The sequence below is a fragment of the Pelagibaculum spongiae genome (assembly GCF_003097315.1).
Lineage (GTDB): Bacteria > Pseudomonadota > Gammaproteobacteria > Enterobacterales > Pelagibaculaceae > Pelagibaculum > Pelagibaculum spongiae.
This window is the reverse complement of record NZ_QDDL01000001.1, coordinates 922,745-1,153,430: the sequence shown is the minus strand read 5'-3', so window position 1 is coordinate 1,153,430 and position 230,686 is coordinate 922,745. Positions and strand designations below refer to the sequence as shown.

At 42.7% G+C, this 230,686-nt stretch carries 200 protein-coding genes, 1 other RNA gene and 2 riboswitches (2 of these 203 cut by a window edge); of the genes, 118 read left to right on the top strand and 83 right to left on the bottom strand.

What is annotated here, in order from left to right; genetic code table 11:
• From queA to DC094_RS04920, 11 genes are all read left to right on the top strand, one after another.
• Positions 1 to 9 carry the 3' portion of a tRNA preQ1(34) S-adenosylmethionine ribosyltransferase-isomerase QueA gene (gene queA / locus DC094_RS04970; protein WP_116685950.1) on the top strand. It extends 1,062 nt beyond the left edge of the window, so only the last 9 of its 1,071 coding nucleotides appear in the window; the start codon falls outside the window, past its left edge; the stop codon is at positions 7 to 9.
• A gap of 60 nt (positions 10 to 69) precedes the next feature.
• On the top strand, positions 70 to 1,194 hold the full coding sequence (gene tgt / locus DC094_RS04965) for a tRNA guanosine(34) transglycosylase Tgt (RefSeq protein ID WP_116685949.1): 1,125 nt from the start codon (positions 70 to 72) through the stop codon (positions 1,192 to 1,194).
• Between the two features lie 15 nt (positions 1,195 to 1,209).
• Positions 1,210 to 1,554: a preprotein translocase subunit YajC gene (yajC, locus tag DC094_RS04960; RefSeq protein ID WP_206605568.1), complete on the top strand. Its 345-nt coding sequence runs from the start codon at positions 1,210 to 1,212 to the stop codon at positions 1,552 to 1,554.
• A gap of 24 nt (positions 1,555 to 1,578) precedes the next feature.
• Complete coding sequence (secD, locus tag DC094_RS04955) at positions 1,579 to 3,504, top strand: protein translocase subunit SecD (RefSeq protein WP_339374116.1); 1,926 nt, start codon at positions 1,579 to 1,581, stop codon at positions 3,502 to 3,504.
• Positions 3,505 to 3,517: 13 nt separating this feature from the next.
• Positions 3,518 to 4,510: a protein translocase subunit SecF gene (gene secF, locus DC094_RS04950; RefSeq protein WP_116685947.1), complete on the top strand. Its 993-nt coding sequence runs from the start codon at positions 3,518 to 3,520 to the stop codon at positions 4,508 to 4,510.
• Between the two features lie 340 nt (positions 4,511 to 4,850).
• Positions 4,851 to 5,441: a hypothetical protein gene (locus DC094_RS04945; RefSeq protein ID WP_116685946.1), complete on the top strand. Its 591-nt coding sequence runs from the start codon at positions 4,851 to 4,853 to the stop codon at positions 5,439 to 5,441.
• A 144-nt stretch (positions 5,442 to 5,585) separates the two neighbouring features.
• Positions 5,586 to 6,329 (top strand): hypothetical protein, encoded by a 744-nt coding sequence (locus DC094_RS04940; RefSeq protein WP_116685945.1) that lies wholly within the window; start codon positions 5,586 to 5,588, stop codon positions 6,327 to 6,329.
• Between the two features lies 1 nt (position 6,330).
• Entirely contained in the window at positions 6,331 to 6,516 is a 186-nt protein-coding gene (locus DC094_RS04935) for a hypothetical protein (protein ID WP_116685944.1), read from the top strand.
• 108 nt (positions 6,517 to 6,624) lie between these two features.
• Positions 6,625 to 7,716, top strand: a complete 1,092-nt coding sequence (gene aroG, locus DC094_RS04930) for a 3-deoxy-7-phosphoheptulonate synthase AroG (RefSeq protein ID WP_304598345.1) — start codon at positions 6,625 to 6,627, stop codon at positions 7,714 to 7,716.
• Between the two features lie 210 nt (positions 7,717 to 7,926).
• Complete coding sequence (locus tag DC094_RS04925) at positions 7,927 to 8,661, top strand: hypothetical protein (RefSeq protein ID WP_116685943.1); 735 nt, start codon at positions 7,927 to 7,929, stop codon at positions 8,659 to 8,661.
• A gap of 136 nt (positions 8,662 to 8,797) precedes the next feature.
• Entirely contained in the window at positions 8,798 to 9,571 is a 774-nt protein-coding gene (locus DC094_RS04920) for a peptidylprolyl isomerase PrsA family protein (protein ID WP_116685942.1), read from the top strand.
• Positions 9,572 to 9,686: 115 nt separating this feature from the next.
• On the opposite strand, the gene suhB is transcribed toward DC094_RS04920, so the two are convergent.
• The gene (suhB, locus tag DC094_RS04915) at positions 9,687 to 10,487 is read right to left on the bottom strand and encodes an inositol-1-monophosphatase (RefSeq protein WP_116685941.1); all 801 of its coding nucleotides are present in this window, start codon (positions 10,485 to 10,487) and stop codon (positions 9,687 to 9,689) included.
• Between the two features lie 456 nt (positions 10,488 to 10,943).
• Between suhB and DC094_RS04905 the strand changes: the two genes are divergently transcribed.
• The 10 genes from DC094_RS04905 (at position 10,944) to iscX (ending at position 18,369) form a co-directional block, all read left to right on the top strand.
• Positions 10,944 to 11,720, top strand: coding sequence for an RNA methyltransferase (locus tag DC094_RS04905; protein ID WP_116685939.1), 777 nt, complete (start codon positions 10,944 to 10,946; stop codon positions 11,718 to 11,720).
• Positions 11,721 to 11,730: 10 nt separating this feature from the next.
• Complete coding sequence (gene cysE, locus DC094_RS04900) at positions 11,731 to 12,483, top strand: serine O-acetyltransferase (protein ID WP_116685938.1); 753 nt, start codon at positions 11,731 to 11,733, stop codon at positions 12,481 to 12,483.
• Between the two features lie 239 nt (positions 12,484 to 12,722).
• The gene (gene iscR / locus DC094_RS04895; protein ID WP_116685937.1) at positions 12,723 to 13,223 is read left to right on the top strand and encodes a Fe-S cluster assembly transcriptional regulator IscR; all 501 of its coding nucleotides are present in this window, start codon (positions 12,723 to 12,725) and stop codon (positions 13,221 to 13,223) included.
• Positions 13,224 to 13,287: 64 nt separating this feature from the next.
• The gene (locus DC094_RS04890) at positions 13,288 to 14,502 is read left to right on the top strand and encodes an IscS subfamily cysteine desulfurase (protein WP_116685936.1); all 1,215 of its coding nucleotides are present in this window, start codon (positions 13,288 to 13,290) and stop codon (positions 14,500 to 14,502) included.
• 20 nt (positions 14,503 to 14,522) lie between these two features.
• Positions 14,523 to 14,900, top strand: coding sequence for a Fe-S cluster assembly scaffold IscU (iscU, locus tag DC094_RS04885; protein WP_116685935.1), 378 nt, complete (start codon positions 14,523 to 14,525; stop codon positions 14,898 to 14,900).
• 25 nt (positions 14,901 to 14,925) lie between these two features.
• Positions 14,926 to 15,249 carry an iron-sulfur cluster assembly protein IscA gene (gene iscA, locus DC094_RS04880; protein WP_116685934.1) on the top strand — a complete coding sequence of 108 codons (324 nt, stop codon included), beginning with the start codon at positions 14,926 to 14,928 and terminating at the stop codon, positions 15,247 to 15,249.
• On the top strand, positions 15,242 to 15,784 hold the full coding sequence (gene hscB / locus DC094_RS04875) for a Fe-S protein assembly co-chaperone HscB (protein ID WP_116685933.1): 543 nt from the start codon (positions 15,242 to 15,244) through the stop codon (positions 15,782 to 15,784). The genes iscA and hscB overlap by 8 nt, the downstream gene beginning before the upstream one ends.
• Positions 15,785 to 15,804: 20 nt before the next feature.
• A complete protein-coding gene (gene hscA / locus DC094_RS04870) occupies positions 15,805 to 17,670 on the top strand; it encodes a Fe-S protein assembly chaperone HscA (RefSeq protein WP_116685932.1) in 1,866 nt (621 codons plus the stop codon).
• 141 nt (positions 17,671 to 17,811) lie between these two features.
• The gene (fdx, locus tag DC094_RS04865) at positions 17,812 to 18,150 is read left to right on the top strand and encodes an ISC system 2Fe-2S type ferredoxin (protein WP_116685931.1); all 339 of its coding nucleotides are present in this window, start codon (positions 17,812 to 17,814) and stop codon (positions 18,148 to 18,150) included.
• Between the two features lie 24 nt (positions 18,151 to 18,174).
• On the top strand, positions 18,175 to 18,369 hold the full coding sequence (iscX, locus tag DC094_RS04860; RefSeq protein WP_116685930.1) for a Fe-S cluster assembly protein IscX: 195 nt from the start codon (positions 18,175 to 18,177) through the stop codon (positions 18,367 to 18,369).
• 75 nt (positions 18,370 to 18,444) lie between these two features.
• Here the strand turns inward: iscX and hepT are convergent, their stop codons facing one another.
• On the bottom strand, positions 18,445 to 18,852 hold the full coding sequence (hepT, locus tag DC094_RS04855) for a type VII toxin-antitoxin system HepT family RNase toxin (RefSeq protein ID WP_116685929.1): 408 nt from the start codon (positions 18,850 to 18,852) through the stop codon (positions 18,445 to 18,447).
• Positions 18,842 to 19,216: a type VII toxin-antitoxin system MntA family adenylyltransferase antitoxin gene (gene mntA, locus DC094_RS04850; protein WP_206605567.1), complete on the bottom strand. Its 375-nt coding sequence runs from the start codon at positions 19,214 to 19,216 to the stop codon at positions 18,842 to 18,844. Before mntA ends, hepT begins: the two co-directional genes overlap by 11 nt.
• A 423-nt stretch (positions 19,217 to 19,639) precedes the next feature.
• Between mntA and DC094_RS04845 the strand changes: the two genes are divergently transcribed.
• Positions 19,640 to 20,512: an immunity 49 family protein gene (locus DC094_RS04845; protein WP_116685927.1), complete on the top strand. Its 873-nt coding sequence runs from the start codon at positions 19,640 to 19,642 to the stop codon at positions 20,510 to 20,512.
• Positions 20,513 to 20,780: 268 nt separating this feature from the next.
• Here the strand turns inward: DC094_RS04845 and DC094_RS04840 are convergent, their stop codons facing one another.
• From DC094_RS04840 to DC094_RS04830, 3 genes are all read right to left on the bottom strand, one after another.
• A complete protein-coding gene (locus tag DC094_RS04840; RefSeq protein WP_116685926.1) occupies positions 20,781 to 22,028 on the bottom strand; it encodes a type II toxin-antitoxin system HipA family toxin in 1,248 nt (415 codons plus the stop codon).
• A 4-nt stretch (positions 22,029 to 22,032) separates the two neighbouring features.
• Positions 22,033 to 22,359: a helix-turn-helix domain-containing protein gene (locus tag DC094_RS04835; RefSeq protein WP_116685925.1), complete on the bottom strand. Its 327-nt coding sequence runs from the start codon at positions 22,357 to 22,359 to the stop codon at positions 22,033 to 22,035.
• A gap of 340 nt (positions 22,360 to 22,699) precedes the next feature.
• The gene (locus DC094_RS04830) at positions 22,700 to 23,215 is read right to left on the bottom strand and encodes a DUF302 domain-containing protein (RefSeq protein WP_116685924.1); all 516 of its coding nucleotides are present in this window, start codon (positions 23,213 to 23,215) and stop codon (positions 22,700 to 22,702) included.
• Between the two features lie 348 nt (positions 23,216 to 23,563).
• On the opposite strand from DC094_RS04830, the gene ndk reads away from it, so the two are divergent.
• The 12 genes from ndk to DC094_RS04770 all read left to right on the top strand — a co-directional run bounded on the left by ndk (position 23,564) and on the right by DC094_RS04770 (position 36,257).
• Positions 23,564 to 23,992, top strand: coding sequence for a nucleoside-diphosphate kinase (gene ndk, locus DC094_RS04825; protein WP_116685923.1), 429 nt, complete (start codon positions 23,564 to 23,566; stop codon positions 23,990 to 23,992).
• Positions 23,993 to 24,043: 51 nt separating this feature from the next.
• On the top strand, positions 24,044 to 25,165 hold the full coding sequence (gene rlmN, locus DC094_RS04820; RefSeq protein ID WP_116685922.1) for a dual-specificity RNA methyltransferase RlmN: 1,122 nt from the start codon (positions 24,044 to 24,046) through the stop codon (positions 25,163 to 25,165).
• Between the two features lie 8 nt (positions 25,166 to 25,173).
• The gene (gene pilW, locus DC094_RS04815; protein WP_116685921.1) at positions 25,174 to 25,959 is read left to right on the top strand and encodes a type IV pilus biogenesis/stability protein PilW; all 786 of its coding nucleotides are present in this window, start codon (positions 25,174 to 25,176) and stop codon (positions 25,957 to 25,959) included.
• The gene (locus tag DC094_RS04810; RefSeq protein ID WP_116685920.1) at positions 25,956 to 26,336 is read left to right on the top strand and encodes a helix-turn-helix domain-containing protein; all 381 of its coding nucleotides are present in this window, start codon (positions 25,956 to 25,958) and stop codon (positions 26,334 to 26,336) included. Before pilW ends, DC094_RS04810 begins: the two co-directional genes overlap by 4 nt.
• Before the next feature lie 51 nt (positions 26,337 to 26,387).
• Entirely contained in the window at positions 26,388 to 27,518 is a 1,131-nt protein-coding gene (gene ispG / locus DC094_RS04805) for a flavodoxin-dependent (E)-4-hydroxy-3-methylbut-2-enyl-diphosphate synthase (protein WP_116685919.1), read from the top strand.
• 21 nt (positions 27,519 to 27,539) lie between these two features.
• Complete coding sequence (gene hisS / locus DC094_RS04800; protein WP_116685918.1) at positions 27,540 to 28,817, top strand: histidine--tRNA ligase; 1,278 nt, start codon at positions 27,540 to 27,542, stop codon at positions 28,815 to 28,817.
• A 10-nt stretch (positions 28,818 to 28,827) separates the two neighbouring features.
• Positions 28,828 to 29,562 carry a YfgM family protein gene (locus DC094_RS04795; RefSeq protein WP_116685917.1) on the top strand — a complete coding sequence of 245 codons (735 nt, stop codon included), beginning with the start codon at positions 28,828 to 28,830 and terminating at the stop codon, positions 29,560 to 29,562.
• Complete coding sequence (bamB, locus tag DC094_RS04790; protein WP_116685916.1) at positions 29,562 to 30,737, top strand: outer membrane protein assembly factor BamB; 1,176 nt, start codon at positions 29,562 to 29,564, stop codon at positions 30,735 to 30,737. The genes DC094_RS04795 and bamB overlap by 1 nt, the downstream gene beginning before the upstream one ends.
• Before the next feature lie 87 nt (positions 30,738 to 30,824).
• Positions 30,825 to 32,441, top strand: a complete 1,617-nt coding sequence (gene der, locus DC094_RS04785) for a ribosome biogenesis GTPase Der (protein ID WP_339374115.1) — start codon at positions 30,825 to 30,827, stop codon at positions 32,439 to 32,441.
• A gap of 335 nt (positions 32,442 to 32,776) precedes the next feature.
• The gene (locus tag DC094_RS04780) at positions 32,777 to 33,847 is read left to right on the top strand and encodes a porin (protein WP_116685914.1); all 1,071 of its coding nucleotides are present in this window, start codon (positions 32,777 to 32,779) and stop codon (positions 33,845 to 33,847) included.
• A gap of 534 nt (positions 33,848 to 34,381) precedes the next feature.
• Positions 34,382 to 35,467 (top strand): porin, encoded by a 1,086-nt coding sequence (locus DC094_RS04775; protein ID WP_116685913.1) that lies wholly within the window; start codon positions 34,382 to 34,384, stop codon positions 35,465 to 35,467.
• Positions 35,468 to 35,546: 79 nt separating this feature from the next.
• Positions 35,547 to 36,257, top strand: coding sequence for a hypothetical protein (locus DC094_RS04770; RefSeq protein WP_116685912.1), 711 nt, complete (start codon positions 35,547 to 35,549; stop codon positions 36,255 to 36,257).
• Between the two features lie 3 nt (positions 36,258 to 36,260).
• On the opposite strand, the gene DC094_RS04765 is transcribed toward DC094_RS04770, so the two are convergent.
• Both DC094_RS04765 and xseA read right to left on the bottom strand, forming a co-directional pair.
• On the bottom strand, positions 36,261 to 37,115 hold the full coding sequence (locus DC094_RS04765) for a peptidoglycan DD-metalloendopeptidase family protein (protein ID WP_116685911.1): 855 nt from the start codon (positions 37,113 to 37,115) through the stop codon (positions 36,261 to 36,263).
• The gene (gene xseA, locus DC094_RS04760; protein WP_241503963.1) at positions 37,108 to 38,496 is read right to left on the bottom strand and encodes an exodeoxyribonuclease VII large subunit; all 1,389 of its coding nucleotides are present in this window, start codon (positions 38,494 to 38,496) and stop codon (positions 37,108 to 37,110) included. Before xseA ends, DC094_RS04765 begins: the two co-directional genes overlap by 8 nt.
• An 84-nt stretch (positions 38,497 to 38,580) precedes the next feature.
• Here xseA and guaB point away from each other — a divergent pair, with 84 nt between their 5' ends.
• Complete coding sequence (guaB, locus tag DC094_RS04755; protein WP_116685910.1) at positions 38,581 to 40,050, top strand: IMP dehydrogenase; 1,470 nt, start codon at positions 38,581 to 38,583, stop codon at positions 40,048 to 40,050.
• Between the two features lie 108 nt (positions 40,051 to 40,158).
• Positions 40,159 to 41,742, top strand: a complete 1,584-nt coding sequence (guaA, locus tag DC094_RS04750) for a glutamine-hydrolyzing GMP synthase (RefSeq protein WP_116685909.1) — start codon at positions 40,159 to 40,161, stop codon at positions 41,740 to 41,742.
• A gap of 369 nt (positions 41,743 to 42,111) precedes the next feature.
• Here the strand turns inward: guaA and DC094_RS04745 are convergent, their stop codons facing one another.
• From DC094_RS04745 to DC094_RS04725, 5 genes are all read right to left on the bottom strand, one after another.
• On the bottom strand, positions 42,112 to 43,143 hold the full coding sequence (locus DC094_RS04745) for a gluconeogenesis factor YvcK family protein (RefSeq protein ID WP_158527216.1): 1,032 nt from the start codon (positions 43,141 to 43,143) through the stop codon (positions 42,112 to 42,114).
• A gap of 111 nt (positions 43,144 to 43,254) precedes the next feature.
• On the bottom strand, positions 43,255 to 44,448 hold the full coding sequence (locus DC094_RS04740; RefSeq protein WP_116685907.1) for an NnrS family protein: 1,194 nt from the start codon (positions 44,446 to 44,448) through the stop codon (positions 43,255 to 43,257).
• Between the two features lie 292 nt (positions 44,449 to 44,740).
• Positions 44,741 to 45,235: a lecithin retinol acyltransferase family protein gene (locus tag DC094_RS04735; protein WP_116685906.1), complete on the bottom strand. Its 495-nt coding sequence runs from the start codon at positions 45,233 to 45,235 to the stop codon at positions 44,741 to 44,743.
• A 422-nt stretch (positions 45,236 to 45,657) separates the two neighbouring features.
• Complete coding sequence (locus DC094_RS04730) at positions 45,658 to 46,494, bottom strand: methylenetetrahydrofolate reductase (RefSeq protein ID WP_158527215.1); 837 nt, start codon at positions 46,492 to 46,494, stop codon at positions 45,658 to 45,660.
• A 342-nt stretch (positions 46,495 to 46,836) separates the two neighbouring features.
• Positions 46,837 to 47,562 (bottom strand): hypothetical protein, encoded by a 726-nt coding sequence (locus DC094_RS04725; protein ID WP_116685904.1) that lies wholly within the window; start codon positions 47,560 to 47,562, stop codon positions 46,837 to 46,839.
• 1,608 nt (positions 47,563 to 49,170) lie between these two features.
• On the opposite strand from DC094_RS04725, the gene DC094_RS04715 reads away from it, so the two are divergent.
• Positions 49,171 to 50,052 (top strand): hypothetical protein, encoded by an 882-nt coding sequence (locus tag DC094_RS04715; RefSeq protein WP_116685902.1) that lies wholly within the window; start codon positions 49,171 to 49,173, stop codon positions 50,050 to 50,052.
• 239 nt (positions 50,053 to 50,291) lie between these two features.
• Here DC094_RS04715 and DC094_RS04710 read toward each other — a convergent pair whose 3' ends face one another.
• A complete protein-coding gene (locus tag DC094_RS04710; protein WP_116685901.1) occupies positions 50,292 to 50,831 on the bottom strand; it encodes an SEL1-like repeat protein in 540 nt (179 codons plus the stop codon).
• A gap of 723 nt (positions 50,832 to 51,554) precedes the next feature.
• Here DC094_RS04710 and DC094_RS04705 point away from each other — a divergent pair.
• Complete coding sequence (locus DC094_RS04705; protein ID WP_133245465.1) at positions 51,555 to 52,277, top strand: hypothetical protein; 723 nt, start codon at positions 51,555 to 51,557, stop codon at positions 52,275 to 52,277.
• A 572-nt stretch (positions 52,278 to 52,849) separates the two neighbouring features.
• Here the strand turns inward: DC094_RS04705 and DC094_RS04700 are convergent.
• The 15 genes from DC094_RS04700 to DC094_RS04630 form a co-directional block, all read right to left on the bottom strand.
• Positions 52,850 to 53,413 carry a hypothetical protein gene (locus tag DC094_RS04700; protein ID WP_133245464.1) on the bottom strand — a complete coding sequence of 188 codons (564 nt, stop codon included), beginning with the start codon at positions 53,411 to 53,413 and terminating at the stop codon, positions 52,850 to 52,852.
• A gap of 24 nt (positions 53,414 to 53,437) precedes the next feature.
• A complete protein-coding gene (locus DC094_RS04695) occupies positions 53,438 to 53,947 on the bottom strand; it encodes a hypothetical protein (RefSeq protein ID WP_116685898.1) in 510 nt (169 codons plus the stop codon).
• 135 nt (positions 53,948 to 54,082) lie between these two features.
• Positions 54,083 to 54,436, bottom strand: a complete 354-nt coding sequence (locus DC094_RS04690) for a hypothetical protein (RefSeq protein WP_116685897.1) — start codon at positions 54,434 to 54,436, stop codon at positions 54,083 to 54,085.
• Between the two features lie 750 nt (positions 54,437 to 55,186).
• Positions 55,187 to 56,365: an acetyl-CoA C-acetyltransferase gene (locus tag DC094_RS04685; protein ID WP_116685896.1), complete on the bottom strand. Its 1,179-nt coding sequence runs from the start codon at positions 56,363 to 56,365 to the stop codon at positions 55,187 to 55,189.
• A 461-nt stretch (positions 56,366 to 56,826) separates the two neighbouring features.
• Positions 56,827 to 57,207: an aspartate 1-decarboxylase gene (gene panD / locus DC094_RS04680; RefSeq protein ID WP_116685895.1), complete on the bottom strand. Its 381-nt coding sequence runs from the start codon at positions 57,205 to 57,207 to the stop codon at positions 56,827 to 56,829.
• A gap of 107 nt (positions 57,208 to 57,314) precedes the next feature.
• A complete protein-coding gene (gene panC, locus DC094_RS04675; RefSeq protein WP_116685894.1) occupies positions 57,315 to 58,166 on the bottom strand; it encodes a pantoate--beta-alanine ligase in 852 nt (283 codons plus the stop codon).
• A 90-nt stretch (positions 58,167 to 58,256) separates the two neighbouring features.
• Positions 58,257 to 59,054, bottom strand: coding sequence for a 3-methyl-2-oxobutanoate hydroxymethyltransferase (gene panB, locus DC094_RS04670; protein WP_116685893.1), 798 nt, complete (start codon positions 59,052 to 59,054; stop codon positions 58,257 to 58,259).
• A gap of 55 nt (positions 59,055 to 59,109) precedes the next feature.
• Positions 59,110 to 59,592 (bottom strand): 2-amino-4-hydroxy-6-hydroxymethyldihydropteridine diphosphokinase, encoded by a 483-nt coding sequence (gene folK, locus DC094_RS04665; RefSeq protein ID WP_206605566.1) that lies wholly within the window; start codon positions 59,590 to 59,592, stop codon positions 59,110 to 59,112.
• On the bottom strand, positions 59,592 to 60,923 hold the full coding sequence (gene pcnB / locus DC094_RS04660; protein ID WP_116685892.1) for a polynucleotide adenylyltransferase PcnB: 1,332 nt from the start codon (positions 60,921 to 60,923) through the stop codon (positions 59,592 to 59,594). The genes folK and pcnB overlap by 1 nt, the downstream gene beginning before the upstream one ends.
• A gap of 809 nt (positions 60,924 to 61,732) precedes the next feature.
• Positions 61,733 to 63,097: a sigma-54-dependent transcriptional regulator gene (locus DC094_RS04655; protein WP_116685891.1), complete on the bottom strand. Its 1,365-nt coding sequence runs from the start codon at positions 63,095 to 63,097 to the stop codon at positions 61,733 to 61,735.
• Complete coding sequence (locus DC094_RS04650) at positions 63,075 to 66,041, bottom strand: sensor histidine kinase (protein WP_116685890.1); 2,967 nt, start codon at positions 66,039 to 66,041, stop codon at positions 63,075 to 63,077. The genes DC094_RS04655 and DC094_RS04650 overlap by 23 nt, the downstream gene beginning before the upstream one ends.
• A gap of 242 nt (positions 66,042 to 66,283) precedes the next feature.
• Complete coding sequence (gluQRS, locus tag DC094_RS04645) at positions 66,284 to 67,213, bottom strand: tRNA glutamyl-Q(34) synthetase GluQRS (RefSeq protein ID WP_241503962.1); 930 nt, start codon at positions 67,211 to 67,213, stop codon at positions 66,284 to 66,286.
• A gap of 13 nt (positions 67,214 to 67,226) precedes the next feature.
• Positions 67,227 to 67,895 (bottom strand): nitroreductase, encoded by a 669-nt coding sequence (locus DC094_RS04640; protein WP_116685889.1) that lies wholly within the window; start codon positions 67,893 to 67,895, stop codon positions 67,227 to 67,229.
• 106 nt (positions 67,896 to 68,001) lie between these two features.
• Positions 68,002 to 68,442 carry an RNA polymerase-binding protein DksA gene (gene dksA, locus DC094_RS04635; RefSeq protein WP_116685888.1) on the bottom strand — a complete coding sequence of 147 codons (441 nt, stop codon included), beginning with the start codon at positions 68,440 to 68,442 and terminating at the stop codon, positions 68,002 to 68,004.
• 146 nt (positions 68,443 to 68,588) lie between these two features.
• Complete coding sequence (locus tag DC094_RS04630) at positions 68,589 to 68,822, bottom strand: hypothetical protein (RefSeq protein ID WP_116685887.1); 234 nt, start codon at positions 68,820 to 68,822, stop codon at positions 68,589 to 68,591.
• Between the two features lie 71 nt (positions 68,823 to 68,893).
• Between DC094_RS04630 and sfsA the strand changes: the two genes are divergently transcribed.
• The 3 genes from sfsA to DC094_RS22020 all read left to right on the top strand — a co-directional run bounded on the left by sfsA (position 68,894) and on the right by DC094_RS22020 (position 70,333).
• Positions 68,894 to 69,676 carry a DNA/RNA nuclease SfsA gene (gene sfsA / locus DC094_RS04625; protein ID WP_158527214.1) on the top strand — a complete coding sequence of 261 codons (783 nt, stop codon included), beginning with the start codon at positions 68,894 to 68,896 and terminating at the stop codon, positions 69,674 to 69,676.
• Between the two features lie 135 nt (positions 69,677 to 69,811).
• Entirely contained in the window at positions 69,812 to 69,976 is a 165-nt protein-coding gene (locus DC094_RS22025; protein ID WP_158527213.1) for a hypothetical protein, read from the top strand.
• A gap of 180 nt (positions 69,977 to 70,156) precedes the next feature.
• Positions 70,157 to 70,333 carry a hypothetical protein gene (locus DC094_RS22020; protein WP_158527212.1) on the top strand — a complete coding sequence of 59 codons (177 nt, stop codon included), beginning with the start codon at positions 70,157 to 70,159 and terminating at the stop codon, positions 70,331 to 70,333.
• Between the two features lie 30 nt (positions 70,334 to 70,363).
• Here DC094_RS22020 and DC094_RS04615 read toward each other — a convergent pair whose 3' ends face one another.
• From DC094_RS04615 to rpiA, 4 genes are all read right to left on the bottom strand, one after another.
• On the bottom strand, positions 70,364 to 71,086 hold the full coding sequence (locus DC094_RS04615) for a hypothetical protein (RefSeq protein WP_116685884.1): 723 nt from the start codon (positions 71,084 to 71,086) through the stop codon (positions 70,364 to 70,366).
• Between the two features lie 59 nt (positions 71,087 to 71,145).
• Positions 71,146 to 74,226, bottom strand: coding sequence for a D-2-hydroxyglutarate dehydrogenase YdiJ (gene ydiJ / locus DC094_RS04610; protein ID WP_116685883.1), 3,081 nt, complete (start codon positions 74,224 to 74,226; stop codon positions 71,146 to 71,148).
• 256 nt (positions 74,227 to 74,482) lie between these two features.
• Positions 74,483 to 75,712 carry a phosphoglycerate dehydrogenase gene (gene serA, locus DC094_RS04605; RefSeq protein ID WP_116685882.1) on the bottom strand — a complete coding sequence of 410 codons (1,230 nt, stop codon included), beginning with the start codon at positions 75,710 to 75,712 and terminating at the stop codon, positions 74,483 to 74,485.
• Positions 75,713 to 75,889: 177 nt separating this feature from the next.
• Positions 75,890 to 76,552: a ribose-5-phosphate isomerase RpiA gene (gene rpiA, locus DC094_RS04600; RefSeq protein WP_116685881.1), complete on the bottom strand. Its 663-nt coding sequence runs from the start codon at positions 76,550 to 76,552 to the stop codon at positions 75,890 to 75,892.
• Between the two features lie 158 nt (positions 76,553 to 76,710).
• Between rpiA and ilvA the strand changes: the two genes are divergently transcribed.
• A complete protein-coding gene (gene ilvA / locus DC094_RS04595; RefSeq protein ID WP_255420871.1) occupies positions 76,711 to 78,255 on the top strand; it encodes a threonine ammonia-lyase, biosynthetic in 1,545 nt (514 codons plus the stop codon).
• Between the two features lie 192 nt (positions 78,256 to 78,447).
• Positions 78,448 to 78,642, top strand: coding sequence for a hypothetical protein (locus DC094_RS04590; RefSeq protein ID WP_116685880.1), 195 nt, complete (start codon positions 78,448 to 78,450; stop codon positions 78,640 to 78,642).
• Positions 78,643 to 78,742: 100 nt separating this feature from the next.
• On the opposite strand, the gene DC094_RS04585 is transcribed toward DC094_RS04590, so the two are convergent.
• From DC094_RS04585 to DC094_RS04570, 4 genes are all read right to left on the bottom strand, one after another.
• A complete protein-coding gene (locus tag DC094_RS04585; protein ID WP_116685879.1) occupies positions 78,743 to 79,363 on the bottom strand; it encodes a 5-formyltetrahydrofolate cyclo-ligase in 621 nt (206 codons plus the stop codon).
• A 62-nt stretch (positions 79,364 to 79,425) separates the two neighbouring features.
• Positions 79,426 to 79,600: non-coding RNA, 6S RNA (gene ssrS, locus DC094_RS04580), on the bottom strand.
• A 22-nt stretch (positions 79,601 to 79,622) separates the two neighbouring features.
• Positions 79,623 to 79,937: a cell division protein ZapA gene (locus DC094_RS04575; protein ID WP_116685878.1), complete on the bottom strand. Its 315-nt coding sequence runs from the start codon at positions 79,935 to 79,937 to the stop codon at positions 79,623 to 79,625.
• Positions 79,938 to 79,939: 2 nt separating this feature from the next.
• Positions 79,940 to 80,140 carry a TIGR02449 family protein gene (locus DC094_RS04570; protein WP_116685877.1) on the bottom strand — a complete coding sequence of 67 codons (201 nt, stop codon included), beginning with the start codon at positions 80,138 to 80,140 and terminating at the stop codon, positions 79,940 to 79,942.
• Positions 80,141 to 80,320: 180 nt separating this feature from the next.
• Between DC094_RS04570 and DC094_RS04565 the strand changes: the two genes are divergently transcribed.
• The 9 genes from DC094_RS04565 (at position 80,321) to DC094_RS04525 (ending at position 90,282) form a co-directional block, all read left to right on the top strand.
• Positions 80,321 to 80,896, top strand: a complete 576-nt coding sequence (locus tag DC094_RS04565; RefSeq protein ID WP_116685876.1) for a UPF0149 family protein — start codon at positions 80,321 to 80,323, stop codon at positions 80,894 to 80,896.
• 55 nt (positions 80,897 to 80,951) lie between these two features.
• The gene (gene pepP, locus DC094_RS04560) at positions 80,952 to 82,298 is read left to right on the top strand and encodes a Xaa-Pro aminopeptidase (protein ID WP_241503961.1); all 1,347 of its coding nucleotides are present in this window, start codon (positions 80,952 to 80,954) and stop codon (positions 82,296 to 82,298) included.
• Between the two features lie 247 nt (positions 82,299 to 82,545).
• A complete protein-coding gene (ubiH, locus tag DC094_RS04555; protein ID WP_206605565.1) occupies positions 82,546 to 83,874 on the top strand; it encodes a 2-octaprenyl-6-methoxyphenyl hydroxylase in 1,329 nt (442 codons plus the stop codon).
• Entirely contained in the window at positions 83,875 to 85,176 is a 1,302-nt protein-coding gene (locus DC094_RS04550; protein ID WP_116685875.1) for an FAD-dependent monooxygenase, read from the top strand.
• A 24-nt stretch (positions 85,177 to 85,200) separates the two neighbouring features.
• The gene (locus DC094_RS04545; protein ID WP_116685874.1) at positions 85,201 to 85,854 is read left to right on the top strand and encodes a hypothetical protein; all 654 of its coding nucleotides are present in this window, start codon (positions 85,201 to 85,203) and stop codon (positions 85,852 to 85,854) included.
• 455 nt (positions 85,855 to 86,309) lie between these two features.
• A complete protein-coding gene (gene gcvH, locus DC094_RS04540; RefSeq protein ID WP_116685873.1) occupies positions 86,310 to 86,696 on the top strand; it encodes a glycine cleavage system protein GcvH in 387 nt (128 codons plus the stop codon).
• A gap of 138 nt (positions 86,697 to 86,834) precedes the next feature.
• A riboswitch (TPP riboswitch) is annotated at positions 86,835 to 86,965 on the top strand.
• Positions 86,966 to 87,010: 45 nt separating this feature from the next.
• The gene (thiB, locus tag DC094_RS04535) at positions 87,011 to 88,000 is read left to right on the top strand and encodes a thiamine ABC transporter substrate binding subunit (protein ID WP_116685872.1); all 990 of its coding nucleotides are present in this window, start codon (positions 87,011 to 87,013) and stop codon (positions 87,998 to 88,000) included.
• Positions 88,001 to 88,019: 19 nt separating this feature from the next.
• Complete coding sequence (locus DC094_RS04530) at positions 88,020 to 89,684, top strand: ABC transporter permease subunit (protein WP_241503960.1); 1,665 nt, start codon at positions 88,020 to 88,022, stop codon at positions 89,682 to 89,684.
• A complete protein-coding gene (locus DC094_RS04525; protein WP_116685871.1) occupies positions 89,671 to 90,282 on the top strand; it encodes an ATP-binding cassette domain-containing protein in 612 nt (203 codons plus the stop codon). The genes DC094_RS04530 and DC094_RS04525 overlap by 14 nt, the downstream gene beginning before the upstream one ends.
• A 40-nt stretch (positions 90,283 to 90,322) precedes the next feature.
• Here the strand turns inward: DC094_RS04525 and DC094_RS04520 are convergent, their stop codons facing one another.
• The 4 genes from DC094_RS04520 to DC094_RS04510 form a co-directional block, all read right to left on the bottom strand.
• Positions 90,323 to 90,982, bottom strand: a complete 660-nt coding sequence (locus tag DC094_RS04520; protein ID WP_116685870.1) for a peroxiredoxin — start codon at positions 90,980 to 90,982, stop codon at positions 90,323 to 90,325.
• 354 nt (positions 90,983 to 91,336) lie between these two features.
• Positions 91,337 to 91,510 (bottom strand): hypothetical protein, encoded by a 174-nt coding sequence (locus tag DC094_RS22015; protein WP_158527211.1) that lies wholly within the window; start codon positions 91,508 to 91,510, stop codon positions 91,337 to 91,339.
• Between the two features lie 469 nt (positions 91,511 to 91,979).
• The gene (locus tag DC094_RS04515) at positions 91,980 to 92,957 is read right to left on the bottom strand and encodes a hypothetical protein (protein WP_133245463.1); all 978 of its coding nucleotides are present in this window, start codon (positions 92,955 to 92,957) and stop codon (positions 91,980 to 91,982) included.
• Between the two features lie 111 nt (positions 92,958 to 93,068).
• The gene (locus DC094_RS04510) at positions 93,069 to 95,537 is read right to left on the bottom strand and encodes a hypothetical protein (protein ID WP_116685868.1); all 2,469 of its coding nucleotides are present in this window, start codon (positions 95,535 to 95,537) and stop codon (positions 93,069 to 93,071) included.
• Positions 95,538 to 95,750: 213 nt separating this feature from the next.
• Between DC094_RS04510 and DC094_RS04505 the strand changes: the two genes are divergently transcribed.
• Positions 95,751 to 97,169, top strand: coding sequence for a pyridoxal phosphate-dependent decarboxylase family protein (locus tag DC094_RS04505; RefSeq protein ID WP_116685867.1), 1,419 nt, complete (start codon positions 95,751 to 95,753; stop codon positions 97,167 to 97,169).
• Between the two features lie 297 nt (positions 97,170 to 97,466).
• On the opposite strand, the gene DC094_RS04500 is transcribed toward DC094_RS04505, so the two are convergent.
• Together DC094_RS04500 and DC094_RS04495 are read right to left on the bottom strand one after the other, a co-directional pair.
• A complete protein-coding gene (locus DC094_RS04500; RefSeq protein ID WP_241503959.1) occupies positions 97,467 to 97,742 on the bottom strand; it encodes a type II toxin-antitoxin system RelE/ParE family toxin in 276 nt (91 codons plus the stop codon).
• Complete coding sequence (locus tag DC094_RS04495) at positions 97,732 to 98,010, bottom strand: type II toxin-antitoxin system RelB/DinJ family antitoxin (RefSeq protein ID WP_116685866.1); 279 nt, start codon at positions 98,008 to 98,010, stop codon at positions 97,732 to 97,734. The genes DC094_RS04500 and DC094_RS04495 overlap by 11 nt, the downstream gene beginning before the upstream one ends.
• A gap of 401 nt (positions 98,011 to 98,411) precedes the next feature.
• On the opposite strand from DC094_RS04495, the gene DC094_RS04490 reads away from it, so the two are divergent.
• On the top strand, positions 98,412 to 99,581 hold the full coding sequence (locus tag DC094_RS04490; RefSeq protein WP_116685865.1) for an SIR2 family protein: 1,170 nt from the start codon (positions 98,412 to 98,414) through the stop codon (positions 99,579 to 99,581).
• A 266-nt stretch (positions 99,582 to 99,847) separates the two neighbouring features.
• On the top strand, positions 99,848 to 101,419 hold the full coding sequence (locus DC094_RS04485; protein ID WP_206605564.1) for an ATP-binding protein: 1,572 nt from the start codon (positions 99,848 to 99,850) through the stop codon (positions 101,417 to 101,419).
• A gap of 210 nt (positions 101,420 to 101,629) precedes the next feature.
• Here the strand turns inward: DC094_RS04485 and DC094_RS04480 are convergent, their stop codons facing one another.
• Positions 101,630 to 102,544 (bottom strand): LysR family transcriptional regulator, encoded by a 915-nt coding sequence (locus DC094_RS04480; protein ID WP_116685864.1) that lies wholly within the window; start codon positions 102,542 to 102,544, stop codon positions 101,630 to 101,632.
• Positions 102,545 to 102,733: 189 nt separating this feature from the next.
• Between DC094_RS04480 and DC094_RS04475 the strand changes: the two genes are divergently transcribed.
• The 5 genes from DC094_RS04475 (at position 102,734) to DC094_RS04455 (ending at position 107,914) form a co-directional block, all read left to right on the top strand.
• Entirely contained in the window at positions 102,734 to 103,423 is a 690-nt protein-coding gene (locus DC094_RS04475) for a type 1 glutamine amidotransferase domain-containing protein (RefSeq protein ID WP_116685863.1), read from the top strand.
• A gap of 134 nt (positions 103,424 to 103,557) precedes the next feature.
• Positions 103,558 to 104,715 carry an iron-containing alcohol dehydrogenase gene (locus tag DC094_RS04470; RefSeq protein ID WP_116685862.1) on the top strand — a complete coding sequence of 386 codons (1,158 nt, stop codon included), beginning with the start codon at positions 103,558 to 103,560 and terminating at the stop codon, positions 104,713 to 104,715.
• A gap of 395 nt (positions 104,716 to 105,110) precedes the next feature.
• Complete coding sequence (locus DC094_RS21850) at positions 105,111 to 105,347, top strand: hypothetical protein (RefSeq protein WP_133245462.1); 237 nt, start codon at positions 105,111 to 105,113, stop codon at positions 105,345 to 105,347.
• A 254-nt stretch (positions 105,348 to 105,601) separates the two neighbouring features.
• Complete coding sequence (locus tag DC094_RS04460; RefSeq protein WP_116685860.1) at positions 105,602 to 106,933, top strand: DsbA family protein; 1,332 nt, start codon at positions 105,602 to 105,604, stop codon at positions 106,931 to 106,933.
• A 144-nt stretch (positions 106,934 to 107,077) separates the two neighbouring features.
• A complete protein-coding gene (locus DC094_RS04455; protein WP_116685859.1) occupies positions 107,078 to 107,914 on the top strand; it encodes a putative RNA methyltransferase in 837 nt (278 codons plus the stop codon).
• A 297-nt stretch (positions 107,915 to 108,211) separates the two neighbouring features.
• Here the strand turns inward: DC094_RS04455 and DC094_RS04450 are convergent, their stop codons facing one another.
• Positions 108,212 to 109,585, bottom strand: a complete 1,374-nt coding sequence (locus tag DC094_RS04450; protein WP_116685858.1) for a methyl-accepting chemotaxis protein — start codon at positions 109,583 to 109,585, stop codon at positions 108,212 to 108,214.
• A gap of 148 nt (positions 109,586 to 109,733) precedes the next feature.
• Positions 109,734 to 109,923: riboswitch (cobalamin riboswitch) on the top strand.
• A gap of 100 nt (positions 109,924 to 110,023) precedes the next feature.
• Between DC094_RS04450 and DC094_RS04445 the strand changes: the two genes are divergently transcribed.
• The 20 genes from DC094_RS04445 (at position 110,024) to DC094_RS04345 (ending at position 130,504) form a co-directional block, all read left to right on the top strand.
• On the top strand, positions 110,024 to 110,800 hold the full coding sequence (locus DC094_RS04445) for a DUF4198 domain-containing protein (RefSeq protein ID WP_116685857.1): 777 nt from the start codon (positions 110,024 to 110,026) through the stop codon (positions 110,798 to 110,800).
• 11 nt (positions 110,801 to 110,811) lie between these two features.
• On the top strand, positions 110,812 to 111,489 hold the full coding sequence (cbiM, locus tag DC094_RS04440; RefSeq protein ID WP_116685856.1) for a cobalt transporter CbiM: 678 nt from the start codon (positions 110,812 to 110,814) through the stop codon (positions 111,487 to 111,489).
• Complete coding sequence (locus DC094_RS04435) at positions 111,482 to 112,096, top strand: NikL family nickel/cobalt ECF transporter subunit (protein ID WP_116685855.1); 615 nt, start codon at positions 111,482 to 111,484, stop codon at positions 112,094 to 112,096. The genes cbiM and DC094_RS04435 overlap by 8 nt, the downstream gene beginning before the upstream one ends.
• Positions 112,093 to 112,923 carry a cobalt ECF transporter T component CbiQ gene (gene cbiQ, locus DC094_RS04430; RefSeq protein WP_116685854.1) on the top strand — a complete coding sequence of 277 codons (831 nt, stop codon included), beginning with the start codon at positions 112,093 to 112,095 and terminating at the stop codon, positions 112,921 to 112,923. Before DC094_RS04435 ends, cbiQ begins: the two co-directional genes overlap by 4 nt.
• Positions 112,920 to 113,636: an energy-coupling factor ABC transporter ATP-binding protein gene (locus DC094_RS04425; RefSeq protein WP_158527210.1), complete on the top strand. Its 717-nt coding sequence runs from the start codon at positions 112,920 to 112,922 to the stop codon at positions 113,634 to 113,636. Before cbiQ ends, DC094_RS04425 begins: the two co-directional genes overlap by 4 nt.
• Before the next feature lie 3 nt (positions 113,637 to 113,639).
• Positions 113,640 to 114,842 (top strand): cobalt-precorrin-5B (C(1))-methyltransferase, encoded by a 1,203-nt coding sequence (locus tag DC094_RS04420; RefSeq protein ID WP_116685852.1) that lies wholly within the window; start codon positions 113,640 to 113,642, stop codon positions 114,840 to 114,842.
• 31 nt (positions 114,843 to 114,873) lie between these two features.
• Positions 114,874 to 115,524: a precorrin-8X methylmutase gene (locus tag DC094_RS04415; RefSeq protein ID WP_116685851.1), complete on the top strand. Its 651-nt coding sequence runs from the start codon at positions 114,874 to 114,876 to the stop codon at positions 115,522 to 115,524.
• Positions 115,525 to 115,526: 2 nt separating this feature from the next.
• A complete protein-coding gene (gene cbiE / locus DC094_RS04410) occupies positions 115,527 to 116,768 on the top strand; it encodes a precorrin-6y C5,15-methyltransferase (decarboxylating) subunit CbiE (protein WP_116685850.1) in 1,242 nt (413 codons plus the stop codon).
• Positions 116,761 to 117,591, top strand: coding sequence for a precorrin-2 C(20)-methyltransferase (gene cobI, locus DC094_RS04405; RefSeq protein ID WP_116685849.1), 831 nt, complete (start codon positions 116,761 to 116,763; stop codon positions 117,589 to 117,591). Before cbiE ends, cobI begins: the two co-directional genes overlap by 8 nt.
• A complete protein-coding gene (locus tag DC094_RS04400) occupies positions 117,588 to 119,273 on the top strand; it encodes a cobalamin biosynthesis protein (RefSeq protein WP_116685848.1) in 1,686 nt (561 codons plus the stop codon). The genes cobI and DC094_RS04400 overlap by 4 nt, the downstream gene beginning before the upstream one ends.
• A gap of 90 nt (positions 119,274 to 119,363) precedes the next feature.
• Complete coding sequence (locus DC094_RS04395) at positions 119,364 to 120,275, top strand: sirohydrochlorin cobaltochelatase (protein WP_116685847.1); 912 nt, start codon at positions 119,364 to 119,366, stop codon at positions 120,273 to 120,275.
• Positions 120,276 to 120,295: 20 nt separating this feature from the next.
• Positions 120,296 to 121,120 carry a precorrin-3B C(17)-methyltransferase gene (gene cobJ / locus DC094_RS04390; RefSeq protein ID WP_116685846.1) on the top strand — a complete coding sequence of 275 codons (825 nt, stop codon included), beginning with the start codon at positions 120,296 to 120,298 and terminating at the stop codon, positions 121,118 to 121,120.
• Between the two features lie 32 nt (positions 121,121 to 121,152).
• Complete coding sequence (gene cobM, locus DC094_RS04385; RefSeq protein WP_116686205.1) at positions 121,153 to 121,923, top strand: precorrin-4 C(11)-methyltransferase; 771 nt, start codon at positions 121,153 to 121,155, stop codon at positions 121,921 to 121,923.
• Between the two features lie 63 nt (positions 121,924 to 121,986).
• Positions 121,987 to 122,439, top strand: a complete 453-nt coding sequence (locus tag DC094_RS04380) for a DUF3010 family protein (protein ID WP_116685845.1) — start codon at positions 121,987 to 121,989, stop codon at positions 122,437 to 122,439.
• A gap of 105 nt (positions 122,440 to 122,544) precedes the next feature.
• Positions 122,545 to 123,969, top strand: a complete 1,425-nt coding sequence (locus DC094_RS04375) for a cobyrinic acid a,c-diamide synthase CobB (protein WP_116685844.1) — start codon at positions 122,545 to 122,547, stop codon at positions 123,967 to 123,969.
• Between the two features lie 566 nt (positions 123,970 to 124,535).
• Positions 124,536 to 125,678, top strand: coding sequence for a hypothetical protein (locus DC094_RS04370; RefSeq protein ID WP_116685843.1), 1,143 nt, complete (start codon positions 124,536 to 124,538; stop codon positions 125,676 to 125,678).
• Between the two features lie 135 nt (positions 125,679 to 125,813).
• Complete coding sequence (locus tag DC094_RS04365; protein ID WP_116685842.1) at positions 125,814 to 126,068, top strand: hypothetical protein; 255 nt, start codon at positions 125,814 to 125,816, stop codon at positions 126,066 to 126,068.
• Between the two features lie 331 nt (positions 126,069 to 126,399).
• Positions 126,400 to 127,470, top strand: coding sequence for a transposase (locus DC094_RS04360; RefSeq protein ID WP_116685841.1), 1,071 nt, complete (start codon positions 126,400 to 126,402; stop codon positions 127,468 to 127,470).
• Between the two features lie 743 nt (positions 127,471 to 128,213).
• Entirely contained in the window at positions 128,214 to 129,527 is a 1,314-nt protein-coding gene (locus DC094_RS04350) for a DEAD/DEAH box helicase (protein ID WP_116685839.1), read from the top strand.
• Between the two features lie 212 nt (positions 129,528 to 129,739).
• The gene (locus DC094_RS04345; protein ID WP_116685838.1) at positions 129,740 to 130,504 is read left to right on the top strand and encodes a hypothetical protein; all 765 of its coding nucleotides are present in this window, start codon (positions 129,740 to 129,742) and stop codon (positions 130,502 to 130,504) included.
• A gap of 198 nt (positions 130,505 to 130,702) precedes the next feature.
• On the opposite strand, the gene DC094_RS04340 is transcribed toward DC094_RS04345, so the two are convergent.
• The gene (locus DC094_RS04340; protein WP_241503958.1) at positions 130,703 to 131,974 is read right to left on the bottom strand and encodes a dicarboxylate/amino acid:cation symporter; all 1,272 of its coding nucleotides are present in this window, start codon (positions 131,972 to 131,974) and stop codon (positions 130,703 to 130,705) included.
• Between the two features lie 525 nt (positions 131,975 to 132,499).
• Between DC094_RS04340 and msrA the strand changes: the two genes are divergently transcribed.
• Positions 132,500 to 133,144 carry a peptide-methionine (S)-S-oxide reductase MsrA gene (gene msrA / locus DC094_RS04335; protein WP_116685837.1) on the top strand — a complete coding sequence of 215 codons (645 nt, stop codon included), beginning with the start codon at positions 132,500 to 132,502 and terminating at the stop codon, positions 133,142 to 133,144.
• An 89-nt stretch (positions 133,145 to 133,233) separates the two neighbouring features.
• Here the strand turns inward: msrA and DC094_RS04330 are convergent, their stop codons facing one another.
• From DC094_RS04330 to DC094_RS04290, 9 genes are all read right to left on the bottom strand, one after another.
• Positions 133,234 to 134,841: a GGDEF domain-containing protein gene (locus tag DC094_RS04330; protein WP_116685836.1), complete on the bottom strand. Its 1,608-nt coding sequence runs from the start codon at positions 134,839 to 134,841 to the stop codon at positions 133,234 to 133,236.
• 115 nt (positions 134,842 to 134,956) lie between these two features.
• The gene (locus DC094_RS04325; RefSeq protein WP_116685835.1) at positions 134,957 to 135,892 is read right to left on the bottom strand and encodes a DMT family transporter; all 936 of its coding nucleotides are present in this window, start codon (positions 135,890 to 135,892) and stop codon (positions 134,957 to 134,959) included.
• 562 nt (positions 135,893 to 136,454) lie between these two features.
• Complete coding sequence (locus tag DC094_RS04320; RefSeq protein ID WP_158527208.1) at positions 136,455 to 139,070, bottom strand: S8 family serine peptidase; 2,616 nt, start codon at positions 139,068 to 139,070, stop codon at positions 136,455 to 136,457.
• A 482-nt stretch (positions 139,071 to 139,552) separates the two neighbouring features.
• Entirely contained in the window at positions 139,553 to 142,168 is a 2,616-nt protein-coding gene (locus tag DC094_RS04315) for a hypothetical protein (protein WP_116685833.1), read from the bottom strand.
• Between the two features lie 77 nt (positions 142,169 to 142,245).
• On the bottom strand, positions 142,246 to 144,825 hold the full coding sequence (locus tag DC094_RS04310) for a S8 family serine peptidase (RefSeq protein WP_116685832.1): 2,580 nt from the start codon (positions 144,823 to 144,825) through the stop codon (positions 142,246 to 142,248).
• A 348-nt stretch (positions 144,826 to 145,173) separates the two neighbouring features.
• On the bottom strand, positions 145,174 to 146,295 hold the full coding sequence (locus DC094_RS04305; protein ID WP_116685831.1) for a DUF1513 domain-containing protein: 1,122 nt from the start codon (positions 146,293 to 146,295) through the stop codon (positions 145,174 to 145,176).
• A 32-nt stretch (positions 146,296 to 146,327) separates the two neighbouring features.
• Positions 146,328 to 147,413, bottom strand: a complete 1,086-nt coding sequence (locus DC094_RS04300) for an imelysin family protein (RefSeq protein ID WP_116685830.1) — start codon at positions 147,411 to 147,413, stop codon at positions 146,328 to 146,330.
• Between the two features lie 68 nt (positions 147,414 to 147,481).
• Positions 147,482 to 148,942, bottom strand: coding sequence for a di-heme oxidoreductase family protein (locus DC094_RS04295; protein WP_116685829.1), 1,461 nt, complete (start codon positions 148,940 to 148,942; stop codon positions 147,482 to 147,484).
• 88 nt (positions 148,943 to 149,030) lie between these two features.
• On the bottom strand, positions 149,031 to 150,293 hold the full coding sequence (locus DC094_RS04290) for an imelysin family protein (protein ID WP_116685828.1): 1,263 nt from the start codon (positions 150,291 to 150,293) through the stop codon (positions 149,031 to 149,033).
• A 772-nt stretch (positions 150,294 to 151,065) separates the two neighbouring features.
• Here DC094_RS04290 and DC094_RS04285 point away from each other — a divergent pair.
• Both DC094_RS04285 and DC094_RS04280 read left to right on the top strand, forming a co-directional pair.
• Complete coding sequence (locus DC094_RS04285) at positions 151,066 to 151,560, top strand: FKBP-type peptidyl-prolyl cis-trans isomerase (protein ID WP_116685827.1); 495 nt, start codon at positions 151,066 to 151,068, stop codon at positions 151,558 to 151,560.
• A gap of 48 nt (positions 151,561 to 151,608) precedes the next feature.
• Complete coding sequence (locus DC094_RS04280) at positions 151,609 to 152,448, top strand: putative metalloprotease CJM1_0395 family protein (RefSeq protein ID WP_116685826.1); 840 nt, start codon at positions 151,609 to 151,611, stop codon at positions 152,446 to 152,448.
• 337 nt (positions 152,449 to 152,785) lie between these two features.
• Here DC094_RS04280 and DC094_RS04275 read toward each other — a convergent pair whose 3' ends face one another.
• A complete protein-coding gene (locus DC094_RS04275; protein ID WP_116685825.1) occupies positions 152,786 to 153,727 on the bottom strand; it encodes a nucleoside hydrolase in 942 nt (313 codons plus the stop codon).
• A gap of 171 nt (positions 153,728 to 153,898) precedes the next feature.
• Here DC094_RS04275 and rbsK point away from each other — a divergent pair, with 171 nt between their 5' ends.
• The 9 genes from rbsK to DC094_RS04230 all read left to right on the top strand — a co-directional run bounded on the left by rbsK (position 153,899) and on the right by DC094_RS04230 (position 166,853).
• Entirely contained in the window at positions 153,899 to 154,888 is a 990-nt protein-coding gene (gene rbsK, locus DC094_RS04270; protein WP_116685824.1) for a ribokinase, read from the top strand.
• A 365-nt stretch (positions 154,889 to 155,253) separates the two neighbouring features.
• A complete protein-coding gene (locus DC094_RS04265; RefSeq protein WP_116685823.1) occupies positions 155,254 to 156,108 on the top strand; it encodes a CPBP family intramembrane glutamic endopeptidase in 855 nt (284 codons plus the stop codon).
• 18 nt (positions 156,109 to 156,126) lie between these two features.
• Positions 156,127 to 157,290 (top strand): hypothetical protein, encoded by a 1,164-nt coding sequence (locus DC094_RS04260; RefSeq protein ID WP_116685822.1) that lies wholly within the window; start codon positions 156,127 to 156,129, stop codon positions 157,288 to 157,290.
• A 69-nt stretch (positions 157,291 to 157,359) separates the two neighbouring features.
• A complete protein-coding gene (locus DC094_RS04255; RefSeq protein ID WP_116685821.1) occupies positions 157,360 to 159,057 on the top strand; it encodes a radical SAM/SPASM domain-containing protein in 1,698 nt (565 codons plus the stop codon).
• A gap of 40 nt (positions 159,058 to 159,097) precedes the next feature.
• Complete coding sequence (locus DC094_RS04250; protein ID WP_116685820.1) at positions 159,098 to 160,849, top strand: HlyD family secretion protein; 1,752 nt, start codon at positions 159,098 to 159,100, stop codon at positions 160,847 to 160,849.
• Between the two features lie 21 nt (positions 160,850 to 160,870).
• The gene (locus DC094_RS04245) at positions 160,871 to 161,728 is read left to right on the top strand and encodes a hypothetical protein (RefSeq protein WP_116685819.1); all 858 of its coding nucleotides are present in this window, start codon (positions 160,871 to 160,873) and stop codon (positions 161,726 to 161,728) included.
• 475 nt (positions 161,729 to 162,203) lie between these two features.
• On the top strand, positions 162,204 to 163,742 hold the full coding sequence (locus DC094_RS04240) for an ABC transporter ATP-binding protein (RefSeq protein WP_158527207.1): 1,539 nt from the start codon (positions 162,204 to 162,206) through the stop codon (positions 163,740 to 163,742).
• Complete coding sequence (locus DC094_RS04235) at positions 163,739 to 165,814, top strand: cysteine peptidase family C39 domain-containing protein (RefSeq protein ID WP_116685817.1); 2,076 nt, start codon at positions 163,739 to 163,741, stop codon at positions 165,812 to 165,814. The genes DC094_RS04240 and DC094_RS04235 overlap by 4 nt, the downstream gene beginning before the upstream one ends.
• Positions 165,815 to 166,088: 274 nt before the next feature.
• On the top strand, positions 166,089 to 166,853 hold the full coding sequence (locus DC094_RS04230; RefSeq protein WP_116685816.1) for a hypothetical protein: 765 nt from the start codon (positions 166,089 to 166,091) through the stop codon (positions 166,851 to 166,853).
• Between the two features lie 93 nt (positions 166,854 to 166,946).
• Here DC094_RS04230 and fghA read toward each other — a convergent pair whose 3' ends face one another.
• From fghA to DC094_RS04215, 3 genes are all read right to left on the bottom strand, one after another.
• Positions 166,947 to 167,798: an S-formylglutathione hydrolase gene (gene fghA / locus DC094_RS04225; RefSeq protein WP_116685815.1), complete on the bottom strand. Its 852-nt coding sequence runs from the start codon at positions 167,796 to 167,798 to the stop codon at positions 166,947 to 166,949.
• 12 nt (positions 167,799 to 167,810) lie between these two features.
• A complete protein-coding gene (locus DC094_RS04220) occupies positions 167,811 to 168,920 on the bottom strand; it encodes an S-(hydroxymethyl)glutathione dehydrogenase/class III alcohol dehydrogenase (protein WP_116686203.1) in 1,110 nt (369 codons plus the stop codon).
• A gap of 277 nt (positions 168,921 to 169,197) precedes the next feature.
• Complete coding sequence (locus DC094_RS04215; protein ID WP_116685814.1) at positions 169,198 to 169,608, bottom strand: hypothetical protein; 411 nt, start codon at positions 169,606 to 169,608, stop codon at positions 169,198 to 169,200.
• 403 nt (positions 169,609 to 170,011) lie between these two features.
• Between DC094_RS04215 and DC094_RS04210 the strand changes: the two genes are divergently transcribed.
• Positions 170,012 to 171,016, top strand: coding sequence for an ABC transporter substrate-binding protein (locus DC094_RS04210; RefSeq protein WP_116685813.1), 1,005 nt, complete (start codon positions 170,012 to 170,014; stop codon positions 171,014 to 171,016).
• Between the two features lie 111 nt (positions 171,017 to 171,127).
• Here DC094_RS04210 and DC094_RS04205 read toward each other — a convergent pair whose 3' ends face one another.
• Complete coding sequence (locus DC094_RS04205; protein ID WP_116685812.1) at positions 171,128 to 171,526, bottom strand: YkgJ family cysteine cluster protein; 399 nt, start codon at positions 171,524 to 171,526, stop codon at positions 171,128 to 171,130.
• A 224-nt stretch (positions 171,527 to 171,750) separates the two neighbouring features.
• Between DC094_RS04205 and DC094_RS04200 the strand changes: the two genes are divergently transcribed.
• Positions 171,751 to 172,059 carry a YkgJ family cysteine cluster protein gene (locus DC094_RS04200; RefSeq protein WP_255420869.1) on the top strand — a complete coding sequence of 103 codons (309 nt, stop codon included), beginning with the start codon at positions 171,751 to 171,753 and terminating at the stop codon, positions 172,057 to 172,059.
• Positions 172,060 to 172,245: 186 nt separating this feature from the next.
• On the opposite strand, the gene DC094_RS04195 is transcribed toward DC094_RS04200, so the two are convergent.
• Both DC094_RS04195 and DC094_RS04190 read right to left on the bottom strand, forming a co-directional pair.
• Complete coding sequence (locus DC094_RS04195; protein WP_116685811.1) at positions 172,246 to 173,379, bottom strand: radical SAM protein; 1,134 nt, start codon at positions 173,377 to 173,379, stop codon at positions 172,246 to 172,248.
• Positions 173,380 to 173,453: 74 nt separating this feature from the next.
• A complete protein-coding gene (locus DC094_RS04190) occupies positions 173,454 to 174,116 on the bottom strand; it encodes a LysE family translocator (RefSeq protein WP_116685810.1) in 663 nt (220 codons plus the stop codon).
• A gap of 195 nt (positions 174,117 to 174,311) precedes the next feature.
• Here DC094_RS04190 and DC094_RS04185 point away from each other — a divergent pair, with 195 nt between their 5' ends.
• Complete coding sequence (locus DC094_RS04185; RefSeq protein ID WP_116685809.1) at positions 174,312 to 175,805, top strand: glycosyltransferase; 1,494 nt, start codon at positions 174,312 to 174,314, stop codon at positions 175,803 to 175,805.
• Between the two features lie 9 nt (positions 175,806 to 175,814).
• On the opposite strand, the gene DC094_RS04180 is transcribed toward DC094_RS04185, so the two are convergent.
• Complete coding sequence (locus DC094_RS04180) at positions 175,815 to 176,789, bottom strand: AraC family transcriptional regulator (RefSeq protein ID WP_116685808.1); 975 nt, start codon at positions 176,787 to 176,789, stop codon at positions 175,815 to 175,817.
• Positions 176,790 to 177,268: 479 nt separating this feature from the next.
• Between DC094_RS04180 and DC094_RS04175 the strand changes: the two genes are divergently transcribed.
• The 6 genes from DC094_RS04175 (at position 177,269) to DC094_RS22820 (ending at position 181,662) form a co-directional block, all read left to right on the top strand.
• Positions 177,269 to 177,853 (top strand): anthranilate synthase component II, encoded by a 585-nt coding sequence (locus tag DC094_RS04175; protein ID WP_116685807.1) that lies wholly within the window; start codon positions 177,269 to 177,271, stop codon positions 177,851 to 177,853.
• 62 nt (positions 177,854 to 177,915) lie between these two features.
• The gene (gene trpD / locus DC094_RS04170) at positions 177,916 to 178,962 is read left to right on the top strand and encodes an anthranilate phosphoribosyltransferase (protein ID WP_439650630.1); all 1,047 of its coding nucleotides are present in this window, start codon (positions 177,916 to 177,918) and stop codon (positions 178,960 to 178,962) included.
• 77 nt (positions 178,963 to 179,039) lie between these two features.
• On the top strand, positions 179,040 to 179,846 hold the full coding sequence (gene trpC / locus DC094_RS04165) for an indole-3-glycerol phosphate synthase TrpC (RefSeq protein ID WP_116685806.1): 807 nt from the start codon (positions 179,040 to 179,042) through the stop codon (positions 179,844 to 179,846).
• Between the two features lie 325 nt (positions 179,847 to 180,171).
• Positions 180,172 to 180,771 carry a DUF924 family protein gene (locus DC094_RS04160; protein ID WP_116685805.1) on the top strand — a complete coding sequence of 200 codons (600 nt, stop codon included), beginning with the start codon at positions 180,172 to 180,174 and terminating at the stop codon, positions 180,769 to 180,771.
• Between the two features lie 113 nt (positions 180,772 to 180,884).
• Positions 180,885 to 181,322, top strand: a complete 438-nt coding sequence (locus DC094_RS04155; RefSeq protein ID WP_116685804.1) for a YqaA family protein — start codon at positions 180,885 to 180,887, stop codon at positions 181,320 to 181,322.
• Positions 181,323 to 181,554: 232 nt separating this feature from the next.
• Positions 181,555 to 181,662, top strand: coding sequence for a transposase (locus tag DC094_RS22820; protein WP_116686200.1), 108 nt, complete (start codon positions 181,555 to 181,557; stop codon positions 181,660 to 181,662).
• Between the two features lie 321 nt (positions 181,663 to 181,983).
• Here the strand turns inward: DC094_RS22820 and DC094_RS04145 are convergent, their stop codons facing one another.
• Positions 181,984 to 182,985 (bottom strand): hypothetical protein, encoded by a 1,002-nt coding sequence (locus DC094_RS04145; protein ID WP_116685803.1) that lies wholly within the window; start codon positions 182,983 to 182,985, stop codon positions 181,984 to 181,986.
• Between the two features lie 913 nt (positions 182,986 to 183,898).
• Positions 183,899 to 184,087, bottom strand: coding sequence for a hypothetical protein (locus tag DC094_RS21845; RefSeq protein ID WP_133245461.1), 189 nt, complete (start codon positions 184,085 to 184,087; stop codon positions 183,899 to 183,901).
• 539 nt (positions 184,088 to 184,626) lie between these two features.
• Between DC094_RS21845 and DC094_RS04135 the strand changes: the two genes are divergently transcribed.
• Together DC094_RS04135 and DC094_RS22010 are read left to right on the top strand one after the other, a co-directional pair.
• Positions 184,627 to 185,700 (top strand): SGNH/GDSL hydrolase family protein, encoded by a 1,074-nt coding sequence (locus DC094_RS04135; protein WP_116685801.1) that lies wholly within the window; start codon positions 184,627 to 184,629, stop codon positions 185,698 to 185,700.
• A 56-nt stretch (positions 185,701 to 185,756) separates the two neighbouring features.
• The gene (locus DC094_RS22010) at positions 185,757 to 185,927 is read left to right on the top strand and encodes a hypothetical protein (protein WP_158527206.1); all 171 of its coding nucleotides are present in this window, start codon (positions 185,757 to 185,759) and stop codon (positions 185,925 to 185,927) included.
• 455 nt (positions 185,928 to 186,382) lie between these two features.
• On the opposite strand, the gene DC094_RS04125 is transcribed toward DC094_RS22010, so the two are convergent.
• On the bottom strand, positions 186,383 to 187,042 hold the full coding sequence (locus DC094_RS04125) for a hypothetical protein (RefSeq protein WP_133245460.1): 660 nt from the start codon (positions 187,040 to 187,042) through the stop codon (positions 186,383 to 186,385).
• Between the two features lie 354 nt (positions 187,043 to 187,396).
• Here DC094_RS04125 and DC094_RS04120 point away from each other — a divergent pair, with 354 nt between their 5' ends.
• Complete coding sequence (locus DC094_RS04120; RefSeq protein WP_116685798.1) at positions 187,397 to 188,470, top strand: SGNH/GDSL hydrolase family protein; 1,074 nt, start codon at positions 187,397 to 187,399, stop codon at positions 188,468 to 188,470.
• A 686-nt stretch (positions 188,471 to 189,156) separates the two neighbouring features.
• The gene (locus DC094_RS04110) at positions 189,157 to 190,263 is read left to right on the top strand and encodes a transposase (RefSeq protein ID WP_116685796.1); all 1,107 of its coding nucleotides are present in this window, start codon (positions 189,157 to 189,159) and stop codon (positions 190,261 to 190,263) included.
• A gap of 828 nt (positions 190,264 to 191,091) precedes the next feature.
• Here DC094_RS04110 and putP read toward each other — a convergent pair.
• Positions 191,092 to 192,585, bottom strand: a complete 1,494-nt coding sequence (gene putP, locus DC094_RS04105; RefSeq protein ID WP_116685795.1) for a sodium/proline symporter PutP — start codon at positions 192,583 to 192,585, stop codon at positions 191,092 to 191,094.
• Between putP and DC094_RS22005 the strand changes: the two genes are divergently transcribed.
• On the top strand, positions 192,584 to 192,751 hold the full coding sequence (locus DC094_RS22005; protein WP_158527205.1) for a hypothetical protein: 168 nt from the start codon (positions 192,584 to 192,586) through the stop codon (positions 192,749 to 192,751). The genes putP and DC094_RS22005 overlap by 2 nt on opposite strands.
• Before the next feature lie 450 nt (positions 192,752 to 193,201).
• Here the strand turns inward: DC094_RS22005 and putA are convergent, their stop codons facing one another.
• From putA to DC094_RS04090, 3 genes are all read right to left on the bottom strand, one after another.
• Entirely contained in the window at positions 193,202 to 196,411 is a 3,210-nt protein-coding gene (gene putA / locus DC094_RS04100) for a bifunctional proline dehydrogenase/L-glutamate gamma-semialdehyde dehydrogenase PutA (protein ID WP_116685794.1), read from the bottom strand.
• A 372-nt stretch (positions 196,412 to 196,783) separates the two neighbouring features.
• On the bottom strand, positions 196,784 to 197,539 hold the full coding sequence (locus tag DC094_RS04095; protein ID WP_116685793.1) for a hypothetical protein: 756 nt from the start codon (positions 197,537 to 197,539) through the stop codon (positions 196,784 to 196,786).
• Between the two features lie 3 nt (positions 197,540 to 197,542).
• Positions 197,543 to 198,226 (bottom strand): helix-turn-helix transcriptional regulator, encoded by a 684-nt coding sequence (locus DC094_RS04090; RefSeq protein ID WP_206605561.1) that lies wholly within the window; start codon positions 198,224 to 198,226, stop codon positions 197,543 to 197,545.
• Here DC094_RS04090 and DC094_RS04085 point away from each other — a divergent pair.
• Positions 198,207 to 198,620, top strand: a complete 414-nt coding sequence (locus DC094_RS04085) for a VOC family protein (RefSeq protein ID WP_116685792.1) — start codon at positions 198,207 to 198,209, stop codon at positions 198,618 to 198,620. The two genes, DC094_RS04090 and DC094_RS04085, sit on opposite strands and share 20 nt — an antisense overlap.
• A gap of 150 nt (positions 198,621 to 198,770) precedes the next feature.
• On the opposite strand, the gene DC094_RS04080 is transcribed toward DC094_RS04085, so the two are convergent.
• The 6 genes from DC094_RS04080 to DC094_RS04055 all read right to left on the bottom strand — a co-directional run bounded on the left by DC094_RS04080 (position 198,771) and on the right by DC094_RS04055 (position 207,084).
• A complete protein-coding gene (locus DC094_RS04080; RefSeq protein ID WP_116685791.1) occupies positions 198,771 to 200,309 on the bottom strand; it encodes an SLC13 family permease in 1,539 nt (512 codons plus the stop codon).
• Between the two features lie 253 nt (positions 200,310 to 200,562).
• A complete protein-coding gene (gene astB, locus DC094_RS04075) occupies positions 200,563 to 201,912 on the bottom strand; it encodes an N-succinylarginine dihydrolase (protein WP_116685790.1) in 1,350 nt (449 codons plus the stop codon).
• Positions 201,913 to 201,954: 42 nt separating this feature from the next.
• On the bottom strand, positions 201,955 to 203,421 hold the full coding sequence (astD, locus tag DC094_RS04070; RefSeq protein ID WP_116685789.1) for a succinylglutamate-semialdehyde dehydrogenase: 1,467 nt from the start codon (positions 203,419 to 203,421) through the stop codon (positions 201,955 to 201,957).
• Entirely contained in the window at positions 203,418 to 204,578 is a 1,161-nt protein-coding gene (astA, locus tag DC094_RS04065) for an arginine N-succinyltransferase (protein WP_116685788.1), read from the bottom strand. Before astA ends, astD begins: the two co-directional genes overlap by 4 nt.
• Entirely contained in the window at positions 204,575 to 205,831 is a 1,257-nt protein-coding gene (locus DC094_RS04060) for a hydrolase (RefSeq protein ID WP_116685787.1), read from the bottom strand. Before DC094_RS04060 ends, astA begins: the two co-directional genes overlap by 4 nt.
• Positions 205,832 to 205,857: 26 nt before the next feature.
• Entirely contained in the window at positions 205,858 to 207,084 is a 1,227-nt protein-coding gene (locus DC094_RS04055; RefSeq protein ID WP_116685786.1) for an aspartate aminotransferase family protein, read from the bottom strand.
• Positions 207,085 to 207,475: 391 nt separating this feature from the next.
• Between DC094_RS04055 and DC094_RS04050 the strand changes: the two genes are divergently transcribed.
• From DC094_RS04050 to DC094_RS04040, 3 genes are all read left to right on the top strand, one after another.
• Positions 207,476 to 208,276 carry a DUF1338 domain-containing protein gene (locus DC094_RS04050; protein ID WP_116685785.1) on the top strand — a complete coding sequence of 267 codons (801 nt, stop codon included), beginning with the start codon at positions 207,476 to 207,478 and terminating at the stop codon, positions 208,274 to 208,276.
• Between the two features lie 403 nt (positions 208,277 to 208,679).
• The gene (locus DC094_RS04045) at positions 208,680 to 212,438 is read left to right on the top strand and encodes an EAL domain-containing protein (RefSeq protein ID WP_116685784.1); all 3,759 of its coding nucleotides are present in this window, start codon (positions 208,680 to 208,682) and stop codon (positions 212,436 to 212,438) included.
• A 45-nt stretch (positions 212,439 to 212,483) separates the two neighbouring features.
• Positions 212,484 to 213,767 carry a sensor domain-containing diguanylate cyclase gene (locus DC094_RS04040; RefSeq protein ID WP_116685783.1) on the top strand — a complete coding sequence of 428 codons (1,284 nt, stop codon included), beginning with the start codon at positions 212,484 to 212,486 and terminating at the stop codon, positions 213,765 to 213,767.
• 49 nt (positions 213,768 to 213,816) lie between these two features.
• Here DC094_RS04040 and DC094_RS04035 read toward each other — a convergent pair whose 3' ends face one another.
• The 3 genes from DC094_RS04035 to DC094_RS04025 form a co-directional block, all read right to left on the bottom strand.
• The gene (locus DC094_RS04035; protein ID WP_116685782.1) at positions 213,817 to 214,491 is read right to left on the bottom strand and encodes a 3'-5' exonuclease; all 675 of its coding nucleotides are present in this window, start codon (positions 214,489 to 214,491) and stop codon (positions 213,817 to 213,819) included.
• A gap of 83 nt (positions 214,492 to 214,574) precedes the next feature.
• On the bottom strand, positions 214,575 to 215,567 hold the full coding sequence (locus DC094_RS04030) for a chemotaxis protein (protein ID WP_241503957.1): 993 nt from the start codon (positions 215,565 to 215,567) through the stop codon (positions 214,575 to 214,577).
• 118 nt (positions 215,568 to 215,685) lie between these two features.
• Positions 215,686 to 216,387 carry a class II aldolase/adducin family protein gene (locus DC094_RS04025; protein WP_158527204.1) on the bottom strand — a complete coding sequence of 234 codons (702 nt, stop codon included), beginning with the start codon at positions 216,385 to 216,387 and terminating at the stop codon, positions 215,686 to 215,688.
• Between the two features lie 268 nt (positions 216,388 to 216,655).
• Here DC094_RS04025 and fliD point away from each other — a divergent pair, with 268 nt between their 5' ends.
• Positions 216,656 to 218,725 (top strand): flagellar filament capping protein FliD, encoded by a 2,070-nt coding sequence (gene fliD, locus DC094_RS04020; RefSeq protein WP_116685779.1) that lies wholly within the window; start codon positions 216,656 to 216,658, stop codon positions 218,723 to 218,725.
• 37 nt (positions 218,726 to 218,762) lie between these two features.
• Here fliD and DC094_RS04015 read toward each other — a convergent pair whose 3' ends face one another.
• Both DC094_RS04015 and hemW read right to left on the bottom strand, forming a co-directional pair.
• Positions 218,763 to 219,506, bottom strand: coding sequence for a M48 family metallopeptidase (locus DC094_RS04015; protein WP_116685778.1), 744 nt, complete (start codon positions 219,504 to 219,506; stop codon positions 218,763 to 218,765).
• A 66-nt stretch (positions 219,507 to 219,572) separates the two neighbouring features.
• Positions 219,573 to 220,754: a radical SAM family heme chaperone HemW gene (gene hemW / locus DC094_RS04010; RefSeq protein WP_116685777.1), complete on the bottom strand. Its 1,182-nt coding sequence runs from the start codon at positions 220,752 to 220,754 to the stop codon at positions 219,573 to 219,575.
• Between the two features lie 539 nt (positions 220,755 to 221,293).
• On the opposite strand from hemW, the gene DC094_RS04005 reads away from it, so the two are divergent.
• The 7 genes from DC094_RS04005 (at position 221,294) to DC094_RS03975 (ending at position 229,182) form a co-directional block, all read left to right on the top strand.
• On the top strand, positions 221,294 to 223,432 hold the full coding sequence (locus DC094_RS04005; protein WP_116685776.1) for an ATP-dependent nuclease: 2,139 nt from the start codon (positions 221,294 to 221,296) through the stop codon (positions 223,430 to 223,432).
• Positions 223,433 to 223,434: 2 nt separating this feature from the next.
• On the top strand, positions 223,435 to 225,246 hold the full coding sequence (locus DC094_RS04000) for a UvrD-helicase domain-containing protein (RefSeq protein ID WP_116685775.1): 1,812 nt from the start codon (positions 223,435 to 223,437) through the stop codon (positions 225,244 to 225,246).
• A 104-nt stretch (positions 225,247 to 225,350) separates the two neighbouring features.
• A complete protein-coding gene (locus DC094_RS03995) occupies positions 225,351 to 225,995 on the top strand; it encodes a Fe(II)-2OG oxygenase family protein (protein ID WP_116685774.1) in 645 nt (214 codons plus the stop codon).
• Positions 225,996 to 226,949, top strand: coding sequence for a hypothetical protein (locus DC094_RS03990; RefSeq protein ID WP_116685773.1), 954 nt, complete (start codon positions 225,996 to 225,998; stop codon positions 226,947 to 226,949).
• Positions 226,950 to 227,012: 63 nt separating this feature from the next.
• Positions 227,013 to 227,435: a hypothetical protein gene (locus DC094_RS03985; protein ID WP_116685772.1), complete on the top strand. Its 423-nt coding sequence runs from the start codon at positions 227,013 to 227,015 to the stop codon at positions 227,433 to 227,435.
• Positions 227,436 to 227,620: 185 nt separating this feature from the next.
• Positions 227,621 to 227,863, top strand: coding sequence for a hypothetical protein (locus DC094_RS03980; protein ID WP_116685771.1), 243 nt, complete (start codon positions 227,621 to 227,623; stop codon positions 227,861 to 227,863).
• 410 nt (positions 227,864 to 228,273) lie between these two features.
• A complete protein-coding gene (locus DC094_RS03975) occupies positions 228,274 to 229,182 on the top strand; it encodes a transposase (RefSeq protein ID WP_116685770.1) in 909 nt (302 codons plus the stop codon).
• Positions 229,183 to 229,426: 244 nt separating this feature from the next.
• Here DC094_RS03975 and DC094_RS03970 read toward each other — a convergent pair whose 3' ends face one another.
• Positions 229,427 to 230,110, bottom strand: a complete 684-nt coding sequence (locus tag DC094_RS03970) for a hypothetical protein (protein ID WP_116685769.1) — start codon at positions 230,108 to 230,110, stop codon at positions 229,427 to 229,429.
• Positions 230,111 to 230,539: 429 nt separating this feature from the next.
• Positions 230,540 to 230,686, bottom strand: partial view of a hypothetical protein gene (locus DC094_RS03965; RefSeq protein WP_116685768.1) — the 3' end only. It continues 1,032 nt past the right edge of the window; the window shows 147 of its 1,179 coding nt (coding positions 1,033-1,179); the start codon falls outside the window, past its right edge — the gene reads right to left on this strand; its stop codon occupies positions 230,540 to 230,542.

Here is a 230,686-nt window from a genome sequence, read left to right as displayed (position 1 = left end):
AGCGATTAACACTGAAGTGGCGCAAAACCAGATAGATTGTCGGCAGTTGCTGGCAAAGCAGGAATACTAATGAAGTTTGAATTATTAAAGACTGACCAAGGTGCCCGTCGCGGTCGACTGACTTTTGATCGTGGTGTAGTAGAAACTCCGGTATTTATGCCGGTTGGCACTTATGGCACGGTTAAAGGCTTAGTAAAGGAAGAGCTGGAAGAAGCTGGAGCCAAGATTATTCTCGGCAACACCTTTCACTTATGGCTACGTCCTGGCACAGACATCATCAAACAGCATGGTGGTTTGCACGAATTTATGAACTGGCCTGGGCCGATTCTGACCGATTCAGGCGGATTTCAGGTGTTCAGCCTTGGTAAAATGCGAAAAATCACCGAAGAAGGGGTGAGCTTTCAATCGCCAGTCAATGGCTCGAAAGTGTTTTTGAATCCTGAAATTTCAATGCAGGTTCAAAAAGATCTCAACTCAGATGTTGTGATGTGCTTTGACGAGTGCACACCGTATCCAGCGACTTGGGAAGAAGCTAAAAAATCAATGGAATTATCCCTGCGTTGGGCCAAGCGCTCCAAGGATGCTTTTGTCGAACAGCAAAACCCCAATGCGCTATTTGGTATTGTTCAGGGCAGCATGGATAAAGACCTACGCCAGATCAGTGCAGATGGTTTGCGTGAGATAGGTTTCGACGGCTATGCGATTGGTGGCTTGTCGGTTGGTGAGCCAAAAGACGAAATGATGTCGACTTTGAGCTTTACCGCACCTATGTTGCCTGAAGATAAACCCCGTTATTTGATGGGCGTTGGTAAGCCAGAAGATTTGGTGGAAGGCGTGCGTCGTGGGGTTGATATGTTCGATTGCGTCATGCCAACTCGAAATGCTCGTAATGGTCATTTGTTTACCAGCACAGGTGTAGTAAAACTGCGTAACGCAGTGAATAAGACAGACATCGGTCCTTTGGACGAAACCTGTACTTGCTATACCTGCAAAAACTACAGCCGTGCCTATCTGCATCATTTAGATAAGTGCAATGAAATTGCCGGTGCACGACTAAACACGATTCACAATACCCACTATTACCAGACGTTAATGGCCGGATTGCGCAAGGCTATTGAAGAAGGTAAATTGTCGGACTTTGTGGCAGATTTCTACGAAGCTAGGGGCGAAACAGTACCGCCTCTGGACCAATGATAGATCAGGAGTAATTTGATGGACTTTTTCATTTCCAGTGCATATGCACAAGACGGTGCGGCCGGTGCAGGTAGCCCATGGATGAGTTGGGTAATGCTGGCTGGTTTTGCTGCCATTTTCTATTTCTTCATTATTCGTCCACAGAACAAGCGTGCGAAAGAGCATCGCAATCTGATTGGTGGCGTAGCTAAAGGCGACGAAGTCTTAACTAACGGTGGTATTTGTGGTCGCGTTACTAAGGTGACCGACGAGTTCCTGCTGCTGCAAGTCAGCGAAGGCCAGGAAATGATGGTACAGAAAGCAGCATTAACTGCGATTCTGCCAAAGGGCTCTCTGAAAGAGAACGGCCTGAAAATCTAATTGTTCTAGTTGTGATTATTGCCGGTGTCAGTGTTTTCTGATGCCGGTTTTTGTCGCTGGATTCTTTTGTTAGCACGTCAGGGAAAAGGCATGAATCGATACCCTTTCTGGAAATATCTGCTAGTGGCACTGACCTTGGTTGTAGGTCTTGTATATGCGCTGCCAAGTCTTTATGAGCCAGCTCCAGCAGTTGAAGTCTCCGGTACTCGCTACGCTGAAGTAACAGATAAAACCCCGGGGGAGATTCGTTCTGCCCTAACCGATGCAGGTATTCCTTTCGGTGAATTGGAAATCTTACCAAAGAACAAATTACGGATTCGCCTAGAACATGCTGGCGACCAGTTAAAAACCAAACATTTGCTGCAGCAGAAGTTAGGCGAAGACTATGTCATCGCACTAAATTTGGTGCCACAAACCCCAGAATGGCTAGCTTCTCTCGGCGGTAGCCCGGTGAACTTGGGTCTGGACTTGCGTGGTGGTGTTCACTTCCTGATTGAAGTGGATGTTGATGCCGCAGTTGCAGCCCGACTAGAACAAAATAAAACTGAATTCCGCAGCACCTTACGTGAAGAGAAAATTCGTCCACGTGGTGTGAAGGTTTCAGGCAAAAACTCATTGCTGATTCGTTTCCGTGATCAAGATACGCTAGATCAAGCAGAAGAGTTTATGGCAAATCGCTTTCCTAGCTTCACGTTTAATCAGTCTAAAGTAGAAGGCTTGTTTGAGTTACGTGCATTGTTAAGCGATCAAGCACGCAAAGAAATTCAAGACTATGCATTGCAACAAAACCTCTCAACCTTGAAAAACAGGGTGAATGAGTTGGGTGTTGCTGAGCCGTTAGTTCAGCGTCAGGGCGCGAACCGAATTGTGGTGCAAATGCCAGGTGTTCAGGATGCCGGTCAGGCGCAGGACATTATCGGTAAAACCGCCACACTTGAGTTCCGCATGACCGATTGGAAGAACGACTTGAACAGCGCCTTAAATGGCCGTGTTCCAGCGGAATCTAAAGTTTACAAATGGCGTGATGGCCGTCCGGTATTGCTGCAAAAACGGGTAATGTTGACCGGCGACCGAGTTATTGATGCCAAGAGTACTTCCGATGAAAACGGTTTGCCTGCGGTAAGTATTACTTTGGACTCCCGTGGTGGTCGCCTGTTTAGTCGTGCAACCCGAGATAACATCGGCAAGCCAATGGCGGTGGTTTATCAGGAACACAAGATTTTCAACCGACTGGCAGAAGACGGCACGATAACGCGCATTCCTAAAAAGATCGAAGAAGTGATCAGCGTAGCGACTATTCGCTCACAGCTGGGGTCTCGCTTCCAGATTACCGGTTTGGATAGCCCGCAAGAAGCACATGAATTGGCTTTATTCCTGCGTGCCGGTGCGTTGTCTGCACCTATCTATATTGTTGAAACCCGTACAGTTGGCCCAAGCCTTGGTCAAGAAAACATCGACCGTGGTTTAAAGTCGGTCGCTTTAGGTTTGGCAATGGTGCTGCTGTTTATGTTGGTTTATTACCGCTTCTTTGGCTTGGTGGCTAATGTTGCGCTGGTAATTAACTTGGTAATGGTGGTTGCTTTGTTGTCATTGTCTGGTGCGACACTCACCTTGCCGGGTATTGCCGGTATCGTATTGACGGTGGGTATGGCGGTTGATGCCAACGTACTTATCTTTGAGCGAATACGTGAGGAGCTGCGAGATGGTAAGAGTCCTGCCCAAGCAATTGAGCAAGGTTATGCAGGTGCTTTCAGTACCATCATCGATGCTAACGTCACCACATTGTTGGTCGCGATTGTATTGTTTGCGATTGGCTTTGGTCCGATCAAGGGCTTTGCGATTACGCTGGCGCTGGGCATTATGACTTCGATGTTTACTGCGATTGTGGTCAGTCGGGCAATGGTAAATCTGATTTACGGTGGCCGTAGTCCCAAGACGCTATCCATCTAATAGGGAGTTGATGATGCAAATTTTTAATAAGGAATCCAGCTTCCGTTTCATGGCGCAACGAAAGCTGGCGGCGATTTTCTCTATAGTGTTGATTGTGATTTCAATCGGTTCACTGGCGATTAATCAACTGAATTTTGGTCTGGATTTTACTGGCGGTACCGTTGCGGAAGTTGGTTACCAGCAATCAGCTGATTTGGAGCCGATTCGTGAGCAGTTAGTCGAAGCGGGCTTTAATAGCCCGGTGGTGACTCATTTTGGCTCTGATACTGTCGTGCTAATTCGTTTGGGTGTGCAGCGTGATGAAAGCGGTAAGGTGCTTTCTGGCGAAGCGATCCGCCCCATTCTGGAAAAAGCGGTTGCGATTGATGGTGAGGCTGAATTCAAACGAATGGATGTGGTTGGTCCGCAAATCGGTGAAGAATTATCAGAGCAAGGCGGCATGGCGGTATTAGTCGCGCTGCTGGGTATTTTGCTTTATGTCGGTTTCCGTTTTGAATATCGCTTTGCATTCGGCGCGATTGCTGCACTGGTTCATGACGTGGTTATCACATTGGGCTTTTTCTCGATTACAGGTATCGAGTTTGACCTAGCAGTAATGGCGGCAGTATTGGCGGTTATAGGTTACTCGCTCAACGATACCATTGTGGTGGCGGACCGGATTCGTGAAAATTTCCGCAAAATGCGAAAAGGCGATACGGTTGAGGTAATAGATGCCTCTTTGAATCAGACCTTAAGCCGTACCATTATTACTTCTTTAACCACCATGCTGGTATTGGTGGCGCTTAAGTTGTTTGGTGGTGAAGCGATCTCAGGTTTCTCGATTGCACTGATTGTTGGCGTAGTAATCGGTACCTACTCTTCAATCTATGTTGCCAGCTCAACACTGGTTGCATTGGGAATCAGTCGTCAGGACTTGATGCCTAAGCAACGAGATGAAGCTGAAAAAGACGATATCGAAGAGTTTCTGCGTCGTGATCGTAGCAAAGGAAATGTGGATACCGACTAAGATAAAGTTGGTCTGACACTGAAAAGCCGATGATGTGAAAGCATGATCGGCTTTTTTATGCGATTTAGATTCAAATTTAGAAAATTCAGTTTCAAATAAGATCTTATCTAAGGATGCGGTAGCGCCTTAGTTTGATTGAAAACACGAGTATGATCTATTGATAGGGTGATAAGGATGTTACTGCTATTTCTTGATATTGATGCGACCATTGTTTGGTAAAGGTGTTGTTCCTAGTGAGCGCCAGCTTGCTAGTGCTAAGTCATTTCATGTTGACAGGGGAGGTATCAAAGAAGAATGAACTCCGCCCTCATTTGTCTCGGCGGCGACGTTGTATTGGGTTATGCATCAAAAATTATTTCGATTTACCGCCGAAAATAACGACCACTGTAAGATTATTTTTCTCACTATGGGCGATTATTCTAGAGAGCAGGTGAACGAAAGCGCTCAATTGTTAATGAATCACCATCGTTCTAGAGCGCCACATCTCGTAACTGATTTGTCAGGTGGTACAGGCTTTGATGTCATAAATAGAACCATTCTATATAGTATGGAGCAAAGTGATTCATCTATTCGTCAGGCAACATTTAAGAATTACGGCCCACATCTTGGTAAAAGACCTGTTGATGACCGAAATGGAATATTAAAGCGAATAGGTGTAGAGCGCTACCTTGCGGCTTATGCGGTTGGTTCTGATAAAAATGAAGTTATTGTTATTGATGATTCGAAACGTGTTCGAGAGCAAGTGAATTTAATAAATAGAAAGTGTGTATCGAAGTTAGATATTTATGATCCGCAAGCTGAAGATTATCAAATGCAACTTGCATACATTGGTTGTCGTATTCTTTATTATCAAAGAGCAGCGTTAAAGGCTGAGCATGAGGCAACGACAGGTTCTGGCTCGCCAAAGTTAATGAAGCCTGGGGGTATGTAGGATTAAATCAGTATTTAAAAAACAAATTGTAGGTTGCAAGAAGGTTGGTTTTTATTTTCTGAAATGTTTTATAAAAAATATTCTTATTTAGTTAAGCGATGAATTTTAAGTAGATGTAAGAACAGATGAAATATAGGGGCAAGGATGCTGCTGATATTTATGGATCTTGATCAAACGTTGCTTTTTTCTGGAAAAGATAGTGCGCTTTCATCGTACCAGCGTGCAAGTTGTCGAATGATAACAGGTTGGGGCGGAGGCGAGTGTGAGGCGCCATCTTATTCTGTCGGGCAAATCATACACTGGCTAATGCATCAAAAGTTGATTCGCTTTACAGTGAATAATAATGAGAATTGTAAAATAATCTTTGTCACTATGGGGCGTTATAGTAAAGAAACTATCGACAATGTATTAATTCAATTTATGAATTATGCAAGGAATATCGCTTGTCACTTAAATCTTCCAGTAACACTCTCCGGTGAAAAAGGGTTTGATGTTATTAATCGTACGATGCTTGATAGCTATAGGGGGACGGGTGATTTTTATCGAGAAGCCAATGTGCCAATTTTTAATAGTGAAGAAATAGATCTATTTCCAAGAGGTAGTTTCGATCATGGTGTATTGAAAAAAATTGGTATCGAGCATTATTTAGATGAACAAAAATTACCAAGTAAATCAGACATTATAGTCATTGACGATGATGCGTATGTCAGAAAATATTTAATGAATATCAACCGAACGTATGTGAACAGTGTGCAAGTTTTTGACCCTATGGCCGAGCACTATGAAATGGAATTATCTTACGTTGGCACTCAAGTATATTATTACGGCAGAAAAGCGTTAGAACAAAAGCATGCCAATACCTCGTCGTTAATAGCGCCTGGAGAGTGAAATGAACCAAACTTCAGATGAAGTTGAGCTAGCGGTTGAAATTATTCGCCAATTAGAAAACCTCGATTTTTCCGAGCAAACCATTTTACAGGCGATGGTGCATGTCTGTCGTGACACGTTGAATAAATTAGAAAGTGAGCAGCAACAAACGTTGCGTGAAGAATTGCTGCAAGCCCTGCAGCAGTGAAAATGTGCCGCTGAAGACAAAGCGTGCAAGATAGTTGAAGTTATCTTTTTTACTCGATAAGTTACTACAACAGAGAATGAAGAGCGCCAGCTAGTTTTCAGAAGAAAAATGGGCTCACAAAAATCAATAGGGTTGGTCGTAGCAATGTATCAAACAGATGATGTAAGAATTAACAGAGTAAAAGAGTTGCTTCCTCCGATAGCAGTATTAGAGAAGTTTCCTGCAACAGAAGCTGCGGCATCAACGACATACCAAGCGCGTAAGGCAATTTCGAATATCTTAAATGATAAAGATGATCGTCTACTGGTGGTGATTGGTCCTTGTTCAATCCATGACACCGAAGCGGCGTTGGATTACGCCAAAAAGCTGAAAGTGCTGCGTGATGAGCTGGGTGATCGCCTTGAAATTGTGATGCGAGTTTACTTTGAGAAGCCGCGCACAACAGTGGGCTGGAAAGGGTTAATCAACGACCCGTACTTGAATGACACCTTTAAGCTAAATGACGGCTTGAGGATTGGCCGTAAGCTGCTGCTTGATCTGACCGATATGGGGATGCCAACAGCTGGGGAGTTCTTAGATATGATTACTCCTCAGTATATTGCTGACCTAATCAGCTGGGGCGCCATTGGCGCACGTACCACCGAATCTCAAGTACATAGAGAATTGTCATCTGGTCTGTCGTGTCCTGTTGGATTCAAGAATGGAACCGGTGGTGATATCAAAATCGCAACCGACGCGATTCGAAGCGCTCGATCGTCACACCACTTTCTTTCGGTAACCAAGTTTGGTCACTCTGCGATTATTGAAACAGCAGGTAATCCGGACGGACATATTATTTTACGTGGTGGTAAGGAGCCAAATTACAGCGCCGAGCATGTGCAGGCAACCAAAGCTCAATTAGCTGCTGCGGGTTTGCCACAAAAAATCATGATTGATTTCAGCCATGCTAACAGCTCTAAGCAGTTCCAGCGTCAAATGGTGGTTGCGCAAGATACCGCGGTTCAAATGGCTAGCGGCGAAAATGCTATTTTCGGTGTCATGATCGAATCGCATTTAGTTGAAGGTCGCCAAGATCTGGTTGACGGTAAAGCTGATTGTTACGGTCAGTCTATTACCGATGCTTGTATTGGTTGGAGTGATACTGAAAAAGTGCTTCGCCAGTTGGCAGATGCGGTTGTGGCGCGTCGTAGCGAAAAATAAGTTTACGGTTAAAAACATCAAAGACCTGCTCTTGGAGTAGGTCTTTTTTTTTGTTTGAATTTTGTCGATAGAAAAGAGGTCGATGTCACAAGTTTCATAAATTATCGGAGGGTGGCTGTTGTTTGGCAGCGTTTAAATTAAGAGTAACTTATCTTTAGTGATAAGGCGCTGTAGCGACTGTTAGTTATTTGAAAAGAAGAGTAGTTATTTATGTTATTGATATTCATGGATTTGGATCAAACGATGTTGCGCTCAGGTTCTTTGCAAAATCATTCGGAGCCTCAAAAAGCCTGTGATGTTAAAAAAACATCTCAATATGGAGTTTTTGGTCCACCCTATATGTTGGAGGGGACAATGATGTACTGGATAATGCATCAAAAGCTACTTCGCTTAGCGATTAATAATAATGACAATTGTAAAATTATTTTTGTAACGATGGCGGGGCATACTGAGAAAAAAATTTCTGAATCAATGTGCTACTTTGTGAATTATGGATATCGGAAGGATCATCACTCGAAAATGCCAACAACGTTGGATGGTAAGGTGGGTTATGATGTGCTCAATTACGCGCATTTATCTTCATTTGAAAAAGACCTAGCAGTTTTTAATGCAACGCATTGGAACCTTAAATGCGATGATGGGACGATTAATCGCGAGGCTAACTTTTCTCGTCATGGCATACTGAAAAAATTAGGTATTGAGCGTTATGTAGCAAAGAAGAAGCTTGAGAATCATGCAGGAGAAGAGAAAGTTGAAATTATAGTGGTAGATGATAATGACAGTGTCAGGGATGAGTTGTTAAGAGTGAGTCGCACCAATATTTCTAGAGTAGAAGTTTTTGATCCAAGACTTGCTGATTATAATGATCAGCTTGCTTATATCGGAAGCAAGATACGTTACCATAATCGAAGACACGGACTTAATGAGGGCTCAATAGAAAGCTAAATGTTGGTAATTTCAACTTCAAACAACAGATCGCCTGCTGAGCGGTTTTTTTATTTAGTTTTATTAACAGCTAACGAATCTGCTTATTTTGTTCCTACACTTTATCCAAATCTAAATTAATTTTGTTGGGCGAAGCATGCTACTAATTTTTTTTGATCTTGATGAAACGATCTTGTCTTGCCCAGATACTCAAACCCATCTATCGAAAGTGCAAAAAGAGCAAGGGCTCGAAGCTGCGCAGGGGGGAGATAAAGCTAACGAATATTTGTGGGTGCTCTCAACGAGAAGGACTGCGTTTAAAGTGTTGTACTGGTTGATGTATCAAAAGGTGCTGAGATTTGCAGCTGAAAATACAAATAATTGTAAGGTTGTGTTTATAACTATGGGGGGGCATCAGTCAAATGATGTTCAGCGTTATATGCAAGAGATAGTGGATTATCGCAGGAGCGGCTCTGTGGTTGTTCCAACAACAATAAGAGGTGATTTAGGTTATGATGTTATTAATAAAGGTAACTTGGAGGTTTTTGAGCAAGACCCTCTAGTGAAGGACAAAACGCACCCGATTTGTTTTTTTTCTTGGCTGAAGGAAAATAAGGTAATAGTGTCGGAGCAGCGGGGAGGTATTTTGAAAAAGATGGCCATAGAAAAATACCTTAAGGATCATGTGGAATCGAGCATTAAGGTTGATGTGATTGTTGTTGATGACAATAAACACGTTAGAGAATTTGCTGAGAAAATTGATCGAACATTTGTAGGTAAATTAGAGGTGTTTGACCCGCAAGCTAAGGATTATGGCACCACGCTTGCTTATATTGGTGCTCGAGTTTACTACCATGGCCGTGTTTCGTTGCATCGCGAACATGTTAAGTCGATAAAAACGAGTAAACCAAAACTGATACAACCTGGTTAATTAATGAAGATGCGCACAATAAAATTAGAGCAATTTGTTCGAGTCAAAATCCAAGCAAAAAAAAGACCAACTATATGAACAGTTGGCCTTCTTCAAATTATTGCGCTGCTGAGAATTACTCGGCAGGTACGGCCTTTTTAACTGCAGGCAGAATGTGACGCATTAACTTAGGGTTGGAAGCTACGATGCTGCCAGTTTCCAAGTGACGGTTACCACCAGAGAAGTCACTGACCAAGCCACCGGCTTCGGTCACTAATAAGCAACCAGCTGCAACATCCCACTCATTCAGAGTCATTTCCCAATAGCCGTCAATGCGACCGGCTGCAACATACGCTAAATCCAAAGCAGCAGAACCACTTCGGCGAATGTCAGCAATTTTTGGTACTAAAGAGTTAAAGGTCGACATGTAGCTGTGTAACTGACCTGGCTGCTTAAATGGCAAGCCTGTTGCTAAAATGCCACCTTCCAATTCACGTCGATCCGATACGCGAATCCGGCGTCCATCTTTAGATGCGCCACGACCACGGCTAGCGGTGAACAGCTCATCTTTAATTGGATCATAAACGACTGCTTGTTCGATGCGACCTTTTACTTTCAGCGCAATAGAAACAGCGAAGTGAGGAATGCCACGCAAGAAGTTATTGCTGCCATCTAATGGGTCGATAACCCATAGGTAATCAGCGCCGTCACCTTTGCCAGGGCGCATACCGCTTTCTTCAGCCAGAATGCCGTGCTCTGGATAGGCTTTGCTGATCGCCTGAATAATATCTTGCTCGGCGCGCCGATCTACATCGGAGACAAAGTCATTGGTGCCTTTTTGTTCAGCAGTGATGTTGTCTAATTGTCCGTAGGCGATTGATACAATCCGGCCAGCACTACGTGCTGCGCGGATTGCGATGTTTTGCATCGGGTGCATGGCGCGCTTCTTTTCCACTAACTTCAAAGGCGCGCGATGATAACAGAAAGGTTGTCGATCTTCATGACTTTTATCTGCTTTGTAGTAGAGAAGTTAGACCGTTGCAGTTAATTGCTGTTGTCAGTGGTGATGCTGCCATTGGCATTAATGGTGATGGTGGTAGTGCTTTTATATAGCAATTTAAGCTGTTCGAGGGCAGTGGCTTTTGATTGCTGACATAACGGCAGTTTATCTAAGTTTTCTCCGGTTGTTTTTGTTTGGTTTTTGATAAAAGCTCGCTGTAGTGGCTAATTCACCCGCTATAAGCATTTTTTAGTCGATTGTGGTCAGACAGTCAGATTGGTAGGATGTGCCGATTTTTACAGGGTTTGCACGATATCAATCGATCGAGCTCGGGTAGAAAAACCTTTGCCATATCTTAGATAGCGGTTTTAAACCGTGGTCGCAGGAGTTGTAATGCTGGAGCAAGTCAGGGTCGTATTGGTTGAAACCAGTCATCCGGGAAATTTGGGTGCTGCCGCCCGTGCTATGAAAACCATGGGTTTGTCAGATCTGGTGCTGGTGTCGCCTAGCTGTGAAATTAATGCCGAAGCGATTGCGCGTGCATCCGGTGCGGGCGAGTTATTAACTCGCGCTACGATTGTTCCTACCTTGGCAGAAGCATTGCACGATACCACGCTGGTGTTCGGTAGTAGCGCCAGAGCAAGGGGTATGTCGGGTCGTTTACATATGCCGCGTGAAATGGCACAAGAAATGTTGCAAACCCTTTCTGCAGCCAATGCGACTTCTGTTGTGAGTAGTGCTGATACCGATGCTGCACCAGCAGAAAAGGTTGCGTTGGTGTTTGGCCCAGAACGCACTGGGTTGAATAATGACGATCTGGCGTTATGTCATTCCCAAGTAATGGTGCCCTGCAACCCAGATTACTCTTCATTAAATTTAGGTGCTGCGGTACAGATTTTCTGTTACGAATTACGCTCCAGTTGGTTGGCGTCGCAAAACTTTCAACTGGAACAGCAGGTCGAAGATCGTCCAGCGACCGGCGAGCAAGTTGAGATGTTTTATGCGCACTTGCAGCAAACGTTGGAACAGATTGAGTTTCTCGATCCGGGTAATCCGCGCAAACTGATGGACCGTATGCGCCGGTTTTACCAAAGAGCCCGTCTTGAACAGATGGAGCTGAATATTTTTCGCGGCATTTTAACTGCAGTTAACAAAAAGCTGAAAGGCTAGGTAGGTCATTGTGTTTGAAGCGATCAAAGAGGATGTCAGGGGTGTTTTTCATCGGGACCCAGCCGCTAGGAATACTCTGGAGGTTCTAACCTGTTATCCGGGGCTTCATGCATTGTGGTTACACCGAATGGCCAATAAATTGTGGCTGGCCGACTGGCGTTGGCTGGCTCGTTTTACTTCCCATTTTTCTCGTTGGTTAACCGGGATTGAAATTCATCCAGGTGCGACAATTGGTGAGCGTTTTTTCATCGACCACGGCATGGGTGTGGTGATTGGTGAAACGGCCGAGATTGGCGATGACGTCACCCTTTATCAGGGCGTTACGCTAGGCGGTACTTCCTGGAATAAAGGTAAGCGTCACCCAACGTTGGAAGATGGTGTTGTGGTCGGTGCGGGTGCCAAGGTGCTTGGCCCATTTACCGTTAAAAAAGGTGCCAAGATTGGCTCTAACTCGGTAGTAGTTAAAGAAGTACCAGAAGGCGCGACGGTGGTTGGTATTCCTGGTCGTGTGGTGGGCGATGTTGACCAGAAAGCGCGGGTCGATATGGCACAAAAAATGGGCTTTGATGCCTATGGTGTTAGTGCTGATCAACCACAAGATCCAGTTTCCCATGCCATTGCTTGCATGTTGGAACATATGCATGCTCAAGATAAGCGAGTTGAAGAACTCTGCAAGGCTGTGTGTGACGTAGGTGGTGAAGTCAGTAAAGATGAATTGCCAGAACTAAAAGATAAGGACATCAAGCTAGATCAAGATGATTAATTGCTGATTGTTGGAAAGTGATCTTGCTAGATTGAGCGGTGGTTTTGATGAATAATATTAGTAATATCTTATTCAAAAACAGGCCACTGAATTAGCTGTTTGGCGGCTAATTAGTACCGGTGCGAACAGGCGGTCGTGAGAGATTGATCAATGTATAGTTGATCCGTGTCAATAATACTTGACTATTTTGCTGGGTTAATTAGAATTCCAGCATGCCTGCAAAGCCGGAGAATAATTAAATGAAGTTGACCACGAAAGGTCGTTATGCGGTAACAGCCATGTTAGATCTGGCGCTGCACACTGACAAAGGACCGATTACCTTGTCTGATATTTCCCAACGACAGGGAATCTCTCTTTCCTATCTGGAACAGTTGTTCGCGCGGTTGCGTAAAAATAGCTTGGTTTCCAGTGTTCGTGGACCTGGTGGTGGATATCGTCTGGCAAGAACTGCCGATGAAATCTTCGTTGCGCAAGTCATTATCGCAGTCGATGAGCCTGTTGATGTGACGCGTTGCTCTGGTAAAGGCGGCTGCCAAGATGGACATATTTGCCTGACTCATAATTTATGGACCGATCTTAGCGATCAAATCCATCAATTCCTGAGCGGTATTTCTTTAGGACAAATTATTCAACAGCGACAAGTTCGACAAGTCGCAGAACGTCAGGATCAGCAAGTCGAAAACAATAGCGACGTAAAAGCTGAACTGATCAAATTAGATTCTATTGGCGCACTGGTCTGACCCCTATGTTGCCAACATCGAGTTATAATGGCGGTCTTCGCCGCTTCGCAGTATGGAGTCACTGATGCAATTGCCGATCTATCTGGATTACTCTGCTACCACTCCGGCCGACCCTCGTGTCGCAGCCAAAATGATTGAGTGTCTAGATCCTACAGGAAACTTTGGTAACCCTGCCTCCCGTTCCCATCTTTATGGTTGGAAAGCGGAAGAGGCTGTGGAAACTGCCCGCCGTCATGTTGCCGATCTGGTGAATGCAGACCCGCGTGAGATTGTTTGGACTTCAGGTGCGACTGAGTCAAACAACCTAGCGATCAAAGGTGCGGCGCATTTCTATGGTAAGAATGGCAAGCACATTGTGACCTGTAAAACAGAACACAAAGCCGTACTTGATACCTGTCGCCAATTAGAGCGAGAAGGTTATGAAGTCACTTATTTAGATCCAAACCCAGATGGCTTGATCCCATTAGATCGCTTCCGCGATTCATTGCGTGAAGACACCGTTGTTGCATCAATCATGCATGTAAACAATGAAATCGGTGTGATTCAAAATATTGCTGAAATGGGTGAAATCTGCCGTGAAAAGGGTGTGATTTTCCATGTCGATGCAGCGCAAAGCGCCGGTAAGGTTGAAATCGACCTGAAAGCATTGAAAGTCGATTTGATGTCGTTCTCCGCTCATAAAGCTTATGGCCCTAAAGGTCAGGGCGCGTTATATGTGCGTCGTAAGCCACGTATTCGTATCGAAGCGCAAATGCACGGCGGCGGTCATGAGCGCGGTATGCGATCAGGTACTTTGCCAACCCATCAAATTGTTGGCATGGGCGAAGCGTTCCGTATCGCAAAATTGGAAATGGCTGAAGAGCATGAGCGTGTACTTGCACTGCGCAATCGCATGTGGGCTGGTTTTCAGGTCATTGATGAAGTGAAACTGAACGGTGATCTTGAGCAACGTGTTGCCGGTAACCTGAACGTTAGCTTTAGCTTTGTAGAAGGCGAATCTCTGATCATGGCGCTAAAAGATTTAGCGGTATCTTCAGGCTCAGCCTGTACTTCAGCCAGCTTAGAGCCTTCCTATGTGTTGCGTGCTCTAGGTCTGGATGACGAACTGGCGCACAGCTCGATTCGTTTTAGTATTGGTCGTTTCTCCACTGAAGAAGAAGTGGATTTTGCGGTCGATCTGATCAAACAAAAAATTGGTAAGTTACGAGAAATGTCTCCGCTCTGGGATATGTTCCAGGAAGGCGTCGATTTGAAGTCTGTCAAATGGGCAGCGCACTAATACCTAACGGAGGCTAAATCATGGCATATAGCGACAAGTTGATGGATCACTACGAGAATCCACGCAATGTTGGCACGCTGGAAAAAGACGACGAGTCTGTTGGCACCGGAATGGTAGGTGCGCCAGCTTGTGGTGACGTAATGAAGCTTCAGATCAAGGTAAATGAAGACGGTGTGATTGAAGATGCCAAGTTCAAAACCTATGGCTGTGGTTCGGCAATTGCGTCCAGCTCTTTGGTAACTGAATGGGTGAAAGGCAAAACGGTTGATGAAGCCGCTCAAATTCGCAATACACAAATTGCAGAAGAGCTGGCGTTGCCACCGGTAAAAATTCACTGCTCAGTACTGGCTGAAGATGCAATCAAAGCCGCAGTAGAAGACTATAAGTCGAAGCATTAAGCATTAACATTCTGGAGAATAGAGAATGGCAGTAACCTTGACAGAGGCTGCAGCAAACCGGGTTCGGGTTTTTCTTGAAAAACGTGGCGGCGGGCTAGGCCTTAGGCTTGGCGTAAAAACCTCTGGTTGTTCAGGAATGGCCTATGTGCTGGAATTTGTTGATACATCAGATGATGGCGACCAGATGTTTGAAAATCATGGCGTTAAAGTCTTTATCGACGGTAAAAGCATGACGTATCTCGAAGGCACTCAGCTGGACTTTGTTAAGGAAGGCTTGAACGAAGGTTTTAGTTTTTCCAACCCTAATGTGAAAGACGCCTGCGGATGTGGTGAAAGCTTCCATGTCTGATGTTGCAGCCTTAACTGCTAACTATTTTCAACTGTTTGCACTGCCGGTCGATTTCACAATCGACCGGCAGTTGCTTGATAACAGCTATAGAAAACTGCAGCAGCAATTTCACCCGGATCGTTTTGCCACCGCTAGCGCAGCTGAACAGCGACTAGCAATGCAAATTTCTTCTCGTATCAATGAAGCCCAGCAAGCGCTAAAGCATCCCCGGTCTCGTGCCGCGTATATGCTAGAGCTGCAAGGTCGTGATATGAGTAGCGAACGCACCACCAACGATATGATCTTTCTAATGCAGCAAATGGATCTTCGTGAACAAGTCGCTGAAGCATCGAATACTGCAGATCCGGCGATGACCCTAATGGGCTTGTCCGAGAAAACCGATCAGTTGGAAGCTGAGCTGTTGAATGGACTAGATGATTTGTTGAAATCGACCGCTGTCGAAGATCTTGATCAGGCAGAATCCCGAGTACAAAAACTGCAGTTTGTAGAAAAACTCCGCGTAGCGCTTGAAGCGGCCGAGGATTGCCTCGGTTAGTCACACCTTCTGGATATTCAATGGCACTGTTACAAATTTCTGAGCCGGGCTTAATGCCGGCGCCGCACCAGCGCAAGCTGGCTGTAGGTATCGATCTAGGAACCACCAATTCACTGGTAGCTGCGGTTCGATCTGGCCAGGCAGAAACCTTGCCTGATCACCAAGGTCACCATTTGTTGCCATCGGTGGTGCATTACACCGAACAGGGCACGATTGAAGTTGGCGAATTAGCCAAAACTGCCGCTTCTGCTGATCCCTTTAATGCCATCGCTTCTGCCAAGCGTTTAATGGGTCGTGGCGAAGCTGATTTAAAAGGTTTGTCTGGCCATTTACCATGGAAACTCACCGAAGGTGAAGGTGGCATGGTCTGGCTGGATACCCGTGCTGGTGCTAAAAGTCCGATTGAAATTTCGGCAGAAATTCTAAAAAAACTGCGCCGTCGTGCCGAAGCAACCCTCGGTGATGAATTGGTTGGTGCAGTAATTACCGTTCCCGCTTATTTTGATGATGCACAGCGTCAGGCAACCCGTGACTCAGCCAAGTTAGCAGGTCTTACCGTATTGCGAATGATCAATGAGCCCACCGCTGCGGCGCTGGCTTATGGTCTAGACCAAGGTGGTGAAGGCACGGTAGCGGTTTATGACCTCGGTGGTGGTACGTTTGATATTTCAATTCTGCGGTTAACCCGCGGTGTGTTTGAAGTGTTAGCCACTGGCGGCGATTCAGCATTAGGTGGTGATGACTTTGACCACGTAATTGCCGAATGGCTGTTAAGACAAGCTGGTGTTGAGCAATCTTTGCCAGAACAAGTTCGTCATTTGCTGGATTTAGCGCGTAGCTTGAAAGAGCAGTTATCTGAGCTGGAAGTTGCCAAGGTTGATTTAGATATCGACGGCATTCAGTTCAAAGGTGAATTAAGCCGTGAGACATTTGCCGGTTTGATTGATCCGCTGATTAGCAAAACGCTACTGGCCTGCAAGCGCTCGCTAAAAGATGCTGGCCTGAAGATTGATGAAGTTGAAAATGTGGTCTTGGTCGGTGGCTCTACTCGCACCTTACGTGTTCGAGAAAGAGTGGCCGAGTTATTTGCTAAACAGCCATTAACCAGTATCGATCCTGATCGTGTGGTAGCGGTTGGCGCATCACTGCAAGCCGATATTCTGGCTGGTAACCGCCCTGACAGCGATTTGCTGTTATTGGATATCACACCTTTATCGCTCGGTATCGAGACGATGGGTAGCTTGGTCGAGAAAGTGATTTCTCGAAATACCACTATTCCAGTAGCGATGGCACAGGAATTCACCACTTTCCGTGATGGCCAAACCGCCATGGCCATTCACGTGCTGCAAGGTGAGCGAGATCTGGTTGATCATTGCCGTTCGCTGGCGCGTTTTGAATTACGTGGTATTCCACCGATGGTGGCCGGTGCAGCAAGAATTCGAGTGACCTTCCAGGTTGATGCCGATGGCATGCTCAGTGTTTCTGCCCGCGAAGCGACTTCTGGTGTTGAAAGCTCAGTTCAAGTTAAACCATCTTATGGCTTGAGCGACGATGCAATCACCGGAATGCTCAGTGATTCATTGGATCATGCCGAAGAAGATAAAAACGCCCGTGCTTTACGCGAACAGCAAGTAGATGCACAGCGTGCATTGGAAGCAGTTCATGCGGCGCTGGCTGAAGATGGCAACAAGCTTTTAAATGCTGAAGAAATGCAGGCAATGCAACAGGCGATTAGCCAATTGCAAATTGCAGCGAAAGGCGATGATACTGACGCAATCAAGCAGGCTAACGAAGCGCTGGAAAAAATCAGTGAAAATTATGTAGCCCGGCGAATGGATGTCAGCGTGAATAAATTACTGGCAGGTAAATCGATCGACTCAATGTAATTGATTGGGTTATTCATATTTTGTAGGTTGGAAAAGCGTCAGCGCCTTCCGACAATTTAAAAAATGTCAGATGACGCCTTAGGCTTATCTAACCTACAGGCTGCAAAAATGGCAGTATCAAGAAGGTATCAGGAGAAGGAAATGCCACAAATTGTATTTTTGCCGAACGAAGATCTGTGTCCTGAAGGCGCAGTGGTTGAGGCTGAAGCCGGTCAGACTGTTCTGGAAGCCGCGCTTAAAAGTGGCATTCATATTGAGCATGCTTGTGAAAAATCTTGCGCATGCACCACCTGCCACATTGTGGTTCGTGAAGGTTTTAAAAGCTTGGGCGAATCCGATGAGCTGGAAGACGACATGCTAGATAAAGCATGGGGTCTTGAGCCAGAGTCGCGTTTAAGCTGCCAGGCAATTGTTGCTGATAAAGATTTAACGGTAGAAGTACCGCGCTACACCTTAAATCACGCTAAAGAACAACATTAATTAAAAACCAGCTGGAGAAAAGCCATGCAGTGGACCGACGTACTCGATGTCGCAATCGCGCTGACAGAAACTCAGCCAGATGTAGATCCGCGTTATGTAAATTTTGTCGATTTACGTAACTGGGTACTTAATCTTGAAGGGTTTGAAGGCGATCCGAATAAAGCTGGTGAGCGCGTGCTAGAAGCGATTCAAGCCGCGTGGATAGAAGAAATGGATTAATCGTTTTTTGAAATTCAGAAAATAAAAAGCCGGTTTAGATATATATCTAAACCGGCTTTTTATTGTGCAAAAATTCTAAAGCAATCTTTTTAAATGATCGGTAATGCTTTTAATTTCCGAATACATATTGCTGCTAATAATTGACTCGACGATTTTTCGATTTACATCTAGATAGTCATGAACCAGTACGTTTCGAAAGCCAATCATCTTGCTTGCTAATGTGTGTTGTGCCTCGGAAAGATCGCCGTGATTGAGGAGTCCATCCAAGCCTTGGCGTGATTTGCTTGCAGTGACATTATATTTTTGCTGATAGGTATAACGTGAAAACCTCACCAGCGATTCAATGACCACCTGAAGTGCCCGCTGTGCCGCGAGTAAATCTCGATATTTCCATTGCCCGAGATCTTGTCTTAGCTCGTCGAGTACCGCTAACATTTCTTGTTGAATGGTTTCAATCTGCTGTTCATAAGCTTCATCTCTCATAGTCTTTTTCCCAGGCGGAGATTATCGCGTTTTCCATTCTACGAACGGTTGGAATCATTCGGTCGTAGAGCTTATTGCCCTGAATAATATTCCATTGCAAGGGAACAGGTACTGCTTGTAGATCAACAATGCTCAGCACCTGATCATCCAAATCCAGCAGCTTCTCAAGTTTGGCCTGGAGCATTTGAGGGCGAACAGCACGCTCCAGAAGATCTGGCTCAAAATTGCTAAACAGCACTGCAACATCCCAATCGCTGTTGGCATGTGCGGTGTTCTTGGCACGTGATCCGTATAGATAAATAGCATCAACCGTTTCATGTTGCTGGATCATAGTTACCAATTGCTGTAGATCGATTGTTTTCAAGACGTCGCTCATCAAAACAGGCTTTGGGCAGATTCTAATCTACAGAGTATCGGTTGGCGATTATTATCCCGATGGCGTCCATGCTTCTTTGCTAATACATCCCATCCGTGGAAATAAAAACCGACCTAGGTTTGTATCTGGGTCGGTTTTTTTTGTTATTTTGCTTTTCTTTGACGTGTTGCTTTTTGATGTGTTGGCTGAGCAGTTAACTTCATAAGATGAAATGGCCTGATGCATTGTGGCGCATATTATTGAGTGGAACCTAAGTATATTGATGGTGTAAATGGATTAAAAAATTACTTGATAGAATTTAAAATGTAAAGAATGAAATAAGTTGCTTTGGTGTGCGAGTACCTATTGATGTTGAAACAGGGCTTCCCAAAGGTAAGGTGCTTGTAGATAAGTTTGGTGAAGGTATTCTAAATGATTGAAAAAATTAAATTGCATCAACATTATGATTCCCCGGTATTTCTTCTGGAAAGGAAATATTCTGAAGGGGTTACAAAGTATTACGATCAGGATTCGCCAAAATCACCAGGTCCACTTTGGTTTTCAGATGCAGGCGATGCTTTTGCTGCTGCCCTTGCGTTAAATAAAAGTAAGCAGAAAGTGCTGCGGCGGTTAAAGATATGCTTGCAATTAAGAACTGCTCAGTTTTTGCGTGCCACCCACGCGGGCCAGCCTATTACCATTGAAGTAGATGGTAATACTTGGCATGAGACCGGGAATGGTGATCGTAGCTTTGTGCGTGTTGGAGAGTGGTTAGATGCTTATGAGTTGAGTTTGATTCTTCGTGATACAACCGCTCGGAATTTTTTAATGCAGATGCCTGATGAGTTATTAATGGAGGCTCGGAGTCGGAGTAGCGAAAAACTGTTTTATTTAACGCAAATTCAGTTTATCAAGAGTTTGTATGATGCAGAAAAAAATTCAGTAGAATATTTCCAGCGTATGTACCAAGCGGCAATGGATGTTGAAATCGGCCCAGACACTCACCCGTCACGGCGGCAGATGCTGGATAAAATTATGATACCGGTCGTTGAGCTTTTTGGCATTATTCTTGGGCAAGATGAAAACAGTTATCAGCAAGCTATGGACTTAGCGCTCAGAGATCATGAAGCGTGGTTCACTAAAGATGATTCAGCAATGCAAAACAGTGGCGGCTGGTATTCAACAAGATTACTTGCTATGGCTGCATTGGCGTGGGATCAGCGCCAGTACCAACCCTTGTATGCTGAGCCTATCTTTAAGCAATATATCCCAGAGTGGCTGGTTAAAGGCGATTTTAAAGATTAAGTGTAATTAAGTTTATTAAAGCTGCAGGTAGTCGTTTGATTATCTGTAGCTTTTTTTTTGGAAAATTAGTTTGCCGCTGCTTTAGTAATCTTTTTTAATGTATTTCTGGTTTTTAGGGTCGTGGAAATAAATAATTTTTCTGTATTTTTCGTAGGTCACCTCTGAGCCTCGTCGAAGTGTGACATTTCGTTGGCGAGTCGCTATTCGCTTTGCTCATGACGAGCTACATTAAGGATATTTATTAAATTCCGTGTCTCTTATAAGCGATTTAAATTCCAAGCGTCAAAAAACACCCCTTCATTAAATCTCGCTCGCCTTTTGTGATGCCTGCTTCTTTTGCAAGTGCTTGCCATTTTGAAATTGCCGCTGCTACTTTTTGATAAATTTCATTGGCTGCTTTCTCAGTTAGCTGAAAATAAATGGCAACCTCAAAGGCTAGCTCAGCCTCTAATGCATTGTCTTTGTCATCGATATTTAGGTGCAAGCCAGTGGCGTTAGGTGTGGGGTTAATATCGTATGCGGGTGATAAGCGCCAGCCTGTGGTGTCAAAGATAAAACCATGGTTGCGCAGGTGGTCATCACTATTAGAAACCATGATATTAAATAACATGCGCGTCCAAAGCTGCTTTAAATCTGCTTTGGTATTCGAGCCATTTCGAATTAAAAATTCAGCCAACTCTAGGTAGCTTGCGCCATCGTCGTTGCCATCAAAATAGGCTAGCTGAGTCATGGCAGACGTGAATTGGAGCCTTTTGCCGTTATCTATCCGATCAAACCGCTTGGTGAGAAAGATATGATGATCTGAGCCGATAGTTTGCACCTTACACTCAGACATATTGATTCCGGCATCAAGGGCCATTTTGTAAACGATGTATTCCCACAGGCCAATATCATATTCATCATGCCGACTAGGAAACTTTGCTAACCAAAGCGTACCGTCAACGTCTTTAACCGATGCCTTAGGCCGAGCGCCGCCAAGCGATGACCCCGGTGATATCAGCATGTTTAACCATTTAAGGTAATCTGGATTATCAAAATCTGGCTTGTTTTCAATTCCACTGGCTGCTTGCTCAAGCTCCGGTAATGAAGTAATTGCTGGCGCTGCGAAGTCTTCATTATCATCAAGGAAATTGCCGTTGTGTGCGGTACAAAATCTTAAGGCACCCATCCGAAAAGAATCATGAACGCCTAATAGATAATTTGTTTCAAGCAGCGTTTTTGCTTTGCGTTTTTCGATGCGCGCTATAACCGCTTCTCGGCGTTGCATTAATAATCGACCCCACCTATCAGGGCACGAATCGAGAAAGACTTTGAAGTTTCGGTCATCTGTAGCGTGTTGTTCCCCTGCATACAATTGAAGCGCCGGGTCAATTTGCAGTGCATATTTGGACTTAAGCCAGTCCGGATCATAGCTAAAACTGAAATGCTCTTTACCGCGGATGGCGGATGATCTTAATGTTCCTACAAACAGCGGTTTTTCAATTTCAAGCCAGTCAGCGTAGACGAAGATTTCCATCCTTTTAGCTTCCTACCTTTTTTTTCAGCAATTCGATGTCTTGTAGCTTTCTGCCAAGTTCATCATCAAGTGCAACTTTTGCCAAGTCGTCTAAAAGGTTCAGAGCAGCAAGTACATTTACATAATGACCAATAGAAACTGATGGGTCACCCTTGGTTATTTTTCGTAAGGTCGGCTTGGAAATTCCTGTTCTGCTAAACATCATTTCTTGATTGATTCCACGCCGTTTCATTGCCAGTAGAATGTTTTCACCCAACAGATGTAGTGTTTTCATATTTCGAGGGAATACGGTTGCGCCGCGCTTAAGAGGGCTACCTTTGTTTTTTTTCATAACAATAAAACTATGTTTTCATTTTTGGCTCGTGGATGAAACTATAGTTTCATTTGTGGTGTGAGGTCAACGGGCGTTGGTTAATTTACTAGCAAAGGTTTTGATCGTGTTTAGGTAGGAGTGATTCAGAAGAATTGATAGTAGTAAATTGAAACTATGCTTTCATGAATTTATGTATTAGTGAAAGCATAGCTTCACAAAATATTTTTGATTTGTTGTCATTAAGAATGACAAAGGCTGCGTTTTGATAGGCAGTAGATCTAGATGTTTTACAAAAACTGCAGGCGATCAAATAACCACCTGCAGTTTTTAGAACCGGTAACGGATTCTGCGAAGAAGACTAATTCGTCGCAGCTTTAGCAAACTTCGCCAGTGCGTTTTCAACTTTTCCAATCACCGCATCACAACCTTCAATCTGATGGCGGGCTTTTAAATAAGCCGGGTTGTTGTAGGACAACCAGACTTGGCCTTTTTCATCCTGACGAATTAATGCTTTTTGTGGCAAATCGATGGCGGTGCCTTGGCTGCATTGCATCAGCTTGGTGCCGATTTTTGGATTACCAAAAATCACCACCTGGGTCGGTGCCAGTTTCAGGTTTACACCTGCGGCATTCTTTTGGTGATCAATTCGAGTGAAAACCGTCATGCCTTTGCTGGTGAGCACTTGTTCTAATTTGTCGGCAGTGGCGGCAACGCTGTGATTGCTTTTGACTTCAATGGTGCTGTGATGGAGAAAAGATGCATTCAAGGTGGTGGGCTTTGCACCTTGATTAGAATAGCTGCCGGCACTTGCTGGCAAGCTGATGGTGGCTAATACGGTCAACAGCGAAGCGAGCGGCAATAAACGGGTTTTCATTATTAGAAGTCCTTTTTATACATTTTAGATACTAACTGCAGCAACTAGACCAGTGGTCGCAGTTCTCTACGACAGGCTTTTCACTATAGGGTTCCTTACCTATCTATGTGATAAGAGCTTACCTTGAATCGGCATTTAGCCTGAGTTAGTTGTGGGCTTGTTGATCTTTTTAATTAGCTGTCAGGGTCAGTTTGAAGGTGGTTAAAACGGTTAAAAAACGTAGCTTCCATTCAAGTTTTCCGATAGCCAAGCAAAATAGTCTGTCATTAGGCGTGACAGGGTTTGGCTATGGCTTTTATAATCGCGCCACTTGCTAGCACTATAAAAACTAACCAGGAGAAAAACCTAATGGCGATCGAGCGTACAATTTCAATGATCAAGCCCGATGCAGTTGCCAAAAATGTTATCGGCGAGATCTATGCCCGCTTTGAAAAAGTTGGTTTGAAGATCGTTGCTGCTAAGATGCTGCACTTGACCAAGGAACAGGCTGAAGGCTTCTATGCGGTTCACGCAGAGCGCCCTTTCTACGCTGATCTGGTAAAATTCATGACTTCTGGCCCTGTGATGGTTCAGGTTCTGGAAGGTGAGAACGCGATTGCTGCTAATCGCGATACTATGGGTGCGACTAACCCAGCTGAAGCTGCTGCAGGTACTATCCGCGCAGATTTCGCTGAGTCTATCGACGCTAATGCGGTTCACGGTTCTGATTCACCAGAAGCTGCTAAAACTGAAATTGCTTTCTTCTTTGAAGAAGGCGAGATTTGCCCGCGCGGCTAATCTCAAAGCGGGGAGCGCTTGCGCTCCCTGTGTGTTGTGACCGGAGTAAATATGTCTGCACAAACATCTGACAAGATTAATCTACTGAACTTTGACCGACCTGGTCTGGAACGCTTTTTCGAAATGTTAGGAGAAAAGCCGTTTCGTGCCATGCAGGTGATGAAATGGATTCACCAGCTAGGGGTGGATGACTTTGATCAGATGACCAATCTTAGTAAAGCACTGCGTATCAAGCTTCAGCAAACCTGCGAAGTTCGTGGCCCAGAAGTTACTTTGGATAAAGAATCTAGCGACGGCACCCGCAAATGGATGCTGAAATTGCCCGATGGCAATTTAGTTGAGACGGTGTATATCCCAGAAGATGGCCGTGGCACTTTATGTGTGTCTTCCCAAGTGGGCTGTTCACTGAATTGCAGCTTTTGTTCCACCGGTAAGCAAGGCTTTAGCCGTAATCTCGACTTATGGGAAATCATTGGTCAGGTATGGATTGCTTCCCGTTCTTTGGGTGACTGCCACCGTGACGACCGCCGGGTGACCAATGTGGTCATGATGGGTATGGGCGAGCCGCTGTTGAACTTCGACAATGTAGTCGGTTCAATGAACTTGATGATGGAAGACAATGCCTATGGTTTGTCTAAGCGCCGGGTGACTTTAAGTACTGCAGGCATGGCGCCTCAGTTAAGAGAATTAAAGAAAGTGAGCGAGTGTTCGCTGGCTTTATCATTGCATGCACCTAATGATTTGTTGCGTGGTGAGATTGTTCCACTGAACAAAAAGTATGCAATTAAAGAAGTGCTGGATGTTTGTCGTGATTATTTTAATGACAAACGTGTGGTAACCATTGAATATGTGATGTTGCATGAAGTGAACGACCGGGAACACCACGCCACTGAATTGGCGGCCTTGTTGGCAGATGTGCCATGTAAGTTGAATCTGATCCCGTTTAATCCCTTCCCAGGGACGATCTATCAGCGCTCCAGTAACAATGCAATTCACCGTTTCTCAAAAATATTGCAGACTGCTGGAATTAACACCACCACTCGCAAAACTCGTGGTGACGATATTGATGCTGCCTGTGGCCAATTGGTAGGTAAGGTTCAAGATAAAACCCGCCGACAGGAACGCGCACTTCAAGAGCGTCAGGAAAGAGAATTGCAAGTCATTCAACTCTGAGGACGGCTATGAAAGGACGATTTGGCTGGATTTTATTACTAGGCAGTTTAGTTTTGGCGGGTTGCCAAAGCTCACTTGTTGGTAAAGATCCCCGGGACAACCTGAAAGGTGAACAGCGAACCAGTTCGGCTGAATCACATCTGCGCTTAGGTTATGCCTACTTGCAAAGCGGACAAATTGAACGCGGCAAGGATCGATTCCTCAGAGCACTGCAATATGCCCCGGAACTGCCGAAAGTTCAGGCAGGCATGGGTTATTACTTCAGTCAGGTGGGGCAAAACCAACTGGCTGAAGTACATTACACAGAAGCCTTGCGATTGGATCCGACCAGCTCGGAAACTTTGAATAGTTTTGGTGTTCATCTATGTAATACCGGCAAATATTCACAGGCTCAGGTTAATTTCCGCAAAGCCTTATCCAACCAGTTTTATGGTACGCCAGCGCGTGCTTATGTTAACTCTGGTTTGTGTTTGCTAAAGGAAAATAAGCCAAAGCAAGCGATTGATGATTTACGTGAAGCGTTGAAAACTGAGCCAGAAAACCAACAGGCACTGCGAGCTTTAACTGAGTTCTATCTGGAAGATCAAAAGCTCAATCTGGCGACTCATTATTTAAATCGTTATAGCCGTACTGCTAAATCTTCGCCTCCGTTGTTGTGGTTGCAATACCAGCTAGCCACCGCAAAAGGCGATGATAAATTAGCCACTCGGGCATTAAATACATTGCAAAATAGCTATCCGGAATCGGATGAGACCTTCCAGCTGTTGCAGTCTTTAGACCGGAGTAACAAGTGAGCGAACCTAAAGTAAGTGAAAGTGTTGAATTCTCGGTTGCTACGCCTCCAAGTGCTCTATTAAAGCAGGCTCGTATCGCCAAAAACCTCACTGAAGAAGATATTGCAGCCAAATTGCATTTGCGCGTGGCAGTGGTCAAGCAAATGGAAGCTGAGACTGAGCTAGAAAGCGCAAGTAAGGTCTATTTACGCGGTTATATGCGTAACTATGCCAAGTTGCTTGGACTCAATTCAGATATCGTTCCTGAGGTCGTTGCCTTTAAAGAAGCGGCAGTTCGATCTGCGGCAAGTGGTAGTGTGAAGTTAGGTTTGCTGGTCGGTGCAGTAGTCGTCATTGCTGCTGTCGGGTGGGCAATTAGTTTGCTCTTAGGCAATTAAAGTCAAACAGTTGAAACCAACCTTTAAAAATAATTGCTGAGGCTAGTTTAGATGCAATATAAATCTCCGATTCGTCGGCGTAAAAGTCGTCAGATCATGGTCGGTAATGTACCGGTGGGTGGTGATGCGCCTATCACAGTACAAAGCATGACCAACACTGAAACTTGTGATATTGCTGCCACTGTTGCCCAAATTAGACGTTTGGAAGATGCCGGTGCAGATATTGTTCGGGTTTCAGTGCCTTCAATGGAAGCCGCTGAAGCCTTTGGTAAAATTCGCCAGCAGGTGAATGTTCCGCTGATCTCTGATATCCACTTCGATTATAAAATTGCCTTGCGAGTTGCCGAGCTGGGCGTTGATTGTTTGCGGATTAATCCAGGCAATATCGGTCGAGAAGATCGGGTGCGCTCGGTTATTGATGCAGCGCGTTATCACGGTATTCCGATACGAATTGGTGTGAATGCCGGTTCGTTAGAAAAAGATTTGCAAATGAAATACGGCGAGCCAACACCGGATGCATTGGTGGAGTCGGCTTTCCGTCATATCGATATTTTGGATCGACTGGATTTCCAAGAATATAAAATCAGCCTAAAGGCATCTGATGTTTTCATGACGATGGATGCCTACCGCAAGTTAGCCAGTCAGATTGACCAGCCATTGCATTTAGGCATTACTGAAGCTGGCGGTGCTAGAGCGGGTGCGGTGAAATCTGCAGTGGGTTTAGGCATGCTGCTTTATGAAGGCATCGGCGATACCTTGCGAATTTCTCTGGCTGCTGATCCGGTCGAAGAAATTAAAGTCGGTTTTGATCTACTGAAAAGCCTACGAATTCGTAGTCGCGGTATCAACATGATTGCTTGTCCGTCCTGTTCTCGTCAGAATTTTGATGTAATCAGTACCGTCAATCAGCTTGAGCAACGGTTGGAAGATATCAGTGAATCTCTCGATGTTGCCGTGATAGGCTGTGTGGTTAACGGTCCGGGCGAGGCCAAGGAAGCGGATGTCGGTTTAACCGGTGGCTCACCGAACCTGATTTATGTTGATGGCAAGCCAGATCATAAGCTTTCCAATGAGTCGTTAGTCGATCACTTCGAGCAAGTGATCAGAAAAAAACTGGCTGATAAGCAGCGCGATGAGGTGCAGCCAATTTCCATTAGCGCTAGTCCTGACTTGCCCAGTTGATAAGAGTAGTAGAGGAATACCTTGAGCAAAACACTTAGTGCCATTCGCGGCATGAATGACCTTTTGCCTGAACAAACGGTTGTTTGGCGTCACTTTGAGTCGGTAATTCGTAATTTGCTAGATAGCCATGGCTATCAGGAAGTGCGGATGCCGGTGGTTGAGAAAACCGAGCTATTTAAGCGCTCGATTGGCGAAGTAACCGATATCGTCGAAAAGGAAATGTACACCTTTGAGGATCGTAATGGCGAAAGCCTGACTTTGCGTCCTGAAGGTACTGCCGGTTGTGTTCGAGCAGCCTTGCAGCATGGTTTGATTCATAACCAGACCCAACGTTTGTGGTATGCCGGTCAAATGTACCGCTATGAGCGTCCGCAAAAAGGTCGTTATCGTCAATTTCATCAAGTAGGTGTTGAAGCATTTGGTATTGCCGATGCTTCTTTAGATGCTGAGCTGATTCTCATGACGGCCAACCTGTGGAAAAAACTCGGTTTAACCCCATTTGTTCGGTTAGAGATTAACTCTTTAGGTGATGCTGAAGAACGTAAGCTGTATCGGGAAAAACTGATTGCTTACTTTGAAGCCAGTCTAGAGCTGTTGGATGAAGACAGTAAGCGACGTCTACACAGTAATCCTTTAAGAATCCTAGATAGTAAAAACCCTGAAATGCAGGTGCTGATCGAAGCTGCGCCACGCTTGATGGATCATCTAGGTGAAGAGACTAAAGCGCACTTTGAAAAAGTGTGTAAATCTTTGGATGCTGCTGGTGTTGAATATCAAGTAAATACCCGTCTGGTACGTGGTCTGGACTATTACAACCGAACCGTTTTTGAGTGGGTGACTGATCACTTAGGTGCTCAGGGTACGGTGTGTGGTGGTGGTCGTTATGATGGGCTGGTTGAGCAGTTAGGCGGCAAACCAACCTGTGGTGCTGGCTTTGCGATGGGTGTTGAAAGACTGGTTGCGCTGTTACAAGACCTTGAGCTGCTAACCAATCTTGATGACAATCCGCACGCTTATTTAATGCGTTTGGGTGAGCAAGCAGAGATTCATGGTTTGGCATTAGCCAATCGTTTGCGTGATGCAGTACCTGGTTTGCGGTTATTAACTGACTGTCAGGGCGGCGCATTCAAGAAACAATTTAAACGGGCAGACAAAAGCGGTGCGCAAGTCGCTTTGGTAGTTGGTGAAGATGAAATTTCATCTGGCCAGGTGCAACTGAAGCCGTTAAGAACAACACAAGACCAGCAGGCGCTGGATGAAACAGCATTGATTCAGCAGCTCAAGCAGCTGATCGCTTAAGGAGACGAGTGTGGATACTGCCGATCAAAAACAGATCGAAGACGTCAAAAAATGGCTCAAGCAGAATGGCCCTTCAATGGTGGCCGGTGTAGTTCTGGGTGTTGTGGGTATTTTCGGCTGGGATTATTACCAGGGTTCAGTTGCGGAACATAAGCAAAATGCCTCGATAGCTTATGAAAAAATGCTGCGCCAAACCGGTGCTAGCCAAGTGACTTTACTGCCATTGGCAGATCTGCTGGTTAAGGATTATTCCGATACACCATATGCAGCTGCCGGTCAGTTACTGTTAGCTAAGTCGGCAGTTGAAGCCAATCAGCTGGAAAAGGCTGAAGGCTATTTACAGTGGGCAATTGATAAAGCTTCGCAAGACGAAGTGGTTCAAGAAGCTAAATTGCGCCTAGCTCGAGTATTCATTGCCCAACAAAAATTTGACCAAGCGTTGGCTGTGTTGACTGCACCTCAAAGCAAAGCTTATGTCGCTGCATTTGAAGCGTTAAAAGGCGATGCTTATTTGATGCAAAATCAGTTTGATCAAGCGAAGACTGCTTATGAAGCAGCCCTAGATGCTAATTTACCTGCGGTAGTTAATGTCAGCGGCATTCAAATGAAGCTAGACAACTTACCTGCATTGCGTGTGCTAAGAACGCAAACAGCTAAGTCTGACGAAGCTGAAGTATCGACTGAAGCAAGTGAAAAGACTGATGCTGAGCCGGTGACGGCGACCAGCGAGCAGGAGAAAGGTTAATGAAATGGCATCTGCCTGGTTTGCTTTCTCTGTCGGTTCTGGTTTCTGGCTGTAGCTGGTTCAGTTCCAACGAACAACCACTGCCACAGTTACCTCAATATCAGCCCACTGAAAGCTGGCAGGTGCTATGGGACGAAACGACCGGTGAAGGTACTTCTGACCTAGATTTACGCTTGCAGCCACAGGCTGATGCTAACAACGTTTACACGGTTGATTTCGAAGGTCAGTTTGAAGCAAGATCGCTGAAAAACGGTGCTTTGGTATGGCGCTTTGAAACTGAAAAGCCAGTAACCGGTGGCTTGGGTATTTCTGAAAAATCATTATTTGCTGGAACCAGCGACGCAGAAGTCTTAGCCATCAATATTGTTGATGGTAAGTTGGCTTGGCGTTCGGCGGTTTCTAGCGAAGTATTAGCGCGACCATTAGCCGTTAAGGGTGTGGTAATTGTACAAACCATCGACGGCAAGTTGTTTGGCCTAGATGCTAACGATGGCAAACAGTTGTGGTTGCAAGATCGCAGCGTGCCGGTACTTAGCTTGCGCGGTACTGCCAGTCCAATATTGGCTGACGATTCAGTAGTCGCTTCTTTTGCCGATGGCCGAATTGCTGCGTTTAACCCAGTGTCAGGTAATCTGATTTGGGAAAAACGGGTATCAGTACCTAGCGGTCGAACTGAGTTTGAACGCTTGGTTGATGTTGATTCAGACCCAGTTTGGTTTTCACCTTTGCTGTTAGCTTCTAGCTTTCAGGGCAATGCAATTGCACTGGATTATCGCAATGGCCAAACACTTTGGCAGCGTAGTGCTTCAGTTTACAGTCATGCTGCTGCAGCCAAGGGTAGTTATGTGATTGCTGAAGAAACCGGTAAAGTACGCGCACTTGACTTAAACAGTGGCGCTACTCGATGGGTTCAGGATAAGTTACAAGGTCGCCATTTAGGCGCAGTTGTAGCGACTGAACAAGGTTTCCTAGTTTCAGATGTTGAAGGTTGGCTGCACTTGTTGTCTGCCGATGATGGCCGTTTATTAGCCAGTATCGAAGTAGATGATAAAGGTTTAGCAGCAGCACCTAAGCTGGTTAAGCAAGGTGTGCTGGTTTATGGCAAAAGTGGTGTGCTGGCATTGATCAAACTGGTCAATAAGGCCCCATCGCGAGCTTATAAACAATCGATCTGATTAGATCGTCTATTTTAGTTTTTTTGCGGGTCGGGGTAATGCTTCGGCCCGTTTATTTGTTTTTCTATGGGCCAAATGGCCTGGTAAGTGAGTGACGTAATGCTTCCTGTAGTTGCCATAGTTGGTCGGCCAAATGTTGGTAAATCAACCCTATTTAATCGATTGACCCGTAGCCGTGATGCGCTAGTGGTGGATATTCCAGGTGTTACCCGAGATCGCCAATATGGTGAAGGCAAGGTTGGCCCTGCTCCATATATCGTGGTCGATACTGGCGGTATTACCGGTAATGATATTGGTGTTGATGGTGCAATGGCTGATCAGGTGCAATGTGCACTGGATGAAGCAGACATCATTCTGTTCATGGTTGATGGTCGTGATGGCTTAACTTCAGTGGACCAAGCACTAGCACGTCAATTACGCATCATGGGCAAAACAGCCAAGCTGATTGTCAACAAAACAGATGGTGCTGATCCTGATGTGCAAGCGGCAGAATTTTACGAATTAGGATTGGGTGAAGCCTATCCAATTGCTGCTGTTCATAACCGTGGCGTTCGTTCGTTAATGGATGAAATGCTCGAAGGTTATGAGCCGCCAGAAGAAGATCCAGAGTGGGAGCGCACCCTAAAACTTGCCATTGTAGGTCGACCAAACGTAGGTAAATCTACCTTGGTTAATCGAATGCTGGGTGAAGACCGGGTGGTGGTTTTTGACATGCCAGGCACCACGACCGATAGCATTTACACCAAAATGGAACGCGATGGTACGCCTTACACCATTATCGACACTGCCGGTGTTCGTAAGCGTGGCAAGGTGACGGAGACGCTAGAAAAATTCTCGGTGATTAAAACACTGAAAGCGATCGAAGATTCCAATGTTGTGTTGGTGTTGATCGATGGTCGACAAGGTTTATCAGACCAAGATTTAAGCTTGTTAGGTTTCGCGATGGATGCCGGCAAGGCAATCGTAATGGCGGTCAACAAGTGGGATGGTTTGAGTGGTGATGAACGAGTTGAAATAAAGCGTGAGTTAGAGCGTCGTCTGGAATTTATGGATTACGCCGATATGCACTTTATCTCGGCATTGCATGGTTCTGGTGTTGGCGTGATGTGGGAATCAATTGATGCAGCTTATGAGTGTGCAACTCGCGAATTATCTACTTCGTTGCTGACCCGTATTCTTGAGCAGGCAGTGGTCGATCATCAGCCACCGATGGTTTATGGTCGTCGAATTAAGCTGCGCTACGCTCACTCAGGTGGTCGTAATCCACCCATTATTGTTATTCACGGTAATCAGACAGCTTCACTGCCAAAGTCTTACCTGCGCTATTTGCAGAACTATTTCCGTAAGAGTTTGGAAATGGTCGGCACGCCAATTCGTATTGAAATGCGTGGCGGTGAAAACCCCTATGCCGATAAGAAAAATGCCTTGAGTGCTCGTCAAAAGCAAACCCTGAAAAAGTACCAAGATAATATTCGCCCGACCAGAGTAAAAGTTGAGGTCAATGCCACAACTGGACAACCTGTTTTGCCAAAGGGTGTAAAAGCCAGGCAAGCAGACAAAACTGCTGATGGAAAGCCGGCCGCGACTGCGAAACCAGCCAATCCAAGATACGATAAAGCTTTGTCCAAAAGTTATAAGGGCAAGCCGCTAACTGCCAAGGTTAAAAAAGAAACTAAAGGAAAAACTGCTCGTAAGAGAAAGTAGAGTACTTCAGCGCAAGATTAGCTCGAATAAAAAACCGCTTAATCAGCTGTAACACCAGCTTGATTAAGCGGTTTTTTTGTTCAGCATGCATCAATTTATATTTCAGTAAAAACAGCTCTGCCATTGCGCTTTGTCATCCTCCCAACTAAAAATAAATCAGTCTTATCAGATTTGTTTCGGTAGTCATGAGACAAATTTGATATTGCACCCTTCAATCGCTGTTGTTTTAAGGCTCCCCTTAACAGACTTGAAAATTTTGATTTTTCTTTCGCACCTTGTGCGTCAGTCCAAATAGTTCAACAGGTAAAGCTCTATGCCATGGAAAGGTGAAGACAATGATTAAGTTGCTAATATATCGAGTCGTTATCGCAATTTTTTTGATGCAACCAGTAGTGTCTTTTGCATCACAATCACTAGAAGAAAAAATACGTCAGCTAGAAGAAAAAATTGGGCAGCTGGAAAGTTTGACCGGCCAAGGCAAAGGCGCAACAGTTGAATTGTATGGTTCAGTGAGGACTTTATTTGAAGCTGCGTCTATTGAGCAAGGTACCTCTGATTTAACAACCACGGATTTCCAAAATGCTGAATCAAGGCTTGGACTTCGTATTGCAGCAAAACCAGCATCTGATTGGTCGGTTCAATTTCGTGGTGAATGGAATCTTGACGGTAGCGATGAAGGTAATTTTGGATCAGGTCGCTTGTCATATATCGAATTAGAAAATAAAGATTGGGGACGTTTTGCTTTTGGTCGGCAATGGACCGGTTTTTATCAAGTAATCGGTGCACCATTAGATACGGCTAACAACGGTTCTCTCGGTGGATTCGATGCAATAGGTGCTCCAGATCGATTGGGTAACTTGTTAACTTATAATCGAACAGTCGATTTATTAGGTAAACCATTGTCCATTCAAGTTGATGGAGAATTTTCAGGTGAAGATGGCGCAAAAGATACGCTTGAAAGCTACGCATTTTCATCTTCATTAGATCTTTCTGAATACTTATTTGGACTTTCTTACGGAAAATATTATGAAGACGGTGAAGCTGCAAATTTACTAGGCCTATCTGCTGGATACCAGAACAGAAAAATCTTTGTTAGCACGAGTTATATTTTAAAGAGCGTAGGTGAATTTAAGCCTTCTGCATTTGATTTATCGGTGCTTTACAGCAAAGGAAAAGATAAGCTTTTAGGCAAGGTATATTTATACAACTCTTATCAAAAGGGTAGTGCTAGTCAAGATGCTTTAGGCTTTTTATTATCATTGCAACACCAGCTTAATGACCAGCTTCGACTATGGGGCGAAGTAGGTTATACCGACTCTGAAGGTGACGCTCTAAGTGATGATGACCGTACTAAATATTATGCATCGCTAGGTGTTCGTTTTGATTTCAGTGTGGGGCTAAATTAAGGCGGTCGTAGCAGAATGGATAAATACAATGGTTGGAAATTTAGGTAGTCAAGCGGTGCTCTTGAATCTCCAAACAAGGTGAGCAAAAAACCTGTTTGATCGACTAGTGAATGAGTCGTATCAAGCAGGTTTTTTTGTGCCTGTATTTTTTGTTTTGAACTGTAGCCTGCCAGTGGGTGGAAAGGTCAATGTGATAGAAGTTCGAGTTTGCCGGTAGCGCACTTGGCCAAAGAAAAGACAATTACGGCCAAACCTTTGAAGGGTGGCGCATTTTCAGAGATTGGCGCTTGTTTTTTTGCACTTTGTTGAAGCAGGATCTACAACTAGATCAACCTTGCCGGGTTTGCTGCCCCGTACGGGTAACCAATATGGATCGAGCTTGAATACAAGGATGCAATAACGGATGCCCGTAAGCAGTGATAATAAAAATTCTGAAATCTTTTTTTACCCAAATAAACTGTGCACGCCACTGAACAAAATTAGTGGTGGGTGCGGTCATTTATTACCTTAACCAAGGAAAGGGAGATACAACACATGATCAAGGTAAAACCTCTTTTGGTAAGTGTCGCTGTTCTGGCCGCACTACCTAGCTTCGCTCAAGCTCAGTCACTGGAAGATCGTATTCGTCAGCTGGAATCACAAATCGGCGTGATGGAATCTACTCCAGGTCAAGGTGCTGGTGGTTCTGTTGAGTTGTATGGTTCTTTGCGTACCCAGCTGCAATATCAAGATCAGGAAGTTGGAACTGCTGACGATAGCAGCACTGATGTAACTGATGCGGCTTCACGTATCGGTATTCGTGCAACTTCTGACATGGGTAATGGCTGGAAAGCTACTGCACGTGGTGAATGGAAAGTACAGATTGGCGAAGGTGCAGGCTTTGGTGATGGTCGCCTAGCTTACGTTCAGTTAGCTAAAGATGGCTTAGGTGCAGTTGCAATCGGTCAGCAATGGACTGGTTTCTATAACTTTGTTGGCGCTGTAACTGACGTAGCCAACGATGGCACGCCAGGTGGTTATAACTTGGTTGCTGGCGTATTCCGTGCTAGCAATATGGTGACTTACACCAACAAGTTTGCTGGTTTGGTTAGTGTTCAGGTAGATACTCAGTTTGACGGTGACACTGATAATGACACAGATCTGACAAATGATGGTCGTGATAATCTAGATCGTTATGCCGTTTCTGCTGGTGTTAATCTGGAAGGTGTTCAACTGGCAGCTTCTTATGATTCATCTAAAGCAGACTCTGGCGATTCAACCGATTTGCTAGGTTTAGCAGCTGGCTATGCGCAAGGCCCCTACTATGTTGGTTTGAGCTACACCTCTAAAGATACTGGCGGTACTGCTGAGCCTTCAGCGATTGATTTGTCAGGTACTTACAGCTTCGGTAAGAACACGCTGATCGGTCATTACTACACCTACGACTCAGACCTCGCTGGTGCTGCAAGCAACGATGCAGATGGCATTCAGGTAGCGATTCAACATCAAATGAATGATCAACTGCGTTTGTGGGCTGACTTGCGTTTAGATGACGCTGATGGTGTTGGTGGTGGTATAGATGATGTAGAAACCACGACTCTGTCATTAGGCGCACGTTACGACTTCAGTATCACTAACTAATACTTGTGATCTGAAATCAGAACTGCAAAAACCCCATCATTCTCCAGGGTGATGGGGTTTTTTTATAGGTGTAAAACATGTGTGGTTAATTTTTTTTGATCTCGATGAAACGTTAATTGCAAGATTAGAAAAAACAAATAGATTGGTTGCTGTTCAAATGAGAAGTATCTATTTGCAGAGGCATGGAGAAATATTGTCTAACAGAAAAGTGTATGGTGGTTGGAGGTTCTTCCCTTTATATCAAGATCTTCATGTTAGTTTCTTTGTAGATATTGCTAGAAGAGCTGGCTATGGGGACTGTCGACTTTTTTTTGTTACCAGTTCAAATTATGAAGAAGATGAAATAAAAGAAATGCTAAAAATGTTTTTTGCAAAAACAGCCGCCGTTAAAAAGTTAATCGACAATGCTGGTTTTGCAAACAAAAATTCTCCGCCAATAATTTCTGAAACTAACGAAGATGGCGATATAGAATTAAATTATTCTGCAACAAAAATCGCCCAGATGAGTAGGTTCAAATCAAATGTTGCACGAATTAGTAGAAAAAGCATTTCGTGGAGGCACTGTTTTTTGATTGATGATTCGGGAGAGAACATGATTGCAGCAATCGAACGAGGTGCCCAAGCGATTAATTCGCAATCAGATATATATCAAAAAGAGTTAGCGGATTTTTCTAAAGCATTAAAAACGCGGCAGCCATTTACTTCTGCCACAGTGTTAGAAGATGATAGTTCGAGCAGCAGCTATAGTATGCTTGATTCTTCATCTGTAAGTTCTTTCCCAGACGATTAACGATTAATTGGCTTGTTTTAAAAATAATTCTGGCGAAACAGAATAACCATTTAATCCCACTGTCCAATGTAAATGTGGCCCGGTTACTCTGCCGGTTGCGCCAACCTTTCCAAGTGCCTCTCCCCGAGCAATTACCTGGCCTTTTTTAACCCCAATTTCGCTCATATGGCAATACATGGTAACTAAGCCTTGGCCGTGGTCGATATAAACGCTTTTTCCGTTGAAGAAAAAATCACCTGTCAATACTACGGTGCCAGCAGATGGCGCTTTGATGGCAGTGCCTTTGGGCGCAGCGAGGTCTAATCCGCTGTGTGGTTTTCTGGGTTGATCGTTAAAAAAGCGCTTTAAGCCAAAGGGGCTAGAAACCGGTGCAGTAACCGGTAAATCAAAATTAGTGTCTGGAATCTGACTGCTAAAGCTGGCAAATGCCTGTCGAGATAATTTTTTCTCTCGCTTGAATCTGGCCAGTTGTTCTTTGGAAGGCGAGACATATTTCTTTTTCTTGCCAGTTAATTTTATTCTCTGCTCTTTATACGCATAGTCATTAATTGAAAAGGCTTGAGTGATTTTCTGGCCGCTGCTTTTACTGGTAATCGTTAATTCGGCGTTGCCCGGTTGCTGAGATAAAGGAATGCCAACTAGCGCAACAGTTTTGCCATTTTCGCGGGTGATAAATAATGGCTTGTTTCTAAACCAAGCTTGTTCTGTGTCTGCTGGCACTTCAATAATTGCCACACCACCGGGGATTGCTGATGCATTGGGCAGGGCATGTGCGCTATTGGAAAATACTGTTAAAGCAGAGCCGAAAATAACGGCCGATACCAAAGTAGTTTGAAGTTTTTTTAATGATTTAATCATTTGCGGCTTCCAGTTGCTGCGTTGCTTTACTTGTGATCTGTGCCGATGCACTGCCTTGGGCCAGTTGAATGTTAATGATTTGTCCGCTGGTTAATTGCTCAGAAGATTTAATCACTTGCTGCTTTTCATTGGTGACTAAGGCATAACCGCGACTCAGTGTAGATAACGGACTGTAGCTGTTTAACCCCTCGGCTAATCGAGCTAATTGGTTTTTCTTTTGCTGCATTTTTTGTTCAATAGCAAAATTCATTTTCAAATTTAATTGTTCCAGCTGGCTCGCTTTAGCAGCAATTTGTTTTTCTGGCGAATGGCTGGTTAATCGATGTTGCAATTGAGTTAATTTTTTAGCTCGATCCTGTAAATTCTTTTCGATAAAAGTATTCAAACGAAAAGTTAACTGATCCAGCTGCTGCATTTTTTGTTGCAACTGCTGGCCGGGGTGACGCAACCGAGAAGACAAATGCGTCAGGTTTTGTTGGTTGGCACGAATCCGCTGTTGAATCAGTTGAATCAGCTTTCGCCTTTGCTGTGCCAGCCAGATTTGTTCACCACCGTGATCCGGGCTGACTAATTCTGCCGCTGCTGAAGGTGTCGCTGCTTGGGCGTCGGCAACGAAATCTGAGATCGAAGTATCTATCTCATGACCGACTGCGCTGATAATCGGTAATTCGCTGGCAGCAATTGCCCGGGCGAGTGCTTCGTCGTTAAATGCTTGTAAGTCTTCCAGAGAGCCACCACCTCGGCCGATAATCAGCAAGTCACACTCTTGCCGCCGGTTAGCCGTTTGCAGTGCCTGAATCAATCGAGGTGCCGCTTCAGCCCCTTGCACCGCAGCGGGGTAAATAATCACTTCAATGGCTGGGTTGCGCCGTTTTAAAACGGTTAAAATATCGGTGATTGCTGCGCCGGTGGGCGAGGTGATCACACCAATTTTTTTCGGTGATTCGGGGAAGGCTTTTTTACTCGCTGGATCAAACAGCCCTTCATGCCATAAACGCTGTTTAAGTAACTCAAATTCACGTTTAAGGGCACCGTTACCCGCTTGCTCCATATGGTCGATGATTAGCTGATAGTTACCGCGGGGTTCGTAAAGGCTAATTCGCCCACGCACCAGCAATTGCATGCCATCTTGCGGCTCAAAACCAATCCGTGAATTCTCCCGGCGGAACATCGCGCAGCTAATGTTGGCTTTTTTGTCTTTGAGGGTGAAATACCAGTGGCCTGACCCATGTGGACGATAACCAGAAAGCTCGGCTTCTAACCAGATGGAAGGGAAAGTAGATTCCAATAAATAGCGTGCAGACTGGTTTAAACCGCTAACGCTGAGCGGTTGAGACTTGTCTCGCCCAGCACCGCTGAGGGAAGAATTTTCAGATATCACCAGCTTTAAGTTCCTATTCAGGTCGCAAGTCTTTATAATTTCGCGTCAAAGTTTTTCCCGCTCCATCTCACCTGGATTTCCGCTATGAGAATTACACAGGAAGCTTTGACTTTCGACGACGTTTTATTGATTCCCGCCCATTCCGAGGTAATGCCCAAAGATGTTGATTTGGGTACCCAGCTGACGCGTGAAATCCGCCTCAACTTGCCGGTGCTGTCTTCAGCAATGGACACTGTGACCGAAGCTCGTCTGGCCATCGCGATGGCTCAGGAAGGCGGCTTAGGTATTATCCACAAGAACATGACCGTTGCCGAGCAGGCAAGCCATGTTCGACGGGTAAAAAAATATGAAAGTGGCGTAGTTAAGAACCCTATCACTATCTCCCCTGATGCTACCTTGCAACAACTGCGTGCATTAACCGAAGAAAATAATATCTCCGGTGTGCCAGTGGTTGAAGCTGGTGATCAGCTGTTGGGTATTGTGACAGCCCGCGATATGCGTTTCCAGAACGATCCGCAAATCAAGGTTTCAGAAATCATGACACCCAAGCCTCGTTTGGTCACGGTCAAGGAAGGGGTAACTCGCCCTGAAATTGAATCGCTGTTCAAAGAGCACCGGGTAGAAAAGTTGTTAATCATCGATGACAACTTTTGTTTGCTAGGTCTGATCACCGTTACCGACATCAAAAAATCCCGCGCCTTCCCTAATGCTTGTAAAGATGATCAGGGGCAGCTGCGTGTTGGTGCAGCGGTTGGTACCGGTGGCGATAGTGAAAAACGAATTACCGCTTTGGTAGAAGCGGGTGTCGACGTAGTGGTAGTCGATACCGCCCACGGCCACTCGCAAGGTGTTCTAGACCGAGTGCGTTGGGTGAAGGATAACTTCCCTCAGGTACAGGTTATCGGCGGTAATATCGCAACTGGCGATGCAGCATTAGCATTGGTTGAAGCAGGCGCTGATGGTGTGAAAGTGGGTATTGGCCCAGGTTCTATTTGCACCACCCGAATTGTTGCAGGTGTCGGCGTGCCGCAAATTACTGCAGTGTCTAATGTGGCAAAAGCATTAGAAGGAACTGGCGTTCCTCTGGTTGCCGATGGCGGTTTACGCTATTCCGGTGATTTAGCCAAAGCGGTTGCTGCAGGTGCTCATGTAGTCATGATTGGTGGCCTGTTAGCCGGTACTGATGAAGCGCCGGGTGAAATTGAGCTCTTCCAGGGTCGATCTTACAAGGCATATCGAGGTATGGGTTCTTTAGGTGCCATGGCGCAAAGCCAGGGTTCTTCAGACCGTTACTTCCAAGATGCCAGTTCAGGTGCCGATAAATTAGTACCCGAAGGTATTGAAGGCCGAGTTGCCTGCAAAGGGCCAATGAGCTCGATTGTTCACCAGCTAATGGGTGGTCTGCGTGCCAGCATGGGTTATACCGGCTGTGCCACTGTCGACCAAATGCGAACCAAGCCGGAATTCGTCAAGGTGAGTTCAGCGGGCATGCGTGAAAGCCACGTTCACGATGTCACAATCACCAAAGAAGCGCCTAACTACAAAATGGGTTAAGCCGCTTAATTCCGAAAATAAAAAATGGGCCAGTGTTATCTGGCCCTTTACTTATCTTGGTAGTCGCTCTGGCTAATTTTTATCTGCCAGAGCTTTGAGGAGTAACCTGTGACTCAGTCGCGAAATATTCATGATAAGCCGATTCTGATTCTGGATTTTGGCTCCCAGTACACTCAGTTGATTGCCCGTCGCATCCGTGAAATCGGTATTTATTGCGAATTGTTACCTTGGGATATCGACCCCCAGCGTATTCGTGATTTTAATCCGGCAGGTATTATTCTTTCTGGTGGCCCAGAATCGACCATCGAAGAAAACTCTCCTCGTGCGCCTGAGCTGGTGTTTGAAATCGGCGTGCCGGTGCTGGGTATTTGCTACGGCATGCAAACCATGGCAATGCAGCTGGGCGGCAAGGTAGCAACATCGGTTGATAAAGAATTTGGCTATGCCCAGATTCGTGCCCGTGGCCATTCTGAATTACTGCGCGATATTCAAGACCATGTGAATGATCAAGGCCATGGCCTGCTAGACGTCTGGATGAGTCATGGTGATAAAGTCACCGAAATGCCGCAGGACTTCGTTCTGATGGCCAGCACAGAATCTTGTCCAATTGCTGGCATCGCGAACAAAGAAAAGCATTTCTATGGCATTCAGTTCCACCCAGAAGTCACCCATACCCATCAAGGTGAGCATTTACTTCGTCGCTTTGCCTTAGAGATTTGCGGTTGTGAAGCCCTGTGGACTTCGGCCAGCATTATCGATAATGCGATTGAAAACGTTCGCGCCCAAGTCGGCAAGGACGAAGTCATTCTTGGTTTGTCGGGTGGTGTCGATTCCTCAGTGGTTGCCGCGCTGTTACATAAAGCGATTGGCGATCAGCTGACTTGTGTATTTGTCGATAATGGCTTGTTACGTCTGCATGAAGGCGATCAAGTCATGGCGATGTTCGCCCAGAATATGGGTGTAAAAGTGATTCGAGTTGATGCTGAAGATCGCTTTTTAAGCAAACTAAAAGGCGAGTCAGATCCAGAAGCCAAGCGTAAAATTATTGGCCATGAGTTTATTGAAATCTTCGATGAAGAAGCCGGTAAGCTGACCAATGCCAAATGGCTGGCGCAGGGCACGATTTATCCAGATGTGATCGAATCTGCCGGTGCCGGAACAGGCAAAGCACACGTTATCAAGTCGCATCACAATGTCGGTGGCCTGCCAGACGACATGGCGCTTAGCTTAATTGAGCCTTTACGTGAGCTGTTTAAAGATGAAGTGCGTAAGCTGGGCTTAGAATTAGGCCTGCCATATGACATGGTTTATCGTCATCCTTTCCCAGGGCCAGGTTTAGGTGTGCGAATTCTTGGTGAAGTGAAAAAAGAATATGCCGATATTTTGCGCCGTGCCGATGCGATCTTTATGGAAGAGCTGCACAGCTCAGGTTATTACCATAAAACCAGCCAAGCATTTGCGGTATTCCTGCCCGTAAAATCGGTTGGAGTAACCGGCGATGCACGCCGTTATGAATTTGTAGTGGCATTACGTGCAGTAGAAACCATCGACTTTATGACCGCTCGCTGGGCACATTTACCCTATGAATTATTGGGTACTTGTTCCAATCGAATTATTAATGAAATCGATGGAATTTCCCGAGTGACTTACGACATCAGTGGCAAGCCGCCAGCGACGATCGAGTGGGAATAAGCAGTTAAAAATAAAACAGCAATAAGTTGAAAACCTAAATAGGTTAACTTGACTACAAAAAAATGCCGCACTTTATCTAACGTAAAATGCGGCATTTTTAATGACTGGTAGAAAATACCCGACTAGATGTTTTTTGATAATATCTCAATAGATAGCCGTATAGTTTCGCCAACTGAAACGTGACAAGTGCCGGGGTTTTATTACCTACACTAAGCGAGTAATCAATCGGCGGTTATTTTGTATGAACACAACTAAAAGTAATGTTTTTCCGCGCATGTCATCTAGAAACCGAGTTGTTGCTTGGGCCGGCGCATTCGTACCTTTATTTGTAGCAACACTACTGGTTTTAGTGAGTGTTTTTTTAACAAATTAATTTCTGCTGTGGGAAAGTTTTCGGATTACTTTTTCAAGATTAAATGACATTTTTTCAGTGCTGTGGCGCAAAATCCCAGCAGTGTCATCGAGTAGGTCGACATCCCAAATCTGGCATTTCTTTTCTAGCTGTTGGCGGTCAGAAATAGAAACCAGCTGTGATTCGTTGGCTAAATAGTGTTCTAGCGTTTTTTGCTCAGGCTTTCGGTTATTAATTACTAGATGATCGATTTTTCGTTTGATGGTTTTTTCGACCGCCGATAAAAAATCTTCAGCAGAAAATCCGCGCGTTTCACTATGTTTGGTCATAATGTTGCACAAATACACCAGCGGTGCCGAAACATCTTTGAGGGTTTGAGCTACTTCTGGAACCAGCAAGTTTGGAATTAACGAAGTGTATAAATCGCCGGGGCCAAGCAAAATTACGTCGGCATTTTTTAAAGCTTCAAGTACCGGCGGATAAGCGGTTACCGAATCACCGTGGTGCGGTACTAAATAAATATTACTAATTTTGCTTAAAGTACGGGTGCGCGGTAAATCAATTGCGCTTTCACCAAAAATTCGCTGGCCACTATCTAAATCTGCAACCAGTGTCACTCGGTCGGTACTCACCGGCAAAATCTTCTGGGTTACATTGAGCATTTCTGCCATCGCTTGAATCGCCGATGGAAAATCACCTGCATATTGCGACAACATGGTGAGCAACATATTGCCGGCGTTATGCCCCTGAAGTCGCCCATCTGCAGAAAAACGCTTAAGCAGCATATCTCGCATGATTTCCCGTTGCGGAGATAAAGCTAACAAACATTTCAATACATCACCCGGGGGCAAAATACCCAACTCATCACGTAGTTTGCCGGTGCTACCGCCGCTGTCGGCCATGGAAACAATGGCGCAAATATTGATATTGGGAAGGTCACGCAATGCCGATAACAAAGCAAACTGGCCTGTGCCGCCACCGATAGTGACGATAGAAAGCGGTTTGTTGTTTTTTGCAGGTGAAAGGGTAGTGTTCAGCGGCTGAGTCATAACTCGATCAATAGTTACTTTTGAATCAAGCATGCAATCAAAAACGTTAATCGGCAAGTGCCCAGATTATTTTTCTGGGCACTTTATTGACGGGTCAAGGGTATTTAAAAATTAGCCAGCGCGGCCATCGGCACGAGCAGTCACTAGCATCTTGCCGTAATTACTCAGGAAAATAATAAACGCCAAGCTCCACAATATGCCGGTTACTAACAGTAATGGCAGATAGAATGCTGGTAATAAACTGGCGAAAATACGGCATAAGCCAGCAGAAAGAATTAATGCGAAAGCCCATGGCATTGCTTTTGGAGGGGTTAATGGCCGGCCGGTATGGCCCAAAGTAACCCGCGCTAGCATGGCTAAAACCAGGCTGGCCATGCCACCAACGCCAAAGCTGTGAAGCACCATTGATAAAGAAACGCTAGCGGTGAAGCTGTGGATCACCAGCAACAACAAGCCTAATGGAATAAATGCCCAAGCTAGATGTAATGACCACAGCAAAGGGTTCCTGAAACTATGCGCGCCACCCCAGCTTAGAAAGCGGTAGCCGTTAAATACCAAGCTAGCAGCGGCTAAAGCAGCGGTCGCTAGTGGGTAACTATCCAAACCGAATACCGACAGTGCAGCTAAACCAGCCAAGCTGGCAATCGCTGCTTTTTCAGTCCAAGCAGGTAGGTCGTTGCGCTCAAAGTCGGTGGAGCGAGAAGTGAAAAATGGAATCACTCGACCACCAATCACACTCATCACTAGCACCACTAAAATCATGCCGCTGTGCAAACTACCCATGGCTAAAACAAAATCACCGCTGCTTGCCAGCCAGCTGCTTAATGCACTAACAAAACCTAAACCGCACAGTATTGGAGTGAAAATTAGGTTGCGCCATTGGCGAACTTTAATCACATAGCCCGCCATAATGCTGGCGGCTGCTACTGGGAAGGCAAAGTTAAGAACAACGGCCAGCAAAGGTAAGTCACCGGTAAAAAGCATGGCAAGGCGAGCTGCCAGCCACAACGCAAATAGAGCGGCTAGTGGCGCACCGCGAAGGCCAATCAAGCCGGTCCAGTTTTGAACCGCAGTCAGCAAAAAACCAACAATAATCGCGCTACCAAAACCAAAAATCATTTCATGGCCGTGCCAGAAAAGAGTGCCGCCAACTGGGTTGAGTTGCAGCATGCCAAAGAAACTGGCTAACCAAAGTGGAATGGCGACCAAAGCCAGCAGGCTGCCAAATAGAAAGAAGGGGCGAAAGGCCAAGCGCCAGATAGGCGTGATCTTCATTGCTTTGTCTTGAATATCAATTTGCATCATAACATTGGGGACCGGTGAGACTGCTGGAGCGGATTATGGCAAGAGTTCTGTCATAATGACATAGACAAGTTGATTGTGATCAGGTTTATCGTAAATGCAAATCACTGCTAATAACAGTTGGTTTAGAGAGGCGTCGGTAAATGACTGTCGGGAACGCAGACGGTTCGCATGTAATGTGCCCTAGGTAAGGCTAAACGCCGTTATCCTCACCAAGAAAGGTGAGGGCTTGTTCACATAGCAAAGCGTTATGCATTTGGCGTGAAGTGTACCGAATTAATCGTATAGGGCTTGTTTAAGCATTTTCGGTATTGTTTTTTTCAACGGCTCTTGATGCTAGAACAGCAAGCCCACCAATAGCGATACCAATGCCTAATAATTTAAGTAGCCTGGGGTTTTCAGATACGGCAGCTGCAACAGCAATGCCCGCAGCAGTAGCGCTAACACCTTTTACTACTTGTGTTGATGAGACCTCTAATCCTGACGCCCATTTTACAAAGTGTTCGCAGTTCATAGATGTTATTGAATATTCCCATTTTCCAATTTGGGATCTTGCGTTCGCAAGTAACTGTGAGATAGGTATATCCATAGGCATGTCAGCAACATATGTTTTTTTGTTGTCAGTAACGATGTGCCATGGCTCTTCTTGTACAGTGCCATTTCTTTTGGTTGCAGAGATAAGTATTGGGTTTCCAAGCGAGCAAAGCTTATCCGTAACAATTGACCAGTGTTGATAAATACTAAAATTGGTTACAACAACATCGCCAGGTCTTACTATTAATTCTTTCATTTAATATCCTTGTCTAACGAGCTTCGAGATTAACTCCATTTAGTCTACATTCTGCGCTCAAGCATAAAATGAAGGTAGGTGTATGCGAATCAGGCTCATTTTTTTGTTTATTTGTTAAACATATTGCCGGAAAGTAGGTTTATTCTCCAGTGAGAAAATTAAAATTACCGGTTTGATGCTGGGAGCGCAGGCGGCCCGCCTGCATTTGCATGAGAAAGCATTTATGTGCCTTTGGCGCTATGCAGGCAAGCTGCCTGCGCTCCCGGTAACGGTTCTGCATGGCTTTTGATATCGAAGTCAAAAGCCTGTTTCTTCATTCTGAACAAGGAAGCAGGCATCCACACACCAAGGGTGGCAGGGATGGCTCAATTTCATCTTTATAGCGCGTTGATAAATTTGGGCTGGTTTTTTCGACCTTTAACTTAAAGATTTTTATTCGCCCACTTAACAGCGTTTACCAGGTTGCCGATAGGATAAATATGTAAGCGGACATCGCCTAAATCAAGCTGTTGTAAGCGTTCCTGAATAATTTCAAGGAAGCTTTCTGGCCCGATATTTCCCAATAATGAACTGACCTTCCAACCATACTGCAACAGCAAACCTAGCGATGTACTGACACGACATTGCTTAGCAAACTTCATCAGCCCAGTAAGGGTTGTTGGGCTGGGTACGCCAATACGAATTGGGGCATCAATATTGGCTTGTCGAACCTGCTCGATCCAGTTAATAACGCCTTCAGCATCAAAAGATAACTGAGTAGTAATTTCTACAGAAAATCCTCTGGCAACCAATTCACTGTGTTTTTGTTTGAGGTAAGCCCATAAAATATCATTGTGAACCTTTGGGTGGCCCACCGGGTAGCCAGCAATACCAATATTTTTGATGGCAAATTTTTCGATGCAATGACTTTGAATGAGTTCTAATGAGTCAGAAAATGGCCCTTGTGGTGCTGAAGGGTCGCCGCCGACAAGAAACAGACTTTCGATTGCAGCAACCTTTTTGGCCTGTGAAAGATATGACTCCAGCTCAGCTGGTGAAGTGATTCGACGCGCTGATATAATTGGCATCGGCTCAAGGGAGTGCTTGTTGAGTGCCTCAATTGCATCAAGGCGCTGTTTCATGGTTTCATTACCCAAGTAGGCAATCTTCACTTGGGTATTATTTGAAATAGAAGCTGCGACTTGGGGGATGCTGCCGATATCTCGAGATGTCATTTCCAAAGAAAAGTCTGTCAGCTTAGCTGACTGCGTGTTGCTCATAGTGTTTGCCTTCATCCAAATATTAATTAAATATCAGTTGAAAAAAATAGAGTAATCCAATAAAAAAGAGCCAAAAAAATATTGCTAAAGCTAATAATATCGTCCGGCGGAAATAAAATATATGTAGTGCGAAATAACGGTAAAACCATCACCTAAATAATTTCGTGTAGACTCACTCTTAGAAAAGTAGGCGCATCGCACAGGGTAAATATTATGCGAGTGCTGACACTGTTAATCCGATAGATTGGGTTAGATAGGTTAGCTCAAAATTATTTGTAACGATATATAATACTCTACGATTAAAGAGTAATGTCAGAGTGTTAATTGACTGTGTTTTTATAATTAATTTCCAAGTGCATTATATTCCTTTGCAGTCATTAAAAGATGTGGGTTTGATCTAGTGAAGTTATACCAATTAATAGAACCTTTTGTAATGAGGTATTTATGATTTAATAAACTATCTACCATCATTGCAACGCGTGCTATATCTAATGTATTCAACGATAAAACACCTATCAGAGGATCAAAAAGATATAGCTTGTTGTCACAATAATTTCGAAAAACAGCAAGAACTGCCGAGCTAGAATAATCCTTGCTTATAGCTTTTATTAAAACCCCTTCTCCGTTAGAATGAAACTCGATTTTATCAAAAATACTTCTAACAACTATTCTATTTGTTTCACGCGAGCCATCGCTAAGCTTTTCGCTGATAGGCGGATTACTCGTATCAAGTTTATTGATATCAATTTCGCGAATTTCTTCTCCTTGATTGAAACCATGGTGCCCCCTCATTTCATATGTTGTTTGTAACAATAACGGCGCTGCCCATTGTTCTATATGGCGTAACTGCTCTTTTTTTTCTGGCTCAGTAAAGTATTGTTCGAATTGTCGGCAATTATAATTTTTTTCGATTAAAGCATTTGCCAGCCAGATTACACATAGCCCACTTCTTCTTAACAATAATCTGTTTTTTTCATGAATCGCTGCATTGAAATCATCTACTTTATTAATACCACACACATTCCAGATTTGGTAAATAGCACTCATTCTCTGATCTGTAGAATCCATTTCACTTCTCTCCCTTTGTCAACGAGTGTTGGCTGAGAGTATAGTCTCACCTATTGAAGAGGGGCGCTCACTACTGTATTTTTATCGTGTTGTTTTTTCAAATACATGCTCTTAAGATCTAAAACATCTGCAGCTATAGCTGGCAAGCGGTTAGCTCTTCATCATCTAAACTTTCGATCAATGCTGAAGTATCATTAGTAAGTACCGGTATTTCTATTCTATCAACTGCAGCTGGTGTTACTACCCCGTCCTGTCAGGATAGTTGTCCTTTAAGTTAATCCACTCTTTTCTTAATCAGGAGTGGGGAAATATGCGGACATGCCATTTTACTCTAAAGAAAGAAAATTCGCAGTTTTAAAAAGATTATTAGTGACGTATCCGCACCAACCACTATTTTAATCATGTCTACCTAAAAATTTATTATGTTGTAGTCACGGTTAGATTGGTTCTAAAAAATAGAGCAATAATAGCTAATTAATGAAATGCTATGTTTTCGCATTAAAAATGTCTGTTGCAGGCTGAGCAGCTATTGCTAGAGTTAAAACAGATTGCAGCAAACAGGTTTTAAATGCCTCGACAGGCTGGCTGTAAAGTCTACTGATCTACGAGAGATAAAAAACATTTAGTCTGGGATTAACTAGATCGTGGGTAGCGTGGCTTTTTTATCAAAAAAATTTAAGAGCATAAGGTGTAAGTGAGATAGGCTGCGCTCCCAGTGTAAGTTATCTATTTCTATTCTCTATACGCCTACTTGCTTTTTTTTGTTGGGAGTATTACTGAATTGAAATGCAAGCATCCATATTAATGTGAGAAATGTTATAAATAACCACTCAGATATTAACCGTGTGTAATTCAAACGATACTTAATGGGGATGCTTTTTGTAGCTAGTTTTTCTAATTTAACAAACGTTAAGGCTTTGCTAACTAGCTTGCTGTCTTCGGCTTTTACATTTGGGTGGCCACACCTAAACCCAGTCGTTTTCGAACTGCTACAAGTCCAGTGATACCCTGCATCCAATACGCCGCCAATTTTGGGGACTGGTAACTGATATGGAGCTAGTAAAACTGTACACAGCATAATTAATGTATAAATTGCAGCTGTTATCTTCATGTCTTCAAATTTACCTTGATTGATCAGTGGATTGCATTCGATTTGACTGAAAGGTATTCGTTAAGAGCTTGCAAAAAAAGCTCTTGAAGAGGTGTCAGTTTGGTTTTGTTGTTACTTTGGTCGAGCATATTGCCGGAATGTCTCTCAATTTACTATTGAGTCATCTAACATCGGCCCGCTTGCCCATGCTTTATAATTTCAGATTTGCGTCATACAGTGGCTCAATCACTGCACATTCATCCTGGGCTTGCCTTGCAAGTTGAACTGATTAGGGCCTCTGGTGATGTTGCAGTCGAAGGTATAAAACAAACTGTGACAAGCAGTTTTTTTAAATGACTCAGCAGACCAGTAGATCGAGAGGTCTAAACCGGTTTACTGGCGATAAGAAAAATTTTGATTAATGTTAGTGAAATCTTAGCTAGCACGGTGTTTGGGTAGCTGGTAAATCAACATTTCTCTGTCTACATTGATCGTATTATTCAAAATGGATTTTGATTATGGACAGGATGGCAATAGAAGATCGAGAGATGCAGGAAGAAATTACTGCACAGCAAAGTGTTCTTATGTCTGCCATCCAAGGTGCTCTTCCTGGGGGCAGTAGTGTCAAAAAAATTAATATCTCCAGGAGAGTTGCCATGTCCACGCAAGGTGCGGTCATCTCAAATGATCTTGCGAGAGTGATCTATGGTTGCTGTGGTTTATTGGCTGCAGGTGGTGATAGAGGTCGATTTAAGGAGCTTCTCGAAACTCCTCAAGCTAAATTTGCAGTGGGCCATTTCAAGGAAAAACCTGTGCCTGATGACGCTGGAGCGGTAGGCGCCAATGCGGCAGGATCTGTTTTTGATGGCGCTAACGACCTTTTTTATGTGAAGATGCCTAGTTGTGTGAGGATATTATCTTTTGGAACCCTCAGCTTTACCGTTCCAAAGATCTGTCCAGAGAATCCATTAAGTTGGCAGCTATTTGATCTGCCAGCATCAATGGACGAGAACTCAAAGAAGATGGCAAAAGCGATGCAAGCAAGCAATAGCATTAGACATATTCTTCGAAGATCCGATGCTGCTTTAATTTATCTTTACAGTACAGATGTCGATAGAGAGTTGGGTGATATCGCTATAATCGCTACAGTCAATACTCCTATTGGCCGAAAAATATTTATTTCTGATGGTGTTGAAATTAATTTTCATAGCAGATACACCTCGGAATTATTAGACGAGCCCTTGCAAAAAGTGGCTGATGCTTTTATAGGATATTATTTGAGCAACGCGAGAAATTTACAATATTGGCGAGCAATAGAATTCGAACCATCGATAGCTCCTGTCACTCCTGTCGCTCCGGTAAAAGGTTCTCCTAAGAAAAAGTGGTATCAGAGAAAATAATATTTTTATATTAACTTTTCACTATTTCAGTTTATTGATAATAGAGGAGTGGAAGAGAGGTTATATTTTAAGAAAATAGCGACCTTTACTGTAATTTTTCATTTCAACTAGAACTGACGATAAAAATATTTAGATGCAGGTTGGTGAGATTGTGGCTGGAAGGATTGAGTTATACTTTCAAAATATCATAGCCATTGCTTTAGCTTTTAGAGTACTGCTCTTGCGAATGTTTTTGCTTTTTATTGTTGGCGATCAGATAATATTTCTTTTAGTTTCAAACTACCTTCGACAGCATCGTTAAATACTGCTTGATCGGATTCATCCAGCACTTCAGGGTTAGGCACTAAAAGAAAAATAGATTCGTACCAACCTAAGGCTTCGACCAAATTTTTACCGCGAAAATTAGCATCAAAGTAGGCAAAACCCAAGTGTCTTCGAGCTTCGAGGTCACCGCTTTTTACAGCATCTTTCCAGTGGCTTACTGCTTTTTCTCTATCTTTTTTTACACCTAACCCATGGTAAGTTAGAAAGGTAACTGTGCTAAGTGCACTCGATTTTATTTCACTATCACCTTCATATTTTACGGGAGATTCAATAATGTACTTCCAGTGTGCAACTGCCGCTGAATAAACTTGGTTTCTATAAGCCGCAGTACCGAGATAAAATTGGCATTCTATATCGGTATATTCCAACTTGGTCAAGTATTCCAATTTACATTTTTCTGCAAAAGCTGAGCTAGAAAAAATAACCGTCAGAGCAAATAAAAACCTTAGTTTCAATGCAATATTCTTTGTGCAGCATCGCAAGCCTGTAGCAACTCTCTTATGACCTGGATATTAGGTTGCTTAAAAGAGTGGGTTGGCTCGGTTTTGTTGTTGGTTCGATTGTGATTATACTGCCGGATTAGTGGTGTATTTACTATTACATCGTCAGGTACCGGCTGGCTTGCAGTGCAAGCTGAGTCGAGTGAGGCCTTTGGTTGATTTGATGCTAGTTCAGCCTGGTTTCAAGAAAGCAGACCAATAATATAATTTACTGATCTATTCAATATAAAAAGTTCTTGGGGATGAAGTTCTAGGAGCTTTGGGTGGAAAGGTTTTTCTCAGCAACAAAAAAACATTAATGATGAGTTAACTGAAAGAAAAACAAACCAGTTTACCCATAAACTGTGTTTTATCTTGCATTGTTATTTCTATGGCTGGCGCAGTTGTTTCCCGGCGCAGTTGTTTCCCTCAGAGCTTTAGGCGTCTCATCCATAGGTGTCAGATCAGAGGTTGGTTAATTAACGGATCTAATTTCGAATTTACATCTCTCTAATCCATGTTCACTGATTCTGCTAGGCATCATCTGTAGCATTAAAATAAAAAATCGTGACGAGCACGGTTTTTGGGCTTTTGCGATCGGCAATGTAGCTTTTCTTTAACTATGCTCAGTTAGTCAGTTAACCGGCTAGCGAGTGAAAATTCTACTTGGACGTTGAAAGCACAGACCCGGAATGCATTTTGTTTAGCCAGCTTGATCACACTCATTTTGAAGAGCTTCATTCCTTGTGTCAGCTCATCTTAAGTCGTTTTCCAGTAAGTGAGCATTTCTTTCTCGGCATAGGCCGTTCCCCTGCACCAGTCATTGCTGCCATTCAGCATATTTCTGGAAAAGATAATGCAACATTAATGCCTATTTCTTTTCAGGGCTACACTTCTAGCAGTTTTAATCCGCATATGCATTGGAAGAAATCCGTTTGCCTCTACCAAAAATTTTGTTGCTACATTCCGCCAGATAAAAAAATAGTTATTCTGGATTGGGCTGCTTCTGGCTCATCACTTGCGATGGCCATTAGTCTAATGCAAAGCTTTTTGGCTGCTAGTGAGTTTATAGGGCTTGCGTTGGCTAAGGAGAGTGCTCACGAAAAAATTGAATCGAATATCAGAATTACTGGTGCTATATGCAGCTTATGCTGCATTTCGCCGAAAAATAGCAGTATCCTGTTCGATAGTATCGAGAATGGTATTTTGAAAAGAAAACTTGAGCTCTACCCTACCTCTAGTTTTGGACTGATTGGTGCTGGCTATAAAGCGGTGGCAGATCTAGAGGTCGACCCGAGCCACAATTGGAAAATTTACCAGTTGTTACTGGCACAGAAAATGAATCGGTTGAGCCCAATAAATAGTGCAGCGGATTCATTCTTTACATGTCACAATCTGACACCGGGGGTTTACTATGAATAGGATGATGACTGATTAAGGATAATGCCCGAAAATTTATTGCTGTGAACACCAATCGCCTCCGCCAATATTTAGATATAATTCCCATCGACTTAAAAAATTCTATTTTCATCATGTACCTAGAATTTCAATACGCCACCCATGATCTTAACTATATCCCAATCAATAAATCTAATGACCGGGATAACTGAAAAAAACTGACATTCAACGCGATTGCGGCAACCGTTTCTTCATTTCGAATACGATTATACTGAATTGATGTCACGACGAAAACCAGATTAACTCTGGTTATTGAAATTACATCTTATTTTAAAGCTTCTGACTTAAACTCACCCAATAAAAATGAGCAAATTTCAATACGCCACCCATGATCTTAACTATATCCCAATCAATAAATCTAATGACCGGGATAACTGAAAAAACTGGCATTCGATGCGATTGCGGCAGTCACTTTCTTCGTTTCGAATGCGATCATACCGAATTGATGCCACGGCGAAAACCAGATTAACTCTGGTTATTGAAATTACATCTTATTTTAAAGCTTCTGACTTAAACTCACCCAATAAAAATGAGCATCAGGAGGGTGGTTGTTTTCCAGATGTTTGTGCTTGCTGTTGCCAAGCCTCGGTTTGTTGTTTGACCCGCTCTTTAAACTGTTTGAGGTTCAGCGCATCGCCCATCGCATGGGCAAACTGTCTTGCACTGGCCATCACAGTGCTGCGACCGCTCATGGCAGAAGCCCACCAGCGAGCATCTGTTTTGATTTCTAATCGTTCAAAAATGGGCGGCAAACTGCTGTCCATATGTTTCTTATCAGTGCGCGCCATGCGAGCACTGGCATCAACTAATTCCAAATAATCTTTTAATGGCAGCGGATGAACCGTGTCTTTGATGTTAATGCTGGGTTTTCTTTCACTATCGACAAAAGGTTTTAATCGGGCGAAATTGTAATCATATCGGCGTTGATGATTTCTTTTTCGGCTTTTTTTCCTGCGATGATTACTCGCGGGTAATTCCGTTTCCACTCGCGCTTGAACTGAAGTGTAATTTGAGTCTTCCGGGGTTTGTGCAATGCCTGCACGAAGCGGGTTAAGATCGACATAAGCCATGCAGGTTAGCAGTGCTTGTTGATCGAGCAACGCTTGCGCTTTAAAGCGCCCTTCTCAAAAGCGGCCTTTGCATAGATCTTCCGCATTGGCGATGCGTGCTAGCGGCTCGTTAATTGAGCGCATAAACCAGCTAATGGAATAAAGCCGTTCTCGGTAAATCGTGTTGGCAGTGTCTTCAACCCACTGAACTTGCATATGGGTAAGTAAACGGTGCTTGTTTGGATCGAGATAATCTTTAACCCAAGGGTGAGGCGAAAACACTTTGCAGTATTGCAACAGCACCTGCCTAATATTCCAGCTTTTTGCACGCTCGACATCGACATAAACTACTAGATGATAATGATTCGACATCACAGCGTAAGCTGCGATATCAACCGCAAATGCCTTGCTCAGCCGATCAATTCTATCGACAATCCACTGGCGACGGTGATCGTAATTCTTACGGTGCTTTTTAAGTAGCGTTGGATCTTCACCACACAGCCACCCTCGCCTAACACAACGCGAAATTACATGGAGAAATGGATTTTCTTTCGGATCGTATAGAATAGCTCTAGGTGCTGGCATGATGTGAAAATGACAACTTTTTCAAGTGCCGTTCCTGCAAAAATCAACGGTTGCCAAAGATTAAATCAATGGCAACCATATGAGAAATCAAATGTTTTTTGGCAAGTATAAATAGTATCTTGGGTGGCGTTATTCTTATGCTTTATCTAGAGAACCACCATTCTCCCAAACTCTAAACCTTTCAGCCGCATTTGAGTCAAGGCTTAGTGAGTAGTCAATTGGTATTTCAATGCGCCCTTGTCTCTTTGTCGCAGCGTAGAGTTTATCTGAATAGAACAATATTCCCTTTCCATAGAAATACTTTTTAAGTGTTGGGCAATGTTCTTCAATTTCCTTCAGAGAGGAATGTGAAAAATCAGAATCAAGATTATTCGTGGAATAAACTAACCTAAATCCTTTGAACAGATCTTCATTGTTTTCGATAAGGTTTCTAAAACTATTAGCAGGTTCATGCAGTAATATTGCATTTACTGCACTTTGAAGTCTCATTATCCTTTCTTGCTGACTCTCTATTCGCACGAAACTATCCTTGTATTGTTAACATTGTATTGGTAGGAAACCCCGTTTTTCTTGGCTTGACTATCCAGATATTTCCGGTATCAGAGGCTGTAAATTCGCCAGTTAATCAGTCCCGTCAATACAATGTCTCGGTTATTAGTCAATTAGCAATGGGTTTCACTGTTACTGCTAATTTTGTTGATCGAATATCCCGATATCACCCGGTTATCCGAGCCGCTCGGTTTGCCTGTTGGCTCGGTTTATTAGCGATACGTGCTTTCCGAATGCATCTTTAGATGGCGCTAAGTATCTGCTAGACAAATGTTATTTTGTAATTCTACCGCTATTGATAATCTAATCAAAGGGTTTGGTTGGATTTGAGGCGCTTGCAGTGTAATTGGCAGGTGGTTGTTTGATCTGAAGTAAGTTCTTTTACCATCCATGGCCATGGTTCCCCGCCCTCCGTGGCGAGGATGACGCGGGGGCTAGTAATGAAAACTGAGTAGCCAAACTATGGATGACGCAGGGGCTAGCAATGAAAACTGAGTAGCCAAACTATGGATGACGCGGTGGCCAGCAATTAAAACCGAATAACCGAACTATGGATGACGCGCTGGCTAGCAATAAAACGAAGGTGCGGTGAAAGTTTTTGAGGGATTTAAAAAGAAGCATTCAAGGTATTTCAGCCAGGCTGCTGCAGGCTGAATTGAAACAGCCCGACCGAAATAGGGTGGTGTTTTTTTAACGCGCGAGCGCTAATGCAACACCCTGGCCGCCGCCAATGCATAATGTCGCCACGCCTTTTTTGGCGTCGCGTTTTTGCATTTCGTGGATCAGGCTAACCAGAATACGACAACCGGATGCACCAATTGGGTGGCCCAGTGCGATTGCACCGCCGTTGACGTTTAATTTTTCAGCATCAATCTTCAGTTCTTTGCCTACGGCAATTGCTTGCGCGGCGAAAGCTTCATTCGCTTCGATCAAATCGAGTTGATCCATGCTCCAGCCAGCTTTTTCCAGACACTTGCGAGTGGCTGGTACCGGGCCAATACCCATAATTGATGGGTCAACACCAGCGCTCGCTGATGCAGCAATGGTTGCCAGAGGCGTTAAACCCAGTTCTGCGGCTTTTTCGGCAGAACAAACAATCACAGCGGCTGCGCCGTCATTAATGCCAGAAGCATTAGCGGCGGTTACCGTGCCATCTTTTTTAAAGGCCGGGCGAAGCTTGGTCATGCCTTCGATGTCGGCACCGTGACGAGGGTATTCATCCTGATCAAAAATGATTGGATCTTTACGACGCTGTGGAATTGAAACGGCAATAATCTCGTCGTTAAATTTACCAGCATTTTGCGCCGCTTCGGCCTTGTTTTGCGAAGTGACTGCAAACAAGTCTTGTTCCTGGCGACTAATTGAATATTTTTCTGCCAAGTTCTCGGCAGTAATACCCATGTGGTAGTCATTGAAAGCATCCCATAATCCATCGCTGATCATGGTGTCTTGCAATTCCCAGTTACCCATTTTTTTGCCATCACGGGAAGCAGGCAGAATATGTGCCGATGCACTCATATTTTCCTGACCGCCAGCAATAATCATTTCTGCTTCACCCAAAGCAATCGCTTGGGCTGCCAGTTGAACAGCTTTTAAACCACTGCCGCAAACCTTGTTAATGGTCATGCATGGGGTTTCGGCTTTCAGGCCAGCATTGATTGAAGCCTGACGCGCAGGGTTTTGACCACAGCCAGCAGTTAATACTTGGCCGAGGATGACTTCATCGATTTGTTCAGGTTGGATTTTGCTACTTTGCAGCAAGCCGCGAATAACGGTTGCGCCCAATTCGGTAGCTGGAACACCGGCAAGGCTGCCGCCAAAACTTCCGATTGCGGTACGACCCGCGGCAACTATGACTACTTCGTGCATCTTGTGACTCCTGTTTGTTTTTGTTCTTCCTTGTGCGAATGCAGGTTTTGCTAGTGATTAAGCTGCTAGCAAGGTCTGTGATCATAAAGTGCTTTTTATCTTGGATACAACTGTATAACGACGTAATTGTCAGATAAATAAAAGGGCGGGGTGGTACGTACCAACCTGTAAGCGGTAGGTTCACCTTTAAACACCGAATTTGTTTTAACCATCACCATCCATGGCAACTGGGTGACTCAAAAGGATGTAATAAATGCAGAAAATGCAGGGACGCAACTTTTCTGCCCGGCATCTCGGCTTTGGCATTCTGCGTCGCTCTACCTTCTGCATCCATGCAGTCGTCTTTGGTGAGGATGACGTGCTCGGCAGATTTTGCTGAATGGTTTTAATTTTTTAAACAAAAAAAACGCCGTGCAAATTGCTTTGCACGGCGTTTTTTCGGTTTTCGGTCGACTTAATAATTAAGCGACTTGAACCGGGATGGCGTTGCTGGAACGAACAATTTCGTTCCCTTCGCCGATATAAACCAGGTGTGGTTTATATGCACGGGCTTCTTGATCGCTCATTGCAGAATATGCGCAGATAATTACACGATCACCAACAGAAGCTCGGTGTGCTGCTGCACCATTTACAGAGATGATTCTGGAGCCGGCTTCTGCGCGAATTGCGTAGGTTGTGAACCGCTCGCCATTGGCGATGTTGTAGATCTGGATTTGCTCGTGGTCGAGAATTCCTGATGCGTCCAACAGTTCACTATCAATTGCACATGAACCTTCATACTCTAACTCGGCATGGGTAACCCTTGCCTGGTGCAACTTGCCTTTAAGCATTGTGTGTTGCATTGCACTCTCCAGTCTTCTCTTAGAATTTGCTACTTCTTGCAACAGCACTACGGCACTTTACCGAGCCCGCTGTTGAAAGGCGGCCGATTATCACTCAGCCCAGCCGTTTATTGCAAAAAAATTTGCTCATTGTCAATAAGACGTGTTTGGCCTAATGCGGCGGCGGCCAGTATAACCAGCTCTTTATCGGTTGCGCCAGCCGGTTCTAGGTCATTTCGTCGGGCAATATTGAAGTAATCCGGTTTAAAACCGAGTTGTTCAAGTTTGCACTTGGCATGTTCCGAAATTTGATCAAATTCCACATCGCCAGTACGGATTTTTTCAGCGGCTTCAAGTAGTACCTGACGAAGTTTTGGTGCCAGTGACCGCTGATGAATATTCAAATAACCGTTGCGCGAGCTCATCGCTAAACCATCGGATTCACGCACTAATTCACCGCCGATAATTTCGATCGGCATGCAAAGGTCGTGGACCATTTTGCGAATCACTTGCAGCTGTTGAAAATCTTTTTCACCGAAAACTGCTAAGTCTGGCTGTACCAGATTAAACAGTTTGGTGACGACGGTGGTTATGCCGCCAAAGAATACCGGCCGGCTAGAACCGCAATGGTGTTGGGTGATATTAGGAACGGCTACTCGAGTTTGGTCTTCTAGTGCGCAGGGGTAAATTTCTTCTAGCGGCGGGCAGAAAACTAAATCGGTTTGATATTGATCGAGCTGCTGGCAATCTTGATCCAGTGTTCTTGGATAGCTTTCGAGGTCTTCGCCGGGTGCAAATTGCATCGGATTAACAAAAATACTGACAATTACCTTGTCTGCCTTTTGCTTGGCTTTTTCTACTAGAGATAAATGTCCCTGATGCAGATTCCCCATTGTCGGTACAAAACCAACAATCAACCCCTGATGACGCCACTGACGAACTTGCTGGCGAAGTTCAGCGGTACTTTTTACTATCTGCATGTTCACTACCTGATCGACTAATGGCCGGCGATCAGTTAATAGCGCACTGAATATTGTCAGGCGCTAGGCTGCTGGCACCGGCAATAAAAATTATTTGAAACTGTGCTCTGCGGTTGGAAATTGCAGGTTTTTAACTTGGCTGACGTAGGCTGCAACGGCAGATGCAATGGATCCATTAGAATCGGCCATAAAATCTTTAACAAATTTAGGGCGCTTGCCACTGGTGACGCCGAGCATGTCGTGCATTACTAAAATTTGACCATCACAATAAGCACCGGCACCTATGCCAATCACTGGAATGGAAACTTGCTGACTGACAGATTGAGCCAATGATGAAGGGACGCATTCCAACAACAACATGTTGGCGCCCGCATGTTCTAGCTGAACTGCTTCATCGATGATTGAGGTTGCTTGAGCATCGTTACGGCCCTGCACTTTATAGCCACTGAGCAGGTTGACCTGTTGTGGCATTAAGCCCAAATGGGCGCAAACCGGAATACCACCGCGAACCATTTTTCTGACCAAGTCACACATCCAAGCGCCGCCTTCTAGCTTGACGATCTCGGCACCGGCACGCATTAATTGTGCGGCATTGGCCAAGCCTTCAGCTTCAGTGGCGTAACTCATAAATGGCATGTCAGCCATCAATAGTGCATTGGGTTTTGCCGCAGCAACCGCTCGGGTGTGATAAACGATATCTTCTACGGTAACTGGAACGGTGCTGCCCTTGCCCTGAAGTACCATGCCGAGTGAGTCACCCACTAGCAGCATATCCACTGCTTGCTGATCGAACAGCGCGGCAAAACTGGCATCGTATGCGGTAAGAGAAGCAATTTTTTCGCCCTTTTGCTTCATATGAGCAAGGCGAGATAGGGTGATTTTGTTCATCAGTGCTGCACTTAAAGTATCGGGAACGCGGCTAAAAGTACCAAGTTGGCAGGTTTCAGTCTATGAGCCTGAGCGAATGGTCAGAACAATTTTCCAATAACTGCTCAATCGGGCGGCCATCAGGCAGTTTTAGCTCAGGCGCTAATTCATGTAACGGCTTGAGTACAAAGTCTCTTTCGGCAATGCCAGGGTGGGGCACTGTCAACCTAGGGTGATTAATTTGTTGCTGGTCATAGATTAATAAATCTAGGTCAAGCGTTCGTTCGCCCCAGCGCCGGTTTCGGACTCGCCCATGCTCATTTTCAATTGCTTGCAGTGCATCGAGTAGGGCGATAGGTGCTAATTCGGTTTTTAACATGGCAACGGCGTTGACGTAATCTGGCTGGTCTTGCGGCCCCATTGGGCTGCTTGAATAGAGGCGTGATATGGTCACCACGCCTAATTTTTCCAGTTCAGCTTGCGCTTTTAGCAACTGCTGTTTGGGTTGTTCAAGATTGCTGCCTAGACCAATCCAGCTGGTTGCGATTGCACTGCTCATTACTCAAAAGATCCCTGGTCAGAGGTTGGCTGCTCTGCAGCACCACTACTTTTACCGCTAGGTTTTCTACGGCGACGAGGACGGCGCTTTTTCGGCCCACCTAGCTGGCGAACCATTTTGCTTTTCTCTTCTGTGCCACCGGTTTGGAATTCAGTCCACCAATCGGTTAGCTCGGCACAATCTTCACCGCTTTCTTTACGCAGTAAAAGAATGTCATAAGCAGCGCGGAACCTTGGGTGCTCAAATAAGCGCCATGCACGACGGCCTTGGCGTTTATGCAGCCTAAACTGCAAGCTCCACATTTCTCGAGTAGGCAATGAGAAACGCTTAGGAATTGAAATGCGGCTTAATTGCTGTTCTAACACATCATTAATCGCGTTGTGTTCAGCAATATGCGCTTCAGTACCTTTATTTAGCTGGTGGTCATGTGCCCGTTGAATGGCTGGCCACAAAATAACCGCCATTAAAAATGCCGGGGTCACTGGCTGGTCATTTTTAATGCGTGAATCAGTATTCAGGCAAGCTTGGTGAATCAGCTTGCGATAGCCTTCACCATGCTCGGGATCCTTCAGGCAATCAGCTGTTTGTGGAAACAGTACTGCAAATAAGCCAAAGCGACTTAACTGCTCAAAACTGGCTGCAGCATGGCCGGAGAAAAATAGCTTAAGGAATTCTTCAAACAGCCGCGCCGAAGGAATATCTTCTAGCAATGTTGCTAGAGACGGGATGCATGTGGCGGTATTTGGCTCAATTTCAAAATCAAGCTTGGCAGCAAAGCGAGCGGCTCGCAGCATGCGAACCGGATCTTCCCGATAGCGGGTTTCCGGATCACCAATCATGCGAATTTTCTTGGCTTTAAGGTCTTCTACGCCATTGCTGAAATCGATAACGCTGAAATCATCAATGTTGTAGTACAAACCATTAATAGTGAAGTCCCGGCGTTCGGCGTCATCATCCAAGTTGCCCCAGACATTATCGCGGCGAATCATTCCTGACTCATCACTACTTGCCTGATCGGCAGTGCTGCCTTCTTTATGGCTGGCACGGAAGGTCGCGGTTTCGATAATTTCGCGGCCAAAATGGATGTGCGCCAAACGAAAGCGGCGGCCAATTAGACGGCAATTGCTAAACAATGCCTTGATTTGCTCAGGCGTTGCATCGGTAGCAATATCGAAATCTTTAGGAGCCTTGCCAAGTAATATGTCTCGAACACCACCGCCTACCAGATAGGCTTGGTAGCCAGCTTTATTAAGTCGATAGAGTACTTTCAACGCGTTAGGGCTGATTTGCTTGCGACTGATCTGGTGATCTGGGCGAGGAATCGTTCTCATCTGGGGAGCTGGTGTCCTTGGGGTCAGCCATGTACGGCAATTGCTGACAATTCGCTGGATAAGAGATGGGGATTTCGAGGCAGTCAAGGTTTACGTCACGCTCAGGTTGGCAGGGCTACTAAATGATCGAGCCGGGATGATATCACGCTCTGAACAGGATGGAAGGAATCTCTATTGATGGTGGGCAGAGAGATAGTAGATTTTGCAGGTTTTTAGCAAATTATGCCCCGGGGATAGAATCCCCGGGCCAGTCAGGTCATTTGAGGCGCCTTTTATGGCTTACTGACGGTTTGGGCTGTTTTTGTTATTTTTCTCGCCGCGTACCGTTGTATTGTTATTGTTGTCTTGCCTCTATTTTTCTTCTTCTTATTTTTTATTCTTCTTATTATTTTTTTGGGTAGAGGATGAACCTCTAATGTGATCGCTCTTTTTATTATTGATATCGCTGATCACGTTCGACTCATTGGGCACAACTCCAACTTGTCTACTAAAGCTTTTCTTTTCAGATCTGCTTTAAGTTCACTCAGTCTAACTGGTAATACCGCTTAGCCAAGCGACTTTTTTATACATTTTAAACGTTGTTTATAAATAACAGCGCCAAAGGTAACAATATGTCTCTTGCGGGTGGTTCGGTAGCAAACGAGTGTTTGAAACATTAGGCGTATATCAAAGGAATCGCTTAAATAGAGCGATTTTTGTCTTACTTGTGCCCTTAGTGTGACACAACCACAATATCTGGTATGTTACAAAAGGTGCGCAATTCGTAGTGGAATTAAAAAAGCCCGCTTTCGCAGGCTTTTTATAATGACTTAGGCTTCTTCTTCTGCCGCGACTGGCTTCTTTTTCTTATGCCGAGGAATGCCTAATCTCTGGCGTCTTTCCCATAGAGATTTACGGCTAATTCCAAGGCGTTTTGCCAATTCGGTTTCAGTCATGGTGTCTTGGTGTTCTAACACAAAGGTCTGGAAATAATCCTCCAGCGACATATCGGCAGGAGGTCCGCTATCCATCGGATGGCGTTTCTCACTATCGATAGCCAGTAAATCTTCAGTGAGAATGTCACCTTCAGATAAAATGACTGCGCGCTCGATGGCATTTTCCAGTTCACGAACATTACCAGGCCAAGCATATTTGCGAATTGACTCAGTGGCATCTGCTGCAAATTGCATGGTTGGACGATTCAAACGTTGGCAGGTTTTTTCTAGCAAGCTGTCTGCTAGCTCTTCAACGTCTTTGCCGCGGCGACGCAGTGGCGCTAGTTGAATCTGCATCACGTTTAATCGGAAATACAAATCTTCGCGGAAATTGTTTTCAAGAACCAATGCATCCAGATCTTGGTGAGTCGCGGCAATCAGACGAATACTCACTCGACGTGAATCCACTGAACCTAGTCGACGAATTTCACCTTCTTGCAGCACGCGTAATAAACGTGCTTGAGCTTCCATCGGTAACTCACCAATTTCATCGAGGAATAATGTGCCGCCATCAGCAGCCTCAACTAATCCTCTATGAGTATGTGCTGCGCCGCTAAAGGCTCCTTTTTCATGGCCGAATAATTCGGACTCAATCAAAGCTTCAGGAATCGCTGCGCAGTTAACCGTAATCATTGGTGCATTACGTCGATTGCTTTGTTCGTGAACCGCACGAGCAACCAATTCTTTACCGGTTCCTGATTCCCCAAGAATTAGAACGGTGGTATCGGTAGGCGCGACTTTTTGAATTCGCTGAAAGACTTCTTTCATTGGTGGACTGCTGCCAAGCATGCCGCGCACAGGATAACTTCGATTGATGTCCTGTTTTAAAGCGACGTTTTGACGGCGTATTGCACCAGTATCAAGAATACGTTTTACCGTTAAAACCATTTCCTCATGGTCAAACGGCTTGGAAATATAATCTGCAGCCCCCATGCGCATCGCATCAACAGCTGATTTGACACTGGCATAGCTGGTCATGATCAAAACAGGGGTTCTACCCGCTTTTTCGATCAAATCAGTTCCCGGTGCACCGGGTAGCCGTAGATCTGAAATAATCAGATCAAAATTATTTAAATTATATTTTTCCAAGGCTTCACTGACCGCTCCAGCTTCGCTGACGCTGTAGCGATTTCGCTCCAACAATCTGCGCAGTGCGGTTCGGATGATTGTCTCATCCTCAACTATCAATATATGACTCATGGCAGTGCTCGCTCCGATACAGTGGCAGGCGGATCGTTACAACGGCCCCGCCTTCCGGGGCGTTATCAATCACAATCTGACCTTGATGGTCGTCAATGATACTGTACACAAGTGGTAGGCCTAAACCTGTCCCCTTGCCTGGTTCCTTTGTCGTAAAAAACGGTTCAAATAACCGCGACTTATTTTGCGGATCTATCCCCGTTCCCTGATCCTTTACGGTAGTTATCACCTGTCCTCCATGATGGTGAATATTGATTTCTATCATATCACCGGGTTGGCTGGCATCCCGAGCGTTATTTAAAAGATTTAATAAAACCTGAAGAATTAACTGCGGATCGCCTAAAACAATAGAGTCGTCGCAGTTGACCGAATACTCCATTTGTTTACCTTCTAGTGACAATCTAGCGAGCTTTACTGCTTCTTTAACGCACTCGCATAAAGCAACCGGCTCACTAATTAATTTTCGAGTGTTGCCGCTATGGCTGAAAGTCACTAATGATTGAACAATATCGGTAATGCGCTTGGTTTGTTCACGCATTTGCATTAAGCAATCTTTAACAAATTCATCGTCGGTTTCTGGAAGCACTATTTGCGCAAGGCTATCGATACAAGTAACTGGATTGCCGATTTCATGCGCTACGCCAGCGGCTAATTGGCCAATTGAAGCTAAGCGCTCGCTGTGGGCCAATTCAACTTCTAATAGCTGTAAATGAGTTAAATCTTCAACCAGAATAACGACACCACGCTGTTCTCTGGGAGATTGATAGTCACCAATAAATGCTTTGTGCAAATTGAACCAGCGAGGGCGATTATCAATTTCTAGTTTTAACTTATGCTTGTGTAGTGCTTCAGTTTGATAAAACTCACCAAGAATTTGATCCCAAGGCCAAGGTAAGTTAGCAAGTTTGCCGCCGGTGACTTCTTTGCTTGCTATACAACTAATTTTTCCCATTGCATCATTCCAGATCAAAATATCTTGCTCATAATTTAATGAGCAAACTCCGACTGGTAGTGATTGTAATAATGTGCGGTGATAACGCCGTAAGCTATCTAGTTCACCGGCAATGCCGCGTAATGGTTTTGTTAGTTTGATATGTTCTTCTGCTAGGCGAATGTCGCTAAGCGTCGGCTGGGCTTGCTGGCTGTTCCACAGGCTGCTGCGCAAAATATCATCGGCAACCGATGGCCCCAGCAAACCGGATAAATTAATTTCCAATCTTTGAACCATTCGCTGAAGTAGCCAAGAGCGCTGTTCGTCAAGCTCAATACCTGCTTCAGTGCAAGCTTGGCGAATTTCTCGATTGGCCGCTGCAATGCCTAATCGTGGTTCAAGCTGTTTGCAAAACTCTAATGGGGTTTGCGGTGTTGCCGCTAGATGATGGGGTCTCTGCAAATTATCCATGGCGCAAGCTGCGGCGGAATGTTGCTCCCGATGCCCTTGTTTGGTGAGGAGGGAAATTGTAATGAACAGCGTACCGTTTACTAGCAATGAGCAAAGGGTGGCAAAGCGCCATGGTTCATATTCTTTAGGAATTATCAGCTGAATATTATAAAGCTCAGGCACTATGCCGCTTTTAAAAATATCAGGTAGCAGTAATAAAACCAACCAGATAATTGCGCCACCCAATAAGCCGGATAATAGTCCTGCGCGAGTGGCCCTTCGCCAATAAAGAACACCGATTAAGCCGGGCGAAAGTTGGGCCAATGCGACAGCAGAAAGGTTACCAAGATCCATCAGCTGATGGTTGTTACGCATTAACAAGTACATGCCGTAGCACAGCGAGATAATCAGAAAGATCATCGCCCTGCGAGCCCAAAGCAGCCCTTTGTAGAAATCTCGTTGATGACTGTTTTCTAGTGCTGGCAATATGCGATGAAAGCTAGGTAGGAATATATGATTCAACGCCATTGTAGCTAAAGCTAGCGTAGTAACCACTAACATCGCGCTAGCAGCAGATAGCCCGCCTAAAAATAATAAAACAGCTAGCCAAGGTGCATTGGCGGCAATTGCCATGCCCAGATTTAGATAATCGGGCGGGACCTGGCTGTTTAAATTTAACGCAGCCCAAATAATAGGGGGCACTGAAAAGCACATAACCAACATCATGGTTGGGAACAACCAGCTGACAGTGAGGAAATTGCGTTCTTCTTTGCACTCGTTGAAGGTCATGTGAAAAATATGTGGCAACAGTACTGTCGAAAGGAATGACAGCATTAACAAGGTTGGCCAAGGGCTATTTTTAAGTGGCTGATACATCATATCGAGCATTTGCGGGTTCTGTTGCAGCCAGCTGCCCATCTCATTAAAGCCGCCAAACACGCCAAATATTGCAAAGACTCCGGCGCATATCAAAGCAATCAGTTTAACCAAAGATTCAAATGCAATTGCAGCGACTAAACCTTGGTGTTGCTGGCGAAAAGAGAAGTGACGGGCGCCAAAAAATACACAAAAAGCGAAAATCATTGTGCAGAAAACCACTGCCACTAGATCTGGTGTTTGTTCTCCGGTGAGTACCTGGATCGAGTTGATTAATGCTTGCACCTGAAGAGCAAGGTAGGGCATTAGCGCAGCGATCATGCCAAGGGTAACCACTAGGCCAACTAGTTGGCTGCGGTATCGAAACGCGAAGAGATCGGCCAATGAGCTTAATTGATAGGTGCGGGTCAGGCGGAGAATCGGTGTCATGAGTACCGGAGCTAAGATGAATGCGCCGGTGATGCCGAGATACAAACCTAGATAGTTATAACCATTAGTCAGCGTATATCCGAATACGCCATAGAAACTCCAGGCACTAAAATATACGCCCAATGCCAGAGTGAAAGTAATTGGGTGGGAGGTGATCCGCGAGGGAATAATGCCCTTATCTGTTGCCCAAGCAATCGCAAACAATAGTGCTAAATAGCAGCCGCCGGCAAAAAATAAATGAGAGAGAGAAAAAGTCATACTACGGCCTACGCTGCCTGCCAATATAATGCAATGCAGCGGTCAGTATGATGAACACTGACCAGACCAAGAATGGGCGGTACCACTGACTGCCTTCTCCAGTCCACCAACTTGCGAGCGGTGGTGAGAAAACATATGCGGCGATAATGAATAACAGATAAATGCGTTCTGAATTCATAGCCTACTGCAGCAAATTATTATTTGTACCCAGACTACACGTAAAAACGCTGTGATAAAACCCGCTAATTAATAATTGTAGATTCAGGTTGAATATTTTGAATGTTCCAATGGCTTGTCGCCCATTGGAGAATATTGGTTACAGAGCCTTCGCGGCAAATTTCTTTATCTGGATTCTGACCTAAAAACTGCAAGGCTTTAATCAATAATTGGCATCGCTGTTGGCTATTAATTGCTGGTGCTAAGTTTTGTTTACTCAGTTTCTTGCCGTCATTACCCAGTACTAGCGGTAAATGAGCCCATTTTGGTGCGGCTACTTCAAGCTGCTGGTAGAGGTGTATTTGCCATGGTGTTGAATCGAGTAGATCTAATCCGCGAACCACTTCAGTAATCCCCTCGGCAATATCATCACTGACTACTGCTAACTGATAGGACCAGAGCAGATCTTTGCGGCGAATAATAAAGTCGCCTAGCTGGGCGCCATCCCAGACTTGGTGGCCCTGAACTGCATCGTTGAATTCAATTTTCTGTTGGGAAACGCACATTCTCAGTGAACAGGCAGTGGACTGTTTTGAATCTAATGCCAAGGTTTGTTGTTGTGGGTTGCGGCAAATTCGCTCGCGACAATAACCGGGGTAGGGATGTTGTCCAGACAGCTGTTTGCGAGTGCATTGGCATAAATAGAGTAAGTCTTTGGCCGCTAGCTGCTGCAATCGGTTTAAGTAGCGCTGCTGATTTTGGCTTTGATAGCTGACCGAGCCATCCCAGTGCAAACCAAAATCTTCCAGTGTTTGTAAAATTACACCTGCCGCACCGACCGCTTCACGCGGTGGGTCGATATCTTCAATCCGCACTAACCATTGGCCTTGCTGACTTTTAGCTTGTAGCCAACTGCCTAGTGCGGCGACTAGTGAGCCAAAATGTAATGGCCCGCTGGGTGTCGGCGCAAAGCGGCCAATATAAGGTGATGTTTTTTGCTCGGTCATATCGGTCATAAATGATCTGTGATTAATTGTGCCAGCGAACAAATTGATCGGTTGCCACTCGAGTGGTGCGGAATCGGTTAACGATAGCGTCTTTATTTGGCCAGCCAATTGCTAGCCCGCAAATGATTTTTTGTTGTTGGTCGAGGTCGAGCTGATCGCGAATAATCTGTGGGTAATCTGCGATAGATGCTTGAGGGCAAGTAGCAAGGCCAGCGGCAGTTGCTGCCAGCATTAGCGATTGCATAAACAATCCAATGTCGATCATTGCGCCTTCAGCCATGCTTTTATCTAGTGAAATAATAATGGCACTGGGTGCAGCAAAGAACTGAAAGTTACGGCGCCATTGGTAAATGCGTTTACCTTTATCTGATGCTTCTACACCGAGTGCTTGATAAAGCGCTTTGCCGCAGTCGCGACGGCGCTGGTCCCAGGGCATTAACCATTCATTTGGATAATAGGGGTAGTCTGGCTGCTGTGGATGTTTTTTATCAAAAGCTGCGCAAAGTGCCGATGTTAACCGCTGCAAACTTTCACCGCTGACCATCGATACTTGCCAAGGCTGAATATTCCCACCAGATGGACTGGCAGAAGCCACGGTTAAGATTTGTTGTAGCAGTTTTGGTTCGATGGGTTGTTCTAAATATTCACGACAGGAGTAACGAGATTGAATCAGTTGAGATAAGTTTTTCATCGGGATTGTTTTACCGAGGTATTGGTTTTGGCAGGAATTTTTTCGAATGCCACAAAAGACAAAGGGCACCCGAAGATGCCCCAATATGCCTTAATAACGAGATCTATTACAGCCCGAGCTGCTTTTCTTTGATCTCATCCAGAGTCTTGCAGTCGATACACTTTTCAGCGGTTGGTCGCGCTTCGAGTCGTCGAATGCCAATCTCTACACCGCATGTCTCACAGAATCCATAATCATCCTGTTCGATCAATTCCAGTGTTTTGTTAATCTTGCGAATTAACTTGCGTTCACGATCGCGAGTTCGCAATTCAATACTGAATTCTTCTTCCTGAGAAGCTCGATCTGCTGGATCTGGGAAGTTGGCTGCTTCGTCCTTCATATGATGGACGGTTCGGTCAACTTCTTCCATCAGCTCTTGCTTCCACAAGTTGAGGATCAGTTTAAAGTGCTCACGCTGTTGTTCACACATGTACTCTTCGCCAGCGCCCGTTTGATAAGGTGCTACATCGGCGACGGTTTTCGGCGCTACGGTGGTATCGGTAGGCATTTAGAAGTCTCCTGCCAGGCTACCAACAATAAAGTTGGCTACTTTTATCCTAAAAGTGGGCCTGCGGCAACAACAAGTATTCAACTGGCATGAATCTCGTTGTAATCCCCCATTGCCAGCAACTCGCTGGCAGCGTATATCATAGTCTATTTTTTGAGCAACATGATCGAAGCAAATAGACCGGCCACTGCGAATATACTCGCTTTGGCAGCATTAGCCCCTGCACTGCTTCCTTCGGCAAACAGCGTCACAGCTAGATCCTGAGTGAAAGGGATCGGTAAGCTGAACGCTACTGTCGAGGCAAGCAACAGCAGAAACAGAGTAGCAATCATCAGTAATACACTGAGTATCCCCTCGAAAGGGTGGCTAGTACTTTGCATTGTGATCTCCAGCCATGTGTGTTAAATCGGCGGCCTATTATCATGACTTTGGTCAACCGGTGCAATCTCTAATGCAGTTTGATTCCTCTTCAGTAGAAAATTCCCTGTCAAAAATGCGGTTACCTGATTTATTAGCGGCAACTTTGGTGAAGCGCTATAAGCGTTTTCTGGCAGATATGATTTTGCCAAACGGTGAACAGATAACGGTTCATTGCCCAAACACAGGTACCATGAAGCATTGCGGCAAACAAGGTGACAAATGTTGGTTGTCGGTCAGTGACAATCCAAAACGTAAATATGCCCACACTTGGGAGCTGGTTGAAACCGATAATGGGGGCGGAATTGAGACTATTTGTATCAATACTGCAAGAGCTAACCAAGTGGTCGCTGCGGCGCTTGAGAAAAAACTGATTAACGGGCTTGATCAATATCAGCAAACTCGCAAAGAGGTTAAAGATGGTGATAAAAGCCGTATTGATTTTTTACTCAGCGAATCAAGTAGCGGTCAGCCAAATTGCTGGCTGGAAGTAAAAAGTGCCACCCTGCAAGAATCTGATGGCAAAGGTTACTTCCCAGATGCAGTGACAGATCGAGGCTTGAAGCATTTAAAAAGCCTCACAGATAAAGTTGCCCAAGGTGATCGAGCGGGCTTGTTATTCTGTGTCATGCATTCGGGGATTGATCAGGTCAGTCCAGCCCAGCATATCGACCCTAAATATTACCAGGGTTTCCAGCAGGCATTAGCTGCCGGCGTAGAATGTTGGGCACTTTCGGTGATTCCCCAGGTCGATGGTTTATATATTAAAGGGCTGCTGCCGGTGGTGGCCGAGGGGCAATTGGTCGCTACGAAATAGAAATAGTATCTGCCGCTGTTGTTAAGCTGATTGTGTAAATTGGTTAAGCTGGTTAAGTAGTGAGTTTGGTTTAACGGCAATTTGCTATCGTCACTTTGATAATGAGTAACACTGCTCAAACAAGGAAAGGGATAAATGAATAAATTAGCGGTAATCTTTTTAGGCTTGGCCATTGTTTTTGCGGTGCTGATGTTTTTGTTGCCGACCCAACCTTGGTTGTGGGGTGCAGTTTTATTGGCAGCTTTGTTGGTGAGTTGGAAGATGAAAAAGCTGCCAAGGAAGGAAAAAGAATTTGACTAGTTAAAAAGCCATTGATTTTAAACTATCAGTTGTATGGCTGATGAGCTCACATACTTTGGGCGAAAACCTACTAATCTCATGCTATGATCAGCGGGCAAGGTCGTGCGCTTTAATTAAAGCCCGTACTTGTTTTACTAACACTAATGCCAAGTTATGGTTGATTCATTTAAAAACTTTTTAATGTCTGAAGAAGACCGTAAAATATTGAAAGCTCTTAAAGATACTGGTGTGGCTTCTCGCAAGGTCGTTGGGCGAGGCACAATGACGGTTGATGCTAAAGATGTCACTAGTACTGAGGCTTTCAAAGCACACTCTAAGAGAGCATCTGAGATTGTTCGCGCTAGAAAAGCCAGTTAAATGTTGGCTTCCTTCTGCATCAAAATAGCCTCAAAGCCTTAAATTCTTATCTGGAATAATTGAATAGCTACCTGCTTGCACTTTGCAGCGAAACAATCTCAAGCTTTCAATATTTTGTGATGCCAAGCTGGTAATAATATGCCGAATCACATCTGATGGCATTTTGTAACCAAAAAACAAACAATCAATTTGAGTGAGCGGCAATTGGGTGGTGGTCAGCGTTTGCTGCTCAACTTTCTGACTTAGCGCACTTTGCGGTGCCAGCTGCAATCGCCATTCCTTGTCGGATGAAAACTCAGGCGGTTGGAAAAATAACTGCTGTGGCCACTTTGGCCGTTGCCGGTCATAGCACACTTGTTTTAGCGCCATTGCTCCCGGCCATTGTTCCACCGGCTCAAAACCGACCACCATGCCTTGGTGATTTTGTGCCAAACGCTGCCATAGTTGCAAATTGTTAGGTTGTTCAAACAAGCGAATAATCGGTCTTTGAACCTGATCATCACCCTGTGAAAGTTGCTGCTCTATTTGCGCTCTTTTGCTTTCAGCCTGTTGGCAAAAAAAATTAAAATCCATTAGCTCACGCATATTGGCAGGTAACTGCTGATATTGCTGTTCCAATAATGACTCAAAACTGGCGGCAGTATCGCTTGGGAGCTCCAGCCATGGGTCATCCAATTGTTGCGGTTTAAAACAGCGCAAAGCGCCCTGCAGAAGCAGGGCAATACCTGTCTGGTCTAGATAGCTATACAGCATCTGGAGTTAATATCCTGAAGTCATTCGATGATCAATAAATGGCTAAAAATATCAGGCTGCTAGCTTTTGCGAGCAGCCAAAAGTGCCTGAACCGGGTGTAATGGTTTAAAGCCGTCTTGGTATTTCACCTGGCTTCTACAAGAATAACCGGTGGCTAAAACCTGTTCGGGGCGATAAAGGCGAATTTTCTTGCCCCAGCTCTGATGATACAGATTTGTTGAATCTTGTTCGTGAGCTGCTTCATGGCCATAGACACCTGCCATGCCACAACAACCACTTGACTCAGTAACCAGCGTTAATCCTGCTGCTTCAAAAACGCTTTGCCACATTTTGGCTGATGTCTGAATGCTAGTTTTTTCGGTGCAGTGGCCCATCAAGACATATTTTTTATCGCCCTGAAATTGATCTTTAAATTGGCCAATCTGACTGGCCAGATATTCTTGAAGCAGTAACACTTGGTAGTTCTGCTGTTCACCGGTGACTTCTTTATATTCTTGGCGGAAAACTAAGGTGGCAGCCGGATCAACGCCCACCATAGGTAAATTATGGCGAGCCAGTTTCTCCAGTTCTTTAACGGTAGTTTTGGCTTGTTTTTTAAATGCCTTTAAAAAACCACGCACATGTAGTGCTTTACCGTTGCTTAGTAGTGAAGGCACCAGAACGCGATAGCCAAGTGCAGAGAGTAAATCGTAACTAGCCAATACAACTTCAGCGTCATACCAGCTGGTGTAAGGATCTTGAATTAATAAAATGCAGTTGGCTTTTTCTTCATCGTTCATTCGACTGAGTCGTTGGTGGCTGAAGACTTCGGCGCGGCGCTCAATTAGCCCTTGCATCACGGTTTGTTCACTGACTAATGGCAGGCGAATTAAACCGAGCTTGCGCATGGCTTGCTCAACCAGTTTTGCTTGGCTAATTTTGTTAGCAAATTTAGGAGCCATGCCCATGATTTTGGCCAATGGCTCTAGCCCGGCAATTAAATAATCACGGGCAGGTCGTAAATAACGGCTGTAATACATCTGGAAAAAGCGACTGCGAAATTCAGGTACATCAACTTTTACAGGGCATTGGCTAGCACATGCTTTACAAGCTAGGCAATGTTGCATTGACTGATTTATTTCATGGGCATAGTCGTTTTGTTTTTTAATCAGGCTGTTATTAATTCTTTTTGGATAATGGCGAATAAAATCAAACCAATTTTGCTGCTCGATTCTTTTTTCGAGAATTAAAGTATCGGTGCCTTCGTTGGCCATTTGGCGTAGCCATTCACGCATTAATCCGGCGCGGCCTTTTGGCGAGTGACGACGATCTCGCGTCAATTTCCATGATGGGCACATCGGATCGTGCTCATCATAGTTAAAGCAAGCACTGTTGCCGTTGCAATGAATGGTTTTATCAAATGATTGGCGGGTTTTCAGTGGGATTTGTCGATCTTGTTGGCCGCGAGTTGGCCCATCAACCGTCACGAGTTCAACCACATTCGCAGGTGCTTTTTCGGGACGATGATCACATCGTCCTGCAGTGCAAATTTTGCCAGGATTTAATTGGTTGTCCGGATCAAATGCGGCTTTTATTTTGCGCAGGTCGTTAAATAATTCTTCGCCAAAAAACTCAGGTGAATATTCAGCGCGGAAACCTTTTCCGTGCTCACCCCACATTACACCGCCATATTTTTGTACCAGCTTGCAGACTTCATCGCTGATGGTTTTATATAGGGTTTCATCTGACTCGTTGCGCAAATCAAAGGCAGGGCGAACGTGTAGGCAACCGACATCAACATGACCAAACATGCCGTATTCTAATCCGTGCTTTTCCAATAGTGCGCGGAAGTCGGCAATGTAATCCGCCAAATGCTCTGGTGGAACGGCTGTGTCTTCTACGCCAGACATTGGGCGGCGCTCACCCTTGGCATTGCCGAGTAGCCCAACGCCTTTTTTACGCAGTTGCCACAGCGATGCAATTTCTTCGCTATCGGTAGTGCGATGGTAGCCGAAAGCTTGTCCCGGTTGATTTTGTAATGAATCAAGAGTGTGGCAAAGCTGATCCATTTGCTGTTGCAGTGCCAGCGGATCATCACCAACAAACTCTACTAGGTTGACTGCTTTAACTTGCTTGTCATCTTGATCACCCACCATATTTTCGACCCGGTGCCAGATTTCATCTTCTCTGGCTAGGCCGATGATTTTTCCATCAATCGTTTCAATAGCGGCTGGGTTTGACTGCACTAGAATTTGTGCCGCGCGTAATGCGGTATCGAAATTATCGTATTTAATCGCGACCAATTGTTTGCTGGCAGGAATCGGCGTTAGCTTTAATTTAAGTTGGCTAACCAGCGCTAAAGTACCTTCTGATCCGGCTAATAAATAATTCAAATTGAATTTATCTAATGAATCGTTATAGACGTGCTCAAGATTGTAACCAGTTAAAAAGCGGCTCATTCGAGGGAATGTTTGCTGGATTAAATCGCGTTTGTTACGGCAAATGTCGTCTACTTGGCGGTGAATAATGCCAATAATATCGTCACGACCACGAACCAGTTCTAATTGATCCAGTTCGATTTCTTTGGATACCCAACTTTTCCCATCCACCAGAATGCTAGAAACTTCCAGTACATGATCGCTGGTACGGCCATATATTCGAGAGCCTTTACCGCAAGCATCGGTATTGACCATGCCGCCGAGGGTTGCTCTGTTTGAAGGCGATAAATCTGGAGCAAAAAACACTCCATGAGGCTTCAAATAAGCATTCAGCTGATCGAGAACTACGCCAGGTTCAACGGTTACCCAGCCTTGCTCTAGGTTCAGTTCTAAAATCTGGTTCATGTGACGAGATACATCGACAATGATGCCAGACGTCAAAGATTGTCCATTAGTGCCGGTTCCGCCACCGCGGGGACTAAAGCATATGTTTTGATGTTTAGCCTGGTTAGCGAGTTTGAATATGGCTTGAATATCTTGGGCATTCGCCGGAAAAACAACCGCTTGAGGGAGCACTTGATAAGCACTGTTATCGGTTGCCTGCACGATGCGGTCTGAGAAGTCAGGGCAAATATCTCCTGTAAAACCAGCCGATTGAAGCTGGCTCAAATAGTCCAGGTAACGTTGCTCAGTATTGTGGGGGCTTTTCAGACGAGGGATCATGCGACTTCAACATCCATAAGGCACTTTCTGGGAAGAATATTATGCCACAAATCAAGCGATATGGATGGTGAAGTTTACGCTCAATATAGCCAAAGTAATTGCAAGTGTAGGCAGGTGGAAAAAGAGTGAAGTCCAGTGAGTTTGAAGTGATCAGTGGTTGGGGCGAGCGAAAGCAATCAACATTCAGAGCACTTAAAAAAACAAAAAAGCGACGTTAAGTCGCTTTTTTGTTTTCTCAAATATTTAGCAGAAAAATTTAATGCAATACCCGGCAACGCAATGTGCCTTTTACAGTTTGAATTTTTTCAAGTGCTAATTTCGATTGTGCTCGTTCGAGGTCAATAACCACATAGCCAATATTGTCGAAGGTTTGTAAATATTGACCCAGAATGTTGATATTGTTTTCTGAAAAAACACTATTAATTTCAGCCAAAATACCAGGAATGTTCTGGTGGATATGCAAAATCCGATGAGAGCCTTCGTGAATTGGCAGAGAAACTTCGGGGAAGTTAACGCAAGATAAAGTAGAGCCATTGTCGCTGTATTTCGCCAGCTTTTCGGCAACTTCAATACCAATATTAACCTGAGCTTCTTGGGTCGATCCGCCGACATGGGGCGTCAGAATAATATTATCAATGCCACGAAGTTCTGAGACAAATTCTTCAGAGTTAGATTTAGGTTCAACCGGAAAAACGTCAATTGCTGCACCGAGCAATTTACCGCTAATCAGGTTTTCTCTTAATGCGCTCAAATCAACCACTGTGCCACGCGCAGCATTGATGAAAACGCTTTTATCTTTCATCTGATCAAACTGAATCGGCCCAAACATATTTTTAGTTTGAGGGGTTTCAGGTACATGCAAGGTAATGATATCGGCTTCACCAAGCAGCTGTTCTAAGGTATCGCGCTTTTTCGCATTACCCAGCGCTAGCTTGTTTTCGATGTCGTAGAAAAGCACCTGCATGCCTAAAGATTCAGCAAGAATACCGGCCTGTGAACCAATGTGACCGTAGCCAACAATCCCCAGTTTTTTGCCACGAACTTCATAGCTGTTGCTGGCAGACTTGAGCCATTCGCCACGATGTGCCATGGCGCTTTTAGCAGCAACACCGCGCATCAATATGATTGCTTCGGCTAATACCAGTTCGGCAACACTACGAGTATTCGAAAAAGGTGCATTAAAAACCGGAACACCTAATTCACGAGCAGCGCTTAAATCAACCTGATTGGTTCCAATGCAGAAGCAGCCAATAGCGCAAAGACTTTGCGCTGATTGCAGCACTTCTTTGGTTAATTGGGTACGGGAGCGAACGCCGACAAAATGAGCGCTGGCAATAGCTTGTTTCAGCTCGTCTTCTGGTAAGGAAGTCGTGCGGTAGTCAATGTTGGTGTAGCCTTCGGCTTGCAGGGTATCCAGCGCACTCTGGTGTACCCCTTCCAGCAACAGAAACTTTATTTTTGATTTATCGAGAGAATTGCTGTTCATATACTTCTGAGGCAATTGGGCTGGTCGGACGGCTATTCTACTTCAGAATCCGCGAGATAGCGATATTGGTAAGACAACTTTTTCGCAAGATTTTTAGTGGCCAAAAAAAACGGCCACACCATAATGGCTTGACCGTTTATTCACCCCAATTGCATATTTTACAATGCAACAGACGAGTTATTTTGTCAGGATTTCTACTTCACCATCTTCTTTACCAATCAAAAGTACATCTGCACCCTTTTCAGCAAATAAGCCGTTAGTGACTACACCAACGATTTGATTAATTGCAGTTTCCATTTCAATCGGTTTTTCAATTTTCATATTGTATACATCAAGGATGATATTGCCGTTATCGGTAATAACACCTTCGCGGTATACCGGATCGCCGCCCAGTTTCACCAGTTGGCGAGCAACATGGGAACGAGCCATTGGGATCACTTCTACTGGAAGCGGAAACTCTCCTAAGCAGCCAACTACTTTGCTTGGGTCGGCGATACAGACAAATTTTTCTGCAACCGCAGTGACAATTTTTTCCCGGGTCAGCGCCGCGCCGCCACCTTTGATCAGTTGAAGATAACGATTGGATTCATCGGCGCCATCAACATAAACCGGAATACTATCAACAGCATTTAAGTCATAAACCGGAATGCCATGGGATTTCAGGCGCTCAGTCGAGGCTTCTGAGCTGGATACCGCACCCTCAATCCGTCCTTTAATTTCAGCCAGGGCATCGATAAAGAAGTTAACCGTGCTACCGGTACCCACACCAACGATTGAATCGTCTTCGATGTATTTGATTGCTGCGCGAGCAGCAGCTTGCTTGGCGAGATTCTGGCTCATGCTAAAACTCGAAAAATAGCGGGAGCTCATTATATACCCAAGCCACTTCAAGGTGAACGCACGCCTCGATCATGATTCGCTCAGAGATCCTGAACGCACGCCTTGAAGTGGCTTGGGTATAGGCGCTGGATAATCTGTGGTAAATTCAATCGACTTGGTTGTCATCAGTAGAAGGGGCAAAAAAAGGCATGCACAACGAATACGTCAAAAAAATATTAAAGGCCAAAGTCTATGACGTGGCTATTGAAACGCCTTTAGATGATGCCTCTATGCTCTCAGAGAGAATTGGTAATCGGGTGCTATTAAAGCGCGAAGATTTACAGCCAGTTTTTTCCTTCAAGATTCGTGGTGCCTATAACAGCATGGTAAACCTACCTGTTGCGCTGCGAGAAAAAGGCGTGGTGTGTGCTTCGGCAGGCAATCATGCACAGGGTGTGGCGCTGGCAGCGCAAAAGCTGGGTGTTAAAGCGTGGATTGTTATGCCCAAGACAACCCCAGAGATAAAAGTAGAATCGGTTAAAGCGCGTGGTGGTATCGCAGTATTGCATGGCGATAGCTATGACGATGCTTACCAGCATGCAATGAAACTGGTTGAAGAAAAAGGGCTGACTTTTTTACATCCATTTGATAATCCCGATGTTATAGCAGGCCAAGGAACAGTTGCGGTTGAGCTGCTTTCCCAGCAAAGCGGTGAACTGGATGCAGTGTTTATTCCAGTCGGTGGCGGCGGTTTGATTGCAGGCATGGCGGCCTACATAAAATATTTACGGCCTGAAGTGAAGGTGATTGCAGTGGAGCCTGTTGATTCGGCTTGTCTAGATGCAGCACTAAAGGCCAATAGCCGGGTCATTTTAAAAGAGGTCGGTATTTTTGCCGATGGCGTGGCGGTAAAGCAGATCGGTGAAGAAACTTTCAAGCTGGCACAGCAGTTTGTTGATGAAGTGGTCACGGTAAATACCGATGAAATTTGTGCCGCAATCAAAGATAACTTCGAAGATACTCGAGTTCTGGCAGAACCTGCCGGTGCACTGTCGATTGCCGGATTAAAAAAATATGTTCAGCAGCATCAGCTGAAGGGCAAAACGTTAGCTGCGGTGGTTAGTGGCGCCAATATTAACTTTGACCGATTGCGACATGTTGCTGAAAGAGCTGAAGTTGGCGAGCAACGTGAGGCGATTCTGGCGGTTAAGTTGCCGGAAGAAAAAGGCGCTTATCGACGATTCATTGAAGTCATGGGTCGACGGGCGATTACCGAATTCAATTATCGGTTTAACCCTGGGCATGATGCGGTGGTGTATGTCGGTGTTCGATTAACCGAAGGTAACCAAGAGCGACAACAGTTGCTTGAGTTGCTGGAAGGTGAAGGTTACTCGGTTATCGACATGACAGATAATGAACTAGCTAAAATGCATGTGCGGCATATGGTCGGTGGTCGCGAAGATGTTGAAGATGAACGAGTCTATCGATTTGAATTTCCAGAGCGGCCAGGTGCCTTGTCGAACTTTTTAGCCAAAATGAAAGCACGCTGGAATATCAGTTTGTTTCATTACCGAAACCACGGTGCCGCTTTTGGTCGAGTGCTGCTCGGTATTCAGGTGCCTAAAGAAGAAATTGCTCAGCTTCATGCCAGTCTGGATGAGCTGGGTTATCGCTACACCGAAGAAGCAGATAATCCAGCTTATAAGGCTTTTCTTGCCGGTTAATGGTTTATCAGAAATGGGGGCTTGCTACTGCAACCCCTCATTTTTTTGTAACAATTAGTTAATTTTATATTCATCTGTTTGAAATGAAGTTATTTATGTTGTTGTTTTTCAGATCAATAATCGGCTAAAGTTTTTGCAGCAGTGTGAGCTTGCTCACGCTTTTATTTGCTGTAGAAGCGATAGGGATTGTTGATGAATAAATCAGGTAAGCCAGATTTAATGTTGGTGCTAGCAGTGGTATTGGGGTTGGGTTTTTTATTTAGTAGTGTCAGCTATGGCGCACCAGAAACCGAATACTTTTCAGCTAAAGCTTTCCCACAGTCAAAATTGCTTTCGCTCGATATTTCAGACGGTTCACTGGCAACAGGCCAACAACTAAAGCAATAGCGGTTAAATCTACTAAAAGATTAAAACCGCTTAAATATCTTCCTTGAAACCATTCAAAAAGATCAACCTATCAAACTGATAGTTGCAATAATCCCCATGGCTAGCGAGAGAATTTCCGATAGCATTGTTCGCTAATCAAACCATCTAACGGCACATCCCAATTCTCGCGATTTAACTGTTCGACATTTTGACACTGATAAGCAATTCCAATCAGTTCAGGATCATCTGCGGATGGTTGTTTGATTTTAAATTCTAATGTTCGATCATAAAATCCGCCGCCCATACCCAGTCGATTGCCCGTTAAATCAAACCCTACCAGTGGCATAAAAATTAAATCTAACTGCAGTCCAGTCAGCTGGTCTTTAAAGGCAACATCAGGTTCTGCAATATCAAACCGATTGGCCTTCATGGCGCAGTCAGGTTGCCATAAACCGAAACGTAATCGGTTGGTTCCATCAGAGTCAATAATTGGCAGGTAGAATTGGTGGCCTTGTTTCATCAAACTCAGCGCTGCATGTAAAATATCAGCTTCGCCATCGCCAGCCATATAAAAAGCAATCTTGCAGGGCTTGTCAAGTTGTGGCAGTTGCAAAAGGTGCTGACAAATTTGCAGGTCAAGTTGTTGTCTTTGGCTAATAGAGATCGCACGTCGGGCTTGGCGCAAATGCCGCCGTAAAGCTCTGGGATCAGATGGAGGTTGTTGGTTGCTTGGAGTGTTCATGATGTGCAGCTGAGATCAATTAACAATCGCCAGCTTAACATAAATTGTTACTGTAGAAATTAACACCAACCAGGGCAGCGTTGTAGGTGAACGCTCTCGAACCCGAGGGTTCAAGTGGGTACCAGAATGACATTTTAGGCTTTCCGCTAAACGGACATGCACACCACATCAAAATCGGTTCCCGGCGTGTGATTATCGGCTCAAGAACTGGCCTACTATCGCTTGCCCCAGAAGGTGTATTAAATCTATCAGATTTTCATCAATCTGGCAGCTCCATTTGTCGCTGCTGAAGTAAAAGTTGATCAATATTCTCATGCAGAGCAGAAATACGCTGATGAAGCTCCATATCTACTTGCGCTTTACTGACTTCTGCTCTAAGCAGCTCATTGGCCATGTTTAATGCCGTTATCATTAAAACTCTTTCATAGCTGAGCAAGCTGGCTTTTTCGCTAGATTCCTGAAGGCGAGTCTCAAGATATTCAACACTGCGATGCAATGCAGCTTCTTCGCCTGCTGGGCAAAATAATTGGTGTTTTTTTCCCAGAAGGGTAATGGAAATTTTTTTGCCGGACATGATTACTCCGCTGTTTGAAGCATGGATATAAGTGCTTCAAGGCGTTCGCCGGCTTGCTGTTGGTGCTTGACCATATCACTGCGTTCTTGCATCAACAGTGCTTGGCTGCGGCGCAGGGCGGCATTTTCTTCCTGAAGTCGTTCGCAAAGAGCGATCAGGGTATCAATTCGATTTTCAAGCTGGCTCAGATGTTCTGGCAACATGGAACTTTCCGTTTTCCGGGGAATTGCGACTGGTAAGTGGTATACCGATTTTAAACTTTATACACCCATTTAAGTAGCCAATATAGAGATAGGCTAATTGCCGGTCAACGGCTGCTGTATATGATAGACCCTCAATGGTAAGATTGGCTGCTGTTTTATTAGTCTGACGGACACCCGCAAATGCAAACACTTGCCGAATGGCCACAACTGCAGCAGTTTGAAGAACTGCTTGATAAACACGGCGCTTTGGCCGAAACACCGGAATCACAAGGTTTGCTTTGTGGACTAATGTGCTCTGCTCATACGCCCGGTTTGAAAGACTGGATGGAGGCGATGTTTGGTGGCGAAGCCGATCTTGAAGAACAAGAGATTGATCTGCTACGAATCTTTTATCGCATGACGACCGAAGGTTTTGTTCAGTCAGACTTTAGTTTTTCACCATTAATACCTGATGAATCTGCTGGCTTGGCAGCCCGCGCTGACGCTTTAACTAGCTGGGTGCGCGGTTTTATGACCGGTTTTGCGCTGACCGGTCAAAATGAAAAAGAACCTGACGATCCTACTGTTGGTGAAGCATTAATTGATATGCGTAACTTGGGTGTCACCCAGTTCGATATCGATGAAGAAGATGACATGGACGAAACTGAAGCAGCTTTTGAAGAAATTCATGAGTTTGTCAGGGTTGCTGCCCAGTTAATTTTTAATGATTATGCGCCAGAAGGTTTAGAGCCAGGCGACGACGAACGACTGCATTAATAGCGGTGGTCAGACGTAGCCGGGGGCTGCGTTTGTTAAGGATTTAAAATTAAAAGTGAGCAAAAAAAACATGGAAATGCCACTGGATATTACCGCCGAGGAATTTGCATCGCGGCGTGAGCAGCTGAAATCTCAGCTGGCAACTGATGGGTTAATGTTACTGGCGGCAGCCGATCATCCAATTCGCAATGGTGATGCGGAATATGGCTATCGTCAAAATAGTAATTTCTGGTACCTGACCGGATTTGACGAGCCAGAAGCGGTGATGGTAATTGCGCCAAACCGTAAAGAAGGCGAGTACATTTTGTTCTGCCGTGATCGCAATCCGGAGATGGAACAATGGACAGGTCGTCGAGCAGGCCAAGATGGCGCCAAAGAAATTTATGGTGCAGATCAAGCTTTTTCGATCAGCAAGTTAGACGAAATGCTACCGGCATTAATGGAAGACCGCGACACGGTTTATTTGCCATTAGCACGTGGTAATGATCTGCAAGCTACTGCAGAAAAAGCATTAAATGTTGTTAGAGGCCGAGTGCGTACTGGTATTGCCGCACCCCAGCGCTTTGAAGATATTGAACCTTTAATTCATGAAATGCGTTTGTTTAAATCTGCCGCTGAAGCAGAGCAAATGCGTTATGCCGGTAAAGTCTCTGCGATGGGCCATACCCGGGCAATGGAGAAGTCTCATTCCGGTTTAAATGAATATCAACTGGAAGCAGAAATCTGCCATGAATTTGCACGAATGGGCTGTCGAGATGAAGCCTACTCAAGCATTGTTGGTGGTGGCGAAAATGCCTGTATTTTGCATTACATCGAAAATAACCAGCTGTTAAAACACGGCGATATGGTTCTGATCGATGCCGGCGCAGAATTCCGCAAATACGCGGGTGACATTACGCGTACTTTCCCGGTTGATGGAAAATTCTCTGAGCCGCAGCGCGAATTATACCAAATAGTATTAAATGCGCAGTTAGCCTCAATCGAGCAAGTTAAGCCGGGTAATACTTTTGATCATCCACATCAGGCAACGCTGCAAGCGCTGACTTCTGGTCTGGTTGAACTGGGTATTTTAAAAGGCGATGTAAAAGAATTAATTGAAAAAGAAGCTTATAAGCCATTTTTCATGCACAAGACCGGCCACTGGCTGGGGATTGATGTTCACGACTGCGGTAAATATAAAATTGATGGTGAATGGCGCAAGCTTGAGCCAGGTATGGTAATGACCATCGAACCTGGTTTATACATCAGTCCAAGCGATGATGTAGATGAAAAATACTGGAATATCGGCATTCGAATTGAAGACGATATTTTGGTGACTGAATCTGGTTACGAAAACTTATCAGCAGATGTTGTGAAATCAGTGGAAGAAATTGAAACCCTGATGGGGCAACGAAATAAATAACCGCTTAAAATACCCTTTAGATAACTTTAAAGGGTATTTTTTTATTAGTAGAAGCATTTAACATAACTTTGACAGCTGTTTGTTTTACTCGTTTTCATAGTCCCTGTGATTGGATCCCCACCCTCCCTGATGAGGATGACGAGTCTACTTTTACCTGTAGCGGTAAAATTTAGACTCAGAACCCGTCATCCCGAGCATGGAAGTGAATGGATGCACGGATTAGGGCGACGCAGGATGCCAAAGCCGAATGCAGGGATCCATAAGCCAAGGATGGAAGCTGTGGATTAAAAAAGCTCATGAACAACGGCTTAATAATTACGTTAAAATCTCTGTTGCAGCAAAACCCGAGTTAAAAATGGATCAATCAATCGATTTCGATATTCTGATTTGTGGTGGTGGTATGGCAGGCGCTTCTTTGGCGCTGGCCTTGGCACCTCAAGGCTGGAAAATCGGCATTGTAGAAGCTGTTGAGCCCAGCTCAAATTTACAGCCCAGTTATGATGATCGAAGCATTGCATTGGCGCAGGCATCGGCTAATTTGTTTCGAAATATTAATCTGTGGCCGCAGCTTGAACCCCATTGCCAGCCGATTAGATCGATTCATGTTTCAGACAAGGGTCGTTTTGGTGTTACCCGAATTCAGCCGCAAAGTATTGGGCTAGATGCCTTAGGTTATGTCATTGAAGTGCGTCCTTTAGGTCAAGTGCTGCACCAAAAAATTGCCCAAACCGATAATATTCATTTAATTTGTCCGGCTAAATTAGCCTCGTTGCAGCAAAATAAAAATAGTTGCCAAATAGCGATTGAAACATCTGATGGCGTGCATCAACTGAGCAGTAAATTATTAATTGCTGCCGATGGCGCATTGTCGCCGGTGCGGCGTTTGCTGGGTTTGAATCACGACCAAAGTGATTATGACCAGTCGGCCATCATTGCCAATGTTACTACTGAAATTGCCCATGCTGGCCGAGCGTTTGAGCGTTTCACCGACTCAGGCCCATTGGCAATGCTACCGTTAACTGAAAACCGCTGTTCTTTAGTTTGGTGTGTTAAAAAGCATCAGCTTGAACAGCATATGGCATTAGACGATCAGCAGTTTGCTGAGCAGTTACAGCAGAGATTTGGCTGGCGATTAGGCAGAATAGAAAAGGCCGGTCAACGTAGCCATTATCCGTTGTTACAAATGCGGGTGCCCCAGCAAATTAAAGATCGAGTGATGCTGATTGGTAATGCGGCGCATGCTGTACACCCCGTTGCTGGACAGGGTTTAAACCTGGGCCTACGTGATGTGGCAGAGCTGGTTGAAAGCCTGAGCGGCTTAACTTCTCAGCAAGACCCTGTGCTAGATGGACGTTTGACTGAATATCAAAAATGGCGCAATGCCGACCAACGTAAAATATTATTAGCGACTCATTCTCTGGTGACCTTATTTTCTAACCAAAGTAATTTACTGGGCCATCTTCGTGGCGCAAGTTTGGCTGGAATGGATTTATGGCAACCGGTTAAAAAGATGTTGGCGCGACAAGCAACCGGTCTAGCAGGTCGTTTGCCATCATTGATTCAGGAGAGAAGTTAAATGGAAAATACCGAATCAGCCGCAGTGAAAAAAATGCAACAGTTTGATATCGGCATCGTCGGTGGCGGTATCGTCGGTTTGGCTTTGGTTGCTTCTCTAGTTGCGCTTAATCAACAGCAAAATAAAAAGCTTAATATAGCTCTGTACGAACAATTCCCCGCTAAATTCAAGCAGCCTGAATCAGAAGATGATTGGGATCTTAGGGTTAGTGCAATTACCCCCGCTTCATCGCAATTATTTAAATCGATTGGCGTTTGGGATCAAATTGCTGAGCATCGTATCGCCCCTTATCAAGGCATGCAGGTGTGGGATAGTCTTGGTGATGGAAAAATAGAATTTTCTGCTGAAGATTTAAAACTGCCTTTTCTCGGTCATATCATCGAAAACCGAGTGATGCGAAAAGTATTATGGCAGTGGTTAGAGCTGCAAGCGGCTGACCCAGATTCTGGCGTGGAATTATTCTGCCCAGTGACTTTGAATAGCGCGCAATATTCAGCTGCCCAGCAATTAACTTCGCTGGAATTACAAAAGAATAATGGCAACCATGAACAGCATCAATTAAAGCTGGCAGTTGCTGCTGATGGTGCTAATTCATGGCTGCGGCGTCAATTAGGGCTGCGCCATAGCGAGCGAGCTTATGGTCATCAGGCTTTAGTCACCACTATTCGTACTGAACAACCCCATCAGCAGATATGCCGCCAGGCGTTTATGTCTTCCGGCCCATTGGCACTATTACCGCTGGCCGATCCGCATACCTGCTCGATTGTTTGGAGCGCCGATGATCAAAAAGCCACCGAGCTGCAAAACTACTCGCCAACCCAATTAGCCGGTGCCATTGCCGCAGCGATGGATCATCGTTTGGGTGAAGTAGCATTAATTACCGATAACGGCTTCTTTCCGCTGCGAATGCGTCATGCGACGCATTATGGCGAAGCGGGCATTGCACTAGTGGGCGATGCTTGCCATACGGTTCATCCATTAGCAGGTTTAGGAATGAATCTCGGTTTAATGGACGCAGCGATGCTGGCACAAGTGATTTGTGAAAATGACCAATCGCTGGAAAACCCGGGTGATGCATTATTAATGCGCCGCTATCAACGTCGCCGTAAAGCAGAAATCACATCAGTTCTGTTAGCAATGGACAGCTTTCGCTTATTGTTTGGTAGTAAATTTATTCCATTGGTACAGCTGCGTAATTTCGGCCTGAAAATGACTGATCGACTAGGGCCAATTAAAAACCTATTTGCTGGTTATGCGGTAGGTAATAAAGCCGATACGCCGGTATTAGCACGGGTTAAATAGGTCTTTGATCGTGCAGGGCGATATATGAAAAGAGAAATTCGAGACCGGAAAAATTTGGAAAAATATACTCAGCAGATGGGTGAGTTAAAGGAGCGGCTCGAATTCCTAAAAAGCTATAAAAATACTAAAAAAGATAGGTTTCTTGTCGAAAATTCTGCATTACACGTTAGAAAGATAGTAGAGCTATTTGCATTCTCATTGATGTCCTTACAGAAGGATTTATATAAGGTATATCGCCAAAATGCCGGTATTGACTTTCTAAAAGATTGGAATGGCAGGGATATTTTGACGAAACTTATAAGTTTGAATCCTGACTGTTACTTCAAACCAATTCGACGAGAGTTAATGGTTAAACCCAATGGCGTTAAGGAAATAACTTTCATAGATGAGAAAGAATGCTACACAGTTAAACGCTTAGGAAGATTATATGAACGTTGCGGGGGCGTACTTCATGTGACAAATCCGTGGAAAAGTTGTAATAAAACAGAATCTTTCCATGGCGAACTGCCCAGTATAATTAGAAAGCTAGTGGCTACTTTTGAAAATCAATCGATATTGGTGAACCACTGGCAGTCACAAGATTCTACTGTTGTGCTTGTACATTTAGCAGGTGAGGCGGGTAAGCCATCTTATAGTTTGGCTGAGGGCGGTGGTAATTTTAGATTTGACGCCGAATAGTATGCTTCTGAAAGTGAGGCTTATGCGATGGTGGTGATGCCTGAAAAAAATCTGATTATTTATTGTATTACTAAATACGCAGGTGTTAATTGCATCAGATAATCTTAGATTAAAAACATTAATAATCTTTTTTTCACAGAATTTCCCCAGTTAGTATCTTGTAGAGACTCTTTATTTCGAGGTAAGTTAACTTGGAATCATAAGTGGCCAATTGAAGTTTTTGTCTCTTCAGTAAAGGCTGGTTGAAGCAATGGCCACGGTTAAAACTCAAAAATAGCCTAAAAGTTATCTGCTGGTTTCTTGACTAGCTAGCAACTAGCAAAGCAGTTATTCATCAATTAAAACAATCATCTTCAATCGCGGTTTGTTCACTATTGTTTTGTGTTATCCGGCTCATTGTGTAAAATCTCAACTAGATTACAGGTAAGTCAAACTCTTGATGAGAGGATGGATTAATGAGTTATATCCCAGTAGATTTGAAATACGTTGATAGTCATGAATGGCTGCGTGTAGAAGAAAACGGCGAGTACACCGTTGGTGTAACTGAGCATGCGCAAAGCTTGCTAGGCGATGTGGTGTTTGTTGAGTTACCTGAAGTCGGTTCTGAATTTGAGCAGGGAAATGATGCGGGTGTTGTTGAGTCAGTGAAGGCTGCTTCCGACGTATATTCACCAATCAAGGGCACGATTACGGCAATTAACTCAGAGCTGGAAGATACTCCAGAGCTGATTAACTCAGATCCATATGGTGATGGCTGGATTTTCCGTATTATGCCGGATGGTGAGCCAGATAATTTACTTGATGCTGATGCTTATTCAGAGTTGTGTTCTGACGAAGGCTAATTTCAGCTGGCCCAGAATTAGAGCAGCTATTAGTTAGCAAAACCCTGGTCATTTGGCCGGGGTTTTTTATGAGTAGCTGTTACAGAACGGTTGGCGGCGCTGGTTTTATGTTGGGTTAAAAGCCTGTGTTATCATAGCTACAACTTATCGGGGTGCCGGCACTATTTTGATCTAGTAAATCTGATCGTAATAAATAGTTGCCCGGCTGAGAGTCACCCGTTGAACCTGATCCAGTTAGTACTGGCGTAGGGAATGAGGTTTGTCTTTCAGCGACTCATCATACGCCAACTTATTGAAATGCTTGAGAGATGTCTATGAAAAACCTGTTGTCTGTTGTGATTTTCTTAATCTGTACGGTAAGTCTGACCAATCAAGCGAGAGCTGCTGATCTGACGATCTATACCTATGATTCTTTTGTTTCTGAATGGGGGGCAGGCCCGCAGTTAGAAAAAATATTCGAAAAGCAGTGCGACTGCGATATTGAATTTATTGCTGAAGAAGATGGTGTCAGCATTGTTAACCGCTTGCGAATTGAAAAGCAACGCACTAAAGCCGATGTCATTCTTGGTGTTGACGATGCATTGCTAGAAGTGGTTCGCTCTGCCGGTATGGTTCAAGATCATCAATTGCAATTGTCTGGTTTAAAAGCAGAATTAAATTGGAATGACACTGCGTTTGTTCCATACGACTACGGCTATTTCTCATTTATTTATGACAGCAGTAAAATCAAACAGCCAGTCACTTCACTAAAAGAATTAATTAATTCCAACGCTTCAGTCATCTACCAAGACCCACGAACCAGTACGCCAGGCCAAGGGTTATTGCTGTGGATTAAAAAAGTATACGGCGATCAATCTGCACAAGCTTGGAAGCAGTTGGCAGGTCATACAGTGACAGTCACCAAAGGTTGGTGGGAAGCTTACAGTATGTTCTTGGAAGGTGGTTCGGATTACGTTTTAAGTTATAACACCTCGCCTGCTTATCACTTAGTTGCAGAAAACAAATCACAATACAAAGCCGCGCCTTTTTCTGAAGGTCATATCGCACAGGTTGAAGTCGCTGCGATTACCAAAGCGACTAAAAATAAAAAGCTAGCCCAGCAATTCTTGGCCTTTTTAACCTCAGTTGAAGCGCAAAAAATCATACCAGTAACCAATTGGATGCAGCCTGTTGTTGATGGTGTTGAGCTGCCAAAAGCATTTGATGATTTGATTCAACCCCAGCGGATTGGTTTTAGTTCTCAACAAGTAGCTGACAATCGTAAAAGTTGGTTACGAGAGTGGCGCAGCGCTGCGGCTAAGTAAGAGATAACAGCAAGTGCTTTTGATTAAAGAACTTCTTACTCGCTTTAGCGATCTATCCGGCTGGTTGGCTTATCTGCTAATCAGCCTGATTACTTTATTATCTTTTTACGGGTTAATCGGATTTTCAGAAGGCGGCCCCGATTGGCAGCTATTATCTGATAGCTACTTTCACAGCATTCTATCTTTCTCAGTTAAGCAGGCTTTATTGAGTGCGGTATTATCGTTACTCATTGCCTGGCCAATTGCCCGCGCATTGTATTATGTGCCATCGCTGCCGTTTAAAAACAGCTTTTTAAGCTTATGCATGCTGTGCTTTGTTATGCCAACTTTGGTGCTAATTACCGGCCTAGTAGGCTTGTTAGGCAATAATGGATTTATTACATCGTTATTAGACCAGCTATTATTTGGCTCATGGAATCTGTATGGGCTGAATGGCATTTTGCTGGCGCATGTTTATTTAAATATGCCGTTTGCCATTCGAATAATTTACCAGCAGTTGAATCATATTCCTGATACTAGCTGGCAGTTAGCAGCGCAGTTAAAAATGAGTCCGTGGCAAAAATTTAAGATTATCGAATGGCCTAGTTTATCGGCACATATGCTGAGCTTATTTGGCTTTGTTTTTGTGTTGTGCTTTAACAGCTTCGCCATTGTACTGGCGTTAGGCGGTGGGCCGCAGGCGACCACACTAGAAGTGGCTATCTACCAATCGCTTAAATATGATTTTAATATCCCAGAAGCATTAACCTTGGCCTGGACGCAATTAATTGTTGCCGGTGGTTTATATCTGTTACTTAACCGATTAGGAAAAACCAATTGGTTGTCAGCCGATACCGGTGCAAGCCAATGGTTGCCTAAGGCTGCTGGTTTGAAAAAACAGCTGTGGCGAGTGCTCTACGCGATCTGTTGGTTATGTTTGTTAATGCCGCTACTGGCGCTGCTGTTAAGCGTTTTACAATCTGAGCAAAGCTTGCAATGGCAGCAGCTACTCCAACCCACCTTAATTACCCTTGGCTTAGGTCTATTCTCGGCAACCGTCGGCTTAGCTTTGGGCTGGTTATTGCTACGGCCAATCCGTAAGTTGCACTTGCAAGGTTCGAAAAGCCGAAAAGCAATGGTTGAATGGCTGGCGTCGCATAGTTTAGTTGCCCCGGCGATTGTGGTTTCTGTCGGTTTGTTTATCTTTTTACTGCCCAGATTCGATATTGACCGCTGGGGAATGATTGTTGTGGTGATTTTAAATACTTCGGTGGTTATTCCCTTTGCGATTCAGAAATTAAAACCGCGTCTATTTCAATTTGATGCGCAATATCACTCGCTGGCCCGTTCATTAAAATTATCCGGCTGGCCGCTGTGGAAAATTCAATGGCCATTTGTTCGGCCAGTGTTTTTATCCACCTTTGGTTTGCTATTTGTTTTAGCGATTGGTGATGTGGCGATCTTTTCAATTTTTGGTAATCAACAGTGGCAAACCTTGCCCTGGTTAATTTATAGCTATGCCGGGAGTTACCGTATTGCTGAAGCGAGCATGGCCTCTTTGGTGCTATTAGCCATTTGCAGCTTAATTTTATGGTCTAGTGAGAAGTTTCAAACTGAGGCTGCTAAAGGTCAAGCTAGTGAGCGAAATAGCAAGAAAGAACATGAGCAAGTTAAAACAAAGGAACGCAATCATGTTGCAGATTAAACAATTACAAGTGTTGCGTGACCAAAAGTTGCTGAAATATGATTTTCAGTTACAACAAGGAAAAACACTGGCAGTGCAGGGCTTGAGCGGTGTTGGAAAGTCGACCTTGTTGCAAGTAATTGCTGGCTTTGTAGCGGCAGAAAAAGGTTCTGTGTTATGGCATGGTCAATCATTATTAGAATTGCCGGTTGAACAACGACCGGTGAGTTATTTATTTCAGCAGAATAATTTATTTGAACATCTTTCGGTAATTCAGAATTTAATGCTGGGTTTTGCTGATGATACAGATCAAGACCAATTGCTAGATAAATTAGTCAATGCAGCCATTGAATTACAAGTCGATAAGCAGTTAGAAAAAAAGCCAACTGAGTTGTCCGGTGGTCAACGACAGCGCATTGCGATTATTCGTACTTTACTTCGCCCTGAGCCGATAATTTTGCTCGATGAACCCTTCGCAGAGCTGGATCCTACAACCCGTTCATTAGCGACTCAATGGGTAGCAGACATTGCAAAGCAGCAGAATAAAACCATTTTAATGGTGACGCACCAATCTGAAGATGTGCAGCAGCTAGCCGATGAAATTTTGCAGCTACAGTAGGTCAATTGACCATGCTGTAGCTGCTGAAAAAGATAGAAGGCTATTCTGGCTGCGGAATAATTCTTAAATAAGGCCGAGGTGCTTGCCAGCCATCAGGGTATTTCTCTTTTGCCTGCTCATCAGAAACAGCTGGAATAATAATAACATCCTCACCATTTTCCCAATTTACGGGAGTGGCTACCTGATGTTTGGCAGTCAGCTGAATAGAATCTAACACACGCAAGATTTCTTTAAAATTACGCCCAGTGCTCATTGGGTAGGTAATTGTCAGTTTAACTTTTTTGTCGGGGCCGATAATAAACAGCGATCGAATAGTCGCGTTATCAGGTGCTTTTCGAGTGGATGCATCGCCGCTAGCATTAGGGTGAATCATGTCATATTGCTTAGCCACTTCAAGTTGCGTGTCGCCAATCATTGGGTAGTTGACTTTGCACCTTTGAGTCTCTTCTATATCGCCAATCCACGCGAGATGATCTTCTACTGAATCAATGCTCAACCCGATAATTTTACAGTTGCGTTTACTGAATTCAGTTTCTAGTTTCGCCATATAACCTAATTCGGTGGTGCAAACGGGTGTGAAGTCTTTCGGATGAGAAAAAATAATCGCCCAACCATCGCCAATCCATTGATGGAAATTAATTTCGCCTTGGGTAGTTTGTGCGGTGAAGTCTGGAGCTTCATCACCGATTCTTACTGACATAAGACCTCCTGCTGTGAGTAATTGTGACAAAAAATAGCCGAGGCACACCTCAGCCCATCTAAAAGATAGGTAGCCTGCTGAAGATCAGCCAGTAGATTTGGTTATTAACATAAGCATCAAAAACATTTTCTTTCATTTTTATTTTCCGACTTGTTGTCAACTTGCAAGTCTTTTGGATGCTAGTTTTTGTTGCGTTTGCTAGTTTGAGGTAAAGCTAAAATATTAAATTGTTGCAGTTATCTAAACGGGTTAAAATATTCGTCTAACAACTTTTCTTTTAATGACTGTGTGCTGGTGGATTTTATTTAATGCCTTGATTGGTAAAATGCTTCGGCTATTAATGCTGGAGCATTTTTATTCAAGTGATTCTGTATTGTGCTTTAACACTATGCCTACTAGGTCATCGGCAGTTTTGGGATTTAACTCAGGTTGGTGACGAATTAAAAATTCATCAAGTTGTTGCCGATCCCAACCCGTTTTGCTGAGCATTTGAACCAGCTCATAAATGTCTTTAGGTCTTGTTGCCATGGCTGTGTTTTCTCTTTATTGCCAACTGGTTAGTTATGTGCAGGTTGTAGCCATATAAGCCAGGGTTCCTGTTGCGCTTACTCGACTTATCTGCAGGGGTTAACTGGTTTCTATTTGTTTGGTTTAATTTTGTTTCAATAGTTTAGTCGGTAACCTGCTTTTTTAATGATTTTTAAAGTTTGAAAGTCAAAAAAACGAGTGTTTACAAGTCAATTTTTGAATGGAGAATTAAAAATGAAAATATGCAAAATCAGTTTTGCGGCATAGAGGCCTCATTTGAGGGCGCTATCACGTTCAATAACATTATGGAAAGCTTCTGGATGTGATAATTAGCGATGTTGGGCAAGATACAGTGCTAAATTCATCTGGATCAGGGTTGCCAGTAAAGGCTGTTGTGGGATGTTAATAGACGCTGCGCTAAACGATGTACTCAAGGGGCGATCCATATCCCCTTGAATATATTTTGTAGCTAGTAATAAATACCCAATGAAAATTTAATCAGTTCAGCGGTGTCTGGAGTGCCATTAGTTGCTAATGCCATGTATAAGTTCTTGTGTCGTATTGAAAGCTCAAGGGCTTTGTTTTCGATCCATAAATCTGCCTGATACTTGATACATTTACCTTGGTAGGCAATGCCGTAATTGACCAGATAGTCTTTAGCCATGTACTGAATACCAATGCGGTTACTCCAGTTATGCCAATGGTAGCTGCTCGAAACATTTACCCGCTTGTTCAGCTTAATGGTGGTATCTGGAAGGTAACTTTCCGTGCCTGACAGCGTCGGATTCCAGCTTTTGACGCCATCATCACCAGTAGAGGAGTTTTTATCACTGGCAATTGCTTTGGTGTAGGCAAGTTGATCCCACTTGAGGTGGCTAATGATGTCTTTGGCCAAAAAGTCTACCTGCCAATTACGAGTGATCCTCCAAGATCCATAAAGATCCAGAGTCGCCCCATATCCATAGGTGTTTTCTACTTCACGTCCAAATAAAAGATCTTCGGAGTACTTTTGATCGGCAAAGATAGAGTAATCGTATGACTTTTTCGATTTTCCGTAACCGGTGCCGTTTAAATTAATATCTTCCAAGTAGCGTATTTGTAAAAATGAAACATCTACGCCTAAAGTATCTAGCCCTTTGAAATCGAACTGATAGCCGAACTTCACTCCGCTGGAAATTATTCCTTTGGCTTGAAGGTCAATTAAATATTCACGTTTTTCCAGGGGTATTTTTTTGTTGTGAACGGCGCGATAAAATGCTGCGGTATCGCTATCAAACCAGGCAGCATAATCTTGTCGATAAAGAAGAGAAAATTTAAATTTATCTCGCTGATAGCCTGTTTCGGTTTGGTGAGATAGGTAGAGCGTCTTGCCGGGTTTATAGCCCTTTTTTAGGCCGTTAGTGGCGTTAACAAAACTCCCTACTTCGCTTTTAGCAAATCCGTCCACAGTAAAGAAAAAAGTATCCTCGGCCTGGGCGGTTGCGCAGGTGAGGAGCGAAATTATAAAAAGCCCACCGAGGTGGGCTTTTAGCTTGCTACAAGCAATCACTTATAAGACCTACTCAAGCGTCTCAAAAGTGTTGTCAATGTAGCTGATCTTTAACAGACCTTTGGTGGTTTTAACATCGGCAACTTTCTTGTCGCCAACTTTCAACGCGCCTTCAACCTTATTGCTCTGGAATGCAAACTCAGGAATTGACAGTGCAACATCCATAGGGTTCGAGATTACCAAGTTGGTTAAATTCGTAGTTGTATTTACATCCTTGAAGTTAAACTTGTACTGCTTACCATCCCAGCTTAGTAACCAGCTAGCTTGTCCACCGTTAAGCAAGTCGCGCTCAATATTGGCAGTCATGATAACCGTTGGTAAACCTTCAAAGTTTTGCCATTTCTCACTGAATGAGAAGCCCCACTGTACGAAGTTCTCTTCGGTTTCATCCAGATCAGAAACATCGATTTTACCGACTAGATTGTGACCGTCCTTAGTAACTTCCAGACCGGCAGCCAGAACCTTATATTTGTCGCCTAACTGAGCCTGCAATATTTCCATTGGGTTATAAATTGCTAATAACTCATCTACAGGCAGCTGGTCTATGTTGTCAGTGCCTAAGCGATAGCTTTGCTCTTCGCCAGCTTCGTCAAGATACTTGCCGAAGGTAAATGAAGCGCCATTCGCGATATCACGGCCAGCTTTAGCAATGATGGCGTTCAGTTTATCTTGGCCCAGTACTCTGCTTTGCTCGTAATAAACAACTTCATTATCATCTAGGTAACTGGTCAGATCAAAGCTACCGATATTTGGCAACTTGATAGTGAAGTTATGTGAAGAAACGCGATCTTCAGTAGTAAAATCACCGTCAACAGAAACAGTTTTAAGCGCCATTGCAAAGCGTTGTGTCAGAACATTGTCATCCTGATCACCTGACAGACGACCGTTAGTGATGAATGGCTGAGCACGACGTACCAGCTCTAATTCAACACTACCAGCGAAAGAGCTGCCATTTTCGATAGATGCTGTTGGTGCATTAATCGTCATGCGCTCAACACCATCTTTTTTGTAGTCTTTGGTGGTTGCAACTAGTTCTGCCTCACCCAAAGTCACTACAGTTTCGCCACTAGACATAGTGCCGCTAGCGGTCACGTTGTTGTCGGTATCGCTTTGCAGCAGTACTTCACGCAATTGAGCCAAAGTCATATCTGAAGAAATAGTGACATCTTTCAGAATAACGTTCTTGTCGTCAGCATCAACACCAGTGATATCGCCATTCAGAACCAGCTTTAAACCAGTTTCTTTTGAAGCGACCAGATCCAGTTCACCTAATAAACGATCACCATCTTTGATGGTAACTTTCATTGTATGGGTGTCAGCACTTTCCAGGCCAGCTTTCAGGGCTTCACTGCTTTCTATAATGTCAAACATTTCTTCATATGCGATTGTAGAAACGTCAAACATTGCCAGTACGTCATGGTCGAATACTTCGATACCATCAGTAATATCTTTTTCGATCTGGTCAAAGCTATTGGCTTTATCTGCTTCATGAATGTTGCGCAGAATATCGCGAATATCAGCAACTAACTCTCTGGCTTTAGCTACGTCGGTATCGCCAGCAGAATCGGTAGGCTCAGGGTTGAAAGTACCTTCAGAAGTTTTGCTGTCAATATCATCAGCTACCAGATCGATTTCTTTAGTAACGCTCTGATCGATAGCATTCTTAACTGAATCTTCTTCTGCAATTACCGCTGCAGTATCAGTCCAGCTTTTAGTCAGTTCAGTAATTTTTACACTATCACTGCTGTCAAATTGACCGTCATCTGCAAAACTGTCGCTTAGGTTTTTAACTGCGTCGGCAATAGAACCGTCAGCAACTAATGCTAATACTGCTGCGCCCATAATTGCAGCGCGCTGAGTATCAGCATCTGCTTTTTCTACTGCTACAGGGTCGGTAATATCGACAGGTTCTACTCTGCCAACGTTATATCCGGTGATAGCACTTACTTCAGAAATTGCATCGCTAGCCACTTTTGCAGGAGTTGCACCTTCAGCCTTAACTGCCTCATCAAAACGCGCTGCTGCCATATCGGTATATGGAGTGATAGGTGCTCTGATTGATTTTTCAGATTCCGCAACTTCAGAAACAACTGACTGAAGAGTGAAACCTTCAGGCAAAGTAACTGACTCCCCGAAGCCAATACCTTCGCCACAGCTCTTAATGTCGCACTTCATTGTTGTCTCGGTACCAGCTTTCAGTACCAATTTTACTACACCACCGGTGTAGTTTTTATATTCGATGGAATATTGACCTTTATCATCAGTCACTGCCTCACCGATTTTCTTCGGCTCAGCTGCGCCTTGGTACTCGTAGGCTGTTACTGTCGCTTTCTGGATAATACCTTTTGCTGCAACACCGCTGATTTCGCCAGCTTGAGTTGCTACTGGGGGTGTGGTCGGGGTTGAAGATCCGCCGCCGCCGCAGCCAGTGACTAACGCTGTTGCCGCAAAGCCCAAGGCCAATGACAATTTATTCATTAGAATTTCCCATCGAAGTTTTTAAGTAAAACGCGGCAAAAGCATAATGACAAACTGTTTGTTATGAAACATATCAATTGATGTGTTTTGATATATGTCGACATATGTTGATATTGGTCATGAAGAATTTGGATCAATGTTGTTTAAAAAGGGAGAAGCAATTTAGTCAACGTCAGGTATAATTGAAAGATAACCGTTTGTTAGTCTAAAAGTATGCAGCAATATTTAAATATTCTTAATAAAGCGATCAAAGAGTGGACCACTGAGTCTCGTCCCGCATCACGTTTGATGTCTGCAGAAAAACTATCTCAACTCGTTGATTTTTCATTGGATGAAAAAGGGGCAAGTATTGAGCAGCTTGAGCAGGCAGCAAAAGATTTCTTGTATTACAACCCCGATGTCGCAAGTAAGGATTTTTGCAAATTGCTTTATTCCGGTCAAAACAAACCAGCCTTGCTGGGTGACTGGATTACTGCCATTAGTAACGCGACGATGCACACTTATCAAGTGGCTCCTGTTGCTACCTTGATGGAAGTGGAATTGATCAAACAGTGGAATAAGTTGATAGGTTTTCATAACCCTGAAATCGGCTTGCAAGGTGATGGAATTATGGTGCCAGGTGCCAGCCAAGCAAATTTGTTAGGTATGATGCTTGCTCGGCATAAATCCTGTGCAGAATATAAGGCTAAAGGTTCTCAAGGTAAAGTTTTAGTGGCCTATGTTTCAGAGCAGGCACATTATTCTTGGGAAAAAGCAGCCAATGTTTTGGGGATTGGTACTGATAATCTGGTTGCAATTAAAGCCGATGATCAGGGTCGTTTATGTCCAGAGTCTCTGGAAGTTGAAATTCAAAATAGCCTGCAGCAAGGACATATTCCCTTTTTTATTGGTGTGACTGCCGGAACAACCGTTGTCGGTTCATTCGACCCAGTGAAGCCTTGTGCCGAAATAGCAGCGAAATATCAATTGTGGCTGCACATTGATGGTGCTTGGGGCGCGCCAGTGGTTTTTTCAGATAAGCACAAACACTTGCTGGAAAATAGCGAACTGGCAGATTCAATGGCGTGGGATGCACATAAATTTATGAATGTGCCACTGACTGCAGCAGTTATTCTGGTGAAAAAAACAGGTTTATTGGAAGCTTGTTGTTCGGGTGGCGGCGGTGAATATTTATTCCATGCCGATGAAAACGCACAATATAATTTAGGGCAAAAATCGATTCAATGCGGTCGTCGAGCCGATGCATTAAAAGTTTGGTTAAGTTGGAAAGCCCTTGGCCATTTGGGCTTTGCTGAAAAAATGGATCGTCAGCAAAAACTAAAAAGCTACTGTGTCGATCAAATTGAAGGCTCTGAGCATTTGCAGATGTTGGCACCGGCAGTTTATTTGAATGTACTGTTCCGCTTTGAACCCACTTCAGGTGCAACTTTAGACGAACAACAATTACGCCAGTTAAACATCGACATTTGCAAACAACTGCAACAGCAAGGCGACAGCTATGTGGATTATGCTCGTTATAAAGGACATAGCGGCATACGCCTAATTCTGGCTAATGAACAAAAGCAAAATTATGATATCGACAGGTTGCTGGATAATATTGTAGAGATTGGCAAGGGTTTATTGGTTGGGTAGCGGTTGTATTAATCGTTATTTTAATTATTGTATTTGTACAATTTTAACGAGTTGCAGCGCGTACAAACCCGGGTGCGTATACAGGCTTACCCAGGCTACGAAAACCGATTGGTTTTTTTAATAAAGATTGATGTTTCACTTAATGCCAAATCAAACAAGGTCGTCATGAGCAAAGCGAATAGCGACTTGTCAATAAAATGTCACGCTTCGCTGAGGTTCAGGGATGACCTACGAGAGGACACAGAGAAAGATTATTTATTTCCACGGCCCTTAGAGTGCACTGTTAAGCGCTACATGCTATCGAAATAATTCGCTGTGCGGTCCAATTCGGGCAAGTTTGAGCGAGCCACTTTCGATCTTATAGATTAAAACTAAATCCGGTTTTATGTGACAATCTCTGTAATTGTTCCAGTTACCAGAGAGGGCATGGTCGACATACTTTTCATGTAATGGTGCTTCAAGCTGAAGTTGTTTGACCACGTGTCCGGCTTCAACAATATCGGGGATTGGTAGCTTCGCTATTTTTTTGAAATCCTTCTTGAACTGAGTGGAATATTCAAGCTTAAGCATCATTAAGCTTACCCATGCTTAGGTCGTTGAATAATTCATCAACATTAGCTGCAGTATTACCTTGGTCGGACTCTAGCTCTGCAATTGCTGCAGCGGTTGATGAGTTCGGCTGCTGGGTTTTTAGTTCAAATGGAATGCCGCCATAATTAATGACGGCTTTAGCAAAGAGCTTGATGGCTTGTGAAGGGCTTAACCCGAGATCTTCACACACGCTAGTAAAAGCTAACTTGGTATCGAGGTCTATTCGGGTGCTCAGCATTTCAGTTTTCATGGTGCCGCCAAAGTATCAAATGTTTTACAATGTAATGCAAAGTGTAGCAAAGCACATACAGCAAAGCGATGAATTTCGTTCCAGCCTTCCACCAAACGGCCCGAGCTTCGCGCAGCTGACAATCTAGGCGCTTTGCTTCAACGGTGGTTTAGTAAAGCATAGTTTGCCGAATAGTCATAAAATCAAGTGGTTGCCTGGATATTGTTCCACGTTAATGAGAAGTCTGTTATCTTGGCAAAACAGGCATGCACGGTTTGATGGGTAGGGTTAGTGGTGTAGATGAAGACTGAGTTAGTTTCTCAGTGTTACCGAATCAATAATCTACTGTTATACCGGTATAATAGTAGGCCGAGCATGTATACTATTGAGCTGTTATATGCCTATACCTCGTCGGAGAGATCATGGACGACATGTCTAATAATGAGCTGATATCCCAACTGGAAAAAAACTTACAATGCTCTGAGTTAAGTTGGCTTCTAGGGGCTGGTATTAGCTATGATGCAAAGCTTCCATTAATGTATCCACTTACAAACCGTGTAAGTAATCTATTAAAAGAAAATGATCTAGAAGCGTTTAATAACTGCTTAGTACCACTTAAATCTGAATTGCCAGATGATTGTCATGTAGAGCATATACTCAGCCATCTTGGCGACTACATTGCTCTTTCTGAACGGAGTAAATCAAAACAGATAAAGATTAGTGATAATATTTTCACTAAAAATGAATTGGAAATTATTCACAATAAAATACTTAAGATTATATCTGATACTATTAGATCAGGTTATGTTGAAGGTAAGGATGGTAATGTTTTAGAAGAAGGGAGTCCGGATAATCCAATTGTATCGATAGACGCACATAACAAATTCATTGAAATACTCTTTAATCATCAGCAAGCTGGAATTCAAGATAGAAGGAAGCCGATAAATTTATTTACAACTAACTATGACACTTTAATTGAAGACGCGCTGGCTTTAAATAGAATCCCTTGTTGGGATGGGTTTTCAGGTGGATCGGTAGCTTATCGAACAGTTGCATATGGTGATAATCTGCCTACAAGTGGCTGTAGAGCAAATGTAATTAAAATGCATGGTTCAATTGATTGGTTTCTTTGTGAGAAAGGATACGTTTGGCGCGTTAGAGCAAACGACAAATATCCTAAAGCAAATAAGCGAGTTTTAATATACCCGCAGTCAACAAAATATATCGCTACTCAGCAAGATCCCTTTTCAACACAATTTGATTTATTTAGAAATACACTTAACTCAAGAAGTAGGAATGTACTGGCTGTTTGTGGTTATAGCTTTGGCGATGAACATATAAATAATGAAATTGAAGTTGCCATGTCTAAAATTAATAACAAAACAGTGCTGCTAGCATTTGTTGAATGTAAAGATTTAATACCTATGGATTTGGAAAAATGGCGTAACTCTTCGTTTGGTAAACGTGTGTTCATTGCAACTATCAATGGGCTATATGTTGGGGCTGAAGGCCCATTTAAGAGAAAGGATGATGACCTTTGGTGGACATTCAAAGGCCTGACTGAAATCCTTCAAAACGGCTGTGAGGTATAAAAGTGTTTAATCCTATTGATGAATTAAAAATTGGGCATGTTGTTGAAGTATCTGGTACATCGCTAAAGGTAGAACTTTCTAACAGTATCTCGGAATTGTCTAGCACATTTGAAGGTAGGGTGTATCCAATTGGCCAAATTGGGAGCATGATAAAAATACATTATGGCCGAAAGATTATTTTCTGAATAGTTGCTATGTTGCGAATGCGATCTGAAGAGTTATTGGATGCCGGGCAACCAATAACTTCAGATTCAGATCAGCGGGTAATGGAAGTTCAACTGTTAGCCGAAGGCCATTGGAAAAGCTCATCATGTACGCTTTCTTTTAAAAGGGGTATAAAGACTTATCCACTGCCACTTCAAAGTGTTTATCTCTTAACTAGCGAGGAAACATCTAAACTTTATCAGTCTGCAGAAGGTGCTGTGGATGATAAAGTAAATCCTCTAGTTCCTTTTGCAACATACAGTGCATCTGAATCATCAGTGTGTAGAGTGAACATTAATAAAATGTTTGGAATGCATTGTGCCGTTTTAGGTTCAACTGGTTCAGGGAAATCTGGAACAGTAGCAGCTATATTGCATAGTGTACTAGAGCATAAACATAATAATGATTTTTTATCTCCTCAAATAATAATAATTGACCCACACGGCGAGTATGGTCAGGCATTTAAGCACAGGGGATTACTATACCGAGCTTATGATGTGCTTGCTGACGATAAAGATGAGCAAATAGAAATCAACTTACCCTATTGGTTAATGTCTAGCGATGAACTATCAAATTTAATTATTGGTAAAACAGAATTTAGTGCAACCAGCCAAAATAATGTTGTTTACAAAGCATTGAGTCATGCACGTATGGTGGCAGAAGGAATTCTAAAGCCTTGTCCATCAATGTTTGGTACTGATGAGTTTAATGAATTGGAGGATATTGATTCCCCGCAATTAATGGATGGACATGAAATTACTGAAGTCTTATCATTTGATCGAGATAAACCACGACCATTTTCACTTGACGAGTTTGAAAGGCATGTTCGATTTATTCAGGCAGGTCGAAAAAACACAAAAAAAATACATGAAACAATTCCACCAAGCGAATATTCAAAATCTTCAGCTGCTTCAGTGCTAGACAAATTAAAAGTACTTAGAAAAGATTCAAGATTGGCATTCTTAATGAATAATTGGAAACATGATGACGATTGCCTTTCTAAAATATTAAATCAATTTGTAGGTGTCAGTCCAAAAGCTGGAAAAGATATTAGGATTGTTGATATTTCAGGATTGCCAAACGAAGTTGCAGGGCCATTAACAGCCGTAATCGCTAGATTGTTATTTCAATACAAGGTGTATCAAAAGCAGAGTGAAAAAATCAAAGACCCAATACTATTAGTTTGCGAAGAAGCCCATAGGTATGTTCCAGATAAAGGTGAGGCTCAATATTTTGCTGCTCAAAATGCAATTAGAAGAATAGCGCGTGAAGGACGTAAATATGGAATTGGTCTTATGCTTGTTAGTCAGAGACCTGCAGATGTAGATAGTACTGTAATTTCTCAGTGTGGAACTTGGGTCGTACTGCGATTAACGAATTCTGCAGATCAGCAGCATGTTGCTCGGTTTTTACCAGATGGCTTGTCGGGAATGGTGAGTGCACTTTCAATCCTATCTCAACAAGAAGCAATATTTGTCGGTGAAGGCGCTTCGATTCCATCTAGAATAAAAATTAGAGATTTGGAAGAAAGTAAATTACCAAGGTCAAGCACTATACCGTTCGCGGAAGGCTGGGCTATGCCTCGTTTAACGGCAACAGAGTTAGATAGAATAACTAAAAGAATGACAAGTTAATCGAAGATTATAGCGAGTGAATGCAAACGACCGCATTATGCGGCGTTTGATTCAGGCGTTAGGCGAAAAAATGAGATTAATAGAGCCTGCTAAAAATGAAAGGATCATTTCTAGTCTAGTCCAGCTTACATCTGCAAGATTATAAAAACACTCATGTCTTGTGAAAATAAAAATGTCTGATTGCGCCTTAGGCTTCTCAAACCTACGCACTTACAACCGCTGCCATTGCCCTTGCTGTTGTATAAAATACTGCTTTAAATAATCAATTAATAATCTTAGCTTTTTCGAGTTGGCGGCACCCGGTGGAAACACGCCGTAAACATTAATGTCGCTTAACTGAAAATCATCTAAAACTGATTCCAGCTTGCCTTGCTTTATTCTGGGCAGTGCGTCGTAAGTCGGTATTCTGCCCAAGCCATGTCCACCTTCAATAAAAGCGGTTCTTGCTGCGGCATTGTTGGTGCTGATGCTGCCTTTAACTTCAATGCTGTAAGAACGGCTACCCTTGCTAAGTTCCAGCGCTCCTGAAGTCAGTTTATAAATAACCCATTGGTGTTGATTTAAATCAGCGGGGCAGGTGGGTCGGCCGTGTTTTTTGAAGTATTCTGGCGAACCGCATAAACAGGTAGATAGTGTTGATAATTTGCTGGCCTGTAAGCCGGAGTCTTTTAACGGCGCACCGCGAATTGCTAGGTCGATTCCCTGCTGGAGAATATTGACCACTTCATCGGTCAGCATTACATCGAGTTCAATTTTTGGATATAAACCGCGGAATTCGTTTAATGCCGGAACAATCGTCTGCAGGCCAATATTGACCGGGCAGGTGATTTTTAATAAGCCGACTGGTTCATTTTTAAGATTTTCAATTTGCTGGTTCGCCGCAGTCGCTTGCTCGGTAATAATTCGACAGCGCTGATAATAGGCTTCACCGGTATCGGTTAATGAAATGCTACGGGTAGAGCGGTTAAGTAGTTTCACTTCAAGTTGCTGTTCTAGCTTCTTTAAATGGTAGCTGACCACAGCTCTGGAAAGCTTCAGCTGTCTGGCTGCAGCACTTAAGCTGCCGTGCTCTACTACCTTGGCAAACACTACCATGCTTTTCAGTTGATCGAATGACAGATCCATTGTGACTCCAGATCGAGCAAATTGATTAGATGCGCTCGATTGTATCAAAAAACTGACTAATGAATTAGATTTTGTCTGCATTGTTTGATTGTTATGCGAGGTCTAATATGGATTCATCGCTTGAACAGGTGCCTCTTTTAGTCACTGACTTCACTCTTAACTACTAGCTTCGCTAAGGATCAATCAATTATGAACGCAAAAAAAGTTTTGATGGTACTGACTTCACATGACCAGCTAGGTTCGAGCGGAGAGAAAACCGGTTTTTGGGTTGAAGAATTTGCAGCACCTTATTACGTGTTGAAAGATGCCGGTGTTGAGGTTGTTTTAGCATCCCCAGCGGGTGGCCAGCCACCGATTGATCCTAAAAGTGAACTGGCTGATTTCCAGACCGATGCAACTCGCCGCTTTGATGAAGACAAACCTGCCCAAGCAGAGCTGGAAAATACCGTTAAATTAGCGGATATTGCAGCAGATGATTTTGATGCGGTATTTTACCCAGGTGGCCACGGCCCATTATGGGATTTAACCGACAATAAAGATTCAATTAAATTGATTGCATCATTAATAAATAATGGAAAGCCTGTTGCCGCAGTTTGTCATGCAACCGCCGCTTTTCTTAATGTAAAAGATCAGCAAGGCGAATATTTGGTTAAAGGCAAGGCAGTTACCGGCTTTAGTAACAGTGAAGAAGATGCGGTTCAGCTAAGCGAAATTGTGCCTTTCTTACTGGAAGATGAATTGTTGCAACGCGGTGGTGATTACCAGAAGGGCGCTGACTGGAATGCTTTCGCCGTACAAGATGGCTTGTTAATTAGTGGTCAGAACCCAGCCAGTTCTGAATTAGCGGCACAAAAATTATTGACTCAGATTAACGCTTAGTTAATTAACCGGTTGTTTGTGTAAATAAAAATTTAAACATAGGGCTGCAGGCTTGATATCAATCTAAGCAGCCCTATTTGTAGTTCTAACGATTGAACTTTTGAAGATATTTTTTCACTTTCAGGAACCCTATTATGTTGAACTTTACCTTCCAAAATCCGACTCGAATTCATTTTGGTGAAGGGCAAATTAAAGCCGTTGCCAAAGAAATCCCGGCAAATGCCAAGGTGTTGGTCACCTATGGTGGTGGTTCAATTAAATCTAATGGTGTTTATGATCAGGTGGTTGAAGCGCTGAAAGATCATAGCTGGTTTGAATTTTCAGGTATTGAACCAAACCCAAGTTACGACACTTTAATTAAGGCCCAAGCATTAATTGAACAGCATGATATTGATTATTTGCTGGCAGTCGGCGGCGGTTCGGTAATTGACGGCACTAAATTTATTGCTGCTGCAGCCTTATTTGAAGGTGATGATCCATGGGACATCGTTGCTAAGCAAGCACCCATCAAACAAGCATTGCCAATGGGTGCGGTACTGACGTTGCCAGCGACTGGCTCAGAAAGTAATGGTGGCTCGGTGGTTACTCGTGATGGCTGCAAACTACCTTTTGGTAGCCCGTTGGTTCGTCCACAATTTGCGGTATTGGACCCACAGGTGACATTGTCATTATCTGATCGACAAATTGGTAATGGTGTAGTCGATGCCTTTATTCACATCATGGAGCAATATCTGACCTATAGCGTTAATGGCAAGGTGCAGGATCGTTTCTCTGAAGGTTTGTTGCAAACACTGATTGAAGAAGGGCCAAAAGCACTGGCTTCAGAAACTAAAGAAGATCTAGAAATTCGTTCAAATATCATGTGGTCTGCCACCATGGCATTAAATGGCTTAATCGGTGCCGGTGTACCTCAAGATTGGTCAACTCACATGATTGGCCACGAATTAACCGCCGCTTATGGTATTGACCATGCAAGAACTTTATCGATTGTATTGCCAGGTGTAATGAAAGTACGTCGTGAGCAAAAGCGTGAAAAATTGCTGCAATATGCCGAGCGTGTTTGGCAGATTACTGATGGTGATGATGACGCAAGAATTGACCTAGCAATTACCAAAACTGAGCAATTCTTCAGCCAGATGCAAGTTCCAGTTCGCTTGTCTGAAGTGGATTTGACAGAAAAAGATGTCGATACACTAATTAAAAATCTGACGCTGCACGGCATGACTACTTTGGGTGAGCAAGGAGAAATCACTCCAGAAATCAGCCGTGAGATATTAATGCAAGCGCTGTAATCTGTAGCGGTTAGTAAAAACACCGAAAGCTCCATTGCTACTGTTGGTATTAAACCAACCTGTAGTAATGGAGCTTTTTTTATGGAATGAATTGACTTAGAGGGAATTTGCCGCCAAAAGCAAAGACTACTTGCCAGACGGTTAGCAGCAAGCGAAGATAATCAGCACCTTCAGTTAGATACAGAAGAATAAAAAATTACTTCATGGACAATTCATCAGACGGATCTTCAAAACAGCTGCAGCCAATATCGGCTATCAAGCGCAAGTTAGCGCTTCTATCGCTACCCCTATTTTTTACGATGTTTTTGAGCCCACCTGCCCTGGCTGATACTAAAGTTTTTTCTAATCAACGAATCTGTGATGCAAAACTGCTGTTATGTATTCGAGCTTCATTGGTGTATGACAATGAAAGCCAGCGTTTGCAATTGCAGGGTAGAGTAATGCGAGCGCAACGAGCAGGCACCTTGATTATTAAGGTTAATGGTACTGATAAATTTGGTAAGAGTCATAAAATAAAACTAAAAAGTCGACTTAAAGGAAAATATTCAGAGTTGATTAAACTTGAGTCAAAAAAGATCAAGTCAGAAGATATAAAAATAGCTTGGGAATATAAGCCGATTATTTATAAGTAATTGGTTTAATGTGTTTGTTTGATATGTTGGTGTGGCCGGTAATTTGAAGCGAAAATCCCCGGGTGCGACGACAGGCTTACCCAGGCTACGAAAACCGGTTGATTTTTAAACTGTGTAGAAAGAAATACACTGAAGGTCGTCATGAGCGAAGTGAATAGCGCCTTGTCAACAAAACGTCACGCTTCACCGAGGCTCAGGGATGGCCTACGAGAAGGCACTCAACAATGTAGCTATCCATAAAAAATAGAATTAATATGAAAAAAATATCCAAAGCCAAATTCCAAAGCTGGTTTAGCCCTTTAGCAACTCAGCCAACATTACTTAATTGGCAAAGGAAGCTATTTCAATTAACTCATTTGTCTCAAAAACCACATGTGTTAAAAGTTTGGCTGCAGCTGGATGATCCTTTCAGTTATTTATTGCTACAACAGTTGCCCAGTTTGCAGCAGCAATATCAGGTCGAACTGGAAATATTGATTATTGAAAAGCCAGTCGAAGCAGTTCAAGTAGAACCGGTTGCTTATCGAAGCTGGTCTTTCAGTGATGCAAAAGCCTTAGCTGATTTTTATCAGCTACAGCCTGCCATTCCACGAACAGTTACTATTGAATGGCAGCAGGCGCTGCTCAATAGTCAGTCAGATATTAAAAAGCTACTACAGCTATTTACGGCTTTTCATAGTGAACAATCGATTAATGTCTATCATGATCAGCAATCAATGCATTCGCAGTTAATGCCGACTCAAATACAAGAAAATCTTGATAATAACCTGCAAGCTCTGCAAAAGTCCGGCCATTACCTCGCAGCAATGATTCAATATGATGGCGAGTTTTACTGGGGTATCGACCGGTTAAATCATTTGCAGCAACGATTAAATCAATTGCAGTTAGCAAAAAATAACCCAATCGACGATTTCTCAAAAAGAATAGAGTTTGAATGGCAGTGGTTTAATCAGTTAATGGTTGCTAAAAAACAGCCGTCAGAAATCACTTTGTATCTATCCCTGCGCAGCCCTTATTCTTGGTTGCTGTTTTATCGACTAAAAACATTGGCCGATCAGCAGCTCATTAAACTGAATTTAAAGCCATTGCTGCCAATGGTAATGCGTGGCTTACCCGTGCCATCTGCCAAGAAATTTTATATTTTAAAAGATGCTGCCAGAGAAGCTTGGTTGCAGAATATTCCATTTGGCCCGGTTTGTGATCCGCTAGGAAAAGGGGTTGAAAACGGCTACGCAATCTGGTTTGAAACCTTGCAACAAACTCCAGAGTTAGCAGATGAAGTTTTGTATCGATTAATGAAAGCAGCCTGGGCGCAAGGAAAAGACTTAGCCGATATCGATCAGCTAGATAAATTAATTGAACAATCAGGGTTATCTGGTCAATTGAACCTTAGTTGTTTGCAGCGCCAAGATTGGCTGCCACTGCTCACCGAGCACCGCCAAACGATTAGTGAAGCTGGCTTTTGGGGCGTGCCGGTCATTGAGCATAATGGTGCAATGGCTTGGGGGCAGGATCGGTTGTGGCAGGTGGTTGAGGTTGCTACCGGCAAAGCAAATGAAATTGAGAAAATATCTGCGCCGGCGTAAAAACGCCTCCTCGAATCAGGCTGAACCTCCCATTAGCGCAGATAATACTTGGTTTATTGCTGATGGTTTATGATACTGCGCCTTCTATATCTGGCGGTCTATTCAGCCAGTTGCTATCTGCTCAGTTTCTAACCGGAACCTACCATGCTCGCTTGCCCAGTTTGCCAACAAGCCTTAACGCTCGATCAAAAAACCTACCGTTGCCCGGCTAACCATTGCTTTGATATGGCGAAGCAGGGTTATACCAACCTGTTGTTGGCACAGCATAAAAAGAGCAAAGATCCGGGCGACAATAAAGATATGGTGTTGGCGCGTCAGTCATATTTACACGGCGGTCATTATCAACCGATTCTTGATGGTGTGATCAGTATGTTGCCATCACAGCCCATTGAACAATTGATGGACTGTGGCTGTGGCGAAGGTTGGTACACTCGAGGTTTGGCGCAAGCGATTGCCAACCAACAGCCAACAGCCCCACAAGTTTATGCGTTGGATATTTCCCGCCCAGCAATTCAGGCAGCAGCCAAGCCAAAGCAAGCCAATTTGCATTGGCTGGTTGCCAGTATTACCCGCCCGCCAATTCAACCGAATAGTCTTGATTTAATCACAGTTATTTTTTGTCGTGACGATTTTGTCGCTTGGCGCCCTTTGCTAAAAGAAGGTGGAGTGATTATTTCAGTCAATCCCGGTCAAGATCATTTACAAGAATTACGACAAATGATTTATCGTGAGCCAAAAGCTCATGATGAAAATGCCCAGTTAAACAGAATTAATGGTGAGTTATGGCAAATAGAAACTCACCGGGTAAAACAAGTCATTACCCTGGACCAGCAAGCGTTACAGAATTTGCTGCTAATGACGCCCTATTACTGGAGCGCCAGTGAAGAAGTAAAACAGGCTTTGGCTGAAAAAATGTCGATGGATTTAACTATTGATGTGTTGGTGAGGCGTTTTAAGTTGGCAAGTTCAATAAACGCATAATTAAATTAATAACGAACCAATCGTAGGTTTGATGAGTGTTAGCGAAACCAGATATCGGGTAATTAATTTAAAGATGTCTGATTGTGTCTTTGGCTCATCAAACCTACACATAACATAAAGTTCGGTGCATCTAAGGCAGGTCGTTTGTTATATTTTAACAGCCCTAGTCGGATGAAAAATAATATATAAATTCTGGCGTTGCTGATATTTTTTCAGTTGTTTAACAGCATGTGGTGACATAAAAATGCTCAAACATTATAATACTGTTTGAGCATTTTAATTAAAGCGTATTAACTGTTAAATCTTCAATCCAGTCAGTAACGACTGCATTCGATCAGAGGTTTGCTGTAACTCATCGCAGCCTGCAACCGCGCCGGTTGCAGAGGTTTCAACATCTAGTGATTGGTCGCGGATCTTTAAAATGCTGGCTGAAATATCGCTAGCGACTGATGACTGTTGGTCAGCAGAGGTTGCGATTAAAGCGCTCATTTCCAGTATTTTTCCGCTATGCAGTGCAATTTTTTGTAGATCGTCACCGGTTTGAGAAACATTTTGTTTACCAAATTCTGCTCTTTCTACGGTGCTGCTAATTACTTGTGTTAGATTATGGCTGCCAGTTTGCAACGCCTCGATCATCGACTTGATTTCAACCGTTGCTTGCTGGGTGCGACCTGCCAAGGTTCGTACTTCATCAGCAACTACCGCAAAACCTCGCCCTTGTTCTCCTGCACGGGCTGCTTCAATCGCAGCATTCAGTGCCAACAAATTGGTTTGCTCAGAAATACCATTAATAGTAGTTACTACTTCATCAATTCGGCTGGCATTTTCATTTAAATCAGTCACGGCATTTGAAGCATCACTAATTTCAGTCGATAGCTGATTAATCGCATCAACTGTCTGCAAAATATCGTTTGAGCCAGTAGCGACTTGCTGATTACTTAAATGGGTTTCATTCGATGAAAGTTCGGCATTTCTAGCCACCTCAGAAACTGCTTCAGTCATTTGGCTCATGGCGACGGCTAACGAATCCAGGTGCTGGCGTTGGTTTTCCGCCATATCTTTACCCTGGTTGGCATTGCCTCTGAAGGTTTCCACTATCTGATTTATATGGCTGCTAGCTTGAGTGATTTGAGAAACCAACTTATGTTGACGCTCAACTAGAGCGTCGATGCTGACTGCTAGAATACTAAATTCATCAGGCACTTCGAAAAACTTTAATCGGCCGGTTAAATCACCATTGGCAGCATTTTTTAGTGCATTGACTGTAGTGAACAGCGCGCCACCGACAAAGGTTGAAATGTAATAATTACCTATCGCAATTAAGCTAATCATAAAAGTTAAGGCTAATAGGATTTTTTGATAAAAACCGGCTTGCTCTTCTGTTACTACAGACGAAAGTTTGGGTTGCTGCTGTAATGCTTGAGTAAGTTGAGATTGCTGCGATGGTTGCAAATTACCCGGCGCGCTATCAATCAATTGTTGCACTTGCTGCTGGTACTGCTGATCCATTCTTTGTTGGTAAGCAACAAAACCATTCTCATAGTGGCTGACCAACCAATAGGTTTGACCGACCAAAGCCAGAATTGCCATGGCTCCTAAGATCATGAATTTGCTTTTAACACGTAACTGAATCAAGTATTTATCGATCCAGCGAAATTTTACTTCTTTCATATCATGCTAACTGGTTTAGACGGTGTTCTAATCTATCGGCAGCAAAAGTTGTTTTCTTTACCTGTTTCGTTCATTTGATAATAATTTCGCTATTTGCTTGCGATCAGGCTGATATCTGTCAAACCGTTAGGTGCGTATAACGTTTATGTTTGTAGGTGTATTGAGTTGTGCCGCTATTCGCACACGCTGTGGCTAAAAGGGAATCAGGTTAAACGCCTGGGCTGTACCCGCAACTGTAATTGACGAGTATTTACTAGCGCCACTGGTTGGAAAGCCGGGAAGGCAGTAGTTGCGTTTGAGTCATGAGCCAGGAGACCTGCAATTCAATCATGCCTGGAATACTGAGCGGGACTACTCGGTGGCACACACTTAAAAAATGCCGTTATCGGCAATAAATCACGTATTCCAGGGTAAGTAAATACTAACTTTGGAGTTGTAATGTCAGCACGTAATTTTTTGGCTCAACTGACACTAGCAGGCGCAGTTTTCGCATTGGGTACCTCAGCAGCCAGTGCACACTTTTTGACCCTATTCCCACAAAAACAAGTGGTTGATCAGGGGGATTCCCGCCAGCTTCAAATGCCGGTTTATTTCACTCATCCCGCCACCATGGGCCCAAGCATGGATATGCAAAAGCCAGCTAAGTTGGCGGTACGGTTAGGGCAAAAAACATCGGATTTGACGGAACAATTAATCAGCAAACAATTTTCTGGTAAACAGGGCTGGCAGTTGGATTATTCGATCCGCCGTCCGGGCATTTATACCTTCTTTGCTGAACAACAACCTTATTTCGATCCAACCGAGCAAGCGGTGCTGATCCAATATCCAAAAACGATAATCAGCAGCTTTGCTGGTGAAGGTGATTGGCAAACCAAAGTAGCCTCACCGGTTGAAATTATGCCGCTGACTCGTCCATTTGCCCTGTGGACTGGCAGCAGTTTCACCGGCCAGGTTTTAGTTAATGGCCAACCAGCAGCAGGCGTTACCGTGGAAATGGAGCATTACAATGCTGCTCATGATGCTTTGCCTTCCGATGCATGGGCTAACCAAGAAGTAATCACTAACAGCCAAGGTGAATTTACCGTGACTTTAACCAAGTCTGGCTGGTGGGGCATTGCCGCTTTATTTGAAACTGAAAACGGTTTTGAATTGAACGGCAAAAAATATCTGCTGGAGCAGGCTGGCGTATTGTGGCTTCAGGCGCAGGATCACTAGAGGGTTGTGCTATGCATATTGCTGAAGGTGTTCTGTCAATTCCAGTGTTGGGCGTTGGTATCGTTGCCACGGTTGCTGCCACTGCGATTGGTTTAAAAAAAATTGAAGACCGACAAATTCCTCAAGCTGGTGTTTTATCTGCTTGTTTTTTTGTAGCGTCATTAATTCATTTACCATTAGGTTTTACCAGCGTCCATTTAATATTTAACGGTTTAATCGGTTTGCTATTAGGTTGGGCTGCATTTCCAGTCATATTAATTGCTTTGATTTTACAAGCATTGTTTTTTGGCTTTGGCGGCATAGTGGTTTTGGGTATTAACTGCTTGAACATTGCGCTACCAGCGGTACTTGTCGGTTATTTAATTCGGCATTTAGCATATGCTCTACCCGACTGGGGTAAAGGTTTTACCGCTGGTTTTTTGGCTGTTTTTCTAACTTCATTAATGGTTTCTCTAACCTTGGCGTTCTCGAGCGAAGGTTTTGTCGCCAGTGCTAAATTAGTCGTATTGGGGCATTTGCCGGTTGCCTTGATTGAAGGTGTTGTTTCCGGGTTTGCATTAGCGCTAATGGGAAAGGTTCGCCCTGGGCTGTTACAGCCAATATCTATTGCACGTGCTAGGCCATTACCGCAAGAATTCTGCTCAGAATTAGCACCGGCTCAAGCAGCGAAAGGAACCGCCAATGTGTAATTCATTGAAAAAAATTGTCGGTGTTTTGCTACTGCTAATCGTTGCTGGCAACGCATTGGCACATCGAATGAAAGTATTCGCTTGGTCTGAAAGTGACCAGATTCAAGGGCAGGCTTATTATGCCGGTGCCGGTGCGGCGAAAAATTCTGAAATTGAACTCTATTTAAATCAACAGCCATTTGCGAAAACTCAAGCCAATGCTGCAGGGGATTTTGTATTTAAAAAATTGCAGGCAGGTGAATACCAAGTAAGAGCCAATGCAGGTCAAGGTCATATTTCAACGATTGATGTGCAAATTGGCCCGATTGCCAGCGATACCAGTATAGAAAATCCATCATCAATCGATATTAACAGAACAGCTGATAGCAGCCGTTCTGTGGTTGTTCATTCTGGAGTGACGGCACAGCAAGTACAAAAAATCATTACCAAAGCGGTATTGCCATTGAGAAAACAGTTGGACCAATATGAAGCCAAAACCCGGCTTCACGATATTTTAGGTGGTATTGGTTATTTGTTTGGATTTTTTGGTTTGTGGATGGCACTGCGTGCAGGAAAAAAACCAACCGGAAAATGCTGTAGTAATAAACACCAGGCATCTGACCAGTGATCGATGCACTCTATCGAGGCCAAGATGGAAGCGCGGCAGTAAAAACTTTGCTGCAAATCCGCTTGGCCGTGGTGCTAATGTTGTTAGTTGCCATTGCCGTGGTACTGACCAAAAATTGGTTTTCTTTGGCATCGCTTGCCAGCATTTCGCTCAGTTTATGTTTGGCTGCACACGTGCCTTTATTGCGCGGCTTAAAACAACTATTACTGTTTGATGGTATTGTAATTTTAACTGTGGCTTTACTTCCTTTTACCGTTTCCGGTCCGCCATGGGTAGAAGTGCTTGGTTTCTCAATTTCTAAAAATGGCTTGTTACTGGCAGCAATGATTATTGCTAAAGCCAATATTGTAATGCTGGCGGTAATGGCGTTAAGCCGAGGCTGTAATGCATTGCAACTGGCGCATGCCTTGTCTGAATTAAAAATGCCTTCAAAATTAGTCATTTTGATGCAGTTTTGTATTCGATATATTCAAGTCATGCAGCAAGAATTTTTCCGTCTTAGACAAGCCATGAAGTGTCGCGGTTTTCAGCCAAAATCTAATTTACATACTTGGAAAAGCTACGGTTATTTATTTGGCGTAATGATTATTCGAGCCATGGAAAGAGCAGATAGGATTTGGTTGGCAATGAAAAGCCGGGGTTATAACGGGAAATTTTTATCGCCAGAAGTGCAAACCATTAAAACTAAAGACCGATTGATATTTAGTGCGGTGATTATTTCGATAGTCAGTGCGCTGTTGCTTGGGACGGTTATACAGTTTTTTATACAGCCGATGCCACCGTCAATAATACAAACAATTAGTCAATGGGTCCAGGGCATCATATGAGTATTACCGATAATCAGCCGCTAATAGAGCTAACCCAAATAGTATTTGACCATCCTTCCAATACTGCAACTAACTCAACTGAACCAATGATTAATCAATTAGATTTCTCATTGCTAGCGGGCGAAAAAGTAGCTATTAACGGTAATAACGGCTGCGGAAAAAGTAGCTTGTTATCGTTAATTACCGGTTTAACTGAATTGCAGCAAGGATGTGTGCGGCTATTTGGTAACTTGTGCTTTGAAGAAAAAGATTTTGCTCAGTATCGAACCCGTATCGGCCTAGTATTTCAAAATGCTGACGATCAGCTTTTTTGCCCTACCGTGCTGGAAGATATTTGCTTTGGCCCGTTAAATCAGGGCTTAACTGCGCAGCAAGCGAGAGACAAAGCGCGGCAAATAATGCAGCGTTTGAAAATTGAACATTTGCAAAATCAGGTGCCGTGGCAGTTGTCGGGTGGACAAAAACGAATTGTTGCACTGGCTACTGTACTGGCGATGGATCCTCAAGTTTTAATTCTTGATGAACCTTCCAATGATTTAGATATGTCTGCCCAGCAGCGATTGATTGAAATTATTCAGTCTTTAGACTTGCCATTAATTCTGGTCAGCCACGATGCCCAGTTGCGCGAAAAATTGGTTAATAAACAATACTGGATGGAAAATGGCCAGCTGACATTGCAGCGGAAAAATAACCGCCATGATGATCAAGTTTGAATCATGACAGAGCAAACTAGTCTACCTTCCGACATTAGTCCTGACGCTAGTCCGAATGTTAAACAAGGCACGGTTATTAAAAAATCATCGGCCAAAATTAAACGGTCTAAAAATTCAGCTGAATTGCGTAGTGGTTTTACTACCGGCGCATGTGCCGCGGCGGCCAGCCGGGCAGCAGCTCATTATTTATTAACCGGCAATCAGATTGAGCAGATTACGATTACCTTGCCGATTGGTGAGCAAGCCACTTTTAAATTAGTCCGTTTGCAGCAAGCTGAAAATGGCGTGCTGGCTGGTATTATTAAAGATGCCGGCGACGATCCTGATTGTACCCATGGCGCAGAAATTCAGTCATTAGTTACCTATTCGCAGCAAGCAGGTATTCGTATTGATGGCGGTGAAGGGGTTGCTAAAGTGACCTTGCCGGGTCTGGAATTACCGGTCGGTATGGCGGCAATTAACCCAGTGCCTAGAAAAAATATTTTGCAGATGGTCGAAAAAGAATGGCATTTAAGACCAGCAACCATTGATAAAAAATACTTAGGTTTATCGGTAGAAATTCGCGTGCCAAATGGCGTTGAACTGGCTAAACAAACTATTGCTGAGCGACTGGGCTTAATTGGTGGTATTTCGATTTTGGGTACTCGGGGAACTGTTAAACCCTATTCAACATCGGCTTTTGCTTCATCGGTGCGACAAGCCATTCAGGTTGCTACCACCAATCAAACTCGGCATTTGGTGTTAACCACCGGTAGCCGAACAGAAAAAGCCGCTAAAACAATATTCCCCGAATTATCAGGCATGTCATTCATACAGGCAGGTGATTTTGTCGGGGTCGGACTGCGTTCGGCAAGGCGTTATCAGGCCGAGCAAGTCTCAATAGTGGTGATGGTTGGCAAGCTTTGTAAAATGGTTGCAGGCCATTTGATGACTCATGTTTCTGGTGAAAAAATTGATTTTAACTTACTGTCAAAATTAGCCAATGAAATTGGCTCCCAGCACTCATTTTCACAGAAAATAGCCGCGGCAAATACTGGCAGGCATTTACTACAAATATATTTTCAGCAGCCGCTGGATGGCTATCTTGATCTGTTATGCAAACAGGCTAAGCAGCATGCATCTGCTTATATTGACCAGCAATTACCGATTGAATTTTATCTGGTTGATTTTGAAGGTCAACTTATTGCGAGCAGTGATTGTTCTTAAAATTTATACCGCCAATAAAAGGAATTACCCAATGGATAAAATGCAGCAAATGACCCGAGATGGTCGAAAAATTGAGAATAATTCCTTTGCCATTATCGATCATGAGATCGATAGCTTACATGGCGGCCATACATTTGATCCACAGCAGTGGAATGTGGTGCGCCGAGCGATTCATACCAGTGGTGACTTTGAATTCGCCAAGCTGTATCAGTTCAGCGAGAATGCGACTCAAGCAGGTATTGGAGCACTTAAAAATGGCGCGCCGATTATTTCTGATGTGACGATGATTACCAGTGGTTTAAGTCAGCAGCGGTTATCGGTTTATCGTAACCGTGCCCATTGTTTTATTAGCGATCCACAAGTAATTGCTAAAGCCAAACAAACCGGTGAAACCCGTGCGATTTGGTCGATGCGCCATGCGCGCGATCTTGGCTTATTAGATGGGGCGATTGTAGCGATTGGAAATGCACCCACCGCGCTATATGAAATCTTGCGGATGGCTGAAGCAGGTGAAGCAAAACCCGCGTTGGTAATTGGAATTCCAGTCGGTTTTGTTAAAGCCGATACCGCTAAAGAAGCTTTAGCTCATTCATCGCTGGAATTTATAACCAGCCATGGTCGCAAGGGTGGTAGCCCGCTCGTGGTTTCCAGTATTCATGCGTTATTAACAGAAGCAGTCTGATTATGGCGCTTATTACGTTAATTGGTGTACCTGAAGATGGCTGTAACAGCTTGAGCAGTAAAGCGGTCAATGCCGCTTGCAGTGCTCGAGTATTGGCAGGTCATTCACGGCTAATGCAATGGTTTCCCCAGTTTAATGGCAAAAAACTGTTAATGGATGATGGTTATAAAGTCTGGCTAGATCAATTAATTGATGAAGCAGAAGAAGGCGACATAGCCGTTTTAGCATCGGGCGACCCTTTATTTTTTGGCATTGGCGATAAGCTGGACCAATTATTCCCCGGTCAGTTAAAAGTCATTCCATCACCCAGTTCAATGCAGTTGGCCTGCAGCCGGTTGGTGCTACCTTGGCAAAATTGCCGTGCTATTTCATTACATGGCAGGCCATTGAAAGTATTAGTTAGCAGAATGCAGCAAAACGATCTGTTTGCGATTTTAACTGATACTAAAAATACCCCACAAATTATTGCTAGGCACTTATTACAATTTAATCAGGCCGATTGGCAGCTTACTGTTTGCCAAAACCTTGGTGGACAATCTGAGCAAGTTGACTCTTTTTCTGTTGGTCAATTAGCGAGTGTTGAAAGTGATTTTTCTGGATTAAATATTGTAATTGCTAAAAGAAATTCATCAAAACAAAAGAAATGGTCCGGTCAAGGGCAATATGCCCAGGACGATCAATTTGCCAAGCGCATGCCAAAAAAAGGTCTGATCACTAATCGCTCAGTGCGTCATTTGGCTTTGACAGAAATGCAGATTCAGCCAGAACATTGTATCTGGGATGTCGGCGCAGGCTCTGGTTCTGTCGGCATAGAAGCGGCTAAGCAAGCTTGGCAAGGCGAAGTGTTTTCTATAGAAGCTAACTCGCAATGTTATGAGGGCATTGAGGCGAATCGTTTGGCCCACGCCACCGATAATCTTCAACTAATTAAAGGCATGGCTCCGGATGCATTAATAAATTTACCTCGACCTAACGCGGTATTTATTGGTGGTAGTCGAGGTGCCATGAACAGAATTTTAGATGTCTGTTGGCAGCGACTGCTAGATGACGGTGTGATTATTGCGACGGCGGTAACGCTCGATTCAGTCAGTGAATTGTTTCAATGGGCTAAAAAACAAAATATTCAGCCGCAAGTGCAGTTAATTAATGTTTCCTATTCAGCACCTTTAGCGCATTACATACGATATCAAGCGGAAAACCCAATCCACCTGTTCAGCTTTAGCAAGGAAGTAGACAATGTCTGATATTAAATCTAGTTTCGGAACGCTTTATGCCATCGGTGTTGGCACCGGTGATAGTGAATTATTAACTCTGAAAGCGGCTCGATTATTATCTGAAGTCGATAGCATTGCGATCCCAGAGAAAACTGCTGGTGAGGCAGATTCTTTTGCTTGGGAAATCGTCACCGGTGCTTTAAATCCACAAGATATGCCCGGTGAGAAGCTGTTCTTACATTTTCCAATGACTCGTGATGCTTCCGTTACTGTGCCTGCTTGGCAGTCTGCAGCAAGAAAAATTGCTGAGCGAATCACCCAAGGTAAAAATGTTGCATTTATTACCGAGGGCGATCCGTCAGTGTTTTCTACTTGGGCTTATATTCAAGAAGAGCTGCAAGATATTTTACCTGAATTAAAACCTGTGATTGTACCAGGTATTACTTCGATTACCGCGATTCCTGCGCAAACCGCTATTCCGTTAGCTGATGGCCAAGAACGCTTCTGTGTCGTGCCTGCGACTTGGGGCTTAGATTGTTTGCCGCGATTAATCGAAGAATTCGATACTATTATGTTGATCAAGGCAGGTCGGATTATTCCCCAGTTAATCGAGCTGTTAGAAAGCCTGAATATGCTGGATTGTGCTAGTTATGTTTGTAATGCCACTACCGACAAACAACAGGTCTATCACGATTTACGCGATGTACCGAAAGGCCATAGATATTTCTCAATGGTGCAGTTATCAATTAGATCCCGCCGCGGTGTGTTGCGCCATGGAAAAATCTGCCCATCGAACCAGTCGGTAGATGCTTCGTTAGTGCTCGAAAAAACACGCTGTGAAGAGGCCGCATGATGCAGAGCCAGTTGCTGCAAAAGACAGCGATCTATTGCATCACTAAAAATGCCATTGTTCAGGCGATTAAACTGCAGCAATCTTTAGCAGGTGTTTCACTATTCGTCAGTTTAAAGGCAGCTAATGCTTTATTGGATGACCCACAATGTGAAGTGACATTGCCGGAAAATTGTCAGGTATTTGATTTACCGGTGAAGTCGCAATTGACTGAAAATTTTTATCAGTATCATCAGCATATTTGTATTTTTTCTGCCGGGATTATTAATCGAAGTATTGCGCCGTTAGTTGCAGATAGCCGATCCGATAAGAAAACCGATCCAGCTGTCATTTGCCTCGATGAACAAGCGCGTTTTGTTATTCCCTTATTAAGCGGTCATCGCGGTGGTGCCAATGCCATGGCGCTGCGAGTAAGCGAAATATTGCAAGCAACCCCGGTGTTAACTACGGCTTCAGATAGCTCTGAAACGTTATCGATAGATATGCTAGGTGCACCGTTTGGTTGGCAATTAGACCCGGCTTTTGAATCTGCAATTACTCCAGTTTCTGCTGCGGTGGTTAACCAGCAACCAGTGGTAGTGGTACAAGCTGCTGGTGAAACAGAGTGGTGGAAATTTAAAAAGAAAATGCCATTGCATATTGGTTGTTATAACCAACTATCGAAACTGCAGCAAAGTGAGCTTGCGGGTTTAGTGGTGATTAGCGACCAGCAGCATATCGAAGATTTATGCTATCCAGAAAAAACCGTGGTTTGGCGGCCAAAGTCGTTAGTGCTGGGGATTGGTTGCGATAAAAACACGCCGATTTCAACATTAGAAGCAGGGATAGAAAAATTTTTAGCTGAAAATAATCTGGCTAAAAGCTCGATTTCTAGTTTGGCTAGTATTCAATTAAAAGCTAAAGAGCCGGGTATTTTACAGCTGGCGCAACAAAACCAGTGGCGGTTTGATTGTTTTGAGCCTGCTGAATTGGCTGATATTGAAGGTATCGAAAACCCTTCAGAATATGTCAAAAAAATTACCGGCGTTGCATCGGTCGCTGAAGCCGCAGCATTAAAAAAAGCCGATCATAATCAACTGTTAGTCGGTAAAACTAAGTTTTTACAAGACGGTTTTAATATGACATTAGCCTGTGTTCGTATTCCGTTTACCACGCCGCTGTTAAAACATGGTTTTAAAAACTGGCTTAAGCCAGATGGTAGTTGGCCAGCAAGTAAAAAACACACATCTAATACAACAGCAAATACAAACGCTGACACAGTGGGTACAAAATGTGCAGCTAAACATTCAGCTAGGCATGTCGATCTGAATCGCCCCATGCTTTATCACCGTCATCACTTGTTATTATGTGATGGCAAGCGCTGTCAGCAAGAAGGCAGTGAACAATTAGCGCACCAGTTGCGATCATTGCTAAAGCAAATGGGTCTGAATAAAGGCAAGCAGCGAATTAAAATCAGCCGTAGCCAGTGTGCCGGAAGTTGCCGCAATAAAATTGCTATGGTGATTTACGAACGTTTAACGACAGATGAAACACCAGTGAATAATGGCTTATGGCTTAAAAGCATTGACTTGTTTACCGAAGATCAATGGCGCGAATTATTCCAGGCATTGGCAGATCATCAGCCAGTAAAAACGCTGATTGCCGAGCAACACCATATTGATATTCAGTCTCCAGAATTAATGTAGGTTTGATAAGCCAGAGGCGAAATCAGACATTTGGTCATTACCGAATGTCTGATTTCGCCTCTGGCTTATCAAATCTACAGGGAAGTTTTTATGAAACGTTTGCGTCACTACAAAAAAGGTACTGCCATCGTATTGAGTTGCTTTGGCTCAGTGATAGAAATGGCGCGTTTTATTGCGCTTAAAAATGAAATTAGTCTTCGTTATCCGAACTGCCATATTGAATTGGCCGTTAGTTCACGGATGGTGATTAAGAAACTGGCGCAGCAGCAAACTTTCCATACCTTGCCACAAGTGCTGGCTAATTTAGATGCAGAAGGGCACCAGAGAATTCTAGTGGTTTCTTGCTACTTATTCCCAACCGATGAACATTTACAGCTTAATAAAATGGTTGATGGTTTTAATCAATTCTCTTTAGCTAACATTCAAGCGACGCCAGCCATTTTGCAAAAAACCGGTTCAGCCAGCAATATTTTATCGGCATTAGACCAGCGCTTTACCGCACAACCATTGAATTTATATATTCAACATGGCTCGCCATCATTAGATAACCCCGGTTATCAGTCGCAAAATTATTGCGATAATCTACTGCGGCAGTTGAATCCGGGTAATTTCTGTTGTTCTTTAGAAGGTGCTTACCCCTTTGAATTGCTCGCAGATAGTTTAATTCAGCAAATGAACAGTTTTTGTAAACATAGAAAACTGCCGGAAGCTGAGAGTAAGCCAACACTGCGGTTGATTCCTATGTTATTAGTTTCTGGTAATCATTTTGAAAAAGATTTGGTATCAATTAAAGCTAGATTGGATGATCATTTTGATGTGGTGATTGCTGAGCCGGTTGAAAGCAAGCAAACAGTTAATAAACAGGTCGTCAATAAACAAATCGTCAATAAAAAGTTCTGCATGTTAGATTTACCTGAATTACACGCAGTAATAGAAAAGCAAATAGATGAAGGTTTAATTCGGATTAAAGCCGAGTCATCTGAGCTGGCAGTTAAGGAATAGGCAGTTAAGGAATAAATATTATGACTCAAGTGTTAAAAGGAAAGCTTTCATTGGTTGGGCTTGGCCCGGGCTCTAGTCAGTTGATTACTCCCGCCGCAATAGAAACTATTATTAAAGCCAATGTGATTGCCGGATATAAAACGTATATTCAGCTAATTGAACACTTGTTGGAAAGTGAGCAAGAAGTGATTCAAAGTGGCATGACCCGCGAATGGGATAGAGCTGCTGCTGCATTGGAGCGGGCAAAAGCTGGTGATTATGTTGCACTAGTTTGTTCTGGTGATGCGGGCATGTACGCCATGGCACCCTTGGTATTTGAATTGCTCAGTGAGCAAAAGCTTGATACATCCCAGCAGCCTGAAATTGAAATTATTCCCGGAATTACTGCGGCAAATGCTTGTGCCTCATTAGTGGGTGCGCCTTTAGGGCATGACAGCTGTACTATTTCACTGTCTGATTTATTAACGCCATGGCAAGTGATTGAAAAAAGAATTGCCGCTGCGGCCAGCGCAGATTTTGCGATTACTTTTTATAATCCGCGCTCGAAAAAACGTACCCAGCAAATTGTTCAGGCACAGAATATTTTATTACAACACCGAGCTGCCGATACGCCAGTAGCCATCGTTAATGCAGCCTATCGAGATGAGCAATTAATTCAAATTAGTCGGTTGGACCAATTCACCGATTTAGAATTTGGCATGAATGCTGCGGTGATTGTTGGTAATAGCAGTAGCTATATGCTGGATAACTGGATTGTTACCCCACGCGGTTATGGCAAAAAATATCAGCTTGATGATGGTGCGGTTCGTGATGGGCAAAAACGTGGTGCGGCATTAGCGGGTTAGTTTTTTCGAATTTGAATGGTAGCGATTTAATTATGACAGTTTATTTTATTGGTGCAGGCCCGGGTGACCCGGATTTGATTACGGTTAAGGGCGCGAAATTGGTTGAGCGTTGTCCGGTAGTCATGTACGCCGGAAGCTTGGTGCCGAAAGCGGTTATTGAGCGGGCGCGTGATGATGCCAAAATCTATAATTCAGCCGATATGGATTTAGACCAAATTACCGAGGTTTATCAAACTGCATTTGCTAATAATCAAGATGTGGCGCGAGTACAAACCGGTGATTTATCGATTTACTCATCGCTGGCAGAACAGTCGCGCCGTCTGGATCAACTGGGCATTGATTGGCAGGTTATTCCAGGTGTTTCTTCTTTTCAGGCATCGGCTGCGGCATTAGGCCAAGAGCTGACTTTGCCGGAAAAATGCCAGACGATTATTCTCTCTCGTGCTTCTGGCAGAACACCGGTTCCAGATAAAGAAAACCTTAAATCATTGGCCAGCCATGAAGCGACTTTGTGCTTGTTTCTTAGTGCCAGCTTGATTCGTAAGGTGGTGCGTGAATTGCTAGATGTTTATCCAGAAAACTGGCCGGTAGCGGTGGTCGAGAAGGCGTCGCATCCAGAGCAGCGAATTTTGCGTGGCACATTGGCGACTATCGGTGATCAAATGGAGCAGGCAGGTATCAAAGCAACTGCGATGATCATTGTCTCTAAAGTGCTGGATATGCAGGATTTTAACGACTCAAAGCTGTATGATCCGACCTTCAGCCATGCTTGTCGCAAGGCTCGGGTTACTGAAGGTGAGTAACTCACTGAAAAGGCGTGTATTCTGCGCCAATGTTAATCAGCACTCCCAACTGGATCGTAAAAAATGAAAGCATGTAGCGTAGACCTGAAAGGCAGTGATGCCGTGTTATGCATGATGACCTTAACTGATGAAGGACTGTTTGAAGTGCATGACTGTCGCCAGTCAAAAATCACTTTGAAATCGCCTGATGACTCCGAAAGCATGAATGCATTTCAGTTTGCTTTTGCCAAGTTAATGCAAGATTACAGCATTGAACATGTGGTGATTCGTGAGCGACCAAAAGGTGGCAAATTTGCTGGTGGTGCGGTTGGCTTTAAAATGGAAGCAGCGATTCAATTAATTGCTGATTTAAATGTTGATGTTATGCCAACCAGCTTAATGAAAGAGCAATTGAAAAAAACACCGATGTTTGTTGATTTAAAAGATGTTGGTTTAAAGAAATTCCACGAAGTGGCATTTCAAACCGGCTTTGCGTGGTTGCATCATCAGGCATATTTAAAGCATTGCGGTCAATAATTCGTATGATGTAGGTTTGATAAGCCGAAGGCGCAATCAGACACTGAGCTGTTTTGTGTCTGATTACGCTGGCGCTCATCAAACCTACCAAGGTTGAAACCATCCATGCCTGACAATATTAATATCCCTCCGTTTGCTGCAAATTCATGTCCCGCCTTAGTCGTTGCTGCGCCATCTTCTGGTAGCGGTAAAACTACCGTAGTTGCCGCATTAGCACGTTACTTCCGAAATCAAGGTAAAAAAGTTCGGGTATTTAAAACCGGGCCAGATTTTATCGACCCATGTTTTTTAGAGTTCGCTTCTGGTGCGCCAGTTTATCAACTCGATTTATGGATGGCCGGTGATCAGTCAGAGATTGCATTAGCCCATTGCCGGCAGTTATTAGCGCAAGCCGCAGTAGAATCAGACCTGATATTAATTGAAGGTGTGATGGGCATGTTTGACGGCCCTTGCTCAAGCGCCGATATCGCGGCAATTTTTAATATTCCGGTATTGGCAGTGATTGATGCCAAAGCCATGGCGCAAACGTTTGGTGCAATCGCCCATGGTTTGGCCAGTTACCGTGATGACATTAAAATGTTTGGCGTGGTGGCTAACCGGGTGGGCTCGGCTAATCATGCGCAAATGCTAGAAGAAGCCTTACCCAAGCATTTGGCATTTTGTGGTTGGCTGGCTAAAGACCAGAAAATTGAACTGCCAGAACGGCATTTAGGTTTGGTGCAAGCGCAAGAACTGACCGATTTAAATGATCGATTAAATCATGCCGCTGAATTAATTAGCCAAAGTTTTACTGAGCAAGGCCAGCAAATTCCACTACCAGCGGCAGTTGATTTTACCTTTCCTCAAGCATTACCAGCGCCAGAATTAGTCACAAACGTTCAATCTACGCCAGCGCTAACCGGCAAAGTCATTGCAATCGCCCGTGATAAATCATTTAGCTTTATTTATCAGGCGAATTTAGATTTTCTTCGCCAGCAGGGTGCAGAATTAGTTTTCTTTGCACCGATTGATGGCGATGCTTTACCTGAGTGTAATGCGCTCTATTTACCGGGTGGTTACCCGGAGCTGAATATTGAGCCATTGGCGGCTAATCAAGCATTAATCCAACAAATTAAGCAACATATCGATGCAGAAAAACCGGCGCTAGCAGAATGTGGTGGCATGATTTATTTAATGCAATCACTCACCACATTGGCAACAGATAATATCGCTGCCCGAACAGAAAATTTGTGTGGAATTCTCGATGGAAAAGTAGCGATGCAGCCCAAGCTAGCGGCGTTAGGTATGGTTAGTTTACCAGCGTTAATGAGCGATGATGGCCAAATACCTCGTGGCCATACTTTTCATTATTCAAAGACCGAAACCGACTTGCCGGTATGGCAACAGCCCGTCTCACTTCGTGGTAGAAAAACTGACCCGGTGTGGAAACAAAAAAAGCTGGTTGCCAGTTATGTGCATTGGTACTTCCCTAGCTGCCCGGAGTTTTTTGTGGGGTTGTTTGGGGGAATGCTTGTTGCTGATAGCGAGTAGGCTGATGCATTTCTGGCAGGATGATGAGCCCAGCGGCGTGCTCCGAACCCGTCATTCCGAGCATGGATGCCGGAATCCAGACGCTAGGGATGGCAACTCGGAAGTCATAAATTAAAACTAAAATCTTTTTAATTAAAATGTTTATTGCTTAAGTTGATGCTATTTAATTCATAAGCCCTGACTTGTAAATGTAAAACGGTAAATATAAAATGTAAGTATTGGTTTTCAGTGGGCTAGCGTTAATATATTTTTATACGAGTAGATTTAAATACGCTCTTTCATATCAGGCAGCAATAGATAAAACCAATTGTATCAATTGCGATTAGATGCATTGCACTCAAATGCTGTATGTATGAACAGTGTCTCTGGATCTTTGTAGATTCTTTGTGCGCGTTTTAACTCAGTAGTACCTTGGTAATGCGCGGTTTTGTAGCCGAGATTAGCTGGACAAAGAAAAACTAATTGAATTTCAATCTATTGTGGGTGGACTGGTCTACTGACTAACCGGCATATTGAGCATGCATACTATTAAGCGTTAGCTACCAAATCACCATCGGAGTGTATCCTTGAAAGAAGAAGACAAATCTAGCATTCTTTCATATTGGAATATGATCGAATTTGATAAAAATATGCAGCCCAATCAAATTTCGGAATTTCCACTATTTAGTGATGCTCATATAACAGGTAATGTAAATGACGACACCGGACCATATCAATTTTTAAACCTAACCTCTCATGTAAATGAGCCAGGTGTTATAAATGAATCGATCATGTTGCGTTTGGCATGGTTTATTGATGGTCAAGGAACATATGAAGTAAAAACAGATTATTCTAACTACCATGGTGGATGGGCTACCGATGAAATAGCAGCGTTAGCATCACTGCGTTTAGGTATAAGATTAAAAGCTGGAGAAAATGTGCGTCTCTTCGGTAGTTATAGCGATGATCCATTAGGTACCCCTAGAGCTTCCTGTAAGAAAAGACCTGAAATATTTTTCAAAGAAAGAAAGCCTATCCTTCCAGGAGTGGTAAAAACTGTAAATATCGAATCACTTAAAGACATACAAAATTTAAAAAATGTAACGTCTTCGCAATTTACTTCATTGGTACGAGCTGCAAGACAATATCAAGATGCAATCTGGATGGCAGAGAGTGAACCAGAATTAGCATGGTTAATGTTGGTATCAGCTATCGAAACAGCAGCAAATGAATGGTCAATGCAAGACTTATCTCCTACTGAAAAAATGAGGAAGTCAAAGCCAGAGCTTTCTAAACTTATCCTTTCGAAAGGTGGTGAAGGACTATTAGAAGCAATTGCAGAAGATATTGCTCCCACTTTGGGAGCAACGAATAAGTTTATTAAGTTCTGTCTCGAATTTTTGCCTGTTTCTCCAAAGGAACGACCTACTGAATTTGCACGAGTGAATTGGAGTAAAAAAGGGTTCAGATCGATCCTCAATAAAGTGTATAAATATCGTTCTATAGCTTTACATGCAGGTACACCGTTCCCAGCACCACTTTGCAGACCACCTGAGCAATACAGTGCAGCGGAAGGTTTAGCTGAAAAGGGCTGTTTATCTTTAGCGGTTCACACTCTTGGTGCTAGTTGGGCATCGGATGATTTACCAATATCGATGAATACATTCAGCTACTTTGTGAATGGCGTACTCAACAACTGGTGGAATGAGATAGTGAAAAACGAACAATAAGTGCCATATGAACAATAAGTGCCGGGCATAAATAAATTAATCACCCACTGTTTTGATTAATATGTTTGATTTTTCAACGGCGATCTTCTTATATATTCTGTTTGATTCAAATGAATAGCGAAGGTCTGTAGTGCTATGTCAAATCAATCTGATGCTTCTAATCCAAACCAGCAAAGCTTAACCGACGAATCATATAAAGATATGGTCGAGATTGCTCGGGTTGGGCCCCGCCGTGCAATTATGAATACAGAGTATTGTCGTTGGTTCCACTGTATTAATAGGGTATGTAGAAAAGCGTGGCTGTGTGGGGTTGATCCCGATACAGGTGAAGATTATCAGTATCGGCAGCAATGGATTGTTGATCGGTTCGACAATAAATGCCAGGCATAAATTTATTAATGGTTCTCTAATCTGATTAATACGTTTGATTTTTCAACGGCAGTTTCTTTATATATTCTATTTGATTCAAGCGACAATAAATGCCAGGCATAAATTTATTAATGGTTCTCTAATCTGATTAATACGTTTGATTTTTCAACGGCAGTTTCTTTATATATTCTATTTGATTCAAGTGAATAGCGAAGGTCTGTAGTGCCAACAATGAATGCCAGGCATAAATTTATTAATGGTTCTCTAATCTGATTAATACGTTTGATTTTGCAACGCCAGTTTCTTTATATATTCTATTTGATTCAAGTAAATAGCGAAGGTCTGTAGTGCTATGTCGAATCAATCTGATGCTTCTAATCCAAACCAGCAAAGCTTAACCAACGAATCGTATAAAGATACGGTTGAGATTGCTCGGGTTGGGCCACGTCGTACAATTATGAATACAGAGTATTGTCGATGGTTCCACTGCATCAATAGGGTATGTAGAAAAGCGTGGTTGTGTGGGGTTGACCCCGATACAGGAGAAGATTATCAGTATCGGCAGCAATGGATTGTTGATCGGTTGGCGCTGTTGGCTGATGCATTTTCAATTGAAATAGCCAGTTACGCGATCATGAGTAATCATTACCATTTGGTATTGTGTGTCAATCTGGAAAAAGCCAATAGTTGGTCGGGAGATCAGGTGCTACGCCGGTGGTGCAAGGTCTATAAAGGCCCTGAAATGGTTCAGCGCTATTTGGACGGAGAAAATTTATTAGCAGATGAAGTGAATTACGTTGAAAGTTTTGTGGAAGAATATCGGCAAAGATTAACTGACATTAGTTGGTTTATGCGTAGCTTAAATGAACCGATTGCACGAAGAATTAATAAAGAAGATAAATGCACAGGTCATTTTTGGGAAGGGCGATTTAAAGTCCAAGCATTGTTGGATCAGCAAGCAATCTTAACCTGTATGGCTTATGTTGATTTAAACCCCTTGCGAGCCGGTATTGCGGGTACGCCAGAAACATCTGAATTTACCTCAATCAAGCAGAGAATTGACCGGAATTCAAAGAAACACAAGAAATCATCACCAGATAAGCCGTCAGTCAAACCTAAGCTAAAACCTTTCAAGAGCAAGGATGAGCTGAAAGAAAATATTCCTTTTTCTTATCCAGATTACTTACAGTTGGTCAACGCCACAGCAAAAATTGTCAGAGAAGGTAGGTCATCAATGGATTGCTCATTACCACCGATTATTCAGCGATTGAAAATAGATGAAACCGTTTGGATCACAACCATGAGACCTGGTGGTAATCATTTTCACCGAGCCATCGGCAGCTTGTCCGCTTTGCGAACGCATGCCAAGAATATTAAGCAACGTTGGGTGAGTGGTACTAACTCGGATTCGCTGTATGATTAAAATGAATCTGCCGTAAGTTACATAAAAATATTTATGCCTGGCATATAATCTCTCATACATTTTTCCTCTGCACACTTTTTATTAAAGATCCATAAGTGAATATGTTTTATTGCAAGTTATATAAAATAAATTTTCCTCGGTAAAATTAAAATAATTAATCCTTGGTTGTGCTGGATAAAATAAATTATGCCTGGCATAAGAAAAGCGTGTGGCATAAGAAAAGCGTGGCATAAGAAAAGCGCATAAGAAAAGCATGGGTTGTTTGGCCTCGCTGAGGAAGTGTGCACTTAAATTAAAACAGTTTTTGGTCAGTGGTTCAGGTTCGGATCGATTATTTAAAGATCTATAAGTGGGTGTAATTTGTTGCGAGTCATATAAAATAAATTGTGCTTGATACATTTTTCTTCTGCACACTTTTTCTTAAAGGTCTATAGGTGAATATGTTTTATTGAGAGTTATATAAAATAAATTTTCCTCGGGAAAATTAAAATAATTAATCTTTAGTTGTGCTGGATAAAATAAATTATGCCTGACATAAGAAAAGAACGTGCCTAGCATAAGAAAAGAACGTGGCATAAGAAAAGAACGATATGTGGGCCTAGCATGCGTTAAAACAAAACTGCTGCCAACCACAACTCCACCAAGGCTAGATAACTGATCAGACTATCTGTCTGAAAACTCAGTTGTAGTGCGTCATCGTGCTAAACTGCCCCTCTTTAGAATATTAGCGCCAGTACCTCCTGATGAGTTTTCAATCCCTTGCCCTCGATGCCTCCCTGTTAAAAGCTTTGGCAGAACTGAACTACCTTGAGCCGACACCGGTTCAGCAACAAGCCATCCCAGAAGTGCTGGCAGGCTATGACCTAATGGCCGGTGCGCAAACTGGCACAGGTAAAACGGCTGCTTTTGCACTGCCGATTTTGCAAGGTTTGCTGACGCGTCGTGATGCGCTAGCAGTTGAAGTTAGCGCTGGGTTTGAAGTTGAAGCCGAGTCAGATGACTTTTATCCAGCGCAAAAGCCAACCCCTCAAATTAAAGCGTTGGTACTAACGCCGACCCGTGAATTAGCGCAGCAGGTGCATGCCAGCTTTGTGAAATATGGTGAGCACACTGGCTTAAATTGTCAGCTGGCTTATGGTGGGGTCAGCTTAACGCCGCAATTAAAAGCACTTAAAGATGGTGCTGATGTACTGGTTGCAACGCCGGGACGTTTGTTAGATTTGGTATTTAAAAAAGCAATTAATATTCGCCATTTGTCATATTTTGTTTTAGATGAAGCCGATCGAATGCTCGATATGGGTTTTAACGATGAGATCCAAAAAATTATTCGCCAGTTGCCGAAGCTACGGCAAACCATGCTGTTTTCTGCATCGTTTAATGATTCGGTATTTAAATTAGCTAAAAGCTTTATGAATCAGCCAAAGCGAATTGCGGTTGATGCTAGCCATAGTGCAGCGGTAACCGTAGAACAAAAAGTCTATTTGGTTGACCCAGAGCGTAAGCGCGAATTGGTATCGCATTTAATTGGTAGTAAAAATTGGCGGCAAGTGTTGGTGTTCAGTCGTACCAAGCAAGGCGCCGATGAACTGGCTAAAGAAATGTGTAAAGACGGTTTGAAAACGGTTGCAATTCATGGCGATAAATCGCAAGGTGCCCGTGAACGCGGATTAGCTCAATTTAAAGCCGGTGAAGTACGAGTATTGGTGGCGACCGATGTTGCTGCGCGAGGTTTGGATATTGCGCAATTAAATGTGGTGATCAACTTTGACTTGCCTTATATCGCTGATGATTATGTTCACCGAATTGGTCGTACTGGCCGAGCAGGGCAATTGGGCTTAGCGATTACTCTGATGAGTATGGGCGAAGAATATTTGCTAGAAGAGATAGAAGTGTTAATGGGAGATCGGTTGCCTCAGCAGTGGCTAAAAGGCTATGAGCCAGATTTAACCCGTGAAATTCCTGCCAACCGTAAAAATAGTCGTTCAGCTGAAAAACAGCGGGCGAAGAAACGCGCTTTTAGTAAAGTTACGAGTAAAGGCCGAGGCGGAAAGCGCTAGTTTTATTAATTTTTGGTCAATGATGTACAGATTGCAGAATCTATAACCGCTTAGTAGATTGCTAAACACAATCTACTAAGCACTTTTCATCGTAAGCTATTGTTTATTTGTTCTTAACTTCTATACAAAATCACATGTAGAATCTAATGATTTTGACAGGTGTCGTTTGTTAAGCCAATATTTTATGATTATAAAATTGAAATAGCTTTGTTATGGATAGTTCTGAAAGCGATGGGAGTGCTGGGAGTGCTGGAGAAAATTTAGTGGAAGCCCAGCAAAACCTCGAACCTCATGGGCCTTTTATAGGTGTAGATACCATAGAACAAACCGTTTCTCTTAGTGTTGGTCTTTTTGGAGTTCTGGCAGAGAAAAGTTTGGAAAGAGAATGGAAGAGCTGCCTTTTCCAGAATGGTAAGCCACAAATGCTATTAGGTAACCTAGGAGCGCTTGCGATTACATTTATTCAGACTGGTTGCAATTTTAAAAGATTTTTAGAATATATGACGGAGAAGGAAACCAACCCAAGTTTAGAGGCTGTATATCAAAGCTATCGCATGATTCTTAAAAGGAATGATGAAATGGGCGATATCGGTGCTCGTTTTTTCAAAGGTTTTTTATATTCTCCTCCTAGTACAATAAAAATGTCTGATTTTGTGAGTTATTTTAAAGCCGTTGCGCAAAAAAAAGGCTGCGTGGCTCTGGTGAATGTTGCCTATCCTTCGGCGAGAAGATACTTCGTATTTGCCCAAAATGAGCATTCAGCGGTTTTTTTTGATCCACTAGTTGGAAAGTTTGGCGTTGAATATGTTAACGATAAAAAATTTAAAGTTTCAAATTACAGTAATTATTTTTTTAGGGAAATTTCAGATGATTATCTACTAAAAAGTGGCGTGATCGATAGGCATTCTAATGCAAAGGTTATCATTCTAAAGCCACTGGATCAGCAAGACTCTAGTCAGCCGTTCAAACCTGTTTAGTTTTATTTCCCATATTATTTTTTATTGAATTAATTGTAGAGAATTATCAGTGCAAATATTATTAAGCTTAAAAATACATGTTCAGTGATTCGTGCTGCATTATAAATCTCCAAAAATACAATGACTTTGAAATAAAAAAGCCGCGCTAGCATTACCCGCGCGGCTTTGATGTTTTGCTTTTAATGGTTTGCGTGCCAGTTAAACCTTTTGAGTAACCGGTGTGCCTGCAATATTTGCTACTGGCTCAATGTCCAGCTCACCTTCAGTACGTGCAATAACAGTCGTTACCATTAAATCGCCTGTTACGTTCAGCGTGGTTCGTGCCATATCTAAAATACGGTCGATACCAGCAATAATCGCGACACCTTCCATTGGTAAGCCAACAGCAGTTAATACCAGCGACAGCATAATCAAACCTGCACCAGGAACACCAGCAGTACCAATAGAAGCCAGCGTTGCCGTTGCAATAATGGTCAGGTATTGGCCAGTGCTCAGGTCGATGCCAAACAGCTGGGCAACGAACAATGCGCAAACACCTTGGTAAAGCGCCGTGCCATCCATATTAATCGTAGCGCCTAATGGCAATACAAAACTGGAAACGCTCTTAGAGCAACCTAAGTTTTCACGTGCGCAACGCATTGAAACAGGCAAGGTGCCGGCGCTCGAAGTGCTGGTGAATGCGACCATTTGCGCATTTAAAATGCCTTTGAAAAAGCGTGGTAAAGGCAACTTGGAGATAGCAGAAACCAGACCGCCATAAACAACCAATGCGTGCACAATACAACCGATATAAACCGCAGCAATTACTTTAGCCAGTGGTAACAACAGGCTCATGCCGTATTTACCTGCAACCCATGCCATTAAGGCAAATACGCCGATAGGTGCAAACTTCATGATCATTTCAGTCAGTTTGTACATTACTTCAGACAAGCTCTCGAACAGCTTGGCCACAGGCTTACCTTTATCACCAGACAGATTAATTGCTACGCCAAGGAATAAAGCGAAAACGATGATCTGCAGCATTCTGCCAGAAGCTAACGCATCAATTGGATTTTTTGGAATCAAGTTAATGATGGTGCTAACTAGTGAAGGTGCTTCTTTAGCAACCATTACTTTATCAGCAACCATGTTCAAGCCCGCGCCCGGTTCCATGAGGGTGCCGAGTAATAAGCCAATTGTGATGGCTACTGCGGTGGTTAATAAATAGATCGCAACCGATTTTAAGCCGATCCGGCCCATTTTTTTAGTGTCTTTCATTGAAGTCACGCCGGTGATCAATGAACAGAACACCAATGGCACAATCAACATTTTGATCGCATTAATAAACAGGCTGCCAATTGGCTTAACCATTTCGGCTTTTGGCCCTAAAAAGGCACCTAGTGCTATACCAGCAATCATGCCGATCAGAATTTGTTGCCATAACGGCATCGATGACAGAAACCCGCCATCGCTTTTAGCTATTGAGCTCATGTTTTCCCCTTTTATGCACAATTCAAAGACAATACTTGTTTGAAAACCGCGCACGCGAAGCTTTCAGACAATTACTAATGGCAGAAAGAGGTTGTAAAGTGCTGATGCTAATTTTTTGAACTAACTTTTTGATTTTTATTGTTGGCTCCAGATACCACAGGCGTTAGGCCGGGCTTGGGAAATATCTTTTTAGCAGATTCATGCTTGATGGAGTCTGATATAAGTCATTTTGTTGACAAGTCATTCCAATTGCTCACGAATGCCAATAGTCGAATGTTTATGCGCAGAAATGACTAGTTGTGGTTTGGCTTGCACGAGCAAGGTGCATCTGGTCGGTTTCTGGCAACATTTAACCGCTTAGGCTTGACCTGTTTTGTCAGATAATGAACTCTTGGGGAATAGCTGAGTCAGATAGTCGGTTAATGACTAAGGCTTAAAATGGGTTGATTTTCTATCTCGATATCTTAAATATATCGGTCTGTCCAATGAATCAATCAAGCACCCACACATACTGAGACTTGCCCAATGCTGCAATTTTTAAATAAACAACAAATGGTGCGTCCAGAGGATGCATTACCCGGTCGCGATACGGCGATTAGCTTGAATTATGAGCACTTTGTTAGCAAGAACGATATGAAGAAAATGCCACAAGGGCTCGAAAAAACAGTGTTTGGGATGGGATGTTTTTGGGGGGCTGAGCGTTTGTTTTGGAAGTTGGAGGGTGTTTGGTCAACGTCAGTTGGTTATGCCGCGGGTTATACGCCGAACCCAACTTACCGTGAAGTCTGTAGTGGTGATACCGGTCATTCAGAAGTGGTTCAGGTTTTCTTTGACCCAAAAAAAATTAGCTACCAACAATTACTAAAAACCTTCTGGGAAAATCACGACCCAACTCAAGGTTTACGTCAAGGTAATGATAAAGGCTCGCAATATCGTTCGATTATTTTAACCGATAGCGAGCAGCATTTATTACAGGCAGAAAGTTCTCGCAAAGATTACCAGCAAGCCTTGCAAGCTCAAGGAATGGATTCGGTAACTACCGAGATTGAAACTTTGGGAGTGTATTACTTCGCAGAAGAATATCACCAGCAGTATTTGGCCAAAAACCCAGGAGGTTATTGTGGTTTGGGTGGTACTGGCATCAGTTGTCCAGGCAGTTCAGCGATTTAACAAACGAATCATAAAAAAAACGCAGCTTATAAGGCTGCGTTTTTTTATTTCATCAAAAGGAATCAGCCTTTCCGGTTTGGGCTTGTAATTCAAATAGTTGTTTCTTCGCTGGCTTTATCCGCAGTTTTCTTTTGCTGATACATTCTTTGATCAGCCAAATGCAGTAAATCATCTACATCCATAGTTTCGGTCAGTTGAGCAATACCAATGCTGACGCCAATGTTTAGCTGCAGCTTATCGATATCAATGGTTTGGCCGACTCGATTTTTTAACCGTTTGGAAAAAGCTTCTACTTGAACCTGGTTCATATGACGCAAAATGATAATGAATTCATCACCTGCCAAGCGAGCAAAAAAGCTGTCTTCTGGTAGATGATCATGAATTTTCTGACAGATTTTACAAAGCAGCTGATCGCCCACTACATGACCATGCTCATCATTGATTTCTTTGAATTTATCTAAATCTAAAAATAATACGTAGGGGCAATCTTGGTTGTTGCATTCTTCGACAACCTGCTCAAGTTCTTGCATTAGATAATGACGGTTAGGTAGGCCAGTAAGATGGTCATGATAGGCTAGGTGACGTGCTTCAGTTTCAAGGTTTTTACGAAGGCGCACTTGGTTGCGTAAACGTTGATTAACCGCCATTAAATAAATCATCCAACACAAGTTAACAACTAGCAATAAAGAGCCTGTAATTAACCAAGGACGAATGCTCTCCCAGCTAAAGCTAAGTGAAGGTTGATAGATAAAGCCACTTTGATAAAAATTATTTTTTGCTAGACCCAGCGTAATAAGCGTTTGGCTTATCTCACTGATTCGTTGCGGATTAATGTAACCAATTTCTACCAGATCACTGCTAATAAACTCTGCTGCCATTTTTAATTCATAACGCATGTGCTCGAGGCTTTTCTCAACCGGATAGTTGGTAATGATCCACTGCACAGTTTCTTCCGGATGATCTAAAGCATATCTCCAACCTTTGATACTCGCTTCGCGAAACCTAGCAACGATATCTGGTTGTGAGCGAAGAAACTGTTTGCTGGTGAACAAATAGTCGCTATAGAAATCTATGCCGAAGTTACGAGGATTGATCACTCGATAATCGATATTCAACTCTTCCAATCGGTAAGGTTCATTAATTAGATAAGCATTAAAAACATCGACTCGATCTTCAAGTAAATCTTCTAATTGAAGTGAAGTAGGTATTTGTTTGATTTGATCGAGGCTAACTTGATAATTATTCAACATGGCGAGTAATTCGGCATCCTGCTTTTTCGGATACATCATCACTCGCTTGCCGATCATGTCACGAACTGTGCGAATGCCGCTTTCTTTCTTGGTCAGGTAGACAGAAGGTGAATGTTGAAAAACAGCAGCTAAAGCAATCAAACCCTTACCATTAAGCCGCTCTCGCAGTACTTCAGTATTGCCAACGCCAAAATTTGCACGCTGTTCGAGTACTTCGGTTGTTGGTATTTTTCTTTGGCTGCCAGCAAGAATCGATACATCTAGATTGGCTTGTTGGTAAAAACCTTTTGCTTTGGCCATATAAAAACCAGCGAATTGAGGCTGATGCTTCCAGCGCAATTGTAAGGTGACAGCTTCTTCTGCAAAAGAGGAGCAGGATAAAAACAGGCTAGTAAGAAAGCTCAAAATGAGCGTGGCTCGCTTGTAATTGTTATTTTTTGGCGCCATGCAACTGCTGGGGTGTTCTTTAGAATAGGTGCTAATATACTGCGAATTCGCTCAAATTGCATGACTTGAAGCATAAAAAATGTTTGCGGATGCTTCAGTCGTTACATTTTACCTTCTATTTCTTCGATAATAAAAATGCACCATAAGTAACCATTATCAAAGCAATTACGTGGTACATACTGAAATGCTCATTTAGCAAGAACACCGCTAACATACTAGTAATAACAGGGCCAGTCATATTGATTCCTGCTAATTTAGCTGGGCCAATTAATTCAATAGAACGACTAACCAGATAAGCTGGTATGACAGTACAGAATATGCTCAGTCCGCCACCTATTAACAACGATGTGGTGTTGATAGGGATTTCTAATACTTTTTGAAAAGGCGTCACCAGAAAAAAATGACTAATAATGGCTACGCTAGAGCCGATCATTGCTAAGCTGGTGAACAAGCCACTGCCCAAGCGAGTGATCAGTGGTTTGCTGGCAATCAAGTAGCAGGAAAAACTGATGGCCGAAGCAAAAATATAAAAACCGCCAGTGATTGCCTGAGCACCAATTGAGTGCAATTCTTGACTAAATAATATCGCAATACCGCTATAGCAAATAATTAATGCAATCCAAAAGTACTTGTCGAGTTTTTGTCTCCATATAATCTTTGCTAGTAATGCGACCATTAATGGGTAACTAAATAAAATTAAACGTTCTAACTGAGCGCTAATTAATTCCAGCCCTTTAAAATCTAACCAGCTAGCAAGCCAGTAACCCGGCAAGCCAATTAATAGCCCAAGCGCCAATATTTTCGGCGTTAGCAGCTGTGATGATGTTTTAAAGTTCTTTCGAGCAATCAATAAAAATATGGGCAGAGCAAATATCATGCGCAAAAAAAGAATAGTTTCCGGCGTATAAATATCAGCATTTTCTAGGTAGCTCAGCTTGATAATAATCGGCTTAAAACTAAAAAATAGCGTGCCGAGCAAACCCAAAATAATCCCTTGTTTGTATAGTTGATCAGTAGTTCTTTGATCTTGTGGTGGTTTGGTCGTATCCATTTTAGTGTCCTGGTTTTGTGTTGTGATTATTTTTTTTATTGGTCGCTATTTCTCTCGATTACTTTCAGTCAGCCAAAAAAAACGGCTGCCTGTAAAGGCAGCCGTTAGAATTCTGAAGTCAGTGCTTGTCAGGTTACTCGCCTGAACTGTTTGATTTCAGCAAAACCATACGGCCGCCACCTCGTTAGGCGAGATAGCCAGCGGTGAAATAGTTTTGATAAAATCGATAGCAACATTGGAAGCACTAGGTTTTAAATTGATAGTATGAACAAAGAGTATCAGCAGAGAAATAAAAGTAAAGCTTTGAATTGAATAGGTTGCCAGGACTAGGTTGCTGGACTGGATTCAGGCTAAATGATTGCTGGCAAGGATACGAGGTGAAAGAAGCGAGTAAAACAAGAAATAGCGGGCTTGCTTTTGATTAACTGGAGAGTAAACCATTATATTGAGAGTGTCGGCGAAAGAGGTTAGCGCCCAACTCGTATTGGTAGAAAGAAACGTCCATGTTTCTGCTTTATGTTCCTCTATTTATTTATCGAAACACACTGAATGTTCCGCTCGATCACTCTTTATTAATTGCCGTAATCACGAGCTCTGGCGTAAATCGTGAACCAGAACTGAAGACTCTGGCCGAACCAGGGGCTTGAACGTTTAATCGAAAGGCTCCGGTTAAATTATTTTCAGTAATTAATGAGGTTACATCTACATCTACCCAGCGATATTCATTTCTACGAACAGACTGTGATACTGTTTTATTGTTTATAGTTTCTGGCTGGGTATTCCATGTCACGCTGTCTTCGTTCCAGTCAGCGCTAACTTCTTGTATGGTAATCTCTGCGTTATACGGTAATCGATCGAACCTGAGGCGAACAAATATTTGTGGTGACGATTCAAGGTCAATGCCGCTTAAATCATAATTGATTAAACCATGCATAGAGTTTTGAGGGTTGTAGCCTGAATTTAATATCATTCTTCTGATATTTAAAACGCGATCTTGAAGATAACCGCTTTGTACAAAAGTACTGTCAGTGGATTCTAAAGTACGTATTGCTGCAGGAGGAGTATGGCTAGTACGTGTATAACTGGATGTTAATTGTAATGAAGGTGCCCTGCCAGATTCTGACGCCCTCAAGCTTGTGTAAGCACCATCAGTTTCATTGCTGATTACGATAGAACCGCTAAAACTCCCGTCTTTAAGAAAAGGTGATATATCAACTTCTATCCATTCGAATGCATCCGCTTTAGAAACATCGATATAAATACTGTCATCGTAAATTTCAGGTTGGTTATTGTAGCTTATATCACCCATCGTCCAATTGTTTTCAGTTTCTCTTATGCGAAGGCGCGCTACTTTGTTTGTTGATTGTACATACAATCTTAATACAAGTGTGTTTTTATTTAGTAATTGATCATTATCAAAGCTAAAAGCTAAATAACTATGGCGAGTTTCGGCAGGCGACGATGTTTTAGCGAGCAGAAAACTCCGATTAAAACTCCTATTGCTTGATCTTCCCCCTTGCACAAAGACATCTTTAGTTGCTGTGTGTTGAGAAACTACAGGCGTTTCCATTTCATAGGTCACTCTTAGTGTCGCATCACTATATGTCCGAAAAGCATTGATTAAAACGTACCAAGTACCAGTTTCGGGTAATTCAAAAGAGCATTCTTCGTTATTACCAGTTAAAATTGAAGCGCAATTAATGGGTATTGGACTTGTAGTTGAACTTGAACTTGAACTTGTAGTTGAACTTGTAGTTGTCTCTGGTGGAGAGAGGTATTGTACAAAGAGATCTAAATTTCCATCGCCACCTTCTGTGATAAATGTTAGATTCATCGCGCCATCAGGAATTTCTATTTGATAATATTTTTGTTCTCCTGTGGTATCAGAAATAATTAAAGACGTGTTTTTTACTAATGTTGTGGGTGCTGAAATAGGAATAAGGCAGTTTATTATGCAAGGTTCTTCAGCTCTATCAAGTGAGAATGCGAGTCGATTAGTAGTATATAGGGTGATATCTGTAAACTGAGTAAATGTAGATGCTCGGTTTAAAATTAAATCATGTAGCTCGCTTGTATTTAAATCGTTATTCTCTTGTAAATATAATGCAGCAATACCAGCAACATGTGCAGCAGACACTGCAGTGCTACTCATATTTTTCGTACCAGTCACATCTTGATTGTTAGCTGATGGGATATTGCTTCCAGGTGCAAATATATCAACACAATAGCCATGATTTGAAAAATCTGCTTTTACATCAGTAATGGTTGTTGCAGCAACATTTATAACACCGGGTAATCGACCTGGGCTGTAATCACAAGCGGAATCATTGTTATTACCTGCAGCGCTAATAACATGAACACCACTCTTGATTAATCGTGCTACTGCTTCATCTAAAGCAAGGTGGCTATTAATACTAAAACTAAAATTTGCAATGGCAGGCGTTTCTGCATTATTTATTAGCCAGTCAATAGCTTTAATAACATTTGCGACGTTGCCATAGCCATCACAATTGAGCACTCCAACAGCAACAATGTTAACATCTTTTGCAACACCATATTGTGTTCCACCTATCGTGCCAGCCACATGTGTACCATGACCGATACAATCAATAGCTGCTTGCTGGTTATTAATTGAATTATAACCAGAGCTTGCGCGGCTTGAGAATTCTTGATGGTTTATATTAATACCAGAGTCAAGTACATAAGCCGTAATGCCGGTGCCGTTATAATCATAATGATAGCTATTGTTTAGCGTGGCTTCACGCTGATCGATTCGATCAAGCCCCCAACTTATCGGTGTTTCAGGGCCTCCAGTTTGCATCATGCTCTGTGGGATCAGTTGGAAAGAGACATTAGGTACTATGTATCTAACATTAGAGTTGTCACGAAGTTCATCAATTTCAGTTTGATCTCCCCTTATTAAAACACCGTCTAGGGCATCGCCAAAAGATTCTAATAATTCAATATTTAAACTCAGAGCCAAACGTTGTGTCATATCCCGAGCATAATTTCTACGTTGACTAACAGATAAATAGTTTGCTTCATCTGGAGAATGGTATACAACGATATACTCTTCTGGAATGGGGAAGTTTTGCTGCGTTGCGTGGGAGAGTTGAATTGATCCTATATAGACTAATGCATAAATAATGCTGTATAAAAAATAATGTAGTATTTTCAAGATGTACTCCTTGCAGACATCAAGCTCACAGAAATTAAAATTATCCTGATCACTGTAGATTAGAGAAACTACAACGCTTTGTGATAAATAACATAACGTGTTGTGCTGTGTGACCACCATGAATGGCGAAAGCGCCCAAAAAAATGGAGTGATCATTTAAAGTCTTGCCTAATATACAATGCACGGAATAAATGACTCTAAAAATAGAGTGCTTATTAAATTCTGTAGCCCTAAATTATCAATTTAAGTTGAAGGGGGTTTTAGCTAAGGCAGTCAATCTCCATTGCTAAGAAAAAAAGTATAGTTCAAGTCATATGAATTTATTAAGAAATTTTCGCGGTGTGTTAAGTGATTGTTTTAACGATTGTTTGATTTGATAGTGGCATATAAAACAAAAGCCCCGCTAAGAAATTAAAATAATTAATTCTTGGGGGCTTTATAAATCAATCAATTTATGGCTAGTGCATGTTGTTATCTTTCATTTATTGCTGGTGCTCAGGGCAATAAATATCTCTGTATACATGATAGTTTCCATCCAGAGTGATAGTATAATCCCCAGTAGGGTCAAGGAGGACCTGATACCCTCCAAACGAGCTAAATGTGTCGGCAGATGAAGATTCTACTTCAATAGCCACATTTGGGTCGTTAGAGAAGTATATAGACGTAACCTCATTTGCAAGCGCTTCAGCTTTAGCTAAGGTATCAAACGTTTTAAATAACACTAGGTCGTAGTCTAAGTCGAGGTGCCCTATCCAGAAGCCTAGATCTTGTCTTATACATTCACTTGGTTCTGGTTCTGGCCGCGACGGATCATAAGCGATCTCAACATCAATAGTCCATCGGCCGACAGATATACCAAGATCCTCATTGGCGTATAAATAATTAGAATATATTGTCCATGAGAATCTTTCGATCGTAAAGGGAATCCCGTTTACTGAAAATGTAGCACCGGCATTATTTGCATCTCTAATACGCTTAAGGTTAGTTAAATCTTGATCTGAAGTTCCAAATCTAAACTCTGTTTCTGTTGAATAGCTAGGGGGATTAGTAATGGCCCCTCCAACGCTGAATCTTTCGCAATCACAAGAATTATTTGGGTATATATCTAAAGTATCTCCTTCTACAAACCCTATATTAGGAAAATTAATAGACAGGAAATATTCTCCGGTATTTATATCGGAATTCCAATAAATACTATTCCAATGCAGCTGATGATCAGGATTCTGACTCGTACTAAAAGATCCTGCGTCTTGTATAAAGGTCATGTCAGCTTGTGCTCTAGCTAAGCCTTGAGCGCCTAGTCCATATCTTTTAACAAGAGAATTGGTGCTTCCAGACACATGCTCCACCACAAATCCGCTAATCTCCCTTGGGCCAGCTACACCACTATCTCCAATAGCGACATATGGGTTGCTTGCATTCCTATAGTTACCCCTCAAAGTTAGGGTGTAAGGACTTGTGGTGTGTATAGGCGAATAGCCATTAGCGAGACGCACAATAACTCTGTATCCTTCCGCAATTTCAACATATGTTATTGGATTCTGTTCCACCGACCCTAAGCGACCTGTATATAAATATGCAATATTCTCCCTAATCCATTGGGCTTTTTCCTCTGCTAAAGCATTAGTTGCCCAGCCTTTAGAAAAACTATTATGGCCATTCCTGTACCATCCGTGAGACTCCCATTCAGGATCATGGTTATGCACTGTTCCCGCAACGAAAGTGCCATCATCTAAGTAACCTTTAAAGGTTGCACGATCAACAGCAGCCGTTCCATTAAGACTAGGGATATTGTTAGAATCCATACCACGCCCAGTCCAGGTTCCGCCATCTTTACGAACAACAGTCACGGTCATGTTAGAAACATGTTCAGACCATACTAGGTTGTAATCACCGTGCGCATTAAGCTCCCCTGCATCAACCAAATTAGGCATGAATTTAGGAATAATAACTTGCCCTCTGAGGAGTACGCCAGCATCGGTAGTTCCTTCAAAAAATATGCTTGATATTTCTTTATGAGGATCATCTACAATGGGAATTTCATCCGAACTAGGTATAACAGAAACAATATTAGGTCTATTGTCGAAGAACTTAAATGTCGCCGTAATGTTATTAAGCTTGGTAATCCAATTTAAAGTGTAATTACTATCATTACCAATTGGGCCTAACCCGACGACTTGATGCGGAGCTATGGGCGGATTATTTGCTGAAATAGAATAAACACTTCCAATGTCAAATTGATTTTGTAGCATAATAAATCGCGCACCAATTACATCGCCATTATAACTATAAACCCGCTCAACATCTTTAACCACTCGAGTAATATTTATATTTGGAGTCTCTTCAGCATATATTCTTTTGACGTTATCTTTAATCCATGCCGCAGTTTCCAATGGATATTCATCAAACCTTTTTTCAATAATATTTTCGTCTATAGCTGTCCACCCTCCGCTGTTCCAACTGTTTTCTTCAAACACTTGAAAGGGTCCACACCCATAGAAATATCCGTAGCTATTACCTGTAGCATCAGCCCAAAACTGATCTAAATGAGAATTAATATTCCAATATGCATAGTGCGAATCAAACAGAGCATTCATAATGTGGTTTCTTTCGCCAGGATTATGACCCATGTTAAATAAAGCATGCCCTAGTTCATGATAAAAAAACCATTTTACTGCACCGCCCCATTCACGGTTTAGGAACGCTCTTTGAATAGTCATATCAATATATCTAGAATTGCTGCACTTCGATACAAATCCTAGTGCATCGGCACTTTCATGAATACCTATATATACGTTTCTATCGTATAAGTAGCTTAAATCAAACCCTCGACTCAGAGCGTCTGCTAAAAATTCTTCAAAATATGGAAGTAATTCAGGGTCTACAAAGAACGTCGGATCTGGAGCGCTGCTAGCCGCTGTAAATAGAGAGCCTCTCGGTATGTCATCTTCTACTACATCTCCTTCAAGGCTGTATACACCATCTGGAAGCTCACTTATTTGAACATTCTGGACATCTTTTTCGACATCATCAAAATCTCCTTTTCCGCAAGAAACCAGCACTCCAATAAACGCTAACAGTAATAATAGTTTTTTCATAATCATCACTTTTTGTCGTAAAGGTTAAGTAATTTTTTGAGTTTAATGCTTTAGTTAAAACTAGATGCTTTAATTAGTTACTCTTCATTAAGTGTTGTAATCACGAGCTCTGGGGTAAATCGAGAGCCAGAACTGAAGACTCTGACCGAGCCAGGGGCTTGAACACTTAACCGAAAAGCTCCGGTTAAATTACCTTCAGTTATTAATGAAGTTACATCGACATCTACCCAATGATATTCATTTCTCTGAATAGACTGTGTTACAGTTTTGTTATTTATGTTTGTCGGCTGGGTGTTCCATGTAACATTATCTTCGTTCCAGTTAGTGCTAACTTCTTGCAAAGTAATGTCTACATTGTATGGTAAGCGATCAAACCTGAATCGAACAAATATTTGTGATGATGGCTCAATGTTAATGCTATTTAAATCATAATTGATTAAGCCATGTATTGCATTTTGAGGGTTGTAACCCGTATTTAATATCATTCTATTGATATTTAAAACACGATCTTGAAAATAACCGCCTTGTACGAAAGTACTATCAGTTGATTCTAAAATACGTGGTGATGTAGCGGGAACAGCATGGCGAATCTCTGCACTGTTAGATGTTAATTGTAATGAAGGTGCGCGGTCTGATTCTGATGCCTTTAAAGCTGTGTAAGCACCATTAGTTTCATTGCTGATTACGATAGAACCGCTAAAATTCCCGTCTTCAAGAAAGGGCGATATATCAACTTCTATCCATTCGAATGCATCCGCTTTAGAAACATCGATATAAATACTATCATCGTAAATTTCGGGTTGGTTATTGTAGCTTATATCACCCACTGTCCAATTGTTTTCAGTTTCCCTTATCCGAAGACGCGCTACTTTGTTTGTAGATTTTACATTCAACCTTAATAAAAGCGTGTTTTGATCAGATAGTTGATTATTATCAAAGTCAAAAGCTATATAGCTAAGGCGGGTGTCTGCAGGCGATGACGCTTGAGCAAGAAGAAAGCTCCGATCAAAATTCCTATCACTTGAATCGCCCCCTCTCACAAAAACATCTTTTGTTACTGTGTATTGAGAAACCACAGGTGTTTCAGGCTCTCTGTCGTAAGTAACCGTTAATATCGCATTTTCAGATGTGAAAAAAGCTTCAGTCGTAAGATACCAAGTGCCAATAGCAGGTGATGCAAAAGTGCATCGTTCATTATTGCCACTATAAAATGAAATACAATCATAGACTTCTCGGTTTATATCTGGCGGAGTAAGATACTTCACGTAGAGGTCAATATCTCCTGTGCCACCTTGCAAGGTAAATGTTAAATTTATTGCTCTTTCAGGTATTTCTATCTGAAAATTAATGCGCTGATTTTCAGCGCTAGAAATAACTAAAGGTGTGTTCTCTACCAGTATTGTGGGTGGAACAGTAGGGGTAGGGCAGTTTGTTATACAATCTTCTTCTGCTTCAACGAGCGAGAACGCGAGTCGATTAGGACTATCTGAATTAATTCCTGTCAGTAGTTGACTTGATGCTCTAGCTTTAATTAAATCCCGGAGTTGGTTTGTACTTAAGTTACTGTTTTCTTCTAGATATAATGCAGCGATACCAGCAACATGGGGAGCAGCCATAGAAGTGCCGCTCATATTAATTATTCCATCGTCAGTTGCATAGTTTGCTGAAGGAATATCGCTGCCGGGTGCAAATATATCGACACAATAACCATAGTTAGAATAGTCTGCTCTTTCATCAGATATGGTTGTTGCGCCAACATTAATCACACCGGGCAATCGGCCAGGGCTATAACTACAAGCAGTATTATTATTATTGCCTGCAGCGCCAATAACATGAACACCACTCGCGATTAATCGGGCTACAGCTTCATCTACGGCGATATAGTCATAAATTTGAGCGCTTATATTTACCACAGCAGGCATTTGTGCGTTATTAACTACCCAATCAATACTGTCAATAATATTTGCAATGCTACCTGCACCGTCACAATCAAGTGCTTTGACAGCAACAATATTGACATTTTTTGCAACGCCGTGTTGCTCTCCACCTAATATACCGGCTACATGTGTACCATGACCGTGACAATCCAGCGCTAGTTCGTTGTTATCAACGGCGTTATAGCCAGAACTTGCGCGACCTGAAAATTCTTGATGATTTATATTAACGCCGGTATCAAGCACATAGGCTGTAATACCAGTACCGTCATAATCATAGTGGTAGCTATTGTTTAGTAAGGCTTCACGTTGATCGATTCGATCAAGCCCCCAGCTTAAAGGCGTCACAAGATCATCAACTTGTGTCATGCCACCTGGGTTAACTTGTATAACGACATTAGGCAGTATGTATCTAACATTGGGATTAAGGCGAAGCGCATTAATTTGAGCGGGAGCGCCCCTCATTAAAACGCCATCTAGGGTATCGCCGAAAGTTTTTAATAATTCAGTATTAAAACTTGATGCCAGACGTTGGGATATTTCCCTTGCATAATTTTTACGTTGATTAATAGATAGGAGGTTTTTTTCATTCGGAGAATGGTATACAACGATATACTCTCCTTCAATGGCAGTGCTGTATTGTGTTGCATGGGAAGGTTGGCTTGATCCAATATATACCAAGGCGTAAATAGCACTGTATAAAAAATAATGGATTATTTTCAAGGTGTACTCCTTGCAAACATGGCAAGGTCGCAGAAATTAAAATTATCCTGATCACTGTAGATATTAAAAAACACAACGCTTTCTGACAAATAACGTAATTATGCCGTATGCGTTGATTGACTACCATGGATAGCGGAAACGCTAAGAAATGAAAAGAACATTTCTGGTCTTGTCTAATCTACGATGCATGGAATTAAATGACACTAAAAATAGAGTGCTTATTAAATTCTACAGCCCTAAGCCATCAATTTGAGTTGAAGGGATCTTTAGTTAAAGCAGTTAAACTTCATTGCTATAAAAAAAGTATAGTTCAAGTCATAAAGGTTTTATCGATCGATTTTTTGCGGATTATACTAAATGATTATCCCAGCGGCCGTCGAACTTGCCAATCGTGATGGATTGTTCGCTGACGCCTGATCGGTCATTGCATGGGCGGTACAATATTAAATCGCCACGACCACCGGAAATTAGAAACTCACCGGCTTTACCGCTGGCGGCAATGCCACAACCATCGGCTAAATCTGAATGGCCGAGCCATTGACCATTATCGGTAGACCAGTAACTAATTAATCCACCGCGAGGAGAAGAAACCGCCATTACTTGGCCGTTACTATCCATAGTGATGCTACCGCAATAATTACGCATGCGATCGAGCTTGTTGGCGGGAATGTCTAATAGTTTAATCTCGCTGCCAGGCTTCCATAAAGCAATTAATGGATGTCGGTCAGATTTTTTACCTTGGTACTGCAAGGCAATACCTACACTGAAATCTTGATTGACAGCAATATGACGAATACTCAGCTGATGGTATTTTTTATCTAACTGCTGGCGAATCACTTGCTTGCCGGTAGTGCGCTCTATAATGGCTAGGTTTGGTTGCATACTTTCGAGATTTAACTTAGCACGGCCAGTATCTGGATGAGTTAATATGCCACCATTAGCGATAATCAAGTATTGCCCATCAGGTGACAGCAATAATTCATGCGGGCCAATACCGCCCGATGCAAATTCACCGGTACGCTCGAACTGGTTTTCTACATCATAAATTCCAATGACACCTCGTTGGTTATCAAAGTCATTCTCAGTAGTGTAAAACCATTGTCCATTCGCAGAAAAAACACCATGGCCATGCAAATGTCGGTTGGGGTGACCTTGCAAGGTTTGGCTTTGTCCGGTTTGTAAATTGGCAACTAATAGCCAGTTTTCTGGCCGCCTTGCGACCATTACCAGCTGCTTGCCATCTGGACTTAATGTGGGGGCATGCCCGCGTGCTGGTAACGGAATTTCAAATAACTTTTTCCCTGATAAATCAGTCGCTGAAAGAAAGTAGTTGCCCTGGCTATCGGCCATTCCGCTATAAAACTGTTTGTCAGTATGCTGCTGACTGATTGCTGCCAGCAAGCTAGTTGGCAGCAATATAGCGGCAGTTGTAGCAGCGGCTGTCATTAAAAAGGAACGGCGATTCATCATGGTAGTACTTCTCAAAAAAGGCTAAAACAAAACTAATCGCCATCTAGGCTGTTAAAGCCCAAAGGTAAATTGATTGCGCTGGGCAACTTGCTTCCAATCAAATTTTTAAGGCTGCTGGTATTTTTCACCAGCGTTTGCACCTTAGCGCGCTGTGTTGCATCGGCGACGGCTTGTACTAGAGGTAATTTAATCGCATCGACGGATAGTAATGCAGTAGTGAAGGCTGCTTTAATATCGCCGTCTAATGCCTGACCTTTTAACTCTGGAGCAAAAGCAATTAAATACCATTGCTGGGTGGCCAGTAGGTTGTTTTTAATATTTTCTAGTGAGTTTTTACTGCGCCATGATTCTGACTTTTTGCCTTTGGCTTTTTCTAAACTGCTGCCTAATGGCGCTAATAGTTTTTGGTCAACGATAGATTGCAGCTGGGTATAGAGGTTATTTAAAAAACGCGCGGTAATTTCACTATCGGAACTGAAAAAATCGTTACCTTTTTGTCCGGTCGACAATAAAAGCGCTCGATAGCTTTGTTCGCCGGTTTGCCATTCATCTTTAATTTTACTGGTGATGCCTTGTAAATTACTGGCAATGGCGAGTTGTAAGTTACAGCGAAACTGATTTTTATCTGAACCACCAAATAAACTGGCTTGTGATTTTTTGCCGAAAAGTAGTCGTTCAGATGCCGTCAAGCCCTGCAGCGCAACACTAGAACGTGAAAACTTTTTAGTTTCAAGCAGTGCTGGGTCTGCTTTGGCAATCATTTTATTAAATTGCCGGCCACCGGTGTTGCGTTTATCTGGCCACATTTCAATTCGGTAATGGCGCAAAAAACTATCTGCTGGACCAAAGCGCACTGGCTGAGCTTGTGTCCAGTCGGCCATCACCTGCTTCCATTGTTGCTGCAAGCTTTGCAAACCCGCTTGATTGGGTGATTGACAAAACTGTTGGCTCAGCTGAGCAAGTTGAGCGCTGCTGGCACTGAGCTTTTGATAAGAAGGAATAATTTGTTGATCAATTAACTGCTGGTTGGTTTTAGTCCAATCGGCAGCAAATATTGGTGTCGAAAATAAATGGCTGGAACAGAGTAAGCTGATTCCAATTAAAGCCTGTTTTTTCATTAAGCAATGCTCGCTAAAAATAATTTGCCGCTAGTGCTTTAATCAGTGTTGGCGGCAAAATTGAAAAATTATAATGACTCAATAAATTGGATCAGTTGCTGGCGCTCGACTTTGCTCATGGCAACTACCTTATCTCGCGCGGGTTGCGCTTCACCGCCATGCCACAAAACTGCTTCCAGCAAGCTACGGGCACGGCCGTCATGCAAGTAATAGCTATGATTATTGACGATTGGCGTTAAGCCGATACCCCACAATGGAGGAGTTTTCCATTCTTGCCCGCTGGCTAAACCTTCCGGGCGATTATCTGCCAAACCCGGGCCCATATCGTGCAACATTAAATCGGTATAAGGCCAGATCTTCTGATTAGATTGTTCGGGTAAATCGTCACGCTGGCCGGTGGTATAGCTTGGAGTGTGGCATGCGGCACAGCCGGTTTGATTAAATAGCTTTTTACCTGCTAATACGTTGGCATTGGTTGGGTTTCTTCTGGCTGGCACAGCTAAGTTTCGTGAATAAAATAAAACCAAGTCAGAAATTTGCTGGTGGACTTCCAGATTTTCATATTGCGGGCTATTGCCGTTTAGGGCGTCAGTACAGGTTTTCTGATGGGTGGTACATTCACCAAAACCATTTGGATGCAGTGGTGTTGATAAACCCATATCACCAGAAAATGCGCCTTGCGATTGCTCGTCTACTCCGGCATTACCGGCTTTCCAGCCGTAGCGCCCGAGCATGACTTGCTGGTGCAGCGGACTCCAAATCCTATTCGGCTTACCGGAAATACCATCGCTGTTGTTATCCTGTGGATCGGCATTGGCCAGTAAATCTTCTTCTTTGATCGCTTCTAGTAATCCTAAGCCAATCATTTGTGGCGCAATACGAGGCGATAGCATGGTATCGGGATGCATCGCGCCATAGCCTAAATCGGCAACTGAGTAAGTAGGCATGCGCAAGCTGATTGCCTCGCCATCGGCTAATTGCAGCGGTATTTCTCTATATTCAATCACCATACGACCTTCAGCATTGTGACCCTGTACCGCAAAGTCTTGCAATTGGCCGCCATAGGTTGGCTCGGCAATCACAGGGACTCTGCCGCTATCTAATAATTGTTGTTGCTGCTGGTTTTGCGCAGGAATACTCAAACGCAAAAACATTGAAACTGAATTATCTTGGGCATTTTCTGGTGGGTGGCCACGACCATCTTTTAAGTGACAACGCTGGCAAGACCGAGCGTTATATACCGGCCCTAAACCATCGGCTGCTTTTGTTGATGCTGGCGAAGAAACCCATAACCGTTTAAAAAAACCATTGCCAATCCGAAAATTTAATTGGTTTTCAAATGACATATTGGCCGAAGGATGGGAAAAAGAATTTTTATTAAGCTTTTTCTGATGCGTTGTAGCACCGCCAGGAAAAGCCTCTCCTGGCTCAAGTTGATTGGTTTGGGCAATAGCAGAAAAGCTACTGACCAAAAACAACAAAACCGGCAGAGTGCCGGTGAGATTTTTTTTATTCTGGCGGGAATGCATGTACCAATCCTTCTACTACATAAGTTTTAAAAAGTATTTTAAACCAGGAGGTTGCTAGTTCAGCCTCCTGATTTAATTAAAGCGGATATTAGGTGCCAATCACTTCTGGTGAATCCAAGCTATCAGAACCTTCAAAAGCAACCGGTTCAAGTTTCAACGCTGACACAGCTTTTTCAATCAATTTAGTTTGTGACAGCAATGCATTAATCGCTTCAGTCACTTTCATATTGCCGCTGGTATTGTTATCGCTAATCAGCTGGTCATATGCGATACCTTCCAGCTCTGCACTATCAACCAAAACTTGCATTTTGCTCATGGTTTTATGCAGCGCCTTACGCATTTCTGCATCGGCTTTTGGATTGCTTGCAATCACTAAATCAGAAGCGGAGGGGCCGCTGAAACGGCTGCCGTCGATACGGGTATAGCTACCGGTGTAAACGATTTTTACGCTCAGTGCATCATCATAATGTGACCAATGCGTATTGTCTGAAAAGCAATCATGCTCTTCTTCTGGATCTTTTAGCATTAGGCCAAGCTTCATTCGCTCGCCGGCTAATTCACCGTATGACAAAGAACCCATGCCAGTAAAAATTCTTGCAACAGCAGCTTTTGGTGACTGAGACATTAAATCTTTACGTGCTTCGCCGCCTTTTTCCCAAGCTTTCACAATCCATTGCAGGTCAGTCAGCAATAAATCAACTGATGCATTTAAAAATTCAATGCGGCGGTCGCAATTACCATGGGTGCAATTTTTGGTATTAAAATCGCTGGCTGGGCGATTACCAGCGCCAGCGCCAGTACCATTTAAATCTTGGCCCCACAGTAAAAATTCAATTGCGTGATAACCCGTGGCAACGTTGGCTTCAACTTCATCCACTTCGTGCAGGTCTTTTTCTAACAACTGTGGTGTGATCTTTGAAGCATTAATAGTTTTGCCAGAAAGCTTCAATTTAGGATTAGCGATGACGTTGGCAATGTAATAAGGGTTTTCGTCTGATTCGTCGCCATAGCCAGCGTCAACATAATCAATTAAGCCTTCATCTAATGGCCAGGCATTTACTTTACCTTCCCATGCATCAACAACCGGATTTCCAAAGCGGTAAGCTTCGGTTTGCTGATACGGGTGGCGAGCGGCTTTCCATGCGGCGCGTGCTGCTAGCAAATTGTTCTGAGTAGGATCTTTTATTAAACGGTCAATGGAATACTTTAAATTTTGTGCCGTAATCAGCGAATCCTGATAAATCACCTGTGCCAGATCCGCATAGTGAGTTACTACGGCTTTTTCGGTAGGCGCTGCGTGTGCGATACCGCTGAAAAGCAATACGGCTGCCAGAGACAGGGTTTTTTTCATTAGAGGACTCCCGACCGGTATTATGAATACCAAAATAATTGATGCTTGAAAAATCGAAGCAAATGATATGCATTCTCATTCATAAGGTCAATAGGAATCATTCTCAATATCACTTGTGTCTGAATTTATTCTCGAATTTTTGCATGGCTAAGGTTTTGCTGCTGAATGTTGTTTTGCAGGTTTTATGCGACAACGTACCTTCGCTAGCGGCTTCATTACCTAAGAAGTGATTAGAGTCATTATTGGGATGATTGGAGGCAGTGCTGGTTTGAGAATATTCCTTAAAAGCAGTTTGTGTTGGTTGTTTTTTGAACAGTTTTAAGAATATGCTGATTGCGCTATGTAAACATGAACTTAATGAAAGTTGGTTCCTCATAAAGCGTACTATCCACTAAGTTATCCACAGATTCGTTTGATAAAGTATTCGCTAACTAATTGATAGTGGTTTGGCTGCATCAATCTATGCCCAGGTCATATTAGGCTGCAGAATTCAGATGAAATCAGGAATTTCTCTAGGTCAGGCCACTTTTAACGGAATGGGCTAGGTTGCAATGCGCTCAGAAAAGAATCTACTGGCCGACCATTTTACAGCTAGTTATTTTACCTCAGCTGCCTTATATCTGAGATTTTCCAGTGCTGGTGGAACTGACCTAAAGCCTCAGCGTTAAATCGTGATAAGTTGCCGAGTAGTTTGCTTTATCTATTAAGCGTTTACTGTTGGTTAGCAATAGCAGTTGGCTGACCATCCTTTGCAGCTAAGACGGATACCCAGATGATCGAAGAATATATTGTACTTTGCTCAACCATTGGTTTTTCTATGTTCTTGTTTTTTATGTGGCAACGCCTAATGGCTCGAAAAAAACAAAAAGCATTAGCGCTGCAAGAAGAGCAGCAAGCGTTTTTAGAGCAGAACAAAAGCAAAGAAGGGGTGGTAACAACCCGTAGTGGATTGCAGTACCAAATTATTGAAGAAGGTGATGGTAAAAATTATCCCAGCCCAACCAGTCGAGTGAAAGCTCACTACCATGGCACGCTAGTTGACGGTACCGTGCTCGACAGTTCGGTGGATCGTGGCAAGCCGGCTTTTTTTGGATTGAATGAAGTTATTCCAGGTTTGATGGAAGCCCTACAATTGATGTCTGTCGGCGCAAAAGCTCAATTATGCATTCCTTCTGAGCTGTGTTACAGCGAACGTTCTATCGGAAAAATACCATCCAACTCCACTCTAATTTTTGAAGTTGAGTTGTTATCTATAGAAGAAGAGTAACCGTTAATTTTTTAAATTAATGGCCATTGAAAAGGGGACCGTAAGTTTATGAACATTGCTTCGATAGGATCTGATAACAGCGCCTTATATTCGAGTTGTTCAGCCAATCGGCAGCTACAGTCTCAGGATAAGTCAGTGCCTGCAGTGACTGCTGAAGCGGTTCATCAAGCTTCAGAAGAAGAATCGATCAGCAAGCGTCCGGTCGATTCGACTAAGCAAGCCGAGCAGCAGTCAGCACTTGAGAAAAAAACTTCAAAAAATTCGCCGCAACAGCAATTATCACAACAAGATTTAGCGGTTGTTGATCAGCTCAAACGTCGGGACCAAGAAGTTAAAACCCACGAGCAAGCACATATTTCTGCTAGTGCTGGCCATGCGAGTTCCCCCAGTTTTCAATATGAAAAAGGGCCTGATGGCCGTCTTTATGCCAAAAATGGTGAGGTGAGCATTGATACCGGAGAAATTTCTGGTGATCCTCAGGCGACAGTTGAAAAAATGCAGGCAGTCATTCAAGCGGCTAATGCACCGGCTCAGCCATCGGCTCAAGATCGCAAGGTAGCTGCTCAGGCTTCAGTTATGTTAAATGATGCAATGGGTGAACTGGCCGATTTACAGCAAATGCAGCAAAAATCTGAGCAAGCTGAGTTGCGTATAGTTATGTCTGACGAACCGGTGTCCGATCAGCAAGCAGTAAGACAGGTTGATGAAAATAAAAATGAGCACCCGGCTAGTAGTAACCCCCAAACAGAATTAGTCGCTTCAAATCCACAAGCACCTGAGCAAAAACAAAATGCAGAAGCGCGGCTGGCGCTAGAGCGTAAATTTGTTGACAGTGGTGTTTTTGCTAAAACTTTTCCGCAAGGTAGCTTGGTGAGTAGTTTTTTATAAGTGCCAGTTAATAAAAGCTGATGGTTTTAAATTTCCCGATGGCATTGCCAGTAATGCAATTACTATTGGTCATGTTGTCGGGTAGATTTTTTTTTATTGCTATTAGGTTAAGCCAGTAGGTGCTGGAAGTTTAGTATCTGCTGTCATCAAAGATTTTTTCTGCAAAAATGGGCAAGAAAAAAATTGTAGTGGCAGATTGCAGGATTAATTGCATGCAGATAAAGCGGCTTGAGATGTAAATAATGCCCGTTCGAGAAACGGGCATTGTTTTTATAGCGGATAGAAAAGCTTGAGCTAAACGCTAGTAAAAATATTTTTTAATGATTAAATCCAACAATCAAAAAATAGTATCAAGCCAGTTGCTTATGGCTTTCACGTCAACGGTAACGGCCACATCTACTTCAGGTTTTTCTAGCCATGGATTAAATTTGTGAATATAACCGGCGTCTTTATGAAGTAATAGCTTACCCTTACATTCACCGTCACAAACTACCCGTAATTGCCCGCTTTCCATACCAAACCATTCTGGATGAGTCGCACAAGCAATTGCTGAAGAATCGTGAATGTGGCAACCATCGATTTGATAGCAGTCCTGATAAAAATCCATATAGAAGCGGGTGATCTGATGAAGGAATTTACCAACAATCGGCTGTTTTTTTTCTAACTGTTCGAAGTATTCGATGGTGGTGGTCACTTGATGAGTAACATCTAGTCCAACCACACTAACTGGCCAGCCAGCATTATAAACCTGGTCTGCTGAATCAGGGTCACAATAAATATTGGCTTCTGCTGCGGCGCTAACATTGCCCGGTACATGCAGGTTGCCTCCCATGCTGACCACTCGTTTAATTTTCTGTGCCACGGTTGGATCCAACGCCACGGCTAATGCAAGGTTGGTTAAAGGTCCAAGCGCTACAATGGTGATCTCGCCGGGGTATTGATTGGCAGCATTCACAATATACTGGGCAGCACTGATCGGTTCTGGCTGGCGTTTAGCCTTGGGTTGCGGAATATTGCCCAAGCCATTTTCACCATGAACAAACGCAGGGAAATCTTTGGCAGGCATAGTTAATGGACGATGTGCGCCGGGGTAAACTGGCACATCTTGTTCTAATACTTCAAGAATGCGTAATGCATTTTCAGTGGTTTGAGTAACCGATGCGTTGCCAAATACACTGGTCAATGCCAGAACTTCAATCTGTGGATCGGCGAAAGCACAAGCAATCGCGAGTGCATCATCAATCCCTGGGTCCGTATCAATAATGAATTTTGTTGCCATGAGCACATTAAGTTTGGTTAATCATGGCAGCTAGTATGGCCGAAAATTGATTCTGCATCGTGCAGTTTGATCAACTGAATCTGTTTTGATGTCGTAATTTAAATCTATGTAAATTCTTTTAGCGAAACATTAAAATAATTGAATGTTTCGCTTCGGAGTGGTGAACAAAAAATGACAAAACTTTTAGTGTTAGGAAGTTCTAATATCGATCATGTGGTTCAAGTGCCGCGCTTTCCGCAGCCAGGAGAAACCTTGGCAGGCAGTGATTATCAAGTTCACTTTGGTGGTAAAGGTGCCAACCAGGCCGTCGCGGCGGCCAGAGCGTTAGGTTGTGTGACTCACTATGATAAAAACAGTCATGATAAAGATGGTCGTAATAAAGGCAGCGTAGAATTTATTACCTGCTTGGGAAGTGATCCACTTGGATTGCAATTAAAACAGGCGCTTATTTCTGATGGTATTAGTGCCCAAGGAATAAGCTGTAGCGCTGAGTTGCCGTCAGGCGTTGCAATGATTCAGGTAAACGCTCAAGGCGAAAATCAGATTGTGCTTGCCGCAGGTGCTAATGCCGCTTTGGATTCGCAACATATAAAACAGCATGCCGGTTTGTTCGAATCAGCTTCATTATTACTAATGCAGCTGGAAACGCCATTGGAAGGTGTGGTGCAAGCAGCTGCAATTGCCAAAGCCAATCAAATAGCTGTGGCATTGAATCCTGCACCAGCAGCTGAACTGCCTACAAGTTTGTATCCGCTGTTAGATTGGATCACTCCCAATCAAACCGAAGTTGAGTTGCTGAGTGGTATTGCAATAATTGACCAACATTCGGCAGATCAAGCCTCGCGATGGTTTCATCAGCAGGGAGTGACGAATGTGATGATCACTCTAGGTGCAGAAGGTGTTTGGATCAGCCAGCAGAGTTCAGATCAGAAAATAGCCGGTCAAAAGATTGCCGGTTTTAAAGTTGAAGTTGTTGATACTGTAGCCGCTGGTGATACTTTTAATGGTGCTTTTTTTATTCGACTATTACAAGGCGATTCAATTGAAGCGGCAGCAAGGTTTGCCCATGCGGCAGCGGCTTTGTGTGTTAGTAAAGCAGGCGCTCAAAGCAGTATTCCAAAATTGACAGATGTTAATGAATTTTTAGAGTCAGCTAAATAACCTTTATTAGTTACTATTTATCACATAACTTAATTTTCCTCGATGTAGCGAGTAGTGGATTAAATGTCATGTAATCCACTACTTGTATGCCGTAGATAAAAAACAATTACGTAGAATATCAATTTAATATTGTCATCCCTTCTTGTCTGATTTCTTGTGCCACTTACCCTTAAATTATTTTTATTTTATGCTTGGCAGTGAGATAACAAGCAAATCATAAATAGTGCTTCATTTACATAATGTATCGCCTGATTTTGTGTGGTCAATAGTAGAAAAGCGAATGGAGCACATTTAGATACACAACAAGCTTTACAAAAAAATCATAAAAAACTTTCAAAAAATATATAAGAGAAAGCTGTGAAGTTATGGGGGAAAGAAGAAATATGGGTAGTGGACAGCTGTATTTTTTATCCGTGTTGACATTGGCAAGCATGTTTTTTTTGAATGCTGTCTTCTCTAAAAGTCAGTTAGGAGTTTTTGTTAACTACTTGCCCTTGTTGGTTTTTTTGGTTTCTGTTTGTCTTGTGTCTTTTGCGATGGCTAAAGGATATTTAACGAGGAAAGATATCTCAGCTGGAAAAAAAGAGCTGCTCTTTAATGTTGTCTTGCTGGTATTTTTAGCTTCAGTTTTTCACGTTATATCTAATAAGTATGGAATAGAAATACCTCTTAATCAGATTTTTGGTATGACCATTTATTATTTAGTTTGGGTCGCTTTTCCAGAAGAAGTTATTTTTCGATTGATCCCTTCTATTGTATGGAAACATTCATTTTTCAGAACGGTTTTGTTTGGCAGCGTGGCATTTGCATTAATCCACATACACAAAGATATTTGGCTTACAGCGTACTTTTTTACTTTTGGTGTGCTGTTGTCAGTATTACGGCAGTATAATTTCTCATTGCTTTCGTTGATGACTCTTCATAGCTTAGTTAACCTCGCTACTTACTTAGTAGCCAAAAATAGCGTTCCAATACCATCTGTTACATTTTATGTCGTAATGCCTTTTTGTTTGCTTTGTATAGCAACGGCAAGTGGGTGGATTTTACATCGAAAAAAAATACAAAAATTAAAAATTAGTTTTACTGAAATCAGTGTCGATAAAGAGTTGTCTGTCGACTTTCAATATCAGAAAGTAAATGAAAGTCTAGAAAATCGTCCGCAAGTAATTGTGAGACGTAGGAGGATGGCTTCTGTACGTGATCTTGAGGCCATTATTTAAATAAATAAGGAGAAAGTAATGCAACAAATCGACTCTTTATCGATGCTAGCATTAAGTCAGCAGGAAGTCTGTCGACTCGATTCTGAAAGAGTATCCAGTATTGCCGCTTTTAATAATTTTGCATCAGGAATAAATATTGAGCCTGATTTTTTATTGGATAGCAGGTGGCAAACAATCCAGATCAATAATACTCCAGAAGCTCCATTTGACGTTACTATGTTGGAAATGTTGCCCGCAGTATATCGAGCGGAACATCTTGATCAATTAGGTGGCCAACTATCTATAAGAATTAGTGGTGTCGCTGATTATACAGTGCTATCGGTTAATCAACGAGTAATCGCGATGCGGGGCTTGCCTGAAGATTTTGAAACAGGCGAAAAAATAATTGATTTAGAAATAGCGCCAGATATTTTTATGGCGTATGCAAGAGGGATTTTGTTAGATGTTTCAGAGTCGGTGATGGATGACGATGATGAAATGGAAGACAGAAATATCTCGGAAATTGAACTCCAGTTGAATGGTATTCCAGTAGGTGCTGCATGTGCTGCAAATAGCAGCCAGTGTGGCTCACAACACACGCTTTTAGACGGAGCTTGTGCTGCTGATGCTGGAACTTGCGGCTCTAATGTTGGTAGTGGTTCTGCATCGGTGGGAAGTGTTGGTGCCTGTGGCATTAACCAGAGCTTCAATAATATAACTCTCGGAGGTGCAATTGCTTGTGGCACGAACCTTTCTGCTGGAAATCCCTGCGCTGCAGATTTTATTGTTTGCGGTGCTAAAACAGCAATAATCAGCCCTTGTGCGCTAAATGCAAGTGTTTGTGGTGCAGCGGCTTCAGCGGTTAGCCCTTGTACAGCCAATGCTAGTGCTTGTGGTACGGCAGCTGGCGTGCTTAATGCTTGTGCTGTAAATTCAGGTGCTTGTGGTGTAAATGCGGGTGTTGGAAATGCTTGCGCAGCAAATGCCGGTGTTTGTGGTGCTCAAACAGGTGCTTTGGGCGCTTGTGCTGCGAATGCGAACGCGTGTGGTGCGGATGTACAAATTCCTTGTGCAGCTTTAGCTACTGCATGCGGTGTTGATGCAGGTGGCGGCATAGGTGTTGGTGTTTGTGGGATTAATGTTCCAGGAGACCCTGTTTCAGCATGTCTTATTAATATTATTCCATTACTACCATCCTGTTAATTAAAAAATAAAGTCAGCAAGGACGCTGGTTTGGATATTATTATAAGTTTAAATACGAGGCGCTGCATAATGAAAAATATCTCCCATAATCCAAAAATAAAAAACCTAGATCAGGAATCGGTAGAAAAATTAGCGATCAAACAAACGGCAAGGCGATTTCGGCAGCGTTACAAAAGACCTTCTCAATTTTCTGTGATTAAGAATCAAAAAATCTCTCAATATAATATTGTTGTCCAGCTATCAACAGGTGATGTTTTATTGTTTAACTCGGTTACCCGAGCGATGTCAAAGCTGACTGTCGAAGAATATAAAAGCTATTTACTCTTTTTAGACGGGGGGACTGAAAAGTATGAAGATTATTCGGATATATCATTAATTGCAGGGTTGTCTCAGGATGGTTTCTTAGTCGATGAAAATATCGATGAGTTAGAACTAGTAAAAAACCAGTATTTTTATGCGCGAAAAAATCCAGAAGTAATGACTTTAACTATTGCTCCTACTATGGCATGCAATTTGGCCTGTGGTTATTGTTTTCAAGGGCAGGATAAAGACACTAAAAAAATAACGGCAGATATCCCTGATCATATTATGGGGTTGATTGATCATGGTTCTGAACGATTAAAGCGACTTTCAGTGACCTGGTACGGTGGTGAGCCATTAATGGCAAAAAATGAAATATTCAAGCTGTCCGATCGAATGATTTCATATTGTGACAAGGGTCAGATTGATTTTAGCGCAATGATTGTTACGAATGGTTATTTTTTAACTGCTGAAGTTGCTAGTCAACTTTATTCAAGACGCTGTCATGCTGCACAAGTGACAATTGATGGTTTGCAAGAAACCCATGATGCGATGAGACCAATGTTATCTGGCCGTGGTTCATTTGACGTTATTATGAGTAATTTGGCTGAAGTGCTCGAGCAAACGCCGCTAGCTATTAGCTTGCGAGTTAATGTTGGTCGACAGAATGTTCAGGAATGCCATGAATTGTTAATTGATTTGGCAAATAGGAAATTTACTGAAAAAGGAAATTTCTCTGTTTATTTCGCGCCAATTGATGCGGCAACAGTCGAGAGTGGGACTGCGTTTGATACCGGGTTAAGCAAACTTGAATTTAGTGCGGCGCTCGCTGACTTATCAGAAAAATCAAGAGCGCTCGGCTTAACCGGTGAAGCTACGCCACCTGCTGGAATTCTTGGTATGTGTGTTGCTGCACAAGATAATGGTTATGTGATCAACCATTTGGGTGATGTGCATAAGTGTTGGGATACCGCCCATGATTCAGAAAAAAGAGTGGGGCATATTAGCGATGTTGCAGCTTTAACTGAAAGTGATCATGGAAGATTGTGGCAAGCATGGACGCCTTTCGATAACGAGGTTTGCCGTAGTTGTAAAATATTACCTATGTGCGGAGGCCACTGTCCGCATCGTTTTGTATTCCATGGTGAAGGTGATGAGCATGCGCTGCCATGCCCGGATTGGAAATGGAATACTGCTGAGTACTTATTCTCTCGAGCAAAATCTAAAGGGGTTGTCGTTGCTTCGGAATGGTTACCTGAACAGGCTACCTGCTTGGCAGAGCAATCAGGTGTTAGGCACAACCAGCATTCAATGCAAGCAGCCAGAAATCATGTATTTGAAGAAACCGGTCTGGATGTTCAAAAATTTATTAACCGGAGTGCTTCAGAAGACATTGATCAGCAAATATCGATAGTTGATGTGACACATGCTAATACCCCTCGTCCTAACCAATTAGATGTTTCATGAAAACAAATCATTTCCAGTTAAAAGCTAATGAAGAAATGTTATGAGTCGATTATTCAGAAAGTCTTTCCTATTACAGAGAAAGCAAAATCAAGAAAGCCAGTTAAGCCTTTTAATACCATTAAGAAATGAATCAGTTTTTTGGCCGTTTCTTTTTAGTAGTAGCTTTTTTTTATTTGCTCTTACCGCATGGTTGTTTTTATCGGAATTACCAATTGAAGTTGAGGCGACTGGAATGGTGTTGCCTCTAGGTGGTGTAAGAGAAATAAATGCTTTTAGTGAAGGTGTGGTGACTTCCCGTCAGGGCGATCCGCAGCGAGTAATTGAAGCAGGTGATATCTTGTTGGAGTTATCGCCTTTGGGTGCAGATGAAAATTTTCTCCAGGCCAGAAGAAGTTATTTAGAGAATAAAAAAGCATTGGTTCATCGTCAGCTCAATGCAACAGCGAGCCAAAATCGGACACTTGATACTATAGCGTTGCAAATAAGTAATATAGAACGCAGTAAAAAGAGCTTGGCCGATTTGAAAGATACTTTGATTGCTGCTGCTGATGTGTTTTCTAAGCGTCAAAAGCAATCACTTGCTGATCAGGGAAAAGTTCTAAATAAATTAATGACAGCATACCAAAGCTTTCTATTTGATTTAGATAAGTTAAAAAAGAGTAATCTTGTAAATCAGCAGGAATATCTTGATGGTTTACAGCAGCACAGTGTGACTTTGCAATCATTCTCTGAATTGTCGTTAAGGTCACCTCGCTCTAGCCTTGACCGGCAAAGGTTGAAAAAAGACATCTATGACTTGCAAATGCTAATTGCTGAACAGGATGTCAAGTTGATTGAATTAAATCATAAGATCGAAGAAACTCGAGAAGCATTTTTAGCAGGTAAAGATGAGTTAAATCTTGAAGAGCTTAAGTATCGTCAAACACTGCTACAGAAAGAACGAGATTTATGGCGTGGCTCACGAATTATTGCTCCTTATTCTGGTGAGCTACTTGCTGTAAATAAAACAATCGGACAAGGCGTTGTTAGAGGTGAATCGGTTGCACTATTAGGTATGGTGGATCAAGACGTAAGGCAAATGCTAGTAATTTCTCCAAGAGCGGTTGCTGGCAATATGAAGTTTTCATATTTCTCACAGCAAAAAAAAATTACACTGGATGCCAATTTTACGAAGTCAGCCTATCAATTTGTATATCAGGTGCAGCGCATAGTAGCTGATTTAATAGATGTTGAGCCTAATTTAATTTCTGTTAAACAAAAAGGCGATAGGTTCGTTATTTCTTTAAATGACGGAAGTGATCGAATTAAATATCTTAAGCTAGTAGATTTTGATTTGTTAGATATTGAGAAGGCACCGGTTTTCTCATCGTTACAAATCATAGGTGATCAATGGAAAACCAGCGAGTTAGTTAATATTGCTCTGGTGGCTTCAGATCAGGCGAAAAGAATTACGCCGGGTAATGGTGTGTTAGTCAAACCAGATTATGTAAAGACTTTAGCGGGAGCTCAATTAAAAGCAAGCGTACGGCAATTAAGTAAATTAATTACTACTTCAATTGAAGCAGAAGCTCTGATAGGTACATCTGAGTTGGCGCAAAAAATTGCAGGGGAGCAATCGGGGGTGGCAGTAATTATTGACCTGAAAAAGGATGAAAATGGACGGTATCAATGGGATGGGAAACCACCAGATATTCCTCTTGCGATAGGCAGCACAACTAAAAGTAAAATTCGGGTGGGTAGTGTCCCTCCAATTGAAGTGATCTTGCCCTTGATTACTCGTTACTTCGAATAAAAGTTTCATGAGGTATCTGTTATGGAATATGCAAGTGAAGAAGAAATTAAATCAAGATTTGATTTAACAGTAATCCAAAAGTTAGCGCAATCAGTAAACCCTATTATTGAAAGAAACAAGATTTTACATTTCATTAAAGAAGAAGATTATAATCATGTTGATCTAAAATCGATTGATTCAAATATAGTAAATAATGATGAAAACACACAAGCACTGAAAAATGTTGTCGATTTTTATTTAGAACCACATTTGATTCAATCAATGAATTTGATGCAGGCTGAGGAATATTTTTCTGCTATCGAAGACCGGATGTTGCTTGATGTTGAAGATGAAGCCGAGCAGGCTAAACCTGTGCTGGTTGAATTGCCGCATCACCATTGTTGTTTTTCTATCGCATATCTTCTTTTTCAGTATTTTCACTACGAAAAAGGTTTCGAAAAGTTTGTATTGCTACACCAGAATCAGCAGTTAGATCCAAGACTTCAGGCGATTAAAAATGCTGGTGAACTATTGCATAAGTGTCAAATGATATCGCAAACTTTTGACGATGGGTGGTTGAAATCTCTTAAGCGAAAAATTACAGATACTACGGTTGTATTTTATTTTTCTGATATGTCTCCTAAATTGTTTGCAGAAGTTGCTGATCCAGCTACGGAACGCCAGGTTGAGTTGTATACAACAGAGAGCAGTCAATCAGTATTAGCATTTTCTATCGCTGAGAAAATAGCATTTTTTTGCCGCAGTCAACATTTTGCAACAGATTTTCCAGAGCCAACCAGGATTCGGCTGAAGCGTTTTAACTCGGAAAACCCAATAAAAATGCCTCTTACTAGCTGGGTCTTTTGGCCAGCACTTGATTCTCTGTATCAGAAAGATTAGTCACTGGGAGTGAGCGGTTTTGTTGCAACTTCAATCTTTTCTCGGTGGTTGTGTTTATTCTGTTCGTGCTGCTGCGAATTTGTCAAAGCCAATTGATAATGATTTAGCTGCTTGGAAGGTATGGCTAAAAAAATTAAACTTAGTCGCGATTTCTTGTCCTGATGTCTATCAAGCACTGAATAATTTAAGTTTAATGCTGGCTGACCATCGCGAGTATGGACCTATCCTAATTAAGAAGAAATTTCGAATATTGGGTGAACCACAATTTTACTTATATCAGTTGAATTCAAACGTCGAGCACCGAGTTAATATTGAACAACTTGTTTCTATTACTTCAGTATTTTATCTGGTTGAAAAAGTTGAGTCTGAATTAGCAAGAAAACCAAAAAAAATTGCCTCGTTTATCTTTAGGCATGTCCAGCCGCTGACTAAGCAATTGCTTTTGCTGCAGATCTTGAGTGGCGGGCTACAGTCAATGTTATTTTTAATTAACTTTTCAGTATTGTCGAGTATTGTTCCTGACAGGTCGATTGATAGCTGGTTTTCCGTTGCGTGGTTATTTTCAGCAGTCGTATTATCATTTTTTCTTGGGCAATTCTTGATTGGTCGAGTTCAGTTAATGGTTGATTCAGCTGCCAATGAACAGCAAAAGCTAGTGCAGCTATCGGTATTATGGTCTTTGCCGCCGGCATTGATGAATGATAATACTGAACAGCAATTATTATTGTGTCAAAAGTTGACTAATTCAGCTAGATCAATACAAAAAATACAACAGTTATCAGTTGCCATGCTGGTGTTGGTTCCTGTACTTATAATGATGTTTATCCGCTTGCCAATAGCATTATTTGTTTTGGCATTACTGCTTGCTGTAATTAGTTGTTTTTTTCAGGTGATGATTGAAAAAAAGAAAATAAAAAAATGGGAGGCTTTTACGCAAGTTCATTCTTCGCAAAGGAGTGCTCTAAGAAAAATCTTGTCATCTTTTAAAATAAAAAGACACTTCGTTGCGTTGGATTCATTGTTTGATGAATGGCTAGAAAATGACATGAGGGCGCTTAAGTGCCGAGTAAAAGTTGATCGACTAGGACTGTTAACTCAGCAGCTCCCAGATTTTTCATCAGGATTGGTGCAAATACTTTCTATTATTGGACTTAGTTTTTTGTTGGTTTCTGCTGACTCAACTGGTTCTGAATTAGCTATTGCTGATGCATTTATAATCTTACACTTAATAAACACTTGCTATCAAATGTCGCCAAGGGTAGCTCAGTTGTTTAATCAGCTATCTCAGGTTAAATATGATCTTTATTCTTGTCGCAAACTTATTGCTGGATTGAGATCACATAAAAAAGAACCCATTACGACACCAGATGCTTCAGTAGCATTTCATGATTTAAAACTTCCGTATCAATGTGTTCTCGAACAAAAGGGTTTGTCTCAAATCTCTGGACAACAAATTGTTCACATTTGTGGGGAATCAGGAGCAGGAAAGACAACTTTTTTACATTGTTTGCTGGGATTGCAAAAGCCTGTTTCAGGTAAAATTGAAGTATTAGGGGTGAATCCACATGCAATGGATGCTGATGAACGATGCAAAATATTTTCTTATGTTGAGCAAAAAAGTGAATTACTTCCAGGTAGTTTAAAAGATAACCTCAATTTATTTGCTAGTTTGAAAGTTGCTGAACGAGATGTCTGGCATGCCTTGGAATTGGTCAAGTTAGACGATAGAGTCCGCCGTCTTCCACTCGGGTTAGATACACCAATTCTCGACACTCAAGCAAGCTTTTCAACAGGTGAACAACAACGTATTGTGCTAGCTCAAGCAATTTTAAAGCGTAGTATTATTCTAGTTATGGATGAAGCTATGTCAGGCCTTCCTGAAAAAATGGAAATCGAAATATTAAAAAATATTAGACCGTTATTTCAGCAAATATTTTTTGTTTCGCATAGAGCGCACTTGCAGAAGTTTGCTGATCGCAGCATTGTGCTTTCTCGGGATGTAGGTGCTGTATGAGTCAAGTTTTTAAAACACCAGCGAGAATTCAAGCCAGTCAGGTTGATTGTGGTTCGACTTGCCTCGGTATTATTCTTGAACATGCAGGATGTGTGATTGGTAGTTATCAATTACGACGCTTATGTGGCGTGAGCCGTGATGGCGCGAGCATCGCGAATATTCAACGTGGTGCTCAGACGTTAGGTTGTCAGGCAACCGTCATAAAAAGAGGTGTTAAAAGGCTTGAATCGATAGAGCATCCGGTCGTTGTTCATTGGAATCTAAATCATTTTGTAGTGCTGGAAGGTTTAACTGCTGATCAGGCATGGATTAATGATCCAGCTTCAGGCCGTCGAGTAATTTCTTCAACTGAATTTTGCAATAGTTATACCGGTTTGTGTATTGATATTCTTGCACCAGAAACTATTGATAAATCAACGCCAGAATCAGTGATAAAGCAGTTTCCTGGCATGTTAAAAACGCTGCGCTATCTAGTAATAATTTCAATATTTCCTGCGATAATTGTTTTTTTGTTCGAATTGGGGTTCGGTGGGATAAAGAGAGGTTTTTTTGATTATGCGATAGATTATAGTTTGTCGGGATGGGGAGTATGGCTCGGTTTCTCTGGGTTAATACTTTTATTAGTGAAATCGGTCTTTAATTGGATCTACCAAGATTTCAAGCAAAGTTATCAGCAGCAATTATTCGCTAGCTTCAATCACTTTTTTATTCAAAAGATAAGCCAGAGAAGCTTGCGTTTTTTTGAAACTTATCACCCCGATGAATTAATATTTCGTTTGTCTGAAGCTAGCCAGTACTTGCAACTTTGTATGGTGATATCAAGCAGCATCGCTGAACAATTACTGTTGCTAGCTGCCTGCTCGGCAATATTATATTTAATTGATCCGTTATTTTTGCTATTGGGGTTGATGCCTTTTCTATTGTTGACTGTTTGGGCGTGGTGTATTCGATTTAAACTACGAGAGTTATCGCTTAAGTTGCAGATAGAATCATCAAATTATCATGCAAAAACTTCTCAGCAATTACAGAGTCAGCAACGTTATTATGCCATGGGGCTACAAAAATATTTATTTAGTGCAGCTTTAATACCTATTAGTCGAGTCGTAGCATGTGAAGCTGAAAAAGAACGTGCTTTGCTATTATACCAATCTGTATCACGTAGCTTGACTTCACTTTCTCCAGCTATTTTTACCTTTGGTGGGGGCTTGTTATTAGCGCAAGGTAAGTTGAGTTATGGCAGTTTTCTTTTAGCCGAATCTATGGCGCTGTTGCTGCTAGTTCAATTACAAATAGCCAGTCAGCAAATTCAGCAATTCTTTGAAATGCAGCCCTTTGCCCGCCGAGCAGGCGAACTGTTAAAAGATGAACAGTTTGAATGTGAACAGCCGATTATCGCTTCAAATGAAGTAGATATTTGTAGTGGCAGTTTGATTAGCGCGCGTCAGATGGGTTTTGGTTATAACGGGGTAGATAGTGATCTGTTTCGGCAGGTTTCTTTGGACATCGAGTCATCAGTTATTACAGGTTTTAGTGGTTCTAGCGGTTGCGGAAAGACAACACTAATGGAGGTGTTATCTGGCCAGCGGCAACCAGTAATAGGCCAAGTTTATTTTAAAGGCAGTCCACTACATTCTAATGCACCGGTCGGTTACGTGTTTGCTGAGGAAGATGTTTCCGGAACATTACAACAATATATTTCTTCTGGACAACTAGTAGATAATGAAAAAATTTGTTGGGTACTTAAACAGAGCGAACTATGGTCACGAGTTGGTTTTTTACTACAGCATGATAAACCATTATTACTCGAGTCGTTAGGGCTGAGTCGGGGAGAAAAGCAGCGTCTAGCATTGGCTAGAGCGCTGTACTTTAGCCAAGAATGTATCTTTTTTGATGAAGCTTTTAGTCATTTATCGTTAACCCAGAGCTACAGAATTATCGAGCGATTACGTGGTCAGGGTGTGGCATTAGTATTGGCGACCCATCGACATGAAATACTGAAGTTATGCGACTGTATAATTGATATCGAAAAATTTTCTAATATAGATTATGCACATGCAAATGAGCTAGGTTAATATGCTCACATTCCATTGTTTGGTGCTATTGGTTTCGATTAAAAAATAATTTCTGCTGTCAGCTGTTGTTTTTCATAGAGAAAATCAGGGTTTCAACCACCTATTGGGATTTAAAAATGAGTTGATTGTAAGTGTTTAAAAAACATGGTTGAGATTATTTTTTTTGGAAAACAGTTAGTCAATGGAGTTCAGTTAATATAATTAGATATATCAATTGAGGTTAGGCAGTAATTGCGGCAAAATTACGGCCAGATGAAGCAAGGACGTTGCCGTAATGCCAAAATGGTTAAGAATTTCAATTTTATTAGTTGTTTTGGTACTAGTTGCAGGGCAACAGTTTTTAGGAAAACAGCGGGTATCTTCTTGGGATGAGCCGGTATGGATCGCGATCTATCCATTAATTTCTGATGACCGAGAAGCGCAGCATTTCATTGATACACTTAGCATTGCTGATCTGAAGCCACTGGAGCGGTGGTTTGCTAAAGAGTCAGAGCGCTATGGCATGTTATTTCAACGGCCAATCCAACTGCATCTAATGCCAACAGTTAACGCACCGTCGCCACCTGAAGCGCCAGCAGATCGCTCACCATGGAAGGTTGCTTACTGGAGTTTGGAACTGCGCTACTGGGCTTGGAAATACCTAGATGATGGCTTTCCTACCCACAGTAAAATTGTGATGAAGGTTTACCCTAAATCGATTGAAAAATTGCCTGGCCATTCTACCGGCCTAGAAAAACTGAAATTGGGCATTGTTAAGATTCGCGGTAATCGAATTGAGCTACCTTACTTACGTTTTCTGATTGGCCATGAGTTACTGCATACCTTAGGTGCCAGCGATAAATATAGCTATGCGGACCATTCTCCTTATTATCCGGCTGCTTTTCTTGAGCCAGATAAAAAACCGCTTTACCCACAAAATTTTGCAGAAATCATGGCTGGCGTTATTCCTAAAACGAGTAAAACTTGGCAGCCAACAAATAAATTATCTTTAATAAAAGTCGGAGATGATACTGCAAGAGAAATTGGTTGGCAGAAATAGTTTTCTTCAAGTAAATCAGGTATTTTTTCTTGCTAAGTAAAATAAAAAGCCGAATCAATTGTAGTGATTCGGCTTTTTTGATGGTTTATTAAATCACTTCAAATATTTTGCATGGAAGTGCAGATGATCTTCAATAAAGCTGGCAATAAAGAAATAGCTATGGTCATAGCCTGACTGCATTCTTAGCTCTAGTGGATAATCAGCTTTACTTGCAGCGCTAATTAACGCCTGAGGCTTAAGTTGCAGCTGCAAGAACTCATCGGCACTGCCTTGATCAATTAGCAGTGGCAATTGATCGGTTGCCTTGCCAAGCAGTTCGCTGGCATCCCATTCTTTCCATTGCTGGCGATCATTACCTAAATAATTGCTAAAGGCTTTGTTGCCCCATGGACATTCGCTTGGGTTGCAAATAGGCGAAAATGCAGAAATTGAATTATAGCGCTGTGGATTTCTCAAGGCACAAATCAAAGCACCGTGACCGCCCATAGAATGGCCAGAAATTGATCGTTCACCACTAAAGTTAAATAACGGTTCGGCTAGCTCAGGTAGGTCATTGACCACATAGTCATGCATCCGATAATGCTCTGACCAAGGTGCTTGGGTTGCATTGAGATAAAACCCTGCGCCACTGCCAAAGTCATAACTGTCGTCTTCACCAGGCAAGTTACAACCGCGTGGGCTGGTGTCTGGCATAATTAAAACAATGCCCAGCTCGCTGGCTGCTTTAAATGCTCCAGATTTTTGCGAAAAGTTTTCATCGGTACAGGTTAGGCCCGACAACCAATACAAGGCAGGTAGCGATTCGCCCTGTGAATTTAGCGCCTGTAGCGGTAAGAAAACTGCAAAAGTCATTTCACAGTTAACACTGCTCGCCTGATGTTTATAACGGCGTAATTCGCCGCTATGAACTTTGTTGCAACTAATTAATTGCAGTTTATCGGTCATGCTTTATCTCCGTTAAAACAAAATTACCGAGCGAATACTTTTGCCTTCATGCATTAAATCGAAAGCCTTATTGATATCTTCCAAGCCCATGGTGTGGGTGATAAATGGGTCAATTTCAATTTCACCATTCATATATTGGTCAACATATCCTGGTAGTTGTGAGCGGCCTTTCACGCCACCAAATGCAGAACCTTTCCAGACCCGTCCGGTTACTAATTGGAAAGGACGGGTCGCGATTTCTTCACCCGCACCGGCAACGCCAATCACAATCGACTCGCCCCAGCCTTTATGGCAGCACTCTAGCGCTTGGCGCATTACCTGAACATTACCGATACATTCAAATGAATAATCAACACCGCCATCGGTCATGTCGACAATCACTTGTTGGATTGGATCTGAAAAATTCTTTGGGTTGATGCAGTCAGTGGCACCAAACTGCTTGGCCATTTCAAACTTATCTTCATTAACATCAATGGCGATAATCCGTTCTGCATTGGCCATACGAGCACCCTGAATCACAGAAAGACCAATGCCGCCCAAGCCAAATACTGCCACGGTAGAACCTGCTTCAACCTTGGCGGTATTTAATACCGCACCAATACCGGTGGTAATACCACAACCCAGCAAGCAGACTTTTTCTAGCGGAGCATCGATATGAATTTTCGCCAGCGCGATTTCAGGCACCACGGTGTATTCAGAGAAGGTCGACGTGCCCATGTAATGATGCAAGGTTTGGCCATTCAATGAAAAGCGGCTGGTATTATCCGGCATTAAGCCTTTGCCCTGGGTCGCACGCACCGCTTGGCATAAATTGGTTTTGCCCGACAAACAGAATTTGCACTGCTTACATTCGGCGGTATAAAGCGGAATAACATGGTCGCCCGGCTTTAAACTGGTGACACCAGCGCCAACTTCTTCAACCACGCCTGCGCCTTCATGGCCCAAAATAGAAGGAAAAATTCCTTCAGGATCAGCACCTGAGAGAGTGAAAGCATCGGTATGACAAACGCCAGTGGCAACGATTCTCACCAGTACTTCACCCGCTTTTGGGCCATGAACATCAACCATTTCAATTTGCAAAGGTTGGCCAGCGCCAAAAGCCACAGCAGCACGAGACTTAATCATTTTATAGCTCCAATCATGGGTTCGGCTGGATCAACTGCGCCAGCCATAGCGATAAGCAATACGATTTAACTGGTTGGTCAAATGGTTAACGAGTGACTACCCCAAAAAGTGGCGATGACAACATCAATAACGAGACCAATAACAACACCTGAAAAATCGAGTTGGCCAATAGTTTAATGCAAGCGATAGCAATCAGCATTATTCTGTTTGATGTTTACCGAGAAGCTGTGCTGCTAAAGCTGACCAATGGAAAGGCATATTCTAAGGGTGGTTTTTAGTTGACCAGTTGGCCACGGTAAATTCGTTGGGCTTTTTTGTTTGTTGCAGGCTTAGGCTTAGGGCTGACTTCCTGCTGATGATGGTAGCTCTGTTCAATTGCCTTAGTGGAAGGTTTAGGCAGGGACAATTTGGCCAGTGAACTATGTGAAGCATCAATTAAGTGGTCAATCATCGGTGGCAGGTTTAGGTCGCGGCTTTTGCTGGCATATCGGTGTAGCTGTTCCAGCAAATCTGACTGGGATAATTGAATATCAACACCAAATTCAGCCAAAATGCTTTTTCTAATGCTGCGCACCCGGGTTAAATTACTACGATCAATCAACCAACTTCTGTCTTGAAAGTTATTCTCAGTTTTTTTCGGCATAGTTAACCGCTGCACTTTTAAAAGATCGGTGAAAATACTCATAGTCACACTCCTTGCGACAGGCGCTTTTTTTAATCTTTGTTTTAGCTTGCTGCTAGCCAGTCGATAATTAACCTAAGCAAAAACTATTCCAAATGAATCATCAGCAGCTACTTCTATACAGAAGGGCATTTTGCCTTGTTGTTGGCAATTATGGTGCGATGCTGGGCTGTTGTGGTTTTACAGTGCGTTGGATTGGTGCAAGGTCGCTTGATGGTTGCTAGATCTTGCTGGCGTTCAAATCAATGGCAGAGCTTTGTCTGCAGGCTGAATGAGGTGGTGCTAATTTTCCCGGAATTATAGTTTTAATCGCAATGAATTGAAGTGAACAATCTAGATTGAGATCTTAAGGACTTGGCGGTAGCATCAGGAAAAACATTATTTCCAACCCAATGCCGGAGGCCTTATGAAGGCGCTGCTTGCTGCAATCCCGCTTTTAATGACGACTTCTTTTTTTCAGGCCCAAGCTGCTACGAGCTGTGGTTCTGTCACGATTGCCGATATGAATTGGAACTCTGCCAGTTTTATGGCCAATGTCGATCGATTCATTTTGCAACATGGTTACGGCTGTGATGCTGAATTAGTGCCGGGTGACTCTGTGCCGACGACGACGTCTATGTTGGAAAAAGGTAAGCCAGATATAGCGCCTGAGCTGTGGACCAATTCTTCTAAGAAAGCGTTGGAAAAAGGCGTGGCAGAAAAACGGTTACGGCTTGCTGGAAGATCACTTTCAGATGGTGGCCAAGAAGGTTTTTGGGTGCCTGAATATATGGTGAAGCAAGATCCTTCGCTGGCGACTATTCAGGGTATTATTAAAAATGCTAAAAAATTCAAACATCCCGAAGACCCAGATTTAGCCGCATTTTATGGTTGCCCGGCAGGCTGGGTTTGCCAGATAACTACCGGGCATTTATTTGATGCGCTGAAATTAAAGCAAGCCAGCTTTGATATGATCGATCCGGGTTCGGGGGCCGCGCTGGCCGGTTCGATTGCTAAGGCTTATGAGCGCAAGCAACCTTGGTTTGGTTATTACTGGTCGCCCACTGCGGTTTTAGGTAAATATAAAATGGTGCAGGTCGATTTTGGTTCTGGAATTGATGCGGAGCATTTTCGCCAATGTATTACCAAGGAAGATTGCACCACACCTAAAGTCACTATGTTTCCACCCGGCCCGGTGTTTACCATTACCACCGAAGCTTTTGCGACCCGTGCGCCAAAAGCTTACCAATATGTCAGCCAGCGTTCATATACCAATCAACAAATGAATGGTTTATTAGCCTGGATTGAAGACAATCAGGCTGATGGTGAAGAGTCTATGGAATACTTTCTCAAGCAATACCCGAAAATCTGGAAAAGTTGGGTAAGCGCTGAAGCAGCAATGTCTATTGAGAAAGCATTGAAAAATCTTTAAGACTTCTTTTTTGCTGGTGATTTATAGATGGTTTCATTTATGAATCACTAGCGGAATTACAGTTTTAGAGTGTTCGTTAAAACTCTAAACAAAAAGACTTTAAACAGCTTTTTAATAACTCGAAGGTCGGCTGTCTTTCATTAATATATCTAATTTTTTCTGAGCTTTATCTGGTTTTTCTAAATCGACCAATTCAATCATTTCGCACTCATCCCGAACCATTTCTGAAATAAGGCTGGGGTAATGGCGGCAGTCTTCAGGTCGGTTTAAGTAAATGCTGCAGGTATATAGATCGGGCGCTAGCGGATTTTTTTTCGGTTCAATTTCTAGAAAGGGGCATCGGGTTAGTTTTTTGCCAGACTTTGGATCAAACCAAATATCATTATTTTTAACGAATTCTGAAATCTCCGGGTTAAATAGCTCCCACAGATAAATTTCTTCTTTAGTCGCTGAAAGTGCGCCGTCTCCATATTTGATGCAGCATTTGCCGCATTGATTGCAGTTTTTCATGGCGAGTTAATGATCATAATGTATATGGTTGTCCGATTGTATCATAAACGCTACTTCTTGGTGACTTAGGTATAGATCAAAAACCAAGCAGGACTGTGTCGGGCTAGTTCTTATGGTAATCGTTTTGAAAATTGGCATTTCAACGGCGCTTTACGAGCGCTGGTATCACGAGTTTCAAATAAGGTTAACTTAAGGTAAAATCCGAACATATTCTATTTTCTGATGTGTACCTTATTAATACTGAAAATATATCTAAAACAGAGGTTTCTTGTTCAAATTGCAAGGCTTGCTGTTGTCGTTTAGAGGTGATGATCATTACCGACACAGGCGTTCCTGAACAGCATATCGCTGTCGATCAATGGGGTGCTGAAACCATGTTGCGTTTGGATGATGGGTGGTGCTCAGCATTAGATCGTGAAACATTCATGTGTTCCATTTATGAAAACCGGCCTTGGATTTGTCGTGAATTCGAAATGGGCTCGTATGAATGTAAAACAGAAAGAGCGGTACCGGTTGTCGTGCAATTCAAATAACAATCTTCTTTTTATAACGTCAGCCAAAATTTTATTGAACAATGCTTAAAATCTAATTATATCAATAATTACGCTTATAAGGGCGGGGTCATTGGTTGGAAGATCTTGGCAGATGTTAAAGAAAATGAGTGAAGAAATCGGTTGGCAATCAATGGTATTGGCTGGTTTTTTATGACGTTATAAAAACTAAATAAACTTAGTCATCATCATTTTGGTGAATTGATCAATATTATCATAATCCAGCTGGTTATGATCGATAGCGCTTTGAACGTATGGAAACAATTCAGGCGACTCTAGATCTTCCAAAGACTGATAAACGCCAATCCGCCTGCCTACTCGATATAAAAATCTTTTGTGTTCAGGCAGCTGTTGATAATTATTAATTGGTATGAGCAGTTGCTCTTTATGATCAGCTGAACCATCGATTTCCTGCAGCAAATTTAATATATGATCACTTCGAACCTTGCTGGAAATTCCCTTGAAAGATTGAAGGAACAGTTTCAGTTCATCGACTGCTTGTTCATCATTTAACTGGGTAAATACTCCAGACTGCAGGGCTTCAAACAGTTCTGTCTGATCGGATACCGATAAGGTTCTGATTCGAATGTAATCAGGGTTAATCTGATTAAACAAATCAGCGGCCTCTACAGCATTTTCTCGAGTGAATTCAGTTCCACCAAGCCCTGGCATAAAATAAACTGAAAGCTCTATACCCGCTTGTTTTACTTTCTTCCCTGCGGTTACCTGCTGTGCTTTGGTCACGCCTTTGTTGACGCTTTCCAGAACAATATCTGAGCCGGATTCCATACCGATATGAATACGGTTTAGGCCGTGTTCTTTTAAAGTAATCAAATCGTCGACTTTAACTCGAAACAGAGTTTTGGAGCGAGCATAGGTTGTAATTCTGTCAATGCTGGGAAAGGTTGTAGTTAAATGCTGCAAAATAGGCAGCATGTCTTTTGGCTTAACGATAATTGAATTGCCATCTTGTAAAAATACCGAAGATTTACCGTGGCGAATCCAGTTCCATGCATTGTGAAAGGCTGCTCTTTGCTCTGTAGCGACTTGAGAAAGTAATTGTCGAACCTTGCTACTATCGTTTGCTAAATAGACGGCTTCGATTTGCTTTACGGAAATATGTAATTGATCGATATCGGCAATGACTTCTTCGATCGGTCGAATGCTGAAAGGTTGTTGCTGATAAAGAGAACAGAATTTACAGCGGTTCCACGAGCAACCACGGGTCAATCGCAGCATTAAACTCTTAGATTCATTAGGCGGGCGAACATCCCCGGTTTCATAACCTGTTGCAGCTTGCATAGTCTACTCGCTAGGTGGATTTAGCCGGTTAAAAAGGATTTTAATCGATCAGAAGTATCTCGATTTTATAGCAATTACTGAACCAAGGCTTGAGCTGCGCCAGTAATCAGAAACACACCAAAACCACCCAGCAGCGCTAGGGTAATTCGCTCGAGTGCCTGCGTGCTGTTTTTCAATTTTGTTTGTAACCAAGGCAAACGAAGCATTGCGGCCAATAAGCAAAACCATATTAAAGCCAGCAAAGAAAATTCAGCCACTAGAGCCGCCTTGAACCAGTCGGGGGTTGTGCCATTGCCTGCTAAAGCACCGGTTAACAAACTGATAAAATATAAATAGGCTTTGGGGTTTAGCAGGTTGCACAAAAGCCCTTGGTTAAATGCTTGGCGTGGACTGATATCAATCGGCTTCTCTGCTTTTAAATTTGTTTGAGTCGCTAGCTGGCGGGTTTTGTTTAAACCGATCCATCCAGAAGCAGCGATCCACAGCAGATAACCGCCGCACAGCCATGGCAGCCAGCTTTGTAAAAATGGCAGGACCTCTAGCAAAGGTTGGCCGGCATAAACCACTAGAGAGGTATGAAATACGATGGCGCTGGCGATTCCGCCGGCTAATGCAAAGGCCACTTTTAAGCGATGCGCCAGTGCAATCCGCAGCATCATCAGAAAATCTGGGCCGGGAGACATGAGTATCAGCCAGTGGAAAATACCAAGGGCGATCAGTTGTTGGGTCAGGTTCATTAGTAGGCATTCAGTTACAGCAGATTAAAGTGATTATCTCGTAATCGAGGGTGGTTTTCTTGTAGAAAATTGCAGGGCCACTGTCTCTAGAATCAGCTGCAATCGTTTGCTAGTAGTAACGGTAAGTTAGTGCTAGGCAATGCAATAAGGCTGAGTCTATGCTTTTGTTACTGACATGGGTGAGTGGTTGATACGATGCTGCTAGAAAGAATCAGTTTGGAAGCGAAGCGTTTTTCTGGGCAATTTGATGGCGCGGCTTTTCCTGATTTATCTAAGATGGGAGAGGGTCTAGAGTTGATCCCTCAACAAATTCTCATGCTATTAGATAAAAACAATTATTTAAGCCAAAATTGCGGTGTTTTTTTTATTAGTTCTATCGATTTTGCGATGTTGGCCTGTTTTGATTGTAGGTCATACCATTTTCATCATGGCTGGAATGAGATTAAAACAACGTATTTGAGTGATTTTGGCCAAAACCTTATGTCAATATTGGGTGAGATTTTTTTAAAAAACATCATGATGGCGCACAAAAAGATTCATCAAATAATTAATGATATCGCGATTGAAAGTAAAAACAAAAGAGATGAAGTAGAAGCTTCAATTAAACATACTAGCGGAGTTGCCATCATTCATCGTATTTGGTTAGGAAAAGAAGTGTCGTTAAATCGCATCACTGAAGTATTAATGTCTGATTTAGCAATTAGTAAAATATGGCGTAGCTTTGAAACCAATGAAACTATATCTAGAGATGTTAAATTTGTGATTTGGGCTGATAGAAAATTATTGGCGTTTGAAATACCGAAATATATAGCTAAATACTTTTTAATATACGATTTGGAATCACTTTTTGAAGAATTTAAGTTTAGCTTTACAAAAAGCCCCTTAGTGTCGCATTCTTTGATATCTGCCGCACGAGTTTTTATTTTAAGAAAACAATATGCAACTGCGACAGATATTCTAAGAATGATGGTGCTTTATCTCTATGGTGGCTTATATTTAGATTTTGAATTTGAGAGGAATCACGACATTACAGGTCGGTATTCTTTAAGCTTTTCGCCTTCAGCTTCGAGCTTAAGATTGATGCAGTCTTGCAGGCAAATGACCGTGTCAAAAAATGTATCGTCAGATTTTTTGATTAGTGTCAATAAAAAAATTGAAGGTGCATTTGAAAAAGATTGTTGGAATTTTTGTGAGTCATTAGAAAACACTGCTATTTACGTCGGGCGTTCTGATCATCGTTGGGTTCGGTTAGTATTGGTGTGTATTTATTTTAATATTTCTAATTTAGATGAATATGGGCCGCGAGGCTTTTTTTATAGGCAAAGGCAATCAGATTTTTTTGGTAAAAAAGATTATTTTAATGATGATCAAGGGTGTGCAAGGATAGCAACAAATATTTCACCTTCTATTTCCGCATTTTTAAACTTAGGTTATTATAGTTCTATTGATTATGAAAGAGTTTGTGTGAATATTTCTATGTATTTAAAAAAAAATAGTCCAGACATTTTATGTGATTTTAGTCGTTTTTTAGAGTTACCTAAAGAGGTGGCTTTTTTGAACGATCCGACAGGTGCTAACATTACACCGGGAAAGGGAAGGGCTGCATTTTTACTTGATGAGTTAGGTGTTATGAAGTTTGCTAATAAAAGTTGGAAGGCACGAATCCCCCCTATTAGCCTTGATGATTAATTTCGTTTTTCATAACTGCTTACAATAAGCCGAAGGCGTCATTCCATTAGCTTTGCGAAAGGCGTGTACGAAATGGCTTTGATCATAAAACCCAACGGCTGCTGCAACAGCGGCTGGTTTGCCGCCTTGCCTGAGTAGGCGTCGAGAAAAATCGATTCGCAATGACATTAAGTAAGCATGGGGTGTCATGCCGCAGCTCGCTTGAAAGCGGCGCAGGAATTGAAAGCTGCTAATTCCAAACAATGCAGAAAGATCTTCCAGCTTATGTTTGGCACTTAGATCGGCCAGTAAATAGTCATGAAGATAGCTTTTCTGTTTAAGTGATAACCCCCGTCCATTTTTAATAAAATTAGTTTTTGGCTGCAAATGGGAATATTGCTGGAACAAACTGGCCATTGTTTCTAGCCAACATGCTTGCCACGCCAAAGGTTCGGCTTGCTGAGAAGGATGTTGTGAGCTTGAAGGCTTCTGTGAGTAATGGTGAAGTTGTAGTAGCTGACGGTAAAGTTTTGGGTCGTCAATAATAGTGTCAGGCAAATATTGCAGTTGAAATTTATCGGTTAAATCTTCCATCAATGATTGCAAGGTTTGTGGTTCTAACCGAATTACATGCAGTGAATAACCATCGGACGATTGAGCAGCGCCATCATGCACCACATCTGGGTTTAACAATGCAATGCGGCCCGGTGCTAATGGTTCAATGCCTTTACGGGATGAAAATAATTGCACCCCTTGCGAGACCACGCCGATGTGGTAATCCAAATGGACGTGCTTGCCAAAACTAAAATCGCTTAGATTGGCTTTGGAGAATTCCAGCCCAGGCTTATGGATATTACTTGAGTCGCTATTACTGCTGTTAGATGTAGATGAAGCCAAGTGGAATGGTGGGTGCTTTTCAGGTCGAGTGTTGGCCATGCCAGCAGACATTTTATAACGATCAGAATGAGTCATATCTGAATCTGTCAGATCTAGCTTGGCGTTCATGATGAGTTAGTTGAGACCTCCAAGTGGTTTTTGTTTTAGCAGAGTGAATCTTGTTGAAAAATTCCAAAACTGTGTAGATAACGAGTCGGCTTCAAATCTAAATAAGAAGTTCACCAAAGCATAAACAGGGCCATTGATTGCATCTTGTAAAAAATTGCATCAAATAAGGTGGCCTGCTGATAACGTATTTTGAACTGGATGCTTGTCGGCGAGTCAACTGTTTGGCTAGTGTAAACGAGCGAGTACTAGGCAGCGACTCATCGTTAGATGATATAACGAGGTTGAACACAAGCCTGTATGTTCATTGGCCTTGAAACTCGCTCAGGGTAGGCGTTTGCTCGCTGAATGGCAATGCAGCCAAAGCAGGAAAGTATGTTAGTCTTTTGCCCATTAACTTTTTGATAGATTCACCCCACCGGCTAGGTTCAACACCTGAATGCAGGAAATGTTGCAGCCGGTTGCAATGGATGTAGTTACTTATGCTGCTGATGATCGATAACTACGATTCTTTTACCTATAACCTTGTGCAGTACTTCGGTGAGCTTGGGGCTGAGGTTAAAGTATTTCGTAATGACCAAATTACTATTGAACAGATTGAAGCGTTGTCGCCCAGTCACCTAGTTGTTTCCCCCGGCCCATGTACTCCGAATGAAGCGGGCGTATCGGTAGCAGCAATCAAACACTTCGCTGGAAAAATCCCAATTCTTGGTGTTTGCCTTGGCCACCAAAGCCTCGGCCAAGCTTTTGGTGGTGACGTAATTCATGCTAAGCAAGTGATGCATGGAAAAACATCGCCAATCTTTCATTCCGATAAAGGCATTTTCAATAGCTTGGGCAACCCTTATACCGCAACCCGATATCATTCGCTGGTGGTGGATAAAAACAGCTTGCCTGATTGTTTGGAAATAACCGCTTGGACTGAGAATGAAACGGGTGAAATGGATGAGATCATGGGTTTGAGACACAAGGAATATGATATTCAGGGGGTGCAATATCACCCGGAATCTATTCTCTCTGAGCATGGACATGACCTGTTAAAGAACTTCCTTGATGATGCAAAATAACTAGTCTTGGAAAGGTTTAAGTTTTCAGAATTAAAATCAAACAAAGTTATAAAAGGTGCTCCATGACTGCTCAAGCGATCACGATTCAACAAGCGCTCGGTCGGGTGCTGGATCATATCGATCTGACCCGCGAGGAAATGGCTCAGGTAATGCGTCAGATAATGACCGGTGGCGCGACCGATGCTCAGATTGGTGGTTTTTTACTCGCCTTACGCATGAAAGGCGAAAGTATTGATGAAATTACAGCCGCTGCGGGTGTGATGCGTGAATTGGCTTCAAAGGTTGCAGTGGTTGATGGCGCAGTAGATACCTGCGGTACCGGTGGTGATGGTGCTAACTTGTTTAATGTTTCAACTGCCGGTGCTTTTGTTGTGGCAGCGGCAGGAGGCAAGGTTGCCAAGCATGGCAACCGTTCTGTTTCTAGCTCCACTGGTAGTGCCGATGTCTTGGAAGCGGCGGGGATTAATTTGTCGATTAGTCCTGAACAAGTAGCCAAATGTATCGAAGAGATTGGTTTAGGTTTTATGTTCGCACCCGCCCACCACGGCGCAATGAAACATTGCATTGGTCCGCGCAAAGAGCTGGGTCAACGTACTATTTTTAATATCCTCGGTCCGATGACCAATCCAGCGGGTGTTAAGCGTCAGGTGGTCGGGGTCTTCACCGAAAAACTATGTCGGCCAATGGCGGAAGTACTGCAGCGATTGGGTAGTGAGCATGTGATGGTGGTTCATGCTCAAGACGGGCTGGATGAAATTTCTATTGCATCCAAAACCCATGTTGCTGAATTAAAAAATGGAGAAATCAGCGAATATGTTATCCGCCCAGAAGATTTTGGTATTGATAGTGAATCATTGATTGGTCTGGAAGTAGATTCTGCCGCAGAATCGTTAAAACTGATTAAAGATGCATTAGGCAAGCGCAAGGGCGAGCATAGTCGTAAAGCAGCAGACATTATTGTTTTAAATGCCGGTGCTGCAATCTATGTTGCCGGGATTGCCGAGAATCTAGCTGAAGGTATTACCATCGCAGAGGATGTGATTGCATCGGGTCTGGCAGGTGAAAAAATTGGTGAACTCGCTGCATTTAGTCAGTGCTTTTCTAACTAGTTGAGTTTTGCTAGTTGGGTTTTGGCGCACTGAATTTTCATCAGCTAGTGAATGCATTAAAAGATTGAGAGTCGAAAATGAATATTGCTGCAAATACGCCAGATGTATTAAAAAAAATCATCGCTCGTAAATTTGAAGAAATTGCCGAACGTTCACTGGTTTGTTCGATTGCTGAACAAGAGCAATTGGCCGCCGCGGCTGATTTACCTCGTGGCTTTACCCAGGCAATGGAACAAAAAATTGCGGCAGGAAATTCTGCAGTAATTGCTGAAATCAAACGGGCATCTCCGAGCAAAGGCTTGTTGCGAGAAGATTTTCGTCCAGCTGATATTGCAAGAAGCTATCAAAAGGGTGGTGCAGCTTGTTTGTCGGTATTAACTGATAGGGATTTCTTTCAGGGCGGTGAAGAATTTTTAAAGGCCGCCAGAGCGGCTTGTGATTTACCGGTGATTCGCAAAGACTTCATTGTCGACCCTTATCAGGTGGCTGAAGCTCGAGCGATAGGCGCAGATGCTATTTTATTAATTGTTGCTGCGCTGGAAGATGGCCGGATGGCTGATTTACATGCTCAGGCACTGTCTTTGGGAATGGATGTATTAATTGAAGTGCATGACGGCGCTGAACTGGAGCGGGCGCTCAAGTTGAATAACCGCTTAATCGGAATAAATAACCGTAACTTGCGTAACTTTGAAACCACGTTGGATACCACGATTAATCTGCTCGATCGAATTGGTGATGAGCGACTGGTAGTCACCGAATCAGCAATTCATACCGTGAATGATGTTGCTTTAATGCGCTCGCATAATGTCAACGCATTCTTAGTTGGCGAAGCCTTTATGCGTGCCAATGAGCCTGGTGATAAATTGGCAGAGTTATTCAGCTGACTGTTGTTTTTGTTTAAAAAGCCGAACTGCAATGTTCGGCTTTTTTATGGGCGTTTGTTTATCTATAGTCTTCTTTTTTAAGCGCTTTAACATTCAAATGAGCACGTATCTTTGTTTGGTACGGATGCTGATGCGCCAGAGGTTCATAACAGCGCTTTCTGGAAAACAATCAGGTGAACTAGAGCTCGATTAAACTGTGATCTAGTACCAATCGATGCGCCACTAAGCTGTCTAGAATAAAAGGATATATGCTCAAATTGGTCGTTATGATTAGTTTTTGCTGTTAGTCTTAGCAGTTATGTAATGGATTGGCTGGAGAAAAATAGTGAGACCTTCTCAGGAAGTGTTGAAGTTCTGGTTTGGTGAGCAGAGTAATTTATTAGAGCTGGCTAAGTCACAAAGCAAACTTTGGTGGGGAAAAGGTGATGAAACTGATCTACTGATAGCTGAAAAATTTCAGCTAATGGTTGAATTGGCAGCCACTGGTGAATTGAGCGATTGGGAAAAACAAGCGGGCTCTCGACTGGCGCTGATTATTTTACTCGACCAATTTTCTCGTAATATATGGCGTGATCAATCTAAGAGTTTTGCTCAAGATCATCTGGCATTAATGCTATGTAAGCAGGGTTTACAACAGCAGCATGACCAGGATTTAAATTGGGTTGAGCGGGTATTCTTTTATATGCCGTTGATGCATTCTGAAAGTCTTTCCGATCAAAAATTATCTGTCGAATTATTTCAAAAGCTGTTATCAGAAGCACCAGATGAGATGAATCAGCTGATGCAATCTCATTTGGATTATGCAATTCGCCACCAGAAAATCGTTGAACAATTTGGTCGCTACCCGCATAGAAATGAAGTGTTACGACGAGAGTCTACCTCGGAAGAGTTACAGTTTTTATTGCAGCCAGGTTCAAGTTTTTAGTTATTTAGTTTTAAATGTTAGCTTTCTTTTTTATTTCTCCTGTTCCGATGTAAAATCGTTACTGATTTTCTTGGGCTTGTTTCTCGACAGGCTGTTTTTCGGGCTAATGTTCTATGCTGGGTCTTTCTGGTTATCTGGGATTGTTTCTTTCCGCTCTAGTTGCTGCCACACTTCTTCCTGCTCAATCTGAAGCCTTGCTGGCAGGGTTGGTGTTTAGCGAAGATTTTTCGCTGACGCTGCTTTGGCTGGCGGCGACTTCCGGTAATGTTTTAGGCTCAATGATCAACTGGTATCTAGGGACTTATATTGAGCGCTTTAGCCATCGGCGTTGGTTTCCTGTCTCAGAAAAGCAGTTGGCTAAAGCACATGCATTTTACCAAAAATATGGTCGCTGGAGTTTGTTGCTAAGCTGGATGCCGATTATTGGCGACCCAATTACTTTGGTAGCTGGAGTAATGAAAGAGCCGTTCTGGAGGTTTTCCCTGATTGTTACCTTGGCTAAAGGCTTGCGATATTTAGTGGTAATCGGAATTACCCTTGCAGCAGTTTAATCGGTGAGCGTCCGAGAAGTTCGTGATTTAAATCTTCTAATTTTATTCTCCAATTTAAATATTAAAACCACCAGCTTTAGCCATGATAATTTACCGCTTCATTTGAAGTGTTGGGTGAGTGATGTTTTTGGAATGTCGTTATCAAGGTCATGCGGCATCAAAATCCAGTATCGTTTTGTATCTATTGCGAAATAGCATTATTAAATAATCAGGGTTAGAAAGGTTAAAAGATCTGATTAGTAAAGATCACGTACATCTTTTTATATCCGCGCTACCCAATATCGCTGTAAATGAAATCATGCATCGAATAAAAAGAGCAGAAGCTAAACAGAGTCGTTGAGGATTCTCTTGGTTTTAAACAACATTTAGGTTTTGTATTTTCAGGTGAAAGGTTGATTTTTTTCTGTTGAAGGTAGTGTGACGAAAGAATGATAAAGGAATATTCAGAGTATTATTTCGAACCGAAAGTGACAGGTGGTTTCTGAACGGAATATTGGCAGCCAATAATGAGTCTTAGAACCGTACCCACAATACGAAACCACCGGCTTTTAGCCGGTGGTGATTGAGTGTGTTTGTACCGAAACTTTTCTCTACCTTTTGATATCTTTATCTTTTTCAAATTAGATTAGTTGGTGCCTCTAACTATTTGATAAGTAATATCTCATTGGTAGCAGCTTATATCTAAGTAAACTCCGTATGCTGAATCAAGGACGAAAGGATTGGAGTCTCCTGTAGGCAGAAGTCTAACAGCAAAGAATCCAGCACCTCGTTCTACTACACTCGCTACAACAGCTAAGTATGTGGCGCCTTGATCAGGCGAAGAGGAAATTTCTCCGAGCGCATTGATCCTATCTCTAAGAGCGTTGGCTTGAGCCTGACTGCTTCGAAGTTGGACTAACTGCTGTCCCTGGGAAGTTGTCTCAGAGATCCAGAGGCGCATGTAATCCTTACATACATAATCTGGAGATCTAGTAGGAACGGCAACATCAATAGTTGCGGGATATAAATCTAACCCAAGATCCTCAGTCGCATAAGTATAAAGACTGTATTGCCCTATTGACACGTTGCTAATGAAAAAGGGAGTTCCGTTTACTGAGAACTTACCACCGTTTTGCTTGGCTGTTCTAAGTCGATAACCTACATCTGCAAGATGGTCGCCATCTGAAGAGTCAATGCCAAAGGATGTTAATCCGAGGTATGATTCGGTATAGACACTAAATCCTCCAATACTGAATCTTGATTCTGTAATAACCTGACTAAATACATAATCACCATTTCCTAGATAACCGGTAAAGCCCACAGAATAAACTAAATCAGATCTTAGAAGCAGGTCCACATTGTCAGAATCATACCCCGAACCAGTCCATCTAAGGCCATCTTTTCGGAGAACAATAATCGTCATGTCAGATACATGCTCTGAGTATATTAACTCAAAGTCTCCATCAGCATTGATGCTTCCCAAAGTCACTAGATCAGGCATGGATGCTGGGATATCGTCTGGCTTTGCAGTAAGACCATGTGCGCTGTTTACTTCCTCTAGAGAGTCCATCCAGCTGCCATCGATAGAGACTAAGTTCTCAGTGTCGCTAGCGTCTACACCCTGATTGTTACCGCAAGATACTAATAAACTAAGCAGCATCATCGATAATAATACTTTTTTCATATCGCTCACCTTCTAATAGTAGGTAGTAGGAAGAAACTGTCGTTGTGCTGAGTTATTTGATTTCATTTATCTCCATCACGTCCGGCACCTCCTTCCAGAATTTCTTAATGGTTTTGTAAGTATTTAAAAAATATTGCTTTATTTGCCGCTCTGGCAAAAGCAGTTTTCCACCTACGGTTTTGAATTTTGGTTGTAACTGGCAGCTGTTTGCTCTAGAAAATCTGATTTACTGCTGCTTGGAATACCAGTAAAAGAAGTGAGCTGGCTAACGTAAGTGCTAAAAAATTCATCGAAATTATCTAGGCTAATTTAGACGCCAAGCTTGGAATCTTATTCCATAAATTCAAATGAATAAATTTTCACGTTTTTCAATTATACAACATTTCATGAGGTGCAAGGAATCAGGCTATTGATATGATTAACTGTAGTGTTGTTTGTTAGCTGGTTTCGTTCGGCGATAAAGATAAAATTGTTAGCGTCTTTATGCTTCCACAAATCAACAACAATAACTTTCTAATTTATCTTTAGGATTATCAATAGTATTGTTGAGATGGTTAGCTTTGATGCGCTGTTAGTAATTTCGATATCAACAAATAGCAGGGCGTTTATTTTTCCTTCAGTAGCAATAGCATCACTTCAGAGTGCAAAATATTTAAAATGCTTTTTTAGTGTTTGTAAGGGGTTTGGGTTTGTTAATGCTCTGTTGATTAAATCATCTGATAATCTGCAGCATTTGCTTTGTAGGGCATGCGGCAATGCTGTGTTTTGCGGGTGAAGAGAGCGTTTTTTAAATAAAAAATTATAGTGCGAAAATGCAGTTGTAAAATTATTGCGTTTAAGTGCAATGATTCATTATGGTTTAATGAAAATCGATATGAAGTTTTCTAAGGGGGCAATGGGGTTTAAATAATGGCTATTTAAATGGCATTATTACCGAAATAGATTGATTATCATTCCTCAGTCGCGATAAATCTGACTTAGCATTTCGCCCAATCACACAAACAGAATGAGCATCATAGGGATTTTCTTCAATAGTAATAGGTAACCAATCTGGAGGAAATACCATTGGTTTAGCTAGATGGCTAAAAGCAAACTCTGACATCTCACTATAATTCTCTGTTTGTCCTAAGGCCGCAGATTGCACAGAAAAAAAAAGCCTCTGTAGCAAACGTTTGAGCGACTTTTCAGTAACCCTTAAAAACACAAGGTTGGTAGGTTGCTTAATTACTAGCCGAGTATGATGGTTAGCGAGTGGAGTCATTAGTTAAGTTGAGTCTGAGCTTCGCCATATAGTCGATTGAAAATAAAAATTAATCCAATCAATAGCAAGAAATCAAGTTTAAAAAAATAAATGTCGTTTATTATCGACTGATAATTCTGGTGACTATTTTTTAAAAGAAACGAACTATAGCTTTAGCCGGGTTATATAAAGAAAGTGATGCTTAGTATTAAAGAAAATATAATGCGAAAAATGTTAGTTGTTGCTTGAGTTAATTTAAGTTTTTATTTTCATGTGGTTGTGTTATTTCGCTTTAATCGTTGCTCCCCGTTGGTGTTACGATTTTTTCCAGTGATCGTGTTCAATTAAACTAATTAGAGATGTCAGGGTAAAGTAGGTCGCTCATAAAAAAGGTGCTTTAAATGAAATTATTAAAAACAATCTCTGCAGCTGCGATTTCTCTGGCAGTACTTGGCTTATCTGTAACAGCGAGTGCTAATGAGGAGAATCTGCCAGTTATTCAGGGAATCAATTCCGTAGTGGTATTCGGTGATAGCCTTTCTGACACCGGAACCATCACTTTTTTGCTTCGTGGAGTAAACCAGTTTAATAGAGGACAAGGAATACCAGAAGTGGCAGTACGGGGACCACGGCGTTTTTCTAATGGAGACTTGTGGGTGGACTACCTCAGTGAATCACTGAATGTACCCCAATTTAACTTCGCTGTTTCTGGTGCTCGGGCAGTAGGTCATGATTCTGCTCTGCTGCAGCAATCAGCGCAGGACGGTTTATTTCTACGAGAAGGCTATACCGAGTTAGGTTTGTACGGTCAAGTTCAAAATTACGTCACCAATTTTTCGGGAGATAAGGCAACAGCGCTACATACGATCTTGATAGGTGGCAATGATATTATTGGTTTTTTGGAAGGTAATTCCGATTTAACTAATCGCCAGCAAGTAGTTGAGCGTATTGTCTCGGTGATTTCAGCTTCAGTTTTTCAACTGGGAAGTGCTGGCGCAAAAAACATTGTTGTTTTAACACTGCCTGAAATTGGTGATTTGCCACGTTTTAGCATTTCTTCAGCGTTAAGAGGAAAATCAGAAGAAGCGAACCTAATTGTTGAATTGGTAAATCGCGGTTTACAAGATGCATTTTACAAGGAGAGCCGTCTTACCAATCTGGGGTACAATGTAACAACGGTTAATGGTGCCCGTTTCTTTAATAATATTTCGTCGAGTGGACAATTCGCTAATCCGCAGCAAACCTGGTTGCAAGTTATTGAGCAGAATGGCCAGATTAGCTTGGTTCCTGACGCTAATGGTTCTCCACAAGTAAATGGTAATCCAGAAGACTTTATTTTCTGGGATAGTATTCATCCAACTACTCGAACGCATCAGCTACTATCTGACCAAGTATTGGGTGAACTCCAGCAGCAATCACATTGTTTTGCCAATGTCGCAAACTGTAGTGTTTCGTATGAGCTGAAGTTGCAGTAATAAACCAACGGGCAAATATGAATTGTTTGCTCGTTTTTCTTTGTTGGGCAGGGTGCTTGGCTAGTCGTAAAGTGCCGTGCCGTTATTATGGTTTGCATAAATCCAGTGAAAACAGCATTAAGCCAGACCAAATATTTGAAAGCCCAATGGCAAGTTGTGTTGAATCTCAAACAGCAAGCAGCAAAACCGTCAGCTTTATGATGTCGACTTTAATTCAGTTAATTTAACTCGATCGTTTTATAATTATTTACGATTTATTGAGATATCGTCTAAATCTTGAGTGACGTCATTTTACTGTTGAGATATTTAAGGTTAATGCACTATTAGTAATTTCGACATCGACAAGTACTGGAGTATTTGTTTCTCGTTTAGCAGCAATAGCAGTACTCAGGAATGCAAAACATCTTAAATGCCTTTTTAGTATTTACAAGAGGTTTGGGTTTGTTAATGCTCTGTTGATTAAATTGTCTACTGATCTGCAGTATCTGTTTTATAGAGCATAGGGCAATGCTGTATTTTGCGGATGAAGAGAGCGTTTTTTAAATAAAAAATTATAGTGCGAAAATGCAGTTGTAAAATTATTGCGTTTAAGTGCAATGATTCATCATGGCTTAATGAAAATCGATATGAAGTTTTCTAAGGGGGCAATGGGATTTAAATAATGGCTCTTTAAATGGCATTATTACCGAAATAGATTAATCGTCATTCCTTTGTTGGTATCTATTGAGCTCTTTAGGTATTCAGTCCAGGACTCCATTCTACAAACCGATTCAACTATTGGCTTTGCTAACCAAAATGGAAGCCGTTGGCTGACTTCAATATAGTCTGCTGCAGGAAAAACCAATGGACTCCAAGGGTCGCAGATAACGCAATCATTGCCCCAATTTTCAGGCCGTGATAGATCCGATTTAGCATTTCGCCCAATCACACAAACAGAATGAGCATCACAGGGATTTTCTTCAGTGGTAATTAGTAACAAATCCAGAGGAAACACCATTGATTTAGCTAGATGGCTAAAAGCAAACTCTGACATCTCACCACAATTCCCTGTTTGTCCTAAGGCAGCAGATCGCGCAGAAAATAAAAGCTTGGCTATCTCGTAGCTAGGTGGCAATGCCAAGCTCCAGTTTTGAAAAAAACTCGATACCTTCAGCTGAGATTGATACTCATTGGTAAGGTAGCGAGTTCGAAACAAGCGAGCATTACCAGCCTCTGTAGCGAAGCGTTTGAGCGGTTTTTCAATCGCCTCTGAAAATACAAGGTTGGTAGATTGCTTAATTGCTAGCCGAGTATGATGGCTAGCGAGTCGAGCCATGAGTAAGTTGAGTTTGAGTTTTGTCATATGGTCGATTGAAAATAAAAATTAACCTAATCAATAGCAAAGAAAATCAAAATTAAAAAGGAGGATGTCGTTTACCATCAGTTGATAGTGTTGGCGACTATTTTTTAAAGCAACAAATTGTAGCTTTAGCTGGATTATATAAAGAAAGTGATATTTAGTATTGAAGAAAATATAATGCGAGAATTGTTAATTGTTGTTTAAGTTTGTTTAAGTCTTTATTTTCATCCGGTTATGTCTTTTTAACTGAATTGCCACTCTCCGTTGGTGTTGCGGTTTTTTCCGGTGATCCTGTTCAAGTAAACTAATTCGAAGTGTCAGGGTTAAATAAAGTAATTACAAAAAGTGGTGCTTAAAATGAAATTATTAAAAACGATCTCTGCAGCTGCGGTTTCTTTAGCAGTACTCGGCTTGTCTGTGACAGCAAGTGCTAGTCAAGATAATTTGCCGACCATTGCAGGAATCAATTCTGTAGTGGTATTCGGTGATAGTCTTTCTGACAATGGAACTCTGACTGCTTTGGTCCAAGGGGTAAACCAGTTTAATCAGTCCCAAGGCTTGCCAACACTGCCAGTGCCGCCACAGCGCTTTTCTAATGGTGATTTGTGGGTGGACTACCTAAGTGAATCATTGAATGTGCCACAAATTAACTATGCAGTTTCTGGTGCTCGTTCGATTGGTCACGATTCAACTCAGTTGCAACAAGCTGCACAGAATGGATTGTTTGCACAACAAACTGGCTATACCGGTTTGGGTTTACAAGGCCAGGTTCGAAATTATGTCACTAATTTCCCGGGAAATAAGGCAGCAGCGCTACATACGATTTTAGTCGGTGGCAATGATATTGTTGGTTTTCTGGAAGGTAACTCCGATTTAACTAGTCGTCAGCAAGTAGTTGAACGTATTGTTTCGGTGGTTTCAGATTCCGTTTTCCAACTGGCAAGTGCTGGCGCAAAAAACATTGCTGTTTTGACGCTGCCTAAAATTGGTGATTTGCCACGTTTTAGCATTTCTTCGGCGTTAGAAGGAAGATCAGAAGAGGCAAACCGAATTGTTGAGTTAGTAAACCGCCGTTTACAAGTAACACTTTACAGAGAAAGCCGTTCTGCTGATCTGGAGTACAATGTAACAACAGTTAGTGGTGCTCGTTTCTTTAATAATATTTCGTCCAGTGGGCAATTCGCTAATCCGCAACAAACTTGGTTGCAAGTTATCGAGCAGAATGGCCAGATCAGCTTTGTTCCCGGCTCGAATGGTTTTCCACAAGTAAATGGTAGTCCAGCAGACTTTATTTTCTGGGACAGTATCCATCCAACTACTCGAGCGCATCAGTTGCTGTCTGACCAAGTATTAGGTGAACTCCAGCAGCAATCATATTGCTTTGCCGATGCTGCAAACTGTAGTGTTTCGTTTGAGCTGAAGTTGCAGTAATAAACAAGCGGGCAAATATTTAATTGTTTGCCCGTTTTTTAATATTGAGTTAGAAGGCAGGGCAAGTTGCGAAGTGTGCCATGCCAGTATTATGGTTTGCACAAGTCTAGTGAAAACAGTATTAAGCCAAGCCAAATATTTGAAAGCCCAATAACAAGTTGTATTGAATCTCTTGCAAACCTTGGTACTGAAGTTCTGAAGCACAGCAGATAATAAAGAGTAGCCAACTGAACAGGAAGGTAGATAAATGAAAGAAGTAATATGTGTTTATGGCATCCCAACTCCGGGATAGTCAAATACATATACCAGTATGATCCGCTGGCGCCACAAGCAAAAACTGCCAGAAAAAAACACGAAATCAGGTGAAGAGTTTTAGAGTATTCTGTATCTAGCCAATATTCTTTGAAGTTTATATTTTTTCTCATTGTTATCAGCTTCCATTCTGACAGGACTGTAAGGCCTGAAATCTGTTTTAGTCGCACCAGTCTATATCGAGCTCACCCTGGACATGCGCCACCCAATATGCTTGCTGGACATGCGTGGACATGCGTGGACATGCGCCACCCAATATTTTCTTTATGACAAACAAAAAAACTTCAATTTCACAGCTACGTATCTTTGCTTTAGCCTCTGACAACCGTTGAAGTTGCAGGAGCGGCGCTTGAAAAAGCAGTCCATTTAACAACATGCCAGCACCCAGAGCGATTCTCTATGATCCAAAAGCCAATCCATTTCTCCACGTAGTGAGTCGATGCGTACGCCGTGGGTGGTTGTGCGGAGAAGATCCTACCCTGCTTAAAAAATTTCGCAAAAATTATGATCACCGCCGCCAATGGATTGTCGATCGAATTGACCGCCTCAGCCAAGCTTTTGCAGTCGATATTGCAGCTTACGCAGTCATGTCTAACCACTATCATCTGGTATTGTATGTAGATGTTGAGCGTGCAAAAAACTGGAATATCAAGCAAGTCCTGCTGCAATACTGCAAGGTATTTGAAGCCCATCCTTGGGTGAAGGATTATTTAGATCCAAACAAATATCGTTTACTTACCCAGGCTCAGCTTCAATGGGTCGAAGAAACAGCCGATACAATTTACCGCGAGCGGCTTTATTCCATCAGCTGGTTCATGCGCTCAATCAATGAACCTTTGGCACGAATCGCTAACGCTGAAGATCAATGCAAGGGCCGCTTTTGGGAAGGTCGTTTTAAGGCGCAAGCACTGCTTGATGAGCAAGCATTACTCACCTGCATGGCTTATGTTGACCTCAATCCGTTGCGTGCTGGTATTGCGCAAACTTCGGAAGGCTCTGATTACACATCAATTCAAGCCAGAGTTGAAACTGAGTTGCCCGCCAGCAATTATCGCAGGAAAAAAATTCGAAAAAAGAACAATCAACGTCGATATGATTATAATTTCGCCCGATTAAAACCTTTTGTCGATAGTGAAACCAAGTCCAGCATTAATATCAAAGATAAAGTCCATCCGTTGCCATTTAAATTAAAAGACTATCTGGAATTGGTCGATGCCAGCGCTCGCATGGCGCGCACTGATAAAAAATACCACATGGACAGCAGTTTGCCGCCAATTTTTGAGCGGTTAAAAATTAATACTGATACACGTTGGTGGGCAAGCGCCATGAGTGGCCGCAGTCATGTGATGGCCAGTGCACGACAGTTTGCTCATGCAATGGGCAGTGCGCTGAGTCTCAAGCAGTTTAAAGAGCGGGTCAAGCAACAAACCGAAGCTTGGCGACAACAAACGCCACCACCTGGAAAACAACCACCCTCTTGATTCTCGATTTTATTGAGTGGATTTAAGTCAGAATTTTTAAAATCATATGCGATTTCAATAACCAGAGTTAATCTGGTTTTCGTCGTGGCATCAATTCAGTACTATTGCATTCGAGACGAAGAAAACGGTTGCCGCAATCGCGTCGAACGCTAGATTTTTTAGTTGTCCCGATTATTGAATTTTTTGATTGGAATATAATTAAAATCATGGGTGGCGTTTGCGTTTTTGTCATAAGTACTCCATGCGTCAATATATTGAACAGCATAGCTCTTTTGATTTTTTTTGTATTAAGTTATCGGATGACTAGCTAAGCGATGATACTGTTTGAGAAATCCGCTCCAAATCTTATAATGAATTCTGCTTTAATATTTTCACCAGTTTCACCAGTTTCATCGGTATCAACGGCAAGAATGATCTTGAGCTTATCTTAAGAATACCCAATAAAACTATTGAGTTAATAAACATTAATGCGTTGGAAGGCAGTACATTTGGGTGCGAGCTCTAAGTTAATGATTTCGATATCAATAACTGGTAAGGCGTCCCTCTATTCTTCAACAACACCAGCGCTTTCGGAATCCGCAACATTGTTTGTATTACAAAATCTCTTTCAGTACCCTTGGCAAATTTTTAACCTCTTTGGGTCCAATTCCCCGCCGCTTGCGGCGTAATTGATGAATGTGCAGCAGCCCGATCAGTCACTATACAAGTAGTGCCTTTGGCACTTTGCAGGCGGGCCGCCTGTGCTCCCAGAAGAAATCATTTGAAGAATCATCCAGCAATAAAAAACGGGTCGGCAAAAATGCAGGCCCGTTTTTTTAAAGCAAAGAATTAATGAATTTGCTTGTATACGCTATCAAATTCTTCGGTAATTTCTTTACTTGGTTCAGCAGATGCCAGGCTGGCAACAATCACTGCAATCGTCGCAAATATAATACCTGGAACAATTTCGTACATATCGAAAATGCCGCCGCTTAATTGCTTCCACACTACAACGGTAATGCCGCCGACTAAAATACCAGCCAGTGCGCCGTTGCGGTTCATCCGGCGCCAGAATAATGCCAGTACCAGGGTTGGGCCAAATGCGGCACCAAAACCTGCCCATGCATAAGACACCAGGCCTAATACCGAGCTGTCTGGATTAAGTGCCAGCACCAATGCAACTAATGCCAGGCCAACTACGGCTACTCGACCCACCATTACCACTTCTTTCTGGCTAGCGGTTGGTTTTAGCAGCGCCTTGTAGAAATCTTCCGCCAAAGCAGAAGAGCTCACCAGTAACTGGGAATCGGCGGTAGACATAATTGCAGCAAGAATCGCAGCTAATAAAATACCGGCAACAATTGGGTGGAACAGTGCATTTACCAGCAGCATAAAGATGGTTTCGCTATCGCCCATCTCACCGCCCATATGGTTTTGCACATAAATTAAACCGGCAAAGCCCACCAGCATTGCGCCAGTCATTGCAATGGCAGACCAGGTGACCGCAATACGGCGAGCGGCAGGTAAATCGTCGCCACTGCGAATGGCAGCAAAACGCGCCAGAATATGCGGCTGACCAAAATAACCCAGGCCCCAGGCAAGTAGAGAAACAATTGCGATGAAGGTTAAAGGCTCGCCCTTTGCATCATTAAACAGGGTTAATAATTCAGGGTTTAATTCGCGCATTTGATCGATGACTGAACCAAAACCGCCATCCGCTTGCATGGCAATAATCGGAACAATCACCAGTGCTGCAGCCATTAATAAACCTTGAACCAGGTCGGTCCAGGAAACGGCGAGGAAGCCGCCAAATAATGTGTAGGCAATAATACAAACAGTGCCGACCACTACCGCAATCTGATAATCCAGGCCGAATACGGTTTCAAATAACTTACCGCCAGCCACTAGGCCAGAGCTGGTGTAGAACAGGAAGAACAGCAAAATAAAGAATGCTGAAATGACCTGCAGTAGTTTGGAGGTATCACGGAAGCGATTTGCAAAAAACTCCGGCAGGGTTAATGCGTCGCCAGCGGTGATTGAATAGCTATTCAAGCGCCTAGCAACAAATAACCAGTTCATCCAGGTACCAATTAACAGGCCTGCTGCCAGCCATAAAGCTTCAACACCTGATGCATAAGCGTAGCCGGGCAAACCTAGCAATAACCAGCCACTCATATCTGATGCACCAGCACTTAATGCTGCAGGCCAAGGACCTAAAGTACGGCCACCGAGGAAATAATCTGATGCATTACTGGTTCGCTTCCAAGCGACATAACCAATAGCCAGCATACCGATAAGGTATACGATGAAAGTGCTAATAATTGCTCCGGAGTTGGCAATCATGTCTTCTCCTTTTTCAAAAGTCAGCGAGTTCAAATGCTCGCTGTGGCCTGTCGGCATTCACAGACAATACCCTAACCACACTTTGATTAGGGAAATGACCGGTGAATCTAGCCCAACAGGCCGTGACTGTGGATTCCGTGATGGTTTAAAGGCTGATCAATCCTGATAGCCGAACGTTTTTTGCTGTTTTTCTGACCTATTCAAGAATAACTATTCAGTGATTGGTTGTCGTGTTCCAGAGCTTTTTGCAACAAGAGCTCTGGACGTCTTCAGCGTTATGCCTGTTTCAGTGCCTGTTTTACGCCTGCTTGCAGCAAGTCTGTTGCAGGCGTTTTGTGTAACGCCGGAGATTTGGACAAAAGCCAGATCTCCGGTTTTTGCTGTTTGGTGCTTTCGTGCTGTTTGCTATCGGGTGCGCACTTCGTACTGACCTAGTTCTGTATCGTTATTCCGGACAGAGAAACCGGAATCCATAGGCAATGGAAGATAAAGTTTACTGCCAGCACCAGTTTGCAGTTTTAATTTCCCTGTCCATGGATCCCCGCCATCCTTGGCGAGGATGACGGCGGTGTGGCTAGTCGTGACGTACAAGCTGAAGAATTACTGTTCCCTTTAATTAATCATGACTACCCAGCCCGAGCAAATCTGCGTTGCCACCAGCAGCGGTGGTGTTAATGCTGCAGGTTTTTTCAACACAGAAACGGGTCAGGTAATTTGGCCCGCCGGCTTTTGGACCTGTCCCTGACAAGCCTTGGCCACCGAAGGGTTGTACACCGACCACGGCGCCAATCTGGTTGCGGTTGATATAGCTGTTACCTACTCTGGCTGCTTTTTCAATCGCCTGGGCGGTATATTCATTTCGAGTATGAATGCCAAGGGTTAAGCCATAACCGGTGTTATTAATGCTATCGATTATCTGATTAAGCTCGCTGGCCTGATAGCGCACCAGGTGCAGAATCGGCCCGAAGTGTTCTTTTTTCAGCTGGCTAATGCGGTCAATTTCAAAAGCAACCGGTGCCACAAAATGACCTTGCAGCGAACTATCAAGCGGGGTTTCTGCAATCAGTTTTGCTTCAGTTTTCATTTGCTGAATATGCTGCTGCAAACCATCAAAGGCGCGCTGGTCAATCACTGGCCCCAAGTCGGTTGAATGAAGTGAGGGGTCACCTACCTTCAACTGTGCCATAGCGCCAGATAACAGCTCGATCACTCGATCGGCAATGTCGGCCTGAACAAACATTACTCGCAATGCAGAGCAGCGTTGGCCGGCACTGGCAAATGCCGAGTCGATGGCGTCACGCACCACCTGTTCTGGTAGTGCGGTGGAGTCAACAATCATTGCGTTTTGGCCACCGGTTTCGGCCACCAATGGAACAATCGCGCCTTCACGCTGGGCAATCGCCAGATTGATTGCTTTAGCTGTGGCAGTTGAGCCGGTAAATGCCAGGCCGTTAATTCGATCATCACTGCTTAAGCGAGCGCCCACTTCTGCGCCAGTGCCCGGCAGTAGTTGAATGACCCCGGCCGGGAAGCCAACTTGCTGCATTAACTCCACCGCTCGAACTGCAACCAGGGAGGTTTGTTCTGCCGGTTTGGCGACTACGCAGTTACCCGCTGCCAGTGCTGCAGTGACCTGGCCAAGGAAGATTGCCAGTGGGAAGTTCCATGGGCTGATACAGCCAAAGACACCACGACCGGTCAAATACAATTCATTGGATTCGCCGGTAGGCCCGGGCAAGCTGATGGGAGCAAATTTTTCGATGGCCTGGTTGGCGTAGTAACGGCAGAAATCGACCGCTTCACGCACTTCATCTATGCCATCCTGAATCGTTTTACCGGCTTCCAGGTGACAAATTGCCACCAGCTCATGCAGGTTATCTTCCAGTGCATCGGCCAGCTTGTTTAATAGTGCTGCACGATGGGCTACAGGAGTGAAATTCCAGCTCTGGCTAGCATTGCTGGCGATAGTAATCGCTTGCTCAATTTGTTCGGTAGTGGCGTAAGTCAGCCGACCGACCGGGCGTGAAGGGTTCCATGGGCATTCGACTGAAACCGTTTCGCCTCCTGAAACCATTTGGCCATTAATTATCGGGCCTTTGCTGATTGGAGCTGCGGTCAGGAACTGATCGACCTTTTGTTTGAAACTGTGCCATTGAGATTCAATTTCAATATTGACCCCGAGTGAATTCTTACGGTCACTGAACAGATCTTGCGCCATGGGAATTTGCTCATTGTTTAATGGCAGGTTTTGCTCCACTAACTGGTCAAGACGTTGAGCCGGGTGAACCGTCAATGTATTTACCGGTGTGTTGGCATCGACTAACCGGTGAACAAATGATGAGTTAGCGCCATTTTCCAATAATCGACGCACCAGGTAAGGCAGCAAATCTTTATGGCTGCCGACTGGGGCGTAAATTCGAATATTAACTTTTTCCTGTTCCAGAACGGTGTTGTAAAGGCCGTCGCCCATGCCGTGTAATCGCTGGAATTCAAAGTCACGGAAGTCACCGGCCATAGATAAAACACTGGCAACGGTATGCGCGTTATGGCTGGCAAACTGGGAATAAATCAGATTTTGTACTGGCTGAGATAACAGGAATTTGGCACAGGCCAAATAAGCCAGATCGGTTGATTCCTTGCGGGTATACACCGGGTAGCTCGACAAGCCTAGCTGCTGGCAATGCTTGATTTCAGCATCCCAGTAAGCACCTTTTACCAAACGCAGCGGAATGCGGTCACCTTGCTGCTTGGCTAATGCTGCTAACCAACCCAGAATCGGTAAGGCCTGCTTGTTATAGCTTTGCACCACTAAGCCAAAATTACCCCAGCCTTTTGCTGCAGGGTCCTGATAAAGCTTTTGGAACAGATCGAGAAAGATTTCCTGTCGATCGGCTTCTTCGGCATCCATGGTAATGCCAACGCCTAGCGGGCGGGCTTTTTTTATTAAAGTAATGACGGAGTCAAATAACTCGCTCATGACTCTTTTTCTTTGGCCTACTTCATAGCGAGGATGCAGCGCCGATAATTTAATCGAAATAGTCGGGCGAGGTTGCTGGCCATTGCCGGTTTTATCGGCAGCAACCATTTCAATGGCTTTTAAATAATCGGTTAGATAACGATCGGCATCGGCTTTAGTGAGTGCTGACTCACCCAGCATATCAAACGAGTAGGTGTAGCCTTTATCGCGGTAGCTTTTGCCACGTTTTAATGCCAAGTCAATTGCCGGTGCCAACACAAAATGCTGGCCCATTATTTTCATCGACTGGTTAATCGCCTGGCGTAACATGGGCTCGCCCATTTTACTCACCAGCTTGCTAATCACACCATCAGCAGTGCCATCTTCTTTTCGATCAACCTTGACGATTTTACCTGACAGCATGAGCCCCCAGGTTGAAGCATTGACTAGCAGAGAATCACTTTGTGATAAATGCTGACGCCAGTCGGCAGCGCCTAATTTGTCGCGAATTAACGCATCGGCAGTCTGATTATCAGGAATACGCAGCAAAGCTTCAGCCAGACACATTAATAAAATGCCTTCTTTGGTATCTAGGCTGTATTGCAGTAGCAGCGCATCAATCATGTGGATTGCGTCGTCGCGTTTTCGTACATCGATTACCAATTGGGTTGTTCGATCGGTGATTTGTTTCAATTGATGCTGGTCGGGACGAGCGACATCCAGTAACTGCTTCAGCCACTGTGATTCATCGTATTGATAAACCAGTGAAATCAACTGGCGAATCTCTGCCAAAGGTCGGTCAATGAAGTTCGGTTTAAAAATATCGGCGGCATTAAATACTGAAGATTCGATCTGTTTGGCAATCGACATGGCTTATTACTCTGCGTCAGGCTGCAACCGGCCAAAGGTATACATATCGTCAGCGTCTGAAACGCTGTAGTTAGGTGGTATGCAGCACAAATAATAAAAATTAAAGCAGCGAAACCCTGTTCTGTCGTCAGGTGTAATTTTCCCTATCAACAGTCAAATCTTACAGATTTCACAGAAGTTGAATGGTGGCAGCTTTTTATAGTCCAGCCATTGTGCGGTGGTTAAAAGCTGGCGTCTTGTTAAAAACTGGCGAGTTTTTGTGAAAAGCTGTGATGGGTGGTTGTGAGATGAAAGTGAAGGCAGTTATGTCTGCTCGATATCTCGCGTCTTCGCAGAGCAATCTACTATTTTGTTTAGAAGTCCTCAAAGAAATTATTTTTTTAATAAGCAGTAGATACGGTAAGCCTTTTTATAAAGTACATCGTCTCTTTGAGGTGCGTATGAAATTAATATTTCAAAAAAAATTTTATCGAGAACTTTAGTAGGGAGAGAAATTAAACCTAGGTTAATGTCGCATATGTAAGAAGTATTTTCTTGAGAGTAAATCGTAATAGAATGTGCTTTTTCATTGCTGTCTGGTAACGAAATGTAATATTTTTTATTTGGATCCTTACATAAAAATTGAATTGATTGAGGTTCGCAAGCGGCATATGTTGTTGTACAAAAAAAACCAAAGTAATGAAAGGAGATAAATCTATTGTTTCTTTTATCAAAATCGATTTCCATTGCTCTAGTCGATGTTTGAGGCATGCGTCTTATGTTTTTTGCGAGCTCTTCATAGGTCGATTTTTTTTTTGAAGTGTTAGTTTTACTTGAATCACTCGGACTGGTGAGCTTTTTTGGTTCCCAATCAAAGATAGATTCAATAGCAGCATAAACTTCTCTCTTCCATAAAAAATCACGATCATTTAAAAGAGATAAAAACGCCTCAAAATTTGTCGGGTCTTCCTGTGATAACCAAGCTAAACAATAAAAGCGACAAAGATAATCTTGAGCCACAGTGAAAGGGTAAGATTGCGCATATGGAGGGTTGCTGTGAGCTCGTAAATCTGCATGGAAGAAGTCTGGATAACTCACTTTACATCCAGTTTGATCGTTAATCCATTCAGTTAGTTGTTTAAGGTTCAATGGTTAAGCCTCTGTTATTTTTATTTCAGCTAGATGATAGGTGCATCTTCGGTTTTCATCCAGCAAATGTTCTTGTCGAGTCACTTCAGCAATGCCTTTAAATAACTGCTGGAAAGATTCTAACTCAGTACGGCAAAAGTTTTGACAGCTTTTAGCTGCATCACAAATTGGGCAGTGATTTTCGATTAATAACCAACCATTATCTGCTTTTTCAACCGATGCCATATAACCTTCATCAGTTCGTATTTTTGCCAGCGCTTTTAACTTGCCTTCAATCGTTTTTCGTTGCTCCAAAGCACTTAGGTATTGCTGGTGGCTTTGTTGCGCCCGGTGATCGATCAGCTGGTCAAGCCCATGGTCACCGAAAAGTTCTTTGACTGAAATAATCAGATCGACCGTAAGCTGATTGTGCTGATCGGGGAACTGCTTTTGTGCCTGCTCGGTTAATTGCCAAAGTTTTTTTGGCCGGCCAACGCCCTCTTTGGATTCAAAGGTTTCAAGCAAACCTTGCTGTTGCATTTTTTGCAGGTGACCACGAGCGCCCATGCTGGTTACATCCAATTGTTTGGCCAGTGCTGGTGCGGTCTGTGGGCCGTTAGTTTTGAGTAGTTGTAGTAACTTTTTCTGGGCGACATAAATAACACAAGAACAAAAACTGGAGGTGGCTATGTATCTGGAACATGCCAATATCACGGTAAAATCAATCGCTGAATCAGAAAAGTTTCTGGTGAGTGCTTTTCCTGACTTTGTGATTCGAGGCTCGGGAAGACGGCCTTCAGATGATCGACTATGGGTTCATATTGGAAATCAGCAAGTTTATTTGGCATTGAATGAAATGCCGCAACACAAGCCGCTTGACTTGACTGATTATGCGCAAGATGGCGTGAATCACTTGGGTTGGGTGGTGGATGATCTTGATGCGATTGACCAGCGCTTACAATCTTCTGGCTATGCGGAAATAATCGAGTTTCAGGAAGAAAATGAATACCGCCGCCGACATTATTATCGAGACGGCAACGGATTTGAGTGGGAATTTGTAGAGTATTTAACTGAACGAGCTGAACAGAGAAATCAATATTGAAAATTGTAATCAGGCTGCCTTCTCAAACAGCCTAATTACAATAAAAACTACTTTTTGGTCGCAGCTTTTTCAGCTTGCTCTAGCATGAGTTTTAACTCAGGTAGATGTTTCTGTATTTGCTGAGAACCATATTGAGCGCCTTGTGCCTGGTTAGTTGATCAGAACGATGGACACCAGCCAATAACCAACAGTAGTTACTACAACAATACCCGCCAGGTTTAGCGCGAATCCTGCCTTGATCATATCGCTGATCTTCAGCTTTCCAGAACCAAAAATAATCGCGTTGGGTGGAGTTGCTACTGGCATCATAAAGGCGCAACTGGCAGCTAATGCCGCTGGTGCAGCCAGTAATACCGGGTCAATGCCCAAGGTGACGCCCAGTGCACCCAGTAAGGGTAAAAAGCCAGCAGCAGTTGCCGTATTGCTGGTGAGTTCGGTCAGAAAAACGATGATGGTAACGATAAAGGCAATTACCAGAATGACCGGTAAGCCGGCAACCATTTCCATTGATTGCGCCACCCAGACAGCTAATCCGGTTGATTTAATCTGTGCAGCAAGTGTCAGACCGCCACCGAACAGAATAAATACACCCCATGGAATATCGCGGGATTTATCCCAGATCATCACATAAACCCGTTCGCCTTTATGCTGTACCGGAATAATAAACAAGCTGACCGCTGCGACTACCGCAATCATCGCATCAGAAATTCCCGGAATATAATCTTGCAACCATGGGCGTAAAATCCATAGCAACGCTGTGGCACAAAAAACGGTGGAAACCACTTTTTCGCCTGGGCCCATCTTTCCTAGAGCGTGTTGTTTTTCTTTTAACAAGGCTTCAGTTTCGGGACTTTCTTTTGTATCCAGCTTAAAGCCTAAACGAGTGAGCCATAGCCAGGTAGCAATCAGCATTAAAATACAAATGGGCAAGCCGACCAGCATCCATTGGGCGAAACCAATTTGTAGTTGATAAGTTTCAGAAAGAAATGCTGCCAATAGTGCATTGGGCGGTGTTCCAATTAAAGTTGCCAAACCACCTATGCTGGCGCTGTATGCTATGCCCAATAATAGTGCTTTGGTGAAATCCTGTGCTGCCGGATTTGCTTCACCCTCTTTATATTGCTGGGCCATCATGGCTGCTACCGATAATCCGATTGGCAGCATCATTACACTAGTGGCGGTATTGGAAACCCACATGCTTAAAAATGCAGTTGCCAGCATAAAGCCAGCAATTTGCCTGGCGGGTTGAGTACCCGTGTTGAGCATAATATATAGTGCAATTCGTTTGTGTAAATTCCAGCGCTCCATTGCCATTCCAATCATAAATCCACCAAAGAACAGATAGATGATTGGGTGTGCATAGGGCGCGGTGACTTCTTTGATGCTGGCAATACCGAGTACTGGCAGCAAAATAATCGGCAGCAATGAAGTTACTGGGATTGGAACCACTTCAAAAATCCACCAAATGGCCATCATGCTGGCTACCCCGACCATATACCAGGCCGGTTGGCTCATATTCTCTGGTGGAAGTGACAGCATTGTATAAATCAGTACTGCTGGCCCAGATAGTAAAGTGAGCCAGTAGCTAATGCGGGGTTTGGGTTTGGGGCCAGCTGGCAAGCTAGGTTCTGGCGATGCAGAGGCAGAGGCAGAAGGTTTTTCTGCGGAGTGCTGGCTGTTTTTGTTCATAATTGTTCACCGGCCTGAGCCCTGAGGCATTTAATGCCTTTCAGGTTTTGCTGTGCTTGAACATGCCATGTGCGCATGTTGGACAAAGTCATTTTATGAAGTCTATCTTACGCTGCTATAGCAGTTATTGTGTAGTTGGAAGCAAGGTTAATGAGTAGTTTTTTTAACAAGCTGTTAGAGAAAAGTTTGCAAAACTAGCAGGTTGGTTCTTATGTTGAGTCGCTTATGATAATAGGTATTTTTTATTAAGAGTTTAGTTTGACTGGAAATCATAAATGCTGCCCAGATCGAGTATTTGTGTCAGTTGATCAAGAGCAGTATATGATTCTAATAACAATTGAGGATCGGCAAGGTCGCTGATTTGTAGCTGGTCCCGGTAATGTTTTTCAACCCATGCGCTAAGACGATCAAAGAGTATTTGATCCAGTAACGTACTCTGGTTAACAGCATTGAGTTCTTTTTGATTCAATACCACGCGAAGTCTTAAGCAGGCTGGACCACCGCCATTACGCATACTTTGCCTTAAATCGAGGAAGTGCTGTTGATCGATCCAGCTTGCTGCATCGGACTGCAAATACGCGAGAACTTCTGGATTTTTCTGGCACTCTTGTGGCATGAGTAACATCACAGACTGATCTTTCAGCGTTAAAAGCTGGCTGTTAAATAAATAGCTTTTAATTGCATTTTCAATGCTTAACTCTTTTTTTGAAACCTGAAAGACTTTTAACTGTTGATCAAGATGATGATTAAGCTGTTGAATAACCTTATCTTGATCGACCCAGGCGCTTTCATGGCAGAACAGAATATTTCGGTGTGCGACTGCAATTACATCATTGTGAAAAACCCCCATATCAATGACTTGCGGATTTTGCCGGGCAAACACTACTTTTTGTAAACCGTGCTGATGGGCAATGGCTTGTGAAGCCTCAAATGTTTGCCGGGCAGGAAAGCGTTGGGGCGACTGACATGTTGAATCTGGGGTATCCGGCACATCATGCTCAAAACCATAGCGACCACAAACGAATAGTGTTGCTCCCATTTGTTCATGTTCCGTACACAGGCGACTATGGTTAGCCGCACCTTCATCGGAGAAATGAGATGTTGCAGGTAAATGCGGGTGGTGAACAAAGTGATTGGGGTTATTAAATATTGCGGCCAAAATTTTGCTGGTGGTTTGAGGTTCGATAGCGCGATGAAACTTGCTAATTAAATTCGCGGGAGTGAAATGAACTTTATGATCATAGGTATCGGCACTGGCAGAAACCGTCGCGGCATTGGCTGCCCACATGGAGGAAGCGGAGTTAACGGCAGAAAGCATATGCGGTGAGTGTTGTAATGTCTTTTCAAGGATTTCTTTGTCGGAACCCCGATAGCCTAGTTGTTTTAGCGTTTTGATATCGGGTCGAAGTTGAGGTGGCAATACGCCTTGAACTAGCCCTAAGTCAGCCAGTGTTTTCATTTTTAACAAACCTTGTTTAGCGGCCTGTTTAGGATTTGAGATGAGCGCTTTATTATTGCTAGAAGCCAGGTTGCCATGAGATAAACCGGCATAATTGTGTGTCGGGCCGACCAGACCATCAAAGTTGGCTTCAAATGCTGTCATGGGTAAATAACTCTTATGAAAAAGTGTTAATAAATAATGCGGTTAAATTGTCAGTCCGGGAGCTAATTTTTCAGGCATACTGAGTTGTTCAGCTTCAATGCTAGCGACTGGGTACGAGCAATAATCAGCGGCGTAAAAAGCACTGGGGTGGTGATTACCGCTGGCACCAACGCCACCAAAGGGTGCGCTGCTGCTGGCACCGGTTAGTGATTTATTCCAATTAACAATACCTGCACGAATATGTTGATAGAAGTAATCAAATTTTTCGCGGTCCTCACTAAACAAGCCAGCAGACAAACCAAAACGAGTTTGGTTAGCCAGCTCGATTGCCTGGTCGAAGCTCTGGTAATGAATTAATTGAATTAACGGCCCAAAATATTCTTCATCAGGTAATTGTTTGATTGCAGTGACATCGATGATGCCTGGAGTGATTAGTCCGCTGTTGGCTGATTGCTTTTGCATGCTAAGTAACGATCGCCCACCTAGGTCAATGAGGGTTTGCTGTACTTCCAGCATATGATTGGCTGCAGCTTCAGAAATTAAACTACCCATAAATGGCTGAGGTTCATCAAGTGGTTGTCCAACTGTAATTTTGCTGGTGGCTTGAATTAACTGTGCTTTTAGTTGGCTGCCCATTTCATTGTCAGGAATAAAAACTCTTCTAGCGCAAGTGCAGCGCTGCCCAGCTGTGATAAATGCAGATTGAATAATTTCATGTACCGCTGCACTGATATCTGAAACTGATTCAATAATTAAAGGGTTATTGCCGCCCATTTCCAGCGCCAGAATTTTTTCAGGGTGCCCAGAAAATTGTTGATGCAGTAAATGACCGGTTTGTGAACTGCCAGTAAAGAAAAGTCCATCGAGTTGTTGATGCTCGGTTATTGCTTTACCCACTGCGCGTTCACCTTGAAGCAGGTTTATTACTCCATCAGGTAATCCGATTTTTTGCCAAAACTGTATTAACATTTCAGCAGTTTTAGGTGTCATTTCGCTGGGTTTGAAAACAATACAATTTCCGGCCAGCAGCGCAGGAATAATATGGCCGTTTGGCAAGTGGCCGGGAAAATTAAATGGGCCAAAGATTGCAACAACCCCATGGGGTTTATGGCGAATTATTGATAAACCGGCAGCTAGTTGCGATTGCTGTTCGCCAGTTCTTTGTTGGTAAGCAGTAACTGAAATCGCTACTTTTCCAATCATTGCGGCGACTTCGGTTTTGGCTTCCCACAGTGGTTTTCCAGTTTCTAAAGCAATGGTTGTCGCAAGTTCGTTTTGTGCTTGTTTTAATATATCGACATAGCGTTCAATGCATTCCCGTCGCTGGATAAAACTATAACTACTCCAAATTTTATAAGCTGACCGGGCGCTAGTAAATGCAAGATCTACTTGTTGAATACTGGCGGTATTACCTTGCCAAATTAATTGATTATTTGCCGGGTTGATTGATATTAACTCTGGGCCATCACCGCTGATCCACTGACCATTTATAAATAATGATTGTTTCATGATTTGGGATCCTCGTTGGCAGTTGATTGGAGCGGGGCAGAAGAAAGTGAGTGAGCTAAAGATTCTGTGATCGAGGTGTTTTTTTCAGTTGTAGGAATAGTTGTTTTACGTTGTGCTGGATAAAGCGCAACAATTCTGACCGTGCCTCCATTGTCAACTTCAAGTGCTTGAGCAATGATCGGGCTGAGCGAAATGATGTGGCCGGGCTCTTGTTGCAGCGATGTCATGCAACAGCGAAAATTAGCAAATTCACAATTACTAATTAAATAGATATGGTCAGCGCTATTATTACTAGTCGTCGTTGGTTCTGATTCAGTGATTTCAACATGGGCATAACGGCTGTCTTTTACCGCTCTAAGTTCAGATAACTGGCCTTGTAGCGTGGGGCCACCATCAAAAATATCAACATGACCCGAATAATTCATACCTTCGTCTTCGAGCATTTTTCTTGCGGGCTCGGTCAATCGGTGGGTTTTACTAATCACCTCTTGGGCAGGCTTGGTTAATAAATTGGTGTAAATAGCATGTTTGGGCATTAACTCAGAAATAAAAGCCTTATCGATCGCGGATAGGCGATCGGCTTCGGTAAAATCGAGAGTGAAAAAATGGCTGCCGAGTCCGTCCCAGAACGGAGAGTGGCCTTGTTGATCGAAATAACCTCTCATCTCAGCAATGATGACTGGATTAAAACGTTGGCTAAACTCGGCTAAAAATAAAAATCGTGATTTTGATAATAACGAGCCATTTTTATTTTTTCTGGCTTCAGGAAGTAGAAATAAAGTGCATAGCTCGCTACAGCCGGTGTGATCATTGGAAAGAGTTAAAGTATGCAGTCGGTTATAAACATTCAATTCGCGAGATGCGTGAATTTGCATGTTAACTCGGTAGCTGTACCACGGCTCGGTTAACCCTACCGATGCTTCTATGCCACAAATTCCGACAATTTTTTGGTTTGATAAATCTTCCATTAAAAACAGATATAATGCCTCGGCTGGTGGCTCGTTATCGGATGATAAAAATGCCGCGAGTGCTTGAGCTAACTTGTCTTTAACTTGTGCATCGTTATCTTGTAACGAGGTAAATCCCGGGCCGGTTTTTCTGGCTAAATCACGTAGTGCTAGGTGATCTGATTTTTTAATCGGGCGGACAATCATCATGGTCGGCACCTCTGCTGTCTATCGGCGTTCCATTGATCGGCTGTTGCGGCTAACCGCTGTAAAATTAGTAAACTGAGTTGCGCTCGTTGGTGCAGGCTATTGATTATTAGATATTCTTGATCTGAATGAATTCTACCGCCCTGTACGCCTAAAGTGTCTATGTTGGGTAGGCCAACGGCAGACAGATTATTACCATCACAGCAGCCACCAGTTGGTAAATAATCTAGGTTTAAGTTAATCGATTTGCCACAGTCAATTGCTAGTTCAAATAGCTTTTTATTTTTCGGAGTGATCAATTTTGGCTGGCGGGTAAAGCCACCTTGTAGTTCTAATGTAATGCCATCTCTGGCATTGATTTGTTCTACTAACTGTTGAATTTTTTGTTGGCACCATTGCTGGTCTTGTAGTTTTTCTAGTCGAATATTAAATTGAAATAAACATAAGTCAGGAACAACGTTGGTTGCTACGCCGCCATTAATAACACCTGGGTTGATAGTAATTCCGGGCACCTGTCCATTTAAATCATCTAGTTGACTAATGAAATCTGCCATTGCTCGAATTGCATTTCTGCCAAGGTGATGTTCTCGTCCGGCGTGGGCTGATCTGCCGCTAACTTTGGCAGTGAAGTTGCCGCTTCCTTTTCGGGCACCTGCTAAATTTCCGTCAGGAAATGATGGTTCGTAAATTAACCCGATATCACATGTTTTGGCAGTTTTTTCGATATAAGCAGCCGAGCCGGGAGAGCCAATTTCTTCATCGGGATTGAGTAGAATTGTCCAGCCAATATTTTTACAGTCGATGTTTTTTTCAAAAGCGATCAAAGCATAAAGCATTACCATTAGCCCGCCTTTCAAATCGGTAACGCCGGGGCCTTGAATGGTATTGCTATCGACATGAGTAATGTTCTGAAAGTGATGAGTTTTATCAAAAACTGTGTCTAAGTGGCCACCAAGATAAATTTGCAACGGCGCGTTGGGCCTTTTAGTGATTTTTAAAATATTTCCTAATGTGAGGTGTTGCAATTCACCTTGATCATTCCATTTTTTTAAATCTGAAGTTTCAATGGTTTCAATTTTGCCATCTAAAGGTTGGCAATAGGATTTAATTAATTCGGCGACTTGGTTAACTCCAGAGGCATTAAAACTTCCAGAGTTAATTGATGCTAATTCAATGGTTCGTTGTAGCATTTCAGCTTGCTGCAAGGCTAGCCATTGCAATAGCTGACCATTTGAAAAAACTTTACCATCTGCCATATCACACCTCCAATAAATTGATGCGGTTAGCAGTTTTCAGGGCCAATTTTTATCAGCTGGTCAATTGCTTGCTCCAGTCGTTGCATGCCGAGTTTAATATCTTCATCAGGAATAATCAGCGAAGGGGCAAAGCGTAAAACATTGGGCCCAGCTACTAGCATCATTAAGCCTTGGTCTTTTGCTTGAGCTAAAAATTTGGCCGCTTTTCCGTGCCATGGTTCAATCAGCTCTGCGCCAATTAATAATCCTTTTCCGCGAAGTGCTTTAAATATGTGGTGCTTTTGATTAATTTTTTCTAATTCAGCAAAGAATAGCTGTGATTTTTGAGTTACTAGCTCTAGCAGTTCTGGTTGATTCACTTCATCAAGTAGTGCTTCGGCTACTGCACATGCGAGTGGGTTACCGCCATAAGTGCTGCCGTGAGTACCAAAACCAAAGCTTTGGGCGCACTTATCTGTAGTTAGCATGGCTGCAATAGGAAATCCGCCACCGAGCGCTTTTGCGCTAGTCAGAATATCTGGCTCAATATTGCTATGCATGTAGGCATATAATTTACCGGTTCTTCCAACGCCAGTTTGAATTTCATCAAGTACTAACAAAGCGTTATGTTGATCGCAAAGTGCTCTAACTTGCTCAAGAAAGCCAGGTTTAGCAGGGATAATACCGCCTTCTCCCTGAATTGGCTCCATTACTACAGCGCAAGTTTTTTCAGAAATAGCGGCTTTTAATGCTTCAATATCATTAAATGGAACGTGGCTGATGCCGGCCGGCACTGGCTCGAATCCCTTGCGGTATTTAGGTTGCCCACCAACTGAAACAGTAAAAAGTGTTCGACCATGAAATGCTTGTTCAAAAGCGATGATTTCATGCTTATGCTCACCAAAATTGTCGTAAGCATATTTTCTGGCCAGTTTGAATGCGGCTTCGTTTGCTTCAGCGCCTGAGTTACAGAAAAATATTTTTTCAGCGAAACTGGCGTTACATAGCTTTAATGCCAAACGAAGCGCTGGTTCGTTGGTACAGGTATTACTCAGATGCCACAGTTTTTCTGCCTGATTTTTAAGGGCAGTTATCAAGGAAGGATGGGTATGCCCCAGCGCACTGACTGCAATTCCGCCAGCAAAATCAATATATTCTTTGTCTTGCTGATCCCATACTCGAGAATTATGGCCACGAACCGGTATAAATTGTTGAGGGTTGTAATTGGGAACCATCACTTGATCAAAGAGTGCTCTGGAGACTAACTGTGACATGTTGAGACCTCGCTGAAATTACCTGTAGATCAGATGATTGATTTCAGGTAGTTATTCATTGTTTGAAGGGTAAAGGCAGGTGCTAGCCGGCGGCTTGATGAGCCAAGCAGATGCGTTTACTGGTATTTTTTAATCAATACTTTCAAGCTTAGATAACTCGCCAGTTATTGCTGTGGAATCTTGTGAAAAACATTGGTCAGTAATCGGTTAGTTGAAGATTTTTTGGCTACTTTTGAGGTAGTGCAGTATCAGCTGGATTGATTAGTAACAAACGCAATGATGATTGATTGAATGGGTGATTAACTGACGGGTTGTGACAATTTTTTTATTAGTCAAAATTAGGTGTGGCTAATACTTCGATAAAACTTGGGTTATCTAAGAGGCAATACAGATGAATAGTGAGCAATTTTTTGAAAAGCTGTGGCTAGATTATGTTCATCTGGCGCCACAAGCTGAGCTAGTTCGACAGTTATTTTTAAAAGATAACCGCAAGGTAGTAAATGACCATGTGGCTTTTCGGACTTTTTCTGCAACCCCTTTGCAGCTCGATAATTTAGTGCCGTTGATCGAATCGATGGGTTATCAGTTTCAAGCTGATTATGATTTTTCTGCCAAGAAGCTGCGAGCATGCAGTTATATTCATCCCGATCCTTCTGTGCCAAAAATTTTCTGTTCAGAATTATTGACGGAGCAGCTTTCAACAAAAAGTCAGAACATTATTCAAGATTACACACAGCAAATAGTTGAGCAGCCGTTGTCTTTGGAAGTGTTTTGGTCTGGCAGACACTGGAGCATGCCAAGTTATCAGGATTATCAGACTTTGATGGAGGAAAGTGAATATGGCGCATGGCTACTTGCGCTGGGTATTCGGGTCAATCATTTCACCTTGAGCATTAACCATCTGAAATCGATCAATAGCATTTCTCAAGTGATCGAGCGGGTTAAAAATGCTGGCTTTGTAGTGAATTCAGTTGGTGGTGAAGTGAAAGGTACTCCAAGCGATTTATTAGAACAGGGCTCGACCATGGCAGATCAACAGGCTTTTGTTTTTGCCGATGGTGCAACCTATCAAATTCCAACCTGCTTCTATGAGTTTGCTAAACGCTACCCAGATTCTAAAGGGAATATTTATCAAGGATTCGTAGCTGCAAATGCAGATAAAATATTTGAATCAACACATGCAAAAAAGTGATATTAAAGGGGTGTTTGTCGTCTTTTTTGGTAAAAATACGATTAAATTATCGCTTTAGTCGTATTTCATCTTTTATGTAAAGCAAGATCAATGTGTTTTTCTGACCAATGGGCAAAATGAATGAATATCACAGATAACTACGCCTTGGCTAAGCACTAAGGCACTGGTAGTTTGTAGGTTAATTCTTGAGCCGACATTTCGGTTTAATAATAGTTTGTAGTGATAACTAATAATTATAATTGTTTAACTTTCACATTCTCTTTGCTTGCATGAAAGTTGTAATTTTACAACTAGTTACTTGCAAAAGGGGTTGGGTGATCGGCATTTCTGATATGAACAAAAGTTATTTGTATCGCAGTGCGAGCAACACACTACGCTTATTCGTGTACACAATGAGCCATTTATGCAGCCAATCCCCAGGTTGAACAATACTGAAGAAGTAACCAAAACTAACCGCTCTCGTAATGCAATTGCTCTGGTTGTAACGGTATTGGTCGCTATTATCTGGTGGCAAACTTCCTATTGGTATGAAACCTATTTGCTCGAAACCCAGGGTGCTCAAATAGAACAAGAGCTTACCAATAATACTCAAGAGCTATCCGCGGGTTTATATAAAAGAATCAGTCTGATTGAAGGTCTGGCTGCTTTTATCGAAACAGAAATGAAGCCCACTGGAAATTACGATGAATCGAGTCGACAACGAACCCAAAGCTTTATGTCAGGATTATTTTCATCGATGCCTGGTTTACGTGGTTTCACAATTGCTCCAGAAGGTGTTGTTGAGCAAGTCTATCCCATGGAAGGCAACAGCCAAGCGCTAGGTCATGATCTATATAGCGATCCAAGGCCTTTCATGCAAAAAGCAATTCAAAGAGCACTCGCTGCCAAAGGGCAAATTACCCATTCTCAACCTTATGAGCTGAAACAAGGCGGACTTGGCTTGGTAGCGCGCTTGCCGGTTTATCAAGAAGGGCGGGTTTGGGGGATTGTTGCCGTTGCGTTGAATGTCATCCCGGTATTACGTGAAGCAAAACTGATTGACCCAGAAAGTAAAATCAACATTGCTTTACGTTCTGCTGATGGAGTGGTGTTTTTTGGAAATCCGGATATTTTCAAACAGACTAACTTAGTTCAACGCGTCAGTCTTCCCGATGGAGATTGGGAGTTAGCAGCGGTTTCGGTGATTAAAAATGAAAGCATGCAATTGCAGTTACAAACATTCCAAACTTTTTCTGCTGCTTTTTTGGTATTGCTCGGTGGTTTAATTGTTGCTTTCTATCAGAACGCTCACCGACGTGTCACTGAACATGGTCGAGCAACGTTTGCTTCTGACTTGCCAGGAGAAGAAATCGATTCGATTGGATTGACTTTGCAAGATATCCAGCAAGATTCACACGCAGCATCGTTGCAGCAGAGAAATAGTCAAACTAAACATAGGCCGCCGGGATGGTTACCTCCGGCATTGGCGTCTATTGCAATTATTTTGGCAAGCCTTGGTTTTTATTGGTTTCTGTTGGGCAATGATACCGATAATCGCCAGCTGGAATTGAATCAAGACTTAGCGGGGCTCAATAGTAAAATCCTTCATCAATTAAATGCGAATCAAGCATATCTAGAAATTCTTGCATTAGAACTTTCTGAAAACAGGTTGAATGCTGCAGATTTTATAGAAAAAGGTGGCCGTTATGTTCAAGATCATCCGGGGCTCATCAATGTTACCCTAGCTGACGCTGAATTCGTCATCCAGCAAACCACACCGTATGAAGAAAATAAGCAAGTTATTGGTTTGTCATTGTCATTGCCTGAGCCAAAACGTGCATCTAGATTGGCAAAAAATACCGCAATGTCGGTATACACCAAACCTTTTGTAGTAATACAAGGCGATTTTGCTTTTGAAATCTATGTGCCAATTTTTAAAAATGGTGAATTCTTTGGCACGCTGGGTGGCGTGTATTCACTTAGATCTCTGCTTGAGTCGATGACAACATCGATGGAGAGAGACCGATATTCAATCAATTTACTTAATGAATCAGGTGACATGCTATATAGCACGGGTCATCAAACAACAAATATTGCGCTAGCCAAATCGATTCCCATATCACCGCTAAATAATGCACTTTGGCTTAGCATGAGCGCTAAAAATAAATTCTTTAGCAGGCAAATGTTAATGCTGTTATTTCCTGCAGCATTATTTGTATTCGGCCTTAGCTTTGTCTTGTGGTTGCAGTTTAGAGAAAGTAGTCGTTACTGGGCAATCAATAAGGCATTGCAACAAAGCCAGCGATACTTTCATTCAATCGCTCATGGTTCGCCAATGGCGATCATTATCCATGATGCAAGCAGCGGGCAAATACTTTATGCCAATTCTCGAGCAGGTGAATTGCTTAAGGTAGATGAAGATTCAATTGCTGGCTTTTGTATTCAGGACTTCTGTATTTCTGAATGTGATTATTCAAATATTGTTTCTCAAGTTAAACAAGACTTACGCCTTGATGACCATGAAATACAAATGATCAATAACCATGAAGAAATCTTCTGGGGTGCTGTTTCTTCACAGCCAGCAACCTATGGCACTGGCTTGGCATTGATTACCAGCGTTACGGACTTAACTGAGAAAATTAAGTACCAAAAACGATTATATCGCCAAGCGAATCATGATGTGTTAACTGGCCTACCTAACAGAAATATGGCATTTTCACGGTTAAAGCAAACGCTTAAACTGGTAGAGGCTGCAGGTGAAAAAGCTGCATTAATGCTGATTGATCTCGATGGTTTTAAAAAGATTAATGATAATTTTGGCCATAGTGCCGGTGATGAATTACTGAAAGAAATCGCCAAGCGACTGAGCGGTACTGTTGGAAAGAACGACACCATTGCTAGGCTGGGTGGTGATGAATTTACCGCAGTGCTTAGTGGCTGGATCGATTTATCTGAAGTGGCAGATGTCGCCAATAGCATTATTGAGCAATGTGCATTGCCAGTTGCGATTGGTAATCATGAAGTCATGGTCGGTGCCAGTATTGGCATTGCTATTTACCCTGATGATGGCAATAACCATGAAAATTTAATGATTCATGCTGATGCCGCTATGTATCAAGGTAAGCGCGAAGGGCGTAATACTTGGCGCTTTTATTCTGAAGAAATGAGTGAAGAAATACGTGATCGGCTGATTATGGAAGGAGAGCTGCGCTACGCATTAGAGCGAGAGCAATTTCATCTTGAATATCAGCCGCTTTTTTCAGGCCGTAATGAAAAAATCATTGGTGCCGAAGCGTTGCTTCGTTGGTTAAATCCTAAATTTAACCAAGTTCCACCGTCAGTATTTATTCCTATGGCAGAAAGTCTTGGGCTGATAAATGAAATTGGTGAGTGGGTTTTGCAAACGGTTTGTAAAGATATAACAATCTGGCAAGAATGCTCATATATGCCAGAGTATATTTCGATCAATGTCTCAGGCTACCAATTAAGGAATGATGACTTCATTGATATGATCAAACGAAATTTGATTGATCATGAATTGCCAGGTTGTGTGTTGGAACTAGAGATAACTGAAAGCGCATTACTGGAAAATAATTTTAAAAACCTGACGATTTTTGAAAGTTTACACAAGTTAGGTGTTCGCATCGCCATTGATGATTTTGGTGTTGGCTATTCTTCGTTAAGCTATTTACGCCAATTCCCATTCGATACTTTAAAGATTGACCAGTCTTTTATTAAAGATGTACCGCACCAGCAAGCAGCCAGCCAGCTGATTAATGCGATTATCACCATGACCAAAGAATTAGGATTAAAGATTGTCGCCGAAGGGATCGAGAACGAATTACAACTCGAGTTTTTACGTTTATTAGATTGCGACCTATTGCAGGGATACTTTCTGTCGATTCCACTTAAAAAAGCTGAATTTGAAGCGATTTGTCAGTCGGCAAATGATGCATCCAGCTCTTTAAATGCTACTGAGTTTAGTATAAATAGCTATATGTCGATAAATGGTTCTTCAGAAAATCAGAGTCAATACAGCTTAGATATCGCTATTGAAAATACTAATAGCTCGAAAATACATGCGGTAGATAGTTTTGAACCAAGCCAAATGCTAGAGAAAGAAATAACCATTCCTGTAGCAAAAGAGAATGAAAATGAAGCGGTCACTGAACAGGCATCTTAATAGCAATTTAATTGATGCGAGATATAAGGCTCATGGTGCGATGTTATGAAAGATAAAAATGCTCATGATGAATTATATATCAATGCGCCGCACGGAATTGTTATTCATAGAGATTTTAAAGTGCTCTATGTAGATGATAACTACGCACAGCTATTTGGCTTTGAAAAGAAAGAAGATATGCTGAAAATTGGCAGTCTTTTAGAGTTAATCGACCCCAGTGAGTGGGATCGCTCAACCCGAACTTATCAAGCTGTGATGAGTGGTGAAAAACCGCCAACGGTTCATTCAAGTCGCAACCTGAATAAAAACAAACAAGAAATTAATGTACTGGTAGTTGACCATGTTATTGAATGGCAAGGTCAACCGGCAATGCAGGTAACTATTGTCGATCTAAGCCAACAGGTAAAGGCGCAAAAGCAAATACGTGATAGTGAGCGCCGCTATCGAGAATTGGTAGATGGTTCGATTCAGGGTATATTGGTTCATCAAAATTTTACGCCATTATTTGCAAATAATAGCCTGAGAGAAATGTTTGGTCTTCCCCTGTCTGCCAAGTTGTCTGAAGTTGGTGATATGATGGGGTATATCGATCCACAGCACTGGAAAGAGATCGGAGAAAAGCACCAGCAATTAATGGCCGGTGAACAAAAGCAAATTAAGAGTGAATACAAAGTTACTCATGTTGATGGTTCATCGATATGGGTCAATCTATTAAGCTCGATATGTTTTTGGGAAGGTAAACCTGCGGCTTTAGCGACGGTTGTTGACATGACAGAGCAAAAGCGATTGCAGCAAGCGCTGGAATACAAAGCCAATCATGATGGGCTAACTGGCCTTTTAAATCGCAATAGCATGTCTGAGATATTGGAAAGTGCAGTTCAAACTGCCAAAGATGAAACGTCAGATTTGTGCTGTATTTTGGCTGATATCGATGAATTTAAAAAGATTAATGATTGCTATGGGCACCATGCAGGCGACAAGGTGCTTAAGATATTTTCGCAGCGCTGTAGCGATAGCTTATTAAAGCAAGGTTCTGTCGGGCGCTGGGGTGGAGAAGAGTTTATCTTTTTAATGCAACAAGTCGACCAAATTGAAGGTGTTTTTATTGCTGAAAGACTCAGGCGTTTGATTGCAAGTGAGCCAATTGTTGTCGGTGATATTTCTATTTCGGTGTCAGCTAGTTTTGGCATTGCTCTATTGAATAGCCCTCAACAGACAGCAGAAGATCTGGTTGCGAATGCCGACCGTGCGCTATATAAAGCGAAAAGAAAAGGGCGAAACTGCACCATGCTTTTCAACGAAGAAGATCAGCATTCTTTGACGATATAGCTTGATTGTGTTTTTAGTCGTGTGTTTGGTAGTGTATTTGTTAGTGCCGCTATTTTTTAAATAAAACCCGAATTTTGTTTGGAACAAATGCTTGGTAGGCAAGTAGTTTTCTCTGCATGTCATACCAGGCATCAACCACGCAAAAAGCATCATCACTGGCGTAGCTTATTTGTGCCGGATTAAGATGGTCTGCTGCCCAGTTCGACAACGACTGCTTTTTGCTTTTTTTGAGTTTTTTTCCAAATAATTGAGCGACCATTTGCTTCGCGCCCATTTGATTTTTCCTGCCGAGACTTTTAAACACCACATCCAAGTCAATCAGATTATGAATTTGTACCGAGAAATCATTTTTAAAGCGTCGTCGATCACTGGATAAACCCAAACCTACTTTTCTGATTTCACCCGATTGTAATATATGGGCTAATGAGTCTAGGTTGCTGATTTTGTTGATTTGAAACAGCCAGCATTTATCTTGGCTAGCCAATTGGATTAGTGCGATAGGATGGTCTTGGCCGCCGCGTTTGAATGTTGGGCGTGATTCAGTATCAAAGCCTAATACCTTGTACTGCTTTAGCTCTGAAACTGCGTGTTCAATATTGTCGTCACTCACCAAAATTACTGGACGTTTATGGGTTTCCCAAGCAGGCATATGTTCAATATCTGCTTTGGAAATTTGTACCTCAAAGCTATTTCTAAGATTGAGAAAATCTTGTGCGGTTGGCAAAACATGCTCCAGGTTGGATGGATGACTTCAGTTTAACTTAAGTTTAAGTGTATCTGCTGAAGTCACCGTTCATTAAATAGGAGCTATATAAGCTGTTCTACCGGTTGGTGGCCTCTTGCACCCCTTAGTATTGCCTGAACTAACTCCTCCGCGTCAAATTTTGTTAAGGCTTCATCGGCACCAATTTGATGAGCGCGATCCACGCTGATCTCACTGGACAGAGATGTGTGCAAAATAATGTAGGCGTCTGCAACACTTGGGTTGCTGCGAACCTCAAAGGCGACCTCGTAGCCATCAAGTCCTGGCATTTCTATATCACTTACTAAAATATCAATCGGCTGACCAGCACTGGCAGCTGTTTTCATAATATCCAGCGCCTGCTTACCATTATTGGCCATTTGATATGGCACGCCTGCCATTTCTAATGCGCCGCTTAATTGGCGTAATGCGACAGCTGAATCATCCGCGACCAATATTTGTAATGACCGAAGTACTTCCAGTTCTTGCTGGTTAAATTGGTTACCGTTGCAATTCATTGGCGTCGGTAAAATGGTTTCCAGTAGCTGTTCCAGATCGATCATTTGAATCAGTTTATTATCGATTTGGGTAACGCCAACTATGTAAGATTGCTTACCAACCGTTAGTGGTGGTGGTTCAATATTTTTCCATTGACACTGACTGATTTGATCGATTTGGCGCACCAGAAAACCAACCGTTTGCCGGCTGCAGTCAGTAATAATGATTGAACAGCTATTCAATTCTTGTTCTGAAATAGGCAAATAACCCACAGAGGCAGCCATATCAATAATTGATATTGTCATGCCCCGAATATGAGTTGCACCAATAATACATGGGTGCGCATAGGGAATGGTGCGAACTTTTTGCCATGGGATAATCTCACGGATTTTTAGAGTACCCATTGCAAATTGACGAGAAGGAGATAATTGAAAAAGTAGCAATCCCTGAGATTGGCTGGCCAAACTAGACATAATGAAATCTTGCCGTAAACGGATAATCGAACGGAATATCGGCAGGGCTGCCGATAAGTTAAGTCTAAACGTGGCAGATGTTGTCATTGATCAGTTTACCGCTCAATCCCATTCTCTCTAACAGCTGATCTGATGCAGGATTAGCGATATTTTTTGTGAAGTGGCTCAGATTAATTAAAGCATCGGCCAGAATCGAATAGCTCGATTAAGTTAATGCATTGGCCAGCGTTAAAATGTCGGTTAGTTTTTGCGACGCTTGCTGCAGAGAACTGCCACAGCAGATTATTCCATCTTCATGGCCAGACATTACTGCCAGATGTGGTAGCAATGGTTGATTACCTTTCTCATTAGGCGAGTTGTCTTTTTCATTAGCGATAAGCGGCCGGCAAGATAAAAATAATTGCTGTAACGCGGTCACCATTTCGGTGGTGCCGTATTCAATATCCGCTGCGGTTGCCAAAAGATTTAATTGAGAGGCCGCATTAAACATTGCTGGGCTATGCACATGAATAACGGCATTAATTGCAGGGTCCAGCTGATAATAAATCGCATGGCTCATCGCTTCAGAACTGGGTTTGACCGGGCCAGTTGCCGAGACTTTCCCGGTCATAGGGTCGCAGTCAGTGACTTCACACCACCCTTGTCTTGCTAGTTGGGTTAAATGCCCGGTTTGAGTTCCAGAAATAATAAAACCTTGCTCAGATCGTTGGCTGATATTGCCAAAACCATAGCCCTGATAACGCTCAGCCGATTGGCCAATTAATTGCTGGCGCAGCATGTCGCTGCGAACAAGTTCCAATGTTTCAAGGCAGATATCATCGGCCAATGGATTTTTATTCCAGGAAAGCTGGAATCGAATCACGCCTTCTAACACATCTTCTTTTTGATTGGTTGGAGGCTGGCTCATTAATTTAATTCCTTGGTCAAAGTAAGTCATCGAACAGGAGTCGTAGAAAGCATTATTGTCGGAATTTTGTCACTAACTTGAAGCATTTTCAAAACAATCAAATTCATCTATAACAAAGCGCTGCAGATTCAACTTGTTGCGTTCAATGGCTTAAAACCTGCATATCGAATAGAAATGTATAGTAATACAGTTTTTCTTTTTAAAATATTCAAGTTTGCCGGTGAGTTGCCGTTAAATAAGTGAAGGTCTCACTGCAGGGGGTTTAAGGGTGCTTGCATCAACAGGTTTGTCAGGATTTGATGTTAACGGAACAGTTAAACAATTAGTTGCGCTGGAACGTGACCCTACGCTGGCAAAAATTAACAGAAAAGAAGCGATTTATCAGTCGCAAATTTCAGCATTAGGCAATATGAAGTCGAGTCTGTCAGAGCTGGAAGATGCGATGGAGAGACTCTCCAGGCCGAGCAGTTGGAATGTCATCAGCGCTAAAAGCAGTAATACCAACGCTTTAACCGTTTCTGCCGGTTCGTTCGGTACTGCCACTGGTAATCATCAAGTTGAAATTCAATCGTTAGCCAGTAATCAAACTTTAGCCAGTGCAACCTCGCCATCCCGAGATACATCGGTGGGTGCCGGAACCTTGACGATATCTATGGGCAGCTGGAATGCCGACGGTACGTTTAATTCAAGTGCCAGCGACCCAGTCACCATTACGATTGATCAGAATAACGACTCTCTGGAAGGAATAAGAGATGCCATTAATAAAAGCGAGGCTGGTGTTAAGGCATCGATTGTCAATGATGGTAGCGGTTATCGGTTGGTGATGAATGGTGATAAAACCGGCTCGCAAAATGCTTTTAAAATTGATGTTGCCGATGGTGATGGTAATTCAGCGGATGCGTTAGGTTTATCTCAATTTGCTTATACCGACCCGGCAACGACAGTAATGCAAACCACTAAAGCAGCGGGTTCTGCTCAGTTGGTAGTTGATGGCATAGCGGTGACTTCACAGAGCAATACTGTTGCAGGCGCTATTCCTGGTGTGACGCTCGATCTTAAAAATGCCGATGTCGGAACTAAAATCCGTGTCGATTTAACTGCCGATACATCATCAATAAAAAAAGAATTAGAAAATCTGGTCACTAAATATAATGATTTTATGAATATGACCAATAATTTAACTAAAGCCAGCAAGGATGAAGATCAGCGAGGGGCATTTACCGGTGATGCGTCAATTCGTTCATTGCAAAATCAAGTACGAGCTAAGATGACCGACCAATCTACTATCGAAGATAGTAGCATTCGTAGTCTTGCCGACTTAGGGGTTAAAACCAATCGAAAAACGGGCCTGTTAGAATTTAGTGCTTCTGACTACGATAGTGGCCGTTTGGATAAGGCACTTAAAAACAATTTAGATGATGTAAAAAACTTCTTTATTCCATCGGGCGCGAATACCAATAGCGGCGTAGATTTTTTAAGTTTTAATTCAAAAACCAAACCTGGTACCTACGATGTTGAAATCACCCAGCCGGCGACCCGCGGAAAAATGGTTGGTGATTCAACTGCGACAATGCCTGACTTTGCCAATGGCGGGAAATTCACCATTGATGATGGCAATGATGAAATGGTGCTTCGAATTGATGGCCACCAAACGCCAACGGTAAAACTAACCCAAGGTGATTATGCCAGTGGCGCTGAATTAGCCGCTGAAATAGAAAAACAAATTAATGCTGGGCTGTCAGAAAAGAGCCCGTCAGTTTCTGTTTCCTGGAATAACACTGACGGCCGATTAGAAATTTCATCAAACAGCTATGGCAGCGGTTCAACTGTTGCAATTAACTCAATCGAACAAACCGGCAGCTCGCAAAGCTTTGGCCTTGCTGTTGGCGGTGGCACCAGCGGGCAAAGTGTTAAAGGCACTATTAATGGTGAAGCTGCGACCGGCGTAGGCCGAACGTTAACTTCAACCGCAGGTGACTCCGAAGGTTTAAGGCTAACGATTAATGCCGGTTCTGCTGGCTCATATGGCTCAATTACTTACAGCCAAGGCTTGGGTAAGCAGGCCGATACTTTGCTCGATAGCTTTTTGAAGGTCGGTGTTAAAGATGATGGTAGCGACAGTGGCATGCTTAATTCACGAAAAATCGGTTTAAATAAATCGATTGATGGCTTGGATACCGACCGAGAAGATCTTGGCAGGCGAATCGCCCAATACCAAGCGCGATTATTTAAACAGTTTAATGCGATGGATGCAATGGTGTCTCAGCTGAATAATATTAGTAATTTCTTGACACAAACTTTAGATAACTTGCCAGGTTACGTCAGAAAAGATAGGTAATATTTAATGCAGTTTTGGGGTGTTTTTTTCTGAGTCATTAAAACATTAACCAGCTGCCGTGCTCTTTAAGCCAGCGGCGTTGTTTTTTCCAATCGGGGCAAAGCGACGCAACGCAATTCCAAAAAGCGGGCGAATGATCGTGGTGAATTAAATGGCTGGTTTCGTGCGCCACTAAATAGTAAATAACATCCAAGGGTGCTTGGGCAATCATCCAGTTATATTGCAGCTCACCATCGGTGGTGCAATGTCCCCACTTACTTTTAGTTCTTCGGTAGCTAATTTTCTTAATAGATACGCCAAGCTTCTCAGCCAGTTTATGGCTAAGCGGCGTCATGGTTTGTTCTGCCTGATAACGCCAATAAGCAGTCACTAAAGCCTGAATTCTTTCCGATTGAATGGTGGAGGCTTGTGGGTGGCTAACTAGAATTTGTTGGCTGTTATTGCTGATGTCGTTGTTGATGTCGTTGCTGATGTCGTTGCTGATGTCGTTGCTGATGTCGTTGCTGATATTGTGGCTGACATCCAGCGGGCCAACTTGTAAAACAATCGGCAATTGCTGGCCAAATAACATAGCCGATTTACCCGCTTGAAATGCTTGCTGGGCCGCTGCCATTGGCGTGTTGCAATGTTGCTGCTGCTGTTGTTCCAGCCACTGGCGATTTTCGGCCACCAGCTGATGAATTTCAGCCAGCGGCATGTTATGAGGGGCGAGTATTTCTATCGCATCGGAATTAAACCGAAATGCAATGCTGCCTTGGCGGCGGGTTCTAGTTATTTTCATCAAATTAATTACGATTTTTAATGTTGGGAGCGCGGGCGAGAGCCGCCCGCGCTCCTAAGTATTTTGTTATTTTAACTCGACTATTTGATCGCCAACAAAAATTTCTAGTAAATTATTCAAATAACCAAAGCCTTTCTCGGTCGGTGCAATCACTGAATTATCTTCCTTGATTAATCCTAATGAAATCGCTTTTTGGATTGAACTTTCAGTACTAGAAAGTTCTAACCCAGTCCGCTGTAAAAACAATTCACTGGCAACACCGGACTTTAATCTGAGCGCATTCATCATAAACTCCAATGGGCGATCTTCCATTGGAACGCTATTCTGGCCAGCCAGATAGCCTTTTTCAGTATTTAAATAATCTTTAGGATTACGGAATTTATGCCGGCGAATAATATCCAGCCCATCTGCCTGATTGGCCAAGGTTAATTTGCCGTGTGCGCCAGCGCCAATGCCCAGGTAATCACCAAAGCTCCAGTAATTCATATTGTGCTGAGATGGTTGGCCATCACGTTGCCAGGCAGAAATTTCATACTGATTAAAGCCAGCATCATTTAACAAACGGCTGCCCGCTTGTTGAATATCCCACAGCGCATCGTCTTCTGGCAGGGTTGGCGGATTATGATAAAACGCAGTATTAGGCTCTAGTGTCAGCTGATACCAGGAAAGATGCGGTGCTTCCAGATCCAGTGCGGTTTGCAAGTCTTCCATCGCTTGCTGTGGCGTTTGCCCGGGCAAGCCAAACATCAAATCCAGATTAAAACGTTTAAAGCCTGCATCATGCGCCATTTCTGCCGCAGCAATGGCTTCTTTTCGGCCATGAATCCGTCCCAGCTTTTGTAAAAACTGATCATGAAAACTCTGCACACCAATCGATAAACGATTGATCCCAATATCCCGATATTCCTTGAATTTAGCTGCTTCAGCAGTACCCGGATTCGCCTCAAGCGTGACTTCCATATTCGGCGCAAAAGCGATTCGCTGTTCAATGCCACGCAGCATCAAATTGAGCGCTTCGGGTGAGAACAAACTCGGTGTGCCACCGCCAATAAAGATGCTTTCCAGCTGATTAGGCCGGGCAAGTGATCGCTGATAGTACAGATCTAACTCACGATCCAGATCCTCCAGCAAGGCAGAGACATACTGCTGCTCAGGCAAAGCAGACTTCTGCTCATGTGAATTGAAATCGCAGTAAGGACACTTGCGAACACACCAGGGGATATGGATATACAGACTTAACGGGATCATAACATTCAACAATTTGGCAAGAGGTGGCGGGCGAGCTGACAACCCTTTGGGGTCTCGGCAGGCCTGTTTCAGCGGCGGCGATTATCTCAGGTTTAGGTGGGGAAGGCGAATGGGGGAAAGGAGGGCTTTTCCAGCGAGCTGTCAGTGATGGTGCGGATAAAATGTTGCTTGTGTTTGTTGTGCGGTGACAGGCAAAACTCAACAAAAGTTGACCGTATATGTTGATTAAATAGGGCGCTGAAAATGCATTTAATTTCAATTGGTTATGTTGTGTTTTTCAATGCGCGTCTGTTCAGCGGCATTTTGCCGATAGTTCAATCAATTGACATACACGGAATCAAAACATATTGTCGCCAGCAAGGCGTGAAAAGGTAAGCAGGCCGCTAGATTCAAGGCTTAGTGGCGAGCAAAAGAAGAATCTGCCTTTCACATTTATATAAGACTATGCGGCAAAAATGCGGTATAGGTCGCTGTTATAAGCCTCTGCGAGTTGAGTTAATTGATTCGATAGACACAAACAAAAAGGGAATAAATGCTGAATGCATATATCTAAGCTCAACCTTGTTAACTATAGAAACTTCTCAAATGCTGAGCTTTTATTTAATAAAGGAATAAATACCGTAATCGGAGAGAATGGATCAGGAAAAACAAATTTATTCCGCGCTATCAGACTGCTCCTTGATGATAACATGATTCGTTCAGCGTATAAATTAAGCGAGTTGGATTTCAATAGAGGCTTGGGTTCTTGGAAAGGCCATTGGATAATAATAAGTATAGAATTTGAAGAACTATCTCTGGATGAGGAAATACAAGCACTCTTCATTCATGGAGCTGCGAATATTCAGCCAGGAACGGTCGTGGATAAGGCTACGTATAACCTTATTTTTAGACCAAAAAAAGACATTCGATTGAAATTATCAAAGTTAGATGATGGTGATCATGCTGGTCTAAATGCTATATTATCTGAAGTAAGCTTGGATGACTATGAAACAATCTTCACAGGTAAAAGTACCGCAGATTTCAACGACACATTATTTTACAAGAAGATTTCAGGTGATTTCGATAATGCTATTTTTTGTGATGAAATAGAGCACCCAGAAATTGGAATAAAAGTCCCAGGAATATTGTCAGTAGCTAAAGAAGTATCATTCACTTTTATCCAAGCATTGAGAGATGTGGTTTCTGAGTTTCATAATAATAGAACGAATCCACTATTAACTTTACTGAAAAGCAAAAGCGGACAATTAGACCCTGCGGTAATAAAACCAATTACAGATAAAGTCCTTGATTTAAATACATCAATCGAGAATCTTAAGGATGTTCAAGATGTAAGAACTGATATATTGGACACAATCAAGGATACTGTCGGTGAAACATACTCGCCAAAATCAATGTCAATAAGGTCGGATTTACCTGCCGAAGCTGAGGCATTATTCCAATCATTAAAACTATTTATTGGAGAATCTGAGGAAAATTACGAAGGTGGAATACATGAACTAAGTTTAGGCGGTGCTAATTTAATATATCTAACGCTCAAATTACTCGAGTTCAACTACCAGGTTTCCAAGCAATCCTTTGCTAATTTTTTATTGATTGAAGAGCCTGAAGCTCATATCCATACGCACATTCAAAAAACCTTATTTGATAAGGTCAAGTACCCAGACACTCAAATAATATATTCAACTCACTCTACACAGATTTCAGAAGTCAGTAATGTGAGTAATATAAATGTCTTAGGCCAGGTGAATGGTTCATGTGAAGCTTATCAACCAACAAATAATTTATTACCTAAAGATGTTGGACGCTTACAACGTTACCTTGATGCGGTTCGGAGTAATCTTCTCTTCGCAAAGAGTGTTATTTTAGTTGAAGGTGATGCTGAGGAAATTTTGCTTCCCACCTTAGTTAAAAATCTTCTAGGTATAAGTTTGGATGAGTTAGGAATTAGTCTTGTCAACATACGAAGCACCGGCTTCAAGAATGTTGCAATTTTGTTCAATAACGACAGAATTCGAAAGAACTGTTCGATTATTACTGATTTAGACACTTCGATTATAGATACCACTCCTGATCCTCTTGATTCTCCTGCTGCTTCTAAATTTAGGAGAAAGTGTCTCGGATCAGAAGAAAAAGGAAAACAGCGAAAGTTAGATCTAGATTCTTTTTGCCAAGGAAATAATTGGCTGAATGTTTTTTATGCTTCAAATACATTCGAAGTTGATTTTATCTCATCTGGCAATGCAGACGCTGTAATTAACATAGTAGAAGATGTATATGAAGACAGAACAACAAGAGCTACCTCAAAGTTAGAGTTGGCATCAAAAGATACATCCATCTATGGCAAGCGGGTTCTTACGATGGCTGCAAATGAAGGAAAAGGTTGGTTCGCAATATTACTGAGTAATAACGTTGATAATCAAATCAAAGTGCCAGGTTACATATTAGATGCCATAAATCATTCAAGTCCGATAATACAAGATGAAATTTGGTTGTATATATTAGGATATAGACTTTCAATTATTGAAGAACGAGCACAATCAACTAATGAAATCATTGGTTGGGTGAATTCAGAATTACAAAAATACCGAGACAAAACAATTGATACTAAAAGTGTATTTAGTACTTTTGAAAAGTACTTTCCCCAAGACCCTATTATTGAGTTCATAAAGAGGTACTGAAAATGAATTTATGGGGTAGTGAAGACCTTAATCAAAGACAGGAAGATGCTATTCTCGAGGAAGGTAGTGTTTTTCTAACAGCATGCCCAGGAAGTGGAAAAACTCGAACTTTAACTTATAAAATCGCACATGAGTTATCCAGAATAAGTAGTGAAAAAAATTATGTTATTGCCATTACTTATACAAATCGGGCTGCGGATGAAATTCACGAACGTATAGAGGGCTTGGGAATTGATACTTCACAATTGTGGATTGGAACAATACATTCATTTTGTATGGAGTGGATACTAAAACCATACGCAATTTATCACGAAAACCTAAAGCATGGATTTAGAGTTATAGATTCTCACGAACGAGAGGTGCTATTGGATTCTCTGTGTGAACCACACAAATACATAACTCATTGGAATTGTGATTTTTATTTTACAGAGACTGGGTATGTTTTAGGCTGCCAAGATGAGTGGAAGCATGAAAAATTAAAAAATATTCTGAATGACTATTTCAATACTCTTATTAAAAGGAGAGAGCTAGATTTTGAATTAATACTATTTTATTCATATGAATTGATGAGAAGCCAGGATTCAATACCCGTAATACTTAGCAGCATATTTAGATTCATTTTGATAGATGAGTATCAAGATACAAAAAGCATTCAATATGCAATTTTAAGTGAGATATTAAAAGCGGGCGGTAGCAAAACTAATACATTTATTGTTGGCGATCCTAACCAGGCAATTTATGAATCTCTTGGTGGGTATCCTATGGAAGTTCTTGAATTTGAGAAATTATCCAAAAAGAAAATGAAGCTCATGGAACTTTCGGACAATTACCGATCATCAGAAAAAATAGTAGATTACTTTGGTAACTATAATTTCTTTTCTACAAAAATTATAGCCGCATCAAAAGATAGGTATTTTAATAGTACTATTTCTTTCGATAAAAATGTAAAAAAAGATCAGCTTGAAACGGTCATTATTCGATTGATTAAATACAATGTGGAAACATTGAATATTCCACCTTCAGAGATCTGCGTTATTGCGCCGCAATGGGTCACCTTGGCGAGTATGACGCGGAAATTGGTTTCATCGCTTCCAGAATATGAATTTGATGGTCCTGGAATGGTTCCTTTTGCTAGAGATATTGAAAACTTCTGGTATAAACTTTCTAAGATTGCACTCACAACAGCCTCACCAAATATGTATATTCGCCGATTGCGATGGGCAGGAGAAGTGCTGAATGATATGGAATCTTTCGGAATCAATATTTCTGATATAACAAAGAAGTCTATTTTACGAACAAGTAACTCGATTGTATTGTCAGATAAAGAAGGATTAGTCTACTTAACGAATTTTTTCGAAGCTTTCTTTAGCAGCGTTGCTATCCCATTTCGAGAATACGCTCCCCTCATTCAACATTACGATGCCTTTTTCGAAAGTTCTCAATCTAGAATTGAAAGACTTAGGAAGGATGGCGCTGAATTTATTGGGGATATAAACACATTTAGAAAGGTTTTTAATACCAGATCAGGAATAACAGTATCAACTATACATGGAGTTAAGGGGGCAGAATTCGATGTGGTAATTGCTTACGCTTTATTAGAAGGTATGGTTCCACATTTTAGTGACCCCAAAGGTGAAGAAAGCTCGACAAAGCTAATGTATGTCATTGGTTCAAGAGCTCGTAAGAACCTCCACTTAATTTCTGAATGTGAACGTTTTAATGTAAGAAAAGAAGAATATCAGCCCACTAAGGTATTGTCTGATTGCAATTTTGATTATGATTGCGTGAAAAATCTAGTGGGCCTTGGTAAATAATGCCGGCTTATAACAAGGCGCTGCTACGGAAAATTTACTCGCTGGCGCTCAAAAATTTCCGCAGAGCGCGGCGTTAGTGCTCATCACACGGATAGAGAGTTTTAGTGAATTCTATACTTGATAATCTAAAAACCGAAGGCATTGCGATAGTTGAGAATATATATTCACAGGATGAATTAATCGGCTTGGCAAAATCTATCGGTAATATTAGGCCGCATCCTAATGGAGAGGATGTGGCCACATTAAAATCAAGTGATGGTACAAACTCTCTTACTGGGACTTTTAGCAGTACTTATGGTTTGTCGATGTTCCCTTTTCATTCCGATACCGCTTTTTGGGGCCTACCCGCGAGGTATATAATAATGGGAATGTTTTCAACGAGTCGGTGCACGACTAACTATATTTCACTAAGAGATATCGAGAGATTTATATCTGATGATTTCCTTAGCAAAGCACGAAGAGCCATATACCTAGTTGAAACGATTGAGGGTAGTAAATATACGTCTCCTGTTTTTGAAGTAAATGACAATTATGGATTTCGATTTGATCCTAACATTATGACGCCTGCGAATGACTATGCCAAAGTGTTTCATGAGGAGTTGGTAGTCGCCATGAACAGAGTGGAATCAATTAAAATAGATTGGAGTGGCAACAAAGCTGTTATTTTTGATAACTGGAATTCTTTGCACAGCCGATCAGCAGTAAAGGACGAAAGCCGTGAAATATTTAGAATTTATTTGGAGAGTTAAGTGAGTTGGGACAGAGATTCATTATGGACAAAATCAAAGCTATATTTTGAACGTTCATTTGAGGTTGATAGAACGGATGATGTTTTCGGGTTGTGGTGTGCGATGGGGCTAGAGTTGCTATCTCGGTCGACGATAGCCAACTTCAGTCCAGTTCTCTTGGCTGATCCAGACAAAGAGCAACGCCATTTATTGTCAGCACTGGGTTTGGGATCATCAACCGCCCAACGTAAGTCAATCCCTACGAATCAAGTACTTCGTTTGTGTAAGGACTTGATTCCTCAATTTACAGCTGATGAGCTTTCGGTAGCTCTAGCCCTTGCAGGAAGGAGGAATGAAGAGCTACATTCTGGTACAGCAGCATTTATTGAATATAAGCACCAGACTTGGATTGGTGGATTTTATAAGTGCTGCAAAGTCTTAGCCGAAGCACAAGGCGAAAGCTTAACTAGCTTGCTGGGTGAGGAAGAGGCCCAAACAGCTGATAGAATAATCGAACAGGTTAATACTGAGGTCACAAGTAAGGTCAAAGGTAAGATAGCTGCTTTTTCAAAAGTCTTTGGTGAAAAAGATCCCGAAGAACAAGATAGCTTAAAGCTGACTTCCGAGGCGAAAGGGGAGGCACTTAGTCATCAGCAACATCATAGAGTCGAATGCCCCGCATGTAAGTGTGTAGCTACAGTTCAAGGCGATACGTATGGGCGAGAACAAATAGAGAATAAAGAGGATGAGATAATTGTTAGGCAGTCAGTGATTCCAACAAAATTCTTATGCGAAGCCTGTGGTCTAAAGCTCAATGGGTATGGCGAGCTAATAGCAGCCAGTATTGCCGATCACTTCACCCACCGTGTGCATCATACGCCAGAAGATTATTATGAGCTTGTAGATCCTAATGATCGAGAAGCTATGGACTCATATGCTGAAGATCATGGTTATTATCATTTCAGCAATGACTAAGGCACTAACAAAGCGTTGCATCGGACAAGCCGATGAACGCGGCGTTATATACCAAGGAACGTTATGAAGTTGATTTTTAGTATGTTTTTATTATCCCTATCTTTATCAAGCTTCGCTGCATTAGATGATAAAGGCATTAAAGATAAAGTTAGGATTATATCTAAACTCTATGGTGATAATTATGCCGTTCTTTTACCTAAATCGATTAAGACTAAAAAAATGGATAGGGCCGGAGTAACTGTTATTTCTTTTCATATGGAAGGCTTTTCTGGTGGAAATAATTCATCTCAATTTATTGTGTTTTTGAACTCGGATTCTCAAAATGTTATGGGTATTCACCCTTATTATCATCATAGAAATTTTTACGATATAAATTCAGCTATTTATTCCGATAAAGTTATCACTATTAACTCTCCTAGCGGCGTAATTTCATTTTATCGTAAGTATTCCATATGGTTGTCCAGTGCAGAGCAAATTGGTATATAACAAGCATTTAAACAGGGACAAAAAACAGTTGGATTTTGCTCCTTCGTCGTTATTTTAGCCAACAGTTTTTTGCCCGTTAAATGGGCGTTAAGTGCTGCACACTTACAACATCCGAGTATAGTGAAAGTTTGATTATATAAGGTCCTAAAAATTCAAATTCATCAACAATAAGTGAGCTGTCAAAGATGAAAAAAATCACCATTGAAATATTCAACTTGAAAACAGATTCACTTGTCGACTCTGTAAGCATTCCGGCTACCTTATTAAGTTCATTTTCGGAGTTATTTCAAGGAAAACTATCAGCACATTTCAACGAAAATGGAGATAAGCTTGATTTACTGGTTGAGTCCGCTAAAAATCCAAATTATTCAGGCGTACTTCTAAAAATTGAAGAAAATGATGAGCGCGTTGTAATCTCTATTGATTAATTAGCGCGGTAACTTCGGCTAGTTACAGCTTCAAACCGGCCTCTTTGCTCGCAAAGAATACAACACAAGAATAACGCCACCCAAAGCATTGCTTATACCTGCCAAAAAACATTTGATTTCTCATTCGGTTGCCATTGATTTAATCTTTAGCAACCGTTGATTTTTGCAGGAGCGGCACTTGAAAAAGTTGTCATTTTCACATCATGCCAGCACCCAGAGCTATTTTATACGATCCGAAAGAAAATCCCTCACTTCCCTTTAAAGAGCGCACGTAATTTCGCGTTGTGTTAGGCGAGGGTGGCACTCTTTATAGATAAGCTCAAGGCTGTGGTGAAGATCCAACGCTACTTAAAAAACACCGTAAAAATTACGATCATCGTCGCCAATGGATTGTCGATAGAATTGATCGGTTGAGTCAGGCATTTTCGGTTGATATTGCTGCTTATGCTGTGATGTCGAATCACTATCATCTAGTGGTTTATGTCGATGTCGAGCGTGCAAAAAGCTGGAATATCAAGCAGGTATTATTGCAATACTGCAAAGTGTTTTCGCCTCATCCATGGGTTAAAGATTATTTAGATCCAAACAAGCACGATTTACTTACTCAGATGCAGATTCAATGGGTTGAAGAAGCGGCCAACACGACTTATCGCGAGCGACTGTATTCCATTAGCTGGTTTATGCGCTCAATTAATGAGCCACTAGCACGAATCGCTAATGCAGAAGATCGTTGCAAAGCTCAAGCTCTACTGGATGAGCAGGCTCTGCTGACTTGTATGACTTACGTTGACTTGAATCCGCTACGCGCCGGTATTGCACAAACTCCGGAAGGTTCTGATTACACGTCAGTTCAAGCCCGAGTGGAAACAGAATTGTCCGCGAGTAATCATCGCAGGAAAAAAAGCCGAAAAAGAAACAATCAACACCGGTATAATTATAATTTTGCTCGATTAAAACCTTTTGTCGATAGTGAAACTAAGCCCAGTATTAATATCAAAGATAAACCTCAGTCACTGCTATTTAAATTAAAAGATTATTTGGAATTAGTGGATGCCAGCGCTCGCATGGCACGAGCTGATAAAAAATATCATATGGACAGCAGTTTGCCGCCAATTTTTGAGCGATTAAAAATTGAGACTGATGCACGTTGGTGGGCTAGTACCATGAGCGGTCGCAGCACTGCAATGGCCAGTGCGCGACAGTTTGCCCATGCGATGGGTGACGCGCTGAACCTCAAACAGTTCAAAGAGCGGGTCAAGCAACAGACGGAGGCTTGGCGACAGCAAACACAAGCACCTGAGAAGCAGCCGCCTTCTTGATGTTCATTTTTATTGAGAGGGTTTAAGTCAGAAGCTTTAAAATCAGATGTAATTTCAATAACCGGAGCTAATCCGGTTTTCGCTGTGGCATAAATTCAGTATAATTGTATTCGAAATACAAAGAATACGGTTTTAATTGCAATGAATACCAGTTTTTGTCGTTACCCTAGTCATTAGAATTTTTGATTAGGGCATAGTTAAAATCATGGGTGGCGTTGTTTTTTGTTTTTTGTTAGCGTGTTGTTTACGATTCTATGGAATATGAGGTTATTGCTAAATCTAATAGTGTAGCTTGTTGTCTATCAAGATTTGCTAAATCCAATAGTGGGATTTGTTGTCTATCAAAATTTGGAAAATCTATAGGGTAAAATCGGCTTACAGGTAATAATGGATTAACGCCTGATTTCGCGTGCTGAGTTTGTATCTCGGCTAATACTCGCTGGCGGGAAATTGTTATTTCACTTGCCAAAACTTCTAAAAATGCAGGGCCGCAACGATAATGTCCTGACAAATTATTCCAATACATTAACTCGCCAAGTGCATAATTTTTTTGAGTATAATGATCGTAATAATCTTCTGTGGGTGAAAAGTAAATTTCTCCTGCAAATAAGACGGAAGAGAAATGTGCAATGGTTGTATGTCCTGATGTAGATGAAAACTTTGCTGGTAATAAAAATATAACATGCGGCAGCTCTTTCTTTATAACAAAATCAAATCTCCCTGTTGGATTGTAAATATTGCGATTTGGTTTTTCATTGTAACTTCTTGATCTGGTTGGGTGGTGTGTCTTATATTCAATTACAATATATTTTGAGTCGATATAAAACAACCGCTGCTCAGGTATTTCACATAATTGTTTTCCATTTACCATCTCAAATGTCCAGACTTTATTTTCTCGGGCTTCTTTTTTTTGCTGATTTTTTTTCATTATATCTTTTGAGATAATTCTTGAAGCTCATTCTGCTCACCTGACTAGTAGTATTTGTTAATGGAGATAGTTATCCGATCAAATAAATAAATAATTTAGAAGATTGTAGATAAGAGAAAGAGACTACTCATTCGCGAGTTTGTGATAATAGTCAACTTTAAGATCATAATTGAGTAGTTAGTGTCATGCTGCTAATAGCTTTTAAGGCCGATGTCAGCTTGATATTAAGTCATCAACACATTCTGTGGATAACTCTGTTGGTAAGGCAGGTTTTTACGGTTAAGTCATTGTTTCAGTTTCATGACTCATATTGGTTAAAAAACAACCAATTTCACTGTTTGTATAATGACGGGCCTTGGAACGTCCGCTTGCAGGCAATGCTTCTGTTAAAAGTTTATAGCCGCTGTGTGATGCTGAGGCCTGAGGGCGCTATATTGAATTTCTTCTGGCAGGGGCAATTGCACTAGCTTGAATGGCGATTGATTTGGTAGTTTCATTGGTGAATGGAAGGCCGAGCTCTAGGAGCGCCAGAGTGAGAAGTTTGAGTAATGTTTCTGGGTGTCGCATTGATTGAGG

What these genes read in the sequence shown, in the direction of transcription:
- tgt (WP_116685949.1), top strand. Translation starts at nt 70, where the DNA reads ATGAAGTTTGAATTATTAAAGACTGACCAAGGTGCCCGTCGCGGTCGA.
- secF (WP_116685947.1), top strand. Translation starts at nt 3,518, where the DNA reads ATGCAAATTTTTAATAAGGAATCCAGCTTCCGTTTCATGGCGCAACGA.
- DC094_RS04945 (WP_116685946.1), top strand. Translation starts at nt 4,851, where the DNA reads ATGCATCAAAAATTATTTCGATTTACCGCCGAAAATAACGACCACTGT.
- DC094_RS04940 (WP_116685945.1), top strand. Translation starts at nt 5,586, where the DNA reads ATGCTGCTGATATTTATGGATCTTGATCAAACGTTGCTTTTTTCTGGA.
- DC094_RS04935 (WP_116685944.1), top strand. Translation starts at nt 6,331, where the DNA reads ATGAACCAAACTTCAGATGAAGTTGAGCTAGCGGTTGAAATTATTCGC.
- aroG (WP_304598345.1), top strand. Translation starts at nt 6,625, where the DNA reads ATGGGCTCACAAAAATCAATAGGGTTGGTCGTAGCAATGTATCAAACA.
- DC094_RS04925 (WP_116685943.1), top strand. Translation starts at nt 7,927, where the DNA reads ATGTTATTGATATTCATGGATTTGGATCAAACGATGTTGCGCTCAGGT.
- DC094_RS04920 (WP_116685942.1), top strand. Translation starts at nt 8,798, where the DNA reads ATGCTACTAATTTTTTTTGATCTTGATGAAACGATCTTGTCTTGCCCA.
- suhB (WP_116685941.1), bottom strand. Translation starts at nt 10,487, where the DNA reads ATGCACCCGATGCAAAACATCGCAATCCGCGCAGCACGTAGTGCTGGC.
- DC094_RS04905 (WP_116685939.1), top strand. Translation starts at nt 10,944, where the DNA reads ATGCTGGAGCAAGTCAGGGTCGTATTGGTTGAAACCAGTCATCCGGGA.
- iscR (WP_116685937.1), top strand. Translation starts at nt 12,723, where the DNA reads ATGAAGTTGACCACGAAAGGTCGTTATGCGGTAACAGCCATGTTAGAT.
- DC094_RS04890 (WP_116685936.1), top strand. Translation starts at nt 13,288, where the DNA reads ATGCAATTGCCGATCTATCTGGATTACTCTGCTACCACTCCGGCCGAC.
- iscU (WP_116685935.1), top strand. Translation starts at nt 14,523, where the DNA reads ATGGCATATAGCGACAAGTTGATGGATCACTACGAGAATCCACGCAAT.
- iscA (WP_116685934.1), top strand. Translation starts at nt 14,926, where the DNA reads ATGGCAGTAACCTTGACAGAGGCTGCAGCAAACCGGGTTCGGGTTTTT.
- hscB (WP_116685933.1), top strand. Translation starts at nt 15,242, where the DNA reads ATGTCTGATGTTGCAGCCTTAACTGCTAACTATTTTCAACTGTTTGCA.
- hscA (WP_116685932.1), top strand. Translation starts at nt 15,805, where the DNA reads ATGGCACTGTTACAAATTTCTGAGCCGGGCTTAATGCCGGCGCCGCAC.
- fdx (WP_116685931.1), top strand. Translation starts at nt 17,812, where the DNA reads ATGCCACAAATTGTATTTTTGCCGAACGAAGATCTGTGTCCTGAAGGC.
- iscX (WP_116685930.1), top strand. Translation starts at nt 18,175, where the DNA reads ATGCAGTGGACCGACGTACTCGATGTCGCAATCGCGCTGACAGAAACT.
- hepT (WP_116685929.1), bottom strand. Translation starts at nt 18,852, where the DNA reads ATGAGAGATGAAGCTTATGAACAGCAGATTGAAACCATTCAACAAGAA.
- DC094_RS04845 (WP_116685927.1), top strand. Translation starts at nt 19,640, where the DNA reads ATGATTGAAAAAATTAAATTGCATCAACATTATGATTCCCCGGTATTT.
- DC094_RS04840 (WP_116685926.1), bottom strand. Translation starts at nt 22,028, where the DNA reads ATGGAAATCTTCGTCTACGCTGACTGGCTTGAAATTGAAAAACCGCTG.
- DC094_RS04835 (WP_116685925.1), bottom strand. Translation starts at nt 22,359, where the DNA reads ATGAAAAAAAACAAAGGTAGCCCTCTTAAGCGCGGCGCAACCGTATTC.
- DC094_RS04830 (WP_116685924.1), bottom strand. Translation starts at nt 23,215, where the DNA reads ATGAAAACCCGTTTATTGCCGCTCGCTTCGCTGTTGACCGTATTAGCC.
- ndk (WP_116685923.1), top strand. Translation starts at nt 23,564, where the DNA reads ATGGCGATCGAGCGTACAATTTCAATGATCAAGCCCGATGCAGTTGCC.
- rlmN (WP_116685922.1), top strand. Translation starts at nt 24,044, where the DNA reads ATGTCTGCACAAACATCTGACAAGATTAATCTACTGAACTTTGACCGA.
- pilW (WP_116685921.1), top strand. Translation starts at nt 25,174, where the DNA reads ATGAAAGGACGATTTGGCTGGATTTTATTACTAGGCAGTTTAGTTTTG.
- ispG (WP_116685919.1), top strand. Translation starts at nt 26,388, where the DNA reads ATGCAATATAAATCTCCGATTCGTCGGCGTAAAAGTCGTCAGATCATG.
- bamB (WP_116685916.1), top strand. Translation starts at nt 29,562, where the DNA reads ATGAAATGGCATCTGCCTGGTTTGCTTTCTCTGTCGGTTCTGGTTTCT.
- DC094_RS04780 (WP_116685914.1), top strand. Translation starts at nt 32,777, where the DNA reads ATGATTAAGTTGCTAATATATCGAGTCGTTATCGCAATTTTTTTGATG.
- DC094_RS04775 (WP_116685913.1), top strand. Translation starts at nt 34,382, where the DNA reads ATGATCAAGGTAAAACCTCTTTTGGTAAGTGTCGCTGTTCTGGCCGCA.
- DC094_RS04765 (WP_116685911.1), bottom strand. Translation starts at nt 37,115, where the DNA reads ATGATTAAATCATTAAAAAAACTTCAAACTACTTTGGTATCGGCCGTT.
- guaB (WP_116685910.1), top strand. Translation starts at nt 38,581, where the DNA reads ATGAGAATTACACAGGAAGCTTTGACTTTCGACGACGTTTTATTGATT.
- DC094_RS04745 (WP_158527216.1), bottom strand. Translation starts at nt 43,143, where the DNA reads ATGACTCAGCCGCTGAACACTACCCTTTCACCTGCAAAAAACAACAAA.
- DC094_RS04740 (WP_116685907.1), bottom strand. Translation starts at nt 44,448, where the DNA reads ATGATGCAAATTGATATTCAAGACAAAGCAATGAAGATCACGCCTATC.
- DC094_RS04735 (WP_116685906.1), bottom strand. Translation starts at nt 45,235, where the DNA reads ATGAAAGAATTAATAGTAAGACCTGGCGATGTTGTTGTAACCAATTTT.
- DC094_RS04730 (WP_158527215.1), bottom strand. Translation starts at nt 46,494, where the DNA reads ATGAGCAACACGCAGTCAGCTAAGCTGACAGACTTTTCTTTGGAAATG.
- DC094_RS04725 (WP_116685904.1), bottom strand. Translation starts at nt 47,562, where the DNA reads ATGGATTCTACAGATCAGAGAATGAGTGCTATTTACCAAATCTGGAAT.
- DC094_RS04715 (WP_116685902.1), top strand. Translation starts at nt 49,171, where the DNA reads ATGGACAGGATGGCAATAGAAGATCGAGAGATGCAGGAAGAAATTACT.
- DC094_RS04695 (WP_116685898.1), bottom strand. Translation starts at nt 53,947, where the DNA reads ATGCCAGCACCTAGAGCTATTCTATACGATCCGAAAGAAAATCCATTT.
- DC094_RS04690 (WP_116685897.1), bottom strand. Translation starts at nt 54,436, where the DNA reads ATGAGACTTCAAAGTGCAGTAAATGCAATATTACTGCATGAACCTGCT.
- DC094_RS04685 (WP_116685896.1), bottom strand. Translation starts at nt 56,365, where the DNA reads ATGCACGAAGTAGTCATAGTTGCCGCGGGTCGTACCGCAATCGGAAGT.
- panD (WP_116685895.1), bottom strand. Translation starts at nt 57,207, where the DNA reads ATGCAACACACAATGCTTAAAGGCAAGTTGCACCAGGCAAGGGTTACC.
- panC (WP_116685894.1), bottom strand. Translation starts at nt 58,166, where the DNA reads ATGCAGATAGTAAAAAGTACCGCTGAACTTCGCCAGCAAGTTCGTCAG.
- panB (WP_116685893.1), bottom strand. Translation starts at nt 59,054, where the DNA reads ATGAACAAAATCACCCTATCTCGCCTTGCTCATATGAAGCAAAAGGGC.
- folK (WP_206605566.1), bottom strand. Translation starts at nt 59,592, where the DNA reads ATGAGCAGTGCAATCGCAACCAGCTGGATTGGTCTAGGCAGCAATCTT.
- pcnB (WP_116685892.1), bottom strand. Translation starts at nt 60,923, where the DNA reads ATGAGAACGATTCCTCGCCCAGATCACCAGATCAGTCGCAAGCAAATC.
- DC094_RS04655 (WP_116685891.1), bottom strand. Translation starts at nt 63,097, where the DNA reads ATGAGTCATATATTGATAGTTGAGGATGAGACAATCATCCGAACCGCA.
- DC094_RS04650 (WP_116685890.1), bottom strand. Translation starts at nt 66,041, where the DNA reads ATGACTTTTTCTCTCTCTCATTTATTTTTTGCCGGCGGCTGCTATTTA.
- gluQRS (WP_241503962.1), bottom strand. Translation starts at nt 67,213, where the DNA reads ATGACCGATATGACCGAGCAAAAAACATCACCTTATATTGGCCGCTTT.
- DC094_RS04640 (WP_116685889.1), bottom strand. Translation starts at nt 67,895, where the DNA reads ATGAAAAACTTATCTCAACTGATTCAATCTCGTTACTCCTGTCGTGAA.
- dksA (WP_116685888.1), bottom strand. Translation starts at nt 68,442, where the DNA reads ATGCCTACCGATACCACCGTAGCGCCGAAAACCGTCGCCGATGTAGCA.
- DC094_RS04630 (WP_116685887.1), bottom strand. Translation starts at nt 68,822, where the DNA reads ATGCAAAGTACTAGCCACCCTTTCGAGGGGATACTCAGTGTATTACTG.
- sfsA (WP_158527214.1), top strand. Translation starts at nt 68,894, where the DNA reads ATGCAGTTTGATTCCTCTTCAGTAGAAAATTCCCTGTCAAAAATGCGG.
- DC094_RS22025 (WP_158527213.1), top strand. Translation starts at nt 69,812, where the DNA reads ATGAATAAATTAGCGGTAATCTTTTTAGGCTTGGCCATTGTTTTTGCG.
- DC094_RS22020 (WP_158527212.1), top strand. Translation starts at nt 70,157, where the DNA reads ATGTCTGAAGAAGACCGTAAAATATTGAAAGCTCTTAAAGATACTGGT.
- DC094_RS04615 (WP_116685884.1), bottom strand. Translation starts at nt 71,086, where the DNA reads ATGCTGTATAGCTATCTAGACCAGACAGGTATTGCCCTGCTTCTGCAG.
- ydiJ (WP_116685883.1), bottom strand. Translation starts at nt 74,226, where the DNA reads ATGATCCCTCGTCTGAAAAGCCCCCACAATACTGAGCAACGTTACCTG.
- serA (WP_116685882.1), bottom strand. Translation starts at nt 75,712, where the DNA reads ATGAACAGCAATTCTCTCGATAAATCAAAAATAAAGTTTCTGTTGCTG.
- rpiA (WP_116685881.1), bottom strand. Translation starts at nt 76,552, where the DNA reads ATGAGCCAGAATCTCGCCAAGCAAGCTGCTGCTCGCGCAGCAATCAAA.
- DC094_RS04590 (WP_116685880.1), top strand. Translation starts at nt 78,448, where the DNA reads ATGAATAAATCAGGTAAGCCAGATTTAATGTTGGTGCTAGCAGTGGTA.
- DC094_RS04585 (WP_116685879.1), bottom strand. Translation starts at nt 79,363, where the DNA reads ATGAACACTCCAAGCAACCAACAACCTCCATCTGATCCCAGAGCTTTA.
- DC094_RS04575 (WP_116685878.1), bottom strand. Translation starts at nt 79,937, where the DNA reads ATGTCCGGCAAAAAAATTTCCATTACCCTTCTGGGAAAAAAACACCAA.
- DC094_RS04570 (WP_116685877.1), bottom strand. Translation starts at nt 80,140, where the DNA reads ATGTTGCCAGAACATCTGAGCCAGCTTGAAAATCGAATTGATACCCTG.
- DC094_RS04565 (WP_116685876.1), top strand. Translation starts at nt 80,321, where the DNA reads ATGCAAACACTTGCCGAATGGCCACAACTGCAGCAGTTTGAAGAACTG.
- ubiH (WP_206605565.1), top strand. Translation starts at nt 82,546, where the DNA reads ATGCAGGGATCCATAAGCCAAGGATGGAAGCTGTGGATTAAAAAAGCT.
- DC094_RS04550 (WP_116685875.1), top strand. Translation starts at nt 83,875, where the DNA reads ATGGAAAATACCGAATCAGCCGCAGTGAAAAAAATGCAACAGTTTGAT.
- DC094_RS04545 (WP_116685874.1), top strand. Translation starts at nt 85,201, where the DNA reads ATGAAAAGAGAAATTCGAGACCGGAAAAATTTGGAAAAATATACTCAG.
- gcvH (WP_116685873.1), top strand. Translation starts at nt 86,310, where the DNA reads ATGAGTTATATCCCAGTAGATTTGAAATACGTTGATAGTCATGAATGG.
- thiB (WP_116685872.1), top strand. Translation starts at nt 87,011, where the DNA reads ATGAAAAACCTGTTGTCTGTTGTGATTTTCTTAATCTGTACGGTAAGT.
- DC094_RS04525 (WP_116685871.1), top strand. Translation starts at nt 89,671, where the DNA reads ATGTTGCAGATTAAACAATTACAAGTGTTGCGTGACCAAAAGTTGCTG.
- DC094_RS04520 (WP_116685870.1), bottom strand. Translation starts at nt 90,982, where the DNA reads ATGTCAGTAAGAATCGGTGATGAAGCTCCAGACTTCACCGCACAAACT.
- DC094_RS22015 (WP_158527211.1), bottom strand. Translation starts at nt 91,510, where the DNA reads ATGGCAACAAGACCTAAAGACATTTATGAGCTGGTTCAAATGCTCAGC.
- DC094_RS04510 (WP_116685868.1), bottom strand. Translation starts at nt 95,537, where the DNA reads ATGAATAAATTGTCATTGGCCTTGGGCTTTGCGGCAACAGCGTTAGTC.
- DC094_RS04505 (WP_116685867.1), top strand. Translation starts at nt 95,751, where the DNA reads ATGCAGCAATATTTAAATATTCTTAATAAAGCGATCAAAGAGTGGACC.
- DC094_RS04500 (WP_241503959.1), bottom strand. Translation starts at nt 97,742, where the DNA reads ATGATGCTTAAGCTTGAATATTCCACTCAGTTCAAGAAGGATTTCAAA.
- DC094_RS04495 (WP_116685866.1), bottom strand. Translation starts at nt 98,010, where the DNA reads ATGAAAACTGAAATGCTGAGCACCCGAATAGACCTCGATACCAAGTTA.
- DC094_RS04490 (WP_116685865.1), top strand. Translation starts at nt 98,412, where the DNA reads ATGGACGACATGTCTAATAATGAGCTGATATCCCAACTGGAAAAAAAC.
- DC094_RS04485 (WP_206605564.1), top strand. Translation starts at nt 99,848, where the DNA reads ATGGAAGTTCAACTGTTAGCCGAAGGCCATTGGAAAAGCTCATCATGT.
- DC094_RS04480 (WP_116685864.1), bottom strand. Translation starts at nt 102,544, where the DNA reads ATGGATCTGTCATTCGATCAACTGAAAAGCATGGTAGTGTTTGCCAAG.
- DC094_RS04475 (WP_116685863.1), top strand. Translation starts at nt 102,734, where the DNA reads ATGAACGCAAAAAAAGTTTTGATGGTACTGACTTCACATGACCAGCTA.
- DC094_RS04470 (WP_116685862.1), top strand. Translation starts at nt 103,558, where the DNA reads ATGTTGAACTTTACCTTCCAAAATCCGACTCGAATTCATTTTGGTGAA.
- DC094_RS04460 (WP_116685860.1), top strand. Translation starts at nt 105,602, where the DNA reads ATGAAAAAAATATCCAAAGCCAAATTCCAAAGCTGGTTTAGCCCTTTA.
- DC094_RS04455 (WP_116685859.1), top strand. Translation starts at nt 107,078, where the DNA reads ATGCTCGCTTGCCCAGTTTGCCAACAAGCCTTAACGCTCGATCAAAAA.
- DC094_RS04450 (WP_116685858.1), bottom strand. Translation starts at nt 109,585, where the DNA reads ATGAAAGAAGTAAAATTTCGCTGGATCGATAAATACTTGATTCAGTTA.
- DC094_RS04445 (WP_116685857.1), top strand. Translation starts at nt 110,024, where the DNA reads ATGTCAGCACGTAATTTTTTGGCTCAACTGACACTAGCAGGCGCAGTT.
- cbiM (WP_116685856.1), top strand. Translation starts at nt 110,812, where the DNA reads ATGCATATTGCTGAAGGTGTTCTGTCAATTCCAGTGTTGGGCGTTGGT.
- DC094_RS04435 (WP_116685855.1), top strand. Translation starts at nt 111,482, where the DNA reads ATGTGTAATTCATTGAAAAAAATTGTCGGTGTTTTGCTACTGCTAATC.
- DC094_RS04425 (WP_158527210.1), top strand. Translation starts at nt 112,920, where the DNA reads ATGAGTATTACCGATAATCAGCCGCTAATAGAGCTAACCCAAATAGTA.
- DC094_RS04420 (WP_116685852.1), top strand. Translation starts at nt 113,640, where the DNA reads ATGACAGAGCAAACTAGTCTACCTTCCGACATTAGTCCTGACGCTAGT.
- DC094_RS04415 (WP_116685851.1), top strand. Translation starts at nt 114,874, where the DNA reads ATGGATAAAATGCAGCAAATGACCCGAGATGGTCGAAAAATTGAGAAT.
- cbiE (WP_116685850.1), top strand. Translation starts at nt 115,527, where the DNA reads ATGGCGCTTATTACGTTAATTGGTGTACCTGAAGATGGCTGTAACAGC.
- cobI (WP_116685849.1), top strand. Translation starts at nt 116,761, where the DNA reads ATGTCTGATATTAAATCTAGTTTCGGAACGCTTTATGCCATCGGTGTT.
- DC094_RS04400 (WP_116685848.1), top strand. Translation starts at nt 117,588, where the DNA reads ATGATGCAGAGCCAGTTGCTGCAAAAGACAGCGATCTATTGCATCACT.
- DC094_RS04395 (WP_116685847.1), top strand. Translation starts at nt 119,364, where the DNA reads ATGAAACGTTTGCGTCACTACAAAAAAGGTACTGCCATCGTATTGAGT.
- cobJ (WP_116685846.1), top strand. Translation starts at nt 120,296, where the DNA reads ATGACTCAAGTGTTAAAAGGAAAGCTTTCATTGGTTGGGCTTGGCCCG.
- cobM (WP_116686205.1), top strand. Translation starts at nt 121,153, where the DNA reads ATGACAGTTTATTTTATTGGTGCAGGCCCGGGTGACCCGGATTTGATT.
- DC094_RS04380 (WP_116685845.1), top strand. Translation starts at nt 121,987, where the DNA reads ATGAAAGCATGTAGCGTAGACCTGAAAGGCAGTGATGCCGTGTTATGC.
- DC094_RS04375 (WP_116685844.1), top strand. Translation starts at nt 122,545, where the DNA reads ATGCCTGACAATATTAATATCCCTCCGTTTGCTGCAAATTCATGTCCC.
- DC094_RS04365 (WP_116685842.1), top strand. Translation starts at nt 125,814, where the DNA reads ATGTCAAATCAATCTGATGCTTCTAATCCAAACCAGCAAAGCTTAACC.
- DC094_RS04360 (WP_116685841.1), top strand. Translation starts at nt 126,400, where the DNA reads ATGTCGAATCAATCTGATGCTTCTAATCCAAACCAGCAAAGCTTAACC.
- DC094_RS04350 (WP_116685839.1), top strand. Translation starts at nt 128,214, where the DNA reads ATGAGTTTTCAATCCCTTGCCCTCGATGCCTCCCTGTTAAAAGCTTTG.
- DC094_RS04345 (WP_116685838.1), top strand. Translation starts at nt 129,740, where the DNA reads ATGGATAGTTCTGAAAGCGATGGGAGTGCTGGGAGTGCTGGAGAAAAT.
- DC094_RS04340 (WP_241503958.1), bottom strand. Translation starts at nt 131,974, where the DNA reads ATGAGCTCAATAGCTAAAAGCGATGGCGGGTTTCTGTCATCGATGCCG.
- msrA (WP_116685837.1), top strand. Translation starts at nt 132,500, where the DNA reads ATGCTGCAATTTTTAAATAAACAACAAATGGTGCGTCCAGAGGATGCA.
- DC094_RS04330 (WP_116685836.1), bottom strand. Translation starts at nt 134,841, where the DNA reads ATGGCGCCAAAAAATAACAATTACAAGCGAGCCACGCTCATTTTGAGC.
- DC094_RS04325 (WP_116685835.1), bottom strand. Translation starts at nt 135,892, where the DNA reads ATGGATACGACCAAACCACCACAAGATCAAAGAACTACTGATCAACTA.
- DC094_RS04315 (WP_116685833.1), bottom strand. Translation starts at nt 142,168, where the DNA reads ATGAAAAAACTATTATTACTGTTAGCGTTTATTGGAGTGCTGGTTTCT.
- DC094_RS04305 (WP_116685831.1), bottom strand. Translation starts at nt 146,295, where the DNA reads ATGATGAATCGCCGTTCCTTTTTAATGACAGCCGCTGCTACAACTGCC.
- DC094_RS04300 (WP_116685830.1), bottom strand. Translation starts at nt 147,413, where the DNA reads ATGAAAAAACAGGCTTTAATTGGAATCAGCTTACTCTGTTCCAGCCAT.
- DC094_RS04295 (WP_116685829.1), bottom strand. Translation starts at nt 148,942, where the DNA reads ATGCATTCCCGCCAGAATAAAAAAAATCTCACCGGCACTCTGCCGGTT.
- DC094_RS04290 (WP_116685828.1), bottom strand. Translation starts at nt 150,293, where the DNA reads ATGAAAAAAACCCTGTCTCTGGCAGCCGTATTGCTTTTCAGCGGTATC.
- DC094_RS04285 (WP_116685827.1), top strand. Translation starts at nt 151,066, where the DNA reads ATGATCGAAGAATATATTGTACTTTGCTCAACCATTGGTTTTTCTATG.
- DC094_RS04280 (WP_116685826.1), top strand. Translation starts at nt 151,609, where the DNA reads ATGAACATTGCTTCGATAGGATCTGATAACAGCGCCTTATATTCGAGT.
- DC094_RS04275 (WP_116685825.1), bottom strand. Translation starts at nt 153,727, where the DNA reads ATGGCAACAAAATTCATTATTGATACGGACCCAGGGATTGATGATGCA.
- rbsK (WP_116685824.1), top strand. Translation starts at nt 153,899, where the DNA reads ATGACAAAACTTTTAGTGTTAGGAAGTTCTAATATCGATCATGTGGTT.
- DC094_RS04265 (WP_116685823.1), top strand. Translation starts at nt 155,254, where the DNA reads ATGGGGGAAAGAAGAAATATGGGTAGTGGACAGCTGTATTTTTTATCC.
- DC094_RS04260 (WP_116685822.1), top strand. Translation starts at nt 156,127, where the DNA reads ATGCAACAAATCGACTCTTTATCGATGCTAGCATTAAGTCAGCAGGAA.
- DC094_RS04255 (WP_116685821.1), top strand. Translation starts at nt 157,360, where the DNA reads ATGAAAAATATCTCCCATAATCCAAAAATAAAAAACCTAGATCAGGAA.
- DC094_RS04250 (WP_116685820.1), top strand. Translation starts at nt 159,098, where the DNA reads ATGAGTCGATTATTCAGAAAGTCTTTCCTATTACAGAGAAAGCAAAAT.
- DC094_RS04245 (WP_116685819.1), top strand. Translation starts at nt 160,871, where the DNA reads ATGGAATATGCAAGTGAAGAAGAAATTAAATCAAGATTTGATTTAACA.
- DC094_RS04240 (WP_158527207.1), top strand. Translation starts at nt 162,204, where the DNA reads ATGTTATTTTTAATTAACTTTTCAGTATTGTCGAGTATTGTTCCTGAC.
- DC094_RS04235 (WP_116685817.1), top strand. Translation starts at nt 163,739, where the DNA reads ATGAGTCAAGTTTTTAAAACACCAGCGAGAATTCAAGCCAGTCAGGTT.
- DC094_RS04230 (WP_116685816.1), top strand. Translation starts at nt 166,089, where the DNA reads ATGCCAAAATGGTTAAGAATTTCAATTTTATTAGTTGTTTTGGTACTA.
- fghA (WP_116685815.1), bottom strand. Translation starts at nt 167,798, where the DNA reads ATGACCGATAAACTGCAATTAATTAGTTGCAACAAAGTTCATAGCGGC.
- DC094_RS04215 (WP_116685814.1), bottom strand. Translation starts at nt 169,608, where the DNA reads ATGAGTATTTTCACCGATCTTTTAAAAGTGCAGCGGTTAACTATGCCG.
- DC094_RS04210 (WP_116685813.1), top strand. Translation starts at nt 170,012, where the DNA reads ATGAAGGCGCTGCTTGCTGCAATCCCGCTTTTAATGACGACTTCTTTT.
- DC094_RS04205 (WP_116685812.1), bottom strand. Translation starts at nt 171,526, where the DNA reads ATGAAAAACTGCAATCAATGCGGCAAATGCTGCATCAAATATGGAGAC.
- DC094_RS04195 (WP_116685811.1), bottom strand. Translation starts at nt 173,379, where the DNA reads ATGCAAGCTGCAACAGGTTATGAAACCGGGGATGTTCGCCCGCCTAAT.
- DC094_RS04190 (WP_116685810.1), bottom strand. Translation starts at nt 174,116, where the DNA reads ATGAACCTGACCCAACAACTGATCGCCCTTGGTATTTTCCACTGGCTG.
- DC094_RS04185 (WP_116685809.1), top strand. Translation starts at nt 174,312, where the DNA reads ATGCTGCTAGAAAGAATCAGTTTGGAAGCGAAGCGTTTTTCTGGGCAA.
- DC094_RS04180 (WP_116685808.1), bottom strand. Translation starts at nt 176,789, where the DNA reads ATGAACGCCAAGCTAGATCTGACAGATTCAGATATGACTCATTCTGAT.
- DC094_RS04175 (WP_116685807.1), top strand. Translation starts at nt 177,269, where the DNA reads ATGCTGCTGATGATCGATAACTACGATTCTTTTACCTATAACCTTGTG.
- trpD (WP_439650630.1), top strand. Translation starts at nt 177,916, where the DNA reads ATGACTGCTCAAGCGATCACGATTCAACAAGCGCTCGGTCGGGTGCTG.
- trpC (WP_116685806.1), top strand. Translation starts at nt 179,040, where the DNA reads ATGAATATTGCTGCAAATACGCCAGATGTATTAAAAAAAATCATCGCT.
- DC094_RS04155 (WP_116685804.1), top strand. Translation starts at nt 180,885, where the DNA reads ATGCTGGGTCTTTCTGGTTATCTGGGATTGTTTCTTTCCGCTCTAGTT.
- DC094_RS04145 (WP_116685803.1), bottom strand. Translation starts at nt 182,985, where the DNA reads ATGAAAAAAGTATTATTATCGATGATGCTGCTTAGTTTATTAGTATCT.
- DC094_RS21845 (WP_133245461.1), bottom strand. Translation starts at nt 184,087, where the DNA reads ATGTCAGAGTTTGCTTTTAGCCATCTAGCTAAACCAATGGTATTTCCT.
- DC094_RS04135 (WP_116685801.1), top strand. Translation starts at nt 184,627, where the DNA reads ATGAAATTATTAAAAACAATCTCTGCAGCTGCGATTTCTCTGGCAGTA.
- DC094_RS04125 (WP_133245460.1), bottom strand. Translation starts at nt 187,042, where the DNA reads ATGACAAAACTCAAACTCAACTTACTCATGGCTCGACTCGCTAGCCAT.
- DC094_RS04120 (WP_116685798.1), top strand. Translation starts at nt 187,397, where the DNA reads ATGAAATTATTAAAAACGATCTCTGCAGCTGCGGTTTCTTTAGCAGTA.
- DC094_RS04110 (WP_116685796.1), top strand. Translation starts at nt 189,157, where the DNA reads ATGCCAGCACCCAGAGCGATTCTCTATGATCCAAAAGCCAATCCATTT.
- DC094_RS22005 (WP_158527205.1), top strand. Translation starts at nt 192,584, where the DNA reads ATGTCTTCTCCTTTTTCAAAAGTCAGCGAGTTCAAATGCTCGCTGTGG.
- putP (WP_116685795.1), bottom strand. Translation starts at nt 192,585, where the DNA reads ATGATTGCCAACTCCGGAGCAATTATTAGCACTTTCATCGTATACCTT.
- putA (WP_116685794.1), bottom strand. Translation starts at nt 196,411, where the DNA reads ATGTCGATTGCCAAACAGATCGAATCTTCAGTATTTAATGCCGCCGAT.
- DC094_RS04085 (WP_116685792.1), top strand. Translation starts at nt 198,207, where the DNA reads ATGTATCTGGAACATGCCAATATCACGGTAAAATCAATCGCTGAATCA.
- DC094_RS04080 (WP_116685791.1), bottom strand. Translation starts at nt 200,309, where the DNA reads ATGAACAAAAACAGCCAGCACTCCGCAGAAAAACCTTCTGCCTCTGCC.
- astB (WP_116685790.1), bottom strand. Translation starts at nt 201,912, where the DNA reads ATGACAGCATTTGAAGCCAACTTTGATGGTCTGGTCGGCCCGACACAC.
- astD (WP_116685789.1), bottom strand. Translation starts at nt 203,421, where the DNA reads ATGAAACAATCATTATTTATAAATGGTCAGTGGATCAGCGGTGATGGC.
- astA (WP_116685788.1), bottom strand. Translation starts at nt 204,578, where the DNA reads ATGATGATTGTCCGCCCGATTAAAAAATCAGATCACCTAGCACTACGT.
- DC094_RS04060 (WP_116685787.1), bottom strand. Translation starts at nt 205,831, where the DNA reads ATGGCAGATGGTAAAGTTTTTTCAAATGGTCAGCTATTGCAATGGCTA.
- DC094_RS04055 (WP_116685786.1), bottom strand. Translation starts at nt 207,084, where the DNA reads ATGTCACAGTTAGTCTCCAGAGCACTCTTTGATCAAGTGATGGTTCCC.
- DC094_RS04050 (WP_116685785.1), top strand. Translation starts at nt 207,476, where the DNA reads ATGAATAGTGAGCAATTTTTTGAAAAGCTGTGGCTAGATTATGTTCAT.
- DC094_RS04045 (WP_116685784.1), top strand. Translation starts at nt 208,680, where the DNA reads ATGCAGCCAATCCCCAGGTTGAACAATACTGAAGAAGTAACCAAAACT.
- DC094_RS04040 (WP_116685783.1), top strand. Translation starts at nt 212,484, where the DNA reads ATGAAAGATAAAAATGCTCATGATGAATTATATATCAATGCGCCGCAC.
- DC094_RS04030 (WP_241503957.1), bottom strand. Translation starts at nt 215,567, where the DNA reads ATGACAACATCTGCCACGTTTAGACTTAACTTATCGGCAGCCCTGCCG.
- DC094_RS04025 (WP_158527204.1), bottom strand. Translation starts at nt 216,387, where the DNA reads ATGAGCCAGCCTCCAACCAATCAAAAAGAAGATGTGTTAGAAGGCGTG.
- DC094_RS04015 (WP_116685778.1), bottom strand. Translation starts at nt 219,506, where the DNA reads ATGAAAATAACTAGAACCCGCCGCCAAGGCAGCATTGCATTTCGGTTT.
- hemW (WP_116685777.1), bottom strand. Translation starts at nt 220,754, where the DNA reads ATGATCCCGTTAAGTCTGTATATCCATATCCCCTGGTGTGTTCGCAAG.
- DC094_RS04005 (WP_116685776.1), top strand. Translation starts at nt 221,294, where the DNA reads ATGCATATATCTAAGCTCAACCTTGTTAACTATAGAAACTTCTCAAAT.
- DC094_RS04000 (WP_116685775.1), top strand. Translation starts at nt 223,435, where the DNA reads ATGAATTTATGGGGTAGTGAAGACCTTAATCAAAGACAGGAAGATGCT.
- DC094_RS03985 (WP_116685772.1), top strand. Translation starts at nt 227,013, where the DNA reads ATGAAGTTGATTTTTAGTATGTTTTTATTATCCCTATCTTTATCAAGC.
- DC094_RS03980 (WP_116685771.1), top strand. Translation starts at nt 227,621, where the DNA reads ATGAAAAAAATCACCATTGAAATATTCAACTTGAAAACAGATTCACTT.
- DC094_RS03970 (WP_116685769.1), bottom strand. Translation starts at nt 230,110, where the DNA reads ATGAAAAAAAATCAGCAAAAAAAAGAAGCCCGAGAAAATAAAGTCTGG.